This is a genomic window from Achromobacter sp. ESBL13, from assembly GCF_036668755.1.
GTDB lineage: Bacteria > Pseudomonadota > Gammaproteobacteria > Burkholderiales > Burkholderiaceae_B > Achromobacter.
In genome coordinates this window covers 56,618-259,958 of record NZ_JAZEVT010000008.1, presented here as the reverse complement: position 1 = coordinate 259,958, position 203,341 = coordinate 56,618, and the positions used below count along the sequence as shown (strand labels likewise).

Sequence of the window (203,341 nt, the reverse complement as noted above, 5' to 3'; positions counted from 1 at the left end):
TTTGCACCGATCCTTGCAATCCCGCTTGGCGGCCATCACTGGCTACTTGGCGGCAGGCCGAAGCCCGTCGTACTGCTTGGCTTCGCGGTTCAAAGTGTCTGAACTGCGAAGGAGCGAGACTATAGCATATGTTTTGGGCTTGTCATGACGGCGCCTCAAATATCGAGTTAGCCCTTGCACTCGGTCGAGCGCCGACCGTCCCTCTCTCTATATAGAGGCCATGGCGCGCCCCCCCAGCCCTCTATATATAGAGATGAAGCACGGGCGGGCTTATAGCCGAAAAACGTCTACCAGCGCAGATAGTCCACATTGCGCAGACGCGCCAGATCTCGGTGTACGGTCGTCTCATGAACCAGCCAGTCCGGCACACCGACGTCTTCCATGATGCGCGGGTCCATGTCGGCGGCGAGCTTGCGCACGCGCGATTGCATGCGCCATAGTTGGAACGCCGCCCACAGCAGGGCCAGCAACCCGGCGCCGGCAGGCAAGCTTGGTTGCCCGCCGCACGCGGCAGCCTGGAGTGACGGTGAAGCGGGTGTAAGTTGGGCAGACATGACCGTCTCCTTATTGCGTATGACGATTCGGTAAGCGTGGCCGCCCAAAGCCTGGGTGAAAACCCAATTGTTTTCCGCATATTGGTCAGTTACGCTAACCAGATCTCTGAGCCCGGATATTTCGCAATGCGCCTCCCGCTGAACACCCTGCCCGCTTTCAGGGCCGTCGCCGAATTGCAGAACCTGCGGGCCGCTGCCGAGCGCCTGCATTTGACGCATAGCGCGGTCAGCCAGCAGATCAAGGGGTTGGAAGAACAGCTGGGTTTCGCGCTGTTCGAACGCAGCGGACGCGGCATTGTCTTGAATAGCGCCGGCGCGGCGTTGCTGTGCAGCGTGCAAAGCGCGCTGGCGCTGCTGGACGAAGGCGTCATGGCCGCCGCCGCATCGGCTACCGGTAGTGAACAACGGCTGCGCGTGTCGGTACTGCCGTCATTCGCGCAGCGTTGGCTATTGCCGCGCATGGCGCGTTGGCGTGTGCGCCATCCGGGCGTGTCGCTTGAGATCGAGACGTCCCAGCAGGTGGTCGATCTGGTCCGGGACGGGTTTCATGCGGCCCTGCGATTTGGCCGCGGACCATGGGCGGGCGTGGAGTCCGAACCGTTGTTCGACATGCCGTTGCCCTTGATCGCCTTGGCGTCGCCAGAAACCGCCGCCTCGCTGGAAGACGACACGGCTGCAACACTGGCCCGCCAGCCGCTGCTGGGTGAGCGCGAAATGTGGCAACACTGGTTCAACGCGGCGGGTCTGCGCACTCTGGTTACGCCCGTCGCCACGTTCAACGACGCCGGCATGATGTTGCAGGCCGCCGAACAAGGGCTGGGCATCACCCTTGGCCGCGAGCTACTCGCGGCAGATGCGCTTTGCGCGGGACGGCTCGTGCGCGTGTCGCCCATGCGTGTGCACTATGAGCAGGCGCAGACCTACCACTTGGTTTATCCGCCAAGCCTGCGCGAGTGGGCGCCGCTTGTCGCGTTGAAACAGTGGCTGCACGAAGAGCTGGAGTTGTCCCGCTGCGCGCTGGTTACGCCTTCGGCCGACACGGACACGGGCATGGGCATGGGCACGGACGCGGGGCCAGCCCACCGGTGACGCCGGCTTAAGCGGCTTTACGAGTCGCCGGCTTGTCAGCCCGCATCGAGTCCGTTTCGTTGAAACGCTGATGCCACGAGAATGCCTCTTCCAGCAGATGCGGGGTTTGGCCGCCGCGCTGGCACGCGCGATCAAAATAATCCTGCAGCGCCGCACGGTAGGACGGGTGCACGCAATTCTGAATAATGGCGTGGGCGCGTTCACGTGGCGCCAAGCCGCGCAGGTCGGCCAGGCCGCATTCCGTCACCAGCACGTCTACATCGTGCTCGGTATGGTCCACATGCGACACCATGGGCACAACGCTTGAGATATCACCGCCCTTGGCCATCGACTTGGACACGAAGATGGCCAAATGCGCATTGCGCGCGAAGTCGCCCGAGCCTCCGATGCCGTTCATCATGTGCGTACCGCCGACGTGGGTCGAATTCACATTGCCGTAGATGTCGAATTCCAATGCCGTATTGATGGCGATAATGCCCAGCCGACGAACGACTTCGGGCGCATTGCTGATTTCTTGCGGGCGCAGCACGATGCGTTCGCGATAATGCTCCAGGTTTGCCAGGATCTTGTCGTACACCGGCTTGGACACAGTAATGGACGAGGCCGACGCAAACGCCAGCTTGCCCTGATCCAGCAATTGAATGGCGCTGTCCTGCAGCACTTCCGAGTACATCGTCAGCGCCTCGAAGTCCGAGGATTCAAACCCGTGCAGCACGGCATTGGCGATGGTGCCGATGCCGGCCTGCAACGGCAATAACGCGTTGGTCAGCCGGCCGGCGTCCACTTCCCCGCGCAGAAACGTATTGATATGGCCGGCGATGGCATTGGTTTCTTCGTCGGGCGGCAAGGCGTTGGATGGGCTGTCCGGCTCGTGCGTAATCACGATCGCGGCGATCTTGTCCGGGTCCACCTGGATAAACGGCTGGCCGATACGTTGGTCGGGCCTCACCAGGCCGATGGGCTGGCGCGCGGGGCGATCGGCGGGCACGTAGATGTCGTGCAGCCCTTCAATGGCAGCGGGGATCCCCAGGTTCAATTCGATGATGATGTGGTCGGCCTGCTGCGCAAACGACGCCGAATTGCCCACCGACATCGTCGGCACGATTGCGCCCGTTTCGGTAATGGCAGCCGCTTCGATAATCGCCACGTTGATCGGGCCGATATGGCCGGCACGCAACTGCTCCACCGTTTCGGACAGATGTTGATCGATGAAGGCAATATCGCCCTGGTTGATCTTGCGCCGCAACGTGGTGTCGACCTGGAACGGCATGCGACGCGACAACACGTTCGCCTGGGCCAGCATCTTGTCGGTGTCATGACCCAGCGACGCACCGGTGACCAAGGTAATCGACAGCGGCTCGCGTTCGGCACGGCTGGCCAGCGCGGCCGGCACGGATTTACAGTCGCCCGCGCGCGTAAAACCGCTCATTCCGACGGTCATGCCGTCCTTGATCAGCAATGCCGCCTGGTCGGCGGACGTGATCCTGGCGAGCAACGCGGGATGGCGAATACGGTCGGAATGCATGGTGTCTCCACATTTAAAGGCCAACGGCTTGCGGCCGGACGCAATCATGACGGCATGGCGCGTCCGGGCGCCGTCTGACGCGGCGTTTCCCGATATCCCGGCACAGGCACACGAAATCACCGCTGCCCGGGACGAATTTTTCGCAGTATAGGAAGGCGCGCTTAAATCTCGTAATGACTTAAAATCATTCAAATCAGTCGTTTTTTTCATCGTTTGAAGAGTCATTGCGCACGCAAGCGCACCGGGAGCCTGCCGCCATGGACGTGCGCGCATTGCGGTATTTCGTTGAAACGGTCAGGCACGCCAGCTTCACGCAAGCGGCCAAGGCGTTGTTCGTGACGCAATCCACGGTCAGCAAAATGATCCGCCAGCTGGAGGAAGAAGCCGGCACGCCGCTGCTGATTCGCGATGGGCACACCGCCCGGCCCACCGATACCGGGCGCGTGATGTATTTGCGCGGCTTGCAGGTGCTGGAGACCATGCGCCAACTCACCGAAGAGCTGCGCCAGACCGCCGACGTGCGGCGGGGCGCGCTGGAAGTGGGTATTCCGCCCATGATCAATCTGTTGTTCACGCCGGTGGTCAAGCGCTTTCGAGAACTGCATCCCGGCATCCATCTGACCTTGCGGGAGGGCACCGGCCAAGCCGTCGAGGGGCTGGTCGCCAGCGGGGAACTCGAGGTAGGCGCCACCATTCTGCCAATCGCGCCAGACAGTGGGCTGGCCGCCCAGCCTTTCGGCAGCTACCCGATCTGGGTAATCGGGCCGCCAGATGCGCCCTGGGCGGGAAAGACGTCGTTGCCCCTTAGCGCCCTGCGGGACGGGCGGCTGCTGATCCCCACCGACGACTTCGCCATCACCCGCCGGTTGCGCCAGGCGTTTGCCGACGCGGGTTTTCAGCCCAGCATCGCGGCCCAAAGCGCGCACTGGGACTTTTTGGTGGCGATGGCGTCAGCCGGACTGGGCGTGGCGCTGCTGCCTGAACCGCTGATGCAGCGCATCAAAACGCGGGGGCTCAGCACTGCCAAGCTGGCCAAGTCCGGCATGCAATGGGAAGTGGGCCATATCTGGTTGCGTTCCGGCTACCTGTCATTCGCCGCGCGCGCCTGGCTTGAAGTCTGCGACGCCGTCCTGGGCAAGCCCAAAAAGACTGTCGCAAGGGGTCTGGCGCCGCGCGCCGATTGAATCCAAACGTTGGCCTGGTAAACAGGATTTGCGAAGGCACCGGATCAAGCGGCGCCGCCCCGCCCTTCCAGACGGCATCTGCCCCTGTTTATCCGGCCCGGGTAAGCCCGGCTTACCGTCCCACAAGAGGATTTCTGAACCGGGGACACAGCACTATTTTTGTTGCAACGGTGGGGCCCGCGGCTTGTTATGCTGCCGCCTCGACGCGAGTGATTCGCCCCCGGAATATGACCCCCATCCCCTGCCCTTTTTTCCCCAGCCTGCGCCAATGGCGCATGCCCCGGTTCGCCGCTTTCTTCGCCGCGATACTGCTGTCGCTGTCCTTGATGCCCGCCATTGCGGCGCCGCCCCCCAACCCCACTGAAACCGAAGCGGTGCTGGCCGCGGCTCGCAAGCAGATCGACGAGATCCGCAAGCGCTTTACCGACGAGACCGACGACGCCGCCCTGGTCAAGCAACGCGGCGACGCACTGGACATTCAGTCCAAGGCCGACGCGGCCACCGAAGCGCTGACCCCGCAGCTGGCCAGCGTAACCGCTAGGTTGAGCGAATTGGGCGCACCGCCCGACGGCGCGAAAGAAGCGCCAGACGTGGCGGCGCAGCGCGCGCAATTGGAAAAGAACAGCCGCGCCCTGGACGCACAATTGAAGCTGGCACGGCTGCTGTCCGTGGACGCCGGCCAAACCGCTGAACAGATTTCCGCGCAGCGGCGCACCCAGTTCCAGGCGCGCATGGGCGAGCGACGCGATTCTTTTCTGTCGGGCCAGTTCTGGACGGAATTCCGTTCGGAATTCCCGCGCGACCTGGAACGCCTGGAAGCTTTGGGCGACGACCTGTCCACCGCCGTGGGGCAGACGCCGAAATGGGGCTGGCTGCTGCTGATTTCCATGGCGGCGCTGGTGATCGCACTGCGAATCTGGATCGGCCGCCTGATCCTCAAGCTGACCGCGACGCGCGTGCCGCCGGGCCGCCTGCGTCGCTCGTTCCTGGCCGTGGCGCAGGTGATGCTGTCGGTGGCAACGCCTGGCGTTATCGCCCTGCTGATCCATACCGGCCTGGACTGGAATTCGCAGCTGTCCGACAACACGGCCTCGCTGTTGGCGACGCTGGTGGCCACGGTCTGTTTCGGCGGCTACGTGTCGGGGCTGGGCAATGCGCTGCTGTCGCGCAACCGGCCGTCGTGGCGCCTGCCGCCCATCAACGACCTGGTGGCCGCGCGCCTGCATTGGCTGCCCAACCTGCTGGGCACCCTGGTTGTCATGATCTGGCTGGCTGAACGCCTGCCCGTTCTGCTTAACGCCAGCCTGACCACGACGATCACGCTGACCGGTATCGTGGCCGTGCTGATCATGGCAACTATGAGCACCGTGCTGGCCATCGGCCGGCGCTTGCGGCGCAAGATCGTTCAGGAAAGCGAAGCGCCCGCGCCATTCTGGGTGTCGCTATTGCTGGGCGCGGTGTGGGCTGTGCTGATCCTGGGCATGGCCAGCTTGCTGGCGGGCTACGTGGCCTTCGGCGCGTTCCTGGCCAAACAAGTGCTGTGGGTGCTGATCGTGATGGCGTCCGCCTACCTGTTGTCAACGCTGATCGAAGACGGCTTCAGCACACTGCTGGGCACATCGCATCGGGAAGGCGAGCGCGAAGGTCCCAGCCTGCGCGACCAGGCGGCCGTATTGCTGTCCGGCGTGGGCCGCGTGGTGGTGGGTCTGCTTGCCATCATTCTGCTGCTGGCGCCGTTTGGCGAAGGGCCGATGGACCTGCTCCAGCGCTTTGACCAGCTGCGCAAGGGCCTGGCGATTGGGGAAGCGCAGATCCGGCCGGGCGCCGTATTACAGGCCCTTTTGGTGCTGGCCTTGTCACTGCTTAGCGTCAAGGTGCTTAAGCGTTGGCTGTCGAACCGATATCTGCCCACCACCGAATTGGACCCGGGCATGCAGCTGTCGGCAGCCACCTTGTTCGGCTACGCGGGCTTTGTGATTTCTTTCGCCCTGTCGCTGTCCGCCGCCGGCATCGGCCTGGAACGGGTGGCGTGGATTGCCAGCGCACTGTCGGTGGGTATCGGTTTTGGCCTGCAAGCCGTGGTGCAGAACTTTGTGTCCGGCCTGATCCTGCTGGCCGAACGACCGGTCAAGGTGGGCGACTGGGTATCGCTGGGCGGCGTCGAGGGCGACATCCTGCGCATCAACGTGCGTGCCACCGAAATCCAGATGGGCGACCGGTCCACCGTGATCGTTCCAAACTCGGAATTCGTGACCAAGACGGTGCGCAACGTGACGCGCTCCAATCCGCTTGGCTTGGTGCAGATCAAGCTGCCGCTGCCGCTGTCGACGGACGCGGAAGCGGTGCGCGAACTGATGCTGCAAGCCTTTGCCGACCACGAAGACGTGCTGGACACCCCGGCTCCCAATGTGTTTTTGGACGGCCTGGAAAACGGCCATCTGATCTTTAACGCCAAGGGCTATGTATCGTCGCCGCGCGCGGCCTACGGCGTGCGCAGCGCCCTGTTGTTCACCGTCCTCAAGCGTCTGCACGACGCGGGCCTGGAGGTTTCGTCGCCGCCCACCATGCTGTTGGCATCCGCCCCCCCTGGCCCGCCGAACCCGCCCGAACCCACCGCGGCCGTCGCGCCTCCGCCCTCGGCGTAGGCGCCAGCCGGTTCATCGCGCTACGCCCCGCTTCAAGCCGGTCATCCCGATTCATCCTGGCGAATACAGGTCGGCGAAGCGCTGGCGTTCCAAGCGCGGATTGCGCAGCGGCGGCGAGGCCAGCGCGGTGGTCTGCGCGGCTTGCACCGGCACTGCTTGCAAGGCGGCGGTGGTTGCAAGCGGGCGCAATTGCGCCTGGGATTGCACGGGTGCGGCGGGCGAACCCGCGGCGGGCGAACCCGCGGCGGGCGAACCCGCGGCGGGCGCACCCGCGGCCGGGTAACCCGCAGCCGGCGCTCCGGCCGTGGCCGTGGTCGGCGCCGCCTGTGCGACCGCCGTCGTATCAAACCGGTGATCGGCCGTCGTCAGGGCAGGATTGGTGCACAAGCCTTGCGCCACCAATGCCGCCTTCGTGCGGTCGTCGGTCTGGCACAGGATGTCGATAGCCGCCGTTTCCAGCCGGCGCGAACGATCAGCGTCCTTGGTCGACGCGGCAGCCTGCATCGTGCGTTCAAAATTGCGCCGCAGGCTGCACTTCTGGTCTTCGATCGGAATGGCCACGTTCATGCCGAAGCCCACCACGGACCCGCCGCCACCGGCGGACACCATGCAGCTATCGGACGAAAACGAACCATAAAAACTCTGGCCACCAACCGGGGGCACCGTCTTCACGGTGCTGGATCCGCTGTTGTTCGAATTCAGCGTAATGCCCTGGTTGTTGCCGGCGTTGGTTGCCCCCGACGAAGCGGACGTCGTGGAACTTGAATTGCTGGTCTGTGCAACGGCCGAGCCGGCTGCAAGCGACAGCGTGATGGCAAACACGATTTTCTTCATGATGTCCCCTCGACCGGACGGCCGTAGCCGTCCGGAAAATCGGTCAGCGATTGAACCCGCCAACGTGACCCATCGACCCCACGCCACCAATCGCCCCGAATGCGCCGATATTGGCGGACGCGAAGGTGCCGGAGGCGGTTGCCTTGGTTTCCGTGTTGCCGAACGAGGCGCCGCCGTTGGCGATGCTATCGCCAACCATGATCGGCGCGTTGCCCGACACATGGCCGTAGGATTCGCTGGTGGCATATTGCCGCGTGCTGGTCACCACCGTGGTGCCGTCCCGATTGAACGTTCCGCCAACTTGCGCCACGCCGCCCGTTTCGCCGAACGAGGTCTGGCTGGACGAGCCGTAGCCGTTGACCTGGGTGGCCACGACGGAACTGCCGGTCGAGATGGATGAGGCCGTGCCATTGATCGTGCCGGCATGGCCGGTGATCGACACGGAAGGCATGTTTGGACCGCTGGCATACGCCGATGCGGCAAACAATGACAGGGCTGCGACGACTGCGAGCTTTTTCATTTGAGCTCCTCCTGATCCGTTTCATACGGATGCTCAGGTGCCGGTGGCCTACCGGCGCGGACCGCTACGTCATGCCGGGCGCCTGACTGAAATGTTGGGCGTGGGACTTTCGTATTGGTACGGAATGATTGCTCCGACCTAGGCTCGTCGATATCGGCTAAACGGGCGACCGGTTCCTTGTGGGGGCAGTCAAAGGCAGGTGGCGGGCCGCACGAATGGCGTGCCAACCGGCATTACGCCGTGCGTATGGCCGATGAAAGGCGCAGGCGCTTGCCGCGCTGGCGGGCCGGCCTTCAACTCTAAGGATGGTCTGGCGCGCGGTCGTCTCGGACAAGGGGCCTAGCGCGCACGCCGGGGATGAACGCGCTGATGGCCTTTAGGCTTACTGTCAGTCTTGCGACAAGCTGACAAAGCGCAGCAATTGTGCCGACTCGCGGCGCGCCAGCCACAGGTCGCCGGCCACCAGCAGCAACAGGAAGCCGCATTCGGCAAGGTCCAGGTCGGGCACAACGTGATAGCTCACCAGCAGTGCGATACCCGACAACCCGGCCAGCCAGGCAGGCCAGGCCGGCGGCAAGCCGTCGCCGTTGGCGGACGTGCCGCGCCGGACGCAAAGCCACGCCATCAGCGGCAAGAACAGCATCGACAGGGGAATGTAGACAGCGATGGCCGACAGCAGCACGGCTACGCTGAACTGGGTATGCAGTGACAAGGCCATCAGCGCGATGGCGCCGATGCCCGCATACCAGAACAGGCGCGGGGCAATGAGACGAGTCAGGACGGCGGCTCGGGAATTCATGAACAGGCTAAGCAAGAAATTTTCAGCCATACTACTCCGGCCGGCCGGCGCTTACCCGGCCCCATTTGCCCAGCCCCATTTATTTGGAGACTCGTCATGATCCAGGAAATTGCCAGCATCCACGTTCGCGAGGGCCAGGAAGCGCTGTTTGAAGCCGGCGTCGCGCAGGCCAAGCCGCTGTTTCTGCGCGCGCGCGGATGCCACGGCATGGAACTGCACCGCAGTATCGAACAGCCGCAGCGCTACACGCTGGTGGTGGCCTGGGAAACGGTTGAAAACCACATGGTCGATTTTCGCGAATCGCCCGACTTCCAGGAATGGCGCAAGCTGGTAGCCGGCTTCTTCGTCGAGCCGCCCGTGGTGCATCACGAACAGCAAGTGATCTGACCGCCCGGGGCCTGATGTCCGGGGTCTGGCACTACGCCTGGCCTGGCGGATCGTCGTATTTGCGGGCGCTGCCCGCAAAACGGTCCGCCGGATATTTCTCGGCATTTTTCACCATCTTGCGCGCCACGGCGTCGGCGATGTCGATGCCCAACTGATCCGCCAGCGCCACCAGGTACATCTGCACATCGGCGATCTCGTCGGCGGCATCCGCCAATTGCGCCGGCGTCATCTCGCGCGACTGGGCCTCGGTCAGCCACTGAAACAGCGACACCAACTCGCCCGCCTCTCCCGATAGCGCCATCGCCAGATTCTTGGGCGAATGGAAAGGTTGCCAGGCCCGCTCGGCCGTGAAGGCCCGCAGCGCCTGCTTGATATCTTCCAGGTCCGACATCTTCGTTCCTACGCAGCGGCCAGCCGCGCATTGGCGGCCAGAGCCACCGCTACCGTGGTGCGCACATCGGCCAGCGCCCGGTGAGTGGGATTGGATGCGCCCACATGTCGCGCCAGAATTTCAAGTTTATGGGACGGCAATTCGGGCCAGGCGCGACGCGCCAACGCCAGCGTGCAATGCGTGGCATTGGCAAACGGCAGTCCGGTGCGATCCGCCGCGGCGCCCAGAAAGCGCCGATCGAAAGATGCGTTGTGAAAGAACACAGGAAGGTCTTCCACGAATTCAAGAAAAGACGAAAACGCCTGCATCACCGGCACGCCGTGGCGGTCGACTTCAGCTTGCGTGATGCCGGTCAAGCGGGTGATGAAGGACGGCACGGGTGACGCCGTTCGAACCACCTGCGTGTATTCGCGCGCCAGCGTGCCGCAGGTTTCGACGCGCACGGCGGCAAATTCCAGGATCTCGCAGGTGGCGGTTGAAAGCCCGGTAGTTTCCAGGTCGGCCACGATGAACGGCCCCCGCAGCGCTTGAAGCGCCGAGGCCAAGGCAGCCGACGCCTGCGCCTTGGCGGGCGTTCTTGCCGGCGTTCTGCTGGTGGGCTTGGCGGACGATGCGCCCAATGCATCGGTCGTTGTGGTCAGCGCAGGCGACACGCCCGCGCGCGCGCGGCGATAAAAGAACGTCACGGCGTCTCGGTCGCGGTAGCCAAGGGCGCAAAACGCGGCGATCCGTCGGCCAGTTGGCCGAAAAACAGCGAAGCGGGCCGCACCCACAGGCCGCGCTCGTGCGGCCACAGGTGTTCGTACACCACCATCGACTCTTCGGTTTCGGAATGACGGGCCGTACCCACATAACGGTAAAGGCCGCCCTTGTAGTGGCGGTGCGAGGCAAGAGCCAGGGCTTCGGATTCAGTCATGGACGGTGGCCGCAAAAAAGCGACCTGGGCGGGAATGCTCCGGCCCAGGCCTGGGATTCAAACAATACCGTCTTTATAGCGCAATCGGCGCCGGCCTCAGTACCGCACGTACTCCAACACGGGCGCCGGCGGCAACGCCGTATTGGCCGCGGGCCGGGCGCGCAACGCGGCGGTCACCGGTTTGACCACGCTGGCGGGCTGACGGTTTGCCCGCGCCGCCTGTGCGTCGGCGGTGGCCTGGGTGGCGCGCAAGGTCTGCTCGGCATCGGCCGTCATCTGTGTGATGTCCTGCGTCACACCGCCCAGCTTGGCCGACTGCGCCAGTGACACATTCACCACTTCCGCCATGATCTCCGTCACGCGGCGCGACGACGCCACGATGTCCTCCATGGTGACGCCGGCCGACTGCACCTGCCCCGCGCCGCTTTCGATCTGTTCAACCGACGTGGTGATCAAGCCCTTGATTTCCTTGGCCGCCGCCGCGCTGCTCTGGGCCAGGCTGCGGACCTCTGCCGCGACCACGGCAAAGCCCTTGCCGTGCGCGCCTGCCCGCGCGGCCTCTACCGCCGCGTTCAGGGCCAGGATGTTGGTTTGAAAAGCAATGCCGTCCATGACGCCGATAATTTCCGATATGCGGCGCGAGCTTTCCGTGATGGCGCCCATGGTGCGCACCACGCCCTGCACGGTTTTGCCGCCCTGCTCGGCCACCTGGCTGGCGTCCAGCGCCAGCGCGTTGGCCTGACTGGCGCGCTCGGCGTTTTCGGTCAGCCCCTGGACCGCCACGCGCAAGGTCTGCGCAGCCGTAAAGCGCTTGGTGATGTCGGTGGCAAACTTCACCACCTTGAACGGGCGGCCCTCGGCGTCGAAGATGGGGTTATAGCTGGCCTCGATCCAGACCTGGCGGCCGCCCTTGCCGATGCGCAGATACTGGCCGGTGTCATATTGGCCGCTGCGCAGCTTGCGCCAGAATTCTTTGTAGGCGGCCCCGCGCGCTTCGTCCGGGCGCACGAACATACTGTGATGCTGGCCTTCGACTTCCGCAGCCTGATAGCCCACGGTTTTCAGAAACAGGTCATTGGCCCGGATGATCGTGCCGTCAAGTTCAAATTCAATAATCGCCTGCACTTTCGAAATCGCGGCCAACTGCCCTTCGGTATCCGCCTGGCGTTGCTGCTGGTCGGTAATGTCGGTGGCGTATTTCACAACCTTGAGCGGCCGTCCGCGCTTATCGAAGATCGGGTTGTACGAGGCTTGCAGCCACACGTCCGCGCCATCGTGGCGCACCCGGCGATAGCGCCCGGCGTCATAGGCGCCTTGGCCCAGCTTGTGCCAGAAGGCAGCGTATTCCGCCGATTCCCGCTCTTCCGGGTCCACGAACATACCGTGGTGATGGCCTACGACTTCATCCAGCGTATAACCCATCGTGTCCAGAAAGTTCTGGTTGGCCATGAGCACGTGGCCCTGTAGGTCGAATTCGATCACCGCTTGCGCTTTGTGAATGGCGGATATCTGACCGTACAGGTCGGCTTTGTGCATGCCGCGATTTCCACGGAACAGCCGGCTAAATGTGATCCATTGCATAGAGTTTCTCCTGCCAAGGTGGGACGACGTAGTGCCGATGACCAAAAGGTAATTTCCAATCAGAACCGATTGGCGCGTCCCAACCCTGCCTGGGCAATGCACGCCGCGCCGCATGCATTACCGCGTATGGCCGTCACCCCAACGGCGACGAAGCCGACTCACAAGATAAACCGTTCAGAATGTATCCAGTCGAAAATATTAATCCTATAAATGGACGTTTCTCCACCTTTTGGATGGTGCAGCGAAAAAAATCGCGCCAGTCGATAATCCTGCAGGAATCGATGTCGGTATAAACCCGGTGCAACCCGAGTTACCACGCGGGCACATACCGGTTTCTGACTATTAACTAAAAAGGGCCGACCCCACGCATGGAACCGGCCCTTTTATTAATACTGCCTCTGCAATTCAGGCCAACCCGGCCCCTTTAAAAACCTATCCGGCCTGTCACTTAATATTGACGACCGGCAAGCCGTTAATGTCGCTCGAATTTTCAGCTGGCCCGCCGCGCGGACGAATCAGGCCGCATCCAGCTCGCGATATTGTCGGAATATGCATTCGCCAAATGGCAACCGCCTGCCGCTGGAAAAGTAGGACTGCAACGCGGGTAGCGCCGCAACGCGCGCATGCAGCGCCATCACGTTCGGATAATGTGAAGCCACCGTGCCCATGCGCTTCGGAAACGCGTAGAGCAAGCCGTCCACCAAGTGAAACAAGGACAGGTCCACGTAGGTCCAGCGGTCTTCGCCCGCCAACCATGCCGACGGCCCGGCCAGCACGCGCTCAAAATAGGACAGGAACTTTGGAATGCGCTCTTCCCGAAAGGTCCGGGCGCGCCGCGTGGCCTCTTCTTTTTGGTCTTCGTAGTAATCGTTAGCCGAAATGGGATGGTGGGTGTCGTGCGCCTCGGTCACCATATCGGCGATAGTCAGCTGCAATTGATTGACCCATAACCGCCCTTCCAGCGATGCGGGCGCCAAGCCGTGCTTTTCGCCCAGGAACAGCAGGATATTTGCGGTTTGACCCAGCGTCATCTCGCCCGCCACCAGATAGGGCGGCGCAAATGGAGGATGCGGACGCGGCGTGCGCATGTCCTGAATCAACGCGTCATCCGAGGCGCCCGGCTCGCGCGCCCGCTCGCGATACGGGATGGCGCCCGCTTCAAGCGCCAGGCGTACGAATTCACCGCGTCCGGGGATGGTTTCCCAATACCAAAGGTCGTAGGTCATGCCGTCTCCTTGCGACAGGGGCAGGCTCAAGCAGGCAAGGCGTCGACGCTGTCTTCCTGCCCCTGGGGTTGCAGGCTTTGGGCCTGTTGATACTGGCGCGGGGATACGCCAAAGTGCGCGCGAAAATCACGCGAAAAGTGCGCGCCGTCTGCAAATCCGCAGTCCAACGCAATCTGCGTAATGCTGCAAGGATTATTCAGCAACAACCAGCTTCCGTATTCCAGCCGCAGCTGGCGCTGGAACGCCATGGGCGATTTGCCCGTCGCCAGCCGGAACGCGCGCTCCAGCTGCCGCCGCCCCACCCCGACGTAGCGGGCAATGGCGTCCAGCGGCGGGGGGTTGTCGATGCGCTGCTCGATAAAGTGCGCGGCCTGGCGCACCCGCAGGTCCTGGATGCCGGACAAGTCGGTGCGGAAATGCGCCTGTGGCACCCGGCCGGGGCGCACGCCTTGCAGCATCATGTGCCGCATTGCCTGCTGGGCCTTGTCCCGCCCGCAATGCCGCGCCACCAGATACAGCGCCAGGTCGATGGCGGCCGTGGAACCGGCGCAGGAAATCAGGTCGCCTTCGTCCACGAACAGCCGGTCAACCACCGCGCGCGTTTGCGGAAAGCGTTCACGAAACGCATCCAGCACATTCCAATGCACGCAGACCGTGCGCGGCCCGACTACGTCGGCCTGCGCAAGGGCAAACGTTCCCGTGCAGATGCCCAGAAGACGCACGCGCCTTGCCGCCGCCAGCCGCAGCCAGTCTCGTAGCGGTTCCGGCATGCGGCCATTGATGTAGTCGTTGCCGCCGCACACGGCGACGTAGTCGAATTCCGTCGGGTCGGCGGGCAAGCCATCGGCCACGTCGATCGTCAGGCCGGCGCTGGCGCGCCGCGGTTTGCCATCCCAGCTCATGACTCGCCAAGAGGTATGGATTTGCCGACTGCGGCCGCCGTGGTCGCCTGCCAGGCGCAAAACATCCACCAAACCCGCGAAAGCGGCCAGCGTGAACTGGTCCATCAACACGATGCCGACGTTCAATGCGGGTTTTTCCCGAGGCAGCGCGTCGTGGGCGTCGTCATAGGAGGGCGAGGCGGCGGCGGGGTTTTCGGTGGCGGTCATGACGCAATTATTCAAGTTTATGTCCCGCGCCTTCAAGCTCGTTTTCCCGCGCATCGCCCAAGATGCATCCATGGCAATGTCGGGATGCGCGTCACTTGGCTCAGACTTCCGGAACATGCCAACAAATCGACAAGGGGAATCCACGATGGCAACACTTACCCGCAGCGCCTTGGCCGCCGCCCTGATGGGCGCCGGCCTGTTGTTGGCCGGCCCCGCCGGCGCGCAGCAGCAGAAGATCACCGTCGCCTGGTACGGCGGCAACTGGGGCGACGCGTTTCGCGCTTGCGTCGCCGAGCCCTACACCAAGGCCACGGGCGTCACGGTGGTGCCTGAAGTAGGCACGTCGACGACCACCTTGGCCAAGCTGCAACAGCAAAAGAACGCGCCGACGATCGACGTGGCGTGGATGGACGGCGGCATCAGCGAGCTGGCCGCGCAGGCCGGGGTGCTGGACACGCTGGACCCCGCCACCATTCCCAACCTGAAAAACGTGATCGACCAGGGCGTCTATCGCAATGGCGACGCGGCCTACGCGGTCAGCACCGGCTATTACTCGCTGGGCATCACCTACAACACCAAGGAAGTGCGCGAGGCCCCGACCAGCTGGAAAGACTTGTGGAAGCCGGAGTACGCCGGCGCCGTGGCCGTGCCGTCACCGGCAAATTCTTCCGGTGTGCCGTTCGTGTTCTTCCTGGCGCGCGTCTGGGCGATTGACCCGTCCAACCTGGCGCCGCTCTATGCCAAGCTGGCTTCGCTGGACACCGCGCTATTCTTTGACAGCTCGGGCGCCGCCAGCAACGCCTACCAAAGTGGCGAGGCCATTATCGGCGCGCACTTCAACGTGGGCGCCTGGGACTTGATCGACAAGGGGTTGCCGATTGGCTTTGCCGTGCCCAAGGAAGGCGCGTGGGCCACCGACGCCCGCCTGCATCTGGTCAAGGGCGCGCCCAACGCGGCGGCCGCCAAGAAGTTCATCGACACCGCGCTGACGCCCGACGCCGCCGCCTGCCTGGCCACGCGCCTGTACCTGGGCCCGGCCGTCAAGGGCGTGCAGGTGCCGCCGGATGTGGCCCGCAAGCTGCCGTGGGGCGCCGAAGGTTCCGTCAAGAACCTGAGCCTGTTCGACTGGAACCTGATCAACAGCCGCCGCGCGGAAGTCACCGACGCGTGGAACCGCCAAGTGGCCCGCAAGCGCTAGGCCGGGGTCGACCATGTCTGCTTTGCTTTCCATCGAAGGCGTGTCGATGCGCTTTGGCGCCTACCAGGCGCTGGATCGTATCAACCTGGACATCCAGCAGGGGGAATTCGTGGCCCTGCTGGGTCCCAGCGGTTGCGGCAAGACCACCCTGCTGCGTTCGATTGCCGGTTTCCTGACGCCGGAATCGGGCCGCATCCTGATCGACGGCCAGGACATCAGCCGGCTGCCCGCACACCATCGCCCGTTGAACACGGTGTTCCAGAACTACGCGCTGTTTCCGCACATGACCGTGTTGGAAAACGTGGCGTACGGGCCCCGGCGCCAAGGCGCGTCCAAGAAGGACGCGGCGGATCGCGCACGCGCCGCGCTGGACATGGTGGGGCTGGCCGATTTTGGCGCGCGCTACCCACGAGAAATGTCGGGCGGCCAACAACAGCGCGTGGCGCTGGCCCGCGCCATTGTGAACCAGCCCAAGCTGCTGCTTCTGGACGAACCGTTATCGGCGCTGGACTTGAAGCTGCGCAAGCGCATGCAGCTGGAACTCAAGCATCTGCAAGCCAAGCTGGGCATCGCCTTCATCTTCGTCACGCATGACCAGGAAGAAGCCATGACAATGGCGGACCGCGTCGTCGTCATGCATGCCGGGCGCATCGAGCAAGTGGGCGCGGGCACGGATATCTATCGGCAACCCGCCACGCGCTTCGTGGCGGAGTTCATCGGCGACGCCAACTTCATGGCGTATACGGCGGCGGGCGACGACGCGCTGCGTCTGGATGCGCAAGGCGTGTTGGTGCCGCTGGCAGCCCATGCCGCGTCCGCCCGTGGCGTGGCGGTGCTGCGTCCCGAAGATCTGCGCCTGGGCGACGGGCAGGACGCTTGCACGCTGACGGGCCCGGTGGCCGACGTGATCAATGTGGGCAGCCACAGCATGATCCACGTGAATGTCGGCGGGCAGACGATCGTGGCGCGCCACGGCGGCATCGCGCCGTCGGGATTGCGTCCGGGCGTGACCGTCAGCCTGTCGTTCGCGCCCGAACAGCTGCACTTGATTGGTGAACAGCCATGACGCGCCGCACCTGGCTATCGCCCGCCTTACTGCTGGCAGCGCCCGCGCTGTTCTTCGCGGCGTTCTTCCTGGCGCCGCTGGCCGTGGTTGCGGTGGCCAGCATCACCAGTGCTGCCGCCGGCCCCGACAGCACGGGCGGCATGGCCTTGACCGCGCAGCAGTACCTGCGCGTGCTGGCCGATCAATACCATTGGGACGTCATCCTGACGACCTTCCGGCTGGCATTTTTCACCACTATCGTTTGCGTGATCCTGGGCTATCCGCTGGCCTGGTACCTGGTGCGCGTCGTGCGCTGGCAGGCATGGCGGCGCTTTTGCGTGATCTTGCTGGTGGTGCCGCTGTTCACCAGCAACATCGTGCGCGCCTTCGGCTGGATGGTGCTGCTGGGCCGCAACGGCCTGGTGAACCAGGCGCTGGTGGGCGTGGGCGCGGCGGACCGGCCGGTGCGCTTCATCGGCACCGAAACCGGCATCCTGATCGGCATGGTCTACGTGCTGCTGCCCTTCGTGGTGCTGGCGGTTGGCAATGCGCTGGCGCGTGTCGACCCCGCTTGCGAACACGCCTCGGCCGACCTGGGCGCAAGCCCCGCCGCCACCTTTCTGCACATCACGTGGCCATTGACGCTGCCCGGCGTGGTGTCCGGCGCCATCATCGTCTTCACGCTGGCGGTCAGCGCGTATGTGACGCCGGCCCTGCTGTCGGGTGGACGGATATCGGTCCTGTCCATGTTGATCTTCCAGCAATACAGCTCGGTCTTCGACTTTCATTACGGCGGCGCGCTCAGCATGGTGCTGCTGGTTTTCACCTTGATCCTGGTGGCGCTGGCCAACCGCGCCGCCACCTTGCCGGGAGCCGCGCGATGATCGCCCGCCACCTGATCCGCCTGATCGCGCTGGCCGTGCTTGCCTACCTGGCGCTGCCGCTGATCGTCATCCTGGGGTCTTCGTTCACCACCACGCCCTACCTGGCGTTTCCGCCGCACGGCTGGACGCTGGACTGGTATCGCACGCTGCTGGTCGAAGCGGGCTACGTAGCGGCTTTCACGACCAGCACGGTGCTGGCGCTGGCGGCCACCGTGGCGGCGGTGTTGCTGACGGTGCCGGCCGCGCTGGCCGTGGCGCGCTATGACTTCCCCGGCAAGGCCGCGATGACATCGGTGCTGATGTCGCCGCTGGTGTTGCCGCACATCGTGCTTGGCGCGGCGCTGTTGCAGTACGGCGCGTACTTCGGGCTGACGCGCAGCTTCCTGTCGCTGCTGATCGGGCACATCGTCATCATTGCGCCGTTCGTATTGCGCTCGACGCTGACGCTGCTTACGCCCGAACAACGCGCGCTGGAAGAGGCGTCGGCCGACCTGGGCGCCAACCCGTGGACCACGTTCTTCCTGGTGGTGCTGCCGCAGATCCGGCCCGGCATCGTCACCGGTTCCATCTTCGCGTTCATCTCGTCGTGGATCAACGTGGAGCTATCCATCTTCAACACCACGGCGGACCTGAACACCATACCCGTCAAGCTTTTCAACTATGTGCAGTACACGATCGATCCGACCATCGCAGCCGTATCGGGCGCCACGATTGTGGTTGCGGTGATCGCTATCGTCATCCTGGATTTGACCGTCGGGTTGGACATGCTGTCCGAACGCGGCAAATAGTTTCCCCCATCCGCTTTTCCCCCTTCATCCTACTTAGTCTGGAGCCACAGTCATGCGCAAGCAAGACGCGTTCGATGTCATCTATACCCATACCGAAGGCGAGCCCCTGTGCATCGTGCATAGCGGCATCCCCTACCCCGCCGGATCCACCATCCTGGAAAAGCGGGCCTTTCTGGAGCAGAACTACGATTGGTTGCGCCAGGCGCTGATGCGCGAGCCGCGCGGCCACAAGGACATGTTCGGCGTGTTCCTCACGCCGCCATCCAGCCCGGAATTCGACGCCGGCCTGATCTATATCGATGGCACCGAGTATTCGCACATGTGCGGCCACGGCACCATTGCCGTCAGCATGGCGATGGTGGCCAACGGCCTGGTAGCGCGCGGCAAGGACGGCATCACCAAGATCCGCTTCGAAACCACGGCGGGCCTGGTCGTGTCAGAAGTCGCGTCCGAAGGCGACAACGTGCTGTGGACGCGTTTCGAAAACGTGCCCGCGTACGTGGCCGCGCAGGACATCCAGGTGGAACTGCCCGGCTACGGCAAGCTGTCGGCCGACATCGTGTGGGGCGGCAATTACTTTGGAATCGTCGACCTGTCGGGCTGCGACCTGCGCATCTCGCCGGACAACGGCACCGAGCTGTCGCGCATGGGCCTGATCGTGCGTGATCAGTTGAACGCGCGCCACCGCATCCAGCACCCAACCGAAGCGCACATCAACAACCTGAACTTCATCACCTTCTGGCACCCGCCCACGATCGAAGGCGCGTTCTACAAGAACGTGCACGTGTTCAGCGCCGGCCAGCTGGACCGGTCGCCCGGCGGCACCGGCACCAGCGCCATGATGGCCATGTTCGAAGCGCGCGGAAAGATGGGCATGAACCAGCCGATCAAGTCCGAAGGCCTGCTGGGCAGCGGCACGTTTGAAGGCTGCCTGTTGGGCGAAGTGGATCTGAACGGCACGCGCGCCGTGCGTCCCACGGTGAAAGGCACGGCCAGCATCCTGGGCACCGCGCGTTGGGTCATTGACCGCAACGATCCGGTCGGCGCGGGCTTCCTGATCCGTTGATCGGCTAAAGCACGGATCGCACAGCAAGCACAAGGCGCGCACGGCCTCCCCGGCCCGGCGCGCCTTGTCCTGTTGTGCTGGTGTGCGCGGTCACGCCGTGGCGGCGTCTTCCAGAATCAATTCCGCACCGCGCTCGGCCACCATCATCACGGCGGCCTGCGTGTTGCCCGACACCATCTTCGGCATCACCGATGCGTCAACCACGCGCAAGCCCGACACACCGTTGACGCGCAGCCGCGCGTCGGTGACGGCGGCGGCGTCCGACCCCATGCGGCAGGTGCCGATGGGATGATAGATCGTCTGCCCATTGCGGCGCGCAAAGTCCAGCCATTGCTCATCGCTTTGAACCGCATCGCCCGGGCTGAGCTCGGCTTGGATATACGGCTGCATCGCGGCTTGCCCGACGATGCGCCGCGCCACCTTCATGCCACCCACCAAACTGTCGCGATCAATTTGCGCCGACAGGAAATTGGGGCGTATGGACGGGCCCGCGGTCGGGTCCGCCGACTTGATGTGGATCGTGCCCACCGATTCCGGGCGCAGCTGCGCCACACCGATCGTCATGCCCGGATGCCGGTCCAGGATGCGCTCGGCGGCATTGGCATAGCTGGCATGCACAAAGAAAAACTGCACGTCGGCCGTGGGCAGATCGGGCGCGCTTTTCACAAAGCCGTGCACCAGCCCCGTGCCCAGGGTCAGGATGCCGGTGTGGCGCGTGTAGTAGCGCGCCACCTGCTGCGCCAGGCGCCAGCCGCGCGACATCTCGTTCAACGTCACCGTGCCCTTCACCCGCCAATTCATGCGCGTAGCGAAGTGGTCGATGTAGTTTTCACCTACCCGCGGCTGCGCGTGCACCAGCGCAATGTTGAACGATTGCAGCAAGGCGGGGTTGCCGATGCCGGACAGTTCCAACAACTGCGGCGACTGCACCGCGCCCATGCACAGAATGGTTTCGCGGGCGGCACGCACGGTGTGTTCCTGCCCGTTCTTGCGGTACGTGACGCCCACGCAGCGCTTGCCCTCGAACACCAGGCGCGTCACGTGCGCGCCGCATTCCACGCGCAGGTTCTTGCGCGCGGCGGCGGGCTTCAGATAGCCGTCCACTACGCTCCAGCGCCGGCCCCTGTGCTGAAGCACCTGGTAGTGGCCCACGCCTTCCTGCTTTCCGCTGTTGTAGTCGGGATTCAAGGGCTGGCCGTCTTCTTGCGCGGCGCGCAGAAATGCGTCGGAGACGGGGAAACGTTCGGCCACTTCTTCCAGGTGCATGGGACCGTTCTTGCCGCGTGTCTCACCACCGCGCTCGTAATGCTCAATCTTGCGAAACAGCCGCTCGGCCTGGGCGTAATTCCACCCGGTTGCGCCCGCTGCTTCCCAGCCGTCGTAATCCTGCGGCTGGCCGCGCACGTAGATCATGCCGTTGATCAAGGTGGAACCGCCAACGCCCTTGCCGCGCGGCACGGCGATGGTGCGGCCATAGACGTTGTCTTCCGGTTCGGTGGCAAAGCGCCAGTTGTAGTCGGGGTTCACCAGTAGTTTGGAAAAGCCCGCCGGAATTGAAATCCACATGCTGCGGGCTTCCTGGCCCGCCTCCAGCATCAAGACGCGATGCTTGCCGTCGGCGCTGAGCCGGTTGGCCAGGATGCAGCCCGCCGTGCCGCCGCCCGCAATAATGAAATCGAAATCGCCCATCGTTCTACACCTTGTCCTGATGTCCGCCGCCTGTCTTATTTGGCAGGCTTCCCTGGCAGGCTTATTTGGCTGCCGTCACGCCCAGCATCTCGGCCATCAATGCAATCTGGCAGACCAGCATCGGCGCGCCGTAATGCACCTTGCAGCCCTTGGCCTGCGCGGCCAGCAACAGCGCGGTGTCCTTGGGCTGCATGATGACTTCGCACACAAGCTGCTCGGGCGTCAGGCGGCTGGTGTCGAGCGGCAGCGCGTCGCCTTCCTTCATGCCCAGCGACGTGCCGTTGACCACCAGGTCGTGGCCCGAAGGGTCGGGCGTACCCACGGCGATGTTCGCGTCGGGATGCAGCGACAAGATGCGCGCCTTCAGGTCTTCGGCCTTGGCCGGGGTGCGGTTGGCGATGGTCAGACGCGACACGCCGGCCTGCACCAAGGCAAAACCGATGGCATTGGCCGCGCCGCCCGCGCCCGCCAGGTAGGCGCTTTTTCCGCGCAGGTCAACACCCGCGGTTTGCAGGCCGCGCACAAAGCCTTCGCCATCCAGCATGTGCGCGGTGAGCTTGCCGTCGGCATCGCGGCGCACCACGTTGGCGGCGCCGATCTTGCGCGCCACCGGCGTCACGTCATCCACCAGATCCAGGATGGCGGTCTTGTGCGGCATCGTGACAATGACGCCGCCCAGATTCTCCAGCCGGCGCAGCCCTTCGACCACGGCCGGCAGGTTGTCAGGACGCGTGTGAAATGGCACGCATACGCCGTCGTAGCCCAGTTGCGCAAACAGTTCGTTCATGCGCTGCGGCGTCTTCACGTGATGGATGGGGTCGGCCAGGATGCCGAACAGGCGGGTGTTGCCGGTGATTTCCTTCATGGGGTCTCCAGATTCAAAAGCTGTAGATTCAGGATGCAATGACTTCGCGGGCGACGGCGCCGATACCGGCCGCGTCCAGCTGGTAATGCGCATAGAGCGTCGTGGGCGGCGCGATCAGGCTGTATTCGTCGTAGATGCCGTGGCGGCGCAGGCGCGTGCCGGTGCCGGCATCGGCCAGCACTTCCGCGACCGCGGACCCCAGCCCACCCAGCACATTGTGCTCTTCCACCGTCATCATGCGGCGAGCCTGGCCGGCGGCCGCCAGCACGGCGGCGCGATCCAACGGTTTGATGGTCGGCATGTCGATCACGCCAACGGACAGGCCGTCTGCACGCAATTGCTCGGCAGCTGCCAGCGCGGCGTGCAGCGTGATGCCGCAGGCAATGATGTTCAGGTCGGAGCCGGTGGAATGCACGATGGCGCGGCCGAATTCGAACGGCGTGCCGTCTTCATAAACCTGCGGATCGCGCCCGCGTCCGATGCGAAAGTAGATCGGCTCGGGCCAGTTCACCGATGCCTTGATGGCGGCGGCCAATTGCGGGCCGTCGGCGGGAGACACCACCGTCAGGCCTGCCAGGGCGCGCATCGTGGAGATGTCTTCGGTGGCGTGGTGCGACGTGCCGTAAAACCCCAGGCTGATGCCGGTGTGATGTCCGATCAAACGCACAGGCAGCTTGGTGTACGCAACGTCCATCCGGATTTGTTCGCAGCACAGCAAACCCAGGAAGGACGCGAAGGTGGCCACGAACGGCATCATGCCGGTGGTGGCCAGGCCGGCGGCGGCCGACACCATGTTCTGCTCTGAAATGCCGAACTGGATGTAGCGGTCGGGGTACGCGGTGGCGAAGCGATTCAAGCCGTTGGAATATTGCAGGTCGGCCGACCCGGCAACCACCGGGTGCCCGGCCTGGGCCAATTCGATCAGCGCATCGGATAGGTACGACAGCCCGGGGTTCACCGCGTTCAGCGCGCGGTACTGCCAGGAGTCGGGGGAAAGGACTTGTGCCTGTGCCATTCAGATCTCGCGGGAAAGAATTTCGTCGACCGCGCTTTGCGCGTCTTGCGGCGCCAGGTAGCCCAGATGCCAGCCCGGCTCGGTTTCCATGTACGACACGCCTTTGCCCTTGATCGTCTTGGCGATCACGCAGGCGGGCTTCTCGCGCGTGTCGTCCGCGCGCAGTCGGCGCAGCAACGCGGTCAGGTCGTGCAGGTTATGGCCGTCCACCTCGTGCACGTCCCAGCCAAACGCTAGCCACTTTTCGCGCAGCGATTCCACGCCCATCACGTCGTCCACCTTGCCGTCCAACTGGTAGCCGTTGCGGTCGATGATGGCGACCAGGCGAGATAGCCGGTGGTGGGCGGCGAACAGCGCGGCTTCCCATACCTGGCCTTCCTGCATTTCGCCATCGCCCAGCATCACGAAGACGTTGAAGTCGCGCTGGCTCATGCGCCCGCCCATCGCCATGCCGACGCCGTTGGACAGCGCGTGCCCGATCGAACCGGAACTGAAATCAACGCCCGGCACTTTGCTCATGTCGGGGTGGTCGCCCAGCGGGCTGCCCAGGCGGGTGTAGCCGTCCAGCAACGCGCGGTCGATGAAGCCGTGATCGGCCAGTACCGGAAACAGCCCGACGGCGGCGTGGCCCTTGCCCATCAGGAAGCGGTCGCGATCGGGCCAATGCGGCTCGCCCGGACGCAGCCGCATCACGTCGTAGTACAGCGACGCAAAGATCTCGGCGCACGAAAAGACCGAGCTGTAATGCCCGACCTTGGCAATTTCGATCAACCTGATTGTCTCCAGCCGGATGTAGCGGGCCTTTTCCCGCAGCATCGCAACTTCCCCCTCGGTGGGGGTCTCCTCGTGGTGGCGCATGGCGCGTCCTTTCTTCGTTAGGATATATGATATATAATATACCCATTGTGCTCGGATTGGCTATGGCGGGCTAGAATTCATCCCGGATTCACCCGTTCCCCCTAATACAACAAGCCCGAAACGTCATGCCCAGCCTTAAACCGGTAAAGAAAGAGAACCTGTCCGTCAGGGTCTACAACGAAATCCGCAATGCCCTCATCAATGGGCAGTACGAACCCGGCGAACGCCTGATCATCGGCGAACTGGCTCAAGAGATGGGCGTGTCCATCACGCCCGTACGCGAAGCCATCTTCCGGCTCATCAGCGAACAGGGCTTGGAAATGCAGGCGGCCACGGCCGTCTACGTGCCTTATGTGAATTCGGAAAAATTGCGGGAAATCCAGCAGATCCGTTTTCACCTGGAAGGCATGGGCGCAGCCGAAGCCGCGCAGAACATCACGCGCAAGCAGCTGGACAACCTGATCGCGTTGCAGAAGGATTTCATCTCCTGCACGTCCACCGATCCGAAGCGCGCCAGCTACCTGAATCGCAAGTTCCACTTCGCCATCCTGGAAGCCAGCAACAAGCCCATCTTGCGCAGCACCGTCGAATCGTTCTGGGTCATTACGGGTCCGATCCTCAAGGTGTTTCACGTCAAGACCGCGGGACTGGACTATTCCGAAAACGAACACCGCCACGAAGCCGTGCTGGAAGCGCTTGAAGCCCGCGACTCCGAAGCCGCGCGCAGCGCCATCCAGGCCGACCTGGTCTGGGGCGGCAAGATCATGATCGATTGGTTGGTCGAACGCGAGAAAGAGCTCGACTACCGCCCTCCCGTGCCACGCAAATAGGAAGACTTCATGCTGAAGATTTTTGGCGCGCCCAGCCGCTACATTCAAGGCGCGGGCGCATTGGACACCCTGGGCCAGACGGCCACCCTGTTCGGACGCCGCGCGGCACTGGTCATCGACAATTACGTCCATGGCGTACTGGGCCCAAGAATCGAAAGCCTGTGCGCGCAGCACGACGTTGCGGTGACACCGCTGATTGTCGAGGGCGACCTGACGCCCGAACTGATCGACGCCTTGCGCGCGCAAGCCGCGCCGGCCGGCATTGACATGGTGATCGCCGTGGGCGGGGGCAAGTCGCTGGACGCGGGCAAGGCGGTGGCCAAGTCGTCGCATTGCCATCTGATCACGGTGCCAACGGTGGCGTCCAACGACGCGCCCACCAGCAAGAACTACGTGCTGTACGACGCGCATCACAACCTCCTGGCGGTCGAGCACATGCTGTTCAACCCCACGATCGTGCTGGTCGACACCGCCATCATCGCCACCGCGCCCGTGCATTTTTTCCGCGCCGGTCTGGGCGATGCCGTGTCCAAGAAATTCGAAGCCGAACAATGCCAGCGCAACGGCGGCAAGAACATGTACGACGGCGCGCCGCTGCTGACGGCGCAGTTGATTGCCGACGGCTGCCTGCGCACGCTGCTGGCCGATGGCGTGGACGCCGTGGCGGTGGCCGGCACAGGCCAGCCCACGCCTGCATTCGAGCGCGTGGTGGAAGCGATGATCCTCATGAGCGGTCTCGGTTTTGAAAGCGGCGGCTTGTCGATTGCCCATGCCTTGACGCGCGGCCTGCCCAAGATCGGCGGCGTGGCCACCGCGCTGCATGGCCTGCAAGTGGCGGTCGGCCTGCTGGTGCAGCTGGATCTTGAGCAACGCAACGACGGCATGCTGGCGGACCTGACGCAGTGGTACGCGCAGGTCGGCCTGCCCACCACGCTGCGCGAGCTGGGCGCGGCCGACATGCCCAGCGATGCAGACTTGACGCTGGCGGCCGAACTGACCCTGAAGGCCCGCCACGCCGCCAACTTCGATCATCCGCTGAACGTCGCCACGCTGGCGGACGCGCTGCGCCGCCACGCCTAGGCACGCCCCACGCAGCGCGGCAGCCCTGGCCCGCCGCGCTTGCCGATCAGAACGCCACGTTTTCCCGCCCCTTCAGCCCCAGCTTGGCGCGCGCTTCGTCGGGCGTAGCCACTTCCAGGTTCAGCGCTTCGACAATGGTGCGAATGCGCTCGACCTGCGACCGGTTCGACTCGGCCAGCTGGCCCGGCCCGATCCACAACGAATCCTCAAGCCCCACCCGAACGTTCGACCCCATTGCCGCGCCGATGGTGGCCAACGGCATCTGATTGCGCCCGGCCCCCAGGATGGACCATTCATAATCGTTGCCGAACAAGCGGTCGGCGGTACGCTTCATGTGCATCAAGTCTTCCGGGTGCGGGCCAATGCCGCCCAGGATGCCGAATACCGACTGGATGAAGGGCGGCGACTTCACCAGCCCGCGGTCAACGAAGTGCGCCAGGTTGTAAAGGTGGCTGATGTCGTAGCACTCGAATTCAAAGCGCGTGCCATTGGCGTTGCCCAGCGTCAGGATCGATTCAATATCCTGGTACGTGTTGCGGAAAATCAGCGACCGGCTGTTCTCAAGATGCTCGCGTTCCCAATCGTGCTTCAGGTCCTTGAAGCGGTCCAACATCGGGAACAGGCCAAAGTTCATCGACCCCATGTTCAGCGACGCCAGCTCCGGCTTGAACGTCGTGGCCGGGCGCATGCGTTCTTCGACCGTCATGTGCGGGCTGCCACCGGTCGTGATGTTGATGATGGCGTCGGTCTCGTTCTTGATGCGTTCCAAAAACGGCTTGAACAGCGCCGGGTCTTGCGACGGCTTGCCCGTTTGCGGGTCCCGCGCATGCAGGTGCAGCACCGCTGCGCCGGCCTTGGCCGCACCGATGGCGGCTTCGGCGATCTCATCCGCCGTGACCGGCAGGTGCGGCGACATGCTGGGCGTGTGGATGGCGCCCGTCACGGCGCAGGTGATGACGACTTTCTGTTTGGGCTTAGCCATTGTTGTCTCCGTCCTGTTGTTTGTGGCGCATCAAGCGCATCAGTTTTTCGTCGCGCCAGAAGCGGCGCTTGGCAAGGTCCTGTTGTGGCAGTAGCTGGCGGCGCTCGTCGGCCAGCGCATCCACCAGTGGCGCGTCCCAGGCCACGCTTTCGGTTTGGTCCGCGCCGATGGACTGGTACAGCCCGCCATAGCGCGCGCAGTAATCCGCAATGCCGCCCGGCGCGTTCAAGTCGATGGTTTCAAAAGGCCCCATGAACGACCAGCGCAAGCCCAGGCCGTCCTTGACGGTGGTATCGATGTCCTCGACGCTGGCGATGCCCTCTTTCGCCAGGCGAAAGGCTTCATGCAACAAGGCGCCTTGCAGGCGGTTCAAGATGAAGCCTTCGATCTCCCGGCGCAGCCGCACGGGCTTTTGGCCGATGGCGGCCATGATGCGGCTTGCCGCCTCCAGCGCCTCGGGACTCGTCCACGGTGCGGGGCAAAGCTCCACCACCGGGATCAGATACGGCGGGTTGACCGGGTGCGCCACCAGGCAGCGGTGCCGCCCGGGCAAATGCTCGGTGAATTGGCTGGCCGGAATGCTGGACGTGGAACTGCCGATCACCGCGTCGGGCTCGGCAACCGCGTCCAGCTCGGTGAACAAGGCGCGTTTGATGTCGACCTTCTCGGGCGAGTTTTCCTGGATGTAGCAGGCGCCCTTGACCGCATCGGCCAGGCTGTCGGCAACGTGCACGCGGTCGATGATGGTGTCGGCGTCAGTCAACAGCCCTTGCGCTTGCAACTCGTGCAGCTGTTGCAGGATCAGCGTGCGGGCCTCGGCCAACATGGCGGCATTTACGTCATGAAGGCGTACCCGCCACCCCATGCGCGCAAACACGATGGCCCAGCCCTGGCCGATCAGGCCGGTGCCGATGATGGCGGCAACGGGTGCCGCGGAATTTGCGTCCATCAGTAGAGCTTCTGCGTGAAGCCGTCCACCACGATGGCCTGCCCGGTCACGCTGCGGGCGGCCTCGCTGGCGTTGAACAGCACCATGTTGGCGATATCGCGCGCGGTGACCATGCGGCCCAGCACCGCCTGGTTTTCGTACTGCGCGGCAATTTCCTCAACCGGCCGCCCCAGCGTGTCGGCCTTGGCGGCGATCACGGCGCGGATGCGCGGGCCTTCCACGGCGCCCGGCAGGATGGCGTTGACGCGGATGCCGTGCGGGCCCAGCTCGATGGCCAGCGACTTGGTGAACCCGATCACCGCCCACTTGGATGCCGAATACACCGAGCGCCCGGCAAAGCCCAGATGGCCGGCAGCGGACGAAAGGTTGATCATCACGCCCGCCTTGGACTCCTTCAAATGGGGGATGGCCTGACGCGCGCAAAGAAACTGGCCGGTGATGTTCACGGCCAGCGTGCGGTCCCAATCGGCCTTGGACAGGGTCTCGACATAGCCCGTGGGGCCGGCGACGCCGGCGTTGTTGATCAGGATGTCCAGCCCGCCCAATTTCTGCTTGACGGCGGCAAAGAGCGCGCCCACGCTATCTTCGTCGGACACGTCGGCCACCATGGCCTGCACGCCCGGCAGCTCGGACGGAATGGCGGCCACCCGGGTTTCGTTCACGTCGCAGACGAAAACCGTGGCGCCCGCATGATGGAAAACCTTGGCCATCTCCAAACCCAGACCATCCGCGCCGGCGGTGATCAGCACCTTTTTGCCAGCGAAATCGACTTCCTCGAACATGCTGTTGTCTCCTGGTTTTTATGGAAAAGCTTGCATCCGATCATATACGATATATGACAAAGCGCGGGTTTTTATGCCCGTTTGGCCGCATGCGACGGCCTGAGCCGGGCGCCTTTCGCCATGCGGAATATTGCGGTTAATTTCCCGCCCCATCGGCCGCTAAGGCTTTATTCATGCGGCTTTAGGGAATTCCCCGATTCGGCTTGCTGCGGCCCCCACTAGAATCCAAGTCGGGGTTTTTGTACCTGACCGGCGCATATATCATATATTTAAAAAAGACGGACAGCACTCAAGACAGTCCGCATCCCATACCGACAAAGGAGCGTAGACAGTGTTCAAGTTCAATAAAATTATTTTGGCGCTGGGCGTGTGTGGCGCACTGGCAAGCGGCACCGCAGCGGCCGACATGAAAGTGGGTGCCCTCTTCCCGTTCAGCGGTGCGCTTGCGCTTCTGGGTCAAGAGAGCTATCGCGGTCTGGAACTGGCCGTCAACGAGATCAACGCCGCCGGCGGCGTCAACGGAGAGAAGATCGAAATCATCAAGGCGGACGCCGTGGACCCGACGCAGGCCGTATCGGAAACCAAGCGCCTGATTTCAGCCAACGTGGTGGGCGTGTTCGGCAGCTACGCGTCGGGCATCTCGTACGCGGCCTCGCCCGTGACGGAACTGGCCGGCGTGCCGTACTTTGAACTGGGCGCCACCGCCCACAAGATCACCACGCGCGGCTACAAATACCTGTTCCGCAGCAACCCCAATACGGCGCTGTATGGCGTGTCGGTCGTCAACGCGCTGCATGACACCATTGCCCCGGGCATGGGGCTGAACCCCAAGGACATCAAGATCGGCATCATCCACGAAGACGGGCCCTATGGCACCGACGTGGCGGCCACCGAGAAAAAGCGCGCGCAGGAACTGGGCTACACCGTGGCCGAAGTGCTGCCGTATTCGGCCAAGACCGTTGACCTGTCGTCGTTGATCCTGCGCCTGAAGGGCGCCAAGGTCGACGTCGTGCTGCAAACGGCCTACCAGAACGACGCCATCCTGTACTTCAGCCAGGCACGCGCGGCGGGCTTCAAGCCCAAGGTCGTGATCGGCGCGGGTGGCGGCTACTCGCTGGCCGATACGGCCAAGGCCGTGGGCGCCGACATGAACGGCGTGTTCGATCTGGACTTTCCCCAGTCGTCCATCAACCCGGCGGGCGCGCCGGGCCTGGACAAGTTCCTGGAAGCCTACAAAGCCACGTACAAAAGCGACCCGCAGTCGGGCCACAGCCTGACGAACTACGTGGGCGCCAAGGCATTCTTCGAAGCCATCGGCAACGCCAAGTCCACCGACAAGGACAAGATCCGCGCCGCCGTCATGGCCTACAAGAAGCCGGCCGGCCAAACGGCCAACGGCTGGGCGTTCGACTTTGGCGAAGACGGCCAGAACAACGCCTCGACGTTCTACGTCATGCAGTGGCAGGACGGCAAGCTCGTCACCATTGCGCCCAGCAACCTCGCACTTGGCAAGCCCGTCTTCAAGAAGTAAGCGCGACGCCAGTGATCAGGCGCTCGGGGGCGCCTGATGTTTCCCGGGACACGCGCGCCCCGGCGCGGCCGCCAATGCAGCAGCCGCGCCGGGGCCGCATCCCGCTCTAAGAGGTTGCACCATGGATATCTTCATTCAACTGGTCATCAACGGCCTGTTGCTGGGCGGCGCGTACACCATCATCAGCCTGGGGCTGACACTGATCTTCGGCGTGGTGCGCGTCGTGAACTTCGCGCATGGCGAGTTCCTGATGATCGGCATGTATCTGGTTTATCTGATTGCCGCGCAATTCGGCGTCCACCCGTATGTGGGGCTGGTTCCCGTTGCGGTGATTCTGTTCGCGCTGGGTGCACTGACGCAAAAAGGCATCATCCAGCCGCTGCTCAACGCCGACCAGCACATTCAGATTTTCGCCACGGTGGGCGTGTCCACCATCTTGCTGAACCTGGCGCTGGTGATCTTCGGCGCCAACGTGTATCGCGCGCCGGTGGAACTGGGCACGAACGCCATCGACGTAGGCAACTTCTCGATGGTGACCGGACAGTTGATCACCTTCGTGATCGGCATCAGTCTGGCCGTGTTGCTGCACCTGTTCATGCACCGCACTTACCTTGGCCGCGCCCTGCGCGCCGTGGCCCAGCATCGCTATGCCGCCACGCTGATGGGCGTGAACGTGAACAACGTCTATGCCATCGCGTTCGGCCTGGGCACCGCGTTCGTCGGCATCGCGGCCGGCCTGCTGGCGCCGCAGTATCCGGTGTTTCCGACGGTGGGCACGTACTTCGTGCTGACCGCTTTCGTGATCGTGGTGCTGGGCGGGCTAGGCAGCCTGTATGGCGCCGTGGCCGGGTCCATGATCATCGGCATCGTGGATACGCTGGCCGGTTACTACATCGCCCCCGACCTGAAAGAGGTCGTGTATTTCGGGATCTTCCTCTTGATCCTTGTCCTGCGACCGAACGGCCTGTTCGGCGTCGGCACAGAGTGATCAGAGCCACAAGGAGCGAGACGTGTTTCCCGACTTTCGAAGCCCCAAAGCCTACGTCAGCCTGATTTTGCTGATCGCGATGTTCCTCGTGCCCGCCGTCATGGGCACGCCTTTCTGGACCAACCTTTTTGTCTTGCTGTTCGTCTTCGCCTCGCTGTCCGTGGCGTGGAATATCGTCGGCGGCTATGCCGGCCAACTGTCGCTGGGCCATGCCGTGTTCTACGGCATCGGCGGCTACACCGCCACGCTGCTGACGCAGAACTTCGGCATTTCGCCGTGGATCGGCATGCTGGCGGGCGCGGCCATCTCGGCCGCCGTCGCCATCCTGATCAGCTATCCCACGTTGCGCCTGCGCGGTCCCTTCTTCGCGCTGGCCACCATCGCCATCCTGGAAGTGGTGCGGCTGCTGGTCATCCACGAGGAAAGCTGGACGGGCGGTTCCAGCGGCATCAGCCTGCCGCTCAATATCGGCTGGGCGTGGATCGTGTTCCGCGAAAAGATGAACTACGTGATCATCGCGTTCGGCCTGTTCCTGTTCGTGACGTGGGTGTCGTGGGCGATACGCAAATCGCGCATCGGCCACTACCTGATCGCGATCCGAGAACGCGAGGACGCCGCGCTGGCCGTGGGCATTCACACCGTGCGGGTCAAGATCATCGCGGCCGTCGTCTCGGCCATGCTGACCAGCATCATCGGCACGTTCCACATCACGTACCTGACGTTCGTGGACCCCAGTTCCGCGTTCTCGCTGGAGCTGTCGATCCAGGTGGCCATGTTCGCCTTGATCGGCGGGCTGGGCACGGTGGCCGGCCCCATCGCCGGCACGTTCCTGGTGCTGCCCATCGCCGAACTCGCGCGCGGCTGGTTGTCCAGCGTGGGCAACGGCATGCACGGGCTGATCTACGGCCTGATCCTGGTGGCCGTGGTGCTGACCATTCCGCGCGGGCTGGCGGGCGCATTCGGCCCCGCTATTGAACGTGGACTGGCGCGCTTGCCGTATCTGGGCACGCCGCGCAAGAAGCCGCAACTGGCTGACGAACTGCGTTTGCGCGCCGCGACCCGCACTGACCAGCCGGTGTTGAAGGCGGACAAGCTGTTCAAGAGCTTTGGCGGGCTGCGCGCCACCAACGACGTATCGCTGACGCTGAACCAGAACGAAATCCTGGGCATGATCGGGCCGAACGGCGCGGGCAAGACCACGGTGTTCAATCTGCTGTCGGGCTTTCTGTCGCCGGACAAGGGCGATATTTCGATGCTGGACGCTGACGGCAACTGGGTCACCTGCAAGACGCCGGACGAGTTCGCGCACAAGGGCCTGGGCCGGACCTTCCAGATCGCCAAGCCGTTCACCGGCCTGACGGTGCTGGAGAACATCATGCTGGGCGCGTTCATACGCACGTCCAACCGTGACGAAGCCGAACAGATCGCGCTGAAGGTGGCGGAACAGACGGACCTGGTCAAGTACCTGAACACCGAGGCGCGCAGCCTGACGGTGGGCGGCATGAAGCGGCTGGAAATCGCCCGCGCGCTGGCGATCAAGCCGCGCATCCTGCTGCTGGACGAGGTGATGGCGGGCCTGAACCCGACCGACATCGAGAAGTCGATCCAGATGATCCGGCGCATCCGCGATTCGGGCGTGTCGGTGCTGCTGATCGAACACATGATGCAAGCCACGATGGCGCTGTCCGACCGCATCATCGTCCTGAACGAAGGCGCCGTGCTGGTCAGCGGCGCGCCGAAGGACGTGGTCGAGAACCCCGCCGTCATCGAGGCGTATTTGGGCAAGGAGTACCAGGATGCTTAAGGTGTCGAATCTGTCGTCGGGCTATGGCAAGAGCCAGGTGCTCAACGGCCTGAACTTCGAAGTGAACGCGGGCGAAATCGTGACCCTGATCGGCGCCAACGGCGCGGGCAAGACCACCACGCTGAAGACGCTGTGCGGCGTTATTCCGGCCATGCAGGGCAAGGTCGAGTTCGAAGGGCGGGACCTGACCAACCGCAACCCCTACGACATCGTGGATGCCGGCATCACGATGATTCCCGAAGGCCGCCAGCTGTTCCCGCACTTCACGGTGAAGGACAACCTGCTGATGGGTTCCTACAAGCGCGCGGCGCGCCCCATCGTGGCCCGCAAGCTGGACGAGGTGCTGCGCATTTTCCCGCGCGTCAAAGAACGCTTGTCGCAATACGCCGGGTCGCTGTCGGGTGGTGAACAGCAGATGGTCGCGATTGCGCGCGGCATGATGGCGGACCCCAAGCTGCTGGTGTTCGACGAGCCATCGCTGGGCTTGTCACCGCTGCTGGTGCAGCAGATGTTCGACATCATCCGCAACGTGACTTCGCATGGCGTGACGGTGCTGCTGGTGGAGCAAAACGTGTTCCGCACGCTGCGGCTTGCCGACCGGGGCTACGTGCTGGAAAACGGCGCCATCGTGCGCACCGGCACAGGCGCCGAACTGCTTAGCGACCCCCACGTCAAAAAGGCCTATCTGGGCCACTGAACCTCAGGATTCCCCTATGTCCCTACGCTGCACATTCATTGACCATGGCAAGGGCGGCGCGCCTGACTGCATGCAGGTCGCCCAACGCGACATGGAAGCGCCCACGGGCCGCCAGGTGCTGATCGAAGTGGCCTACGCCGGCGTCAACCGCCCCGACGTGCTGCAACGTTCGGGCTCGTACCCGCCGCCACCCGGTGCATCCCCCTACCTGGGGCTGGAAGTGTCCGGCACGATTATCGGCGTCGGCCCCGACGTCACCGCGTGGAAGGTGGGCGACGCCGTCTGCGCGTTGACGCCCGGCGGTGGCTATGCCCAGTATTGCCTGGCCGACGAGCGCCACTGCCTGCCCGTGCCGCGCGGGCTGGACATGCTGACCGCCGCCGCCATTCCCGAAAACTACTTCACGGTCTGGACCAATGTGTTTGACCGCGCCCGCCTGTCGTCCGGCGAAAAATTCCTGGTGCATGGCGGCTCCAGCGGCATCGGGCTGACGGCCATCCAGCTGGCCCGCGCATTCGGCGCGCAGGTCTGGACCACCGTGGGCAACCGGGCCAAGGCGGACGCCTGCGTGAAGGCCGGCGCGCATCATGCGCTGCTGTACCGCGACACCGACTTCGAAACCGCCGTGCGCGACGCCACGCAGGGCACGGGCGTGGACGTCATCCTGGACATGGTGGGCGGGTCGTACATCAACAAGAACATCCGGCTGTTGGCGGTGAACGGCCGGCTGGTGCAGATCGCTTTCCTGGAAGGCAGCAAGGCCGAGATCGACGCGTTGCCCATCATGACCAAGCGCCTGCAATTCACCGGGTCGACGCTGCGCCCGCGTTCGGACGAGGACAAGGGCGCCATTGCCCGGTCCTTGGCGGAAAAGGTCGTGCCCTTGATGGAACAGGGCCAATGCCTGCCGCTGATCCACGAGGTCTTCCCGCTGGCCGACGCGCACCGCGCGCATGCCTTGATGGAAAGCAGCCGGCATATCGGCAAGATCATGCTGAAGGTGCAGGCATGAGCGGACGCTTTGATGGCCAGGTCGCCATCGTGACGGGCGCGGTGGGCGGCATCGGATCGGCCATCGTTGAAGGCTTTCTGGCTGAAGGCGGCCGCGTCGGGCTGATCGATTTCAATGCCCAGGCTGGACAGGCCTACGAAAAGGTCCTGCAAAAACGCGGCCACGACGTCGCGTTCGTACCCGCCGACGTGGCTCATTTCGATCAATGCCAAGCTGCCTACGACCGCATCACCACCGAGCTGGGCGCGGCAACCATCCTGGTGAACAACGTGGGCATTTCGCCCAAGACGGACGGCCGCGCATTGAAGGTCTGGGAAATGCTGCCCGGCGAATGGGACAAGGTGGTGTCGGTCAACCTGAACAGCGTGTTCTACATGACGCGCCTGGCCACACCGCACATGGTCCAGCAGCGCCAGGGCCGCGTGATCAATATGTCATCGGTGGCGGGCAAGGCGTATTGCGACATCGTGGCGGCGCATTACGCGGCCACCAAGGCGGGGCTGCTTGGGCTGACCCGGCATTGGGCTGCCGAGCTGGGCGAATTCAACGTGACGGTGAACGGGCTGGCCCCGGGGCGCATCAGCACGCCGCTGCTGAAAAGCGTGCCGCAGGAAATCAACGATGCGGTGGCGCGGGTAACGGCGCTGCGGCGGCTGGGCACCCCCGAGGAAGTGGCCGACGCCTGCCTGTTTTTTGCGTCCGACCAGGCTCGGTTCGTGACCGGCCAGGTGCTGGATGTGGCGGGCGGCTGGCTGATGACCTGAGCCTGTAAGCCTGTAGGCGCGCCGCGCCGCCGCCCGCCCGCGGATCAGGCGTCTTGCACGCCCAGCCGGTACACCACGGTGTCCAGCCGGCTGACGCCCGCCCCTTGAAACTTGGGCTCTTTGTCAAGAATGTCGCGGCGGTCAATGATGACCGCCGGCGCCACGCCCGCAAAAATGGCTTGCACTTCACTGTCCACCACCGCGAACGGCGGCCCCGCCATTTCTTCTTGCGGATAGTCCAGCGTAATCAGCAAACCCCGGGCAATGGGCGATAGCTGCCCGTATACGTGGCGCACGTAGTCGGCCCGCATGTCTTCGGGCAACGCCACCAGCGCCGCGCGGTCGTAAGCGCCCACGCAGTGCGACAGCAGCTGGGAGTCCAGCTTGAAGATGTCGCCGCGGATGATTTCAATGTTGCCCGCCACGTAGTGCTTGCCGTAGACGGATTCATGCGTCACGGGCCGCAACTCGTTTTCAGTGAAGAACTGCTCCACCGCCAACTGGGACAGTTCCACGCCCAGTACGGTATGCCCCTGCGCCGCCAACCAGACCATGTCCAGCGACTTGCCGCATAGGGGCACCAATACCCGTCCACCCTTCGGTACGGCCAACGTGGGCCAGTACTTCTGCAAGAGCGGCGTAATCCGGGTTTGGTGAAAGTGCGTGCGCCCTTCGCGCCAGCGTTCCAACCAGAATTCTGCGTCCATGTCCTGTCTGCTCCTCCTGTGTTTCGATTGCAAGCTATACGCTTTTTTCCGGGCCGGCCGGGGCCCGGGACGGCGGCGCGCGCCAAGGCGCGATCCGGTGCGGGGCATTGTAGTGCCGCAATAAATAGGTGACGCCAACGACGCGACGCCAACGAAGTCCCTCAACTAAGTGTCGTCAACTAAGTGACGCCAACGCCATGGGCCGGTATGCTCTGCTCCAGCATGCCCTTCCCCTTAGGAACCGATGCCCGACGCTCAACACCTTCAGGCCCTGCTTGTCCAGTGCGCGGAAAAACGTGAATCCGCACTGGCCGAGATTTATCGCCTTGCGTCCCCGCATCTGTTTGCGCTGGCCAGACGTATGTTAAGAGACCAGGCCGCCGCGGAAGACGTGCTGCAAGAGTGTTTCGTATCGATCTGGCGCCAGGCCGGACAGTACCAGGCTACGCAAAGCCAGCCGATGACGTGGATGACTCGCATCGTTCGTAATCGCTGCATCGACCGCCTTCGTCGGCCCGATGTGGTGGTGCCGGACCCGGACGACACCTTGACGCTGGCCATGGCCGATGACAGCCCCGGTCCGCTGGCGCGTCTGCAAAGCAACCAGGAAGGCCGCCGGCTGGCTGATTGCATGGGCGAACTGGAAGGGCCGCAGCGTGTTGCCATCGCCATGGCGTTTTTTGACGACCTGGCGCATCCCGACATCGCGGCGCGTTTGGACACGCCGCTGGGAACGATAAAGAGCTGGATACGCCGGGGCTTGCAACGGTTGAAAAGGTGCTTGGAATGAACTACCGCCACCCCGAATTGCAGGATCGCCTGGCCGCCGACTACGTGCTGGGCGGTTTGCGCGCGGGTGCGCGGCAACGCTTCATCAAGCTGATGCGCGACGACGCCGGCCTGCGCCGCGCCGTGGCCGAATGGGAAGACCGCCTGCTTCCCTTGGCGTTGGCCTTGCCGCCCGAAACGCCGCCCGCGCATGTCTGGCAGGCCATTGCCGCCCGCATCGCGCCAGCCCCCACCGCCACCCGCACGCTGGCGCCCCCGCGAGCCCTGTCCTGGTGGCGCGCCGTATCCGCTGGGCTGGCAACCGCTGTCGTGGTGCTGGCCTTCTTGATGCTCAAGCCGCCCACCGAACCTGTCCAGGTCCGCACCGTTGCCGTGCTGTCCAACGACAAGGTGCCCGGCGCCATGGTCGTGAACACGCTGCCGGACAACCGCCTTGCCGTGCAGCCCATGCAGGACCTGGTCGCACTGGCCGACGGCCGCGCACTGGAACTGTGGGCGATTTCGCCGGGACAGGCGCCGCGTTCGCTGGGCGTGGTGCTACCCGGCCAGACCACGGTGCTTGCCCCCAGCCAGCTGCCGCAACAGGGTGACACCGTTGCCATTACGCTGGAACCGGAAGGCGGCGCGCCCAATGGCATCCCCACCGGCCCGGTGGTTCTCAGCGGCAAGGTCATCTGATCAGGGTTTGTCCCAGGAAGGATTCACGCATCCAATCGCAGGCTAGCCACGTATCTCCTCATGACGGCCACACAAAAGGAGATCGTCATGAAATTGCTAGCCCAGATTGCCATCGCTTCCTCTGCCCTGACCCTGTCGCCCACTTTCGCGGCCGACGTGATGGTGGGCGGCCAGGCGATGATGCCCGCCAAGAACATCGTCGCCAACGCGGTCAATTCCGCGGACCACACGACGCTGGTGGCCGCGGTGAAGGCGGCGGGTTTGGTCGATACGTTGCAGGGCAACGGCCCGTTCACGGTGTTCGCGCCTACCAACGCCGCCTTCGGCAAGCTGCCTGCGGGCACGGTGGACACGCTGGTCAAGCCTGAAAACAAGGCCACGCTGACCAAGATCCTGACTTACCACGTGGTGCCCGGCAAGCTGGACTTCGACGCGCTGGCGGCCAGGATCAAGAAGGGCGGCGGCAAGACAGAACTGACAACGGCCAGCGGCGGCAAGCTCTGGGTGATGATGAACGGCAAGCACAACCTGACCTTGAAGGACGAAAAGGGCGGTATGTCGACCATCAGCACGTACGACGTCTATCAGTCCAACGGCGTCATCCATGTCGTGGATACGGTGCTGATGCCCAACTGATTGGGGGCCGGCCCCGCGGGGCCCTGGTTCCAGGCCCGGCCCTTGCGCCGGGCTTTTTTGCGTTCGGCTTTTTCGTGGCGCCTTTTGCCGCGCGATGCTGACTTTTTCAGCACCTCTCTTTTTTACCGCGCGCCGCGGTTCCGGTATCGTAGGCGTCCAACACGTGCGGCACCTGCGCGTGCCAGCATCCACCTCTTCCAGGAACCGCCGAACGCCATGCTTGCGACCCTACGCCGCCGTTTGCTTGCCTGCTTATTGGGATCGGCGCTTGCCGCCCTGGCCCTGCCGGCCGCCCATGCGCAAAGCGCCGCACAGCTCGACCACGCGTATCAAGCCGAACTGCGCGCGGAAAACGAAGCGCTGCATGCGCGCATCCAGCAACTGCCCCCGGCCATGCAGACGCTGAACTCGCGGGTATCCGCCGCCTTGCGGGCCAACGATCCGCAAGAGGCGCAGCGCGTGGCCGAAGAGATGGCCAAGCAAGATCCGCGCAACGCCGACGTCAGGCTCTTCCTGGGCAAGCTGCAAGCGCAGCAAGGCAACCTGCCCGCCGCCCAGGACCTGTTCGATGAGGCCATCAAGCTGAATCCGGACGACAAGTGGGCGTACATCAACAAGGCGGGCGCGCTGGCACAGCGCAAGGACCTGCCCAACGCGCTCGTTACCGCGCAAGCACTGACCAGCCGTTTTCCCGACTGGAGCATCGGCTACAACCTTCAGGCCGCGTTGCTGGACGGCATGGACCGCCAGGCCGACGCGCTGGATGCCTACCAAAAGGCCGTGCGCGCCAAACCGGCCAGCGCACTGATCCTGACCAACCGGGGTAATTTGCTGCGGCGCCTGGGCCGGCAGACCGACGCACGTCTGTCTTATGAAGACGCGTTGCGCATCCAGCCCGGCTACCCGCTGGCCCAGTCCGCGCTGGACGAGCTGCGCAAATGAACGGCCCCCCCATCATGAGGCGTCGCCGGTTGCTGGCGGGGCTGGGGCTGGGTCGAAGTCTCGGCCTGGGCGGCCTGCTGCTGGCGCCGCTGCGCGCGCTGGCCGCAACCGATCGCAAGCCCATCATCCGGCAAGTCTTCGCCACGCCGATCGAGGCCATTCCGATCACGGCCCAGCACGCGGCGCTGATACGGCTGCTGCGCGTGCTGTGGGTTCCTATTGAATCCGGCGCGCCGGGCATCGATTTTGAACAACCGCTGCTGGGCGGCCCCGACACGCTGGCCATCGCGCGCCGCGCACTGAAAACGTCGGACGATGCGCTGGCCATCCAACGCCTGGCGGAAGTGTGCCGCGTGGTGCCGGCCTTTGTGGCGTCGATGGGCAAACTCGCCCCCGGCCGCTACACGTTGCCGCCCGAGATGAAAGACACGTTCGACTTTCCGCAAAGCGGCGTGGACGCGCAAGGCGGCTTCACGCTGCGCGCCGAGCACCTGACGGTGTTGCGCGCTGCCATGTGGCGCGAGGCCGGCCCGCAAGAGCTGCAAGCCGTGCTGCGCGAAGGCGATCGCTTCTGGCCCATGCCCATGATCGACGGCAAGCGCCCCTACGGCGACGCCAGCTTTTACCAGATCGACATGGCCCGGTTGCTGGGCGAGCCGTATCGCCTTACGCCCCAGGGCACCGCCATCACCGAACCGATAAAAGACGCCAGGCTGGAACAACTGCATTACGAAACCCTGGCCGCGTTGCAAGTGTTCCTGGGCCACGCCGTCGCCCGCAAGGCCACGCGGTAATGCGCTACACGCGGCGGAACAGGCTGCGGATGTCGTCCCCGATGGGCACGGCGGCCAGCAAGGTCAGTAGCAGCGCCAGGGGCCAGGTCGACCCGAAGCCGAAGTGAAAGAACGAGTACGCGCCCGTCACGCCGCCTACGAAAAACAACGTGACCATCAGGCTCAGCACGACCAGCTTGCCACGGTCAGCGCGTACCGGCGGCGTGTGTTGGGCGTCGCTCTTGGCCACGTTCCAGTAAAACAGCTTGCCCACTTCGATGCCGATATCGGTCACCATGCCTGTCACGTGCGTGGTACGGATTTCAGAGCGCGACACCTTGGTGATCATCGCGTTTTGCAGGCCCATGATGTAGCACAGCAGCATCACGGTGCCGGGCACGTAGAACCAACGCAGCGTTTCCAGGTTGGCGCCCAGCAAGCCGAAGACCAGCAGCAACACCGCCTCCAGCAGCAGCGGCAAGGCGTACTCGCTGGCCAGATGAGACCGCCGCCCGAAGTTGATCAGGAAGGCGGAGCTGGCCGCCCCGGCCAGGAATGACAGCAGCGCGGCCACGCCCTGCAACACCACCACCATGCCCCCCAGCGCCATGTGGTCCGCCATCATCGAGACAATGCCGGACATGTGCGAGGTGTACTGCTGGACGGCCAGAAAGCCACCCGCGTTGACCGCGCCGGCGGTGAAGGTCAGGAAATAGGCTAGATGCCTGTTGGCTTGCGGGCTGCGGCTGACGGCTGTCAGCCGGCGCAAATACGGAATGGCCACGCGATTCCCTTCAAACGAAGAGCGTGCCTACGGCAACGCGACACACATTCTAGTCGCCGCCCCCTGGACGGCCTAGGGTTGACGCACGGGGAAGTAGACGCCGCCCATCGCGCCATTCATGCCGCAATACGGCGGGCCACCCGCCGCCTTGTCCTTCGCGGGAGGCGTATCCACCACGATAAGCGCCGCGCCCTTGCGCGACAGCGTCAGCGTCCAACCCCCGGGGTCGTCCGCCTCGACCACCAGCGTGTCGCCCTTGACCGTGGCCACGCCGTTGGCGTCGCACAACCAGCGCGCATTCTGCGGCTGCGCGGCCTGGGCCTCGACCATCAGCTTGCCATCCGCCTGCCGGACTATCGTGATGCCGCCGGCCAGGTTGTCCCAGCTACCCTCAAAGCCCTGGCGCGGCGTCAGCACCAGCGACGCAAGAAATGCGTCGCGGTACTTCAGGCGGTCGGCCAAGCTTTCGGCGCGCTCGCTGGCGCTGCCCGGTTCGGCATAGTCTTCGTTGCGTACGCCGACAAAGTAGCGCTGGTCTTGCGTCAACGCGCGGGCGGTGTCGGGGTCAAACGCCTTCTTGGCCTCGGCAAAGCGGCGCGCGATGCTGGCGTCTTGGGCGGCCAGTGCATCGCTGGCGCAAATGGCGCGGTCTACGTCGGCCGTGGCCTTGGCGCAGTCAAACGAGGGCTGCGGCGCGGCGCCGGCGGGCGTGGCCATTGCCAGGGCGACGACGGCCAGCGCCGCCAACCGCGGCTTGATCGTCACGGGGGACAGGCTGGCGGGAAAGCGATGTGTCATGGAAGATCTTCAAGGCGGGGACGGAACGCAAAGATTCTACTCGCGCCGTCCCCGTTTCGCGCGCCTCTCGGTTCCCTCGTCGAACAGGCCGACGACCTGGGCTCGCCTGCCACGCAGGCGGGCCAGCGCCTTTTACACCGCGCCCGATTCCGCCAATTGCTTACGGCGGAACTCGCCCTGGCGCACGTGCATCCAGCCTGGATATTCCGGCGGCAGCGCGCTGACTTTGTCCAGCGCCGCCAGCTCATCCTGCGTCAGCTTGATGGCGGTTGCCGCCAGGTTGTCGTCCAACTGGTCTACCCGCTTGGCCCCGATGATGACGCTGGTCACCACCTGTTGGTGCAGCAACCACGCCAGCGCCACCTGCGCCACCGACACGCCGCGCGCATCGGCCACCGATTTCAGGACGTCGATGCTGTCGTACGCGCGGTCGCGGTCCACCGGCGGGAAGTCGAAGGCCGCGCGGCGGCTGCCGGCTTCAGCGGAGCCGTCGCGGCTGTATTTGCCGCTGAGCAAGCCGCCGGCCAGCGGGCTCCACACCATCAGGCCCACGCCTTCACTTTGCAGCATCGGGACCAGCTCGCGCTCCAGATCGCGCCCCGCAATCGTGTAATACGCCTGTAGCGATTCAAAGCGCGCCAGCCCCAGGCGTTCGGCAATGCCCAGCGCCTTCATGATCTGCCAGGCGGCCCAGTTGGACACTCCCACGTAACGCACGTGGCCATGCTGGACCAGCGTGTCCAGCGCGCGCACGGTTTCTTCAATGGGCGTGGCCGGGTCAAAGCCGTGGATCTGGTAGAGGTCGATATGATCCAGCTGCAAGCGCGACAGGCTTTTCTTCACGCCATCCAGAATGTGCACGCGCGAATTTCCACGCGCATTCACACCCGCGCCGGTCTGGCCAAACACCTTGGTGGCGATGACCACGTCGTCTCGTGCCACTTTCAGATCGCGCAGCGCCTGGCCCGTGATGATTTCCGAACGTCCTTCGGAATACACGTCGGCCGTGTCGATGAAGTTGACGCCTGCTTCCAGGGCGCGGCCCACCAGGCGGTTGGCGTCTTCCTGTTGCAGGTTGCCGATCTTGCTCCACAGTTCGCCTTCGCCGCCAAAGGTCATGGTGCCCAGGCAGAGTTCCGAAACGAAAAGGCCGGTGCTGCCAAATTTCTTGTATCGCATGGTGGTGCTCCTTCTGCGGCGCGGCGGGTCCGTACGCCCCGGGATGGGGCGCCGAACGCAGCTGGCCGGGGTGCGAACAGTATGCGTCGCAAGCGGCCGCCACGCGCTGCTTGATCCTGCCCGTTTTTTGCCTGATTCTCTGGCAGGCTTGCCAGAGAATCAGGCATACGCCCGATCCTCCTGATTTTTTGCCCATTTCTCCATAGACTATCCGGCCCCGGTTCGGCACGTCCACAGCGCGCATACACTGGAGCCCGCCCTCTATTCCACCGCGCCTGCGCCGCCGCCAGGTCCGCGCCACCCCTCGGAGCCTCCATGCCTATTACTACCGAGCAATCCGAAGCTTCCGTCAATATTCCTGGCTTGGACGGTGCTTTCGAACCCGCCCGCCGCGAGCTGCTTTGTACCCTGGACCGCATGACCGGCACCTTGGAGGGCTCGTTGGACACGCCCATCGAAGGCTTGTATCTACACCGTCTGTCGCAACCGACCGGCGCCAAGCCCGGTTTGCAAAAGGCCGCGCTGGCGGTCATTGCGCAGGGGTCCAAACGTTTGCTGATCGGCGACGAGAGCTTTGAATACGATCCTTTCCATTACCTGATCTCGTCGGTGGACCTGCCCGTGGTGGCCAAGGTGTCGGTCGCCAGCCCCACCCTGCCCTATCTGGGCTTGCGGCTGGATCTGAACCCCGAGGAAATCGCCGAACTCATCAGCGACGAAAACCTGCCGCCGCTGGTGCCCGCCGAGGCCTCGCGCGCGCTGTGCGTGAACCCGCTGGGCGGCTCGCTGCTGGACGTAGTGCTGCGCCTGCTGCGCTTGTTGGACACCCCGCGCGACATCCCCATCCTGGCGCCCATGGTCAAGCGCGAGCTGCTGTACCGGCTGCTGATGAACGGCCAGGGCGTCGTGCTGCGCCAGACGGTGCTGCAAGACAGCCAGTTGAACCGCGTGGCCAAGGCCATCCGCATTCTGCGCGACAACTATGCGCAGCCCCTGCGCGTGGAGGAAATTGCGCGCGATGTGCACATGAGCGTGTCGTCCTTGCACCACCATTTCAAGCAAGCCACCGCCATGAGTCCGCTGCAATACCAGAAGCACCTGCGCTTGCAGGAAGCGCGCCGGTTGATGTTGAGCGATGACGCCGGCGTGGCCCTGGCCGCGCACGCCGTGGGCTACGAAAGTTCGTCGCAGTTCAGCCGCGAATACAGCCGTTTGTTCGGCACCCCGCCGCTGCGCGATAAGCAGCGCTGGAAGGAAGAATCGGTGGGCGCTGCCGCCTGAGTTCGGCTTGGGCCCCGTGCGGCCGTCATCGCGTTATATGCTCCCGCTACGTCTTAATTCCAAAAACGCGGGAAGTCATGCACGATTTGAATGATCTCTACTATTTTGTCCAAGTCGTGAAACACGGCGGTTTCGCGCCCGCCGGCCGCGCGCTGGACATCCCCAAATCCCGTCTCAGCCGCCGCATTGCCCTGCTGGAAGAACGCTTGGGCGTGCGGCTGATCCAGCGGTCCACCCGCACCTTCGCCGTAACCGAACTGGGTCAGGAATATTACGACCAGTGCCTGTCGATGCTGGCCGGCGCCGAGGCCGCGCAAGACGTCATCGACCGTACCCATGCCGAACCGCAGGGCACGATCCGCATGAGCGCGCCGCCCGCGCTGATCTACTATTTTTTGGGCGATGTGGTGGCGCGCTTCATGGAAAAGTGCCCCAAGGTGCATGTGTATCTGAAGAGCTTTTCGCGTTCAGTAGACGTGCTGCGCGAAGGCTTTGACCTGGCGGTGCGCGTGCGCTTCGGCCCCCTGGAAAACAGTGACCTTGTCATGAAGCCCTTGGGCATGAGCTGCCAGAGCCTGGTCGCCAGCCCCGCGCTGGCCCGCAAGCTGCCGCCGGATGCCGACGTGGCCCGCTTTGCCGAACTGCCCACGCTGGCGCTGGGCACCGAACAGCGCGAATGCCAATGGCGGCTGGACGGCCCGGACGGCGCGCGCCAAAACGTGCCGTTCACCCCGCGCCTGGTCACCGACGACATGCTGGCGCTAAAGCAAGCGACCCTGCGCGGCGTGGGTGTCGCGGCGCTACCGCTGATGATGATCCGCGACGAGCTCGATGCCGGCACGCTGGTGCCCGTCGGCGCGCCGTGGGTGCCCGAACCGGGCGCCGTCCATGCGGTGTTCCCGTCGCGCCGGGGCTTGCTACCCGCCGTGCGCGAACTGCTTGATTTCATGGGAAGCGAGTATCGTGAAAACGCCCAGCGCGAGTGCGATACGCAGCAGCGCCACGGCATCCCTGCACCGAAAGGCCCCGCACCCGCCGTCCGATAAATAGAACGCTGAGGCGCAATTTGCCCCACTACCGGGGGTATTGGTTGATATTTAGAATTCTGTTCATGCACTCACCGCGCAACACCGCGCACCAAACCTGAAGACATAACGGAGCAAACCATGACCAAGCCCTACGTGAAACTGGACAAGAACGACGCCGCCGTCCTGCTGGTTGACCACCAAGCCGGCCTGCTTTCCCTGGTGCGTGATTTCCAACCCGACCAATTCAAAAACAACGTGCTGGCACTGGCCGACCTGGCCGAATACTTCAAGTTGCCCACCATCCTGACCACCAGCTTCGAAGACGGTCCCAACGGCCCGCTGGTCCAGGAACTGAAAGACAAGTTCCCCACCGCCCCCTACATCGCCCGCCCCGGCAACATCAACGCCTGGGACAACGAAGACTTCGTCAAGGCCGTCAAGGCAACCGGCAAGAAGCAGCTGATCATCGCCGGCGTGGTCACCGAAGTGTGCGTCGCCTTCCCCGCCCTGTCGGCCCTGGAAGAGGGCTTTGATGTGTTCGTCGTGACCGATGCTTCGGGCACCTTCAACGAAGTCACCCGCAACGCCGCCTGGAGCCGCATGGAGCAAGCCGGCGCGCAGCTGATGTCGTGGTTCGGCGTGGCGTGCGAACTGCACCGCGACTGGCGCAACGACGTCGAAGGGCTGGGCACCTTGTTCGCCAACCACATCCCCGACTACCGCAACCTGATGGCGTCGTACTCGGCCAACCGCAAGGCCAAGTAAACCCCGCCTTTTTCGCCCATGCAGGCCGGATGCAAAAATATTTGCATCCGGCCTGCATCCGTTTGGGGGTCCGGCGTGTAGTACCTGTACCGGCGCGCAATGGGCGCGTCGTCCACAGACCTTTCACGTTGCTGGAGACCGCTCATGAAGACCCAACGTTCGCACCGCATTCCCGCCGTTGCCGGCCTGTTCGCCGTGTCGCTGCTTGCCGCCTGCGGCTCGATGAGTTCCAAACCCACGGCCTATACGCAGGCCAACCTGCCCGCCAGCGTCCAGGCGCCCGCCGGCAACAAGGTGGCCTGGGAAACCGTGGGCGTGGGCGAGATCACCTACGAATGCCGCGCCAAGGCCGACATGAAGGGCCAGGCCGAATGGGCGTTTGCCGGTCCGAAGGCCGTGCTTAACGACCGCAAGGGCAAGCAGGTGGGCACGTATTACGGCCCGCCCGCCACCTGGGAAGCCATGGACGGCTCGAAGCTGACCGGCACGCAAGTGGCCGTGGCGCCCGCGGGTGACGGCAACCTGCCCTACCAGTTGGTCAAGGCCAACCCGGCCATGGGCGCGGGCGCGTTGACGGGCGTGACCTACATTCAGCGCGTGGCCCTCAAGGGCGGCGTGGCGCCCAAGACCCCGTGCACCACCGCCATGCTGGGACAGAAAAGCCAGGTGCAATACCAAGCCGACTACATCTTCTACAAGGCAAACTGATCCCGTAGGCCCGTCGGAATCCGACGGGCCTACGGCCGGGGACTCCGGGTAAGATGGCGCAACTTCTCCCCGCGCAGGCTGGTCACGCGCGGCCGCCTTCTTCCCGCTTCTCGCTATCGCATGCCGAACCGCCTTGATCCGGATTTCGATTACGAAGCCGTCTTGCAGGAATGCGCCGCCGGCCGCCGGGCCGCGCTGGATGCCCTGTATCGGCAAGAAGGCCCACGCCTGTTGGGCGTGGCCCAACGACTCCTGCGCGACCGCGCTTGGGCGGAGGACATCGTGCATGACGCATTCGTCAAGATCTGGAAGCAGGCGGGCACGTTCGACGCATCGCGCGGATCGGGACGCGGCTGGGTCTACAGCATCACCCGCAACCTGGCGCTGAACGCGCTGCGCGACACCGCACGCGAAACCGACGTAGACAATGACGCCGCTGCCGCCCTGGATGCGCGCCAAGCCATCGAGGCCTGGCACGACACCCGCGACGCATTCGACTGGCGCGCCAGCGCGGGCCGCATGGCCCCCTGCCTGGAAGAACTGGAACCCGTGCGCCGCAACTGCGTGCTGCACGCCTATGTTGAAGGGCTGACGCACAGCGAGATCGCGCACCGCCTGGGCGCGCCGCTGGGCACCGTCAAGGCGTGGATCAAGCGCAGCCTGCAAGCACTGCGGGAGTGCCTGGCATGAACGCCCCGCAAGATTCTTACGACGCCACCGACGACTTGGCCGGCGAGTACGTGCTGGGCACCTTGCCGGCCGACGCGCGCCGCGCGGTGCAAACGCGCATGGTGCACGATGCCGCCCTGCGGGCCGCCGTGGCGCGATGGGAAGCGCGCTTGCTGCCGTTGACGAATCTATCGTCGCCGGTAGAACCTTCGGCCAGCCTGTGGCCGCGGATTGTCGGCACCTTGGATGCCGCCCAGGCCAAGGACACCGCCCGTGCCCGCGTACAGGCGCAGGCAGAAACCTTTGCAGCTCCGCAGCCACGCCCCGTCGCCCCTTCCGGACCGGGTTTGTGGGACAGCTTGCTGTTCTGGCGAAGCGTGGCCGTGGGCGGCATGGCAGCCGTTTTGATCCTGGGCAGCACGCTGGCGCTGCGCCCCGCATCGACGCCGTCCGCCCCGCAATACGTAGTGGTGTTGGTTGCGCCGCAATCGCAGGCGCCGGGCTGGGTGGTGCAGGCACAGGCCGGGCAAAGCGCCGTGCAATTGGTGCCCATCGCGGCAACGGAAGTGCCGCCGGACCGGGCGCTTGAATTCTGGACCAAGGCTGATGGGTGGGCCGGCCCGGTATCGCTGGGCCTGATCAAGCCGGGCGAACCCGTCGTGATCCCGCTGGACAAGCTGCCACCCTTGGAACCCAACCAGTTGTTTGAACTGACGCTAGAACCCAAGACCGGCTCACCCATCGGCAAGCCGACCGGCCCGATCCAGTTCATCGGGCGCGCGGTCAAGATGCTGTAACCGGCAGGCGCGGTTAGCGCTTGCGGCTGAAGGGATACGCTTGCTGGGCAAGGAAGGTGCCGGGCATGTCGTTATCCAGGATGCCGTAGTTTTCGGGCAGGCGATTGCCCACGCCGCGCACTGCCGTGCCAAAGATGTAGTCAATGAACGAGAAGTGGGCGGCGTAGTTCTTATCGATGGCTTCCGTATCCGACGAGTGGTGCCAATGGTGAAAGTCAGGCGTCACGATGATGTAGCGCAGCCAACCCCACGGGAGCTTCACATTGGAATGGATCAGCACGGCCTGAAAGCCGACGATGATGATGTAGGCGTCCAGCACCGCCTTTGAAAACCCCAGCACGAACAACACCCCCAGCACCGCCACGCGCGTGATCAGCAGTTCAACGATGTGCAGGCGCGATCCGGCCAGCCAGTCCAGCGTGCGCGTGCTGTGATGCACGGCATGGAAGCGCCACATGAACGGGACCTCGTGGTAGACGCGATGCGCCGCGTATTGCGCCAGGTCCGCCACCAGCACGGCTACGAACAATTCCAGCAGATACGGCATGGACTGGATGGCCGCCTGTAGCGGCTCGTAGGCTGCCCAGGAAAACAGTCGGTGAATGAAGAAGTTGATGCACAGCAGCACCGCGCCCACCGACAAGTGGTTGAACAGAAAGTGCTTCATGTCCACCTGCCACTCGCCGCGAAACACGGGTTGGCCGGGATACAGCGGCGTCAGCTTTTCGAAAATGATGAAGACCATGCTGGACGCCAGCAGATCCAGAATGAACCAGTCCAGGCCCAGGTACGGGTGGTTGCCGGTATTGGACGTGGTCACCACCACTTGGCTGCCGCCGGCGGCCACCGCGCAGCAGACCAGCACGAAGGCCGATATGTTCAGCCAGCGCTGGCGACCCAGCACGATGTTGGCCAATGCGATCGACCCTGACACCAGCAGCGCCGAAAACAGCAGCGTGCGCATCGCTTCCACGGAATAGAAGGCGCGCAGTTCCGGGGTGGTCAGGTAAGCGGGAAAGTGGAAAGCCAAAACGCCCAGCACGGCCAGAATGGCCAGGAACAGCGCGATTACGCCGCTCATCATGCCGGTGCCCGGGTGGATACGCCCGTCCTTGCTAAAAAGAGCAAAAACCTGCCGAACATTGGACGCGCGTTGTTTCATGTCTAAAAGATGACGGACCACGGGGTGCCGAGTGTATCTCCGGGCAAACCCTTCCATGTAATTAAAAGTGAGCATCAACGACATTTTCGCGCGCCGCGCGGGGCCATCTTGCGCCCCGTCAATTTTTGACGAGCGCCGGCACGGGCGCGCCGGTTGACAAGGCGTGGGGGTTGGCGTGTCATGGGCGAGCCGACGCGCGCCGCGTTAGGTGCGTCGCCGGTTCCCGTCAACGGGTTCCCAAGAGAGAGGCCCCAATGTTCCCTGAATATCGCCAACTCATTACGCAGATGAAATCCGAGAATGCGCATTTCTCGGCCCTGTTCCAGCGCCACAACGACCTGGACCAGGAGATTCAAAATATGGAGGACGGCGTCGTGCCAACCTCGGGCGTCAACATTGAAGTGCTGAAAAAAGAAAAACTACAGCTCAAGGACAAGCTCTACGGCCTGCTGCGGGCCGCCGACCAGAAGGCCGGCTGACACCCCAGCTTCGGGCGCTACATCAGCTCAAGCCCCGCCCCCCGCACGATGACCGCGTACTTGGCCATTTCAGAGCGGAAGTACGCCGCCGTCTGCTCGGGGGGCATCAGCAGGATCTTGTTGTTCTGGGCGGCCATGGCGTGCTTGACCTCGGGCGCATTGAATGCCCGTCCCAACGCATCGTAGATACGCCGCACATCGGCCGCCGGCAACTTCGCCGGCCCCGCCGCCGCGAACCAGCCGCCGATTTCGTAGTGGGCCAAACCCTGCTCGCGCGCCGTGGCCAGATCCGGCAATGCCTCCATCCGTTCGCCGCCACAGGCCGCCAGCGCCTTGAGCGCACCGCTTTTGATCTGCGGCAATACCGACGGCAGCGACAACACGCCGAAGTCCACCTGCCCACCGATCAGGTCCGCCATCATGGGCCCCACGCCCTTGTACGGAATATGGCGCGCCTTGGCGCCCGCCTGCTGCACGTACATTTCCGCCGCCAGATGCAGGATCGTGCCATTGCCCGACGACCCGTAGTTGTAGCGGCCCGGTTCCCGCGACAGCAGGGCCGTCAGCTCCTTCAGATTATTGGCCGCGATGTTTTTCGGATTGGCCACCAAGAGGAACGGTGTCATGCCCACCATGCTGATCGGGGTAATGTCCGCCAGCGGGTCGAACGGCAAGGACTTATAGACGCTGGGAAAAATCACGTGATTGTTCGACACCATGCTTAGCGTGTAGCCGTCGGGCGCCGACCGCACCAGCGCCGACGTGCCCACGATGCCTCCCGCGCCAGGCTGGTTTTCCACCACGACCGTATGGCCCAGCGCCGACGACAACGCCGGGCCGGCCGACCGCGTGATCGTATCCACGCCGGATCCCACGCCCACGGGCAGAATGAACTTCACGGGCCGGTCCGGCTGTGCGCGCCCCAGGCCCGGCACGGCCAGCATCGCGGCGCCCAGCGCGCCCAATAGTTGTCGGCGGCTCCACCCCGCGCGTTGATCGTTCATGTCTGTCTCCTGGTTGTTTTTTATTGCCGTGCATCAGGCCACCGCACCCTGCTCCCGCAGCGCCGCGATCTGCGTCGCGTCATACCCCAGGTCCGCCAGCAATGCGTCGGTGTCCGCGCCCAAAGTGGGCGGATGCTGTCGTACCCCAAGCCGATGGCCGTCCATCATCAAGGGGAATAGCGCGGCGCCCGCCATCTGGCCGGCGCGCTCGCCATCGGGCAGCCGGATGTCGGCCAGCCCGCCCGTGGCGCGCAAGTGGGGGTCGTCGTAAAGCTGCTCGGGTTTGACGATGGGCGCGAACGGCAGGCCGATGCGTTCGAACACGGCGGCCAGCTCGGCCGCGCTGTAGCCCGCCAGACGCGCGCGCAAGTCCGCCAGCAAAGTGGGGCGCAGGCGCACACGGTCGTTGTTGGTCGCCATGGCAGGGTCGCGCTTCAGATCATCAAAGCCGAAGGCATCGCAGAACGTGATCCACTGCGCATCGCTGACGGCCGCCAGGAAGATCTGCTCGCCGTCCTTCACGGTGAAGACGTCGTACAGCGCCCAGGCGGATACGCGTTCGGGCATCGGCGCGGACGGCTGTCCGGTGATCGCGTATTGCAGCATGTGCTGTCCCACCAGGAAGACATTGTTCTCGAACAGCGCCGATTGCACTTCCTGGCCGCGTCCCGTGATGCCCCGCTGGATCAGGGCGGCCATCGCGCCGATGGCGCCGAACATGCCTCCCATGATGTCGTTCACGCTGGAGCCGGCGCGCACCGGGTCACCGGGCCGCCCGGTCATATAGGCCAAGCCGCCCATCATCTGCACAACTTCATCCAACGCGGTGCGCATGGCGTATGGCCCGGGCAGGAAACCCTTGTGGCTGACGTAGATCAACCGGGGGTTGTCACGTGCCAGCGACGCGTAATCCAGCCCGTACCTGGCCATGGTGCCCGGGCGGAAATTTTCGGCCACGACGTCGGCCCCGGCGGCCAGCTTGCGCGCGGCTTCGGCGCCGGCGGCGCTTTGGATGTCCAGCGCAATGCTCTTCTTGTTGCGGTTGAACATGGGAAAAAACCCCGCGCCCACGCCCAGCAGATGCCGCGTCCGATCCCCTTGTACCGGTTCGACCTTGATCACTTCCGCGCCCAGGTCGGCCAGCACCATGCCGCAGGTCGGGCCCATCACCATGTGGGTGAATTCGACCACGCGCAGGCCGGCAAGCGGCAACGCGCGCGAGGTGTGCGGCAAGGAAGGTTCTTGATGTGGTTGTGACATGACAAAGCTCGTGTGAAGTGCGCGGGCGCTTACAGGCGCGCGCCGTGGGGACGCTGGATGTCGGACCGTGCAAGCGGCTGCGATGCCGCCTGGAAGGTCTTGGGCAAGCCGGCGCGCCACAGCGCCCCGTGCAAGTGCTGCCCGGGCAGCCATTCGTCCACCGCAGCGCGCAGCGCCAGCAGGCGATCGATATCCACGCCGGTGGCGATGCCCATGCTTTCCAGCATGAACACCAGATCTTCGGTACTGACGTTGCCGCTGGCGCCGGGCGCATGCGGGCACCCGCCGATGCCGCCCAGGCAAGCGTCAAAGCGCGACACCCCGGTCTGCAACGCGGCAAGCACATTGGCCAGGCCAAGCCCGCGCGTGTCGTGAAAGTGCGCGCAGCACAGGCGCTCGCCGGCAATGCCGCGCGCGTCGGCGAACAGCCGCTGCACCGCCGCAGGGTCCGCATAGCCCACGGTATCGGCCAGGCTGACGCGGTCCGCGCCCGCGTCCAGCAGCGCCTGCATCAAGCGCAACACTTCTTGCGGCGACACCCGGCCCTGCAAGGTGCAGCCAAAGGCCGTGCCGACGCCGCCTTCGATCAACATCGACGAGCCCGCCGCGTCGCGCGCGGCGCGTATCTGGGCGACCATCGCGACGACCTCGTCGGGCGTCTTGCGCAGGTTGGCCACGCTGTGCGCGTGGCTGGCCGACAGGGGCACCAGCATCAGGTCGGCGCCGCTATCCAGCGCGCGTTCGGCGCCTTTCACATTGGGCACCAGAACGGACACCGACAGACCGGGCAACCTTTTCGCGTGGGCCACCAGCGCGTCCGTGTCCGCTAACTGCGGCAAGAGGCGGGCGGGCACAAAAGATCCGACCTCGATCTCGCGTTGTCCGGCGGCGTAGGCGGCGTCGATCCATGCGCATTTGGTGGGGGTCGGCAATACCACGGGCAGGCTTTGCAGCCCATCGCGCAGCCCCACTTCGCGCACGATGGCGGTGGGGGGAATCACAGCAGGCGAGGCAGTCGGCATGGCGGCAAATTCGGACGGATATTTGAAGACAAAGCCAGTTTAGATATTCTCTATACGCGCACCAGCGGTATTTCGGAACGTTTAATATTCCGAATCGGAACTTCATATCAAGGCGCCCCGCCATGCGCGACCTGGACATCACCACCTTGCGTCTGTTCATCTCGGTGTGCGAAACCGGCAATATCGCGCGCGCCGGCGAGCGCGCCAGCCTCGTCGGATCGGCCATCAGCAAGCGTTTGGCCCAGCTGGAAGACACGGTGGGCGCCAAGCTGCTGACGCGCAAACGCCGTGGCGTCGAACCCACCGAGGCCGGCGAGACGCTGCTGGAACACGCGCGCGCCATATTGGCCAGCTCGGACCGCATCGAACGCGACATGTCGGCCTACGCCAGCGGCGTCAAGGGCCAGGTCCGCATCCTGGCAACGGCGTCCGTGCTGGCGGAATCCCTGGCCGAAGACATCGCGGCGTTTCTGCAAATGGCGCCCCATCGCAACATCCGGGTCGACATGGAAGAACGCGTCAGCCAGGAGGTCGTGCGCGAGGTCAAGGGCGGCATTGCCAGCCTGGGCATCTGCTGGGATGCGGCGGACTTTCATGGACTGCAAACCCGGCCTTACCGGGGCGACCGCCTGGCCGTCGTGACCGCGCCGGGGCACCCGCTGGCGCAGCGCGAAGCCGTATGGTTCGACGAAGCCCTGGACTTCGAACACGTCAACATGCCCGCCGCCGGCGCGGTCTTGCGCATGTTGCAGACGGCGGCCGGCCAAAGCGGCAAGACCTTGCGCCACCGCGTCACCGTCAGCAATTTCGATTCGGCGTTTCGCGTGGTGCTGGCCGGCCTGGCCATCAGCGTCGCGCCCATCGAAGTCGCCACGCCATATGCGCTGGCCCACGGCCTGCGCGTGCTGCCGCTGCTGGACCCCTGGAGCCATCGCCGCTTCGCGATCTGCCTGCGCGACGCGCAGGCGCTATCGGCGGCGGCCCGCCTGCTGCTGGACCACCTGGTGGCGGCGGGACATGACAGCACGTGAAACCGGCGCGAAACGGCACGGCGCAACTTGTACGTGCGTGCGCTTGCGTTCGCCTTCGTGCACGCGCCCCCTGTCCCGCATCGTCTTAAGCGGAACTGAACTCGGTTTAGATTAATTAGTTTTTCTAATCCACTTCCAACAGCTAGTCTGTCGCCCTTTTCATGGGGTATGCAATGACGACCGCGTTTATTCCTGGATTCCTGCTCAGCCTGGGCCTGATCGTTGCCATCGGTGCGCAAAACGCTTTCGTCCTGCGACAGGGCCTGCGCCAGGAATACGTGTTTGCCGTGTGCCTTGCCTGCGCCGTGTCCGACGCCATCCTGATTGCGTCGGGTGTTGCCGGCTTCGGGCTGGCCGTGGACACGCTGCCCTGGCTGGAGCCGGCCATGCGCTATGGCGGCGCGCTGTTCCTGTTCGTCTACGCGCTGCGCAGCCTGCGGTCCGCGTGGCGCACACAGCACGACAGCCTGGCACCCTCGGCCACGCAGACGGCCGGGCTTGGCGCCACGCTGGCCGCCTGCCTGGCGTTCACCTGGCTGAACCCGCATGTCTATCTGGATACCGTGGTGCTGCTGGGGTCGATTTCCAGCCAGTACGAAGGGCAGAAGGTCGCGTTCGCGCTGGGCGCCATGTCGGCCTCGTTCGCCTTTTTCTTCACGCTGGGTTATGGCGCGCGCCTGCTTCGACCGCTGTTCGCCAGCCCCCGCGCCTGGCGCGTTCTGGATGCCTGCGTGGGCGTCGCCATGCTGGCCATCGGCTTGAAACTGGTGCTGTAAACGCGCCGACTTGCGGCTGGCCGCAGTCATCTACAATTCGTTGACGCCGGCCGCATCAAGGGCCGGCCCGCAACACACAGGTAGCATGACGCGCGCGAAGAAACCAGCAGCAAGAAAGAAACGCCCCACCGCCCGGGGCAATACAACATCCGCCGGCCGGGCCTACCGGTTCATCCGTGCGCTGCTGGTGTCGTCGTTGGCCAGCTTCGGCGCCGCCACCTATGTCCTGAAACCGCAATGGCCCGCGCAACTGACGCCCGACGCCATCCTGGCGCACCTGGGTTGGCCGGCGCAGGAAAAAATTGCCCCGGCCGTGATTCCTTCAGGCGCGCTGACCCACACGCGGTTTGCCGACTGTCCGCAATTTTTCCCGAAAGGCCAGATGCCCGTCGTGCCGTCCGGCACGGGACTGCGCGAATTGTGCTTTTCCGGCTTTGCCGTCTTGCATAACGGTCAAACCAAAACCCCCGTGTTCGTAGTGGAACGCCTGAACCGCAAGCTGCTTGCGCAGGCGCAGGGCATGCAGCGCACCGACAAGTTCTATACAGAGGCGCGGCTGCCCAGCGCCGAACGCGCCGCCCTGGATGACTACAAGGGGTCGGGCTATTCGCGCGGCCACATGGCGCCGGCCGGCGACATGTATTCCAAGGAAACCATGGCGCAGAGCTTTTCGCTGGCGAACATGGTGCCGCAAGATCAGACACAGAACGCGGGCTCGTGGAGCCGCATCGAACAGGACACGCGCAAATACGTCATGCGGGCGGCGGGCGACGTCTACGTCTATACCGGACCCTATTACAGCGGCAAACCGGCGACGATCGGTGCCGGCGTGGCCGTGCCCAGCCACGTCTATAAAGTGGTGTACGACGCCACCACGGGACGCTCTTGGGTGCATTGGCAGGCAAACGCCGCCAGCGCAAGGGAAGGCGCGCCCATCAGCTACGACGAATTCGTGCGACGCACCGGCATGCAACTGCTGCCGTCGGGCGGCTAGGCGGCGGCAGCAGTGCGCGTGGTCGCAACGATTACGGCTTCAACACCACTTTGATGCAGCCGTCCAGTTTGTCCCGGAAGGTCTTGTACATGTCCGGCCCCGCTTGCAGATGTTCGTGGTGCGTGATGACGAACGATGGATCGATGCGGCCTTTGACGATCATGTCCAGCAAATCATCCGTCCAGCGTTGCACGTGCGTCTGGCCCATGCGCCAGGTCAGCCCCTTATTCATCGACGCGCCAAACGGAATCTTGTCGATCATGCCGCCGTATACGCCGGGCACGGACAGCACGCCCCCAGGCCGGCATACGTAAATCATTTCACGCAGCACGTGCGGCCGGTCCGTTTCGGCGCCCACCGCTTGCTTGACGCGGTCGTACATGCCGCCCATGGCGCTGGCGGAGTGAGATTCCATGCCCACCGCGTCGATGCACTTGTCCGGCCCCTTGCCCTGCGTCAGCGCGTTCAGCCGTTCCACCACGCTTTCCTGCTCGAAGTTGATCGGAATGGCGCCGCCGTCGCTGGCCATCTTTAGCCGCTCGGGCACATCGTCGATGCAGATCACCTGGCGGGCGTTGAGCAGCACGGCGCTGCGCACCGCCATCTGGCCCACCGGACCCGCGCCCCACACCGCGACGGTATCCGTGGGTTCGATCTCGCATTGCATTGCCGCCTGCCACCCCGTTGGCAGGATGTCGCCCAGGAACAGGACCTGGTCATCGGTGAGCTCGGGCGGTACCGGAATATGCGTGGTGTCGGCCCATGGCACGCGGACGAATTCCGCCTGCCCGCCCGCGTAGCCGCCGGTCAGGTGCGTGTAGCCGAACAGCCCGGCCGTGGTGTGGCCGAACATCTTGGCGGCATCATCGGCGTTGCGGTTGGTGCGTTCGCAAACCGAAAAATTGCCCCGCCGGCATTGGTCGCACTGGCCGCAGGTGATGGTGAAGGGGATCACCACGCGGTCCCCCACTTTCAGACGCTTGGTCTCGCTACCGACTTCGACGACCTCGCCCATGAATTCGTGCCCCATCACATCGCCGGATTTCATCTGCGGCATGAAGCCGTCGAACAGGTGCAAGTCCGATCCGCAGATGGCGCAGGCACTGACCTTGATGATGGCGTCGCCGGGATGTTCCAGGATGGGATCCGGAACGGTGTCGTACCGGATGTCGTGCTTTCCGTGCCAGCAAAGTGCTTTCATGTGTGTCCCCTTAGAGATGCAACCGCAGCGTTGCGAATCGCGCGGTGGGGGGGCAGCAACTTTCGTGCCTTTGCACCGCGTTTTCCCGGCGCTGCCGGCGCCGCGCATAGGCATGCCGATTGCTAAGTTGCCCTGTCCCGGCGGCGGCATCGTGCCGGCGGGCGTCATTCAGGAGACACGCATGACCAAGCACGTCTATGTCGCAGGGCTTTGCGCCGCGATCATGTTGGCCGCCCATGGCGTGGCCCCGGCCCAAACCGCGCAAACCCCGCCCAAGCCTGACCCGGCCGATTCCGCCGCGTCCATCACCCAGCTCAATAGCGAAGACCGCGGCTTCCTGACCCGGGCGGCGGAATCCGGTTATCTGGAAGTGGACGGCAGCAAACTGGCGTTGAAGAAATCGCGGAACGCAAAGGTCAAACAGTTCGCACAAAAGATGGTCGATGACCACACCCGGGTGGGGCAGCAATTGCAAGCCCTGGCAAAACAGAAAGGCTTCGAGACGCCAAAGGAACCCTCGCTGGTACAAAGCGCCAAGCTCAAGGCGCTGGACCTGCGCAGCGACGGCTTTGACGAGGCGTACAGCGACGAGATCGGCGTGGCCGCGCACGAGGACGCCGTCGAACTCTTCGACAAGGCCGCCAAAGCGTCCAACGATGCCGACCTGAAGCGCTTTGCCGCCGATACGCTACCCACGCTGAAACGCCACCTGCAAGACGCGCGCGCGTTGCAATCGGCCATTAAGGGCCAGGGCCAAGCGAAATAGCACGGCGCGCCAGGCATGGCGTTTGCTGAATGGCGCTGCGCCAATCATGGCCACCTACACACCCATCACACCCATCAACACACGGGAGCAGACAATGACCCAGAAGACCTTGCAGGATCTATTCGTGCATGAACTGTCGGACATCTACAGCGCCGAGAAGCAACTGACGCGGGCGTTGCCGAAGATGGCCCGCGCCGCTTCCGACCCCGCGCTTGCCGAAGCGTTCACGCAGCATCTGGAAGAAACACGCGGCCAGGTCGAACGCATCGACAAGATCATCGAATCCGCCGACTTCCGTCTCAAGCGCATCAAATGCGCGGCGATGGAAGGCTTGGTGGAAGAAGGCCGCGACGTGATCGAAGACGTGGAAAAAGGGCCGGTGCGCGATGCGGCGTTGATTGCTGCCGCGCAGAAGGTCGAGCACTACGAAATTGCCGGCTATGGCACGTTGTGCACGTTCGCCAAGCAGTTGGGCCTGACCGAGGCGTTGACCCTGTTGAAGGAAACGTTGGCCGAGGAAAAGGCCACCGACGAAAAGCTCAGCATGCTGGCGCTTCAGCAAACCAACGCGGAAGCCGCGCAGGCGGGTAAGGCAAAGTAAGGCCAAGCAAGCGGCTCAGGCCGCCGACACCCCGGGGTCCGACGCGTGGGGGCGTCATCGGACCCCGGGGCGTTTTTTTTGACGCGTGGCTCCGGTGTGCGCTATCGCCGCATCCATCGCGTCAATCGCGTCAATCGCATCAATCATGTATGCGTGATGGCCGATCGCCACGACGGCCCCTGCCTCGTGCATCGTCCCGCCTGGCTTGCGATGCGCCGCCCGTCGCCAACGCAATGCCCACCCCAAAAGCGATATACACCAGCAGCAACGCACCGCGCGTCAAGCGTTGTTCGAAGCCAGGCTGCAAGCGCTTCGGCGTTAATTGGTAATCGGCAAAACATGATGTCGCGGCCACCAACGCCCCTTCCATCCACGGCCGTTTGCCCCAGCGGGTCTGCTGTGCCCGAGCGCTGGCCCGCGCATGCAGCGTGGCCCAGAAGATAGACGCCGCGTGGTGGATCAACAAGCCGGTTGCCGTGTGCTTCCAACTAGGGTCATCCTGATGCAGCGCGCGCTCGCCCCATAGCCACTGGCTGGTGGCGTTGGTCGCGGCGGCGGCGTGGCCTGTCTGGTGCTTGGCCAGCGCAATCAATGCCAACGTGGACAACGCGCTGGCCGCGCTGCCGCTGCGTACGCCTTCTACAAAAGCTTGCCGCCATTCATGCATGGTGATCCCCTGGTTGGTGAGGAGGCAGCGCCGGGGCGCGTGGCCCCGACGCCGCCGGGTATGCGGTTTGCTGAACGCCATAACCGATCTGGCGCCGCGACAAAAAGGAACAGGAATGAAAATTCTGCTGACCGGTGCGCATGGTTTCATCGGCAGCCGGCTGGTGGACGCCCTGCGTGAAGACGACCATCAGCTGGTATGCCTGGTGCGTACGCCACGCCCCTGCGATCTGAACGTGCCGCGAGCAAGATACGTGCCCGCGGACTTTTCGCGGCTGACGCGGGCGGAAGACTGGGCGCCGCTGCTGTCCGGCGTGGATGCCGTCATCAATACCGTGGGGATTTTTCGGGAAGCGGGCCCGGCCAGCTTTGCCGACGTGCATGATAAGGCGGCCAAGGCGCTGTTCGCGGCGGCCCGGCAATACGACGCGCAAGTCATCCAGTTTTCAGCCTTGGGGGCGGATGCCGATGCCGCATCGGGCTTTCATATCAGCAAGCGCGCAGCGGACGACGCGTTGCGCGCGGCCGGCGCCCCCGCTTATATCGTGCAGCCGTCGCTGGTCTATGGCGTGGGCGGCACCAGTGCCGCGCTGTTCAACCAGCTTGCCGTATTGCCTGTCATCGCCTTGCCCGCGGGCGGCTGGCAGCGGGTTCAACCCGTGCACATCAATGACGTGGTTGCCGGCGTGCGCGCCATGCTGGCGCAACCGCCGTCCGGTGCGGTCACCGTGGCGTTCTGCGGCCCCGAACCGGTCACGGTGCGCACCTACCTGACGATGCTGCGCAGCGGCCTGGGCGTGGCGGGACGGCAGTGGATCATTCCGGTGCCGTCCCGTCTGGCGTCCGCCGTAGCCCGGATCAGCAGCTGGATACCCGGCTCATTGTTCGACCCGGACAGCCTGGCCATGTTGAATCGCGGCAACACCGGCAACCCGATCGCCTTCGCCACGCTGCTGGGCCGCTGCCCCATCGGCCCAGCAGCGTTCATTGCACCGCATGAACAAGCGCCGCTGCGCGCCGACAGCATCCTGCGCACGATGCGGCCCGTGATACGGCTGTGCATCGCGGTCGTCTGGCTATGGACGGCGGCGGTGTCCATGGGCTTGTATCCCATCCGGGACAGCCTGGCGCTGCTTGCCGACGCCGGCGTGCCCGGCGCCCTGGCCCCGATCATGCTGGCGGGCGCGGCGGGCCTGGACCTGGTGCTGGGCGTGTTGACGTTGTTGAACCTGGGCGGTCGCAAGCGCTGGGTGTGGCTGGCGCAGATGGCCTTGATACTGGGCTATACCGCCATCATCACCGTGCAATTGCCCGAACAATGGCTGCATCCCTTCGGCCCTATCTCGAAGAACCTGCCGATGCTGGCGGTGCTGGCCCTGCTGTATCTGTGCGACAGCCAAGCGCTATGCGGCAGCCAAGCGCGAAGGAGGCCGTGATGGAATACCTATGGTTCAAGCTGCTGCACATCCTGTCTTCAACCCTGCTGTTCGGCACGGGCATCGGGTCAGCGTTCTACCTGCTGTGCGTGGTGCTGCGCCGCGACGTCAAGGTGGTGGCCTCGGTGGCGCGCGTCGTGGTCGTGGCCGACTGGCTGTTCACCGCCACCACCGCCGTCATCCAACCGCTGACCGGCTGGTATCTGGCCCACCTGATGCAGTTGCCTTTAAACACGCCCTGGCTGTCCGCGTCCTTGATGCTGTACGCGGTGGCCATCGCGTGTTGGCTTCCGGTAGTGAAGCTGCAAATGCTGATGCGCGACAGCGCAGTTGCGTCCGCGCAAGCCGGCGAACCGCTGTCGCCCAGATTCATGCGCTACTTTCGCGCGTGGTTCGTGCTGGGGTTTCCGGCGCTGGGTGCGTTCCTGGGGATATTCTGGCTGATGGTGTTCAAGCCGGCGTAGGGATGGGCAGAGAAGCGATCCGCGCGTTTCCATCCGTCCCCGTGGCGCCGCGGGGCGCTGGTAAGAGCCGGTTTGGAACGGGACTTGCTGAGCAGCCCCCGCGCCGCCCTACAAGCACGGACGGTCCTTGGATGCTTCACGTCAGGAGAAAACAATGAAAACGCAGATCAGCTATCGCAAACTCGACGGTGACGACGGCGTCGCCCTTGTCAACGGCGGTATCTCAGAGACACTGCAAGCCAAGCGTGAATTGGCGAACTGGCTGGAACTGCCCGAGGGCGGCAGCGCCAGCACCGAAGAACAACAGGTCGACAGCCGTCTGAAACAAGGCGGCATTGCCCCGGAATCGGTGCAGTTCAATCACATCAGCGAATAGCGCGCCACAAAAGCACAAGGGCTTACGCCGTAAAAGCGTAAGCCCTTGATTTTTTTGGTCGGGGCGGTGGGATTCGAACTCACGACCCTCTGCTCCCAAAGCAGATGCGCTACCAGGCTGCGCTACGCCCCGAAGGGTGGCAACTATACCAGAATCCAGCGCGTCCGGGCGTGGCCCGGCCGCGTGGCCCTGCCGATTTCGCCACAACGATTCACCCAAATAGAAATCGGCGCGCCATGAAGGCGCGCCGGTTTTTTATCCGCGCATGGGGCAGCGGCCGTTACGACAGCGCCCGCCCCGCAATATCCATCAGCCGAAGCGGCCGGTGATGTAGTCCTCGGTTTCCTTGCGCGAGGGCTTCACGAAGATCTGGTCGGTTTGGCCGAATTCCATGAGTTCGCCCAGGTACATGTAGGCCGTGTAGTCCGAGCAGCGCGCCGCCTGCTGCATGTTGTGCGTCACGATCACGACCGTGTAGTCGTTCTTCAGTTCGGCGATCAGCTCTTCGATCTTGGCGGTGGAAATCGGGTCCAGCGCCGAGCAGGGCTCGTCCAGCAGCAGCACTTCGGGCTTGATCGCCACGCCGCGCGCGATGCACAGGCGCTGTTGCTGGCCGCCCGACAGGCTGTTGCCGCTTTGATGCAGCTTGTCCTTCACTTCGTTCCACAGCGCGGCCTTGCTCAGGGCCCATTCCACGCGCTCGTCCATTTCACCCTTGGACAGGCGCTCGAACAGGCGCACGCCGAACGCGATGTTGTCGTAGATGCTCATGGGAAACGGCGTGGGCTTCTGGAACACCATGCCGACCTTGGCGCGGATCAGCGAGATATCCGTCTTGGCCGTCAGCAGGTTCTCGCCGTCCAGGATGATTTCGCCTTCGGCGCGCTGGCCGGGGTACAGCTCGAACATGCGGTTGAATGTGCGCAACAGCGTCGACTTGCCGCAGCCCGACGGGCCGATGAAGGCGGTGACCTTCTTCTCCTGGATCGACATGTTCACATTGCGGATCGCATGGAACTTGCCGTAGTAGAAGTTCAGGTTCTTGACCTCGATCTTGTTCTTGACGGCGGTAGCGGTGTTTTCCATTTCTTTTCCCTTGGCTCCGGCGCGCCATGCGCGCCGGCAAAGCGATCTTTACTTGCGGAACATGTTGCGGGCAATGATGTTGATGCCCAGCACCAGGAGCGTAATCAGCGTGGCGCCGGCCCAGGCCAGGTCATTCCAGTCCTTGAAGGGGCTGGCGGCGTATTGGTAGATGACAACGGGCAGGTTGGCCATCGGCGCGTTCATGTTGAACGACATGAACTGGTTGGACAGCGCCGTGAACAGCAGCGGCGCGGTCTCGCCGGAAATCCGCGCAATGGCCAGCAGCACGCCGGTGATGATGCCGGTCTTGGCGGCGCGATAGCACACCAGCGTGATCATGCGCCACTTGGGGCAGCCCAGCGCCGCCGCGGCTTCGCGCAGGCTGTTGGGCACCAGCAGCAGCATGTTGTCGGTGGTGCGCACCACCACCGGAATCACCAGGATGGACAAGGCCAGCGCGCCGGCCCAACCCGAGTAGTGGCCGACCTGAGCCACGTACACGGCGTAGATGAACAGGCCGATGATGATGGACGGCGCCGACAGCAGCACGTCGTTCAAGAAGCGCGTGGCAGGCGCCAGCCAGCCGCGCTGGCCGTATTCCGCCAGGTACGTGCCAGCCAGGATGCCAACCGGCGTGCCGATCAGCGTGCCCACGCCCGCCATTACCACGCTGCCGAAGATGGCGTTGATAAGGCCACCGGTTTGCCCGGGCGGCGGCGTGATTTCGGTGAACAGCGTGTACGACAGCGCGGGCGCGCCCTTGGTCAGCAGCGTCAGGATGATCCAGAACAGCCAGAACAAGCCGAACACCAGCGTGCCCAGCGACACCGTCAGCATGATGCGGTTGAGGATGCGGCGGCGCCGGTAGACGCCATTCTGCATATTGAGTACGGAAACAGCCATGATCTTTTCCTTGTGCTCGCGGCGCGTCAGGTCTTACGGCCTTCGCCGGCGGAAAGGCGTACCAGCAGCACTTTGGCCAGGGCCAGCACGATGGTCGTGATCAGGAACAGGATCAAGCCCAGTTCCAGCAACGCCGACTTCTGGATGCCGCCCGCTTCGTTGAATTCATTGGCCAGCGCGGAGGCAATCGAGTTGCCCGGCGAGAACAGCGAGCCCGACCACTTGAACGCGTTGCCGATCACGAACGTCACGGCCATCGTCTCGCCCAGGGCGCGGCCCAGGCCCAGCATGATGCCGCCGATGACGCCCGACTTGGTGAAAGGCAGGACCACGCGCCACATCACTTCCCAGGTCGTGCTGCCCAGCCCGTAGGCCGATTCTTTCAGCATCGCCGGCACCAGCTCGAACACGTCGCGCATCACGGCGGCGATGAACGGGATGATCATGATCGACAGGATCAGGCCGGCGGTGAAGATGCCGATGCCGAAAGGCGGCCCGGCGAACAGCCCGCCGATGACGGGCACGTTGCCCAGCGTGGCGATCAGGAACGGCTGCACGTACTGCTGGAATACCGGCACGAAGACGAACAGGCCCCACATGCCGTAGATGATGGACGGAATGGCCGCCAGCATTTCGACGGCGGTGCCCAGCGGGCGGCGCAGCCACGTCGGCGACAGTTCGGTCAGGAAGATGGCGATGCCGAACGAAACCGGCACGGCGATGATCAAGGCGATGGCCGACGTCAGCAAGGTGCCGATGATGGGCACCACGGCGCCGTAGTTCTGGTTGACGGGGTCCCAGTCGTTAAGCCACAGGAACGACAGGCCGTATTTGGCCAGCGATTCGCGGCTGCCGTAGATCAGGGATACCAGAATCGCCGCCAGCAGGATGAACACCAGGAAGGCGAACAGGCGGGTCAGATTCTTGAACAGCGCATCCATCAGCGCGTTTTTATTTTGCTTCATAGGCGAAGGCGTGCCGGTAGTCACGGAGTCCGCCACGCTGGGCGAAAGCGGCACACTATTATCCATTACCGCGCTCATGGATGGACTTTCCTTAGATGACCTGGGTGGAAACGGGAACTGCTGGGGCGAGCCGCCCCGGATCTCTTGGTGGCCAAGATTTCCAGGGCGGTCGCTGTGTCGGGTCAAGCGCGTGGCAGAAAGGCGTCAGGCCGTACCCAAGGCATGACAGACGCCAACCTTGCGCGCTGTCCCGGCTTACTTCCAGACGGGGGTGCCGTCGGCGGACTTGACTTCGCCCCAGGCGGCGCGGATTTCCTTGGTCACGGCTTCCGGCAGCGGCACGTAGTCCATGGCTTCGGCCGACTTGGCGCCGTTCTTGAACGCCCAGTCAAAGAACTCCAGTACGGCCTTGCCTTGCGCCGGCTTGGCTTGCGACTTGTGCACCAGGATGAACGTGGCGGCGGTGACGGGCCACGAATCGGCACCCGGCTCGTCGGTCAGGACCACGCCCATGCCCGGCGCGCTCTTCCAGTCGGCATTGGCGGCCGCGGCGGCGAACGCCTTTTGCTCGGGCTGGACGAACTTGCCGTCCTTGTTCTGCAGTTGCGTCCAGGCCAGCTTGTTTTGCTTGGCGTAGGCGTATTCCACATAGCCGATCGAGTTCTTCAGCTGGCCGACGTAGGCGGCGACGCCTTCGTTGCCCTTGCCGCCCTGGCCGGTGGGCCACTTGACGGCCTTGCCTTCACCGACTTGCGACTTCCAGTCAGCCGACACCTTGGACAGGTAGTTGGTCCAGCCGAAGGTGGTGCCCGAGCCGTCCGAACGGTGCACGACGATGATGTCGGCCGACGGCAGCTTGACGTCCGGGTTCAGCGCCTTGATGGCGTTGTCGTCCCACTTCTTGATCTTGCCCAGGAAGATGTCGGCCAGCACGGTGCCCGACAGCTTCAGCTTGCCCGGTTCCACGCCGTCGATGTTCACGACGGCCACGGTGCCGCCGATCACGGCCGGGAATTGCAGCAGGCCGTTCTTTTCCAGGTCAGCCGCCTTCATGGGATCGTCCGAGGCGCCGAAATCGACGGTCTTGGCGATGATCTGCTGTTGGCCGCCGCCCGAACCGATCGACTGGTAGTTGATCGCGTTGTTGGTGGCTGCCTTGTAGTCCGACGCCCACTTGGCGTAGATCGGGTACGGGAACGATGCGCCGGCGCCGGTCACATCGGCGGCCTGGACGGCAAAAACGGCGGCGCTCAGCGCAACGCCCACGGAAACTTGTTTGAAGACACGTTTGAACATCAGGGTTCCTTCTGTGCTCGTTAAAGGAGTCTAGTCAGGCTTTTTCTAGTGCCTGTCTTTCAGCGACCCTCGCATCTTAGGGGCCCAACGTGACAAGATAGTGACAGTCACATACGCTTCATCCAGCCCTTTGCGCCCCCCTCGAAAACACCGCGGCCGCCCCGGAAATACCGGGGCGGCCGCAATTTTTTGGGGGACGCCCCCCTGCCTGCGCGACGGGCGTTATACGCCCAGTTTTTCGATCAGGTATTGGTGCAGGTTGAAGGGCTCGCGTCGGCTTTTCACCCGGGTGTAATCCCCATCAGGGCGCTGCTGCCATGCCAGTTGGTTATCGCGCAGCGCATAGGTAAACGCTTCGTCGATAACGCGTTTCTTCAGCACCTTGTCGTAGATCGGGAACGCGATTTCCACGCGGCGGAAAAAGTTGCGGTCCATCCAGTCAGCTGACGACAGGTACACCGTTTCTTCGCCCTCGGCGTAGAAATAGAAAACGCGGGAATGCTCCAGGAAGCGTCCCACGATGGACCGCACGCGGATATTTTCCGACAGCCCCGGCACGCCGGCCCGCAACGCGCAGACGCCGCGCACGATCAAATCGATTTTCACGCCGGCCTGGCTGGCCTTGTACAGTTCTTCGATGATCTGCTCTTCCAGCAGAGAATTCATCTTGGCCATGATGCGGGCGCGCTTGCCCGCCTTGGCCGCGCGGGCCTCGGCGCGTATCAGCGCCACCATCCCGTCGTGCATGGTGAACGGCGATTGCATCAATGCCTTCAGCGACCGCCGCGCACCCAGCCCCGTCAGCTGCGCGAACACCTTGTCCATGTCCTCGCACAATTTCGGATCGGCCGTCAGCAGGCCAAAGTCGGTGTAAAGCCGCGCGGTGCGTGGGTGGTAGTTGCCGGTGCCCAGGTGCGCATACCGGCGCAAACGGCCCTTTTCGCGGCGCAGCACCACGGCCATCTTGGCGTGCGTCTTGTGGGCCACGACGCCATAGACCACGTGCGCCCCCACCTCTTCCAGTTTGGATGCCCAGTTGATGTTGGTCTGCTCGTCAAAGCGCGCCATCAGTTCCACCACCACCGTCACTTCCTTGCCGGCGCGCGCCGCCGCCAGCAGGATCTTCATCAGCTCGGAGTCTTCGCCGGTACGGTAGATGGTCTGCTTGATGGCCATGACGTCGGGGTCCAGCGCCGCCGCCGTCAGGAAATCAATGACGGGCTGAAACGACTGGTACGGGTGGTGCAGCAGGCGGTCCTGCTGGGCCACGGCATCGAACAGGTCTTGAGGTTTGTCGCCCACCTTGTCAAAAGGCGCGGGCACGGGCGCGCGGTATTCCGGGAACAGCAGGTCTGGGCGCAGGTCGGAATTGCACAGCTGCATCAGCCGCGACAGGTTCACGGGTCCGGGCACGCGGTAGGTGTCTTCAGCCTTCAGCGAGAATTCGCGCTGAAGAAAGGTCTCCAGTTCCACCGGCGTCAGCTTGTCGATTTCCAGACGCACGGCGGCGCCGAAATTGCGTTGCGACAGCTCGCCTTGCAGGGCGTGGCGCAGGTTGGTGACTTCTTCCTCGTCAACGAACAGGTCGCTGTTGCGGGTGACGCGCCATTGGTAGCAGCCCAGCATTTCCAGGCCCGGAAATAGCTCGCCGACGAACGCGCGCAGCAGCGACGTCAGCAAGATGAAGCCTTCGGGGTGGCCGGAGAGCTCGGGCGGCATCTTGATCAGGCGCGGCAGCGCGCGCGGCGCCTGCACCACGGCAATCGACGCCTGACGCCCGAAGGCGTCGGCGCCGGCCAGCGACACAATGAAATTCAGGCTTTTGTTGTAGACGCGAGGAAACGGATGCGCCGGGTCCAGCCCGATGGGCGTCAGCAGCGGCATCACGTCGCGGTTGAAGACGTCGCGCGCCCATTGCTGCTGCTCGGCATTCCATTCGGACGCGTGATGCAGGGTGATGCCCTCGGACTGCATGGCGGGCAGGATGTCGTCATTAAGCAGGTTGTATTGCCGCGCCACCAGCGCGTGGACGGCCTGCTGGACGTTTTCAAACGCCTGATCGGGCGTCATGCCGTCGGGGCCGACCAGGTTCGGCGACTGGCGTTGTTGTTCTTTCAGGCTGGAAATCCGGATTTCAAAGAACTCGTCCAGGTTCGAGCTGACGATACACACGTACCGCAGCCGCTCCAGCAGCGGCGTCTTCGGATCTTCCGCCATCGCCAGCACGCGTTCGTTGAATTTGAGCAGCGACAACTCACGATTCATGAGCAAGGGCTCGCCGGGCGGGCGTGTGGGCATACCGGATTCCATACGTTTGGGACAGAGCGTGGAGTTTTACTGCAAAAGAGTGACGGTTCTATGACACACATGCAAAACCGTAGCGTACGTCAAAATCGGGACATATGGCGCAACCGGATTATTCAGCCAAGCCTATGATCCATAAGCGAAAACCCGCATCTAAAGGCACTGTCACATGGGGTCTCTATAATCAGGCCACCTCAAAGCCTATATTACGAGCCGCATGGATCAACTTCTGGCCGCGGTGGACCTCGGGTCCAACAGCTTTCGCCTCTCCATCGGACGCATCGTTCAACAGGACGGTACGCCCCAGATCTACCAGATCGATCGTCTCAAGGAAACCGTGCGGCTTGCCGCCGGCCTGGACGCCGAGAAACGCTTGGGCGACGACGCCATCGAGCGCGCCATCGCCGTGCTGGAGCGTTTTGGCGACCGACTACGCAGTTTTCACCCCAACCGGGTGCGCGCGGTCGCCACCAATACCTTTCGCGTCGCGCGCAACACGCGGGACTTCCTGCCGCGCGCGGAAGCCGCGCTGGGCTTTCCCATTGAAGTCATCGCCGGCCGCGAAGAAGCCCGCCTGATCTTCTCGGGCGTGGTCCACACCCTGCCCCCATCGCCCAACAAACGCCTGGTCATCGATATTGGCGGCGGGTCCACCGAAGTCATCATCGGCAAGGGTCACGAGCCCGCCCTGATGTCGTCGTTGTACATGGGCTGCGTCAGCTACAGCCGCCAGTTTTTCTCGGATGGCGTGGTCGACGCGCACCAGATGAAACAGGCCGAGCTGGCGGCGCGGCGCGAGATCGAAGTCATCGCCAAGCAGTACCGCAAGATGGGCTGGAAAGAAGCCTATGGCTCGTCCGGCACCGCCAAGGCGCTATTCGCCATCCTGACCGAAAGCCGCTTTTCCGATCGCGGCATCACGCGCGCGGGGCTGGCCAAGCTGAAAGACCGCATCGTGCGTTCGGGCCGCGTCATTCCGTCCGAGCTGCCGGGCATCAAGATCGAGCGTTCCGATGTGCTGCCCGGCGGGCTGGCCATCATGACCGCCCTGTTCGACGAGCTGGGCATCGACGTCATGCACACGGGCGACGGCGCGTTGCGCCTGGGCGTGCTGTATGACCTGCTGGGCCGCGACGACGAGCACGACAAGCGCGACGAATCGGTGCGCCAGTTCATGAAGCGCTATCACGTCGACGTCAACCAGGCGCGGCGCGTGCGCCACGCGGCGCTAACGCTGTTCGACGCCATGTTCCCCGAAGGCCAAGAACGCGCCGAGCTTCGGCCCGCGCTGGGCTGGGCGGCGGACCTGCACGAAGTGGGCCTGTCGATCGCGCACAACGCGTATCACAAGCACACCGCGTACGTGCTTGAAAACGCCGACATGCCGGGCTTCTCGCGCGCCGATCAGCAGTTGCTGGCGCTGCTGGCGCTGGGCCATCAAGGCAAGTTGACCAAGCTGGAGCCGCTGATCCGCACGCGGCCCCAATGGAAGGCCATCCTGAGCCTGCGCCTGGCGGTATTGCTATTCCGCCGTCGTGGCGAAATTGAACCGCTTCCGCTCACCGCCTCGGTGCGCGAGAACTCTATCGTCGTGCGGGTCAACCGCGAATGGCTGGCGCAACACCCCTTAAGCGACTTCACGCTGCGCGCGGAAGATGCCGAATGGAACAAGGTGGGGTTCTCGTTCGAAGTACTGGAATTCTGACTGCGAGGATTCCGGCGCGTTGGCGAAAAAAGGGCAATGGCGTCAGCGCCATTGCCCTTTTTTAAAAGAAAGACAGATCGGTCTGACGGCGCAGCTGCTTGAGCTCAAGCCGCAAAGGCCGCGTGGCCCGCCGTATCAACCTGATTTTCATTCGGCGGAACAGGCGGCGCATGGTGATCAGCGCTGGCCGTTCAGGGCCGCGGGCTGGTCCAGCCCGAAATGGCGGCGATAGCGCTCGTCCATGCGTTCCATTTTCAGCAGCACCGGGAAGTCGGCGGCGTTGAAGTCCGGGTCCCAGGCGGGTTCGCCACAGACCTTGGCGCCCAGCTTCAGATACCCCTTGATCAGCGGCGGCACGCGGGCCGGCAGCGTGCTGTTCAGCTTTTCCACCGGGTAGCGGTGCAGCGGGATCACGTGGGGCTCGCCGCCCTGGGGCAGCTGCGGCATGATCGTGCGCCACACTTCGGCGGCGGTGACGCCGTCATCGCGCAGGCTGACGCTGGCGCAGCCCAGTACGTATTCGTAGCCACCGCGCCGCAGGTATTCCGTCAGGCCAGACCACAACAGCATGATCACGGCGCCGTTGCGGTAGTCGGAATGGGTACACGATCGGCCGACTTCAACGAGCTGGTCTCGAATCGGACCCAGCCCGGAAAGATCGAACTCTGACTGCGCGTAATATCCGCCCGCTTCACGGGCCTTTTCCGGTGTCAGGATGCGATACGTGCCGACGACGCGGCCCGTATCCATTTCGCGCACCATCAGGTGTTCGCAAAAGGGGTCGAAGCGGTCATGCTCGATGCCGTCATGCGCGTCGGGAAACACCGCGCCCATGTCCTCGGTGAAGACGTCGTAGCGCAGACGTTGGATCTGCTCGATTTCTTCAGCCGTGCGCGCCAGGCCCACCGCCAGCACTTTCGGGGCGTTGCCCTTCCAGGGTTCGGCGGGATTACGGCTTGGGGTGGTGCGTGCTAATTCCAGCATTGCGCGTAGCTCCTAGAGAGTCCGGTCAGTTTGGACGCCCTGTATGTCAAAGACTTGACCAATATGTTACGTGACTATGAAGTTTAGTTCGGGGGAGATAGGTCGACTTTGGGCGAATCTCGACAAAACTTTACAATTCACTACCAAGCATCAATGCACAAAAGCCACCCACCGAAACTCGGTGGGTGGCTTTTTCTAAAGCGGCTGGGCCGGGCTTACGCCAAGCTGGCGGCGAGCTTCTCTGCGGAGGAAACGGCAAGGGATTCATCTTCAGCTTCGACCATCAGGCGAAGCTTCGGTTCAGTGCCCGATGCGCGGATCAGGATGCGACCACGACCGTTCAGTTCGGCTTCAACGGCGGCGCGGGCGGCGGTCAGGCCGGGATGCGTTTTCCAGTCCTGGCCCGGGGTCAACGGCACGTTGATCATCTTCTGCGGGTACATGCGCAGGTCGCGCACCCACTCGGCCATCGTCGTATTGCCGCGACGCAATGCGGTCAGCACCTGCAAGGCGGCAATGATGCCGTCGCCGGTGGAGTGGCAATCCAGGCACAGCAGGTGGCCGGAGCTTTCGCCGCCGTATTGCCAGCCGCGCGCCTGCATCTGTTCCAGCACGTAGCGGTCGCCCACGTTGGCGCGTTCGAAGCCGACACCCAGGCGCTGCATTTCGCGTTCGAAACCAAAGTTGGTCATCAGCGTGCCGACCACGCCATCTACCTTGCCACGCTGCATGCGTTCGCGAACGATGGCGTAAAGCAGTTCGTCACCGTTATAGATGCGGCCTTCGCCATCGACCACTTGCAGCCGGTCGGCGTCGCCGTCCAGGGCTACGCCCAGATGCGCGCCACGCGCCTGCACTTCCTTGGCCAACGACTCGGGGTGCAACGCGCCCACGCCCTTGTTGATGTTGAAGCCGTCCGGATGCACGCCGATGGCATGCACCTCGGCGCCCAGTTCGCGGAACACATGGGGGGCGATGTTGTAGGCGGCGCCATGGGCGGCGTCCACCACGATCTTCATCCCGTTCAGGTCCAGATCGTTGGGGAACGTGCTCTTGCAGAATTCAATGTAGCGGCCTTGCGAGTCCGACATGCGGCGGGCGCGGCCCAGGCCTTCAGAACTGACGCAACCCAGCGGCTCGTCCAGCGCGGCTTCGATGGCGGCTTCGATGTCATCCGGCAGCTTCATGCCCTGCGCCGAGAAGAACTTGATGCCGTTGTCCTGGTACGGATTGTGGGAAGCACTGATTACGATGCCGGCCACCAGGCGCAGCGCGCGGGTCAGGTAAGCGACGGCCGGAGTCGGGATCGGGCCGGCCAGCAGCACGTCGATGCCCGCGGCCGACAAACCGGCTTCCAGCGCGGATTCCAGCATGTAGCCGGAAATGCGCGTGTCCTTGCCAATGACCACTTGCGGGCGGCTGCCGCCGCGCACGGCATGTTCGCGCGCCAGCACGCGGCCGGCCGCATAACCCAGGCGTAGCGCGAACTCGGCATTGATGACCGGGCCGCCCACTTCACCGCGCACCCCATCGGTGCCGAAATACTTGCGTTGACTCATGAACTGATTGCTCCTTGTTCAGCCGCATGCCATACCTTAAGGGCGTCAACGGTGGCGGCAACATCGTGCACACGCACGATGGAGGCGCCCCGCGACACGCAGGCAAGCGCTGCGGCGATGCTGCCGGACAGCCGGTCGCCGATCGGTCGGCCGGTGGCCTGCCCGATCATGTTTTTACGCGACAGGCCGATCAGCAATGGATAGCCACCGCTGCGCAAGCTGGACAGCCGACGCAGCAACTGGAAATTTTGGTCTGCCGTCTTGCCGAAACCGAAACCCGGGTCCAGCACGATACGGCGGGGATCAACCCAGGCGGCACGCAGCTTCTGCGCGCGCGAGCCCAGGAAAAGTCCGATTTCACCGATCAGGTCGGTGTATTCGGGGGGCGCGGCCTGCATGGTGCGAGGCTCGCCCTTCATGTGCATCACGCACAGCCCGCAGCGCGATTGCGCCACCGCCTCGATGGCGCCGGGCTGCCTGAAGCCATAGATGTCGTTGATCATGTCGGCGCCCGCATCCAGCGTGGCGCGCATGACTTCGGGCTTGAAGGTGTCGATGGACAGCGGCACACCGCAATCGCGTAGCGCCTCGATCACGGGCAACAGCCGATTCAGTTCGTCTGTAACCGACACCGGATCCGCACCCGGTCGCGTCGATTCACCGCCCAGATCAAGAATCTGCGCGCCCTCTTCGATCAACTGGCGCGCGTGCGCCACCGCGGAATCCGTATCGTCGTGCTGGCCACCGTCCGAAAATGAATCCGGCGTGACATTGACGATTCCCATGACAAGCGGGCGCTCGAGATCAAACTCGAAGCGCCCGCAAAGGAAGTTATTTGCCATAACTCAGGACAAAAAACCTCAGACTGCTGCAGCCGTGCTGCCGCCAGCCGCCAGCCCGGTGCTGGGCGGCGTGTCCGTCGAATCGGACGGACCTTGCGGCGTTTTCGGGGGACGCGGAGGACGGCCCTCGATGATGTCGTTGATCTGGTCGGCGTCGATGGTTTCCCATTCGAGCAGCGCGGTCGTCATGACTTCGACCTTGTCGCGATTGTCTTCGAGGATCTTGCGCGCGACTTGGTATTGCTCGTCGATGATGCGGCGGATCTCGGTGTCCACCTTTTGCATGGTGGCTTCGGACATGTGGGTCGTCTTCGTAACGCTGCGGCCCAGGAACACTTCGCCTTCGTTCTCGGCATAGACCATCGGGCCCAGCTCGTCCGTCATGCCGTAGCGGGTGACGATGTCGCGGGCGATGGCGGTGGCGCGTTCGAAGTCGTTCGAGGCGCCCGTCGTCATCTGGTCCATGAACAGCTCTTCGGCGATACGGCCACCAAACAGCACGGCGATGGTGGACAGCAAGCGGCCCTTGTCCATGCTGTAGCGGTCGGTTTCGGGCAACTGCATCGTCACGCCCAGCGCACGGCCGCGCGGAATGATGGTGACCTTGTGAACCGGGTCGGTCTTGGGCAGCAAGCGGGCAACGATCGCGTGGCCGGACTCGTGGTACGCGGTGTTCTTGCGTTCCTCTTCAGGCATGACGATCGAGCGACGTTCGGCGCCCATGATGATCTTGTCCTTGGCCTTTTCGAAGTCGGACATATCCACCGTGCGGCCATTACGGCGAGCGGCGAACAGCGCGGCTTCGTTCACCAGGTTGGCCAGGTCGGCGCCCGAGAAACCGGGGCAGCCGCGCGCCAGGATGGTCGCGTCGACGTTAGGCGACAGCGGAACCTTGCGCATGTGGACTTTCAGAATCTGCTCGCGGCCACGGATATCGGGCAGCGGCACCACGACTTGACGGTCGAAACGGCCCGGACGCAGCAGCGCCGGATCCAGCACGTCGGGGCGGTTGGTTGCGGCGATCACGATGACGCCCTGGCCGGATTCAAAGCCGTCCATTTCAACCAGCATCTGGTTCAGGGTCTGCTCGCGTTCGTCGTTGCCGCCACCCAGGCCGGCGCCACGCTGACGACCCACTGCATCGATTTCGTCGATGAAGATGATGCAAGGCGCGTGCTTCTTGGCGTTTTCGAACATGTCGCGAACACGGGCCGCGCCCACGCCGACGAACATTTCAACGAAGTCCGAACCCGAGATGCTGAAGAACGGCACCTTGGCTTCGCCGGCGATGGCCTTGGCCAGCAGCGTCTTGCCGGTACCCGGCGAGCCCACCATCAGCACGCCACGGGGAATGCGGCCGCCCAGCTTCTGGAACTTGCTGGGGTCGCGCAGGAAGTCGACCAATTCCTGGACGTCTTCCTTGGCTTCGTCGCAGCCGGCAACGTCGGCAAAGGTGATTTGATTGGTGTTTTCGTCGAGCATGCGGGCGCGCGATTTGCCGAAGCTGAATGCCCCGCCCTTACCGCCGCCCTGCATCTGTCGCATGAAGAAAACCCATACGCCGATCAACAGCAGCATGGGGAACCAGGACACGAAGATGCTCATCAGGAGCGATTGCTCTTCACGCGGCTTGCCAGACACCTGGACGCCGTACTTCAGCAGATCGGAGACCATCCAGAGGTCGCCGGGCGAAGTCAGCGTGTAGGCGCGGCCCGCGTCCGGGGTGACGTACAGCACGTCGCCCTGAACGTCGACCTTGCGGATACGTCCCGCCTTGGCGTCGTCCATGAACTGCGTGTAAGTCACGCCGTCCTGGGTCTGAGCGCGTCCGTCGAACTGTTTGAAGACGGTGAACAGCACCAGGGCTATCACCATCCAGACAGCGACTTTCGAAAATGAATTATTCAAGGTCGATCTCCTGCTTTCGATTCCGACCGGCAACCGCGCACCCGCATATGGCACAGTCACAAGTATGTCAATAGCCCATTCTACCCTGTTGGACCCGATTGCGTCCTGGGATCCCTGGGGTCCGTGTAGTTACGTCTGATTTGTCGTTATGGTGGTCGTTGTCTCGGCAAGCAGGTAAGTTCTTTGGGGTTCCGGGGCAGCATGCCCTGGCCCGGGTTACTTCAGATCGCGGGCAACCAGAAAGGTTTCCGAGGATTTATCCCGGGACGCCTTCGGCTTGCGCTCGACCACACGCTTGAAGTGCTGCTTGAAGGACTGCACGATCTGCGAAAAGCCGCTGCCGTGGAAGGCCTTGACGATCAGCGCCCCATTGGGCTTGAGATGAGCGCGGGAAAATTCCATCGCCAGCTCGCATACATGCTGAATGCGTGCGGAGTCGGCACTACCCACGCCTGACAAGTTGGGGGCCATGTCCGAGATTACAAGGTCTACGGCGCGAGATCCGACCATGTCTTCCAATTGTTTCAGAACGTCATCGTCGCGGAAGTCGCCCTGGATGAATTCCACCCCGGCCACCGGCTCCATGGGAAGCAGATCCAGCGCAATAATACGTCCGTCCACAACGCCGCCCGGCCCGGCCAGGCGCTCGCGCGCCACTTGGGACCAACTGCCCGGCGCCGAGCCCAGATCAATGACCAGGTCGCCCCGGCGCATCAGTTTTTCGGTATCCAGGATCTCGATCAGCTTGAAGGCGGCGCGGGCGCGATAGCCCTTCTGTTGCGCCAGCTTCACATAGGGATCGTTGATGTGCTGGTGAATCCAGTCTTTAGAGAATTTATTCTTGGCCATTACCGTACAATTCCACGCATGCCTATATTAGAACTTACCTCTCGTGAGCGCAGCGACCTTCGCTCCGCCGCTCACCCTCTGCGCCCCGTCGTCCTGATTGGCGACAATGGCCTGACCGAAGCCGTGCTCAAGGAAATCGACCTGGCACTGGCGTCTCATGGCCTCATCAAGGTACGCGCCGGCGGCGATGACCGCGAGGCCCGCGAGACCATGTTGTCGACGATCTGCGACACCCTGTCTTGCGCCCCGGTGCACCACCTGGGCAAGACCCTGATTCTGTTCCGTCCCCTGGCCGGCAACGTCAAGCCCGCCGCGCTGGCCGCGATGGAGCCCGTGGCTCCTGCCAAGCGCCGCGCTTCCGAACCCTACACGCCGAAGAAGCTGGCCGCCGAAGGCAAGAGCCTGGCCAAGCGTCCGCGCCGTAGCGAGTCCGAAGAGCCCAAGGCGGCCAAGGCGCGCTTCGTGCCGCAAGACCAGCTGAACAAGAACGGCAAGCCCATGCGCCCCAGCAACAAGCGGGCTACCGCCAGCGGCCACGGCATTCCCCGCCGCGCCGGCAGTGCGCTGAGCCTGCGGGCCGGAGCACGCAGCGGCACCAGCCGCAAGACGGCAAAAAGATAAGGCCGGGCACAAAAACGGGCGCTTTACGCGCCCGGTCCACCATAGCGATCCGCGCAGGTACCGCGGGCAGCCCGCCTAACGCAGGCTTCAAGCTATGGCGTTTTGACAGTGTACCGCCAAGGCGAACGCGTTAGATGTAACGCACGCCCAATACTTCGTATTCGCGAACGCCAGCCGGGGCCTTGACCTCGACCACATCGCCTTCGCTCTTGCCGATCAGCGCGCGCGCCACCGGGCTGGATACGGAAATCAGATTGGCCTTGATATCGGCTTCGACGTCACCGACGATCTGGTACGTCACGCGGTCACCCGAATCCAGGTCTTCGATATCCACGGTAGCGCCGAAAACGGCACGGCCTTCGGCATCCAGCGAAGTCGGATCGATCAGGTGGGCGTTGGAAAGCGTGCCTTCAAGTTCGGCAATCCGGCCTTCGATAAAGCCTTGGCGCTCGCGAGCAGCGTCATATTCGGCGTTTTCCGACAGATCGCCCTGCGCTCGCGCTTCGGCGATGGCGTTGATAACGGCAGGACGTTCCACGGTTTTCAGCCGCTGGAGCTCTTCTTGCAAGCGCTCGGCCCCGCGCACGGTCAAAGGAATGGCAGACATGTCGTTTCCCAAACAAAAAGTAGAAAAACGCCCCGACGGAGCGTTCTCGGTGAAGGTCGTTACCCTGGCGCGCACCTGCTGTCGGTGCAAGATTTGACACGAAGCTAGCGGCGCGGACGACCAAAACAAAACCCCGGCTCGGGTCGGAACCGGGGCAATCAAAGTCATATTGTGGGCAAACTCCACCGGAATTGCAAGCGACCCCGGAAAACGTGCTTTTGCACGCATTTCGGGGCTGTAACCCGCCAAAAACGGCTATTTTGTCAAAAATCCCTCCAGGCGACGCGACCTGCCCGGAGATCGCGCCCGCCTGCAACTGCCTAGACAATCGGCCCCGGCTTACGACGGCGCAGCAGCGCATACAGGATGATCGCGCCGAACGTGGCGGTACCGATTCCGCCCAGCATGAAGTCGCCGATCTTGATGGTGAAGTCGCCGGCGCCCAGCACCAAGGTGACGGCGGCCACGATCAGATTGCGGTTGTCGCTGAAATCCACTTGGTTGACGACCCAGATCCGCGCGCCTGCGATCGCGATCAGGCCGAACACCACCACCGACATGCCGCCCAACACGGGCCCGGGAATGGTCTGGATCAGTGCGCCGAACTTGGGCGAAAACCCCAGCACGACGGCGATCAGCGCGGCCACGACGAAAACCAGCGTGGAATAGATGCGGGTGACCGCCATGACGCCGATGTTCTCGGCATAGGTCGTGACGCCCGTGCCGCCCACCGCGCCCGACACCATGGTTGCCACCCCGTCGCCCACGAAGGCGCGGCCCAGATAGCGGTCCAGGTCCTGGCCCGTCATGGCGCTGACCGCCTTCACGTGGCCCAGGTTTTCGGCGACCAGGATAATCGCGACCGGCACGATCAGCCCCATGGCCTCGGCTTTGAAGACCGGGGCTGCAAAATGCGGCAGGCCGATCCACGCGGCGGCGGCCACGCCCGAAAAGTCGATCGGCTTGCCCAGCCCCATGCCGTTGGCCAGCGCGGCGTACACCACGCACGCCAGGATCAGGCCAACCAGGATCAACAGGCGCTGCACCATGCCCTTGGTGTAGACGGCGATGCCGCCGACGCAAACAATGGTCACCAGCGCCATGAACGTGTCAAAACCCGACGCGCCCATGGCGCCCTTAGCCGCGATGGGCGCCAGGTTCAAGCCGATTACCGCCACCACCGCGCCCGTGACAACAGGCGGCATCAAGGCGTCGATCCAGTTGGCGCCGCTGCCCGAGCGTGCATTGACGATCCACACGACCACCCCGATCAGCGTATACGCCAGGCCACACGCGATGATCGCGCCCAGCGCGACGCCGATGTTGGCGTTGGCGCCCCCGCCCGCATAGCCGGTGACCGCGATTACGCCCCCGATGAAAGCGAAGCTGGACCCCAGATAGCTGGGCACCCGGCCGCCGACGAACAGGAAGAAGATCAGCGTGCCGATGCCGGACATCAGGATCGCGACGTTGGGATCAAAGCCCATCAGCAACGGCGCCAGCACCGTCGAGCCGAACATGGCCACAACGTGCTGCGCGCCCATGGCGACGTTTTTGGGCCAGGACAGCCGTTCATCGGGCGCAATGATGACGCCGGGTTCGGCGTCGTCCGCCAGGCGCCAACGCGGGAAATAGGAATTGGACATGGATATCCCAAATAAGGTGTCGGGGTAAGCGGGCGCCAGTGTAAAGGGGGCCGCGAAAAGGCGGCAATGTTTAAGTTGGACCCCAACATGCCGTTCATCAGATGAACGCCCCGCAATCCCCACCAAGTACCTGGAGACATCATGGCTATCAATTCCATCGGCGGCACATCCCGGACCGGCAGTATGGCCGACCTGTGGGCCCAGAAGATTCAAGCCAACAAGGAAGCGACGGATCCCGCAGGCGGGGAGGCGACAACGGTCAGCCCCGACGGCACGATCCGCGTCAACAAGGCTGGGGCGCTGCGTGTAGGGGGCACCAAGGCCTCGGAAGACGCCGGTAACGATGACGAATTCACGCGTCAGATCAAAGAACTGCAAAAGCAGCTCAAGCGCATCATGGATCAGATCGCCAAGGTGCAGGCCAGCGGCATGTCGGACGAGATGAAGGCACAGCAGCTTCAAGCGCTGAACGGCCAGGCCATGCAGATCCAAGGGCAGATCCAGAAGGTGCTGGTCCTGCAGGCCAAGGCGGCCATGGCCAGAGCCGAAGCGGGCTCAGCGGGCGCCGCCGTGTCCACCACGGCTTAACCGCAGCGCGTCACCAGCGGGGGCGCCACCATCACGGCCCCGCGCTGATGAGCCGCATCAAAATTTCTGATTGGACGCGTTGCAGACCAGACATTACTGTCTCCAGACAAATTAAAACTACGGAGACAAACCATGCATGCAATGCGCACCGCCCTTGCAGGCGCCCTGCTGGCCGTCTGCTCGGCACCCGCCCTGGCCGGCACCGTCACGGTGATCACGTCGTTCCCGAAGGACCTGACGCAGGCTTACAAGAGCGCGTTTGAAAAGGCCAACCCCGGCATCACGCTGGAAATCCTGAATAAGAACACCGTGTCGGGCATTGCCTATGTGCGTGAAACGCCCGCCGGCCAACGCCCCGAAGTGTTCTGGGCCAGCGCGCCCGACGCCTTCGAAGTGCTGGGCCGCGACAAGCTGCTGGCCAAGTCGTCCGACGTGGCAAACAAAGACGTGCCGGACAAGATCGGCAACTACCCTATCAACGATCCGTCCGGCATGTACCTGGGCCAGGCCCTGGCCGGCTACGGCATTGTCTACAACACGCGTTATATCGCGGCGCACAAGATTCCCGCGCCGGTGGAATGGAAGGATCTGCTGTCGCCCAAGTGGTTTGGCCACGTGGGCATCACGTCGCCGTCGCGCTCGGGCACCATGCATTTGACCGTGGAGACCATTCTGCAAGGCGAAGGCTGGGATGACGGCTGGAACACCTTGCTGCGCATGTCCGGCAACAGCAGCGCGGTGACAGAACGGTCATTCGGCGTGCCAGACGGCGTGAACAACGGCCAGTTCGGCGCCGGCCCGGTCATCGACTTCTTTGGCCTGTCCAGCAAGTATTCCAAGTTCCCCGTGGAATTCGTCTATCCGTCCGAGACCGCGATTGTGCCCGCGAACATCGCCTTGATCGAGGGCGCGAAGAACACCGAGGAAGGCAAGAAATTCATCGCCTTCACGTTAAGCCAGGCCGGCCAGGAGCTGCTGTTGGAACCGAAGATTTCGCGTCTTCCGGTGCTGCCTTACTCCGCGCTTGCCGGCAAGATCCCACCCGGCTATCCGGACCCGGCCGACATCGCCAAGCGCAGCAAGGTGCAATTCAACGCCGACCTGTCCCAGACGCGTTATTACGTCGTGCAATCGCTGTATGACCAAACCGTCACTTTCCGCCTGAAGGAATTGCAGGCGGCCACCAAGGCCATCTACGACGCCGAAGCCAAACTGGGCGACAAGGCCAAGACCGGCAAGGCGGCCGAGCTGCTGGCACAAGCGCGCAAGCTTGCCTGGGCGCCGCTGGTCGATGGCAAGAAGGCCGCCGACCCAGCCTTCCTGGCCATCTTCGCGGGCAACAAGAAAGACGCCACGGTCAACCAGCAGATCACCCAGCTGGAAGGCGAGTGGAACGGCAAGTCCAAGGCCAACTACGAAGAAGCCGTGAAGCTGGCCAGGCAGGCGGGCGCGCTGTAAGCCGCCTCTAGCGAACAGCAACTGGCGAACCGCCTTAGCGAACCGCACCGGGCACGCGTCCGGTGCGCCGTCCCCTGGCAACGATTTCGGGAATCTCGATGAATTCTTCGGGCCACTCACGCCTGCCCGCCGGCCCCGTTTTGACGGCGCTGCTGGTATTCGGCTTTCTGCTGCTTTTTCTTGCCGTGCCCGTGGGCACGGTCTTCTACAGCGCCTTCGTGAACGCCGACGGCAGTTTCACGATGGGCCACTTTGGTGCCTTCTTCAATCAGCCCCTGATGCAGGAAGCGTTCTTCAACAGCCTGTACGTGGCGGGCTGGTCGGCGCTGCTGGCCTCCCTGATCGCGGTGCCGCTGGCGTACTTCACGGTGCGCTTTGATTTTCGCGGTGCGCTGATCATCCAGACGCTGGGCGTGCTGCCGCTCATCATGCCGCCGTTTGTGGGCGCCGTGGCGATGCAGCTGATCTTCGGACGGTCGGGCAGCGTCAACCTGCTGCTGAACGATTGGTTCGGGTTCACGATCCCGTTCATGGAAGGCTTGAACGGCGTCATCTTCGTTGAAGCGCTGCACTACTTTCCGTTCATCCTGATGAACCTGGTGGTGGCGTTGCGCAACATCGACGGCGCCATGGAAGAAGCCGCGTTCAACCTGGGCTCGCGCGGGTTTCGCCTGTTCCGCCGCGTGATTTTCCCGCTGGCCCTGCCCGGTTACGTGGCCGGCGCGTCGCTGGTGTTCGTCAAGGTGTTCGACGACCTGGGCACGCCGCTGGTGCTGGGCACGACGAACATGCTGGCGCCACAAGCCTACCTGCGCATCACGCAGGTGGGGCTGGAAGATCCGCTGGGCTATGTGATCAGCGTCATCATGATCGCGTTTTCGATCCTGGCGTTGTGGTTGTCGGCGCGCGTGCTCAAGGGGCGCGATTATTCCACCCTGCAAAAGGGCGGCAACTCCATTCAGAAGCGCAAGCTGGGGCCGATGGAAAGCGTGTTGGCCTATGGCTGGATCATCCTGGTGTTGCTGCTGGTGCTGTCGCCGCACATGGGCGTGCTGCTGCTGTCGCTGGCCAGCGTCTGGAGCTTCGCCCCGCTGCCGGATGGCTACACGCTGGCGCATTACTCGGCAGTGTTCTCGGAATCGCAGGGCATGATCGCCAACACCCTGCTCTATTGCGGGCTGGCAGCCGGCGTGGACGTGATTCTTGGTACCGCCATCGCCTACCTGATGCTGCGCACGCGGCTGCCGGCCCGCCAGTGGCTGGACTTCATGGCCTCGGCCGCGCTGGCGATACCGGGCATCGTGCTGGCGATCGGCTTTCTGCGCACGTTTCGCGGCATCGAACTGCCGGGCACCGGCACGCTGCTGACCTCGTCGTGGATCATCATCATGATCGCGTATTCGGTCCGGCGCCTGCCCTATGCGTTGCGTTCTTGCGTGGCCTCGTTGCAGCAGATCAACGTGTCGCTGGAAGAAGCCGCGCAATCGCTGGGCGCCACCCGCATGAGCACGATCCGTCGCGTTGTCGTGCCCCTGATGGCGGGCGGCATGCTGGCCGGCTTCGTGACCAGCTTCGTGACGGCGGCGGTGGAATTGTCGGCCACCATCATGTTGGTCACCAAGGACAGCCAGGCGCCCATGAGCTACGGCATCTATCTGTATATGCAAAGCGCGGCGGGCCGGGGGCCCGGCGCCGCGCTGGGCGTGCTGGCGGTGGCCGCGGTGGCCATCGGCACGTATGTATCGCACCTGCTGGTTGAGCGCGCCCAGTCGCGCCAGCGTCCGGCACGCACTGAAGGGGAATCCGCATGAAGAAGGTCAGCGTAGAGTGCCGCAACATCCGCCTGTCCTATGGCAAGACGGAAGTGCTGAAAGACGTAAATATCCACATCGAACCGGGCGAGTTCTTTGCGCTGCTGGGCCCGTCCGGCTCCGGCAAGTCGACCCTGCTGCGCTTGATCGCGGGCTTTAATCGCCATAGCGCCGGCCAGCTGCTGGTGGACGGCAAAGACATCACCGGCACCCCGCCCTGGGATCGCAACATCGGCATGGTGTTCCAGAACTATGCGTTGTGGCCGCACATGACGGTGTGGGACAACGTGGCCTTCGGGCTGGTCGAACGCAAGTTGCCGCGCGCCGAGATTCGCGCCAAGGTCGAAGCCGCGCTGGAACTGGTGGGCCTGTCGCAGTATGGCAAGCGCCGGCCCAACCAGCTGTCGGGCGGCCAGCAGCAGCGCGTGGCGCTGGCGCGCACCATCGTCATCGAACCCCAGGTGCTGCTGCTGGACGAGCCGCTGTCCAATCTGGACAAGAAGCTGCGCGTGCAGATGCGCCAAGACCTGCTGAGCCTGCAACGGCGCCTGGGCATCACCACCATCTTCGTCACGCACGACCAGGAAGAAGCCATGACGACGGCCGACCGCATGGCGGTGCTGGATCACGGCGTGGTGCAGCAGATCGGCGCGCCCAGCACGCTGTTCGACTATCCGACGAACCGCTTCGTGGCCAACTTCGTCGGCACGATGAACGTGCTGGAAGGCGATGTGCGCGAACGCACCAGCGGCAGCGTGGTGCTGGCCGTGCCCGGCGTGGGCGACCTGCACCTGCCCCTGACGGCGGAAGCCCCCGCCGCCAGCCGGCTGGCCGCCAGCTTCCGGCCCCACACCGTACAGATCGAAATGGCGGACGGCCTGGGCGACGCGCGCTATGTGTGGCTGCCCGGCATTGTGGAAAGCAGCGAATTCCTGGGCGAATTCACGCGCTATCAGGTGCTGATCGGCGAACAACGCCTGACGGCGGATCAGTCGCACCTGGCCGGGCTGTCGCCGTTTCCCATCGGCGCGCCGGTATCCATCGGACTGGAACCCACGCAGGTGCGGCTGTTGGCGGCCTAAACTGGCGGCCATGGAAATCTATCAGATCCGCGCCTTCGTCACGGTTGCCCGCCTGGGCAACCTGACGAAGGCGGCCGAAGCGCTGTCCCTGACCCAGCCCGCCGTTACCGCGCAGATCAAGGCGCTGGAACAGAGCCTGGGCGTGGCGCTGTTCGACCGCAGTGGCGGCCGGCTGGCGCTGGCCAAGGCGGGCGAAGTGCTGCTGCCCACCGCGGAGTCGCTGCTGGTGCTGGGCGCGCAATTCAAGTCCGAGGCCCGGCAGTTGCAAGGCAGCCTGCATGGGGTGGTCGAGCTTGGCGTGCCCAGCGAAAAACCGGATTTCCTGCGCCTGGGCGAGCTGGCCTCGGCGGTCACGCAGCGCCTGCCGCTGGTGGAACTGAAGACGCAGACACTGCCCACCGCCACCTTGGCCGAACAGGTCAGCACCGGGCGGCTGCCGGCAGCGCTGACCATCGCGGCCAATCCCCCGCGTGGCGTGTTGTGGCTGCCGCTGCGCAGCGTGCGCTATCGCATCGCGCTGCCCCACGAACATGCCGCGGTGCTTAAGCGTGGCGGTTGGCGCGAAGTGGCGCAGTTGCCCTGGCTGGACGGCCCGTCGGGCAGCCACACCCATCTGCTGCTGCGCGACATGTTTGAACGCCACGGCCTGTCGCCCCGCGTCGTCATGCAGAACGATGACCAGGCCAACCTGGAAGCGCTGGTGCGCGCCGGCGCGGGCTGCGCGTTGTTGCGCGAAGAAACCGCCTTGGCAGGCGCCGCCTCAAACGATTTCATGGTGTGGGGCCAGGCACGTGCCGACGCCATGCTAGGCTTCATCCTGCCCTATGAACGCGCCAGCGAACCCGCGCTGGTGGCGTTAAGCTCCATCATCCAAACCATCTGGAAGCCGCGCGCGGCCCTTGCGCCGGCCCAGCTTTAAGCCTTAGTTGCGCATCACAAACGTAATGACTGAAATCTGGTTCATCCGCCATGGCGAAACCGACTGGAACCGCCAGCGCCGCCTGCAAGGCTGGAAAGACATTCCCCTGAACGAATTCGGCGTCAATCAGGCCAGCCTGCTTGCCGCCCGCCTGCGCGAAGACGCACGCCACACGCCCATCCACGCCATCTACAGCAGCGACCTGCAACGCGCCCATGCCACGGCCTTGCCCGTAGGCGAACAGCTGGGCCTGCGCGTACGGGTCGAGCCCGGTATCCGTGAACGGGGCTTTGGCGTCCTGGAAGGGCTGGACCACGAACACATTGATGTACAGGCGCCCGAAGCCGCTGCCGCCTGGAAAAGCCGCGACCCGCTGCGTCCGCTGGACGGGGGCGAGTCGCTGGGGCAATTCCAATCCCGCGTGATCTCCACCGTGGACGACATTGCCAGCCGCCATGATGGCGAACGCATCCTGATGTTCACGCACGGTGGCGTGCTGGACATCATCTGGCGCCATGCGTCCGGTGTGGCACTGAATGGCGCGCGCGACGCCGCGTTGCTGAACGTCAGCATCAACCGCGTCGCGGTACAGGGTCGCAAGTGGGAAGTACTGGATTGGGGCGACGTCGGCCACGTGGCCGACGAGGTCGGCGACGACGTGGTGCCGTAAACCTGCCGTAATCGTCCCGTAACCGTCGCGAAATCAGCTACCCCGCTTTGCGAGGCTTGCGTGGCGCGTCACGCGCCAGCTTGTCATAGACGGCATTGGGCAACAGGCGCATCAGCTTGGCCACCACGCCCATCTGCCACGGAATCACCGTGTAAGACGTGCCACGCGTAATGGCTGCCTGCGCGCGTTGCGCAAAGGCGTCCGCCTCCATCAGGAAGGGCATCGAATACGGGTTCTTGGCCGTCATGGCGGTCTTGATGTAGCCGGGCGCAATGGTCACCACGCGGATGCCGTCGCCGGCCAGTTCCAGGCGCAGGCTTTCGCAATACGTCACCACCGCCGACTTGGAGGCGCTGTACGCGCCCGCCCCCGGCAGCCCACGCACCCCCGCCACGCTGGCGATCCCGACCAGCCGCCCGGACCCGGCGGCGCGCATGGCGCCCACGAACGGTTCAAAGGTGGCTACGGTGGCCAACAGATTGGTGTCCACGATGGCCTTGAACACGTCATAGTCTTCGCCGTGATCGGTCAGCGTGCCGGCGCTGATGCCCGCGCTGGCGATGACCACGTCGACGCGACCCTGGCAGAACGCAATGAAATCGGTCGCCGCTGCATGCAGCGCCGCGCGATCGCGCACATCCACCGCATAACAACGGTGCTCGCCCGGCAGGCTGTCGGCCAACTCGCGCAGCGCCTCTACACGGCGGCCAAGCAAGCCCAGCGTGGCGCCCGCGGCGGCGTATTGCTGCGCCAGCGCGCGGCCCAGGCCACTGCTGGCGCCGGTGATGAAGACTCGGTTCATGGGATCGTCGTAACCGCAAATGGAATGCAGGAATGGAAAAAGGGCGACCCTTTTTCAAGGGCCGCCCCGGCATCCTACCTCAAGGGCGCGCAGCGGGCTTCACCGCCGCGCGCCGTTGCGCATAGGTATCAACAGGCTTAGTTAGCAGACAACGACGCGTGCAGATCCTGCAACGGGTAGACCTGCAAGCCCAGGCCCTGGCGCAGATACTGCATGCCTTCGACCGCGGCGCGGGCGCCGGCGATGGTGGTGAAGAAGGTAACGCGGGCGGCCAGCGATTGCGTACGGATCGTGCGCGAATCGACGATGGCGTTGCGACGTTCTTCGACGGTGTTGATGACCAGCGCGATTTCGCCGTTCTTGACCATGTCGACGATGTGCGGACGGCCTTCGGTGACCTTGTTGACCACTTGCACCGGAATGCCAGCGGTTTCAATTTCGGCCGCCGTGCCGCGCGTGGCAACCAGCTTGAAGCCCAGGGCGTGCAGGCCACGCGCCACTTCCACGGCGCGAGGCTTGTCCTGGTTCTTCACGCTGATGAACACCGTGCCGGATTCCGGCAGGCGCACACCCGCCGCCAGCTGCGACTTCACAAAGGCTTCGCCGAAACTCATGCCCACGCCCATCACTTCGCCGGTCGACTTCATTTCCGGGCCCAGGATGGTGTCCACGCCCGGGAACTTCACGAACGGGAACACGGCTTCCTTGACCGAGAAGTAAGGCGGCACGACTTCCTTGGTGATGCCTTGCGCCGCCAGCGTCTGGCCGGCCATGGCGCGCGCGGCGATCTTGGCCAATTGCAGGCCGGTGGCCTTGGACACGTAGGGCACGGTGCGCGATGCACGCGGGTTCACTTCCAGCACGTAGACGTCGCCGCCCTGGATGGCGAACTGCACGTTCATCAGGCCGCTGACGTTCAAGGCCTTGGCCATCATCGTGGTCTGGCGCTTGATCTCGGCGATGACTTCCGCCGACAGCGAGTAAGGCGGCAGGCTGCAAGCCGAGTCGCCCGAGTGCACGCCGGCCTGCTCGATGTGTTCCATGACGCCGCCGATGAAGACGGTTTCGCCGTCGGCCAGGCAGTCCACGTCAACTTCGGTGGCGTTGTTCAGGAAGCGGTCCAGCAGCACGGGCGAGTCATTGCTGACCTTCACGGCCTCGCGCATGTAGCGCTCGAGGTCTTGCTGTTCATGCACGATTTCCATGGCGCGACCGCCCAGCACGTAGCTGGGACGCACGACCAGCGGGTAGCCGATCTCGGTGGCGTGGGCCAGGGCCTCGCCTTCCGTGCGCGCGGTGCGGTTGGGCGGTTGACGCAGGCCCAGCTTGTTCAGCAGCTTCTGGAAGCGTTCGCGATCTTCGGCAACGTCGATGGATTCCGGGCTGGTGCCGATGATGGGCACGCCGTTGGCTTCCAGGGCGCGCGCCAGCTTCAACGGCGTCTGGCCGCCGTACTGGACGATCATGCCGACCGGGTTTTCCTTGTGGACGATTTCCAGCACGTCTTCCAAGGTCAGCGGTTCGAAGTACAGGCGATCGGACGTGTCGTAGTCAGTGGACACGGTTTCCGGGTTGCAGTTGACCATGATGGTCTCGTACCCGTCTTCACGCAGCGCCAGCGCGGCGTGCACGCAGCAGTAGTCGAATTCGATGCCTTGACCGATACGGTTCGGGCCACCGCCCAGCACGATGATCTTCTTGCGATCGGTGGGCGCGGATTCGCACTCTTCTTCGTACGTGGAATACATGTACGCGGTGCGGGTGGCGAATTCGGCGGCGCAGGTGTCCACGCGCTTGTAGACCGGGCGCACGTTCAACTGGTGACGCAGCTTGCGCACTTCGGATTCAGCCGAATCCAGCAGGAAGGCCAGGCGGCGGTCCGAGAAACCGCGGCGCTTCAGTTCCCACAAGGTGGCGTAGTCCAGGTCGGCCAGCGTCTTTTGTTCCAGCGCCAGTTCGATGTCGACGATTTCCTTGATCTGCGACAGGAACCACGGGTCGATGTGCGTGATGTTGTGCACTTCGTCCAGCGTGAAGCCCTGCGCAAAGGCATCGCCCACGTACCAGATGCGCTCCGGACCGGGCTCGCCCAGTTCGACTTGCAGCTTTTCGCGGTCGGTGGTTTTCTGGTTCAGGCCGTCAACGCCCACTTCCAGACCGCGCAGCGCCTTCTGGAACGATTCCTGGAAGGTGCGGCCGATGGCCATGACTTCACCCACGGACTTCATCTGGGTGGTCAGGCGCGCGTCGGCGGTGGGGAATTTTTCGAAGGCGAAACGCGGCACCTTGGTGACGACGTAGTCGATCGACGGTTCGAACGAGGCCGGCGTGGCGCCGCCGGTGATTTCGTTCTTGAGCTCGTCCAGCGTGTAACCCACGGCCAGGCGCGCGGCGACCTTGGCGATGGGAAAGCCGGTAGCCTTGGATGCCAGCGCCGACGAACGCGACACGCGCGGGTTCATCTCGATGACGATCATCCGGCCGTTCTTCGGGTTGACGGCAAACTGCACGTTCGAGCCGCCCGTGTCCACGCCGATCTCGCGCAATACCGCGATCGATGCATTACGCATGATCTGGTATTCCTTGTCGGTCAGCGTCTGGGCCGGCGCCACGGTGATCGAGTCACCGGTGTGCACGCCCATCGGGTCCAGGTTTTCGATCGAGCAGACGATGATGCAGTTATCCGCCTTGTCGCGGACCACTTCCATCTCGAATTCCTTCCAGCCCAGCAAGGATTCTTCGATCAGCAGTTCGTTGGTCGGCGAGGCTTCCAGGCCGCGACGGCAGATCGTTTCGAATTCTTCGGCGTTGTAGGCGATACCGCCGCCCGAACCACCCATGGTGAAGCTGGGGCGGATCACGGCGGGGAAGCCGGACGTGCCCACTTCGGCGGCAATGCGGCGCTGCACTTCCCAGGCTTCGTCCATGCTGTGGGCCACGCCCGACTTGGCCGATTCCAGGCCGATGTCGGTCATGGCCTGCTTGAACTTCTGGCGGTCTTCGGCCTTTTCGATGGCGTGTTCGTTCGCGCCGATCAGTTCCACGTTGTACTTTTTGAGCACGCCGTGGTGGGCCAGGTCCAGTGCGCAGTTCAGCGCGGTCTGGCCGCCCATGGTGGGCAGCAGCGCATCGGGCTTTTCACGCTCGATGATCTTTTCAACGGCTTGCCAGGTGATGGGCTCGATGTAGGTGACGTCGGCCGTTTCCGGGTCCGTCATGATCGTGGCGGGGTTGCTGTTCACCAGGATGGTGCGGTAACCCTCGGCCTTGAGCGCCTTGCACGCCTGTGCGCCGGAATAATCGAATTCGCAAGCCTGCCCGATGATGATGGGGCCGGCGCCGATGATGAGTATGCTTTTTAGGTCTGTACGCTTGGGCATGATGCAATCTTTACTTTTGGCCGGACATCAGGTCGATGAACTTGTCGAACAGTTCAAGGATGTCGTGCGGACCCGGGCTGGCTTCGGGGTGACCCTGGAAGCAGAAGGCCGGGCGGTCGGTGAGCTCGAAGCCCTGCAACGTGCCGTCAAACAGCGACACGTGCGTCACGCGCGCATTGGCTGGCAGGCTGGCCGCGTCGACCGCGAAGCCGTGGTTCTGGCTGGTGATGAACACGCGCTTGGACTGGAGGTCTTGCACGGGGTGGTTCGCGCCGTGGTGGCCCGTCTTCATCTTGAGCGTCTTGCCGCCCACGGCCAGGCCCATGATCTGATGGCCCAGGCAGATGCCGAAGACCGGCAGCTTCTTGTCCAGGAACACGCGCGTGGCGTCGATGGCGTAGTCGCAGGGCTCGGGGTCGCCGGGGCCGTTGGACAGGAACACGCCGTCAGGGTTGAGCTTCAGGACTTCTTCGGCGCTGGTTTGCGCCGGCACCACCGTCAAGCGGCAGCCACGGTCCGCCAGCAGGCGCAGGATGTTGGTCTTGATGCCGTAGTCGTAGGCAACGACGTGGAACTTGGACTGGTCGGGCTTGGAGAAACCCTCGCCCAGTTGCCACGTGCCTTCGGTCCATTCGGTGGTGGATTTTTGCGACACGTCCTTGGCCAGATCCTGGCCCGCCATGCCGGCAAAGCCCTTGGCCATTTCAACGGCGCGTTCAGCATCGGTGCCCACGAAGATGCAGCCGCCCTGGGCGCCTTTTTCTCGCAGGATGCGGGTGAGCTTGCGGGTGTCGATGCCGGAAATGGCGACGATGCCCTGCGCGGCCAGATAGTCGGGCAGGGATTGCGTGGAACGGAAGTTCGACACGCGGGCGGGACAGTCGCGGACCACGAGTCCGGCGGCATAGACGCGATTGGCTTCCACGTCTTCGGCGTTGACGCCGGTGTTGCCAATGTGCGGATAGGTCAGCGTAACGATCTGACCGCTATAGCTGGGATCGGTGAGAATTTCCTGGTACCCGGTCATCGCGGTGTTGAACACCACTTCGGCAACGGTAGCCCCAGGCGCACCGATCGACACGCCTCGAAAAATGGTACCGTCCGCCAGAGCCAGAATTGCAGGAGGGAAGCGGTTGATCCCCTCGGGAAAAAGTTGCGGCAGCACAGTAAACCCCGGTTTTAGAATCGATAATCAAACCTTCGGATTATACCTTGACCGGACCAATTCCCCGGCGAACCGCGCCAAATAAGGCCAGGATGGCGATTCTCCCCCCGCCCTCCCACTCCTGGCTGACGGCCACACGCCCACGGCAGTGATACGCTAACGAACCTTCAACCCTAGCCGTCGTGAGCCGTTACTTGTCCATGTCCAGCCAACTTGACGCCCTGCGCAATCACACCACCGTTGTCGCCGACACCGGGGATTTCGAAGCGATGAAGGCGTTGCGTCCCACGGACGCCACCACCAACCCGTCCCTTATTCTGAAAGCCGTCCAGCAAGAGGCCTATCGCCCCCTGCTGGAACAGACCGTGCGCGATCACCAGGGCGCCTCGGCGCCCGAGCTGGTCGACCGCCTGCTGGTCGCCTTCGGCCGCGCCATTTTGAACATCGTGCCGGGCCGCGTCTCGACCGAAGTCGATGCGCGCCTGTCGTTCGACACTCGCGCCACCATCGAGCGCGCGCGTGGCCTGATCGCCCTGTACGAAGCCGCCGGCGTGCCGCGCGAGCGCGTGCTGATCAAGATTGCGTCCACCTGGGAAGGCATCCAGGCCGCGCGCGCCCTGCAAGCCGAAGGCGTGCGCTGCAATCTGACGCTGCTGTTTTCGCTGCCCCAGGCCGTCGCCTGCGCCGATGCGCGCGTGCAGCTGATCTCGCCCTTTGTTGGCCGAATCTATGACTGGCATAAGAAAAGCGCCGGCGCCGCGTGGGTCGAAGCGGACAACGCCGGTCCGCGGGATCCGGGCGTGCTGTCGGTGACGCGCATCTACCGGTATTACAAACAGCACGACATTTCTACCGAAATCATGGGCGCCAGCTTCCGCAACGTGGGCCAGATCCTTGCGCTGACGGGGTGCGATCTGCTGACCATCAGCCCGGACCTGCTCAACCGGCTGGCCGGCACGCAAGGCGATGCGCCGGCGCAACTGCGCGCGGACGACACGGGCCCGGCGATCGACCGTATCGGCGCGGACGAAGTCAGCTTCCGCACGCTGCTCAATGACGATGCGATGGCCAGCGAGAAACTGTCCGAAGGCATCCGCCTGTTCGTCGCCGACGCCGTGAAACTGGATGCGCTGATCGACGCGCAGCGCCGCTGACCCCACAGCACTGCGCAAACAAATCGCGTGCCCGAAGTTTTGGGCACGCAACTTGCTGACGTACCCGTTGGCCTGCTGGATGGTGGCCTTAGCGGTGATCCTCCGAATGCACCTGCAACGCTTCCAAAAAGCGCGACACCATGTTGTAGGCCGCCACCGTCGCGGTCAGTTCGACAATGAGTTTTTCCGAGCCCATGGCGGCGCGGGCAGCATCAAACACGGGCTGCGGCACCTGTACATGGCGCGTCATGGCGTCGGTGTAGGCCAACACGGCTTTTTGGCGCGAGTCGAACAGCGCTGAGTTTTCCCAATCGCCCAGCGCATCCAGCTGGGCCTGCGACACGCCTTCCCGCAGTGCGATCGGCGCGTGCTGATCGGCCTCGTAAGGCGCGCCGTTAAGCGCGGCAACGCGCATGATGACCAGTTCGCGCAGGTCTCCCGGCAAGCTGCTCAGTTGCCGGATGGAAGTCAGATAGTTCAACCAGCCGCCGGCGACTGCGGGGCTGTGCAGCAGCATTTGGTACAGATGAAGCACACTGCCGCGCTCTGCAACGATGCGCTCCACCAGGGGACGTGCGTCGGGATGAGATAGATCGGCGTAGGCAAGACGGGCCATGGAAGCTCCAGATAGGTGACAGGGCTGCAAATGCATACATTCATACAATATATTTGACATAATGACAGCTCATTGCGCGTCCCAGGTACCCCACCCACAATGAATGCGCCGACCCAATCCCCAACACCCGTCACGCTCGCCAATTGCGATAGCGAACCCATCCATATTCCGGGCGCTATTCAGCCGTTGGGCGCGTTGCTGGCGTTCGACTCGGATGGCATTTTGCAGTTTGCCAGCGAAAACGCCCCCGCCGTGCTTGGCGCGCCGTTGACGCTGGGCCAGTGCTGCCCCGCGGGCGCGCTGCCTCCCAGCCTGGCGCATTGCCTGCCCGCTTGGCTGGACGACCCCGATCCCATCTTCGACCCCCTGACGCTGTCCTTGAACGGCGCCATGTTCGACGTCATCGGTCATCGCAACAGCGATGGGCTGACTATCGTGGAGTTGGAACTGCGGGTTTCAACAGACGCGGATATGGCGGACCCGGCGCGCATTTACCGCAGCATTGAACGCGTCAGGCGCCAACGCGATATCGCCGGCTTGCTGGAGTGCGCCGTGCGGGAAGTGCGCCGCGCAACCGGCTTCGACCGGGTAATGGCTTACCGCTTTCATCCCGACGACAGCGGCGAAATCGTTGCCGAAGAGCGCCACGAAACGCTGGAAGACTGGGTCGGTCGCCGCTACCCCGCCGGTGACATCCCCGCGCAGGCGCGCCGGCTGTACACCGTGAATACGCTGCGCCAGATTGCGGACGCGCGATACGCCCCCGTGCGGGTACGCGGCGCGCCGTCGGCCAGCGCCAAGCCGCTGGACATGAGCTTTTCAGTCTTGCGCAGCGTGTCGCCTATTCATCTGGAATACATGGCGAACATGGGCGTGCAGGCTTCGATGAGCCTGTCGCTGGTGATCGAGGGCAAGCTGTGGGGCATGATCGCGTGTCACCACCATGCACCGCGCCCGATCCCCTACCCCGCCCGGCTGGCTTGCGAGGCGATGGCGCAGGTGCTGTCCGCCGCGGTGGCCAACATCGAAGGCGCCGAACGCGCGGCGCAAGCCCGCCGCAACGCCGCGCTGGTCAGTGAACTGACCGAACGGGTGTCGGCGTCGGAAAACCTGCACCTGGCCTTGTCCAGCGGCCCGGAAACGCCCGCCTCGCTGATCCCTAGCGACGCCGCGCTGTGCCTGTGGGGCAACAGCGTCACCGTGTTCGGCGGCATTGCGCCGCGCGGGGAGCTGGCGGGGATCCTGTGCGCCCTGGACCAAAGCGGACAGCGCGTCGTCCACACCGACAACATCGCGCGCGACTACCCCGAACTGCAAACCGATCTGGTGCCGTACGCCGGCCTCTTGGCATGCAAATTCGACCCCATGAACAACGGCTGGCTGATCTGGCTGCGCAAAGAGCAGGTTGAAACGCTGGTGTGGGGCGGCAAACCCGAAAAGCAATACGCCGTGGGCAGCCAAGGGCCACGCCTGACGCCGCGCGGATCGTTCGAGGCCTGGCGCGAAGTGGTGCGCAATACCAGCACATCGTGGCTGCCGGGCGAACTGGACGCCGCCGACAACCTGCGCGACGAACTTTCCCACATCGCCACCAGCCGCGCCGCCGACGTGGACCGGGCCCGCACCGCGCTGCTGGCCATGCTGGGCCATGATCTGCGCGACCCGCTGCAATCGATTTCGATGGCGGCCACGCTGCTGTCCAAAACCGATTCGGGTGCGCGCATGGGCGAACGCATCCGATACTCCAGCGGCCGCATGCAACGCCTGATCTCGCAAGTGCTGGATTTGTCGCGCCTACAGGGCGGCATGGGCCTGGGTATCGAAAAAGGCCGGTGCAAGCTTAGCGACCTGGTCAACGGCCTGATCGAGGAAAAGCGCCAGGCCTACCCCGGCCTGCGCATCGAGCCCGACGTACAACCCGGACTCGCGCTGATGGCGGACACCGACCGCATCGCTCAGGTCGTGACCAACCTGATGAGCAACGCGCGACAGCATGGCGCGCCCCGACAGCCCATCCTGGTGCGCGCACGGCAAGACGGCGACCACATAGAATTGCAGGTCACCAACCATGGCGCGCCCATTGCACCTGAAGTGCTGGCGCACCTGTTTTCGCCGTTCAAACCTGAATCGCTCGGCCATGCGCGTAACCGCAATGGCTTGGGGCTAGGGCTATACATCGCCGAACAAGTGGTGCGCGGCCATGACGGCGACATCACGGTTCAGTGCCGGGATGGCCTGGTCGTTTTTACGGTAAGACTGCCGCGCGAATCCCGCGCCGCATCTACCCCCTGAAGCTTGGAGAACCTTTTGAACGAAGTGCGCGCAGTTCGCGTCCTGCTGGTTGACGACAATGAAATGGGCTCGGAGTTACTAGCCGAATTCCTGGCGCTGTCAGGCGTGGAAACACGCTGCGCCCCCACAGGCGAAGCCGCTTTGGAAATGGTCGACAGCTTCAGGCCCGAGGCCGTGTTGGTGGACATCCTGCTGCCCGACATGGACGGCTATGAGCTGGCAACGCGGCTGCGCGCGCGCACCGAATCTCCGCGCATCTACGCGCTAAGCGGCCTGGCCCGCCACGAGCGCCGCGATGAAGACGGCATGTTCAATGGCTGGATCGAAAAGCCCGCGGACCCCGACGCGCTGCTGGCCATCCTGCGGCAAGCCCACTGAGGCCGCCATGTCGATGGTTAATCCCATGAATGCCCTGGCGGCCCAGGGCGTGCGGTTCAAAGTGCTGGCGCAGGTGTTCCCCGTGCTGCGCCACGAAGTTGTCGGCCCCTTGTCCAACGCCACGCTGGCCGCGGCGATGCTGCGCCAAAGCCCCGAAGGCGCCGATGCCGATACCTTGCAGCAACGTTGCCAACGCCTGGCGGGCGACTTGACGGGCATGCTGGAAGACAGCGTCACCATCGTGCGCGAGCTGGATCAATGGCTGCTGGATAGCGGCGCAATTACGTCGACGCAGACGCTATTGCGCGAATGCCGCAAGCTGATGTTCTCGCATCTGCTGTTGTCCCGGCACAGCATCGTGTGGCCCGAAGACGTCGTGGATTTGCAGGTGCCGCAATACACTTCGCGGTATCTGTTGCTGGCCTGGCTGTTGAGCCTGCTGTCCACGCTGCCGCCGGATGCCGCGTTGACGCTGGACTGTTCCCGGGCCGACGCGTGGCACGCCCATTTCCCCGCGCAGGCCGACACCGCCCCGGCCGACGCCACTCCCACCCCCCCCACCGCCTTTCCGCCCGCGGACATTGAACTGCTGGCGGCGGCATCAGGCTGGCGACTGGAGCGGCAGGCGCAATGCTGGTCGTTGCATCTGCCCACGCCCCCTGCCCAAGCATGAGCAACCGCCCATGATTTCACCGGTGCACCAGGTGCTGCGCGACGGCACGCGTGACAGGCACGAAACGCTGGATCAAGGGCTGGCCCTGACCAGCGGCGAGCTGGACCGCGAAGGCTATCTGAACTATCTGCGCGCATTGCTGGGCTGGTTGGAGCCGCTGGAGCGCCGCCTGTGGCAGCTGGAGTGGCCTGACAGCTTGCAAGCCCACGCTCGCGCCGGCAAAAGCGACTGGATACGTGCCGACCTGGCCGCGGCCGGCGACGCCGCATCCGTGGCGCACTGCCCCGACGCGCCTTGCGTAACCGCCGCCGACGCCTACGCACTGGGCGTGGCCTATGTGGTGGAAGGATCGCAGCTGGGCGGACGCTTTCTGGCCCGGCAGCTGGCTGATATCAGCCCCGCCCTGCCGCTGCGCTATCTGCGCGGTTATGGCGAAAACCTGGGGCCGATGTGGAAAGCGTTTCTGGAGCATCTGGACAGCGAGGCCGGCGCCCAGGGGCGCGAAGCCCACGCCTTGCAAGGCGCGCGCGACGCCTTCGACAGCCTGACGGTCTGGCTGCACAGCCGGCAAGCGCTGCGAACCTGAACCTGACAGGTGCGCAGCGCCGGCTGAATGACTGGCTGACCGACTGACTACAGCTTTTCGGTTTCGCCCGACTTGGGCTGCCACTTCATCAAGCGCTTTTCACCGATGCCGACGATGTAGTCCAGCACCAGCGCAAACGCCGTCAACACCACAATGCCCGCGAACACGGTGTTCACGTCGAACGTGCCTTCGGCTTGCAGGATCAGGTACCCGACGCCGCTTGCCGATCCCAGGTATTCACCCACCACCGCGCCCACGAACGCCAGGCCCACCGACGTATGCAGGCTGGAAAACACCCAGCTGGTGGCCGACGGCAGGTAGACATGACGCAGCAGTTGGCGCTTGCGCGCGCCCAGCATGCGGGCGTTGTCCAGCAAGGTGGGGCTGACTTCGCGCACGCCCTGGTAGACGTTGAAAAACACGATGAAGAACACCAGCGTGACGGCCAGCGCTACCTTGGACCAGATGCCCAGCCCGAACCACATGCCGAAGATGGGTGCCAGGATGACGCGCGGCATCGAGTTCGCGGCCTTGATGTAGGGGTCAAGGATGGCGCTGGCGCGCGGCGACAGCCCCAGCCACAACCCAAAGCCCAGGCCCGCGATGGTGCCGATGAAAAACGCCAGCACCGTTTCGGTCAGGGTCACCCACAAGTGCGTGTAGATGTCGGCATTGGTGACGAACCAGGCCCAGATGCGGCCCCAGACTTTCAGCGGTTCGCCAAAGAAGAACGCCACCTTGGAATCGCGCGACGCAAAATGCCAGACGCCCAGGATGACGACCAGCAGCAGCAGTTGCCAGAAGCGCAGGCTGGCGGAACCGGATTTGAATGACTTCGACATACCTCAGGCTCGCTTCTGTTGGGCATAGCCCTTGAGCACTTCTTCGCGCAGCACGGCCCAGATGGCCGAATGCAGTTCAACGAAGCGCGGATGGGCGCGTACCTCTGCCACGTCGCGCGGACGCGGCAGGTCTATGGCGAATTCCCCGATTGGGTGCGTGCCGGGGCCGGCAGACAACACGATCACGCGGTCGCTCATGGCAATGGCTTCGTCCAGGTCGTGCGTGATGAACAGCACGGCCTTGCGCTTGGCCATCCACAAGTCCAGGACCTCGTTTTCCATCAACTGGCGCGTCTGGATATCCAGCGCCGAGAACGGCTCGTCCATGAGGATGATGTCGGGGTCGCGGATCAGCGTCTGGGCCAGCATGGCACGCTTGCGCATGCCGCCCGACATCTGGTGCGGATAGCGGCTTTCAAAGCCGCCCAGGCCCACGCGCCGCATCCATTCGCGGCCGCGTTCCAGCGCTTCGGGGCGTGGCACGCCCGCGAAGTCCAGGCCGGCAACCACGTTATCCAGCGCGCTGCGCCAGGGCAAAAGCGCCTCGCCCTGGAACATGTAGCCGGCGCGCGAATTGATGCCCGACAGCGGTTCACCAAAAACCTTTACCTGCCCGCTGGACGGCGCCAGCAAGCCGGCGCCGACGTTAAGCAGGGTGGATTTGCCGCAGCCGGTCGGGCCCACCACCGACACGAACTCCCCTGGCGCGATGGCCAGGGTCGTGTCGCTGACGGCGGTGTAGCGCTGCGACCGGTCGTCGCGCGAAACAAAGGTGCAACTGATATTTTCCAGCGATAGTGCGGCTTCAGCCATTGGCGTACTTCTCGTTGGCGCGACGCGCGAAATCGTTGGTCCAGACCTTGGACGGATCAATCTTCGAGCCGTCGAAATCCGCTTGGTAGGCGGCCAGCGCCTTGAGCGCGGTGGCGGCGCCGTCCTCGGGAATCATGCCGTTGGGCGACAGGCCTTCCAGGCTCTTCGAAATGGCGGCCTTGTATACGGCCGGATCGCCCAGCAGGTAGGTTTCCGGCACGATCTTGGCGATCTCGTCGGGGCCTGCCTTTTGAATCCATTTGTCGGCGCGCACCAGGGCGTTGGTCAGCGCCTGGGTGGTGTTGGGGTTGGCGTCGATGAACGCTTGCGGCGCGTACAGGCAACCGGCGGGCATGTTGCCACCGAAGATGTCCTGGGTGTCCTTCAACGTGCGCGTGTCGACAATGATCTGGATATCGCCCGGCATTTCCAACATCGACACCACGGGGTCGGTGTTGGAGATGGCGTCGATCTGGCCACTGCGCAGCGCGGTCACCGCGCCGGCGCCCGCGCCCACGCCGATGATGGAAACGTCCGATGCCTTCAGCCCGTGCTTGGCCAGGAAGAAGCTGACCACCATGTTGGTGGACGAGCCGGGCGCGGTCACGCCGATCTTCTTGCCCTTGAGGTCGGCCGGGCCCTTGTAGTTGGGCAGGTTCTTCTTGGACACGCCAACGCCGATCATCGGCGCGCGGCCTTGCAGCACGAAGGCGCGGTAAGCCTGACCCTTGGACTGAATCGACAAGGTGTGTTCGAACGCGCCCGACACGACATCGGCGCTGCCGCCGACCACGGCTTGCAGGGCCTTCGAGCCGCCGGCAAAGTCCGCGATGCTGACGTCCAGCCCTTCGTCCTTGAAGTAGCCGCGTGCTTCGGCGATGGACAGCGGAAGATAGTAGATCAGGGGCTTGCCGCCGACGGCGATCTGCACCTTGGTCTTTTCCAGTTTTTGTGCACGCACGATGGCGGGCGCCAGGCTCATGACGCCGGCGGCGCCGGCGATCTTGAGCAACTCACGGCGAGTAACTGACATTGGGTTGTCTCCTTAGTTGTCGGGTTTACCGATAGCGCCGGTCTTCGCCAGCTCGTCAATAGCCGCTGAATCATACCCTAGCGATTTCAGGACTTCCTCGGTATGTTCCCCTAATTTCGGGCCTACCCAGCGCGTCTGGCCAGGGGTTTCAGACAGCTTGGGAACCACTGCGGGAAGCTTGACGGGGCTGCCGTCGGCAAGGCGATGTTGTTCGATCATGCGGCGCGCCAGGAACTGCGGATCGTTGAACATGTCGGCCACGCTATAGATCTTGCCGACCGGCACATCGGCCGCTTTCAGCGTGCCCAGCGCCTCGTCGATATTGCGGCCGTCGCACCATTGCTGGATCGCGCCATCGATCTCCAGGACGCGGCGCGCGCGGCCGTCGTTGCGCACCAGATCAGGGTCTTCGGCAAGGTCGTCGCGGCCGATGGCGCGCATCAGGCGGTGGAAGATGGCGTCGCCATTGCCCGCGATGACGATGTTCTGGCCATCGCGCGTGGTGTAGGTGTTGGACGGCACGATGCCCGGCAGCGCGCCGCCGGTGCGCTCGCGCACCACGCCGGCCACGTCATATTCGGGCACCAGGCTTTCCATCATGTTGAACACGGCTTCGTACAGGGCCACGTCAACCATCTGGCCCTGCCCCGCCCGGCATGCCTCGCCCGTCTGGCCGTTCCAGCGCCCGCCCGTGGCGTCGCGATGGCGCAGCGCCATCATCGCGCCGATCACGCCATGCAAGGCGGCGATGGAATCGCCGATGGAAATGCCGACGCGCAGCGGCGGCCGGTCGGGGTGGCCCGACACGTAGCGCAGCCCCCCCATGGATTCCCCGATGGCGCCAAAACCCGGCTGGTCTTTCATAGGGCCCGTCTGGCCGTAACCGGATAGCCGCACCATGATCAACGCCGGGTTGATGGCGCGCAATTGCTCAAAGCCCAGGCCCCACTTTTCCAGCACGCCCGGCCGGTAGTTTTCAACCACGACGTCGGCGTCCAGCGCCAGTTTGCGGGCGATTTCCTGCGCGCGCGGGTCTTTCAGGTTCAGGGCTATGGATTGCTTGTTGCGCGCCTGCACCGTCCACCAGAGCGAATTGCCCTCGTGCAGGTGGCGCCAGCTGCGGATGGGGTCGCCGCCGCCCGTGCCGTCAGGCCCGTGGGGCGTTTCCACCTTGATGACGTCGGCGCCGAATTCGCCGAAGATGCGCGCGGCGAAGGGGCCGGCGATAAGCGTGCCGAGTTCCAGGACTTTCAGTCCGGTCAGCGCTGACATGGTTTGTCTTCCTCACGTTTCGTGCCGCGCCGATGCATTGCCGGACGGCTATTTTGACGTTGCGAGCCCTGCCTTGCTAAGTGGTCTTGCGCTCCATCAGCGCCCAGGCAATGGTGCCGGCATCCACGTATTCAAGCTCGCTGCCCGCGGGCACGCCGCGCGCCAGCCGGGTCACGCGCAGGCCGCGTTCGCCCAGCGCTTCGCCCAGGAAGTGGGCGGTGGTCTCGCCTTCCGCCGTGAAATTGGTGGCCAGGATGACTTCCGCGACCACGCCGTCGGTGGCGCGCTTGATGACGCGGTCGAAATCCAGTTCGCGCGGGCCAATGCCTTCCAGCGGCGCCACCCGGCCCATCAATACGTAGTACAGGCCACGGTAGCCGTGGCTGGACTCGATCATGTTCTGGTCGGCCGGCGTTTCCACGATGCACAAGAGCGAGGGATCGCGCTTGGGATTGGCGCAAGTGCCGCAGACCTCGTCTTCAGAAAAGCTGTTGCACCGGGCGCAATGTTTCAGATCCCGCACCGCGCCGGCCAGCGCCCGCCCCAGCATGTCCGCCCCTTGCGGGTCGTGCTGAAGCAGGTGATAGGCCATGCGCCGGGCCGATCGGACGCCGACGCCGGGCAGGCGACGAAGCGCCTCGATCAGAGACACCAGCGGTTCGGGTTCAGGCAGTAAAGGATCCATTGCAGCCCAGGGCAGCCTTGCTTAGAACGGCAGCTTCATGCCCGGGGGCAGCGGCATGCCGGCGGTGACGCCCGCCATTTTTTCCTGCGACGTGGTTTCGGCCTTGCGCAGCGCGTCGTTGAACGCGGCGGCGACCAGGTCTTCCAGCATGTCCTTGTCGTCGCCCAGCAGCGACGGGTCGATCACGACGCGCTTGACGTCATGGCGGCAGGTCATGGTGACCTTGACCAGGCCGCCGCCGGAGGCGCCTTCGACCAGGATTTCAGCCAGCGCGTCTTGCGCCTTCTTCATGTTTTCCTGCATCTGCTGCGCCTGGCGCATCAGGCCGGCCAGTTGTCCTTTCATCATGATGGATGTTCCTTGAACGAGGGAAATAAGAGAGCGGCCGCCGCGTCAGGCAGCGGCCGGGGGATCAACGTGGCGGATGGAGTCGGGCACGACATACCCGCCGAAATCGGCCAACAAGGCTTGCACAAAGGGATCGACGGCCACCGCGTCTTCGGCCGCCTGCTGGCGCGCGGCGCGTTCGGCCTTGGCCACGGCATGCGCCGTGTCGTCGCCGGTGACGCCGACCTGCACGTCCAGCCGGATGCCCTGCCCGAAATGTTCGCACAAGACGGTTTGCAGGCGAACCCGGCTTTCGCTTTCGGCCAGCGTTTTTACGGCAACGCGCAGGATGATGGCATCGCCCTGCACGCCGGCCCATTCGCTTTGCCGCGCCAGTTCGGCGGCCAGGCCGGTCACCGGCAGGGTCGCGGCCAGCCCGGGCCAGGCGGCTTGCGTCATGTCTTCGATGCGGGCGCGCGACGAACGCTTGCGCGACGCGGCAGCGCCCTCACGGCGGACGGCGGCCACGGGCGGCGCAACAGAAGGCGCAACGGACGCAGCGCTGGCCAGCGTCTCAAAACCGTCATCGTCGGGATCGGATGTGAATCCGCTCTCGGGAACGAAGCCACCTTCGGCTTCGAACGGGATTTCTTCGTCGACCCAGGAGGGCGGACCGTCGGGGTCAGCCCCGGCAGGTGCGGTCGCCAGCACAGCCGCGACCGCGGGCGTCACCGCCAGCGCGGCAGACCCCGCGGCCTTGGCGGCAGCAAGCTCGGGCGCGGCGGGGGATGCGGGGGATGCGGCGGACGATGTTTCGGCGGCCGGTGTTTCGGCGACAGACGTTGCGACGACCGGCGAACCGGCGGCCGGCGATCCGGCGGCCGGCGATCCGGCGGCCGGCGAACCGGCGACCGGCGAACCGGCGGCCGGCGATCCCGACGCATCGGGCGCGGAGGCTGCCGTGCTTGTCGGTTGTGCAGCGCCTTCAGGCAGGTCTTCCCAGGGCGGCACACCATCTGCTGAGGCGGCGGCCGCCGTCGAGTCGGCGTTCACGGCGGCTGCTACCTGGCCGACGGGGCTCGTCGACGAAGCCGTCGCGGGGACCGCCATTGGCGCACCTGCGGGAGTGGCCAGGGGTGCAGCTGCGGGCGGGGTGACAGACGCAGCTGCGGGAGCGGCGACAGGAGCCGCTGATGGGGCAGCGACAGGAGCAGCTGATGGGGCAGCGACAGGAGCAGCTGATGGAGCAGCGACAGGAGCAGTTGCGGGAGCAGCAACAGGAGCAGTTGCGGGAGCGGCGACAGGAGCAGTCGCGGTAGCAGCAACGGAAGCGGCTACGGTAGCCGTAGCGGCAACGGCAGCATTTACCGGAGCGACAGCAGGACCAGCCGCGGCAAGCGCAACCGGCGCAACCAGCGCGGCCGACGCGTCCTCGGCGGTCGCTGCCGCCACCGCCGTCGGCTCCGCCACCTGGCGGGCGGGTGTGGCGGGCGCTTCCAGCGCGGTCTGCGGACCGGCATCGCCGTTCAACGCCAGCATGCGCAGGCAGGCCATGATGAAGCCGGCGTACTCGTCGGGCGCCAGTGTCAGTTCGCCTCGGCTATGTACCGCTACGGAATAGAACAGCTGCACGGCGTCGGGGTGCAGGCCCAGCGCCAGCCGCGCAATGTCGGCGGCCAAGGGGTCTTCAGCAGGCGTCACGCCCGTGACGCGCTGCTCGATCGCAACCCGCGACAGCAATACGGCCAGATCGGCCAACGCGCCGGCATACGACAGCCCGCGCACGGCAAGCTCGTCGGCAACCGCCAGCACGCCCTTGGCGTCGCCGGTGGCCAAGGCGTCAAGCAGACGCACCAGGTGGCGCTGGTCGATGGTGCCGAGCATGCCGCGCACGGCGTCCTCGGTCATGTTGCCGGCGCTATAGGCAATGGCTTGGTCGGTCAGCGACAGCGCATCGCGCATGGAGCCTTGAGCAGCCTGGCCGATCAGGCGCAGGGCGGGCACTTCAAACGCGACTTCTTCGTGGCCGAGCACGGCTTGAAGGTGCCCGACGATGGAGTCGGCCGGCATCTGCTTCAGGTTGAATTGCAGGCAGCGCGACAGCACCGTCACCGGGATCTTTTGCGGGTCCGTGGTGGCCAGGATGAATTTGACGTGGGGGGGCGGTTCTTCCAGCGTCTTCAACATGGCGTTGAAGGCGTGGCCGGTCAGCATGTGCACTTCGTCGATCATGTAGACCTTGAAGCGCCCCGCGCCCGGCGCGTACACCGCCTGCTCCAGCAACTGCGTCATTTCCTCGACGCCGCGGTTCGAGGCCGCGTCCAGTTCCAGGTAGTCGACAAAGCGCCCGGCGTCGATCTCTGTACAAGCGCGGCAGACGCCGCAAGGCTTGGACGTGATGCCGGTTTCACAGTTGAGGGACTTGGCCAGGATGCGGGACAACGTGGTCTTGCCCACGCCCCGCGTGCCGGTGAACAACCAGGCATGGTGCAGGCGTTGGGTGTCGAGCGCATGAGTCAGCGCGCGCACCACGTGATCCTGTCCCACGAGGGTATCGAACGATCTCGGCCGCCACTTGCGGGCCAGTACCAGATAAGTCATGGCTGGATTGTAGAGCCTGTTTCGCGTGCTGGCTGAAATGCAAAGGGGACGGGCTTATTCCCGTGGAACGAATCCCTGGAAAATAACCCCGTCCCCCTTGAAAGCGAAGGGCCATGAAATGAAATCATGACCCTTTGCTTTGAAGAATCCGGTTGGCGAGCCTTACTCCGGCACTGACCCTAAACGACTATGGCTGCTTCGTTCCCGACCTGACCAGGTTCACCGTCGAACCATGCGGAGGGGCCCGCCAACCGGAATTCTAGCAGAGCTGCGCTTCGCTTGCTTGCAGCCTTCCGGTTGGCGGGCCCCTGAGGGGCGGTATGTTGCCCCCTCCCCGGCCCTCCCCCCGAGGGGGAGGGGGTGATGGCTTTGCTTCGCTTGCCATTTTTGGCTCGCTTCGCTTTGCCTTGCTTCGCCTCGCTTTGCCTTGCTTTGCTTTGCTTGGCTTTGCTTTGCTTGGCTTTGCCTTGCTTTGCTTTGCTTTGCCTTGCTTTGCCTTGCTTTGCCTTGCTTTGCTTTGCCTTGCCTTGCCTTGCTTTGCCTTGCTTTGCCTTGCTTTGCTTGCTTTGCCTTGCTTGCTTTGCCTTGCTTGCTTGCTTTGCTTTGCCTTGCTTGCTTTGCTTTGCTTTGCTTAGCTTGCGCCTTATCTGCTTGCCGCGGCTTATCTGTATGTTCGGCTCGCATTGATGGCGTGCGCCACGGGGTTGCTTGGCGGCTTGGGACTGGGGTTAGTTGTTTCGGGCCAGGGGGCGTTTGGTCATTGGTGTAGGTCGATCCAGGCCTTGGCTCTGGGGAAATATAGGGCGGCTTTGGCTTTGCGGCCGTCTAGGGAAGTGACTTGCGAGCAGTAGCGTAAGAGTTGGTCGCCGTGGCGCTGGCGCATTCTGGCGGCGAAGGTGGCGGGGGGTTCGCCGGGGTGGGGGCGGCCGGTTTTGTAGTCGACGATCAGCCAACCGTCTTCGGTGCTCAGGGCCAGGTCGATGACCGAGACCTTGCCGGCGGCGTCGATCAGGGGCCATTCGCGGCGGGCGCCGGATTGGGATAGCAACCAAAGGCCGCGTTCGTCGGACAGCGTGGCTTGCAGGGTTTCGAGCACGGCTTGGGCGGCGGCGTCGGCTTGGGATGCGGGGATGCCGGCGCGGGTCAGTTGGCGGCGCATGGCGGGCAGGCGGTCGGCCAGGGCTTCGGGCGGCCAGGCCTGTACGCCGTCTTGGCCGATGCGGGCAAGCCAGGCGTGGGCCAGCGTGCCGATGGCGGCGTCGTAGCCGGCTTCCAGTTGCCAGGCGGGGTGTTCGGTGCCATCGCCCCAGGCGCCGCGTTCGGCGGTGCCGAAGCCGGCGCTGATAAGTACGTTGGACTGTTGGGCCAATTGCGTCAGGCCCTCGCCGGCGACGCGGCGCAGTGGCTCGCCTTGCCATTCGGGGGTGTCGGCGGCGTCGGGTTCGGCCTGTTGGTCCAGCGGGGGTGGTTCAGGGGTTTGCAGGCAAGGCCACAGACGGCCCAGCAGGCTGGCGGATGGCGGGGTTTTTACCTGGCCGCTGGCTTCGTCGATGGACACGTGCCCTACCAGGTGCAAACGTTTGCGGGCGCGGGTGGCCGCCACGTACAGCAGGCGGTCGATTTCATAGGATGCTCGGCGTGCCTCGCGGGCGCCGAGATAGCGCGATATCGGGTCGGCCTCGACCTCGGCGCGCGGCTTGACCGGTCCGAACAGCACGCGGCCACTGCTTTGTTCAAAACGCACCAGCGGCGCCTGGTCGCCGCGCGGGGCGCGATGCAGGCCGTACAGGATCACGGTTTCAAATTGCAGGCCCTTGGACTTGTGCATGGTCATGATTTCGACGGCGCCGTCGTCCTCGTCCGCCGCGTCGGGCGCGGCGAACAGGCGCGAGATGCCGGCGTCCAGCGCTGCCGGATCGATGGCGCCGTGGGGGGCCAGGCGCTCGACCAGCTGGAACAGGCTTTCGGCGTCGTTCGACACCGACAAACCTGCATACAGCGCCGGGCCGCCCAGGCGGCGCCACAGGGACTCCACCCAGGCGGCGAACGGCATCGCACCCGAAGCGTTGCGCTTGTCCAGCAGCACGGCTGCAACTTGCCGTAGCCGTTCGAATTCCGGGGGGCTCAGCAATGCTTGCGCGGGTGGGGTCTCGGATGCGGCCGATTCAGCTTCAGACCATGCGCCTTGTGGAACACGGCCAACGGCGGACGAGGCAGCATCCAACAACGCGGCTTGCTGGGTGCTGCCCGCGGCGTCGGGATAGGCTTCAAACAAAGCGGATTGCGTGGCACCGTCCGCGGCGCCTGGATCCGCGTCAAACAACGAGCGTTGCGCGCCGCCGGCGGGGGCGCCACCACCGCCAACACGGGCAGCGGCCGCCGGGGCCGTGGCCGGTGTCATGCGCAGCGCGCGTTCCAGCAACACGGGGACCGGCGTGACGTGGTCGTCGCCGAACAGGCGTTGCAGGGACGTCAGCGTCAGCCCGCAGTACGGGGCCCGCAGCACCGACAGCCACGCCATGCGGTCGGCCGGGTGCGACAGCGCGCGCACCAACTGCACCAGGTCGGCCACCACCGGACGCAGCGCCAGGGGCACCAGGTCCACGGCACGGCAGCGGATGCCTTCCTGCGCCAGGCGGCGCGTCAGATTGCCCAGATGGCTGCGCGCTCGCACCAACACCGCCACGGGGTGCTTGGCACCCTTGTGGTCGATCAGCGCCTGTCGCACCAGCCCGACAGCGATATCCTCTGCCTGCTCCTCGGCCGGCGTGCCGCCCGCGCGCGACCACGCGGGGTGGAATCGCACGGCCGGGTCGGGCAGCGCCTCGTGGAAGGCCGTGGACGGGCTGTACGCGATGGCCCCCGCCGCCGCGTCGCTGCGCCGGGGCAGCAGGCCCGCGAAGGATCGGTTCACCCAATCCACAATGCCCGCCTGCGAGCGGAAGTTGTCGGTCAGGTTCAGGAAATCAGGCGTCAGTTCGCCCACGCCGATATCGGCCACCTCCAGGAACAGGCCCACTTCCGCCTTGCGGAAACGATAGATGGATTGCATCGGGTCGCCCACCAGGAACAGGCTGCGTCCGTCGCCCGCCTGCCAGCCCGACGTCAACGTCCGCAGCAAGTCCAGCTGCGTCTGGCTGGTGTCCTGGAACTCGTCGATCAGCAAATGGCGAATGGACGCGTCCAGTTTCAGCAGCAGTTCGCCGGGATCATCGGCGCTGCCCAGGGCGGCGGCCGCGCGTTGCGCGATTTCGATGAAATCGACCTCGCCTTTGTCCGCGAAGCGCAGGCGCAGTTGCGCCACGGCCAGCGCCAGCGTCATCAATTGCGCGCCCAGCACTTCCCATTGCTCGTCCGTGAAATGCGGCGCGGGTATGTCGCGCACCGCGTGCAGGCGGCGCACCCAGGGCGCCTGAGCGTCGGCCGATTCCAGCCACGCCACAAAGGGCTCCTTGTGCGCGCATTTGGCCGGAAAACCCAGGTTCTTGTTGACGGTCTTGCGCAGGCTGCCCGTGCCGGTCAACAGCAGATGGGCCACCGCGCGCCATTGGTCCAGCATTTCGGCGTCCGGCGGCAGGTCTGCGGTCCAGTCCAATAGCGCCAGCAGCTTGTTGTCGTCCTCGCCATCCTGCAAATGGGACGCGGCCAGGCGGGCCGGGCCGCACAGCGCATCGGCCCAACCCAGCGGCATGGCGTCGCACAGCGCGTCCAGGTCTTCGCCGATGGCTTCGGCCAGCATCGCTTCCATGCCGGCGCGGTCAGAGCCGTGGCGCAGCAGCGGCAGCCATTGGTCGCGCTGGCCCAGCATGTCGGCCAGGGCGTCCTTGGCGGCCTGTACGTCTACATCCAGATGCTTGAGCAGCACGCGCACCGCGTCGTAGTCGTCGGCAAGATCCAGCGTGGCGCGCGCCGCCGCTTCGTAGTGCGCGCGCGCATCGTCGGTGATTTCGGGCATGCCGCCCAGCTCGGATAGCCACGGCATGCTACGCACCAGGCCCGCACAAAACGAGTCGATGGTGCGTATGGCCAGACGCGCGGGGTGATCCAGCAGATGCCAGCCCTGCTCGGCATTGCGCGCCAAGGCGGCGCGCGCCAGCTCCCAACTGCGGCGCTCGTGCATGGCCTCGGGCGGGGCGTCCAGCCCGCGGCGCAGCTTGCTTAACACCCGTGCATGCATTTCGGACGCGGCCTTGCGCGTGAACGTGATAGCGACAATTTCCTCGGGCCGGTTCACCGTGGCCAACAGCGCCAGGATGCGGTCGGTCAGCAGTTCGGTCTTGCCCGAGCCGGCCGGTGCTTGCACGAGAAAAGAGCGAGTGGGATCCAGCGCGTCGGTGCGCGCGGCGTGGTCCTGTGGCAGGCGTTCAGTGTCGGCCATGGCTTAGGCGTCCTCGTCGTCAAGATGCAAACGCAAGAACGGCAATGCATCGCAGTATTTCAAATCGTCCCGGCGGTAGGCCACGTTGGTGGCCACGCCCGCCACGTACTCGTCCGCCAGCGCTTCGATGGCAACGCGCCAACGCTGCCGGATTTCGGGCCACGTCAGACCGTCGAAGAACTTGCTGTCGCTGGCCAGCGTCACGCCGGGCACGCCCAGGTCTTCGTCTGCCAGGCCCTGCGCCGCGACCTGCCGCGCGTGGATCTGCGCCAGCACCAGCCCGGCAACCTCGCCGCCCGCGGCATCGGCCAGCACCGACGCGTAGAACGGCAATTGCACATTCACGGGCCGGCTGCGCGACCAGTCGGGTTCCGGCTTGGCGGCGGCCACGCCCGTCTTGTAGTCGACGATGACGTTGCGGCCATCGGCCAGGCTGTCAATGCGGTCCAGACGCAATTTCAGGTTCAACGCGCCGCGTTGCCATTGGTGGTTTTTTTCGACCTGCGCAACCGCGAACGGCAAGCGCTGCGCCTCCATGTCTAGCCACGCGGCCAGCACGGCGTGCGCGCGCTGGCATTCCAGCGCCTTCAACGCGGGCGCGTAGTCTTTGAGCTGTTCGTCGGCGGCCTGCGCCACGGCCTGCTCCAGCAAGGCTGCCAGGCGATTCGTGGCCATGACCTCGTGCAGCGTGTCCTGGTCGGGCATCATGCCCCACACCAATTCCAGCGCCTTGTGCAGGAACTGGCCGCGCACGTTGACCGTGGCGCTGTCGGCATAAGGCGCCAGTTCACGTCCGCCCAGCCGGTGCCGCACAAACGCCCAAAGCGGATTGCGCGCCTGCGTGTCCAGCACGTCCAGCCCGCCGCCCCCCCGGTTTCCCGGGGCCAGCGGCGGCCCCTGGTTGTCGTCCAGCGACTCTTGCGGCAAGGGCGCGGTGGCAGCGGCAGCCGGCGGTGTCCAGTCGGTTAGCGTGGCGGCCGCGATCAGCGGCGATGGCCGCAGTTCGCGTTCGCCGTCCATGTGGGCGTGGCTGACGATGATGTCGGGCGCGCAGCGGCACAGCGCGGCGTACATGCCTTCGGCCCATTCGCGCTCGCGTTCGGGTGTGGCACGTGGCGCCTTGGCCTGGCGCAGCACGGCCAGCGGCAACAGCGGGTTGGGCTTGGGCGATGCCGGCAGCACGTCGTCCGTCAAACCCAGCAGCCACACGCCGTCCCAATAGCCGCCTTCGGCTTCCAGCAGGCCCAGCACGTCAAGCCGCGCGGAGGGATCGCGCTGCGGTTGAAACGATGCCGACCGCGCCACGCTTTGCAGCAGGTTGACCGCCGCCACCCCGCCCAGCCGGCCCGCCGCCGGCGCCAAGGCCGAAAAGCTGCCCAGCGCGTCGCCCAGTGCGCCCATGACCTGATAGGCCACGCTGTCCAACACACCTTCGCCAGGAAAACCCAGCGCCGTCAGCGCTGCTTTCATGCGCAGCATCCAGACGTCGCACGTCGCCTGGCGGCCGCCTTGCGTCCAGATTTCCAGCGCCTGATGCCACGCCGTGGCCAGCGCGGGAAGATCGGCCAGCAGTTTTTTCCAGTCGTGCGGGCTGACATGTTGCACGGCTTGACGGCGCCAGCGCGCGTCGATGCCGGCCAGGCGAGCGCGGTCGTGAACATCGCCCGCGCAATGCCCGGCCAGCAAGGCCGCGCCCATGACATCCACGCCGCAGCCCTTGCCGCTTGCGCATTCCGCCAACGCGCGCAGCCACGCCAGCGCGGCGCGCGCCATGGGCCATTCATTCAGGGGCCGGCCCACGGCCACGTTGAAGGCATGCGCGGGCGCGCCGTCACGACCGGCCAGCGCCTGGCTCAAGATGCGTCGCGCGAATGGCGATTCGGCTTCCAGTTGCGGCGACACGATGGCAAAGCGCCCTTGCGGGTGCGCCTTCAACTGGCCGGCGGCCCACGCCGCCGCCGCGCGCCATTCGGCGCCTTGGTCGGCGGCTTCAAAACGGCGCGCAGCGGTTTCAACACGCTGCTCGTCACGCCATTGCGATACCTGCGAACCCTGAGTCTCAAAGGCGCTGAGCAGGCGGCGAAATCGCGGCGACATATCGGTGAAGCCGGCCAGGACCAACTGCGCGGGCGTGCGCAGACGACCCTCTTCCAAGGCGCGCAGCACGCGTGCGTAGCCCTGGTTGGCGTCTTCGGCATCGATGCCCGCCAACGTTTGCCGATAGCGCACGCGCCAGCGCGCAAAGCCGCGATATTCGTCCGTATCGGCGCCCGACGGTACGTGCAAGTCCCATTCGTCCATCAGCAGGTCGGCGTCCATCGCCAGCCTGGCCGCCTGGCTGGCATCAAGCAGCACGCGTTCGGCTTCTTCGGCGCGGATGGCTTCGGTCCAGACGAGCTGCGTGGCGAAGCTGTCCAGCCGATAGGCGGGCACGTCGTCGTCGGCTTCGAACGCCAGTTCGTTGGCGGATTCGGCAAGCCACGCGGACAGCGGCAGGATGCGCGGCAGTTCGCTGACCTGGCGTTCCTGGCGCAGCAGCCCCGCCAGTTCCAGCGTCAGCCGGCGCGACAGCCGGTTGTTCACCGTCAGCACCAGCGTGTCGGCGGCGGCCAGGGCGCCGATGTCCGGCAGCGATAGAAAGGGATGGGAAAGCAACGCGTCCTGCATGGGCATCCGTAAATCGCGCGCCTGAAGGCCGCGCGGGAAGACGAAAAAAACGACGGGAAAAATACCGTCGTAGGATACCGCGAGCCGCCGGGGGAAAGGCGGCTAAAAGCCGCAAAGCGATGCCAGGTTTTCCCAATGCACCTGCATGTCGGGCGTGGTGTAGCCCCAGAACGCCAGGCCCAGCACCGCCCCCAGCGCCAGCACGCCCGCCGTGCGCCAGGCGCGATGGCGGCGGGCGGCGGGCGGATGGGCGGGCGACAGGGAAGGATCGTTGGATGGCATGACAGGCCGTCGATTTCGGTTGGGTTGCGGGACAGTTTTATCGCGGTTTCAAGCAAATACGAAGTCGGCAGCGAAGCGTGAAGGCACTTTTGCATCCGTTTCGAAGCGGTTCCTGGTCGGCGCCAGCCACCACGCCATCTCAGGCCGACACGGGGCGCGTCTCTACAGGCGTGACGGGCTGTTCCCGCACCGGCAGGCAAAGCAGCGCGGCAATCACGGCAAGCGCCACGCCCAGCCACCAGACCATGTCGTAGTTGCCGGTCTTGGCGTAGGCGTACCCGCCCAACCAGACCCCGGTGAAGCTGCCCAGCTGATGGCCCAGGAACACGATGCCCGATAGCGTGGCGGCATAGCGCAGCCCGTAGATCTGCCCGATCAGCCCTTGGGTCAGCGGCACGGTGCCCAGCCAGAACAGGCCCATCCACGCGGCGAACACGTACAGCACCCACGCCGACAGCGGCACCGCCAGCAGCAGCAGGATGCCGAAGGCCCGCATGAAATACACCACGGCCAGCAGCCGCTTCTTGCTGTATTTGCCGCCCAGCTTGCCCGCATAGAACGAGCCCAGCACATTGAACAAGCCGATCAGCGCCACCGCCGTCGCGCCCTGCCCGGGCGTCAAGCCACCGTCCGTCACGTACGCCGGCAAGTGCAGCGTGATGAACGCGGTGTGAAAGCCGCAGACAAAATAGCTCCAGAACAGGAAGTGAAACGACGGATGGCGCACGGCCTGCCGCACGGCGGACGCCAGCGACTGCTGCGGCCCCGACTGTGCTTGCGGGCGCCCGCGCAGGTAGTAGGCCAGCGGCGCCGCACAGGCGACGAACAAGGACAAGACCCACAACGCGCCCGGCCAATCCATGCCGGTGATCAGCGCCTGCCCGGTCGGCACCACGGCAAACTGGCCCAGCGAGCCGCCCGCGCTGGCGATGCCCATGGCCGTGCTGCGATAGGCGGGCGGCACGGCGCGCGCCACCACCGGCAGGATCACCGGAAACGTCGTGCCCGCCTGCCCCAGCCCGACCAGCACGCCGGCAGACAGGTACAGCGTAGCTTCATCGGTGGCGAAGCGGGTGCCGATCATGCCCAGCATGTACAGCACGGCGCCCAGCGCGATGGTGCGGCCCGAGCCGTAGCGGTCCGCCAGGATGCCCATGAAGATGCAGGCCACGCCCCAGACCAGGTTCTGTAGCGCGAATGCCATGGAAAAGACATCGCGGCCCCAGCCGTGGGCCAGGCCCATCGGCTGCATGAACAGCCCAAAGGTGGCGCGCACGCCCATGGCAAGCAGCACCACCAGGGTGCCCAGGATCAGGGTGCGCGTGGAAATCGTATCGGTTTGCGTAGACATGAAACCCGTGTCTGGTTGTTGTGTGGGTTTGCGTCCCCTCCTCGGGACTCGGCAAACATCATATACAAGTCGCCGCGCGCCCAACCGTAATAGCCCTTCTGGCGAATCACGCTTTATGCCGCGCTGTCACTAGGGCCTACCCCCTACGACCAAGGTCGAGTGTGCGCGCCGGTGATGCGTCTCTATATTGGGCAGAGGCCCGCAAGGCATCGCTGCGCAGGCCGCCCCGGGCGCCCACACGCCGCCCGGCAATAACAACAAGGAGCCCGACCGTGCCCACCCCCGACACCATGACCGCAGCCGTCATGCGCCATCCCAAATACCAGGAATTGTTGCGGCGCCGCAGTCGCGCCAGCCTGCTGTTCTTCACCATCACCGCCGTTATCTACGCCGGCTTCATCCTGACGCTGGCATTCGACCCCGTGTTCTTCGGCAGCCCCGTGTCGGGCATGACGATGAGCATCGGCGTGCTAGCCGGCACGCTGGTCGTGTGCAGCGCCGTGGTGCTGATTTCGGCTTACGTGCATATCTCCAATTCCGTGTTCGACCCGCTGTTGGCCGCCATCATCAAGGACGTGTCATGAAAAACAAGAAACTGGGCGCCGCATTGATTTTCATATCGGGTTGCGCGCTGGCCGGATCGGCGCGCGCCGCCACCACCGGCCAGGCCAGCATGTCCGCCATCGTCATGTTCCTGACGTTCATCGCGGGCACCATGGGCATTACGTATTGGGCGGCCAAGCGCACCCGCACCACGTCTGATTTCTACACCGCCGGCGGCGGCTTGTCGGGGTTTCAGAATGGCCTGGCGATCGCGGGCGACTACCTGTCCGCCGCCTCGTTCCTGGGCATCGCGGGCATGGTCTACGTCAGCGGTTTCGACGGCATGATCTACGCCATCGGGTTCCTGTTCGGCTGGCCCGTGGTCATGTTCCTGATCGCGGAACGGCTGCGCAATCTGGGACGCTACAACTTTGCCGACGTGACCTCGTTCCGGCTGGCGCAAACGCCGATGCGCGTGCTGGCCGCCAGCGCATCGCTGCTGATCATCGCGCTCTACCTGATTGCGCAGATGGTGGGCGCGGGCAAGCTGATCGTGCTGCTCTTCGGGCTGGACTACAACGTGGCCGTCGTCATCGTCGGCTCGCTGATGATGATCTACGTGGCCTTCGGCGGCATGACGGCCACCACCTGGGTGCAGATCATCAAGGCCGTGCTGATGCTGTTGGGCGCCACCTTGATGACGGTGCTGGTCATGGCCGCGTTCAACTACAGCCCCGACGCCTTGCTGGCCGAAGCCACGCGCGTGCACCCGTCCGGCCGCGAACTGCTGGCGCCGGGCGCGCAGGTCAGCAGCAACCCGCTTAACGCCTTGTCGCTGGGCATTGCGCTGGCATTCGGCACGGCCGGCCTGCCGCATATCCTGATGCGATTCTTCACCGTGTCCAACGCCAAGGAAGCCCGCAAGTCGGTTATCTACGCCAGCTCGTTCATCGGCTACTTCTACCTGCTGACGTTCATCATCGGCTTTGGCGCGGTGGCGTTGCTGGTGCGCCATCCCGAGTATTTCGTCACGGGGGCCGACGGTAAGTTCGACATGCTGAAAAGCCTGGTCGGCGGCACCAACATGGTGGCGGTGCACCTGGCCAACGCCGTCGGCGGCAACCTGTTGCTGGGCTTTTTGGCGGCGGTGACCTTCGCCACCATCGTCGCGGTGGTGGCCGGGCTGGCGCTGGCCGGCGCCGCGGCCATTTCGCATGACTTGTACGCCAACGTCATCGCACGCGGGCGCGCCACTGAACGCCAGCAGATGCGCATTTCACGCTTGTCCACCATCGCGCTGGGCGTCATGGCGATCTTGCTGGGTATCGTGTTTGAAAACCAGAACGTGGCCTTCATGGTTGGCCTGGCGTTCGCCATCGCGGCCAGCGCCAACTTTCCGGTGCTGGTGCTGTCGATTTCCTGGCGCGGCTGCACCACGCGCGGGGCCACCATCGGCGGCTTCCTGGGGCTGGCCAGCGCCACGCTGTGGGTCGTGCTGAGCGACACCGTGTGGGTGGATGTATTTGGTTTTGCCACGCCCATCACGCCCTTTCCCAACCCCGGCATCCTGTCCATTCCGCTTGCGTTCTTTTCGATCTGGCTGTTTTCAAAGTTGGACAACAGCCCGCGCGCGCAACAGGAAGCCCAGGCTTTCGACGCGCTGACCGTGCGTAGCCAGACGGGCATCGGCGCCACCACGGCGGTGGCGCATTGAACGCCGCGCGTGAATACGGGCATGAACCCGAACATGAACCCGTACATGAACACGAACATGAGCATGAACATGAGCATGAACGGCGCCCCATAACCCCCGCCCATCAACCGCCCCAGGAGCCCTAATGGAACCCATTCCCGATCGCTATCCCGTCCCGCAAGGGTTTGCCGGGCCGCAGACGGTGACGCAGGAGCAATACGCGCAGCGATACGCGGCGTCGTTGCAGGACCCCGACGCGTTCTGGGCGGACGCCGCCAAGCGCTTGCAGTGGTATCAAGAGCCCACCCAGATTCGCGACGTGGACTTGTCGGCCGACAACTTTCACATCCGCTGGTATGCCGATGGCGAACTGAACGTCAGCGTCAACTGCCTGGACCGGCACCTGGAAGCGCGCGGCGACAAGGTCGCGCTGATCTGGGAATCCGACGACCCCGACCTGCCCTCGCAACGCGTCACGTATCGTGAATTGCACGCCAAGGTCTGCCAGATGGGCAACGCGCTTCGCCGCCAGGGCATCGGGCGGGGCGACCGCGTCACGATCTATCTGCCGATGATCGTCGAAACCGTGGTGGCGCTGCTGGCCTGCGCGCGCATCGGTGCCGTGCACAACGTGGTGTTCGGCGGTTTCGCACCCGCCTCCATCGCCGACCGCGTGCGCAACTGCGGCGCCAAAGCCATCATCACGGCCGATAGCGGCCGCCGCGCGGGGCGCGCCATTCCCCTGAAAGACAACGTGGACGCCGCGCTGAACATGCCGGGCATGGAAGGCGTGCGCAGCGTGCTGGTGGTGCCCCACGCCGGCACGCCCGTCACCATGGCCGCCCACCGGGACCAGTGGCTGGATCAGCTGATGGAAGCCGAGTCCACCGACTGCCCGCCCGAACGCATGAACGCCGAGGACCCGTTGTTCATCCTCTACACCTCGGGCAGCACCGGCAAGCCCAAGGGCATGCTGCACACCACGGGCGGCTACCTGGTGTACGCCGCCTACACGCACGCCACCATCTTCGACATCCGAGACGACGACGTGTTCTGGTGCACGGCCGATGTCGGCTGGATCACCGGCCACAGCTATCTGGTGTACGGGCCGCTGGCCAACGGCGCCACCACCGTGGTGTTTGAAGGCGTGCCCAGCTACCCGGACGCTTCGCGCTTCTGGCAGGTGATCGACAAGCACGCCGTGACCATCTTCTACACCGCCCCCACCGCCATCCGCGCCTTGATGCGCGAAGGCCCCGGCCCGGTGCTGCGCACATCACGCCAGTCGTTGCGCTTGCTGGGCACGGTGGGCGAACCCATCAACCCGGAAGCCTGGCGCTGGTATCACGGCGTGGTGGGCGCGGGCCGCTGCCCCATCGTGGACACATGGTGGCAGACCGAAACCGGCGGCATCCTGATTTCGCCGCTGCCCGGCGCCAAGGCCGCCAAACCCGGCGCGGCCGGCACCCCGTTCTTCGGCATCCGCCCCGAACTGGTCGACGTCAAGACCGGCGCCATCATCACCGGCCCGGGCGAGGGCAACCTGTTCATCCGCGATTCCTGGCCGGGGCAGGCGCGCACCGTGTATGGCGACGAACCGCGCTATATCCAAAGCTGCTTCAAGGACTACCCCGGCATGTACTTCACCGGCGACAGTTGCCGCCGCGACGAAGACGGCGATTACTGGATCACCGGGCGGGTGGACGACGTGCTGAACGTCAGCGGCCACCGCATCGGCACCGCCGAACTGGAAAGCGCGCTGGTGCTGCATCCCAAGGTGGCCGAGGCCGCCGCCGTGGGCTACGCGCACGACATCAAGGGCCAGGGCATCTATGTGTATGTCACGCTGAAGGCGGGCGCGGAACCGTCCGATGCGTTGCGGCAGGAACTGGTGGCGCATGTGCGCCGCGAGATCGGCCCCATCGCCACGCCCGACCATCTGCAATGGGCGCCCAGCCTGCCCAAGACGCGCTCGGGCAAGATCATGCGGCGCATCTTGCGCAAGATTGCCGAGAACACCGTGGACGATCTGGGCGACATCACCACGCTGGCCGATCCGTCGGTGGTGCAGGCGCTGGTCCGCGAACGGCGTGTGGCATGATCGGCCGATGCCAGTCCTGCTTATCGCCGATGACCATCCGCTGTTTCGCGAAGCCCTGCGCGGTGTGATCGGCCGGGTGTTCCCCGGCGCCGTCGTCCACGAGGCCGACCAGGTCAGGGTGCTTTACGACCTGGTCGATTCCTGCCCCGACGCCGACCTGCTCCTGCTGGATCTGGACATGCCGGGCTCGTCGGGCCTGGGGGCGCTGAAACAGCTGCGCAGCCAACATCCGCAACTGCCGATTGTCATCGTGTCGGCGCACGAAGACCCGCTGCTGATACGGCGGGCGCTGGATCACGGCGCAATGGGGTTCATCCCCAAATCGTCGGACGCCGACACACTGGGCGTAGCCTTGAACCACGTGCTGGACGGGGGCACCTGGGCGCCCGACACGACTCACGCCATCCCTTGCGCATCGACACGCGAACCGGGGTTGGCCGCCAGCGTGCGCGAGCTGACGCCGCAACAGTTTCGCGTGTTGCAGATGGTGGGCGCCGGGCTGTTGAACAAACAGATTGCGCATGAATTGCAGGTATCCGAAGCCACCATCAAGGCGCACATGACGGCCATTATGCGCAAGCTACGCGTGTCCAACCGGACGCAGGCGGTGTTGATTGCCGAGCGCCTGGGGCTGGGCACCTGGCGTTACGGCATCAAGGTTTGAACGCGGCCTGGGCGCGCAGTTTTGCAGCCAGGAAGGCGCGCAGCGATGCCGGCTTGACGGGCTTGGCCAGCACCCGATAGCCGCGCAATCGCGCCGCCTGCCTCAATGCGCCATCGCCATCCACCGATAGCAACGCGCCTCGCACGGACGGCGCGGCGGCGCGCAGCGCATCCAGGCTGTCCAGGCCATCAAGGCGGTCGCGCAGGTGGTAGTCCACCAGCAGCACGTGCGGCTGATGCCGCATCATCAACAGCGCATCGTCCAGCGTGGCGGCGCACAACACGCTGGCTTGCCAGCGGCTCAGCAGCGCCTGCATGCCGCCAAGCACGTCGGCGTCATTATCCAGGCACAACACACGCAAGCCTTGTAGCGAGGCGGGCTCCACGGGAGGTTCGTCGTCGGGCGCCGGGCGGTGCGGGCACTGCTGCGTTAGTGCGTCGGTTTGCGATTGAGATCGAATCCGCGACCGGGATTGCGACCGGGGTTGCGATCTGGGCACGCTGATTGAAAACACGCTGCCGCGCCCAATGGCCGAGCGCGCGTCCAGCGGATGCCCCAGCAGCGACGCAAAGCGCCGGCAGATGGACAGGCCCAACCCATGGCCGCGCGCCTGCTCGCCCCGCCCTTGCGCGTCACGATGAAATTCGTCGTACACGTAGCGCAACTGCTGGGGCGCAATGCCCGGGCCGGTGTCCCAGACCTGCAAGCGCACATGCCCGCGACAAGACCGCGCGCTTAACAGGATGCGGCCGCTGCGCGTGTAGCGCAGGGCGTTGGCCAGAAAGTTCTGCAAGACGCGACGCAACAGGCGCGGGTCGCTGCGCACCGGCAGCGGGCGCCTGGCATGCAGGCGCAGTTGCAGGCCCGCCCGCAGCGCGACGTGGCCATACTGGTCGGCCAGTTCACGCAGCATGGGCTCGATGTCGAAATCGATCGGCTCCGGCTGCAACATGCCCGCATTCAGCCGCGAGACGTCAAGCAAGCCGTCAAGCAGCTCTTCGGCGGCGCGCAGTGACGTATTGATGCGTCCGGCCAGGTAGCGCTGCGCCTCGGGCTCTTGCTCTTCATCCAGCGCCGATGCAAACAGCCGCGCCGCGTTGATCGGTTGCAGCACATCGTGGCTGATCGCCGTCAGGAATTGCGTGCGCGACTGCTGCGCCGCCTCCGCCTGGCGGGTGCGCGCACTGACGCGCCGTTCAAAAGTGTCGTGGATGTCCCGCAGCTGAAGCTGCACGCGCTTGAATTCGGTGATGTCGCTATAGCTGGTGACGTAACCGCCACGGGGCAAAGGCCGGCCACGCAGCTCCAAGACCCGTCCGGACCGCAACGTGCGCTGGCTGCGGTGGACCGTACCGGCCCGCATGAAGCCGACCCGCTTGCGCACGACCGCTTCGATATCCAGCCCGGGTCCCGAGCCAAATTTGCCACGACGCGCATTGAAGCGGATCACGTCGGCCACCGGGCGTCCCACTTGCAGAAGGCCTTCCGGGTAGTCGAAAAGGCGCTGATATTGCCGATTCCATGCCACCAGCCGCATTCGGGCATCGACCACGCTTACGCCTTGCTCGATGCAGTCCAGCGTAGCCAACAGGTCGGGCGCCCGGCACAAGGCGCCGCCGCCGGGCCGGAGCCGGCCCGCCAGACGGAACACGGCAAGCGCCACCGCGGCAAGGGCGAACAAGGCGAGCGCAAGCCAGCCCAGCATCATGGAACAACTCCTGCGTAGGGATCGGGCCGGGGCGCAAGTTGTAATTGTGATGGTGCGCGGCGGCGTTGCGCGCATTATGACGCCGGCCGACGGCCCAACGTGCCTTCCCGGCGCGCCTTCCCTGCAATATCAGACGAGTACGAAGCCGGCGGTCCCGCAAGCGCGCCATGCCACCGACACCGACCACCCAGGCGGGGCACGCCGCTTAATGCCCCCGGCAGTGATAAACTCTGGCCCGGTCGCCACCCCATGCGCGGCCCCTGTATTACCGTCTCGCCGTAGTTAAATGGATATAACCGGCCCCTCCTAAGGGTCAATTGGTGGTTCGATTCCACCCGGCGAGGCCACCCCCCGGCCTCGATTCCGACGCCCATTTGCTCCCCGCCATACCGCGCGTTCAGCCAGATGAGGGTTAATCCGGGCTACGCTCACGCGCCTTGCGCCGTTAGCTTCTCATGTCGCGCCTTGTGACGAATTGAATCTTCGTCAATACGTCACCGATATTTTTTTCGGGCAAGATGGCGAATCGCCTTGCGTGCAACTTGATGTGCTGTTTAAATTCGACGCGTAAGCCCCTAATTCATCTGGACTTTTCCTGAACCGACGTAACGCCGGCTTAAGAAATACTTTTTCACAGACTGACAAGCCTGCTCAACCATGGCATTTTCCTGGAAACGTGCAATTGCGAACGCGGTAGCGCCGGCGGCGCTGGCGCTGTGCGCGCTCCTGCCCCCTGCCGCGCAAGCCGCGAAAAATTCCGATCCTTGCAAGACCAACGCCAAATCGGCGGCTTGCAAGGCGCAACAAGCCAAGAAAGCGCCCGCTCCCAAAGCCAGTGCGGGCAAGACGTCGGCGGGCAAGCAAGCCGCGCCGAAGTCTTCGGCCTCTGCTAAGCAAGCCGCGCCCAAATCTTCGTCCACCGCCAAGAAAGCCCCGCCCAAGTCTTCGTCCACCGCCAAGAACGCTGCGCCCAAGGGCGGCAAGCAGGTGGCCGCCAAGGCCACGCCGCCTAAGAAAGGCGCCGCCGCCACGGGCAAGAACGGCAAGCCGAACAAGCCCGGCCGCGCCCAGCGCCTGGCTGCGGCCGGGGCTGCGTCGGCAGCGATGCCGCCGCCCGCCTCGTCGGTGCGCGCGGAAGCGGCGGCGCTGCGCTCCAGCACCGCGTACGTACAAGACCTGGAAACCTCGACCGTCCTGTTCGCCAAGAACGAAAACGTGGTGCGTCCCATTGCTTCTATTTCGAAGCTGATGACCGCCGTGGTCGTGGTGGACGCCAACCTGCCGATGGACGAAATGCTTGAGATCACCGACGACGACGTCGATGGCCTGAAACACACGACGTCGCGTCTGCGGGTGGGCACCAAGCTGTCGCGCGGCGACATGCTGCACCTGGCGCTGATGTCTTCCGAAAACCGCGCCGCCAACGCGCTGGGCCGCCATTACCCCGGTGGCCTGCCGGCTTTCGTGGCCGCCATGAACGCCAAGGCGCAGTCGTTGGGCATGACCAGCACGCGCTTTATCGAGCCCACCGGCTTGTCCAGCAACAACGTGTCGTCGCCTCACGATCTGGCCCGTCTGTTGCGCGCTGCCTCGCAGCGCCCGCTGATTCACCGCTACTCGACCGATACCGAGTACGAAGTTGAAATCAACAACCGCACGCAAACCTTCCGCAACACGAATCTGCTGGTGCGCAAGCCCGACTGGGACATCAAGGTGTCCAAGACCGGCTACATCAACGAAGCGGGCGAATGCCTGGTGATGCTGGCTCGCATCAACGGCCGCGACCTGGCCATCGTGCTGCTGGATTCGCAAGGCAAGCTGTCACGGATTGGCGATGCGGTGCGCATCCGCCGCATCGTGCAGAACGAAGTGGCGCTGGCGTCGATTCAACCGGGCGGCTGAACGCCTGACCCGCTAAGCGCTGCGCAATGAAAAGGCCCGATCTGATCGGGCCTTTTCTTTTGGATGCGCGGCGCTTGAATGCGCTACGTTCGCCGGCGCAATTCGGTTTTGCTACGCGGCGGCGCGGCGTTTGGCGCGCAGCGGCTCAGCGTCGTACATGGAAGCGGGCAGGCCTTGCAGCACGGCTTGCGGGTTCAGCGATTGGATCGGCACCGCGGCGTCGCGCGGAATCCGGCCATCGGCTTGCAGCAGTTGATAACGCAGGCAGCACACGCGCAGGAACGACGTGAAGTTGGCGGCTTCGCCCCGATATTCGACCAGTTCGTCGTACAGGCGCTCGATCAGTTGCGTCACGCGCATGCCGTCGCGCCCCGCGATTTCTTCCAGGGATTGCCAGAACAGCCGTTCCAGTCGCAAGCTGGTTGCCACGCCGTGCAGGCGCAAGGACCGGGTTTCAGGCGCGTACGATTGCTCGCTTGCGCGGATGAATATTTCACACATGGGGGCTCCTGCAAGGTCGGCGCGCCATGCCAAACAGCGCGCCTGCGGTGGACCACTGTACGACGTTTGGCGCGGCGGCTGCAAGATGGCCACGCAGCCGCCATGCGCCGCGCCCTGCCCCGCCCCGCCCCATTGATGCCTGAATACGCCGCCCGCGACCCCGCCATTTTTGAGACCGGAGCCTAACCATTCTGCAACGACACGTTTCCTATCGTCTTCCATCAACTACGGGTTGATATAAATCATGGATTAAAAGCTGTCCCCGTTCGAGCATGGTGAAACAGACCTGACTTCGGAGGTAGAGATGGACAAAACCATGAAGGCCGCAGTAGCGCGCGCATTTGGTGAACCCCTGGTGATCGAGGAAGTCGCGGTACCGCGACCCGGGCCGGGCGAACTGCTGGTCAAGATCGAGGCCTGCGGTGTCTGTCATACCGACCTGCATGCCGTGCAGGGCGACTGGCCCGTCAAACCCAACCCGCCTTTCATTCCTGGCCACGAAGGCGTCGGCCACGTGGTGGCGGTGGGCGCGGGCGTGACCCATGTGAAGGAAGGCGATCGCGTCGGCATCCCCTGGTTGTATTCCGCCTGCGGCCACTGCGAACACTGCCTGGGCGGCTGGGAAACCCTGTGCGAACAGCAACAGAACGCCGGCTACTCCGTCAACGGCGGCTTCGCGCAGTACGCGCTGGCCGCCGCCGACTACGTGGGCCTGCTGCCCAAGAATGTGGGCTTTGTCGACATTGCGCCCGTGCTGTGCGCGGGGGTCACCGTCTACAAAGGCCTGAAGATGACGGACACGCGGCCCGGCAACTGGGTCGTGATCTCGGGCATCGGGGGGCTGGGCCACATGGCGGTGCAATACGCCCGCGCAATGGGCTTGAACGTGGCCGCCGTGGACATCGACGAGGCCAAGCTGGATCTGGCCCGCCGCCTGGGCGCCGAAGTCACGGTCAATGCCAAGACGACCGACCCGGCCACCTACCTGAAGCGGGAAATCGGCGGCGCCCATGGCGCGCTGATCACGGCCGTGTCGCCCAAGGCCTTCGAGCAGGCGCTGGGCATGGTGCGGCGCGGCGGCACCGTGGCGCTGAACGGCTTGCCGCCGGGCGACTTCCCGCTGTCCATCTTCGACATGGTGCTCAATGGCGTGACCGTGCGCGGTTCCATCGTGGGCTCGCGGCTGGACTTGCAGGAATCGCTGCAATTCGCCGAAGAGGGCAAGGTCCGCGCGACTGTCACCACGGACAGGCTGGAGAACATCAACAGCGTGTTCGACCGCATGAAGCAAGGGCAGATCGAAGGCCGGGTCGTGCTGGACTTTGCCTGACGCGACCTGACGTGTTCGGTTGAACACGAAGGCTCCCGGGGCGTGATCCCGTGATCCGGTGATCGCTTGATGGCTTGAACACAAAGGCTCCCGGGGCAAACACATGCCCCGGGAGCCTTTGTGCGCGCGTCCCGTCAGTGTGTGATTTTCGTGCCCAGCACCGCCAGGAATTGCGACAGCCATGCCGGATGCGCGGGCCAGGCGGGCGCGGTCACCAGGTTGCCGTCGGTATAGGCCTGGTCGATGCCGATTTCGGCATAGGTGCCACCCGCCAGACGCACTTCCGGTGCGCACGCCGGGTACGCCGAGCACGTGCGGCCTTTCAGGATGCCGGCGGCAGCCAGCAACTGCGCGCCGTGGCAAACGGCCGCGATCGGCTTTCCGGCCTGATCGAAATAACGCACGATATCCAGCACCTTTTCGTTCAGGCGCAGATATTCGGGCGCGCGGCCGCCCGGAATGACCAGGCCGTCGTAGGACGCCGGTTCGACACGAGCGAAATCAAAATTCAGCGCAAAATTGTGGCCGCGCTTTTCGCTGTAGGTCTGTGCGCCTTCGAAGTCGTGGATGGCGGTGGCAATGGTGTCGCCCGCTTTCTTGTCCGGGCAGACCGCGTGCACGGTGTGCCCCACGGCCAACAGCGTCTGGAACGGCACCATGGTTTCGTAGTCTTCGGCGTAATCGCCGACCAGCATCAACAGTCTTTTGCTCATGGAAGTCTCCTTGGGATAAGGGGCGGCCGGTTGCGCGCCCAGCGTGGTGGGGCCCGGTTCTTGATGTTGTAGCGGCCATTGTGCCCCCGCCGTGAAGACGCATGGTGGTAATGGGATACCACGTGCGCGGTAGCCAAGCGTACGGTAGGCAACGCGTGGTATCCCGCGCGGCGCCGCAAGGCGTTCAGCGCGGCAGCGATGCGCCGCCGCAGATCGCGATGTCCTGGCCGGTGATCGCTGCCGCCTCGCGCGACATCAGAAAGTGCACCAGCGCCGCGATTTCGTCAGGCTGGATCAGCCGGCCAATCGGCGGCATGCGCGGTGCGCTGGCCGCGCGCGCCGGGTCATCCAGCATGGCCGTCTGCGTGGCGGCCGGCGACACCACATTCACCGTCACGCCCTGCGGCGCCAGCTCGGCGGCCCAGCTGCGCGCCAACGCCCCCAGCGCGGCCTTGGACGCCGCGTACTGGCTGCGACCCGGCATGCCCTGCGCCACGCGGCTGCCGATCAGCACCACGCGGCCGTCACCGCGCGCCGCCATCTCGGGCGTCAGGATCTGCGCCAGGCGAACCGCGACATCCACGTGCAGCCTCCACATCCGCTCGCCGTCGGCCGGATCCATCAGCGCCAAGGGCCCCACCCGCAATATGCCCGCCGCGTGAACCAGCGCCCGCGCATCCTTCAGCGTGTCCAGCGCACCCCGCGTGGCCGCCTCGTCGCACAGGTCTACCGTGATGTGGCGATAGGCGTCATGCCGCGCCACGGCCGGCCCGATGTCCAGGCCGGCCACCTGCCACCCCGCCTTCAGCAGATGCTGCACGATGGCAAGCCCGATGCCGCCCGTGGCGCCGGTCACCACGGCCAGGCCGACGCCGCGCTCATTCGACATGGATGCGCCCCTCTTGCACGATCTTGAGCGAGCGCGCCATGTCGTCTTTCTGGAATTGCGCGAACGCAACGGCGGAGCCCGGTGTCAGCGTCACCCCCAGCTGTTCGTACTTGGCCGTCATGCCCGAGGACAGGGCCTTGTTGACCTCGGCGTTCAACTTCTCGACGACCGATTTCGGCGTGCCGGCCGGCGCCCACAACCCGTACCAGCTATAGAACTGATAGCCCGGCAAGATCTCGCTGACGGTGGGTACGTCGGGCAGGTTGGGCAAGCGCGCCTCGGACGTCACGGCCAGTATCTTCAGCATGCCGCTTTTGTAGTACGACACCGCGCCCAGCACCGGGTCGATGAAGCCGTCGATACGCCCGCCCACCAGGTCTTGCAGCGCGGGCGAGGTGCCGCGATACGGGATCACCGTGTAATCCAGGCCGCCTTGGCGCTTGAGCAATTCCGTGGCCAGATGGCCGGCCGACCCGATCGAACCCACGGCAAAAGTCAGGCGGCCGGGGTTCTGCTTGGCGTACGTCAGCAGGCCGGCCAGATCCGTCACCGGCAGATCTTTTTTCACGGACAAGGACAACGGCGCCTTGCCCGCCATGGCCACGGGCACAAAGTTCTTGTCCACGTCGTAAGGCACCGATTTCATCGTCATCGGCGCGGTGGTGAAGGTCGACGCGTTGAACAGCAGCGTGTAGCCATCGGCCGGCGACTTGGCCACCACGTCCGCGCCGATGATGCCGTTGCCGCCCGAGCGGTTTTCCACGATGAAGGTCTGCCCCGTCTGCTCGCTAAGCTTCTGGGCCAGATCGCGGCCCAGCATATCCAGCGTGCCGCCCGGCGGAAAGGGAATCACAAACCGGACCTGGCGCGACGGATAGCTGTCCTGGGCCTGGGCCAGACCTTGCACCCCGCCCCAAGCAAGACCGATGCACAGCGCAAGCAGGCCGCGCAACACGATTCTTTTTTGCATGATTTGTCTCCTCTTATTGATCGTCCGTTGCGGCATCGTGCAGGGGTATGGCGCCGGGCCATCCGCCTGCTTGCGTGCCGCCACGCGTGCAATCGGTGCTAGCGCGCCAGCAGCTTCGCGTTCGATAGCGCCGCGCGCAATGCGTCCATGTCGGCATCGCCGGGCGCCTCGGTGGGCGGACGAACGGTAGCGTTGTCCAGCACCCCGGCCAAATACATGCCGGCCTTCATGCGGGCATGCGCCTCGCCGGTGGGCTCGCCGCCGCCGTAGACCGCGTCTTTCAGCGGCGTGATCAACGCCTGCACCCGCTGGGCGCGCGTCAGGTCGCCCGCCTTGACGGCCTCCCACAAGTCGATGATGAGCTGCGGGATGAAGGTGGCGAAGCCGACCAGGGCCCCGTCCACGCCCTGCACCATCGACGCCAGCAGGTATTCGTCGTGGCAGGTCAGGATGGCCTTGGATGCATCGGCGTCGCGCAGCGCCTGGATGTCGCGCGCATATTTGTTCATGTCGCGCTGGCCCACCTTGAACGCCTGCACGTAAGGCAGGCGGGCCAAATCGGCCAGCAGCTGCGACGAATACGAGGCCCGCGTCCACGCGGGATACACGTGGCACACCAGGTCCAGGTCGGGCGCGGCACGGTGTATGGCGTCGAAATAATCCAGCGCGTGCCCCGGCGTGAAGCCAAAGCGCAGCCAGTGATGAGGCGGCATGACGTCCAACGCGGCAGCGCCCGCTTCGCGCGCGGCGCGGGCATGTTCCGTGGCCTCGGCAATGCCTTCGCACACAATCGACGAGATCACCGGCAACTTGCCGCGCAGCTCGTCGGCCACGATGCGGGTGACCTGCGTGCGTTCGGACGGGGTCAGGGAGAACACCTCGCCGGTGTGGCCATTGGTCATGACGGCAACCACGCCATGATGCCCGGCCAGCCACGACGCCAGGCGGCGAAGCGCGGGCTCGTCGATGCGATGGTCGGGGGTAAAGGGGCAGGAAATTGCCGGGATGATGCCGCGGTAATTCGAGATGGAAGCCATGCTGCGTCTCCGTATCTTGTACGTGTGGGAATGGCTTTATGATCGCGGTAGCCCCTTGCGGCCGTCCAATACTCGAATTGCATAGAATTATTTTTGCTGCGGCGCACACACCTCATGGGACCCGGAAATCGACCTTTGGACATGAATTGGCTTGAGGACTTTTGCGCCCTGGCCGAGACAGGCAGCTTTTCACGCGCGGCCGAAGCGCGCGCCATCGCGCAACCGGCGTTCAGCCGGCACATCCGCGCGCTGGAGGAATGGGTGGGCGCCGACCTTTTCGACCGCAGCACCCACCCCACTGAGCTGACCGCGGCGGGCCAGAAATTCCTGCCGCTGCTCAAGCAGGTGATGGCCGACCTGGAGGCCGCCCGCATCAAGGCCATGGCCGCGCACGCGCAGCATGGCGCCAGCCTGCGCTTTGCCGCGACGCATCTGCTGGCGTTGTCGTTCTTCCCCAAATGGCTGACGCGGCTTGAAGCCGATATGGAAGTCGGCGCCATCCAGATGATGTCCGACAGTTTCCAGGCCTGCGAAGACCTGATGGCGCAGCGCCGCGTGCAGTTCCTGCTGTGCCACCGTCATCCTCGGGTAGCCAGCCGACTGGATGAATTTGCCTATCCCAAGGTGTGCCTGGGTACCGACGTGCTGGTGCCCGTCAGCGCGCCGGCCAAAGGCGGCGCGCCGGACCAACCGGCGCATACGCTGGACGGCGACGGCGCGGTGCCCTTCCTGGCGTATGGCACCACGTCTGGCCTGGGCCGCATCGTGGCCAGCCAGTTGCGGCACCAGCCCGTGGCGGCCGAACGCATCCAGCCAACCTTTGTGGGACCGCATGCCACGCTGCTGCGGTCCATGGCGGTACAGGGCCGGGGCGTTGCCTGGCTGCCCGACATGCTGGCGCGCGACGATTTGCAGCAGGGCATGCTGGTGCGCGCCGGCGGGCCGCAATGGGATATCCCGCTGGAGATCTGCCTGTTTCGGCAGCCGACGGACATGGCGCCGGTGGCCGAAAAGCTATGGGCGCTGGTGCACGGTTAAACCAGGGCAAGCAGCCGCTACATCAGCAGCTGAATCGCCGGCAACGAGGCATCGGCGTTCAGCAACACCACTTTTTTCATCCGCAATTTGAACGCGCCGGGCCGGCCTTCGACCGCGTGATACGCCGTCGCGGCCAGCATGCGCTGCGCGTCGCCTTGCGTTTCCACGTACAGAAAATTCGTGCGTGTGTGATGGACCGTCGCGCCCGGCTCGCCATCTTCAACCCGCGGCGCTTGCAATATGCGCAGGCCGCGCACGGCCGGATGCAGCGAATGCGCGCGCGGGTTGCGATAGCGTTCGACCCGCAGGCGCAGCAGCAACAGGTCTTCATAGAGCAACGACGGCGACTCGTCCCGCATGGGCTGGTCTGCCGACAGGGGCATCCAGTACAGGCCGTCCGGCGCGTATAGCGACAGCCAGTCGTCATAGCGCTGCGTGTCCAGCAGCATGGCCTCGTGGTACACGAAGGCGCTTAAAGCCGAGTGCAGGGCCGGCTGCAAGGCCGCCGGCTCCGGTGGCATCAATGCGGTATTCATGCCGCGTCTCCCATCAGGTTCAGCCAGCCGCGATGCTGGTTGCGGATGACCCATTCGTTATTGCCGCTGTCCATCGAACTTGCGCCCGCCTGGATCTCGCCCTCGCGATAACCGCGATGCAGGCTCAGCCATTCATTGCCGTCGCAGGCCAGGCCGCGCTGCTGGCTTTCGAACAGGTGCACGTCGTCATGCGCCACGATCGACATGGGCGAGAACACCAGCCGGGCGTAGGATGCGGCGCGCTGGCGCAGCCGGGCCGGGGCATTCCGGGGCGCGAAAGCCCAGGTTTCAATCAAGGTCTCGTTGACCGACAGCGGGCGTAGCACGCGCAGGATCATGGGCGATGCCTTGGCCGCCAGGCTGGGATACAGCACGGTGTTCTGCGGCGAGAACGCCAGGATCTGTTGCGCGCCCTCTTTGCCATGGCGCGCTTCCAGTTCGGCTTGATAGTCGGGCAGCGGCGCGTAGCCGGTATGGATGCTGAACTTGGTGCCCAGGATGCTGTGGCCGTGCGGCAGCACGCGCGCGCCCATCTCGGAATAAAAGCTGTAGCCCGCGCCAAACGGCAGTAGCTGCTCCATCGCCAAGACGGTGTCGCCGTCTTCGGGCAGGCTTTGCGACACGTGCTTGGCGGCGCTGGCGGCCGACTCGTGCGTCGAGATCGGGTGCACGGTGTCGTTGACATTTTCCAGATAGAGCTTCCAGTTGCATCCGATCCGGTTGCGCAGCGGCGCGCCCAGCACCGACAACTGGCCGTCCGGGGACCGCGCCACCATGTTGTCCAGCGTGGCCAGCGCCTCGCCGAAATAGCTGGCAAAGTCCGGCCCGTCTTCGCTGATCCGCGCAAAGACAAAGCCCTTGTAGTTGACGCAGCCCCCCGGCGATGCCAGGCCCTTTCCGGACGGGCATGCGGACAGGTTGGTGCCTTCGTAATCGTTCTTCAGCGGGATGGACAACAAACTTCCGTCCAGCCGGTACGACCACGCGTGATACGGGCAACGCAGCACCTTGCCGCAATTTCCCTGGCGTTCGTGCACCAGCTGGCTACCCTTGTGCGCGCACCGGTTCATCAACACGACGACCTCGTCGGCACTGCTGCGCAGCATGATGATCGACTGTCCGGCGATGTCGGTAGTGGTGTAGTCGCCCACGGCGGGCGTCTGGCTTTCATGGCCGACATACACCCAGGCGCGCGTCCACAGCCTCGCCTGCTCGGCGCGATACACCTCGGGGTCCGTGTACAGGTCGCGGTGCACTTGATCCGGCGCGACCAGATGCCCGAACCCTTGTTGAGCGGAATCGTTCGTCATAGCGTCTCCTGCGTTCCGTTGTGCATTTCGGTTTGCATTTCGTTGTGCGTTTCGTTGTGCCGTTCGGCTTTGCGGTCAAGCCGCGGCGGCCTGTGCGGCGTTCGGCTCGCGCATGGCGCCAGCGGGTATCGGCGCCCACGCGCGGCTGGCGGAATCCGGGGGCACCGCCGCGATCAGCGCGCGGGTATAGGCGTGCCGTGGCTGGTCAAAGACGTCGTCAACCGCCCCCTGCTCCACGATGCGCCCTTGGTGCAGCACCAGCACGCGGGTGCACAGGTAGCGCACCACGGCAAGGTCATGCGACACGAACACCAGCGCAATGCCCAACTCTTCTTTCAACCGCAACAGCAGGTTCAGGATCAGCGCCTGCACGGACACGTCCAGGCCCGACACGATTTCGTCCGCCACGATCAGGCGCGGTGTGACGCAGAGCGCGCGCGCGATGTTGACGCGCTGCTTCTGACCGCCCGACAGTTGCGAGGGCAAGCGGGTGACGGCGTCCGGCGGCATGCCCACGGATGCCAGCAAGCGCAGCGCGGTATTCAAGCGCGCCGCGCGCCCCGTTTCCGATGTCGCGCCCAGCGGCGCGGCTTCCAGTATCTGCGTCACCAGCGACCCGACGGTACGGCGGGGGTTCAGCGCCGAATCCGGGTTCTGAAACACCAGTTGCACATCGCGCGGGTCCGCCAGCGGAACCCGCACGGGCGCGGCGCGGGGAGTACCCGTGGACGAGGCATACGCGATGCGGCCCGACGTGGGCGGAATCATGCCGGCGATCAGCCGCGCAAGGCTGGTCTTGCCGCTGCCGCTTTCGCCCACGATGCCCAGGAATTCCCCGTGCGCGACCGACAGCGACAAGGGATGCAGGATTTGCAGCGGCGTGCTGGCGCGGAACAGGCGCGCGCGGCCGGGGTAGCTCAACGCCACGTCGTGTAGCGTCACGACGGGCTCCGCGCGCGTGGCGGGCTTGGCGCGCAAGTGCAGGAATGCCGCGCCGTCCTCGTCGGAGGACGCGCCCAATGGGGGGATGGACGGCAGGCAGCGCGCCGCGCGCTCACCGCCACGATCCAGCAAGCCGATGGCGCGTTCGCTGCATACCGCTTGCCGCGACGGGCAGCGCGATGCAAACCGGCAGCCGCGCAGCGTGGCAAAGTCCCGCAGGCCGGGCATGAAATCCGGCAAGGTGCGCAGCGGCCGCGTTGGCGCCATCATGCCGGGCGCGGATTCCTTCAGACTGCGCGTGTAGGGATGCAGCGGCTCGTCCAGCACCTGCCGTGCCGACCCGACCTCGACCACCTCGCCCGCGTACAGCACGGCGATGGTGTCGCACACGTGCGCGGCCAGCCGAAGATCATGCGTGACCAGCACGACAGACGTCTTGTGGCGTTGCTGCTGATCGGCCAGCACCCGCATGATCTGCGCCTGCGTGATGACGTCCAGCGCGGTGGTCGGTTCGTCGGCGAAGATCAGCGCCGGGTCGCCGCAAAACGCCATGGCGATCAGGATGCGCTGACACTGCCCGCCCGACATCTGGTGCGGATAGCGGGCCAGCATGGCCGTGGCATCGGCCAGGCCCACTTCCTGCAAGCGCGCGCAGGCATAGGCGTCGCGCTGGGCGGCCGGAATGCCGACATGGCGCAGGTGCTCGAACAACTGCTGGCGCACCGTCAGCGCGGGATTCAGGCCCGACAGCGGCTCTTGCGGAATGAACGCAATCTGCCGCCCCAACATCGCGCGGCGCTGCGCGGGCGGCAGGCGGTTCAAGTCCTGCCCCCGAAAATGAATCGTGCCTTGCGTGATCTTGAAGCCGGGCGGCAAGTTGCCCGCCACCATGCGGCCCACCATGCTTTTTCCCGCGCCGGATTCGCCGACCAGGCCCAGCATGCGGCCTTCGGGAATGTCCAGGTCGATACCGCGCAGCACGGCGGCGGGCAGGCGCTTGCCGTCCACGTCGACGTCCACGTTCAGGGTCAGGTTCTGCAAGCTCAACAGCGACATGAGATCAATTCCTTGCACGCTTGCGCGGATCCAGCATCTGGCGCATGCCGTCGCTGAGCAAATTGAATCCGAACACCGTCAACACAATGCCGGCAACCGGCGCGATCAGGGTCCAGATGGCTTCCTGCATGGTGCTGCGCGCGTCGGCGATCATCACCCCCCACGCCACCACGTCGGCGGGCACCGACAGCCCGACGAAGCTCAGGATGGCTTCGACAATGATGGCAATGCCGATCTGCAGGCTGAACAACGTCAGGATCAGCGGCACCAGGCCGGGCAGCATCTCGCGCAGCATCACGCGCATATGACCGAAGCCCATCAGCCGCGCCGCCGTCACATAATCGTTGCGGCGGATCTTGAGCGCTTCGGCGCGCACCACGCGGCAGAATCGCGTCCAGTCCACCAGCACAATGGCCAGGATCACGTTGCCCACGCCGGTTCCCAGCCCCACCATCAGGATCAGCGACAGCACCACGGGCGGAAACGACATCCACAGGTCAACCAGATAACCGATGGCCTTGTCCACGCGCCCGCCGAAGTAAGCGGCCACCAACGCCAGGACACAGCCGACCAGCATCGCGCCCGTGGCCGCGCACAGGCCCACCCACAAGGCCACGCGCGTGCCGAAGATCAACCGCGACAACACGCAGCGGCCCAGGCTGTCGGTGCCCAGCGGGTATTGCGCCAGCCCGTCCGGCGCCCATGCCGGCGGCAGCAAGGGCGACAACAGGTCTTGCGACAGCGGATCGTTGGGCGCGATGGCGGGCGCGAAGATCGCGATGGCCAGCAGCGCCAGCACGATGGCACCGCCCAGCGCGGCCTTGGGCGATGCGCGCAACGCCGCCCACCAGCCCGACAGGCGGGCAGCGACCGGGGCCGCCTGAATATTCAGCGTCGTCATCAGTGGTCTCTCAGACGGGGGTCGATTACGGCATACAGGCAGTCCACACTGGCATTGATCAGCAGGATCACCGCGCAGAAGACCAGCGAAATACCCTGGATCAGCGGCAAGTCATGGTTGCGTACGGCCTGCACCATCATGTTGCCCATGCCGGGGAACGAGAAGATCATTTCGATCAGCAAGGTGCCACCGAACAGAAAGCCGAACTGCACGCCGATCAGCGTCAGCGTGGGCAGGAACGCATTGCGCAGCATGTGCCGCAGGATGACGCGCCGTTCCGGCTGGCCGCGCAGCCGCGCGACCGCCACGTATTGCTCGTGGCTGGCTTCCAGCAAGCTGGCGCGCAGCACGCGCACGATCAGCGGGCTGAAGCCCAGCGCCAGCGCCAAGGCCGGCAGCACCAGGTGCGAGGCCGCGTCCGCCCAGGCGTGCCAGCGCCCCTGCAACAGGAAGTCCATCAGCACGAAGCCGGTGGGCCCTGCCAGTTCCACGTCGGAACTGAAGCGGCCCGAGAATGGCAGTAGCGGCCAATGCACACCGAAGGCCAGCATCAGGAAAATGCCCCACAGGAAGCCGGGAATGGATATGAGCAGCACCAGCCCCGTGTCGGCGACCAGTTCGCCGCGGCGGTCATGCAAGACGTACAACAGCAGACCGCCCGGCACGCTGATGGCCAACGCCATGATCAGCGCCACAATCGATAGTTCCAGCGTGGCGGGCAAGGTGGTGGCGATCAACTGCGTGACCGGCGCCCCCGAACTGATGGACCGCCCCAGATCGCCGTGCAGCACCTGCCCCAGCCAGATGCCGTACTGCACGACCAGCGATCGGTCCAGCCCCATGGTGTGACGCAGGGCATCGACCTCGGCGCTGGTGGCGCTGGGCGGCAGCATCATGCCCAGCGGGTCCGCGGGCAACAGTCGCAGCACCACGAACACGACGACGGACAGCGCCAGCATCGTGGGCACCGCCACGGCCAGGCGGCGCACAAAGTGGGATACCAGCGCTGCCCACATCAGCGGCTCCAGCGGTACGTCGCGGGCAGGATGTAGCCGGTTTGGTAGACCTTCATGTCCACCGACTTCTTGGACGCTACGGTGGCCACCGATTGCAGCAGCGGCAGGCTCCAGGCATGTTCCGTGGCCTGACGCGCCAGATCGCGATAGCCCTGCATGCGTTTGTCAGGGTCGCCCTGGGCGGCCAGCGCGTCGATGGTCTTGGCCAGCTCGGGTTCTTTCCAGGTCGAGAAACGCAAGCGCGGGTCCAGGATCTTGCCCGCGAAGATTTCCGGGTCGCCCGTGGCATTGGCCCAGCTGTACAGCATCACGCCCGGCACTTTCGACGAATGGCTCAGTTCCAGATACTTGGCCAGGGTGATTTCCTGCAAGTTGGCCTGGACGCCGATCTGCGACCACATCTGCACGATGGCGCGCGCCATCTCGTAGTCGCTGGGAAACGTGTTGTTGGTGGACAGGAACTGGATCGTCAAAGGCTTGTCCGGGCCGTATCCCGCCTTGGCCAGCTCGGCCTGCGCGGCCGCCTTGTCGAACGCATAGTTGAAACCGGCCACGTCGCCGGCAGAGCCCGGCGTGGCCAGCACGGAAAGCGGCTTGGCGACGCTGGCGTAGAAGGCCTTGGAAATGGCCTGCTTGTTGATCGCAAGGTGCAAGGCGCGCCGCACGTGCTCATTCTGAAATTCCGGCACGTAGCTGGGAATCTGAAGAATGAAGATTTCGCTATACGGATAGACCTCGGCCTTCAGCGCGGGCTGCTTGTTCAGGCGATTGACCTCGCGCAGTGGAATCTGCACCGCCACGTCGGCGCGGCCCGATTCCAGCATGGCGACGCGCGCGGAAGAATCGGGCACGAATTCAAACACCACGCGCTTGATGGCGGGCTTGGGTCCCCAGTACTTGTCATACGCTTCAAGCACCACGCGCGACCCGCGTTCATAGCGCACCACCTTGTACGGCCCCGCCCCGATGGGCGCCGCCTGGAAGCCGTCTTCACCGACTTTTTCCAGGTAGGCGCGCGGCAGGATGTACGACGTCAGGAAGCCCAGGTAGTTCGGCGCCGTGGGCGTCGGCGTGGAAAACACCAGCGTGGCCTCGGTGGGGCTGCTGATCTGGATGTCTTGCAACGCGCCGAAAAAGCCGTTGATGGCCAGGCGCTTGTCGCGTTTGGGGCGGTCCAGGAAACTGAACTTGAAATCATCGGTGCTTAGCTTGGAGCCATCATGAAAGGTGGCGTCGTCGCGCAGGACGATGGCCAGCCGCATGTTTTTGTCGTCCAGCCAGCGCCAGCTTTTGATCAGCGCGGGTTGCAGCTTCAAGTCGCCATCGATGAACAAGGGCGAATCGAAAACCGCCTTGTACAGCGACTGCCCCGCCGGGAAGGTGACGGCGGTGGGGTCCCACGACGGCACGTCCACCGGATACGCGATCTTCAGTTCTTCCGACGGCGCCGGCTTGTCGGCCTGCGCCCCGGCGGACGTTGCAAACAGCGTGCCGCACACCACCAGACAGGACGCCAGCGTCCTGCCCACCCCCCGTACCCACCATGCGTGAATCATGAACGGCCTCCGATCTCGGAATCGTTGCAAAGGCGCCCGGCACCGCCGCGCGAACAGTATACTGTTGTGAATTTAAGCACTAGTACTTGAACTTTAAACTAATTATTTACCCTAGTATCAGCGGCTTATAGCCACCAAAAACAATATATTGTTTAGGGTAACCCCGGGGTAAGACGCTGCATCGCGACGCCCCAAAACGGCGCGATCGGCGCGAACCACGTGGGAATAACGCAATGGGACAACTTCAAGATCGGCTGGTGTGGGACCACGACGCGGGCGCCATCCTGGATGCCGACCGCCGCTACGTCATGCTGCGCGCCGACGTGCTGATGGGGCTGTTCACCGCCCTGCCCCCGGCCCAGCGCGAACAGGCCCTGGCCAGCTTGCAAGCATCGGTACGCGACCATGGCGGCGCCTCGGCGCGCGCCTATCAGGCCAGCGGCGCGCGGGACCCTGGCCCTTTCCTGCAAGTAATGGCGCAGGCGGCCGCCGATCTAGGCTGGGGCGTCTGGCAACTGCGGCTGGACGAGGCAGGCCTGCCCGTACTGACGGTAAAAAACAGCCCTTTTGCGACCGCCGTGGCGGGGTCTGACCACCCGGTCTGCCATGCGATTACAGGTATGCTGGAGGCCGTCAGCGCACTGGTCGCGGGCCACGCCAACACGTATCGCGAGACGCGGTGCGCCAGCATGGGCGCGCCCTGCTGCGAATTCCAGGCAAGCCGCGATGCGAGCCCGGGGCTACGCAAGTAAACAAACCGACGATTCAGCGAACAAGGCCGTCAAGGCAAAGCGGATGGCAATGAAGGCGACAAGCAGAACCAGAGACGAGGCGCGCAAGCCGAACCTGCGCGAGCGGGTGTATGGCATCGTCCGCGAGCGCATACAGATGGGGCTGATCCGCCTGGAAGACCGGCTGGTGGATCACGATATTGCTGAAGAGCTCGAGGTGTCGCGCATGCCGGTGCGCGAAGCGCTGATGCAATTGAAAAGCGAGGGCCTGCTTGAAGGCACGGCGCGCGGCTTCGTGCTGCGCCGCTTCACGCTGGCGGAAATGAACGAGATCTTCGAGATCCGGACGCTGCTGGAACCCGCGGCGGCGGCGGCGGCCTCGGTGCACGCCGGCCCCAAGGGCCTGGCAGAAATGAAAGAGGCGCTGGAGCAGGCCGAAGCCGCGCACGCGCGTACCGACATCGACGAATTCATGCGGCGCAACGCGCACTTTCGTTGGGCCTGGCTGACCATGGTGCCCAACCGCGAACTGGCCGTAGTGATATCCCGCTACATCGACCACGTGCAGGTGGTGCGGCTGGTGACAATGGACGACGAGCAGGTCCGCAGCATCATCCTGCAAGGCATGCGCGGACTATACGAAGCCTTTTTATCCGGCGACACCGAATTGGTGCGAGTCCGCATGCTGGGCCACGCGCGCGCGGCGGCGGCCTGTTACTACAGCGCCTACCAAAAGATGCTGGAGCCATCGGCATCGGAACCAAGCGCCGCGACCAGGGCGTTTTGACCGGCCGGCCCGCAACGCCCTTCCCCGCTTTATTCCAACGCCACCGACACCGGCTTTGCACCCAGCACCGTGACCAGCACGTTGGGGTCGATACCGATCAGGTAGCCGCGCCTGCCGCCGTTGATATAGACCACGGGGTAGGTCAACACATCGGCTTCGACCCACACCGGCATTTTCTTGCGCGTGCCGAACGGCGACGTGCCGCCCACCTGGTAGCCGGAATGCCGCTGCGCCACCTCGGGCTTGCACGGCTCGACTTTTTTCAAGCCGGCCTGGCGCGCCAGGTTCTTCGTGGAGACCTCGCGGTCGCCGTGCATCACCACGATCAAGGGCTTGGCCGATTCGTCTTCCATCACTAGCGTCTTGACGACGGCATGCGGGTCCAGGCCCAGCTGACGCGCGGCTTCACCGGCGCCGCCATGGTCGACGTAGTCGTAGGTGTGCTCGGTGTAGGGCACCTTGTGCTGCTTGAGGAGCTGGGTGGCGGGGGTTTCCGAAACGTGGCGGGCTTTGCTCATGGATAGGCCGGGTTGTGATGGGGAAGAAGAGGAACAAGAACGGGGCCGAAAACGGGGCTAAGAGCGGGCGTCGGCGGGCGGCTAACCGCGCGGATGGTGGGCGGCGTGCAGCGCCTTGAGGCGTTCACGCGCCACGTGCGTGTAGATCTGCGTGGTGGAAATATCGGCGTGGCCCAGCAGCATCTGCACCACGCGCAGGTCTGCGCCATGGTTCAGCAGATGTGTGGCGAACGCGTGGCGCAGCACGTGTGGCGACAGCGGTGCATGAATGTCGGCCCGCAGCGCGTATTTTTTCACCAATTGCCAGAACGCTTGCCGCGACATGGCTTCGGCGCGGCCGGTAATGAACAGCGCGTCGCTCTGCCGGCCCGCCGCCAGTTCGGGGCGCGCGGTCTTCAGGTACTGGTCGATCCAGTGGGCGGCCTCGGCGCCCAGCGGCACCAGGCGGTCCTTGCCGCCCTTGCCCAGCACCACGCGCACCACGCCCTCGTTCAAGCTGACATCCAGCGCCCGCACGCCCACCAGTTCGGACACACGCAAGCCGGTCGCGTACAGCGTTTCCAGCATGGCGCGGTCGCGCAGGCCGCGCGGCTGCGTGGCATCGGGTGCGCGCAGCAACGCATCCACCTGTTGCTCGGACAAGGTCTTGGGAAGGCGCGGTGGCTGCTTGGCCGCAATCAAGGTCAGGCAGGGGTCGCGTTCGGCGCGGTGTTCGCGCCGTGCCCAGGCAAAGAAGCGCCGCAGCGCGGCCAGGCGGCGGTTGGCCGTGGTGGCGCGGGTTTCTTCGTGGCGGAAGGCGAACCAGGCTTCGATGTCGGCCTTGTCTGCCTTGGACAGCGGCTTGGCTTGCCCGGCCGGCAACGCGTGGGCACCCGCCGCAGCGCCATAGCGGTCGGCCATTTCGCGGGCGTAGGCGTCGGGGTCTTCCAGCCAGCGGGCAAAGCCCGTCAGGTCGCGGCGGTAGGCGGCCAGCGTGTTGGCGGACAGGCCGTCTTCAAGCCACACGGCGTCGATGAAGGCGTCGATATCGGCTTGGGATGCTAAGGGCGGGCGGGAAGTCGACATAAGAATGCGGCATTCTAGACCGTTCGGACGACGGCGGTTATCGTTCCCCGACGCCCGCCGCGGCGGACTTCAGCCAGGCTTCGAACAGCTTGAGCGCGTCGGAACGTTCGCTGCGCTGCGGATAGCCAAAGTAATACCCCTGGCTGACGGTCAGCGACTGCGGCACCGGCATCGCCAGCGTGCCCTGGTCCAACGCCGGCTGCGCCAGAAAGCGCGGCATCAGCCCCACTCCCAAGCCGGCCTGCACCGCCGCCATCACCATGGTGAAGAGTTCATAGCGCGGGCCGCCCGCCGCCTGCGGGCCATAAAGATGGTTATTGGCGCCGTACCACTGGCGCCAGGCGTCCGGCCGCGACGCCAGATGCAGATGTGTCATGCCGGCCAGCACGCTGACGCCGGCTGCGGCCGTCTTGGCCGCCCGCGCCGCTAACGCGGGCGCGCACACCGGCACCAATTCGCGCTCGGGAAACAGCAGCACGCCCTGGGTGCCCGGCCACAGGCCATCGCCGTGATACAGCGCGCCGTCAAACGGCTGGTCCTTGAATTGAAACGGCAAGGTGCGCACCGACAGGCTGACGGTGATGTCCGCGTGCGCCTCCTGGAAATCGGCCAGCCGGGGGATCAGCCAGGTGGTGGCCAGCGTGGGCACCACGGCGATATGGATGCTGCGCCCCATGCCGGTACGGCTGACCAGCCCGAAGGTGTCTTTTTCAATCTGATCCAGATGGTGGCGGATGCGTCCCGCGTATTCGGCACCGTGATCGGTCAGCACGATGCGACGGCGTACCCGGGTGAACAGTTGCACGCCCAGGCGCGCTTCCAGGCTGGCCACCTGGCGGTAGACGGCGCTGTGCGTCAGGGACAGTTCTTCGGCCGCCCGCGAAAAACTGCCCAGCCGGGCCGATGCCTCGAACGCCTGCAAGGCGGTCAAATTGGGGATGCCGTTTCTCATGGACCAAACTGCCTGAAAGCCAACAGGGCACTACGTGCCGGGGAATCAATAGATTGTGCAATTTTATCAATTGCGTTGTGCGGCCAGGGCACATATCCTCGGGAGTCTTATCCTCGGCTACCCACGACACCCCACCATGTCTCAGCAAGATTCCCGCCTTGGCGGTCACATTCTGGTCGACCAACTGGTCGCCCAGGGCGTCAAACACGTTTTCTGCGTTCCCGGCGAGAGCTACCTGGCGGTGCTGGACGGCCTGCATGACGCGGACATCAAAGTGACGGTGTGCCGTCAGGAAGGCGGCGCGGCCATGATGGCCGACGCGCACGGCAAGCTGACCGGCGAACCCGGTATCTGCATGGTGACCCGTGGCCCGGGCGCGTCCAACGCGCTGGCCGGCGTGCACATCGCCAAGCAGGATTCCACGCCGATGATTCTGTTCGTGGGTCAGATCGAACGCGGCATGCGCGAACGCGAAGCCTTCCAGGAAATGGACTACCGCGCCGTGTTCGGCACGCAGGCCAAGTGGGTCACCGAGATCGATCAGGTCGAACGCATCCCCGAACTGATCTCGCGCGCGTTCCACATCGCCACGTCCGGCCGTCCCGGCCCCGTCGTGATCGCGCTGCCCGAAGACATGCTGGTCGAAGCCGCCAAGGTGGCCGACGCCCCGCGCTACGAATTGATCGAATCGTCCCCCACGGCCGGCCAGTTGGCCGACCTGGAAAAGCTGCTGGCCGACGCCAAGAATCCCGTCGCCATCCTGGGCGGCACCCGCTGGGACGCCCGCGCGGTGCAGCAGTTTGCCGACTTCGCGCAGCGCCATGCGCTGCCCACGGCGGTGTCGTTCCGCCGCCAGATGCTGTTCCCGGCTGACCACCCGTGCTTTATCGGTGACGTGGGCCTGGGCATCAACCCGGCGCTGCTCAAGCGCGTGGCCGACGCCGACCTGATTCTGCTGGTGGGCGGCCGCATGTCGGAAAACCCCAGCCAGGCCTACACGCTGCTGGACATTCCCGTGCCCAAGCAAAAACTGGTGCACGTGCATCCCGACACTGCCGAGCTGGGCCGCGTCTACCGCGCCACGCTGGCCATCAACACGTCGCCCGCCGCGTTCGCCGAATCGCTGGGCGGCCTGAAAGCGCCGGCCAAGCCCGTGTGGGCTGAAGGCACGCAGGCCATGCGCGAGTCCTACCTGAAATGGAGCGACCCCGAAACCATCACCACCCCGGGTGCGCTGCAAATGGGCCAGGTCATGGCCTATCTGGAAAAGACGCTGCCGGCCGACGCCATCATGACCAACGGCGCCGGTAACTACGCTACCTGGCTGCATCGCTTCCACCGCTTCACGCGTTTTGGCACGCAGCTGGCGCCCACGTCGGGCTCGATGGGCTACGGCCTGCCGGCGGCGGTTGGCGCCAAGCGCGTGTGGCCCGACAAGACCGTCGTCTGCTTTGCGGGCGACGGCTGCTTCTTGATGCACGGCCAGGAATTTGCCACCGCCGTCCAGTACGACCTGCCCATCATCGTGGTGCTGGTCGACAACGGCATGTACGGCACGATCCGCATGCACCAGGAAAAGCACTACCCCGGCCGCGTGTCCGCCACCGAACTGAAAAACCCCGACTTTGCCGACTACGCGCGCGCCTTCGGCGGCCACGGTGAACGCGTCGAAACCACCGAACAATTCGGCCCGGCTTTCGAACGCGCGCTGGCCAGCGGCAAGCCCGCCATCCTGCATTGCTTCATCGACCCCGAAACCATCACCCCGTCGACGACCTTGGAAAAGATCCGCGACGCGGCGCTGAAAGCTCAGCACTGAACTCCCGATCGGGCCGGCAAATACGGCGGTGCGCCCAGGCGCGCCGCCCTCGGAAACCCGAACTTGCCGCCCGAATTATTTTAGGTTTAAACTTTCTAGATTCCGAATACGGAAATCCATAGCGGAGACCCAGCATGTCCTCGAATCCTTCTTTTCAATGGCAAGATCCCCTGTTGCTGGACCAGCAACTGACCGAAGAAGAACGCATGGTGCGCGATGCCGCCTATGCCTATTCGCAGGACAAGCTTGCCCCCCGCGTGCTGAACGCCTTCCGCAACGAGAAGACCGATCCGGAAATCTTCTCGGAAATGGGCGAACTCGGCCTGCTGGGCGCCACCATTCCTGAAGAATACGGCGGCGCCGGCATGAACTATGTCAGCTACGGCCTGATCGCCCGCGAAGTCGAACGCATCGACTCGGGCTACCGCTCGATGATGAGCGTGCAGTCGTCGCTGGTGATGGTGCCCATCAACGAATTCGGCAGCGAAGCGCAAAAGCAGAAGTACCTGCCCAAGCTGGCTCGCGGCGAATGGATCGGCTGCTTCGGCCTGACCGAACCCAACCACGGTTCCGACCCCGGCGGCATGGAAACCCGCGCCGTCAAGACGTCCGACGGCTACAAGATTTCCGGCAACAAGATGTGGATCACCAACTCGCCGATCGCGGACGTGTTCGTGGTGTGGGCCAAGTGCGTTGGCGGCGACTTCGACGGCAAGATCCGCGGCTTCATCCTGGACAAGGGCATGAAGGGCCTGTCGGCCCCGGCCATCCATGGCAAGGTCGGCCTGCGCGCGTCGATCACCGGCGAAATCGTCATGGACGAAGTTGAAGTGTCCGAAGATCAGATGATGCCCGGCGTGTCCGGTCTGAAGGGTCCGTTCACCTGCCTGAACTCGGCCCGCTACGGCATCGCCTGGGGCGCTGTCGGCGCCGCCGAAGCCTGCTGGCACACCGCTCGCCAGTACACGCTGGACCGCAAGCAGTTTGGCCGCCCGTTGGCCGCCAACCAGCTCATCCAGAAGAAACTGGCCGACATGCAAACCGAAATCACGCTGGCCCTGCAAGGCTGCCTGCGTTTGGGCCGCATGAAGGACGAAGGCACCGCCGCCGTCGAAATCACGTCCATCATGAAGCGCAATTCCTGCGGTAAGGCGCTGGACATTGCCCGCCTGGCGCGCGACATGCTCGGCGGCAACGGCATTTCGGACGAATTCGGCGTGGCCCGCCACCTGGTGAACCTGGAAGTGGTCAACACCTACGAAGGCACCCACGACGTGCACGCCCTGATCCTGGGCCGCGCGCAAACGGGCATCCAGGCGTTCTATTGATGGCTTGATCCTTTGATGGATCGATCGCCGGCCGGTTCGCCGGCTTGAATGCAAAAACCGCCTTCGGATGAAGGCGGTTTTTCTTTGGGCACACCGGACGCGGGGCGCGCCGACCCGTCGTCTTAGTTTTCGCCCGACAGATCAAACAGGCTTGTCGCATCCAGTTCCAGCACGCCTTCGTCGTGCTGGTTGATGACCGTCCAGGCCCACGTGATGATGCCCAGGTCCGGGCGCGATGACGACGTGCGCGCGCCTTGCACGCGCGCTTCCAGGCGCAACGTATCGCCGGGGCGCACCGGCGTGCGCCAGCGCACTTCGCCCAGGCCGGGCGAACCAAACGATTCGGAATCGTGCAGCGCGGCGTCCACCGCCATGCGCATCGCCAGCGCGCAAGTATGCCAACCGCTGGCAATCAGCCCGCCCCAGCGCCCTTCCGCCGCCCGTTGCGGGTCGGTGTGGAACCATTGCGGGTCGAACTTGCGGGCAAACTCCAGGATCTCGGCTTCGGTGACGGTGACGGGACCGGCCTTGATCAGCATGCCGTCCTTGAATTCAGCGAACTTCATTTGTTTTTTTCCCCCGGAAAACAAGCGGCGCGCTCAAGGCGCGCCGTGGTCTTCACGTATGTCACGCTGGTGAATGACGCTAATAGGTCTCGAAATGCAGGCGCCCTTCGCGGCGCAGCACCTCATGCAGGATAGACCAATCCTGCCCCGATTGCATCGTCACATCCCGCAAGGCGTCCAGCACGCCGACTTCCATTCCCTTCAAGCCGCAGACGTAGATACAGGTGTTGCGATCCGCCAGCAAATCGCACACTTGCGCCGCCCGATCGCGGATCAGATCCTGCACATAACGCTTGGGCTGGCCGGGTTCTCGCGATAGCGCCAGATTGATGTCGATGAAGTCACGCGGCAGCTTCATCAGCGGGCCGAAGTACGGCAGCTCGCGCTCGGTGCGGGCGCCGAAGAACAGCATCAGCCTGCCGTTTTCGCCGGAGTCGATGCGGCGCCGGTAGCGTTCGGTCATGGCGCGCATGGGCGCGGAACCGGTGCCGGTGCAGATCATGATGAGGTTGGCGCGCGGGTGGTTCGGCATCAGGAACGTATGGCCGAAGGGGCCAATGACCTGCACGGTGTCGTTCTTGGCCAGATCGCACAAATAGTTGGAACACACGCCGTGCGCCGCCGCGCCGCCGTGGTCTTCGGTAACGCGCTTTACCGTCAAGGACAGGTTGTTGTAACCGGCGCGTTCGCCATCGCGCGGGCTGGCCAGCGAATACTGGCGGGCATGATGCGGCCGGCCCTGGGCGTCCACCCCGGGCGGAAGAATGCCGATGGATTGCCCTTCCAGCACGGGAAACGGCAGTTCGCCAAAGTCCAGCACGATGTGGTGGATATCGCTTTCGGTGTCGGCGCCGGTGACTCGGTAGTTGCCCACCACCGTGGCCGTCATCGGCGCCTTGTGCGTGTACAGGTTGACGTAGGGATGCGCCGCCGACCATGGCGGCACCGACGCACCGGCCGGCGTGAACGACGCTTGCACGGGCGCTGCCGCAAGCGATTCGGAAGCCTGCATCAATGGCGAATCCAACGACGCTTCGGCGCCTTCGATAGAGGTCGATGTCGGACTCGCCGCCGGCAGCGCCTTTTCCTTGGGCAGTTCTTCCCAACCGAACTGCTCTTGCACCGAATACGCTTCGCTGCGCACCATCAACCGCCAGTTGTCGATCGACCCGGTCGGGCACGGCGGCACACAGGCCATGCAGCCATTGCAGACATCCGGGTCCACCACGTAATTGTTGGCGTCGTGCGTGATGGCGTCGACCGGGCAGGTTTCTTCGCACGTATTGCAGCGGATGCAGATCTCGGGGTCGATCAGGTGCTGCCTGAGCACGTCTACGGGTAATGGGGCGTTCATCGCGGTCTTCCCAATGCGCGGGCGGGCGGCACGCGCGCGCCGCCCTCTTCGCCTTCAGTTGAAACGGACGTAGTCAAAATTGACCGGCTGGCGGTTGACGCCCATGACGGGCGGCGCGATCCAGTTGGCGAACTTGCCCGGTTCGGTGACGCGCCCCATCAACGACGCCACAAAGGCGCGGTCTTCGGGCGTGGGCAGCCACTTGTGGCTGTTGGCCTGCCATTGCGATTCAGACAGGATTTCGCCTTCGGGCGACATGCGTATGCCCGCCAGCGTGCCGATCTGGCGGTTGAACGCCTTGTGCGGCACGTGCAGCCGGAACGGGATGCCGCTTTTCTCAATGACCTTGTTCCAGCGGCCGACACCCGCCACCGAGTCGCGGATGAAATCATCGCGCAGCACTTCGTTCAGCGCGTTCAGCATCGGCACCTCGACCTCGTTCAGCTTGCCGTTGTTGACGGTCAGCACGCGGTAGGTGTCGTTCTTGAGCTGGTGGTCGTCGGTGCGCTTGGACTCTTCGTAGCGGCCCTTCAGGCCCGAGCCATAGAAGATGGCCGCGTTGGAAGATTGGTCGGCGCCGAACAGATCGATGGTGACGCTGTAGTGAAAGTTCAGGTAACGCTGGATGGTGGGCAGGTCGATCACACCGGCGGCGCGCACGCTTTCCGGGTCGTCCGTCTTCAACTGGTTCATGACTTCGCAAGTGCGCTGGATTACGCGCGAAATGCCCGATTCGCCCACGAACATGTGGTGCGCTTCTTCCGTCAGCATGAACTTCGTGGTGCGCGCCAGCGGGTCGAAGCTGGACTCGGCCAACGCGCATAGCTGGAACTTGCCGTCGCGGTCGGTGAAGTACGTGAACATGTAGAACGCCAGCCAGTCCGGCGTTTTTTCGTTGAAGGCGCCCAGGATGCGCGGGTTGTCGGCATCGCCCGACGTGCGCTGCAACAGCGCATCGGCCTCTTCGCGGCCGTCGCGGCCAAAGTAGCGATGCAGCAGATACACCATGGCCCACAGGTGGCGGCCTTCTTCGACGTTGATCTGGAACAGGTTGCGCAGGTCGTACTGCGACGGCGCGGTCAGGCCCAGATGGCGTTGCTGCTCGATCGACGCGGGTTCGGTGTCGCCCTGCGTCACGATGATTCGGCGCAGGTTGGCGCGATGCTCGCCGGGCACGTCCTGCCAGACGTCGCGGCCCATGTTTTCGCCAAAGTGGATTTTGCGCTGGCCGTCTTGCGGCGCCAGGAAAATGCCCCACCGGTAATCCGGCATGCGCACGTGGTTGAAGTTGGCCCAGCCGTCGGGTTCAACGCTGACGGCGGTGCGCAGGTACACGTCAAAACCGTGCGAGCCATCCGGCCCCATGTCTTGCCACCATTGCAGGTAGTTGGGTTGCCAGTGTTCCAGCGCGCGTTGCAAGGTGCGGTCGCCGGACAGGTTGACGTTATTGGGGATCTTATCGGTGTAGTTGATTCCAGACATGTCTCGCTCCTTGTTTGTTGTCAGGTCCGCGCTGTCGTCCGCGTTTTAGTCCGAGTTTCAGGCTCGCACGGGCTTAGACGCGGTTCCAGTCGAACGTGGCCTGCTCGCCCTTGCCGTAGAGCTTCAACGCGCCCTTGTCGCCGGCGGCGTTGGGGCGGTTGAAGATCCAGTTTTGCCACGCGGTCAGGCGCCCGAAGATGCGCGTTTCCATCGTTTCGTGGCCACCGAAGCGCAGGTTGGCTTCCAGCCCCGTCAACGCGTCGGGCGATAGCGCGCGGCGCTCTTCCAGCATCATCCGCACTTCGTCGTCCCAGTCGATGCTGTCCGGCGCGTAGGTCACCAGGCCCAGTTCCAGGGCGTCGGTGGCGGACAGCGGCTGGCCGGCCCGGCCGCGCACGGCTTCCAGCGGCGCGGTCTCTTCATAAAAGCGGCGTTGCAGGCGGCTTTGACCATTAACCATGGGATAGGCGCCGAAATTGCGTTCGCCCACGACGATGTGCGCGTTGGGCGCATCCGGTTCGGCATCGTTGTCCAGCATGTAGCTGCGGTCTGCGGCCAACGCCAACTCCAGCAAGGTGCCCACAAAGCAGGAACCCGGTTCGATCAGCGCGAACAGACTGCGCGACGTGACATCCAGCCGCGCCAGCGTACGGCGCAACATGCCGGCGGTTTCGCGTACAAACCAATGCTGGGCGTGGCGTTGCAGCGCGGCGTCGGCGGCCAGCACCGCGTCGGCATCGCCTTCGGTCTTGAAGATCCAGGTGCCGATGTCCAGCTCGTTGGTGCGCATCGACAAGATGGCGTCGTCAAGTTCGCGCGCCATTTGCAGCGGCCACCACGCGGCGCCCGCCGTAACGATGTCGTCCAGTTCGGATTGCACCGGTTCCTGGGGCGCGCGCACGGTCCAGGTGGCCAGACGCTTATCGCGATCAAGGTGGATATCGACGTAGCGATACGACAGCCCGTCGGGCGTTTCGGTACGTTCGATGGGCGTCAGCGCAATGCCGTGCTCGCCTGACTGGCGGTCGCTGGTGTCGGCCAGCGCCAGCGCGCGTTCGCGCACCGCTTCTTCAAAGCGGGCGGGCTTGACCACGTCGTCCACCAACCGCCAGTCCTTGGCGCGCTGGCCACGCACGCCTTCAACCAGCGTGCAGAAGATGTCGGCATGGTCATGGCGCACGCGGCGCTTGTCGGTCACGCGGGTCAGGCCACCGGTGCCGGGCAGCACGCCCAAAAGCGGCACTTCGGGCAAGGCCACCGACGATGATCGATCATCCACCAGCAGGATTTCGTCGCAGGCCAACGCCAGCTCGTAGCCGCCCCCCGCGCAGGCGCCGTTCAGCGCTGCGATGAACTTCAAGCCGCTGTGGCGGCTGGAGTCTTCAATGCCGTTGCGCGTTTCGTTGGTGAACTTGCAGAAGTTGACCTTCCACGCGTGGGACGACAAACCCAGCATGAAGATGTTGGCGCCCGAACAGAAGATGCGGTCTTTCATGCTGGTGACCACCACGCTTTTCACTTCCGGGTGCTCGAAGCGAATGCGTTGCAGCGCGTCGTGCAGCTCGATGTCCACGCCCAGGTCGTAGGAATTGAGCTTGAGCTTGTAGCCGGGGCGCAGGCCGCCGTCTTCGGCTACGTCCATGGCCAGCGTTGCAACGGGGCCGTCAAACGTCAGGCGCCAGTGGCGGTACAGGTCGGGCCGGGTGCGGAAATCAACGCGGGCCTCGGGCCGGGTGTCATGCCCGTTTGCGGTGCTGCTCATGGTGTGTCTCCTCGTACGCCCTGCCTGAACAGGAAAAATACTGCATCACATGAATTATTGTGCAGATTAGTTCAGGCGAAAACGCACGTCAAGCGAGACATGCATAAAAGTGCAGGTTTACAGCGGCAGGCCGCAGGCCTTGCGCACCTGGGTGCGCAGGCCGGCAAAGCTCTCCTGGACTTCCAGGTTGCTGGTAACCCAGGTCAGGTCCGCCTTGGCGTAAAAGGCTTCGCGCCCGGCAAGAATGCGCTTAAGGTCGGCCATGGCTTCGTTGTTGCCTGACATGGGGCGGAAGTCCCCCTGCGCCATGACGCGGCCCATGTGCTCTTCGGGCGTGGCGCGCAGCCATACCGTGTAGCAATGGGCCAGCAGCAGGTTCAGCGTGGCCGGCTCGGATACCAGCCCGCCAGGGGTGGCCAGCACCATTTCGGGATAGATCTGCACGGCCTCTTCCAGCGCGCGCCGTTCGTAGCGGCGATAGGCGTTGGGGCCATACAGGTTATGGATTTCAAGAATGCCGCACCCGGCCACGCGCTCGATCTCGCGGTTCAGCTCGACAAAGGGAAAGCCCAGGTCGTCGGCCAGCATCTGGCCCAGGGTGGATTTACCCGCGCCGCGCAGCCCGATCAGCGCGACGCGCTGCGTGCGGTTGGGCCGCTGCGCGCCCGCGCCCACGCCAAACAGCTGGGTCAGCGCCTCGCGAGCGCGTTGCAAGTCAGATTCCGTGCGGCCGCTGAGCAGTTCGCGGATCAGCAACCAATCGGGCGATTCCGTGGTGACGTCGCCCACCAGTTCGGCCAGCGCGCAGTTGAAGGCGCGCGCAATCTGCAACAGCACCAGGATGGACGCGTTGCCCACCCCATGCTCCAGATTGGCCAGATGCCGTTCCGACACCCCCGTTACCTGCGACAGACCCTTGCGCGTCATGCCGCGTATGGCTCTGAGGCGGCGCACCCGCTCGCCTAAAGCCACCAGGAAAGCTTCCCGCCTGGGTTCGGTTGGCGCCGCATCTAGCGCTTGATTCATGTTTGGCTGACTCCGCAAATACCCTGATAAGCCTTGTTTTATGCACTATAGTGCTTGACCCTTTCGTATGGAAGCACTATTTTTCCTTCCAGACAGTGCCAAGCGGTCATCGTGCATTACAGCTGCGGTAAAGCGGCATTGAAGTTCATGCCGCATTCCAAAGCGCCGACAGTGTAAAGGAGGAGTCCCGGTGAGCACGCCAGATCAATTCCATGCCCTGATGCAAGCGGCCACGCGGCTGGTGGCGGACCAGCCGCTGGACGCCGAATTGCAGGCGAAGCTGAACCGCGAGGCCGGCCCCGCCAGCGCGCTGTACCAGCAGATCTTCGCCGCCTGTCAGCAGGGCGTGGCCGACGGCTGGATGTGCAACCGCGAAGGCGGCGGCATCCGCTACGGGCGCGTCATCAAGCCGGCGGACGACCTGGGCGGCTGCTCGGTGGACGTCGTGGACATGGACGACCTGGCCGGCCCGCACCATGCCCATCCCAATGGCGAAATCGACCTGATCATGCCGCTGACCGCCGACGCCCGCTTTGACGGCCACGGCGCCGGCTGGCTGGTCTACGGCCCCGGCAGCGCGCACAGCCCCACCGTGACGCAAGGCCGCGCACTGGTGCTGTACCTGCTGCCCGGCGGCGCTATCGAGTTCACGCGGCCCGGCAGCTAGCCACCGCTTGCCGCCCGGCGACAAAAAAACAAAGCCCGGGCGCGCCCCACCAGGACATCAGGAGACAACCGTGAACACCTGCCCCGCAGAACTGAACTTTGCCAGCCATCTGGCGGCGCTGAACGCGTCGCGCGCCGACAAGCCCGCCTACATCGACGACACGCGCCAGCTGACTTATGGGCAGTTGGCAGAACGCGTGGCCCGCATGGCCGGCGCGCTGCGGCAATTGGGGCTGCGCCGCGAAGAACGCATCCTGCTGCTGATGCAGGACACGGTCGATTGGCCCGTCGTGTTCCTGGGCGCGCTGCACGCGGGCGTGGTGCCGGTGGCCGTCAACACCTTGCTGACCCCGGATGACTATGCCTACATCGTCGCGCACAGCCGTGTGCGCGCCGTGTTTGTGTCGGATGCGTTGCTGCCCACCTTGCAAGCCGCCATGGCGCAATCGCCGGGTGATGTGGAGCATGTGGTGGCGGCACAGGACCTTGAACCCCTGCTGGCGGCCGCGCCATTGGCCCCCGCCGTGCGTACGCTGTCCGATGAAATTGCCTTCTGGCTGTATTCGTCGGGTTCCACCGGCAAGCCCAAAGGCGTCGTGCACACGCACGGCAACCTGTGGCACACGGCCGAACTGTATGCCAAGCCGGTGCTGGGCATCCGCGAGGACGACGTGGTGTTCTCGGCTGCCAAGCTGTTCTTCGCCTACGGCCTGGGCAACGGCCTGACCTTTCCGTTGTCGGTCGGCGCCACGGTCATCCTGATGGGCGAACGCCCCACGCCGCAGGCCGTGTTCCAGCGCCTGACCCGGCACCGCCCCACCGTGTTCTACGGCGTGCCCACCTTGTACGCCAGCATGTTGGCATCGCCGGACCTGCCCCCGCGCGAGCAAGTCGCGATGCGGGTCTGCACGTCGGCCGGCGAAGCCTTGCCGCGCGACATCGGTGAACGCTTCACGCGGCACTTCGGCTGCGAGATCCTGGACGGCATCGGTTCCACCGAAATGCTGCACATCTTCATCTCGAACCAAAGCGGGCAACTGCGCTACGGCACCACGGGCAAGCCCGTACCGGGTTACGAGGTGCAATTGCGCGACGACAACGGCGCGCCCGTCGCCCCCGGCGCCATCGGTGACCTCTACATCAAAGGCCCCAGCGCCGCGCTGATGTACTGGAACAACCGCGACAAGACGCGCCAGTGCTTTCTGGGCGACTGGCTGAAAAGCGGCGACAAATACACCTGTGATGCCGACGGCTACTACACCTACGCCGGCCGCAGCGACGACATGATCAAGGTCAGCGGCCAATACGTGTCGCCCGTCGAAGTGGAGAACATCCTGGTGCAGCACGAAGCCGTGCTGGAAGCCGCGGTGATCGGCGTGCCGGACCACGACGGCCTGGTCAAGACCAAGGCTTATGTCGTGCTGCGCCCCGGCTTCGAACCCGATGCCCAGACGGGCGCCGCGTTGCAGCACTACGTGAAGCAGCACCTGGCGCCCTTCAAGTATCCGCGCCAGATCGACTTCACCGAAGAACTGCCCAAGACCGCCACGGGAAAGATCCAGCGCTTCCGGCTGCGCCAGTTGGAAGAAGCCACGCTATGAAGTCCGCTTGCCGACCCTCTTGGCGCGCGGGCTAACCCCGGCCGGCCTTGCGCCAGCCCATGATAAGCACGGAGACAAACCATGAACCACGCCCTGACCCGGGCTGCGATTGCCGCGGCCCTGACGGTTGCCGCCACCAGCGCGCAAGCCGCCGACAAGCTCAAAGTGGGCTTCATGCTGCCCTATAGCGGCACCTACGCCGCGCTGGGCAACGCCATCGAAAACGGCTTCAAGCTGTACGTTGCCGAGCAAGGCGGCAAGCTGGGCGGGCGCGACATCGAATACTTCAAGGTCGACGACGAATCCAACCCGGCCAAGGCGGCTGAAAACGCCAACCGCCTGATCAAGCGCGACCAGGTAGACGTGCTGATCGGCACCGTGCACTCGGGCGTTGCGATGGCGCTGGCCAAGGCCGCCAAGGACAGCGACACCACGCTGATCGTGACCAACGCCGGCGCCAACGCCATCACCGGCCCGCTGTGCGGCCCCGGCATCTTCCGTACGTCATTCACCAACTGGCAGCCCGCCTACGCCATGGGCCCCGTCGCCTACGCCAAGGGCCACAAGACCGCCGTCACCATCACCTGGAAATACGCGGCGGGCGATGAAGCCATCGGCGGTTTCAAGGAAGGCTTTGAAAAGGCGGGCGGCAAGGTCGTCAAGGAATTGAGCCTGCCGTTTCCCAACGTGGAATTCCAATCGCTCCTGACCGAGATTGCCGCCACCAAGCCGGACATGGTGTTCACCTTCTTTGCGGGCGGCGGCGCGGTGAAGTTCGTGCAGGACTATCACGCCGCTGGGCTGGACAAGACGATTCCGCTGTATGGCTCCGGCTTCCTGACCGACGGCACCTTGCAGGCGCAGGGCGCATCCGCGCAAGGCCTGCTGACCACGCTGCACTATGCCGACGGGCTGAACACGCCGCGCGACAACGCGTTCCGCGCTGACTACGCCAAGAACTACAACGCGCCGCCCGACGTCTACGCCGTCCAGGGCTATGACGCCGCGCAGCTGATGCAATCGGGCCTGACGGCCGTGAAGGGCGACTTCGCCAAGAAGGCGGACTTTCGCAGCGCCATGCGAGGCGCAACGGTGGACAGCCCGCGCGGTCCGTTCACGTTGTCGGCGGCGGGCAACCCGGTGCAGGACATCTACCTGCGGCGCGTGGACGGCCTGGAGAACAAGGTGGTGGACGTCGCCGTGAAGAAGCTGGCCGACCCGGCCCGCGGCTGCAAGCTCTGACGCGACCCGGCCACAGGAGGGCCCCATGGACATCAGCATCCTGCTTATTCAAAGCCTGAACGCATTCCAGTACGGCTTGCTGCTGTTCCTGGTGGCCAGCGGCCTGACGCTGATCTTCGGCATCATGGGCATCATCAACCTGGCCCATGGCAGTTTCTACATGATCGGCGCCTACATGGCGTTTGCGTTGGGGCCGGTGGTGGACCGCTGGCTGGGCGGCGGCTTCCTCACCACGCTGGCCGTATGCGTGGTGCTGGCCGGTGCGTTGGGCTATGTGCTGGAAGCCGCCTTCTTCAGCTACCTGTACCACCGCAACCACTTGCAGCAGGTGCTGATGACCTACGGGCTGATTCTGGTCTTTGAGGAACTGCGCAGCATTCTGGTGGGCAATGACGTGCACGGCGTGCCGCTGCCGGCGTGGTTGCAAGGCAGCATTTCGCTGGGCGGCGTGATGACGTATCCGGTTTACCGGCTGTTCATTTCCGCCGTCGGCATTGCGGTGGCGCTCCTGCTGTATTGGGTGATATCGCGCACCCGGCTGGGCATGATGCTGCGCGCCGGCGCCAGCAACCGCGAGATGACGGGGTCACTGGGTATTGACGTCAACAAGCTGTACCGGCTGGTCTTCGCGGCCGGCGTGGCGTTGGCCGCGTTGGCCGGCACCATCGCCGCGCCCGTGTCGTCGGTGTACCCGGGCATGGGCAACGGCGTGCTCATCATCTGCTTCGTGGTGGTGGTGATCGGCGGCATCGGTTCGATACGCGGCGCCTTTTTGGCCGCGATGCTGGTGGGCTTTGTCGAGACCTTCGGGCAGGTGCTGTTTCCGTCGGCGGCGGGCGTGCTGGTGTATCTGCTGATGGCGTTCATTCTTCTATGCAAGCCCGAAGGGCTGTTCAAGCAGGGCTAGCCATGCAGAAACTACTTCCCATCGCAACGCTGCTGGCGCTGGCCGCCTTCGCGCTCAGCGGCAGCGACTACTACACCGGGCTGGCGATCAAGGTCATGATCTACGCCATCTTCGCGCTAAGCCTGCAATTGCTGGTGGGCGGGGCGGGCCTGGTCAGCCTGGGACATGCGGCGTTCTTCGGCATCGGCGCCTACGTGGCGGCATTGCTGTCACCCGAATCCGAAGCGGCCAACCTGTGGTGGTTGCTACCGGCGGCCCTGCTGGCGGCAGCGCTTTATGCGGTGGTGACGGGTGCGCTGGCGCTGCGCACGCGCGGCGTATATTTCATCATGGTGACGCTGGCCTTTTCGCAGATGGCTTATTACGTCTTTCACGACACCAAGGTCGGCGGCGGCAGCGACGGCATCTACCTGTACTTCCGGCCTGAATTGGCGTTGGGCGGCTGGGTGCCGTTCGACCTGGGCAATGCCACCACGTTCTACTTCTTTGTGCTGGCGTGCCTGGCGCTGACGTGGGGCTTCCTGGCGCTGCTGCGGCGTTCGCCGTTCGGGGCGGCGCTGGCGGGCATCCGCATTAACGAACAGCGCATGCGCGCGGCCGGGTATTCGACCTATCCCTACAAGCTGACGGCCTATGTCGTGGGCGCGACGCTTGCCGGTCTGGCGGGCTTTCTGTTCGCACTGAAAGACGGTTTTGTCACGCCGGAATTGTTGGCCTGGGAGCAATCGGGGCTGGTGCTGTTGATGGTGATCCTGGGCGGCATGGCCAGTCTGGGCGGCGCGGTGATCGGCACCGTGGCGCTGGTGCTGATGCAAGAGCTATTTCAATCGCAGGCCTTGTTTGGAGAATATGCGCGCCATTGGCATCTGCCGCTGGGCATAGCCATCATCGCGCTGGTGGCCTTGCTGCCCAACGGCATAGCGGGCCTGCCCGCGCAATGGCGCCAACGCCGCGACGCGCGAGCCGCGGCCGCGCATGCCGCGGGGGCGCCCGCCGCCGGGACGCCCGCCGCGGGGACGCCCGCCGCAGGGACGCCCGCCGCGGGGACGCCTTCTGCGGGGGCGCCCCCCGCCTCCACCGTCCGCTTGCCGATTCAAGGAGAACCCCATGTCTGATCTTCTGCTTGCCGCCTCGGGCGTTACGCGGCGGTTTGGCGGGCTGACCGCCGTGAACGGCGTGTCCCTGTCGCTGGCGCGCGGGCAGGTGCACGCCGTCATCGGCACCAATGGCGCCGGCAAGTCCACGCTGATCAACATTCTGTCGGGCGAGCTTGCGCCAAGCAGCGGGCAGGTCATGCTGGGCGGACGGGACATTACCGCCTGGCGTCAACCGCAACGAGCCCGCGCCGGACTGGGCCGCAGCTATCAGCGGTCCACGTTATTCCCCGAGTTAAGCGTGTTCGAGAACTGCCGCCTGACCGCGCAGGCGGCACGCCAGCGCTTCTGGCATTGGTGGCGCCCAGCCGCCGATTGCCGCCGCAGCGCCGAGTTGGCGCACCACGCGCTGGAACGCACCGGCCTGGCCGGCGATGCCGCGCACACGGCGGGCCTGCTGCCGCACGGCCGCAAGCGCCAGTTGGAAATTGCCATGTGCCTGGCGGGCGAGCCACAGGTGTTGTTGCTGGACGAGCCCCTGGCCGGCATGGGCCCGGAAGAAACCGACCGCATCCTGGACCTGCTGCAAACATTGAAGGCGGGCCACGCGATCCTGCTGGTCGAACATGACATGGACGCCGTCTTCCGAATCGCCGAGACCATTACGGTAATGGTCAACGGCAGCGCCATCGCCAGCGGCCCGCCCAACGCCATTCGCGCCAACGCCGACGTGCGCACCGCGTACCTGGGCGAAGACGCCCACCCCGCCCACGCTGAAGGAGCCGCCGCATGCACGCCAACGCAAACCACGATGCGCTGATCCAGGCCGGCGGTCTGCACGTGTATTACGGCGCCAGCCATGTGCTGCGCGGCATCGACATGCACATCGCGCGCGGCGAATCGGTCGGGCTGGTGGGCCGCAACGGCATGGGCAAGACCACATTGATCCGCAGCCTGATGGGCCAGGTCAAGAGCACGCGCGGCCAAGTGCGCGTGGCGGGGCGCGATTGCACACGCGCGCCCGCGCACGCCATTGCGCAACTGGGGGTGGCCTATGTACCCGAAGGCCGGGGCATATTTCCCAACCTGAACGTACGTGAAAACCTACAGGTGGCGGCGCGTGCCGGCGTGCGCGGCGGGCGCGACTGGACTTACGCGCGCGTGCTGGAGACCTTTCCCCGGCTGCGCGAAAGGCTCGGCCACGGCGGGCAGCAACTATCGGGAGGCGAACAGCAGATGCTGGCCATCGGACGCGCGCTGATGACCAATCCGGATGTGCTGATCCTGGACGAAGCCACCGAAGGGCTGGCCCCGCTGATCGTGGCCGAGATCTGGCGCATCATCCGCGAGATCCGCTTGACCGGCATGTCCACGCTGATCGTCGATCGCAACTACCGCGCAGTGCTGGAACACACCGACCGCTGTCTGGTGATGGAAAAGGGCGTGATCGTTGAAGACGGCGACAGCGCGTCGCTGGCCCGGCAACCGGAACAGCTGACGCGCTATCTGGGCGTATAGGCGTACGCGCCCCCCTTTTTCAGATGATGGCTTCGATCAGGAACGGGCCACGGCGCTTGAGGCCGTCGGCCAGCGCGCGGGCGAAACCTTCCACCGTATCCACGCTGACGGCCTCCACGCCCATGCCGCGCGCCAGGTGCGTCCAGTCCAGGTAGGGCTCTTCCAGATCCAGCATGCGGCGCGCATTGCGGCCGGGTTCCTTCACGCCCACGTTTTTCATTTCGCCATGCAACGTGGCGTAGGACCGGTTGGCCAGGATCACCGTCAGGCAGTCCAGGTTTTCGCGCGCCTGCGTCCACAGCGCCTGCAAGGTGTACATGCCGCTGCCGTCGGCTTGCAGCGTGATGACCTTGCGGTCCGGGCACGCCACGGCCGCGCCAGTGGCCAGCGGCAGGCCGATACCGATTGCGCCGCCCGTCAGCATCAGCCAATCGTGCGGAGCGCTGCTGGCGCTGTAGATCGGAAATTCGCGGCCCTGCGTGATGGACTCATCGCACACGATGGCCTGCTCGGGCAAGGTATGCGCGACCAGGATGTTCACGGCGGCGCCCGTCAGCTTGCCCGAGGACGGCACCTCATAGGCGGCGGCCGGCGTGGCCAGGCGCGGCGCGTCGGCGGCAATGCCCAGTTCGTCGGCCAGCCATTCCAGCGCGTGGGCCAGGTCTTGTTCGGCCGAGGCCAGCACCACCTGGTTGCTGTCGGCCGGGGCCAACAAGCTGGGCTTGCCAGGGTAAGCAAAAAACCCCACCGGCGCCTTCGCCCCCGCCAGCACCAGATGCTTGACGTCTTTCAGCTTGGCCACCGCAAGATCAATCGGGTACGGCAGACGATCGACCGGGGTGCGCGCGCCGCCGCGCTCGATGCGGCGGTTGGACGTTTCGGACATCAGGCGCACACCCGTCGCGCGGGCGATTCGCCCGGCGGCGTTCAGCGCCCGTTCGCGCAGCGCGGCGCCACCCAGCATCAGCACCGTGACTTCGCCCGAGCGAATCGCGGCGGCCGCCGCGCGCACGGCTTCGGCAGAGGTCCGCGCCAGTGGCGCATCCTTGACTTGTACAGGCGCGGGCGCGTTGTCGGGCAGATCGGTCCAGGCGGTGTCGGCGGGCAGGATCAACGTGGCGATGTTGCCGGGCGCCTGGCGCGCCACGCCGATGGCTTCGGCGGCGTCCGCCGACACGGCAGCGGCCGTCATCGTGCGCTTGACCCAATGCGACATCGGCCGCGCCACGCCTTCCACGTCGCTGGTCAGCGGCGCGTCGTATTGCACGTGATAGGTGGCGTGGTCGCCCACGATATTGACCATGGGCGTGCGCGCGCGCTTGGCGTTGTGCAGGTTGGCCAGGCCGTTGCCCAGGCCCGGTCCCAGGTGCAGCAAGGTGGCGGCGGGCTTGTCCGCCATGCGCGCGTAGCCGTCGGCAGCGCCCGTCACCACGCCTTCGAACAGGCCCAGCACGCACCGCATCCGGGGCTTGCGATCCAAGGCCGCGACGAAGTGCATTTCAGACGTGCCGGGGTTGGCAAAACACACGTCCACATCGTTGGCCAGCAAGGTATCGCAGAGACTGTCAGCGCCGTTCATGATTTTCCCTAGTCGTTTTCAATGGCGATGCGGGCGCATGCGCGCCCGCCTGATATGCATGATAGGTAGCGTATCAAAAACGCGATAGACCCATTTCAGCTTGCGGGCATGGAACCATTCCCGGATATGCCCGCAGCGTTCCGCCAGCCGGAATTAGCGCTGGCATAAGCGCCGTTCCGCCGGCAACCCGCAACATCAGGCCAATATCTGCCCCAGGAACGCCTGCGCCCGTTCCGAGCGGGGGGCGTTGAAGAAGTTCTCCGGCGTGTCGGCCTCTACGATGGCCCCCTGGTCCATGAAGACCACCCGATCGCCCACCTCCCTCGCAAAACCCATTTCGTGCGTAACGCAGACCATGGTCATGCCGTCTTTGGCCAGCGCGACCATGGTGTCCAGCACTTCCTTGACCATCTCGGGGTCCAGCGCCGACGTGGGTTCGTCGAACAGCATGATCTTGGGCTGCATGCACAAGGCCCGCGCGATCGCCACGCGCTGCTTCTGGCCGCCCGAAAGCTGGCCAGGATACTTGTCGGCGTGCTGCGGAATGCGCACCCGTTCCAGATATTCCATGGCGCGCGACCGGGCTTCGTCCGCCGGCACGCCCTTGACCAGCAGCGGAGCCAGCGTGCAGTTCTCCAGTACCGTCAGATGCGGAAACAGGTTGAAGTGCTGGAACACCATGCCGACTTCCGCGCGGATGCGCTCGATGTTCTTGACGTCTTCGTTGAGCTCGATGCCGTCGACCACGATGCGGCCCTTCTGGTGTTCCTCCAGCCGGTTCAGCAGGCGGATCGTCGTGGATTTTCCCGAGCCGGACGGCCCGCAAAGGATCAGCTTCTCGCCGGGCGACACTTCCAGCGCCAGGTCGTTCAGCACCTGGAAGTCTCCATACCATTTGCTGACGCCCTGCATCGTGATGATGGGCGCCAAGGCAGTCGTTGCATTCATCGTTTCACGCCTTGGAAATATCGTGGTTTTCGCCGGCGCCGCTCCAGTAGCCCGGCACCGTCAAACGCTTTTCGGACCGACGGAACAGGTACGACAGCACGCTGCACATGGCGAAATAGATGACCCCCACCATCGTGTAGACCGTCAGTGCCTGGAAGGTCGCACCGGCCAGCATCTCGCCCGCCCGCATCAGCTCGTACACGCTGATAACGGCCACCAAAGAGGTCTCTTTGATCAGCACCAGCGCATAGTTGCCCAAGGCCGGGAAGACCGTGCGCAGCGCTTGCGGCAACACGATGCGACGCAGCCGCTGCACCTTGCGCAGACCCAGCGCGCGCGCCGCCTCGTACTGGCCCGTGTCCACCGACTGGATGCCGCTTCTGAAGAGTTCGGCCAAGTACGCGCCGAAGTTCAAGGTCAGGCCCAGCACGCCCGCGACAAAGCCGTTGATCACCACGCCCATCTCGGGCAGCCCGTAGTAGATGTAGAACAATTGCAGCAACAACGGCGTGCCGCGGATCACCTCGATGTAGAACCGCGCGCCACGGCTCAACAGGCGCGAGGGGGACAAGCGGCACAAGCAGACGACCAGGCCCAACGCCACCGCCAGAAAAGCCGAACAGAAAAACAGCGCCAGGGTCCAGACCGTGCCCTCGGCCAGCGGGGTCAGGTACATGCGCAGCGTAGCGAGATCCAAGTCGTGCTCCTTATCCGTGCCGTAACGGCGCTTACTTGCTGATGAGGTCGGACACACCCCACTTCTTTCCGATGGCGGCCATTTCGCCGTTCGCCTTCATATCGGCAATCGCCTTGTTGACGGCTTCCAACAGCGCGGTATTGCCCTTTTGCACGGCCATGCCCACCTGCCACGTGCGTTGCGGCTGGTAGCCCGTATCGAGCTTCACGCCCGGGATGTTCTTGGTCTGGATTTGATAAATGATGCTGGGCGGGTCCACGATGCCCAGGTCGACGCGGCCGGCGCGCACATCGGCCAGCAAGGTTGAATAGTCCTGGTAGGTCGTGACTTTTGTGCCCGGCATGTCCTTGATCATGTTGAACTGGACGGAATCCACCAGCACGCCTACCCGCTGCCCCTGCATGTCTTCAAACCTGGCGTACTTCTTGGTTGCCTTGTCGCTGACCACCACGCCCTCGCCCCACCCGTAGACCGGGACCGAAAAGTCGATGGCCTTGGCGCGTTCTTCGGTAATGAACAGCGGCGCCGACATGACGTCCGCCCGCCCCGACGTCAGCGTGGGGATAAGGCCGGAAAAGGGCACGTCGGACAGCTTGTCCGATACCTTCAGGTGCTTGGCCACGCCCGCCGCCACGTCCACCATGATGCCTTCCAGCTGGTTGGACTTGGGATTCTTGAACCCGTGCGGCGGCGCCGATGCCGTGGTGACGACGGCCAGGCTTTTATCGGCGCGCACTTCGTCCAGCGTGCGCGCCTGCGCGCCGGTTTGAATCAACAGGCCGGCGGCCGCCAGGCCCAGCAGAATGGCTTTGAATGTCATCGTTTTTCCCCTTGGATGAATGAATGCCGCGAATGTTGGTGATGCAAACGCCTCGGCTCAGGCCGGACGCCCTTGCGGGTATTGCTGCACTGCCGCCGCCGCCAGGGCGAAGAATTCCTGCATTACGGTGGCAGCCAGGAAGGCCGTGGCTCCCTGCACGTCTTGCGGCGGCGACACGGTATTGATGTCGAACGCCACGAAGTTCAAGCCGGCAAGCTGACGCACCAGCGCCAACCCTTCCTTGGCCGACAAGCCTCCCCACTCCGGCGTGCAGACTCCGGGCGCACAAGAGGGGTCGAAGATGTCCATGTCAAAGCACAGGTACACCGGGCGCTGGCCGATACGCTGCTTGATGTCCGCCAGCGTGCCCTTCTGGTCCTGGTCGAAGTCGTCGTAGGGGACGATCGTGTAGCCGACCTCGCGCCCGAACTCCAGCACCCCGGGCATGAAGGAACTGCCGCGCGTGCCTACGTGAAAGCTGGCCGCGACGTCCAGCAGACCCTCTTCGGCGGCGCGCGTGAACGTGGTGGCCGTGTTGTAGCCGGCGATGGGATAGGTGTCGGTGTGCGAGTCGAAATGCAGCACGACGAAATCCGGATGGCGGCGCCCCACCGCACGCAACTGCGGCAACGTCACCGCGCCGTCACCGCCCATCGAGATGGGGATGGCGCCGGCGTCCAGGATGGCGCCGATGCCGGCTTCGATCAGCGGGTACGAGGCGTCGGGGTCTCCCGGGTGGCAAGCCACGTTACCCACATCGATGGCGCGCAGGAATTCAGGAGGGCTGTCGATACCATGTCGGCGAAAGATGTCGACGGGGCGGAGCAAGCGGGATTGTTCGCGGATCGCGTCGGGCCCCTGCCGCGATCCCACGCGAAAGGGGTGCGTGCCGCAATCAAAAGGAACGCCCACCACGCACGCGCGTGGCTTGCCCGCTTCGGACTCGCGGACCGATGGCAAGCCCATGAACCCGGCTACGGGGTTGAAATTGAAATCAGATGACTGCGGCACAGCGCGGCTCCTGGGCTTGCCCGTCGGCGATATACGGACGTTGCGATATTTAGATTCAATCGAATCGCTATGCGATACGATCGTGTCGTAAATAGATTAGCAGGCAAAAAGTAAGCCGGCCTATTAGGGAGTTCCCCCTAGAGGCGCGCAATTACTTGAGTAGATTAGTGGGGATTAGAGAAGAATGCGCCCCGTCGTGGCACGCGGCATGCACTGAAATCGGGCGCGCGGCAGGGATCAGGCCTCGTCGTCGGGCAAGGGCATCGCCCCGCGCAACGCGCCGCCCGGGGGTTCCATCAAGTAGAAGGGATGCGTACGGCCCAAGGTGCGCGATGCACTGATAGCGTGCGCGGTCTCCACCACTTGCGGGCCGAACACGGCTTGCGCCTGTTCAAAAGACCATCGGCTGGAAGGCACGGACACGTTCACGGCGCCCAAGGGCGTGCCGCCGGCATCCAGGACCGCCGCGCTGACCGTGATGTCGCCGGGGTAAAACTCGCCGTTGGACCTTGCATAGCCGTGGCGCCGGGCGAACTCAAGTTCGGCCAGCAAGGCGTCCATGCGGGTGATCGTATTTGCCGTGAAAGGCTTGCGGTCGCAGCGTTCCAGCAAGTCTTGCGCAACGCCGGGGTCCAACCTGGCCAGCACCGCGCGCCCCGCTGCCGTGCAATAGAAAGGCAAGCGCATGCCAACCGGCATGTTCACGAACATTTCCTTGTGGGTGGCAAAGCGCGCCACATAGACCATGTCCAGACCGTCCGGCTCCGCCAGGCTGCACGTCTCCTGGCTGTTGCGGTTCAGCGTGTGCAGGAACGGGTTTCCGCCTAGCACCAGCGGGCTGGTCTGCACGTAGTGCATGCCCAGCTCCAGCGACCAGGGCGCCAGCGAGAACTTCTTGGTGACGGGGTCCTTGCGCAGGTAGCCCAGCGTCCAGAGGGTGTGGGTAAAGCGCTGAACGGCGCTTTTACCCAGGCCCGTGGCCTCGGCCAGCTCCGGCAGCGTCATGGCGGGCTCGCCTTCGTTGAATGCCCTGAGCACCGAAATGCCGCGCGCCAGCGCGGCAATGAACAAAGGGGAATCCTCGGGATGTGGCGTCGATGTCATGGCGCAGCGGGTGCAGGGGAAAGCGCATAGCGTACCGCATAACGGTTCGCTTATATCGCATGGCGATTGAGGTGAATACAGGTCCCGCACTTCGCCATCATCGCCCGCACAAGAAAAAATGGCCTGCATGCGCAGGCCATCTTGTCAGTGTGGCGTCGTCAGCGGATCGGCCATGGATACATGGCGCCGCCGTTGGTCCACAGCGCGTTGGTGCCGCGTTGCAGGCCCAGCTTGCTGTCCTTGCCGACGTTGCGTTCGAACACTTCGCTGTAATTGCCCACTGCCTTGATGGCGTTGTAGGCCCATTTTTCATCCAGCCCCATGTTCTTGCCCGCCCCCGGCGTCACGCCCAGGATGCGGGAAACGTTGGGGTTGTTGCTTTTCAGCATCTCGTCCACGTTCTTTTGCGTGATGCCGTATTCCTCGGCTTCCAGCAGGGCAAACAGCGTCCAGCGCACGATGCCCAGCCAGTTTTCGTCGCCCTGGCGCACCATGGGCCCCAGCGGTTCCTTGGAAAAACGTTCGGGCAGGATTTCGTAATCGTCGGGCTTGGCGACCTGCGTGGCGCGCACGGCGGCCAGTTGCGAAGCGTCGTCGGTGAAGGCGTCGCAGCGGCCGGATTCGAAGGCGCGCACCACCTCGGTGACCTTGTCGATCACCACCGGTTTGAATTCGATCTTGTTGGCGCGGAACCAGTCGGCCAGGTTCAGTTCGGTGGTGGTACCCGGCTGCACGCAGACCGTGGCGCCGTTCAGTTCCTTGGCGCTTTTGACGCCCAGCTTCTTGTTGACCAGGATGCCTTGGCCGTCGTAGAAGCTGGCCGCCACGGCGGACAACCCCAGCGAGGTATCGCGCGTTTGCGTCAGCGTGACGGTGCGCAGCAGCACGTCGACTTCGCCCGACTGCAAGGCGGTGAAGCGTTGCTGCGTGGATAGCGCGGTGCCCTTGAATTTGGTGGGGTCGCCGAATACGGCTGCGGCGACGGCGCGGCAGATGTCCACGTCCATCCCTTCCCATTCACCCTTGCTGTTGGTGGCCGAGAAGCCGGAGACGCCATCGGTCAAACCGCATTGCACGAATCCCTTTTTCTTGACCGCATCCAGCGTGGGGCCGGCAACTGCCGCCTGGGACGCACAAGCCAGGGCCAGGGCGCCGGCTGCAAACAAAGTTGACCGCTTCATTGATGCCTCTCCTGAGAGTGATGTCCGCACCGGCTTGTAAGACGGCGGCGGCTGAAACCAGGCCCGGCTTTACAGGGCCGGCCGCCAGATTACGCCATGTCCACGGCGTGAACAACGCGGCTTTCCCTAGAGGAAACCCCAAGTATGACAAGGTTGATAGATTCCCGCCTTTTGTTCGATGACCGAACTTTATCGGCCCCCTACGCCCCATGGGGCGGGCCCCTGCATGCCATACTTTTTTTGCGTCGATGTCCGATACGCGGCATCGCCGCCCCAGCCCTAAAACGCCGAGCGCGCCACATAAAAAACCCGGCGCGCATCGATATTCGGTCGCTTCATGGAGGAGACAAATCCATGGCACATGTTTGCAAATCGCAGCCCCGCCGCAATGCCGTCGCCCCGCGCCGCCTTGCCCTGAAAACCGTGTTGTGCTCGGCGCTGGCCGCCGTCGGCATGATGGCCGGCCCCGCGCATGCCGCCGACGACTGGCCCACCAAGCCCATCAAGATCATCGTGCCCTACACGCCGGGCGGCTCCACCGACATCGTCACCCGCATCGTGGTGGAAAAGCTGGGGCCGCGCCTGGGCCAGACCATCATTGTGGAAAACAAGCCGGGCGCGAACAGCAGCGTGGGCTCGGCCATGGCGGCCAAGGCTGACCCGGACGGCTACACCTTCCTGGCGATGCTTCCCGCGTACCTGGTCAATTTCCACCTGTACAAGCTGAACTTCAAACCCACCGACCTGGTGCCCGTGGTGCAGATGGCCGACCTGCCGCTGTTCCTGTTCGTGGCCGAAGAGGTCCCCGTCAAGACCGTGGCCGAGCTCGTGGACTATGGCCGCAAGCACCCCGACAAGCTGACTTATGCCTCCAGCGGCACGGGGTCGAACGCGCACCTGACCGGCGCCATGTTCGCCTCGCAGAACAAGATTGCGATGACGCACGTGGCCTACAAGGGAAGCGCGCCGATTCTGACCGACCTGCTGGGCGGGCGCGTGTCCATGGTGTTCGACCCCATTCTGGTGCCCATGCAGTACGTGAAGCAGAACCGGCTGAAGGCGCTGGCCTTCACGGGTAAGGAACGCTGGCCCGACGAGCCCTCCATTCCGACCATGGGCGAAGCCGGCCAGCCGGGCTTTGAAACGGGCTCGTGGGCGGGCCTGCTGGCGCCGGCCAACACGCCCCAGCCGATCATCGACCGCATGGCGCGCGAGATCGCCGAGGTGGTCAAGGACCCCGAGGTCAAGCGCAAATTCGTGGACGTGGGCTTCATGCCGGTGGGCGGCACGACCGCGCAATTCGCCGACCTGATGCAAAAAGAGTCGGCCCGCTACGCCGAGGTCATCAAGCAGGTCGGTATCACCGCGAACTGAAAGGCGGCGGGCGCCGGCAGCGCCGCGCGTCCGCCCGATCGGAGTTTCACCATGATCAACAAGTTCATCGACACCCCCGAGGCCGCGGTCTCGGACATCCACGACGGCGCCACGGTGCTGATCAGCGGCTTTGGCGGCGCGGGCATGCCCACCGAACTGATCCACGCGCTGATCGACCAGGGCGCGCGCGAGCTGACCGTGGTCAGCAACAACGCGGGCAATCGCGAAACCGGCCTGGCCGCGCTGATCAAGGCGGGCCGCGTGCGCAAGGTGATCTGCTCGTTTCCAAAGGCGTCGCACTCGTGGGTCTTTGACGACCTGTACCGGCGGGGCGGCATCGAACTGGAATGCGTGCCGCAGGGCACCATCGCCGAACGGCTGCGCGCGGCGGGCGCTGGGCTGGGCGGGTTCTTCACGCCCACCGCCTACGGCACGGAGCTGGCGGCGGGCAAGGAAACCCGCATCATCGACGGACGCGGCCACGTATTCGAAACGCCGCTGCATGGCGACTTTGCGCTGGTCAAGGCCGACCAGGGCGACCGCTGGGGCAACCTGACTTATCACAAGAGCGCGCGCAACTTCGGCCCGATCATGTGCATGGCGGCCAAGACCACTATCGTGCAGGTGCGCGCCAAAGCCGACTTGGGTGAATTGCCGCCCGAAGCCATCGTCACGCCCGGCATCTTCGTCAAGCGCATCACCGAGGTGGCCAACGCCGCCTTTTCCAGCTGAGGCCCACGTATGTACCAACCCCTGACCCGCGAGGCCATGGCGCGCCGCCTGGCCCTGGATATTCCCGACGGCAGCTACGTCAACCTGGGCATCGGCATGCCGGTGCTGGTGGCCGCTTGCCTGCCCGACGATCGCGAGATCGTGCTGCATAGCGAAAACGGCATCCTGGGCATGGGCCCGCCGCCTTCGGAAGACGCCATCAACCTGGACCTGATCAACGCCGGCAAGCAGCCGGTGACGCTGCTTGCCGGCGGCGCGTATTTTCACCACGCGGATTCGTTTGCGATGATGCGCGGCGGCCATCTGGACATCTGCGTGATGGGCGGCATGCAGGTCGCGGCCAACGGCGACCTGGCCAACTGGTCGCTGGCCAAGCCGGGCGAGGCGCCCGCCGTGGGTGGCGCAATGGACCTGGCGGTGGGCGCGCGCAGCGTGTTCATCATGATGGAACACAACAGCAAGAACGGGGATCCAAAAATCGTCGAACGCTGCATTTATCCGCTGACGGGCGCGGGCGTGGTTGACCGCATCTACACGGATTTAGCGGTGATCGACGTGACGCCGGACGGCCTGGTTGTTCGAGATATGATTGACGGCATGACGCTGACTGAACTGCAAGGACGCACCGGCGCGCCGCTGCGCGCGGGCTGATGCTGCCCAACCTGCCTCCCCCCGGCTATGCGCTGCCGCTGGCCGAGGACGAACATCCCGACCAGTTCCGTGGCGACCCGGACTACATGCTGACCCTGGCGCGCGGCCTGCACGTGATCCGCGCGTTCGGCACGCGCCGCCATCCGCAAACCGCCGCCGAACTGAGCCGCCGCGCCGGGCTGCCGCGCGCCGTGGTGCAGCGCTGCCTGCACACGCTGGTGCTGCTGGGCATTGCCGAACAGCACGGCAGGCTATATGTGCTGACGCCGCGCATCCTGGGCCTGGGCTACGCGTATTTCTCATCCACGCCGTTCGTGTCGCTGGCCCAGCCGGTGCTGGAAGAGCTAAGCGCCACGGTCAACGAAACCTGCGCGCTGGCCATCATGGAAGGCAACGAAATGCTGTACCTGGCGCGTTCGGAAGTGAACCGCCTGCTGGCCACATCCATGGGTCTGGGCAGCCGCCTGCCGGCGTATTGCACATCGATCGGGCGCGTGCTGCTGGCGCAATTGCCCGAGCCCGCGCTGGCCCGCTACTTCGCCGCCACGCCCTTGCAGCCCTACACGGAATTCACGCTGACCACCGAAGCCCGGCTGCGCGCGGAACTGGCGCGCATTCGCGACCAGGGTTACGCGGTGGTTGACCAGGAATTGGAATTGAACGTGCGCGCGATTTCGGTGCCGGTGCGCTCGGCCAGCGGCAAGGCGTGCGGCGCCGTGAACGTCAGCGTCAAGGCCGCGCGCGTGCCGTTGGCGCGCCTGACGGACGAATTCCTGCCGCCGCTGCGGCAGGCGGTGGAACGGATCGGGGAATTCCTGGTGGCGTAGGAGGCTGAACGCGCGGCCCGGGCAAGGCGGCCGATGCGGCTAAGCAGGACAGGCCCGATCGAACCCGACCGGTTCGAGCCCTTCTGTTCCTGCCCTTCTGTTCCAGCCCTTCTGTTCCTGCCCTTCTGTTCCAGCCCTTCTGTTCGAGCCCTTCTGTTCCTGCCCTTCTGTTCCTGCCCTTCTGTTCCTGCCCTTCTGTTCCTGCCCTTCTGTTCCTGCCCTTCTGTTCCTGCCCTTCTGTTCCTGCCCTTCTGTTCGAGCCCTTCTGTTCGAGCCCTTCTGTTCCTGCCCTTCTGTTCCTGCCCTTCTGTTCCAGCCCTTCTGTTCCAGCCCTTCTGTTCCTGCCCTTCTGTTCGAGCCCGTTCTTTGAAGCGCGCCTGCCCCTACGAAGCCAGGTCGGTGGTATCCAGCGTGAACGCCGCGGCCGCGCGGCCGATGCGATCGTTGACGGCGTGCCAGGCGTCGGTGGCAGGCGGCGCCTGCACGATGATGCGCGCATAGCCCTGCTTGTCCAAATCCCGCAACAAGCCATACAGCGCCTGCGCATAACGCGCCGGGTCCGCCGGCACGGGGTGCCATTGCAGGCGCGCATCCAGCGTATCGGGCTGATCGCCATACGCCACCACCACGACCTTGCCGGGCGGCAGGTTGCGGCCTTGCGCCACGTCGCGCAGGCGGCCGTCGGATGCCAGCTCAAGCGGGGTGCGCGGCGCGTAGTGGGCCTTCAGCGTGCCCGAGGCGCGCGGCGCGGCGGCATCCGGTGCAAACACCTGCACGCCCAGCACGGCTTCGATCTGCGCGGCGCTGATATGGCCCGGGCGCAGCAGCACGGGGCCCGCGCCACGATCCAGGCGCGACAAATCAAGAATGGTGGATTCGATGCCCACTTCGGATGCGCCGCCTTCCAGCACCGGCATGCCGGCCGCGACTTCATCAGGAAATTCGGCGCGCACATGGTCGGCGCGCGTGGGCGATACCTGCCCGAACTTGTTAGCCGATGGCGCCGCCACGCCGCCCTGCCCGTTCGGCTTGCCCGCCGCGAACGCCGCCAGCAGCGCCTGCGCCACGGGATGCGACGGGCAGCGGATGCCGATACTGTCCTGCCCACCGCTGACCGTGTCGGCGATATGCGGCGCGCGCTTTAGGATCAGCGTCAACGGGCCGGGCCAGAACGCGTCGATCAACAGGCGCGCCTCGGGCGGCACGTTTGCCGCCCAATAGCCCACGTCGCCCGTGGGCGCAATGTGCACGATAACGGGGTGGTTCGACGGCCGGCCCTTGGCTGCGTAGATCTTGGCCACCGCCTGCGGGCTTTGCGCATCCGCGCCCAGGCCATAGACGGTCTCGGTCGGAAAGGCGACCAGCTCACCGTCCAGCAGGCGTTGCGCGGCGTGGGCAATTTCCGCGTCGCTGGCGGAGTCGGGCGGGGACAAGGAGGACATCGGGATCGTCGCGGGTGGCTCGGGGTGACTCGGCGTTATTCGGGCGTGACTCGGGGATGACTCGGGCGTGACTCGGGGATGACTCGGGCGTTACTCGGGCGCCTGCATGCCCAGCGCGGCAGCTACGCTGGCGGCATCGCTGCGGGCCTGCTCCAGCGTGGGCGCCACGATGGTGATGTGCCCCATCTTGCGGGCGCGCCTAGCATCGCGCTTGCCGTACAAATGCAGCTTGGCCGTGGGCACCGCCAAGGCCGCTGCCCAATCGGGTTCCCGCTGCTGCGTGGCCGCGGGCGATTCGTACCAGATGTCGCCCAGAATATTCAGCATGACCGCGGGCGCCAACAGCGCCGTGCTGCCCAGCGGCAAGCCGGCCATCGCACGCGCCTGCTGTTCGAACTGGCTGGTGACGCAGGCGTTCATCGTGTAGTGACCGCTGTTGTGCGGGCGCGGCGCGATCTCGTTGACGATCAAGCTGCCGTCTTTCAGCACGAAGAATTCCACGCACAGCACGCCGTGATAGCCCAGGCCTTGCGCGATGGATTGCGCGGCTTCGGTCGCGCGGGCCTGCCGTTCGGCATGCGCGGCGTCCGACTGCACCGGCGCGGCGATCGACACCGCCAGGATGCCGTCGCGGTGCACGTTGCGCGCCACGGGGAAGACGACGCTTGCGCCATCGAACCCGCGCGCCAGCACCACCGAGATTTCGTAATCCAACGGCATCAGCGCTTCCAGCACGCAGGCCACGCCGCCGAATTCGGCGAAGGCGGCCAGCGCTTCGTCACGTGTGCTGATGCGGGCCTGGCCCTTGCCGTCGTAGCCCAGGCGCGCCACTTTCAGGATGCCGGGGAACAAGGCGTCGGGCGCGGCGCGCACGTCCGCCTCGGTGCGGATGGCGGCGTGCGGCGCCACGGCGATGCCTTGCGAAGCGATGAAGGTCTTTTCGGCGATGCGGTCCTGCACGATGGCGACGGCGTCGGCGGCCGGGCTGACGCGGCAACGCGTGGCCAGCGTGCGCAGGCTGTCGGCGGGCACGTTTTCGAATTCGGTGGTGACGGCCTGACAGGTCTGGGCCAAACGGGCCAGCCCGGCTTCGTCGTCATAGGCCGCCTGGATGTGCAGGTCGGCCACCATGCCGGCGGGGCATTCGTCGGCCGGGTCCAGCACCGCGACCTTGTAGCCCAGGCTTTGCGCCGCATGGCAGAACATGCGGCCCAATTGACCACCGCCCAACAAGCCCAGCCAGCCACCGGGAGCGATCATGAAAGAAGTGGATTGGCTCATACGATCGACGCCTCGGGCGGAACCTTCATGTCGCGCGCGGCTTGCGTCTGGCGGGCGCGGAACGCCACCAGCTTTTGATGCAGGTCCGCATCGGTGCCGGCCAGCGTGGCAATCACGTGCAGCGCCGCGTTGGCGGCGCCCGCTTCGCCGATGGCGAACGTGGCCACCGGCACGCCTTTGGGCATCTGCACGATGGACAGCAGCGAATCTTCACCGCGCAGGTATTTGGAAGGCACCGGCACGCCGAACACCGGCACTTCGGTCAGCGCCGCCATCATGCCAGGCAGGTGCGCCGCGCCACCGGCGCCGGCGATGATGCCGCGCAGGCCACGGCCATGCGCGGCCGCGCCGTATTCGGCCATGTCCTGCGGCATGCGGTGCGCGGAAATCACGCGCGCCTCATAGGCCACGCCGAAATCCTCAAGCATGCTGACCGCGTGCTTCATGACCTCCCAATCGCTGGAAGATCCCATAATCACGCCCACCACGGGCGAGGCCTTGGCCGCTGCGGAAGTCTTGGCTGTCATAACCGGTGTCAAAGAGGGTAAGACCGCGGAAACCTGCCCGCGGAATGTCAATGGACCGCGGATTCAGTCCGCGAAACCCGGTATTTTACCCGGCGCGCGCGGCAGGCTATGGCGCGGTGGCCTTGGGCAGCCACAGATAGGTGTCCGGGTTGTCCGGGCACGGGCCAAAACCGCATTCCAGCGTGGTGCCGCCGACGTTGGCCAGCGTCATGACAAAAAACAGGGCTATGACCAGGATGCCCGGCGCCGACACGGGCTTTTTCAGCATGGTGTCGCCCCATTTGCGGTCGGCCGTCTGCATCAGGACGCAGAAGACGATGATGGCGGCAAACGCAATGAACGCCCAGGTATAGAAGTGCATGCCCAGGAACGGCGAGCCATAGCCGGGATCGCCGGGCGCCAAGTGCAGCAGCACTTGCCGGCCCGAGGCGACCATACCGCCCAGCGACGCCGCGATGCTCATCGCGTAATGCATGGGGGACGGGCCCAGGCGCAGGTTCAGCAGGAACCCCACGCCGGCCAGAATCAGCGCCACGCGTTGCAGCAGGCACAGCGGGCACGGCAGTTCGTCATAAATGAGTTGCCAGGCGAACGCCATGGCCAGGATGCCGGTCACGCCCAGCAGCGCCAGCCCATTGATGACACGCGAGCCTCGCGCCGGATTACCAGAGAAGATCATCGCCCGGCCCTTACAACGACAGCACCAGGGGGCTGTTCATGTGATGCACGCACCAGGCCGCGAAGATCAGCAAGGTCAGCAGCCAGAAGGTCACGCACGGACGGCGCCGGCCCAGCACGCCAAACCACACGGCGATCAGGCCAGTCAGAAACGGCAACATCATGATCATGCGAAGGGCTCCTGTCGGCGGGCGTCCTGTAAGCAACGGGCGAGTATAGCGTAACAATCCGACATATTTGTTATCGAAAGCCCGGATGCGCGCGCCGCTCACTTATGCGTCCGGCCATGAAAAAACCCGCTCGGGCGGGTGCACCGGCGGGTTTGTTTCGTCATGGCGCCGTCAGCGGCGCCACGCGGGATCAGGCAATCAGGCGGTCCAGCGCTTCGCGGTACTTGGCGGCCGTCTTTTCCAGCACTTCTTGCGGCAGGCGCGGAGCGGGCGGGGTCTTGTCCCACGTTTGGGTTTCCAGCCAGTCGCGCACAAACTGCTTGTCGAAGGACGGCGGGCTGATGCCCACGCGGTAGCCGTCGGCGGGCCAGAAGCGCGACGAATCCGGCGTCAGCACTTCGTCCATCAAATGCAGCGTGCCGTTGTCGTCCAGACCGAATTCAAACTTGGTGTCGGCAATGATGATGCCCTTGGTGGCGGCGAAACGGGCGGCTTCGGCGTACAGCTTGAGGGTCACGTCGCGGATGCGTTCGGCCATCTCCTGACCCACTTCCTTGACCACGTGCGCAAAGTCCACGTTTTCGTCGTGCATGCCGAATTCGGCCTTGGCGGCGGGCGTGAAGATGGGTTCGGGCAATTGGCTGGCCTGTTGCAGGCCGGCGGGCAATTGGATGCCGCAGACGCTGCCGGTGGCCTGGTAGTCTTTCCAGCCGGAGCCAATCAGGTAGCCGCGTGCCACAGCTTCCACCAGGATCGGCTTCAGGCGCTTGACCACGACGGCGCGTCCGCGCACCTGGTCAACTTCGTCCGGCGCGACCACGTCTTCGGGCTTCACGCCGGTGGAGTGGTTCGGCAAGATGTGGGCCAGCTTCTGCAACCAGAATTCGGTCAGCTCGGTCAGCACCTGTCCCTTGCCGGGAATGGGGTCGTCAAGAATCACGTCGAACGCGGAGATACGATCCGACGCGACGATCAGCAACTTGTCGTCGCCCACCGCGTACATATCGCGCACCTTACCGCGGCCCAGCAGCGGCAAGGACTTGATGCTGGATTGATGCAAAGCAGAAGTCACGGGAATGGCCTATGGCAAAAATGAAGATTCCCGCCACGGGCGAGCGCCAGGGCGGGAAGCAGAACGAAATCGAAACTTGCGCAAAAGGCGGCATGGCCTGTGCAAGACGCATAGATTACTGCAAATATGTCCGTCTTGCCGGGCGGCAAGGGCCGGGTTAGCCTCTGATTCCCGACTCACGATTCGCGCCGACCGCCCCAGCCGCGTCACGGCGCAAACCTTACGCCCGGAGACAAAGCCGTATGCAGGATGCTTCCATCAAACGCCCGTCCGCCGCGGACGCGCAGGTACACCTGACTGGCGGTTGCCAGTGCGGCGCGATCCGTTACGCCGTCACCGACGAGCCCATCACCGCCGCCACCTGCCACTGCCGCGACTGCCAATATTCCAGCGGCGGCGCACCGGCCCATGCGCTGATCTTTCCGGCCGGTTCCGTGACGATGCTGCGCGGCCAGGCCAAGGAACACCGCTACAAGGGCGATTCCGGCCATACCGTCATGCGCAGCTTTTGCGCGGCCTGTGGCACGCCGCTGTTCGGCGGTTCGGAAGGCATGGGATACGAGGTGGTGCGTGCCGGGTCGCTGGACGACCCGGAAGCGTTTCATGCCAAGGCGTCGCTGTGGACCAGCTCGGCGCCGTCCTGGCATCACATCGACCGCAGCGTGCCGCACTTTCCGCGAAACTCGCCGCCGGCCTGAACCGCGGCTTGACGCGTCCGCCCAAAACAAAGGGGCGGGTCCATTGCGGACCCGCCCCTTTTCCATCACCGCGCCGCCGCGCGACGGCGGCGGCGTGGCAGGCTTATTGCACCACTTGCGACAGCTTGCCCGACGCGTATTGCGCGGCAATTTCGGTCAGCGGCAGCGCGCGGATCTTGCTGGCATTGCCGGCGGTGCCGAATTCCGTGTAGCGAGCCACACAGATCGCCTTGGCGGCGGCGCGGGCGGGCTTCAGGTATTCGCGCGGGTCGAACTTTTCGGGGTTCTCGGCAAAGAAGCGGCGAATCGCGCCGGTCATGGCCAGACGAATATCGGTGTCGATATTGATCTTGCGCACGCCGTACTTGATGGCTTCCTGGATTTCCTCGACGGGCACGCCGTAGGTTTCCTTCATGTTGCCGCCGAATTCGCGGATTTCAGCCAGCAGTTCCTGCGGCACGCTGGAGCTGCCGTGCATCACCAGGTGGGTGTTCGGCAGGCGGGCGTGGATTTCCTTGATGCGGGAAATCGACAGGATGTCGCCCGTGGGCTTGCGCGTGAACTTGTAGGCGCCGTGGCTGGTGCCGATGGCAATTGCCAACGCGTCCAGCTGGGTGCGGCGGACGAAGTCGGCGGCTTGTTCGGGGTCGGTCAGCAGCTGGTCCATGGTCAGCTTGCCGTCGGCGCCGTGGCCGTCTTCCTTGTCGCCTTCCATGGTTTCCAGGGAACCCAGGCAGCCCAGTTCGCCTTCAACCGTCACGCCCAGCTTGTGGGCCACGTCCACGACCTTCTTGGTCACTTCGACGTTGTAGTCGTAGTCGGCGATGGTCTTGCCGTCTTCTTTCAGCGAACCGTCCATCATCACGCTGGAGAAACCCAGGTCGATGGCGCCTTGGCAGATCTTGGGAGACTGGCCGTGATCCTGGTGCATCACGACGGGGATGTGCGGGTAGGACTCAACCGCGGCCTGGATCAGGTGCTTCAGGAAGCCTTCGCCCGCGTACTTGCGCGCGCCGGCCGAGGCTTGCATGATCACCGGGCTGTCGGTCTCCGCAGCGGCTTCCATGATGGCCTGGACTTGTTCCAGGTTGTTGACGTTGAAAGCCGGAATGCCGTAGCCGTTCTCGGCGGCGTGGTCGAGCAACTGGCGCATGGAGACTAGGGCCATGAGTGGTCCTCCTAAGTACTGTTTATTGAAATGGTTGAAGTCTTGCTGAATGGGGTGATTTTACGGGGGTTTCCAGGAAAGGTCTTGCAACCGCCGGTATCCAGTCCATTCAGCCGAGGACGGACGGCGTAGAACCGGTCTACGCCGTCCCGCTGTTGCCCGCCCTTGCCCAGCCCCCGCCGCGCGTCAGGGCCTGCCGGCGTGCGGCACGTCCACCCGGGTCGTCAGGATGCGAGCTTCCGGCTTGGCGCGGCGGTCGGCTTCGATGAAGTCGGGCGCGGCCGCCATGAACAGCGTGCAGCCGTCCGGCCCGCCCAGCGCCGCCGCGAAGATGCCGAATTCGCCGGTATCGATCTGTTCCAGAATGGCGCCGCCCCGCTCCACCCGCACGATGCGCTTGCCGATGGCGTCGGCCACCCACAAGGCTCCTTCCGCATCCAGCGCGCCCCCGTCCGGGGCAATGGCCGACGCGGCGATCAGCACCGACAAGTCGTTGCTGTCCGGCAACGGGCCGAAGTTGGCCCAGTCGCGGCGCGGGCCCAAGGCGCCGGTGGGCAGGATGTCGAATTCTGAAATGCGGTTGCCGAAGGTCTCGTTGACGATCAGCGTGCCGCCGTCCGGCGTGATGAACGACCCGTTGGGAAAGCACAGCCCGTCCGCCACCGCCTGCGCAACCCCGTCGGTATCCACGCGCACCAGCGTGGTGGTCGCGACGGGTTCGCCGGCCATCAGGTCGAAACCGAAGTTGCCGACATACGCCCGGCCCTGCGCATCCACCACCATGTCGTTGATCGGCCCGCCCGCCAACGAGGACAAATCCGCATGCACGCTTAGCGTGGCGTCCGCTTCGCGGCGCAGCACCTTGCGGTCTTTCATGGACGAGATCAGCAAACGGCCATCGGGCAGCCAGCCCAGGCCCGAGGGCTGCTGGGGCACGCGGCAGATCAGCTCGATATTGCCCTTTAGATCCACGGCGATGACTTGCCCGGTATAGAAGTCCGAGGCCCACAAGCGGTCGTCGTGCCATCGCAACCCTTCCAGGTACGTGTATCCCGTTGCCAGCACGGACAGTTCGCGTTTCGGCATTGCCTTGTCTCCTGTTATCGCCCCGTTGGGGCCGGCTTTTCAGATGCGCCGCATGGCCGATGCGATCGGCCGGGCGGACCCATTCTGTCACGCCAAAGGTGTTACGGATATGTCCCCCACATGACAACTCGCTGTCAGGTGGCGGGCGTTAACATCGCGCCCCAAGGGAAAACCCGTACCTCGGGATTTGCCTTGGCATCCCAAAACCGGACCGCCTTTCCCGCCCCATGCCGGCGGGCCGACCCCCACCCCAGGGGCGCTATGCGGCGGACCCCTTGTTTCCGTTTTGATCATGAATACAAAGAAGCTGACGCGTTACATCGGCATTGCCATGGTGCTGGGCGTCGTGGTGGGCTACCTGTGCAACAAGACGGCGCAGGACGCGAAGCACGCGGCGCAAATCGCGTCGTACTTCAGCCTGGTCACCGATATCTTCCTGCGCATGATCAAGATGATCATCGCGCCGCTGGTTTTCGCGACGCTGGTGTCGGGCCTGGCCAGCATGAGCGATGCGAACGCTGTAGGCCGCATCGGTCTGCGCGCCATGGTGTGGTTCATCGCGGCGTCCGCCGTGTCCTTGCTGCTGGGCCTGCTGCTGGTCAATATCTTTCAGCCGGGTGCGCACATGAACCTGGCGATTCCGGACACGGGGATCACGTCGGGCCTGAAGACAGGCGACTTCACGCTCAAGGCGTTCATCGCGCACGTGTTTCCCAAAAGCATCGCCGAAGCGATGGCCAACAACGAGATCCTCCAGATCCTTGTGTTCTCGCTGTTCTTTGGCGGCGCGCTGTCGTTCATACGCGGCAAGGGCCACAACACGATCTACACGATGATCGACGAGCTGGCCAAGATCATGTTCCGCGTTACCGACTACGTGATGCGCTTTGCGCCGCTGGGCGTGTTCGCCGCCATGGCCGCCGCCATCACCACCGAGGGCCTGGGCGTGCTGGTCAGCTACGGCAAGCTGATCGGGGAGTTCTATCTGGGCCTGGCGCTGCTGTGGGCAATTCTGTTTGGCGTCGGTTACCTGTTCCTGGGCAAGTCCACGCGGCGCCTGGGCGGGCTGATCAAAGAACCGACCCTGCTGGCGTTTTCCACGGCCAGCAGCGAATCGGCCTATCCGAAAACCATCGAAGCGCTGGAACGCTTTGGCGTGTCCAAGCGCATCTCTGGCTTTGTGCTGCCGTTGGGATATTCGTTCAACCTGGACGGCTCGATGATGTATCAGTCGTTCGCCGTACTGTTCATTGCGCAGGCCTACAACATTGAGATGAGCTTTGCGCAGCAGTTGACGCTGTTGCTGGTGCTGATGGTGACCAGCAAAGGCATGGCGGGCGTGGCGCGCGCGTCGCTGGTGGTGGTGGCCGCCACCCTGCCGATGTTCCATTTGCCGGAAGCGGGCCTGCTGCTGATCATGGGCATCGACCAGTTCTTCGACATGGGACGCACCGCGACCAATGTGGTGGGCAACAGCCTGGCCACCGCCGTCATTGCAAAACTGGAAGACGACCGCGACGATGCGGCTGCTTGATCCGGCTGCCTGATTCGGCCGCTTGATCCGGCTGCTTGATTCGGCTGCTTGACCGGGCCGCAAGCGCGGGAGCAACATAGGCTTCCCGTTCTTGACCTGCGGCGCGGCGCGCCTTGCGGCAGCGCCCGCCCTTCGCAATGCCATGACACCCCTACCCTTGCGCGGCATCCTGGCGGCCATCGCCCTGATTGCCGCCGCTGACGCAAACGCCTGGACCCGCATTTCCTGCGACCTGGCCGGCACGGCCATAACGCCCGCGCTACAGATGCGGCAAAGCCGCACCGACGGCACGACGCTGTCCGAAACCACGTTTCGTATCAAGGTAAAGGCGGCCGACCTTCCCGAAGGCGCGCGCGCGGACACGGACTGTACAGAATTCGTGAACCGCGAAATGGACGTGTCGCTGCAAGACACGCCGCCCGGGCAGATTCGCCAGGGCAAGCCGATCAAGCTGCGCTACCGCTACGACGAATCGCTGGGGCAAAGCCTGTCGACAAAATTCGAGCTGGTTCGCTAAACCCCGCCGCCGCCACGCGGGCGGATCGGCGGGGCGCGCACCCGCTTTCAGTGCTTGGCCGGGCTTGCGATGCTTGGCCGGGCTTGCGGTGCTTGGCCGGGCTTGCAGGGCTTGGCCGGACTTGCAGGGCTTGGCCGGGCTTGCAGGGCTTGGCCGGACTTTCAGTGCCTGGCCGGACAGTCAGCGGCTTAGTCGTTGACCGAGCACGACACCGGCGCGCCGTCTTCGAATTCGACGTCATACGTGTGCACCGGGTCCCAAGGCAGCGTGAACCACAGTTCGTAGCCGTCCCCGTCTTCGTCGAACAGCCACAACGCGCGCAGCACGGCTTTTTCCGCCATGCCTTCGGCGGTTTCTTCCTGCAGCAGTTGATCGTCTTCCAGACCCAACTTCTTGTAGTGTTCGTACGAATAGTTATCCAGCAGGAACTCGGCCGCTGCCAGGATGTGATCGTCAAGATTGTCGATGATGCCCTTGACCACCTTGGACGCGCCGCCGTCGGGCTCTTCGCCATCCGTCTGGATCATGACGTGAATGGGGGGCCGGCCCTCGCCGGCTGGCACGTTTTCGGCCGCCCACAGATCGGGTTCTTCGGGGTCTTGGGTGAAATTGAATCGTGCCATCGCGCGCTCCGGAAAATTGGATAGCGAGCCGAAAAAGTATCGGCTGCGCCTCAGGCCGTTACGCCTTTCGCCATTTAACCAGATGCGCGGCGACCCGTCTGTGGCTGCCCGCGATGTTTTTGACGCTACACCCGTTCCAGTGCCAAATGCGGCAGTGCGGGAAGCTCGGTCCGGATAGCGTCGCCCGGGCTGACCGCCCCGCCCTCGATCACAATCCCCATCACGCCGGCGCGCCGTTGCAGGCTGCCGTCCGGGTGGCGGCCCAACACGGCGGCCATCAGACCTTTCTGATATTGGTCCAGTTGCACGCAAGGATTGCGCAAGCCGGTGATTTCGATGATGGCATCTTGGCCGATACGCAGGCGTGTCCCGCGTGGCAATGCCAGCAGGTCAATACCGCGCGTAGTGATGTTTTCGCCCATGGTGCCTTCGGCCACATTGAAGCCGGCCAGCTGCAACTCGTCGTGCAATTCAGCCTGAATCAGATGCACCTGGCGCAGGTTGGGCTGCGTGGGGTCGGCCCGCACGCGGGACCGATGCTTGACGGTCACCCCCTGGTGCGCGTCGCCTTCAACGCCTAGCCCCCGCAGCAACATGATCGTCGGCACGACCGGTTTGCTGAACGCATGCGTTGCGCTTAGCGCCACGGCAATCACGATAGGATTCATCGCGGTACTCCGAAAAACGGGGGTCATGCCACCGCGCGTTGCGGCTCGGGCAGCGCCGTTGCGTGCGTGCGCGTCGGCAGATAGTGCGTGGAGAATACCAGCCTGCCGGCCGACCAGGTGTGACTGATCAGTGGCAACGCGCCCACCTGCGCCACCGCCACCAGGTCCGCCCGCTGCCCCACCGCGATGCGGCCCCGGTCGGACAGCCCGCAGGCGTCGGCCGGGTTGGCCGTGACCAAGGCGATGGCCTGTGGCCAGCTCAGGTCGGTTTGCGCCGCCACGGCAAACGCGGCGGCGATCAGGGTGGACGGCTGGTAGTCCGAACACAGGCAGCTGGCCACGCCCGCGCGGATGGCGTCAATGGCGCGCATCGAGCCGCTTTGGCTTTGCCCGCGCAACACGTTGGGCGCCCCCAGGATGGTAGGCAGGCCGCAGGACACCGCCGCGCGCGCCGTGTCCAGGGTGATCGGGAATTCGCTCATCGACACGCCCAGGTTGCGCATGGTGGCGATGCGCTGCACGGAATCATCGTCATGGCTGGCGGTGGCGATGCCCAGCGCGTGCGCGTGCGCCAACAAGGTCCGCACGCGCATCACCGCGCCGTCCTTGGCGCGCGTCTTGGCGTGGGCCGCCTCTTCGGCCTGCTCGCGACTCATGGCGTGGTTGCCCATCATGTATTGCAGATAGGATTCCAGCGTCTTGAATTGACCCTGACCCGGCGAATGATCCATCACCGACAACAGATCCACCGCGCCTTCGTCCATCAACGCGCGCAGCACGTCCACCGAGGTTTCATCGGTGACTTCGTAGCGGCAATGCACGCGGTTGTCCACCAGGCTGTGCGGGCGGAAAGCATGCACAGCCCGCACCACCTGCGCGGCAGTCTGGTTGTTGCGCACGCCCCATTCATTGTTGGCGAACGACAGCGCGTGAAAAGGCGTGGTGATGCCGGCGGCGGCGTTGCGGCGGTCCACCTGCGCCACCGCGAAATCGAACGGGAACAACACGCGCGAGCGGGGTTCCGCTTCCTTTTCGATGGCATCGCAATGCAGGTCGATCAGGCCGGGCATCAAGGTCTGGCCTTGCAGGTCGACCACGCGGTCCGCGCGCGCGCCGTCCGGTTCGATGGCCACGATGCGGCCATCATCGATCAGCACCGCGCTGTTCTCCAGCACGCGGTCGGACATGATCACGCGGGCGTGGGTCAGGTATGAGCTTGGCATGACGGCTCCAGGGCAAGCGTGGCGGCCGGCGCGGGGCGCAGCGCCAGGGTTTGGGTGGCGACGGCGTCGCGCACCTCGGCGTCGTGGAAGATGCCCAGCAGGCAGCGGCCCGCGGCCAGCGCTTCGTGGATCAGCGCGATAACCACGCGGCGGTTGTCGGCGTCCAGCGACGCCGTGGGCTCGTCCAGCAACAGAATCGGATGGCGGGCGATAAAGCCCCGCGCGATGTTGACGCGCTGCTGCTCGCCGCCGGAGAACGTGGCGGGCGCCAGGCCCCACAAACGCGGTGGCACGTTCAGGCGTTGCAGCAAGGCGCCGGCCTGCTCGCGCGCGTCGGCGGCGTCCACGCCGGCCACGCGCAGCGGTTCGGCCACCACGTCCAGCGCGGACACCCGGGGAATGACGCGCAAGAACTGGCTGACATAGCCGATGACGTCGCGCCGCAGCGCCAGAATGCGCTGTTCGGGCGCGCCCACCAGCTCGACCCATTCATCATGGGCGCGCACGCGGATGCTGCCTTCGGTGGCCAGGTAATTGCCGTACAGGCAACGCAGCAAAGTGCTTTTGCCGGTGCCCGACGGGCCCGCCAGCACCAGGCAATCGCCCGCGGCGGCGGTCATGTCCACGGCGTCCAGCACGGGCAGCCGCATGCCGCCCTGGTTGTGCAGCGTGAACCGTTTTACCAGCCCCCGCACTTCAATCATGGATAGGGATGCCTGCATGGTCAGCTCTGCAAAATGGAAGACACCAGCAACTGGGTGTAGGGGTGTTGGGGGTCGTCAAGAATCTGGTCGGTCAGCCCGCTTTCAACCACGACGCCGCCGCGCATCACCAGCGTGCGATGCGCCAGCAGCCGCGCCACCGCCAGGTCATGCGTGACGACAATGGCGGCCAGGCCCAGGTCCGTGACCAGTTGGCGCAGCAGGTCCAGGAGCCGCGCCTGCACCGACACGTCCAACGACGCCGTGGGTTCGTCCATGAACACCAGGCGCGGATGCGTTACCAGGTTGCGGGCGATTTGCAGACGCTGCTGCATGCCGCCGGAAAACGACACCGGCGTATCGTCCAGCCGGCCCACGTCGATCTCCATCTTTTGCAGCCAGTTGCCCGCCACCGCGCGTAGCTCGCCGTAGTGGCGGTCGCCCACCGCCATCAGCCGCTCGGCGATATTGGCGCCCGCGCTGACCTGCATGCGCAGCCCGTCGCGCGCGTTCTGCCGCACGAAGCCCCAATCGGTGCGCGACAACAATCGCAGACGCGCGCCTTGCAGGCTGGCAAGGTCGACGAAACCCTGGTCACGCGTGTCGTACCAGACGCTGCCCGCATCGGGCGAGGTCTGGTGCGACACCGCCGACAGCAAGGTGCTTTTGCCCGACCCCGATTCCCCCACGATGCACAGCACTTCACCCGGATACAGGTCAAAACTGACGTCGCGGCAGCCGTGCACGCCGTCCCAGGTGCGGGTCAGCCTGCGCACGGAAAGCAGTGGATGCGCGTTCATGCGGCGGCCTCGTTGTCGCGTTGCTGCGTTTGGCGGTGGTTGCAGTATTCGGTGTCTGAACACACAAAGCGGCGCGTGCCCGCGTCATCCAGAATGATCTCGTCCAGATAGCTGTCGCGCGAGCCGCACAGGTCGCAGCATTCGTCCCAGGTTTCCACGGTGAACGGGTGGTCGTCAAAGTCCAGGCTCTTGACCGACGTGTAGGGCGGCACGGCGTAGACGCGCTTTTCGCGGCCGGCGCCGAACAGCATCAGCGCGGGGCTGCCGTCCAGCTTGGGGTTGTCGAACTTCGGGATGGGCGACGGTCGCATCATGTAGCGGTCGTTCACGATGACGGGGTAATCGTAGGTGGTGGCGATGTGGCCATGCTGCGCGATGTCTTCGTACAGCTTGACGTGCATGCCGCCGTATTCCGCCAGTGCATGCATGGTGCGCGTTTCGGTTTCGCTGGGTTCCAGCCAGCGCAGGGGCTCGGGGATGGGCACCTGGAACACCATCACCTGCCCTTCGCGCAACGGGGTTTCGGGGATGCGATGGCGGCTCTGCACAATGGTGGCGGCGGGCGTGGACGTGGTGGTGGCCACACCCGTGACGCGGCCGAAGAAGCGGCGGATGTTGATGGCGTTGGTGGTGTCGTCCGAACCCTGGTCGATGACCTTGAGCACGTCGTCCGCGCCGATGATGGCTGCCGTTACCTGGATGCCGCCCGTGCCCCAGCCATAAGGCAGCGGCATTTCGCGGCTGCCGAACGGCACTTGGTAGCCGGGAATGGACACCGCCTTGAGCAAGGCGCGGCGCAGCATGCGCTTGGTGGATTCGTCCAGGTACGCAAAGTTGTAATGCGGGTCGCGCGGGACCGTGGCGGCCGGGGCATTGGCCTGGGTTTGGGTTTGGGTTTGGGCGGTGGCGTAGCCTGCGGCGTCCGCCGGAGCGTCCGCGTTTCTGTTCTGCGTTGCAGTCATGTTCGGGGTCATTGCGAAACAGCCTCGTCCATCAGGTCGCGGGATGCGGGTTGCGGCGCGTGCCGGTCGGCGCGCAGCCGGCGCAGCAGTTCCAGATTGGCCTGGAAGTCCACGTAGTGCGGCAGCTTCAAGTGCTGCACAAAGCCGGACGCCTCGACGTTGTCGCTGTGATACAGCACGAATTCGTGATCGTTGGCGGGCGAGTCGGCGCGTTCGCCCAGCTCTTGCGCCTTCAGCGCGCGATCCACCAACGCCATCGACATGGCCCGGCGTTCGCCATAGCCGAACGTCAGGCCGTAGCCGCGCGTGAATGTCGGGCCGTCTTCCCCATTGGCCGCGAACTGGCTGACCATCTGGCATTCGGTAATTTCGATTTCGCCGATGGTGACGGCAAAGCCCAGCTCTTCCACCATCATGTCGACTTCCAGCGTGCCGTAGCGGATTTCGGCGGCGAAGGGATGGGTGTTGCCATAGCCACGCTGCGTGGAATATCCCATGGACAACAGAAAGCCTTCGTCGGCGCGCGCCAGGTTTTGCAGGCGTGCCGGGCGCGAGGCGGGAAACTCCATCGGCTGGCGCGTCAGGTCGAAAGGCTCGGGGTCGCCATCGGGCACGGGCTCGGCGTCAATCAGATCATCTTGCGCCAGCAGGTCCGTCACGCGCGGCATCGCGCTATCCAGGGCGTCGGCGCCCGGCGGCAGCGCGTCGGCCTCGCGCTGGGCGGCCAGCGTGAAGTCCAGCAGGCGTTGGGTGTAGTCGTAGGTGGGCCCCAGTATCTGGCCGCCCGGCACATCCTTGAACGTGGATGAAATGCGACGCTGCAAGCGCATGGCGCCGGTGTCGATCGGCTGCGTATAGCCCAGGCGCGAGAGCGTTGTGCGATAGGCGCGCAGCAGGAACACGGCTTCGATCTGGTCCCCCGCGGCCTGCTTGAGCGCCAACGCGGCAAGTTGCGGATCGTAGAGCGAGCCCTCGGCCATCACCCGCGACACCGCCAGCGGCATCTGTTCACGGATCTGATCCAGGCTTAGCTGGGGCACTTCGCGGTTGCCGCGCCGGTAGTCGTCCAGCATGCGATAGGAATTCAGGATGGCGCGTTCGCCCCCCTTGACGGCGACGTACATGTCAGTTCTCCACGCGCGTGGTGCGCGGCAATCCACAGATCCGCTCGCCTTGCGTCAGGAACACGTCGACGCCCAGCGGGAAACGTTGGTGGTTCAGGCGCCATTCGCGCCAAAAGCCGTCGGGCAGACCCGCCACGGACAGCGCGTTGCGGGTCTGGATACCGGGGCCGCTGAGGCTGACGGTGTCATGCGCAGCGCGCGCGACACCATCGTCCGCCAGCGCATCGACTTCGATCAGCAAGGTGGTGGACAGGTCCGGATACGCCGGGTCACCGGCATGGCAGGCCGACAGCGCCGGTGCGGCATGGCCGGACGGCACGGCGGCAAAGCGGGCCAGCGACGGCGACGGCACGAAGGGGCATCCGCAGTGAAAGCGCAGGAACGTCACAACGTCCTCGTCCACGCCGGGCGGGAGCCACAGGGGGGTGTCGCCGTCCACCAACGTCAGCAACAACGCCGTCATTGCCACGGACAGCCCGGCCGGCACGCCGGTGCGCGCGGCGATCAGCTGGGTACGACCGGGATGCGCCAACGCGCGCAGCGCGGCGCGGAAGGTGGCTTGCGCATCGTTGACGGGGTCGGCCAAGCCGGGCAACAAACCGCGCGGCGCGGCGGGCGCGGCGTCGGTGCGGATAGGCAGGGCCTGGGCTTGCATGATCTGTGTCGGCATGTCAGTCCTCGCCCCGCACCATCGTGAAGAATTCGACTTTGGTCTGCGCCGCAACGCGGGCCTGCGCGTTGACCTTGTCGGCATGGGCCCGCGCCAGCGGCTGGACCACTTGCGCATCGACCGTGTCGTGCCATTCGGGCAGTTGCAGCAGCGCGTCGGCCACGGCGGCCTGCTCGGCGTGCCGCACGCTGCGCCCCTGCACATAGGCCATGCCGACCACGCCGTCGGCCAGCGTGACGGCGCAACGTGTCACCGTCATTTCGCCCAGGTTGAAGCGCGCCCCGGTGCCGCCGCTACGCGCCCGCACCATCGCCATGCCGGTCTGTGCGGGCCGCAACATCTGGTGGGCGGGCACGGTACCCAATGCGCTGAACGCGCCTTCCAGCGCGGCCGGGTCCGCCAGCGACAACACGCGCATCCAGGCAGCGCGCCTGGCGTTCGCCGCGTTCTGCCCCGCTTGTGAGTGATCCATAATTTCCTCTACACGTCTAGACGACTGGATGAAGTATGATCGCTGGCAAATTGAAGTTCAACAGTCTGGCGTGAATTTTTGATGACAGTTGCAGCGGCGATGCGTGGGCTACACACCGCCTACCCGGCCGCCGCCGCATGGTGCACAATCCCACCCATTCTTCATGAAGCTGACGTGACAGCAAGAGCGCACCCTATGGTCGAACGAGGTTCCGGCATCGCCGTCTGGCGGCAAATCGGCGAGTCCCTGGCGGACGACATCCGCAACAAGCTCTATACGGCGGGCGAACAGCTGCCGTCCGAGCCCGAGCTGGCCGCCAAGTATTCGGTCAACCGGCACACCATCCGCCGCGCCATGGGCGAGCTTGAACAAAGCGGGCTGGTGCGCATCGAACAGGGCCGCGGCACGTTCGTGCAGGAACACGCCATTGATTACGCCATCGGCAAACGCACGCGCTTTTCCGAAAACCTGCGTAGCCAGGGCGTGCTGGGCCACCAGGAAGCGCTGGGCAGCCAGACGCTGCGCGTCGCCGATATCGCCAAGCACCTGGGGCTGGCGCGCAACGCGCCGTTGCTACGCGTGCAGATCTTGGGCAAGGCCGAAAACCGAACCATCAGCACGTCTGAACACTACTTCGACGAAAAGCGCTTTCCAGATTTTGGCGACCGGCTGACCGCGTTGCGGTCGGTGTCGAAGGTGTATGCGCACTACGGCATCGGCGACTACACGCGCAAGTGGTCGCGCATTACCGCCACGCTGCCCACGCCGGAAACCGCCCGCCTGCTGGGCCAGCCGAAAACGCGGCCCATCTTGCAGGTGGAAGCCTTGAACGTGGACCAGGACGGCGCGCCGTTGCAATACAGCGTCACCCGCTTTGTGGGCGACCTGGTGCAGCTGATGGTGGCGGACGACAGCTGATCCGCCGGCTCGTCGTGCCGCGCGCCGGCGCGACGCCGCCCGCGCTGGAACCCAAGCTGAATTTCAATCCCGACACCAAAACCCGGCGCGGGAATGCAACATCACTCATCTAGACATCTGGCTGTCACGCTAGACCGATAACTTGGCGCAATGAACTCACACGCCCCCTCGCCCCTGGCCGGTGTCACAGGCCAACGCATCCTGACGCCGCGCGGCGTTGAACAGGCCAGCCTGCGCTTTCAAGGCGGGCTGATCGACGACGGCGCAAGCGCCCCCGCGCGCGGTGCGCCGTGGTTCGACGCGGGCCACCTGCTGGTGCTGCCGGGCATCGTGGACTTGCACGGCGACGCCTTCGAACGCGCGATCATGCCGCGCCCCAGTGTCACCTTTCCGTATGACAGCGCGCTGTTCGATGTTGATCGCCAGTTGCTGGCCAACGGCATCACCACCGAATTCCATGGCGTGACCCTGTCCTGGGAAGGCGGCCTGCGCGGTGAAGCCTATGCCGAACGCATGTTCGACGCGCTGGAGCGCATGAAGCCCATGATGGGCGCGCGGCATTATGTGCACCTGCGTTTTGAAACGCACCACATCGGCGGCGTGGAGCTGGCGCAGCAATGGATACGCGATGGTCGTGTGCGCTTTCTGGCGTTGAACGACCACCTGCCCGGCATGGCGCGCCGCCTGGGGGATGAACGCAAGCTGATGCAGTACGCAGACCGCGCGCAGTGCGATCTGGACACCTTCCAGCAACGCATCCGCGCCGCGATGTCGGCGGCCGATTCCGTGGCCGACGCCATGCGCGACCTGACGCTGTGCGCGCAGGCCGCCGGCCTGAAGGTGGCCTCGCACGATGATCCCGACGCCGCCACGCGCCGCTACTACCACCAGCTGGGCTGCGGCGTGGCCGAATTTCCGCTGACCCGCGAAGCCGCGTGCGTCGCCCGCGACCTGGGCAACGCCGTGGTCTTCGGCGCGCCCAACGTTGTGCGCGGCGGCAGCCACACGGGCGCGCCGGGCGCCACCCAGATGATCCAGGCCGGCCTGTGCGACGTGCTGACGTCCGATTACTACTACCCTGCCCCGCTGGCCGCCGTTATGCGGCTGGTGCAGGACGGCGTGTTGCCGCTGGCGCAGGCCTGGAACCTGGTGTCGATGAATCCGGCGCGCGCCGCCGGCTTGAAAGACCGGGGCGCCTTGGCGCCGGGCCTGATCGCCGACGCCATCGTGGTGGACGACCATCTGCCAGGGCTGCCGCGCGTGGTGGCCGCCATTGTCGGCGGCGAAGTGCGCTACGCCACGCGCGTCTTCGGCGACGAGCACAGCCAGCGCATGGCGGCCTGACCATGGCGCGTGCACATCGCTACGCCCTGTACCTGTCGCCCGCCAACCCCTGGCGTGACTACGGCAGCCGCTGGCTGGGACGCTGCGCCGACACGGGCGCGGCACTGCCGCCCTTGGCCGGCATGCCATCCGCCGCCCGCGACTGGACGGCGGCGCCGCGCCATTACGGCCTGCACGCCACGCTGAAGCCGCCCTTTCGCCTGGCATCGGGCGCTACGTTGCAGGCGCTGGACGACGCGGCTCGCACGCTTGCGCGCGGCATCGCGCCCTTTGGCGTCATGCTGGAATGCGCCACGCTGCGCGGCTTCCTGGCCTGGCGCATCGCGCAGGCGGATACCGACGGGCACGCCCGCATCCAGGCGCTGGCCGACGCCGCCGTGCGTGACCTTGACGCCCTGCGCGCGCCACCCACCGCCGACGAACTGGCAAGGCGCCAGGCCGCCGGGTTGACGCCCGCCCAGCAAGCCATGCTGGCGCGCTGGGGCTACCCCTATGTGTTCGATACGTACACATTCCACATCACGCTGACCGGCAAGCTGGAAGGCGATGCACTGGCCGCCGCGCAACGTAGCGTAGCCACCTTTGCCGAGCCCTTGCGCAGGCAGGCCATGCCCGTGTCCGGCGTCAGCCTGTTCGTGCAGCCGGAACCGGGCGCGGATTTTGTCGCCGCGCGCCACTACCATTTCGACGGCACGCAAACGGACGCCATCGGCGTGCAGGCCTTGCAAGGCGCCCCCGCGCCATGACGGGCCCCGCACCGGTTTCGCCGCCGGTCGACGGGGCGCGGCTGATCTACCTGATGGGTGCGTCCGGCAGCGGCAAGGACACACTGCTGCGTCGGGTGCGCACCCAATTGCACGCGCATGAGCCGGTGCTGGTGGCGCACCGCTACATCACCCGCGACAGCGGCGCCACGGAAGACGCGCTGTCATTGACGCCCGACGAGTTCGACCGCCGCGCGGCGTTGGGTTGCTTCGCCCTGCGCTGGGCCAGCCATGGCTTGCAGTACGGCGTCGGCATTGAAATCGATACCTGGCTGGCGTGTGGCGCGGTGGTGATCGTGAACGGTTCGCGCGCGCACCTGCCCGTCGCGCATGCGCGCTACCCGGCGTTGACGGCGGTAGAGCTGACGGTTGCGCCGGCCCTGCTTGCGCAGCGGCTGGCGGGCCGGGGCCGCGAAAGCGGCGATCAGATCAGCCAACGGCTGGCGCGCGCATTGCAGGATTACGCGGTGCCGGCGCACTGCGCGATACGCCACGTCAGCAACGATGCCGACCCGGACGTGGCGGCCGCCGAGTTACTGGGTATCGTGCGGCAAGCGATAGCCCGTTAAGCCGGCGCCGCGCCCGCCCCCATGGGCGCGCCTGCGTCGCCGCACAGGTCCAGCAGGATTTCCGAAAACCGTTCCTCGGCCGCCAGGACCTGATCGCGTTTGCGTCTGATCAGGTTGATGGGCGGCAGTTCCCACCCGAAGTCCCAGGGCGGCATGCCCAGCTTTCCGCGCTGGCAAAGCTCGCGCGCGATGTCTTCGGGCACCACCGATATCAGCGTCTCGTTCATCGTCAACATGCCTTCGATCACATCCGTGGAATAGGCTTCCAGCACCGGTGACGGCGGCCGCAATCCGGCGCGGATGAAGTGTTCAACGATCAGTTGCCGCGTGGGGGTGTTGGCGGCGGGCAGCACCCAATCCATGGCGGCCACGGCAGCCCAATCGGGCTTGCGCCGCGCCAGCCGCTGCGCCAGCCTGCTGTGCGCGATCAGGCGCGGGCGCTGGTGGTACAGCACCTTGTGCATCAGGTCGTCCAATGCCACGGTGGACGTGGCCCGGCTGATGATGCAATCCAGCTCGTGTCGGCGCAGCATGGGCACCAGGTGGTCCGTGGTCGCGCGGTGCAAGGTCAGCGTGACGCCATAACGCTGATGCAGGCGGCTGATGGCGGCGGTCAGCAAGGCGCTGGACACGTAGGGCACCACGCCCACGTTCAGGTGCGCGGAATGGCCGGCATGCAGCGCCTGGACTTCGCGCGCCCATAGGTCCAGATCGCTTTGCATGTGGCGTGCGCGCACCAGCGCCAGCTTGCCCAACGGCGTGGGCACCAGGCCGCGACCGCTGCGCAGGAACAGCGGTCCGCCAAAAATATCTTCAAGTTCGGCCAGCGCCTTGGTCACGGCGGGCTGGCTGATGCCGGTGGCCGCCGCCACACGGGTCAATGACCCATGCCGGGCAATATTGGCCAGCAGGGCCAGATGGCGATGCTTCAGGCGATTGGACAGTCGGGCGGGGTCCCAGCTCATGCGGTACTCGGTGCGTCTCTATAACCGGACGGTTATTGAATCATGCCCATAAAGATGATTCCAGTTATTTCATGACCCTATACTGCGGTCGTCCCCAGCCTGTCACCGACCCGCCCCATGAGCGCATCCTTCACCACCCGTCCTGAAATTCGCGGCACCTTTGGTGTTGTGTCGTCCACGCATTGGCTGGCGTCGCAGGTGGCCATGGGCGTGCTGGAACGCGGCGGCAACGCCTACGACGCGGCCGTGGCCGGCGGTTTCACGCTGCAAATCGTCGAACCGCACCTGAATGGCCCGGGCGGCGAAGTGCCCATCCTGCTCTGGAACGAAAACGAACAGCGCATGCGCGCGCTGTGCGGCCAAGGGACCGCGCCTGCCCTGGCCACGCCGGCCGCGTTTCGCGCGCTGGGCGTGGAGATGGTGCCGGGCATCGGGCTGCTGCCGGCCACCGTGCCCGGGGCATTCGGGGCGTGGCTGACGCTGCTGCGCGACTATGGCACTTGGGAATTGGCCGACGTCTTGCGTCCCGCCATCGACTACGCCCGCAACGGCTTCCCGCTGGTGCCGCGCGTGTCGCAGGCCGTGCTTGCCGTGCAGGCGCTGTTTCGTGATGAATGGACCACCTCGCGCGACGTCTGGATGCCCGACGGCCGCGTGCCCGCGCCCGATTCGCTGTTTTGCACGCCGGCCATCGCCGCTACGTACACGCGCATCCTGGACGAGGCGCACGCCGCCAGCACCGATCGGCGCGGGCGCATCGACGCCGCGCTGGACTGCTGGTATCGCGGGTTTGTGGCCGATGCCATCGACGCTTACTACACCAACGAACCCGTGCGCGACACCACGGGCCAGCGCAACCGGGGTCTGCTGCGCAAGTCGGACCTGGCCGATTGGCGCGCCACCTACGACGAACCCGTCACCACCCAGTACGGCCGCTACACCGTGGCCAAGTGCGGCGTGTGGTCGCAAGGGCCGGTGCATTTGCAGCAGCTGGCGATGCTGAGGCATCTGGGGATGGAAGGACTGGACCCGACGTCGCCGCAGTTCGTGCACCGCATTGCCGAAGCCGCCAAGCTGGCGTTCGCGGACCGCGCCGCCTGGTATGGCGACCCCGACTTCACCCCGGTGCCGCTGGCCGCGTTGCTAAGCGATGCCTATGCACGCGAACGCGCCGCGTTGATCGGTACAAACGCGTCGCCCGATCTCCGCCCCGGCAGCCCGGGCGGCCTGCCGCCCCGCCTGCCGGACCTGGACGCCGCGGCCCGCACGCTGGCCGCCTCGGACACCCGCTTTGGCGTGGGCGAACCCACGTTCGCGGCCTTGCCGCCCGTGGCGGAATGGGCCGCGCGCGAAATCTTCGTGGGCGACACTTGCCAGATCGACGTTATCGACCGCGACGGCAACATGGTGGCCGCGACCCCGTCGGGCGGCTGGCTATCGTCCAGCCCGGTGGTGCCGGGGCTGGGCTTTCCGCTGACAACACGTTTGCAGATGACATGGCTGGACGATGGCGTGCCCGGCCAGCTGCAACCGGGCAAGCGGCCTTGCACGACGCTGTCGCCGGGCCTGGTGTTGCGCGATGGGCAACCCTATATGGCGTTTGGCACGCCGGGCGGCGACCAGCAGGACCAATGGACGGTGGCGTTCTTCTTGCGCCATGCCATGGGCATGAATTTGCAGGAAGCCATTGATGCGCCCTCGTGGCACATCGACCACTTCCCCGGTTCGTTCTGGCCGCGCACGCAAACGCTGAACCGCTTAACGGTGGAATCGCGTCTGCCCGAGGCCACCCTCGAAGCGCTGCGCGCGGCGGGCCACGACGTCAAGGTCGGCCCCGCGTGGTCCGAAGGGCGCATCAGCGCGTGTACGCGTGAACCCGGCATGGGCGGCGGCTTGCTGCTGCGCGCGGGGGCCAATCCGCGCGGCATGCAGGGCTACGCCGTTGGCCGCTGAAAACAAGCGGCATTGAAACGCATACGCAAACCGCGAACCGCAAACCGCATCCACGAATCACATCCACTTTTTCAAACAGCCGGCGCCCAGACCGGCACTTACACAGGGGTAATCACCATGAAACTGAATTTCCAACGACTGTTGCGCGTGTGCGCGCTGGGCTTGGCCCTGGCCACGCCCGCCTTGTCCCAGGCCGCCTGGCCTGAAAAGCCGATCACGCTGATCGTGCCATGGGCGGCGGGTGGCTCCACCGACATCCTGGCGCGCGTCTTGTCCGAAGGGCTGACGCAATCGCTGGGCCAACCGGTCATCGTGGAAAACCGGTCGGGCGCGTCGGGCAACATCGGCACCACCTTCGTGGCGCGCGCCAAGCCGGACGGCTACACGCTGCTGGTGGGCTCGATGAGCACGCACACGATGAACCAGGCGCTGTATTCCAACATGCCGTTCGACGGCGTCAAGGACTTCACGCCCATCGCCGAACTGGCGCTGGTGACGAACACGATGGTGGTACACCCGTCGGTGCCCGCCAACAACGTGAAAGAGTTCATCGCCTACGTGAAAGACCGCCCGGACGCCGTGGCGTACGCATCGGCCGGCCAAGGGTCGACCAACCACCTGAGCGCCGCGCTGTTCGAAAAAGCGGCCGGCGTGAAAATGATGCACATCCCCTACCGTGGCGGCGCGCCCGCGGTGCTGGACACGGTGGCCGGTCGTACGCAGGTGCTGTTCAGCGCCGGCACGCAAACCCTGCCGCACGTGCAGTCGGGCAAGCTGAAGCTGTTGGCCGTGACCGAAGAGAACCGTTCGCCGCTGTTGCCCGATGCACCGACCGTGGCCGAAACGCTGCCGGGCTATGAGCTGTCGGTGTGGTACGGCGCGTTCGGTCCCGCCGGCATGCCGCCGGAGCTGACCGCCCGCCTGAACCGCGAGATCAACCTGATCCTGAAGCGCCCCGACGTCATCAAGAAGATGGGCGACATGGGCGTGCTGCTGACGGAAACCACGCCCGAGCAGTTCGGCCAGATCCTGGCGCGCGATGCCGACAAGTACGGCAAGCTGATCAAGGAACTGGGGATCACGGCGGAATGAGCGCCACGCCGACTTCCGTGACGCCGGCCGCCGCCGGCGTGTCGGCCATCGTGCAAGCCTACGCCGCCGCCGATGCGACGGCGGCCTTGCGGGCCATCGACGCCTACGCTCATGGCCGGCTTGAACATGCCTTGTGCACCGTCAACCGCTTTGACGCCGACACCATGCGCGTGGTGCGCTTGTACAGCTCGAACCCCGACGCGTATCCACCGGGCGGCAGCAAGGACAAGCGCGGCACGCCGTGGGGCCAGCACGTGCTGCTGGACCAGCGCGTATTCGTGGGCGAAGGCGAAGCCGCCATCCGCGAATTCTTCAACGACCACAACGCCATCCGCGAACTGGGCCTGCAATCGGTCATCAACGTGCCGGTGTCGTATGACGGAATCTGCCTGGGCACCGTCAACTTCCTGATGCCCCGCCCCAAGGTGTCGGACGCGGATGTCGACCACGCCCGGCTGGCGGGCCTGTTGGCCCTGCCCGCCCTGCTGGCGCTACGCCGCGCCGACTAGATCAGCGCGCGCCGGATCCGCGAGGACAGCATGTCGATGGCCACCACGAAGGCCACGATGATGATCATCACCGCGCAGGTTTCGGCGTAGCGAAAGCTGCGGATAATTTCCCACAGCACGGTGCCGATGCCGCCGGCGCCGACGATGCCCACCACCGAGGCCGAGCGCACGTTGGATTCAAAGCGGTACAGCGAATACGAGATCCACAGCGGCAGCACTTGCGGGATCACGCCGTACACGATTTCTTCCAACGCGTTGGCCCCGGTGGCGCGCACGCCTTCGACCGGACGCGGGTCGATGGCTTCAACGGCTTCCGAGAACAGCTTGGCCAGCACGCCCGTAGTGTGCACCCACAAGGCCAGCACGCCCGCGAACGGCCCCAGGCCCACCGCCACGATGAACAGCATCGCGAACACCATTTCATTGATGGCGCGGCACGCATCCATCAGGCGCCGCATGGGCTGGTAGACCCACGCCGGCACCATGTTCGAGGAGCACAGCAGCCCCAGCGGCACGGCCACGACGATGGCCAGGAAGGTGCCCCACACCGCGATCTGCACGGTGACGATCATCTCGTCCAGGTACATGCGCCAGTCGCGGAAATTCGGCGGGAAAAAGTCGGCGGCAAATTGGGCCATGTTGCCCGAATCGCGCAACAGGTCCATCGGCCGCATGTCCGCGCCGCCCCACGACATCACCAACAATGCAAGAACGAAGGCCCAGACCAGCAAGACCGGCAGCGATGAGCGCGGCGCGGTGGGCAGGCGGGGGGAATGGGTGGCTAGGCTCATGGCGGTCCGAAGGATGGCGATCAGGAAAGTTATTGCTTGGCGACGGCGGGTTGGCCCAGCGCGGCCAGCTTGCCGTCCAGGTCGGCCAGCTGCTTTTGCTTGTCGGCCTGACCCAGCGTGCTGTCCGCTTCCACCTTGGCTTTTTCACGCGCCAATTCGATCTGGCGGATGGGCACGAGCTGCTGGTTATCCGACGCGCGAAAGCCCTGATAGGTCAACGCTTTCAGGTTGGCCAATTCACGCTGCGCGTCCTGCCCCTTGCCATAGTTGACGAAGAAGTCGCGGATGCGGCCCTTCAGGTCGGCCGGCAGGTCCGAACGCATGACCAGCGGATCGGCCGGGATCAACGGCGACTTCCACAGCACGCGCACGCTGTCGTTGGCGTCCTTGCCCGTGCTGAGGCGATAGCGCTCCAGCGCTTCGGTGTTGTTGACGGCTACATCCACCTGCTTGTTGATGACCGACAGCAGATTGGTTTCGTGGTTGCTGGCGCGCACCGTCTTGAAGAAGGTCTTGGGTTCGATCTTGTTGGCGGCCCACAGGTAGTAGCCGGGCACGGCGGTGCCCGACGTGGAGTTGGGGTCGCCCGCGCCGTAGCTGAGCTTGCCGCCGTTTTTCAGCACGTCGTCCAGCGTCTTCAGGTTGCTGTCCTTGTTGACGATCAGCAGCGACCAATAGCCGGGGTTGCCGTCCTTGTCGATCACCGACGCGAACACTTCGCCCTTGGCGCGGTCCACGGCTTCAATGGCCGACTTGTTGCCGAACCACCCCATCTGCACCTTGTTAAAGCGCATGCCTTCGATGATGCCCGCGTAGTCCGAGGCGAAAAAGGGTTTGACCGGCACGCCGATGGCGCGGCTCAGGTCGTCGATGACGGGCTGCCAGACCGACTTCAGGTTGGTCGACGATTCGGTTGAAATGATCCCGAAGTTCAAGGTCTTGGCGTCTTGCGCAACGGCCTGGGTGGACAGCGCGGCGGCGGCGACCAGGGTAAAGAAGGTTCTGCGTAGCATGGATGACTCCGGGATGGATTCGGTGAATAGGCCGCGGGGTCGCGGCGGTGCAATCAAGGATCAAGTCAGGCGGCGTGCGCCAACGCCGACAGCGGCGCCAACGCCGGCATGGCGGGCGCCTGCTGCGTGTATTCGGGAAGCAGCTCGGACAGTTCGGAGCCGTACAGGTCGCGCAGCATTTCAGGGGTGAGGTCGGCGGCGCGGCCGTCGTACACCACCTTGCCGTGGCGCAACGCCACCACGCGCGGGCAGTAGCGCAGCGCCACATCCACCTGATGCAGCGACACCACCACCGCCACCTTGCGCGTGCGGTTGATGTGCGCCAGCGTGTCCATCACGCGGCGCGACGATTCGGGGTCCAGCGATGCGATGGGCTCGTCGGCCAGGATGACGCGCGCGTTCTGCACCAGCGTGCGGGCAATGGCGGCGCGCTGCTGCTGCCCGCCGGACAGCGTCGAGGCGCGCTGAAATGCGTAGTCGTCTATACCAACCTGGGCAAGCGCTTCCAGGCCCTGACGCACTTCGGCGCGCAGGAACCAGCGGGTCAGGCTGCGCCACAGCGGCACGCGCGGCAACATCCCGGTCAACACATTGGTGATCACCGGCAGCCGGCCCACCAGGTTGAACTGCTGGAACACAAAGCCGATGCCGGCGCGCGCGGCGCGCACGTTGCGGCTTAGCCGGCCATGCTGCTGAATGAGCTGGCCATTGACGGTCACGCTGCCCTGGCCCGCATCCCCGGCCACAAAGCCGGCCAGATGGCGCAGCAAGGTGGACTTGCCCGAACCGGACGCGCCCAGCAGCGCCACCATTTCGCCGTCGGCCACTTGCAGGCTGACGTTGTCCAGCGCCTTGGCCCCGGCATGGAAAGTCTTGCTCAAGCCCTGTACTTCAATGGCGACCGTCATCGCTGGATCCCCTTGTCTGTGGTCATGGGCGCATTCTGTTTTCGCGGCATGACAGCGCGATGACCCGGCGGACAATTCGGGCGGGATAAAAACCGGGGTCAGCAACGCACTGAAAGAGATCCGTCACAATCGCCGCCGTCGACGGCTTGCGGCCAAGGACGGCGCGGGTATATTCAAGAAATTCCCCACTCGCTTGGCGCTCATCATGATTACCGGTTCCTGCCTGTGCGGCCGCGTGGCTTACGAGATCAACGGCCCTCTTACCAACGCCCTGAATTGCCACTGTGTCATGTGCCGCAAGTCGCACGGCGCGGCTTTCCGCAGCCGCGCCTCGGTGCAAGTGTCTGATTTCACATGGACCAAGGGCGAAAACCATGTCACCTGGTATGCCTCGTCACCCGGCAATTACCGCGGCTTTTGCGAAGCCTGCGGCACGCCCCTGTTGACCCGCTTTGACCAGACGCCCGACACTTATGGCCTGCCGCTGGGCGCGCTGGACGACGACCCGGGCGTCAAGCCCGCCGCGCACTGCCACGTGGTCAGCAAGGCGCCATGGTTCGACATTACCGACCACCTGCCGCAGTATCCGGACGATTTCCCTGGCGTGCCCGAGCCCGACGCGCAGGCTCAAAATGTCACATAGGCATTGAAGCGGCGGGATTTGCCCCCATAAATGAGAAAGACCGCGAACAAGGAACACCGCGCGGCGCAGACGCCTGCTCCGGGGAAGCCTCGAAGTCGCCCGGCAGCAACTATCGCGGCTTTGCCGCAGATAAATACTGGCTAATCGGCGCGCTTTGCAGTAACATAAGTCCGTGATTTTTCCGCAAAAACCGGGCTTCGGTCACTCTGCGTGCCAACCTGTACTCCTTCGGGTCACCCCCCAAGATACCCAGGCTGCCCCCGGTTTGGTTGAACCTTGCCGGGCGACCTTCCTACTGTCGGCGACGTCACGACTGTCCCACGCGCCGCAGTCCTCTGCGCCGCAAGGCACGCAGCAAAAGTTCCAACCCGCTTCTTCCGGTGCCATGCAATTGCACGGTATCGCGACAAAGCCGCGCCGTGCGCGCACATTGCCCACGCTGCGCGAGTATCCGTCATTTCAGACATCCACCCGGGATGCCGTGGCCCTTACCCGCGCTTGCCCGAACGTTTTACGTTCAACCGCTGGACCTGGTTATCTGTGTCCAACGCGCTTGCCGCTTCGTGCGGCGCGTCATGCCGCCGGCCTGGCTGCGCGTATTGATCAAGGAGTAGAGAATGGCTAAAGAAGAACTCATCGAATTGGATGGCATTGTTGACGAAGTGCTGCCCGATAGCCGCTACCGCGTCAAACTGGACAACGGCATCGAAGTTGGCGCTTACGCCTCCGGCCGTATCCGCAAGCACCGCATCCGCATCCTGGCGGGCGACCGCGTCACCCTGGAAATGTCGCCGTATGACCTGACCAAGGGCCGCATCAACTTCCGTCACAAAGACGAGCGCGCACCCGCGCCGCACCGTCCCCAGCAATACCGCCGTTAAGTCAGGACCTCAGGGCCGGCCACAAGGCCGGCTCCCTGTCTTTATGTTGCATCGGTCCCGGGCCTTATCGGCCTTAAGGCCAAACCGCGACATGCCGTAATGCGTGGAACGTCCGTTCGTGAAAAAATGGCAACCCGGTCAGGCGCAATGTCTGGCGGGATACGCATGAAGCAAGATGGATTTCACAGAAGAATTGCAAGCCGCTGCTGACCAGCTTTCCCTGACGCGAAGAAAATTCGCCAAAGGGGAGGAAGGGCTGCGCCTGCTGCATCAATCGCGCGAGGCGTTCATCAACAGCCTGCGCAACACCGGCCTGACCTACGCCGAAGCCAAGATCAAGTACGACAACTGCCTGGACGAACAGGAAGCCGAGCAGCTTCATGTGCGCCAGCAGATGGAATATGCCGAGCGCATGCACCAGTTCGTGCTCAACAAGATTGCCCAGCAGGCCGCCACGGCGTGAAGCAATGGCCGGGCACCCACGCCCGGCCGTGCATCAGGGTTTGAACGCCCCGATGAAAATGGCGGGATCGACCCGCGCATCGTTCAGGCTGACATTCCAGTGCAGGTGCGGCCCGGTTGCCCGTCCAGTGGCGCCCACCTTGCCCACCACGCCGCCACGCGGCAGCTCATCGCCCACCTTCACGTCAATGGCCGACATATGGCAGAACATGCTGATGAAGCCCTGGCCATGGTCCACGAACACCGTCTTGCCGTTGAAGAAGTAATCCCCCACCAACACCACCACACCCGCCGCCGGCGACTTGATCGGCGTACCCGCGGGCACGGCAAAGTCCAGGCCCGAATGCGGGTTGCGTTCCTGCCCGTTGAAAAAGCGGCGCAGCCCGAACGGGCTGGACAGGCGGCCACCGCTTACCGGGCGGTCCAGCAACAGGTTGCTGGGCGTGACGCCGGCACGGTAGCTGCGGTTGGCCGCGCTTTGCTCGGCCATTTCGCGTTCGATGCGCTTCATGTCGTCCGGGTTGGGGTCGACCTGACGCGGGTTTTTCAAGGTGATGTGCTGCGCCACGTATTCCTTGGCGCCCACCGAGAACGAGATCTTGCGTTCGCCCTTGGCGTCGCGCACCACGGCCTGCTGCTCGCCCGGCTTCACGCTAAGCGGGATGCCAAGCACGGCGATCCACTGCTTGCCTTCTTCGCGCACCACCATCACGCGCCGGTCCAGGAACGTGACCTCGGGCGCGCGGTCGGCATCGCCCAGCGGCAGGATGGCGACGCCGCCAGGCACGGGTGCGTTCAGCTTGCGCGAAATAAAGCCTTGCTGCGTGGCGGCGCGCGCCGGCAGGCCGCAAGCCATGGCCGCCATCGCCAGGCCCAGGCGCAGAACGTCGCGGCGCAGGGTCAGCGGGCTTACAGGCACAGGTTGGCCGGTTCGATGATGCTTTGATCGCGGCGGGCAATGCGCGTGGACAGGCGCGCTTCGGTCTTGCCCTTCCAGGTGGTGGTGCTGAGCACGGCTTCGACACCCAGGCTGTCTTCCTGGACCAGTTCAAACCCGTTGCGGATCTCCTGGCGCTTGAAGTTGACGCCCATGTTCTTCCAGGCGTCAGCCACGCACGTCGTGTAGTCGTCGGCCGTGCGCTGGGTGGCCCCGTAAAAAACGGGATCGCGCTTGCGCACGTCTTGCACATTGGCGCAGGCTGACAAGGCGGTCAGGACGGCGAGGGACAGGGCGATGCGAACCTTCATAACAGTCGGACTCTTTAGGCAAATAAGTGGACGGAGCGGCCAAAACTATAACGCAGCAGCCGGTCAGGGCCGCGGGGCGCGGCGGGCTGATTTGGGGCGGAAGGCGTCGATGATCTCGGGGCGGGTTTCGGCGTACGGCCCGCCGATCAGGTCGATGCAATAGGGGATGGCGGCGAAGATGCCGGCTGCGATCACCGTGCCGTCATCGCCCTTCAAGCCTTCCAGCGTTTCACGGATGGACTTCGGTTGGCCCGGCAAGTTCACGATCAGCGCGGCGTGCGACGGCGTTTCGCGGATGACGGCCACCTGGCGCGACAGGATGGCGGTGGGCACGAAGCGCAGGCTGATCTGGCGCATCTGTTCGCCAAAGCCCGGCATTTCCTTGGTGCCCACGGCCAGCGTGGCCTCGGGGGTCACGTCCCGGCGGGCGGGGCCGGTCCCGCCCGTGGTCAGCACCAGGTCGCAGCCGCAGATGTCCACCAATTCAATCAGCGTTTCCGAAATACGCGCGGGCTCGTCGGGAATCAGACGGTCCACCGCCTGCCACGGCGACACCAGCGCCGACCCCAGCCATTCGCGCAAGGCGGGCAGCCCCTGATCCTGATAAACGCCGGTGGCGGCGCGGTCAGAGACGGACACCAGGCCGATGATCAGGTCGTCGGGATGGCGGCGGGCGATTCGGGTGGGCGTGGTCATAGGCGGTGGCGAGGGTTGAAAGCGACAAGGAAAAGGATGCGCCCGGCGATGAGCGGGGCGGCGCGGCGGTCAATCATGGAAATCCACGAGACGGCCGCGATGACGATGCTATCGCATTCTTTCCCAGGAGAAAGGCGTCCAGCCCCCGCCAACCCGCCTTGCGGACGTGTGGCAAAAAAGCGAATCGTCCGTGACCCCGGTTTCGCGCGCTTGTTCCCGTCATAGTGGGTGGATAACATCCGCTAACAAAATACTTTCCTGGCTGGCCGGTCGCGCCAGTGGTCTTCCATGTTCACACGCACTTTACGGCAGCACGCGCTGGCCGCCGTGCTGGCCCTGACGGCCGCGGCCGCCGCGGGTTGGCTCGCCTGGCACACGCTGGCATTGAAGACGGAAACCGTGCCCGCCGCCGCGCCCGGTATCTACATCCCCAACCTGGGCAACACGCTGCAAGAACAGACGCGCAACCTGTCCCGCTTAAGCCAGGCCTTGCGCACCGGCGACCGGCTGGTGATCCTGGGGTCTTCCGAACTGACCAGCAACGACCTGCGCTTTGTGCCCTACCGCTATCTGGCCGACGAGCTGCAAATGCCGGTGCTGGCCTATGGCCATTCGGGCTTCCAGTCCTTGGGAATGCAATTGGTGCTGGCCGCGCTGGCGGATGACTTGTCGCCCGCCTCGCGGGTGGTGGTGATGTTGTCACCCGGATGGTTCGACGGCGACGGCGGGCTGGGCGCCGACGAATTCAAGGAACACGCCAACCCGCTGCTGCCCCGGCTGCTCAAGCAGCCCGAAGGCCGCGCCGAACTGGCGCGCTGGCTGCGTGACAAAGGTGACGCGGGCGTAGCCTGGTCGATGATGACCGAGCAAGCCTATGTTTTCCGGCAACGCCTGGTCGATCTGTGGACGCCGGCCCATGCCGCCCCCGCCCCGGAAAGCGAACGCGAGCGCGAGGGGCCCGCGGCGGCCGCCCGCGTGGTGGACTGGGACGCGCTGGCCGAACAGGCGCAACGCGCCGAGCAGGACCTGATGACGGGCAACCGCTACGCGGTGCGGGATGACTTCTTCAACAAATACCTGCGGACCATTCCCGAGGGCGGCAAAACCGCGTACCTGCCGCAGCCCCTGACGGGCCGCGAGGAACTGCGCGAGCTGACCGCCCTGATGGCGCTGCTGCACCAGCATGGTGTAAATGCGCTGTTCGTCATGCAGCCGCTGCACCCGATGGTCTTCAAGGACCTGAACCGCTTCGAGCCGGTGCAAAAGGAAGTCGGCGCGCTGTGCAGGCGGTATGCAATGACCTGCATGGACATGTACGACGCCCCCTTCGAAGTGGGCATGCTGCGCGATGTGCAGCACCTTGGCGAGCTAGGCTGGCTGCGGGTGAACCAGAAAATTGCCCAGGTGTTCCGGCCATGACTCCTGCCCGCCGCGCCCCCTGCCCGACCTTTCCCCCTGGAGGGATGCCGCAATGAAAAGAACGCTGTGGCTGTGCCTGCTATACCTGGGCGTGTTCGCCGTGCTGCTGATCCAGGCGGACACCGCCGCCAACCTGGGCAAACCCATGGAGATCGAGTTCCAGTACTCGAAATTCTGAAGGGCGCGCCCCCGAGGCAAGCGAAATTGGTTTTCCGACGCAACCAGGGCCAGGTCACAAATCTGCAATAATCGGCTCCTCACGCCGGAACCTCGCCCCCGCCTCCATGTTCGACCTCTTCCACGGCCTTGATCTCTGGGTCGGCCTCAGTCTTGTGCTGGCCCTGACATTCGTCCTGGCCTTCGAATTCATCAATGGTTTCCACGACACGGCGAACGCCGTGGCCACGGTCATCTACACCAAGGCCATGCCGCCGCATCTGGCGGTCGTGTTGTCCGGTATCTTCAATTTCCTGGGCGTATTGCTGGGCGGCGTGGGCGTCGCCTACGCCATCGTGCACCTGCTGCCCGTGGAATTGCTGATCAACGTGGACACCGGCCGCGGGCTGGTCATGGTGTTTGCCATGCTGGCCGCCGCCATCGCCTGGAACCTGGGCACCTGGTACTTCGGCATCCCCGCTTCCAGCTCGCACACGCTGATCGGCTCGATTCTTGGCGTGGGCCTGGCCAACGCCCTGATCACCGACCTGCCGCTGGGCGAAGGGGTCAACTGGGGCAAGGCCATCGACATCGGCATGTCGCTGGTGGCCTCGCCGATAGCCGGATTCATCGTCGCGGGCGGCTTGCTGTTGCTGCTCAAGCGCTGGCTACCCACGTCCAAGATGCACAAGACGCCCGAACAGCGCCGCGCCATCGACAACAAAAAGCACCCGCCGTTCTGGAACCGGCTGGTGCTGGTGCTGTCCGCCATGGGCGTGAGCTTTGTGCACGGGTCCAACGACGGGCAGAAAGGCATCGGGCTGATCATGCTGGTGCTGATCGGCATCGTGCCGGCCAATTTCGTGCTGGATACGACCAGCACCACCTACCAGATCGAACGCACCCGCGACGCCGCAAACCACCTGAACGTGTTCTACCAGCGCAACGAAGCCATGCTGGGCGACTTCCTGGCGCTGAAGCGGTCGGCAGGCACGACCGAGCTGCCGAGCAACTTCCGCTGCGACCCCGAACTGACCGTGCCGACCATCGCCGCGCTGCAAACGGACCTGGCCGGTGTCGCCAATTACGCCGACCTGTCGGCCGACAAGCGCATCGACGTGCGCCGCTACCTGCTTTGCCTGGACGACACCGCCAAGAAGGTGGCACGCATCGAAGGGCTGCCGGCCCGCGAACGCGCCGACCTGCAACGCCTGCGCGCCGACCTGACCGCCACCACCGAATACGCGCCCTTCTGGGTGATCGTGGCGGTGGCCCTGGCGCTGGGCGCGGGCACCATGGTCGGCTGGCGCCGCGTGGTGCTGACGGTGGGCGAAAAGATCGGCAAGCAGGGCATGACCTACGCGCAGGGCATGTCCGCGCAGGTGACGGCGGTGGCCGCCATCGGGCTGGCCAACGTGTTCAGCCTGCCGGTATCGACCACTCACGTCCTGTCCTCGGGCGTGGCCGGCACCATGATCGCCAACAAGAGCGGCCTGCAAGGCAACACGGTGCGCAACATCCTGCTGGCCTGGGTGCTGACGCTGCCCGCCTCGATGGCACTGGCGGCCGCCCTGTTCTGGATCGGCGTGCAGTTCACCGGCTGACCGGATGACATCTTTGCCGGCCGTGCGGGCAATCTGCACGGCCGATGCAACACTCTGGCGATCACGTCAGGCTTTTTCCGCAGGCAGCCCGCGTCTACCATCACGCCATGGCTACCCCGACCCCCACCCTGCATTACATCTTTGACCCGCTTTGCGGCTGGTGCTACGGCGCCGCGCCGCTGGTGGACGCCGGCCGCGATATCGCCGGCCTGCATGTGGCGCCGCACGGCGGCGGCATGATGGCCGGCGGCAACCGCCAGCCCGTCACCGACGCGCTACGCCGCTATGTCATGCCGCACGACGAACGCATCGCCGGCCTGACCGGCCAGGTCTTCGGCAAGGACTATTTCGACGGCCTGCTGCGCGACAGCGGCGCGGTGTTTGACTCCGAGCCCCCCACCACCGCCATCCTCGCCGCCGAACAGCTGGACGGGCGCGGGCTGGACCTGCTCAAGCGCTTGCAGCACGCCCACTACGTAGAGGGCCGCCGCATTGCGGACCCGGCCGTGCTGGCCGCCCTGGCGCGCGACATCGGGTTGGACGGCGCAGCGTTCGACGCCGCCTACGGTGCGTCGCAAGGCGCGGACACGGCAGCGCACATCGCTGCCAGCCGGCAACTGCTTGCCCGGGTAGGCGGCAGCGGCTTCCCCACGTTTGCGCTGGAAGTCGGCGGCGTTTACACGCTGCTGGAACCCGCTCGCTACCTGGGCCGCCCCGCCCAATGGCAGGCCGACCTGCGCCAACGCATTCAAGCGGCGGGCTGAGCTTTCAGGACTCTTCGATGTCGCCGTCGCGCTGCAAGGCCCGGTGCATGGCCGGGCGCGCGGCCAGGCGTTCGATGTAGCCGTTGAACACGTCGGACTCGGCAATCACGTTCACCTGCATCATGTATTGCAGCGAACCGCCCAGCACGATGTCCACGGCCGAAAACGCGTCGCCCAGGAAATAGGGCCGGGCTTGCAACACGCGGGTCAGAACCTGTTCGACTTCGTCGGCCGACCCCCACCCCGGCGCGCCGTCATGATGCGGCTGCTTGAATGCGCGCTCGACCATGGCCGGCTCGAACACCCCGGTGGAATACGCCAGCCAGGTCAGGTACGGGCCCCGCTTGGCGTCGCCGATACGCGGTCCCATCCCTTTTTCGGGGAACAGGTCCGTCAGGTACAGCGCGATGGCAGGGGTTTCAAAGATGGGCACACCGTCGTGCACCAGGGCCGGCACCTTGCGGTGCGGATGAATGTCGATGTAGTCGGCGGGCATGTGCCCGGCGCTGTCGGTGCCGCGTATGGACACCATTTCGGTGTCGTACGGCACACCCAGTTCTTCAAGCAGCCACAGAACCCGGAACGAGCGCGAACGCGGCGCATGGTAGAGCGTAAGCATGGTCGGCCTCCTTGGGACACCGACCATTTTGCCTGGGCTTGCGCACGGGCGAAAGACGCCAGATTCCGGATTACTCCGCCGCGCCCAAGGCGCGCAATTGCGCTTTCAGCCGCCGCACTTCCTGGCTCAGGTCCAGGATGAGGGCCACGGCGTCCAGGCTGGCGCCGAAATCGTGTTCGAGCTTGCGAGCATGCAGCGCGCGCTGCAAGTCCATGCTGTAGAAGCACCATTGCTCGGGCTGGCGGCCATCGGCGTTGACGATGCCGACCTCGACCAATTGGGCTACCCATTCCACTTCCGCGTTGCAGGCGCGCGCCAGGTCGTGCGCGCTGAGCGGCTGCGACTTACCCACGACGGTGGCGCTGGTGATGACAACTTTGTTCATGGTCAAACCCCCATG

At 64.8% G+C, this 203,341-nt stretch carries 198 protein-coding genes, 2 tRNA genes, 1 other RNA gene and 1 pseudogene (1 of these 202 only partly in view); 91 read left to right on the top strand and 111 right to left on the bottom strand.

The genetic code is table 11. The annotated features are described in order from the left end of the window. Window positions 1–287: 287 nt before the first annotated feature. Window positions 288–554, bottom strand: coding sequence for an isoleucyl-tRNA synthetase (locus V6F88_RS26570; protein WP_332613322.1), 267 nt, complete (start codon window positions 552–554; stop codon window positions 288–290). 126 nt (window positions 555–680) lie between these two features. Here V6F88_RS26570 and V6F88_RS26565 point away from each other — a divergent pair, with 126 nt between their 5' ends. Next, entirely contained in the window at window positions 681–1,643 is a 963-nt protein-coding gene (locus V6F88_RS26565; protein WP_332613321.1) for a LysR substrate-binding domain-containing protein, read from the top strand. A gap of 7 nt (window positions 1,644–1,650) precedes the next feature. Here V6F88_RS26565 and V6F88_RS26560 read toward each other — a convergent pair whose 3' ends face one another. Further along, a complete protein-coding gene (locus V6F88_RS26560) occupies window positions 1,651–3,168 on the bottom strand; it encodes an acetyl-CoA hydrolase/transferase family protein (RefSeq protein ID WP_332613320.1) in 1,518 nt (505 codons plus the stop codon). A gap of 257 nt (window positions 3,169–3,425) precedes the next feature. On the opposite strand from V6F88_RS26560, the gene V6F88_RS26555 reads away from it, so the two are divergent. Together V6F88_RS26555 and V6F88_RS26550 are read left to right on the top strand one after the other, a co-directional pair. Continuing rightward, entirely contained in the window at window positions 3,426–4,352 is a 927-nt protein-coding gene (locus V6F88_RS26555) for a LysR family transcriptional regulator (protein ID WP_332613319.1), read from the top strand. 275 nt (window positions 4,353–4,627) lie between these two features. Beyond that, entirely contained in the window at window positions 4,628–6,997 is a 2,370-nt protein-coding gene (locus tag V6F88_RS26550; protein ID WP_332613318.1) for a DUF3772 domain-containing protein, read from the top strand. 51 nt (window positions 6,998–7,048) lie between these two features. Here V6F88_RS26550 and V6F88_RS26545 read toward each other — a convergent pair whose 3' ends face one another. The 3 genes from V6F88_RS26545 to V6F88_RS26535 form a co-directional block, all read right to left on the bottom strand. Continuing rightward, window positions 7,049–7,831: a hypothetical protein gene (locus V6F88_RS26545; RefSeq protein ID WP_332613317.1), complete on the bottom strand. Its 783-nt coding sequence runs from the start codon at window positions 7,829–7,831 to the stop codon at window positions 7,049–7,051. Window positions 7,832–7,874: 43 nt separating this feature from the next. After that, entirely contained in the window at window positions 7,875–8,351 is a 477-nt protein-coding gene (locus V6F88_RS26540) for a hypothetical protein (RefSeq protein ID WP_332613316.1), read from the bottom strand. Window positions 8,352–8,739: 388 nt separating this feature from the next. Beyond that, entirely contained in the window at window positions 8,740–9,180 is a 441-nt protein-coding gene (locus V6F88_RS26535) for a hypothetical protein (RefSeq protein WP_332613315.1), read from the bottom strand. A gap of 66 nt (window positions 9,181–9,246) precedes the next feature. On the opposite strand from V6F88_RS26535, the gene V6F88_RS26530 reads away from it, so the two are divergent. Beyond that, on the top strand, window positions 9,247–9,537 hold the full coding sequence (locus tag V6F88_RS26530; protein WP_046806177.1) for an antibiotic biosynthesis monooxygenase family protein: 291 nt from the start codon (window positions 9,247–9,249) through the stop codon (window positions 9,535–9,537). Between the two features lie 31 nt (window positions 9,538–9,568). On the opposite strand, the gene V6F88_RS26525 is transcribed toward V6F88_RS26530, so the two are convergent. The 6 genes from V6F88_RS26525 to V6F88_RS26500 form a co-directional block, all read right to left on the bottom strand. Beyond that, a complete protein-coding gene (locus tag V6F88_RS26525) occupies window positions 9,569–9,928 on the bottom strand; it encodes a nucleotide pyrophosphohydrolase (RefSeq protein WP_332613314.1) in 360 nt (119 codons plus the stop codon). Between the two features lie 8 nt (window positions 9,929–9,936). Continuing rightward, a complete protein-coding gene (locus V6F88_RS26520) occupies window positions 9,937–10,473 on the bottom strand; it encodes a 3'-5' exonuclease (RefSeq protein WP_442880404.1) in 537 nt (178 codons plus the stop codon). Window positions 10,474–10,610: 137 nt separating this feature from the next. Then, window positions 10,611–10,844: a DUF1653 domain-containing protein gene (locus V6F88_RS26515; RefSeq protein WP_332613313.1), complete on the bottom strand. Its 234-nt coding sequence runs from the start codon at window positions 10,842–10,844 to the stop codon at window positions 10,611–10,613. 96 nt (window positions 10,845–10,940) lie between these two features. Beyond that, the gene (locus V6F88_RS26510; protein ID WP_332613312.1) at window positions 10,941–12,425 is read right to left on the bottom strand and encodes a methyl-accepting chemotaxis protein; all 1,485 of its coding nucleotides are present in this window, start codon (window positions 12,423–12,425) and stop codon (window positions 10,941–10,943) included. 515 nt (window positions 12,426–12,940) lie between these two features. Further along, window positions 12,941–13,651 carry a glutathione S-transferase gene (locus V6F88_RS26505; RefSeq protein ID WP_332613311.1) on the bottom strand — a complete coding sequence of 237 codons (711 nt, stop codon included), beginning with the start codon at window positions 13,649–13,651 and terminating at the stop codon, window positions 12,941–12,943. 26 nt (window positions 13,652–13,677) lie between these two features. Further along, window positions 13,678–14,760 carry a GlxA family transcriptional regulator gene (locus V6F88_RS26500; RefSeq protein WP_332613310.1) on the bottom strand — a complete coding sequence of 361 codons (1,083 nt, stop codon included), beginning with the start codon at window positions 14,758–14,760 and terminating at the stop codon, window positions 13,678–13,680. A gap of 145 nt (window positions 14,761–14,905) precedes the next feature. On the opposite strand from V6F88_RS26500, the gene V6F88_RS26495 reads away from it, so the two are divergent. Genes V6F88_RS26495 through V6F88_RS26475 form a run of 5 tightly spaced genes read left to right on the top strand, consistent with a single transcriptional unit; the run spans window position 14,906 to window position 19,741 of the window. Beyond that, window positions 14,906–15,958 carry an ABC transporter substrate-binding protein gene (locus tag V6F88_RS26495; protein ID WP_332613309.1) on the top strand — a complete coding sequence of 351 codons (1,053 nt, stop codon included), beginning with the start codon at window positions 14,906–14,908 and terminating at the stop codon, window positions 15,956–15,958. 13 nt (window positions 15,959–15,971) lie between these two features. Beyond that, entirely contained in the window at window positions 15,972–17,024 is a 1,053-nt protein-coding gene (locus tag V6F88_RS26490; RefSeq protein WP_332613308.1) for an ABC transporter ATP-binding protein, read from the top strand. Next, window positions 17,021–17,887 (top strand): ABC transporter permease, encoded by an 867-nt coding sequence (locus tag V6F88_RS26485; protein WP_332613307.1) that lies wholly within the window; start codon window positions 17,021–17,023, stop codon window positions 17,885–17,887. The genes V6F88_RS26490 and V6F88_RS26485 overlap by 4 nt, the downstream gene beginning before the upstream one ends. Further along, window positions 17,884–18,675, top strand: coding sequence for an ABC transporter permease (locus V6F88_RS26480; protein WP_332613306.1), 792 nt, complete (start codon window positions 17,884–17,886; stop codon window positions 18,673–18,675). Before V6F88_RS26485 ends, V6F88_RS26480 begins: the two co-directional genes overlap by 4 nt. Window positions 18,676–18,727: 52 nt before the next feature. Continuing rightward, window positions 18,728–19,741 (top strand): proline racemase family protein, encoded by a 1,014-nt coding sequence (locus V6F88_RS26475; protein ID WP_332613305.1) that lies wholly within the window; start codon window positions 18,728–18,730, stop codon window positions 19,739–19,741. 90 nt (window positions 19,742–19,831) lie between these two features. Here V6F88_RS26475 and V6F88_RS26470 read toward each other — a convergent pair whose 3' ends face one another. The 4 genes from V6F88_RS26470 to V6F88_RS26455 form a co-directional block, all read right to left on the bottom strand. Further along, on the bottom strand, window positions 19,832–21,430 hold the full coding sequence (locus tag V6F88_RS26470) for a GMC family oxidoreductase (RefSeq protein WP_332613304.1): 1,599 nt from the start codon (window positions 21,428–21,430) through the stop codon (window positions 19,832–19,834). A 61-nt stretch (window positions 21,431–21,491) separates the two neighbouring features. Continuing rightward, a complete protein-coding gene (locus V6F88_RS26465; RefSeq protein ID WP_332613303.1) occupies window positions 21,492–22,295 on the bottom strand; it encodes a shikimate dehydrogenase family protein in 804 nt (267 codons plus the stop codon). Window positions 22,296–22,323: 28 nt separating this feature from the next. Continuing rightward, window positions 22,324–23,310 (bottom strand): transketolase family protein, encoded by a 987-nt coding sequence (locus V6F88_RS26460; RefSeq protein WP_332613302.1) that lies wholly within the window; start codon window positions 23,308–23,310, stop codon window positions 22,324–22,326. Continuing rightward, the gene (locus V6F88_RS26455; RefSeq protein ID WP_332613301.1) at window positions 23,311–24,168 is read right to left on the bottom strand and encodes a transketolase; all 858 of its coding nucleotides are present in this window, start codon (window positions 24,166–24,168) and stop codon (window positions 23,311–23,313) included. Between the two features lie 125 nt (window positions 24,169–24,293). On the opposite strand from V6F88_RS26455, the gene V6F88_RS26450 reads away from it, so the two are divergent. Together V6F88_RS26450 and V6F88_RS26445 are read left to right on the top strand one after the other, a co-directional pair. Beyond that, the gene (locus V6F88_RS26450; protein ID WP_046806190.1) at window positions 24,294–24,998 is read left to right on the top strand and encodes a GntR family transcriptional regulator; all 705 of its coding nucleotides are present in this window, start codon (window positions 24,294–24,296) and stop codon (window positions 24,996–24,998) included. 9 nt (window positions 24,999–25,007) lie between these two features. After that, on the top strand, window positions 25,008–26,078 hold the full coding sequence (locus tag V6F88_RS26445; protein WP_332613300.1) for a glycerol dehydrogenase: 1,071 nt from the start codon (window positions 25,008–25,010) through the stop codon (window positions 26,076–26,078). Window positions 26,079–26,124: 46 nt separating this feature from the next. On the opposite strand, the gene V6F88_RS26440 is transcribed toward V6F88_RS26445, so the two are convergent. From V6F88_RS26440 to V6F88_RS26430, 3 genes are read right to left on the bottom strand one after another with little or no spacing between them, the layout of a single operon-like run. Further along, window positions 26,125–27,060 (bottom strand): 3-keto-5-aminohexanoate cleavage protein, encoded by a 936-nt coding sequence (locus V6F88_RS26440; RefSeq protein ID WP_332613299.1) that lies wholly within the window; start codon window positions 27,058–27,060, stop codon window positions 26,125–26,127. Beyond that, window positions 27,053–28,009, bottom strand: a complete 957-nt coding sequence (locus V6F88_RS26435) for a 3-hydroxyacyl-CoA dehydrogenase (RefSeq protein ID WP_332613298.1) — start codon at window positions 28,007–28,009, stop codon at window positions 27,053–27,055. The genes V6F88_RS26440 and V6F88_RS26435 overlap by 8 nt, the downstream gene beginning before the upstream one ends. Continuing rightward, window positions 28,009–28,791 carry an SDR family oxidoreductase gene (locus V6F88_RS26430; protein ID WP_332613297.1) on the bottom strand — a complete coding sequence of 261 codons (783 nt, stop codon included), beginning with the start codon at window positions 28,789–28,791 and terminating at the stop codon, window positions 28,009–28,011. The genes V6F88_RS26435 and V6F88_RS26430 overlap by 1 nt, the downstream gene beginning before the upstream one ends. 331 nt (window positions 28,792–29,122) lie before the next feature. Between V6F88_RS26430 and V6F88_RS26425 the strand changes: the two genes are divergently transcribed. The 6 genes from V6F88_RS26425 (at window position 29,123) to V6F88_RS26400 (ending at window position 35,587) form a co-directional block, all read left to right on the top strand. Continuing rightward, window positions 29,123–30,322, top strand: a complete 1,200-nt coding sequence (locus tag V6F88_RS26425) for an ABC transporter substrate-binding protein (protein ID WP_332613296.1) — start codon at window positions 29,123–29,125, stop codon at window positions 30,320–30,322. 121 nt (window positions 30,323–30,443) lie between these two features. Further along, the gene (locus tag V6F88_RS26420; RefSeq protein ID WP_046806196.1) at window positions 30,444–31,310 is read left to right on the top strand and encodes a branched-chain amino acid ABC transporter permease; all 867 of its coding nucleotides are present in this window, start codon (window positions 30,444–30,446) and stop codon (window positions 31,308–31,310) included. Between the two features lie 22 nt (window positions 31,311–31,332). After that, a complete protein-coding gene (locus tag V6F88_RS26415; RefSeq protein WP_332613295.1) occupies window positions 31,333–33,114 on the top strand; it encodes a branched-chain amino acid ABC transporter ATP-binding protein/permease in 1,782 nt (593 codons plus the stop codon). Next, window positions 33,107–33,811 carry an ABC transporter ATP-binding protein gene (locus V6F88_RS26410; protein ID WP_332613294.1) on the top strand — a complete coding sequence of 235 codons (705 nt, stop codon included), beginning with the start codon at window positions 33,107–33,109 and terminating at the stop codon, window positions 33,809–33,811. The genes V6F88_RS26415 and V6F88_RS26410 overlap by 8 nt, the downstream gene beginning before the upstream one ends. A 16-nt stretch (window positions 33,812–33,827) precedes the next feature. Beyond that, window positions 33,828–34,823 (top strand): NAD(P)H-quinone oxidoreductase, encoded by a 996-nt coding sequence (locus V6F88_RS26405; protein WP_332613293.1) that lies wholly within the window; start codon window positions 33,828–33,830, stop codon window positions 34,821–34,823. Beyond that, the gene (locus V6F88_RS26400; protein WP_332613292.1) at window positions 34,820–35,587 is read left to right on the top strand and encodes an SDR family oxidoreductase; all 768 of its coding nucleotides are present in this window, start codon (window positions 34,820–34,822) and stop codon (window positions 35,585–35,587) included. Before V6F88_RS26405 ends, V6F88_RS26400 begins: the two co-directional genes overlap by 4 nt. Window positions 35,588–35,631: 44 nt before the next feature. Here the strand turns inward: V6F88_RS26400 and V6F88_RS26395 are convergent, their stop codons facing one another. Continuing rightward, a complete protein-coding gene (locus V6F88_RS26395; protein ID WP_332613291.1) occupies window positions 35,632–36,294 on the bottom strand; it encodes a thiopurine S-methyltransferase in 663 nt (220 codons plus the stop codon). Window positions 36,295–36,538: 244 nt separating this feature from the next. Between V6F88_RS26395 and V6F88_RS26390 the strand changes: the two genes are divergently transcribed. The 5 genes from V6F88_RS26390 to V6F88_RS26370 all read left to right on the top strand — a co-directional run bounded on the left by V6F88_RS26390 (window position 36,539) and on the right by V6F88_RS26370 (window position 40,133). Further along, window positions 36,539–37,084 (top strand): sigma-70 family RNA polymerase sigma factor, encoded by a 546-nt coding sequence (locus V6F88_RS26390; RefSeq protein ID WP_332613290.1) that lies wholly within the window; start codon window positions 36,539–36,541, stop codon window positions 37,082–37,084. Next, window positions 37,081–37,761, top strand: a complete 681-nt coding sequence (locus V6F88_RS26385; protein WP_332613289.1) for an anti-sigma factor — start codon at window positions 37,081–37,083, stop codon at window positions 37,759–37,761. Before V6F88_RS26390 ends, V6F88_RS26385 begins: the two co-directional genes overlap by 4 nt. 87 nt (window positions 37,762–37,848) lie before the next feature. Then, window positions 37,849–38,397, top strand: a complete 549-nt coding sequence (locus V6F88_RS26380; RefSeq protein WP_332613288.1) for a fasciclin domain-containing protein — start codon at window positions 37,849–37,851, stop codon at window positions 38,395–38,397. 216 nt (window positions 38,398–38,613) lie between these two features. After that, window positions 38,614–39,339, top strand: a complete 726-nt coding sequence (locus V6F88_RS26375) for a tetratricopeptide repeat protein (RefSeq protein ID WP_332613287.1) — start codon at window positions 38,614–38,616, stop codon at window positions 39,337–39,339. Further along, window positions 39,336–40,133, top strand: a complete 798-nt coding sequence (locus V6F88_RS26370) for a hypothetical protein (protein WP_332613286.1) — start codon at window positions 39,336–39,338, stop codon at window positions 40,131–40,133. Before V6F88_RS26375 ends, V6F88_RS26370 begins: the two co-directional genes overlap by 4 nt. Window positions 40,134–40,158: 25 nt before the next feature. Here the strand turns inward: V6F88_RS26370 and V6F88_RS26365 are convergent. The 3 genes and pseudogenes from V6F88_RS26365 to V6F88_RS26355 all read right to left on the bottom strand — a co-directional run. Then, window positions 40,159–40,896, bottom strand: a pseudogene (locus V6F88_RS26365) (YoaK family protein); the annotation flags it as partial. A gap of 72 nt (window positions 40,897–40,968) precedes the next feature. After that, entirely contained in the window at window positions 40,969–41,694 is a 726-nt protein-coding gene (locus tag V6F88_RS26360; protein WP_332613285.1) for a lysozyme inhibitor LprI family protein, read from the bottom strand. Between the two features lie 132 nt (window positions 41,695–41,826). After that, a complete protein-coding gene (locus V6F88_RS26355; protein WP_046806207.1) occupies window positions 41,827–42,873 on the bottom strand; it encodes an aldo/keto reductase in 1,047 nt (348 codons plus the stop codon). 315 nt (window positions 42,874–43,188) lie between these two features. On the opposite strand from V6F88_RS26355, the gene V6F88_RS26350 reads away from it, so the two are divergent. The 6 genes from V6F88_RS26350 (at window position 43,189) to V6F88_RS26325 (ending at window position 48,121) form a co-directional block, all read left to right on the top strand. Beyond that, window positions 43,189–44,154, top strand: coding sequence for an AraC family transcriptional regulator (locus V6F88_RS26350; RefSeq protein ID WP_332613284.1), 966 nt, complete (start codon window positions 43,189–43,191; stop codon window positions 44,152–44,154). A 77-nt stretch (window positions 44,155–44,231) separates the two neighbouring features. After that, on the top strand, window positions 44,232–45,200 hold the full coding sequence (locus V6F88_RS26345) for a LysR substrate-binding domain-containing protein (protein ID WP_332613283.1): 969 nt from the start codon (window positions 44,232–44,234) through the stop codon (window positions 45,198–45,200). Window positions 45,201–45,320: 120 nt separating this feature from the next. Next, complete coding sequence (ycaC, locus tag V6F88_RS26340; RefSeq protein WP_332613282.1) at window positions 45,321–45,947, top strand: isochorismate family cysteine hydrolase YcaC; 627 nt, start codon at window positions 45,321–45,323, stop codon at window positions 45,945–45,947. Between the two features lie 144 nt (window positions 45,948–46,091). Beyond that, entirely contained in the window at window positions 46,092–46,655 is a 564-nt protein-coding gene (locus V6F88_RS26335; RefSeq protein ID WP_332613281.1) for a DUF3455 domain-containing protein, read from the top strand. Window positions 46,656–46,775: 120 nt separating this feature from the next. Then, window positions 46,776–47,345 carry a sigma-70 family RNA polymerase sigma factor gene (locus tag V6F88_RS26330; protein ID WP_332613280.1) on the top strand — a complete coding sequence of 190 codons (570 nt, stop codon included), beginning with the start codon at window positions 46,776–46,778 and terminating at the stop codon, window positions 47,343–47,345. Then, entirely contained in the window at window positions 47,342–48,121 is a 780-nt protein-coding gene (locus tag V6F88_RS26325; RefSeq protein ID WP_332613279.1) for an anti-sigma factor, read from the top strand. Before V6F88_RS26330 ends, V6F88_RS26325 begins: the two co-directional genes overlap by 4 nt. A 13-nt stretch (window positions 48,122–48,134) precedes the next feature. Here V6F88_RS26325 and V6F88_RS26320 read toward each other — a convergent pair whose 3' ends face one another. After that, a complete protein-coding gene (locus tag V6F88_RS26320) occupies window positions 48,135–49,283 on the bottom strand; it encodes a sterol desaturase family protein (protein ID WP_332613278.1) in 1,149 nt (382 codons plus the stop codon). A gap of 254 nt (window positions 49,284–49,537) precedes the next feature. Here V6F88_RS26320 and V6F88_RS26315 point away from each other — a divergent pair, with 254 nt between their 5' ends. Continuing rightward, on the top strand, window positions 49,538–49,762 hold the full coding sequence (locus tag V6F88_RS26315) for a YdcH family protein (protein ID WP_120156598.1): 225 nt from the start codon (window positions 49,538–49,540) through the stop codon (window positions 49,760–49,762). A 17-nt stretch (window positions 49,763–49,779) separates the two neighbouring features. Here V6F88_RS26315 and V6F88_RS26310 read toward each other — a convergent pair whose 3' ends face one another. Genes V6F88_RS26310 through V6F88_RS26300 form a run of 3 tightly spaced genes read right to left on the bottom strand, consistent with a single transcriptional unit; the run spans window position 49,780 to window position 53,048 of the window. After that, window positions 49,780–50,766 (bottom strand): Bug family tripartite tricarboxylate transporter substrate binding protein, encoded by a 987-nt coding sequence (locus V6F88_RS26310; RefSeq protein ID WP_332613277.1) that lies wholly within the window; start codon window positions 50,764–50,766, stop codon window positions 49,780–49,782. Between the two features lie 33 nt (window positions 50,767–50,799). Then, window positions 50,800–52,026 carry a CaiB/BaiF CoA transferase family protein gene (locus V6F88_RS26305; protein ID WP_332613276.1) on the bottom strand — a complete coding sequence of 409 codons (1,227 nt, stop codon included), beginning with the start codon at window positions 52,024–52,026 and terminating at the stop codon, window positions 50,800–50,802. A gap of 29 nt (window positions 52,027–52,055) precedes the next feature. Then, a complete protein-coding gene (locus V6F88_RS26300; protein ID WP_332613275.1) occupies window positions 52,056–53,048 on the bottom strand; it encodes a hydroxymethylglutaryl-CoA lyase in 993 nt (330 codons plus the stop codon). Window positions 53,049–53,170: 122 nt separating this feature from the next. On the opposite strand from V6F88_RS26300, the gene V6F88_RS26295 reads away from it, so the two are divergent. The 3 genes from V6F88_RS26295 to V6F88_RS26285 all read left to right on the top strand — a co-directional run bounded on the left by V6F88_RS26295 (window position 53,171) and on the right by V6F88_RS26285 (window position 55,849). Next, entirely contained in the window at window positions 53,171–54,079 is a 909-nt protein-coding gene (locus tag V6F88_RS26295; protein ID WP_332613274.1) for a LysR family transcriptional regulator, read from the top strand. Window positions 54,080–54,252: 173 nt separating this feature from the next. Further along, window positions 54,253–54,855 carry a LysE/ArgO family amino acid transporter gene (locus V6F88_RS26290; RefSeq protein WP_332613273.1) on the top strand — a complete coding sequence of 201 codons (603 nt, stop codon included), beginning with the start codon at window positions 54,253–54,255 and terminating at the stop codon, window positions 54,853–54,855. Between the two features lie 85 nt (window positions 54,856–54,940). After that, complete coding sequence (locus V6F88_RS26285) at window positions 54,941–55,849, top strand: DNA/RNA non-specific endonuclease (protein WP_332613272.1); 909 nt, start codon at window positions 54,941–54,943, stop codon at window positions 55,847–55,849. Between the two features lie 31 nt (window positions 55,850–55,880). Here V6F88_RS26285 and V6F88_RS26280 read toward each other — a convergent pair whose 3' ends face one another. Next, a complete protein-coding gene (locus tag V6F88_RS26280) occupies window positions 55,881–57,050 on the bottom strand; it encodes a zinc-dependent alcohol dehydrogenase (RefSeq protein WP_332613271.1) in 1,170 nt (389 codons plus the stop codon). Window positions 57,051–57,231: 181 nt separating this feature from the next. Between V6F88_RS26280 and V6F88_RS26275 the strand changes: the two genes are divergently transcribed. Both V6F88_RS26275 and V6F88_RS26270 read left to right on the top strand, forming a co-directional pair. Next, window positions 57,232–57,816 carry a DUF4142 domain-containing protein gene (locus tag V6F88_RS26275; RefSeq protein ID WP_332613270.1) on the top strand — a complete coding sequence of 195 codons (585 nt, stop codon included), beginning with the start codon at window positions 57,232–57,234 and terminating at the stop codon, window positions 57,814–57,816. A gap of 94 nt (window positions 57,817–57,910) precedes the next feature. Further along, on the top strand, window positions 57,911–58,417 hold the full coding sequence (locus tag V6F88_RS26270) for a YciE/YciF ferroxidase family protein (RefSeq protein WP_046806222.1): 507 nt from the start codon (window positions 57,911–57,913) through the stop codon (window positions 58,415–58,417). 139 nt (window positions 58,418–58,556) lie between these two features. Here V6F88_RS26270 and V6F88_RS26265 read toward each other — a convergent pair whose 3' ends face one another. After that, window positions 58,557–59,084 (bottom strand): hypothetical protein, encoded by a 528-nt coding sequence (locus tag V6F88_RS26265; protein ID WP_332613269.1) that lies wholly within the window; start codon window positions 59,082–59,084, stop codon window positions 58,557–58,559. Between the two features lie 115 nt (window positions 59,085–59,199). Here V6F88_RS26265 and V6F88_RS26260 point away from each other — a divergent pair, with 115 nt between their 5' ends. The 3 genes from V6F88_RS26260 (at window position 59,200) to V6F88_RS26250 (ending at window position 61,359) form a co-directional block, all read left to right on the top strand. Continuing rightward, a complete protein-coding gene (locus V6F88_RS26260) occupies window positions 59,200–60,519 on the top strand; it encodes an SDR family oxidoreductase (protein ID WP_332613268.1) in 1,320 nt (439 codons plus the stop codon). After that, window positions 60,519–60,983: a DUF2269 family protein gene (locus tag V6F88_RS26255; RefSeq protein ID WP_332613267.1), complete on the top strand. Its 465-nt coding sequence runs from the start codon at window positions 60,519–60,521 to the stop codon at window positions 60,981–60,983. The genes V6F88_RS26260 and V6F88_RS26255 overlap by 1 nt, the downstream gene beginning before the upstream one ends. A gap of 154 nt (window positions 60,984–61,137) precedes the next feature. After that, a complete protein-coding gene (locus V6F88_RS26250) occupies window positions 61,138–61,359 on the top strand; it encodes a hypothetical protein (protein WP_332613266.1) in 222 nt (73 codons plus the stop codon). 55 nt (window positions 61,360–61,414) lie between these two features. Here V6F88_RS26250 and V6F88_RS26245 read toward each other — a convergent pair. From V6F88_RS26245 to ppk1, 6 genes are all read right to left on the bottom strand, one after another. Then, window positions 61,415–61,491, bottom strand: a tRNA-Pro gene (locus V6F88_RS26245). Between the two features lie 177 nt (window positions 61,492–61,668). Beyond that, window positions 61,669–62,445 carry a phosphate ABC transporter ATP-binding protein PstB gene (gene pstB / locus V6F88_RS26240; protein ID WP_006221056.1) on the bottom strand — a complete coding sequence of 259 codons (777 nt, stop codon included), beginning with the start codon at window positions 62,443–62,445 and terminating at the stop codon, window positions 61,669–61,671. A 48-nt stretch (window positions 62,446–62,493) separates the two neighbouring features. Continuing rightward, window positions 62,494–63,348 (bottom strand): phosphate ABC transporter permease PstA, encoded by an 855-nt coding sequence (gene pstA / locus V6F88_RS26235; RefSeq protein ID WP_082134619.1) that lies wholly within the window; start codon window positions 63,346–63,348, stop codon window positions 62,494–62,496. 26 nt (window positions 63,349–63,374) lie between these two features. Next, window positions 63,375–64,391 (bottom strand): phosphate ABC transporter permease subunit PstC, encoded by a 1,017-nt coding sequence (gene pstC, locus V6F88_RS26230; protein WP_046806883.1) that lies wholly within the window; start codon window positions 64,389–64,391, stop codon window positions 63,375–63,377. Between the two features lie 177 nt (window positions 64,392–64,568). After that, complete coding sequence (gene pstS, locus V6F88_RS26225; protein ID WP_332613265.1) at window positions 64,569–65,609, bottom strand: phosphate ABC transporter substrate-binding protein PstS; 1,041 nt, start codon at window positions 65,607–65,609, stop codon at window positions 64,569–64,571. 222 nt (window positions 65,610–65,831) lie between these two features. Beyond that, entirely contained in the window at window positions 65,832–67,907 is a 2,076-nt protein-coding gene (gene ppk1, locus V6F88_RS26220) for a polyphosphate kinase 1 (protein ID WP_332613264.1), read from the bottom strand. Window positions 67,908–68,130: 223 nt separating this feature from the next. On the opposite strand from ppk1, the gene ppx reads away from it, so the two are divergent. Further along, window positions 68,131–69,618, top strand: coding sequence for an exopolyphosphatase (gene ppx / locus V6F88_RS26215; protein ID WP_332613263.1), 1,488 nt, complete (start codon window positions 68,131–68,133; stop codon window positions 69,616–69,618). A 177-nt stretch (window positions 69,619–69,795) separates the two neighbouring features. Here the strand turns inward: ppx and V6F88_RS26210 are convergent, their stop codons facing one another. The 5 genes from V6F88_RS26210 to V6F88_RS26190 form a co-directional block, all read right to left on the bottom strand. After that, window positions 69,796–70,602 (bottom strand): GNAT family N-acetyltransferase, encoded by an 807-nt coding sequence (locus V6F88_RS26210; protein WP_332613262.1) that lies wholly within the window; start codon window positions 70,600–70,602, stop codon window positions 69,796–69,798. Between the two features lie 215 nt (window positions 70,603–70,817). Further along, window positions 70,818–72,161 carry a phosphoglucosamine mutase gene (gene glmM, locus V6F88_RS26205; protein WP_332613261.1) on the bottom strand — a complete coding sequence of 448 codons (1,344 nt, stop codon included), beginning with the start codon at window positions 72,159–72,161 and terminating at the stop codon, window positions 70,818–70,820. Further along, window positions 72,158–73,003 (bottom strand): dihydropteroate synthase, encoded by an 846-nt coding sequence (gene folP / locus V6F88_RS26200; protein WP_332613260.1) that lies wholly within the window; start codon window positions 73,001–73,003, stop codon window positions 72,158–72,160. Before folP ends, glmM begins: the two co-directional genes overlap by 4 nt. A gap of 18 nt (window positions 73,004–73,021) precedes the next feature. Continuing rightward, window positions 73,022–74,911, bottom strand: a complete 1,890-nt coding sequence (ftsH, locus tag V6F88_RS26195; RefSeq protein ID WP_332613258.1) for an ATP-dependent zinc metalloprotease FtsH — start codon at window positions 74,909–74,911, stop codon at window positions 73,022–73,024. Between the two features lie 216 nt (window positions 74,912–75,127). Beyond that, window positions 75,128–75,760 (bottom strand): RlmE family RNA methyltransferase, encoded by a 633-nt coding sequence (locus tag V6F88_RS26190; protein WP_046806891.1) that lies wholly within the window; start codon window positions 75,758–75,760, stop codon window positions 75,128–75,130. A gap of 18 nt (window positions 75,761–75,778) precedes the next feature. Between V6F88_RS26190 and V6F88_RS26185 the strand changes: the two genes are divergently transcribed. Beyond that, window positions 75,779–76,381, top strand: coding sequence for a YhbY family RNA-binding protein (locus V6F88_RS26185; protein ID WP_332613255.1), 603 nt, complete (start codon window positions 75,779–75,781; stop codon window positions 76,379–76,381). 130 nt (window positions 76,382–76,511) lie between these two features. On the opposite strand, the gene greA is transcribed toward V6F88_RS26185, so the two are convergent. Continuing rightward, window positions 76,512–76,988, bottom strand: a complete 477-nt coding sequence (greA, locus tag V6F88_RS26180; protein ID WP_006221068.1) for a transcription elongation factor GreA — start codon at window positions 76,986–76,988, stop codon at window positions 76,512–76,514. A 320-nt stretch (window positions 76,989–77,308) separates the two neighbouring features. After that, a complete protein-coding gene (locus V6F88_RS26175; protein ID WP_332613254.1) occupies window positions 77,309–78,634 on the bottom strand; it encodes a solute carrier family 23 protein in 1,326 nt (441 codons plus the stop codon). A 141-nt stretch (window positions 78,635–78,775) separates the two neighbouring features. Here V6F88_RS26175 and V6F88_RS26170 point away from each other — a divergent pair, with 141 nt between their 5' ends. The 6 genes from V6F88_RS26170 to V6F88_RS26145 all read left to right on the top strand — a co-directional run bounded on the left by V6F88_RS26170 (window position 78,776) and on the right by V6F88_RS26145 (window position 85,162). Further along, on the top strand, window positions 78,776–79,222 hold the full coding sequence (locus V6F88_RS26170; RefSeq protein WP_332613253.1) for a FlxA-like family protein: 447 nt from the start codon (window positions 78,776–78,778) through the stop codon (window positions 79,220–79,222). 132 nt (window positions 79,223–79,354) lie between these two features. Beyond that, window positions 79,355–80,680, top strand: a complete 1,326-nt coding sequence (locus V6F88_RS26165; RefSeq protein WP_332613252.1) for an ABC transporter substrate-binding protein — start codon at window positions 79,355–79,357, stop codon at window positions 80,678–80,680. 98 nt (window positions 80,681–80,778) lie between these two features. Beyond that, complete coding sequence (locus tag V6F88_RS26160) at window positions 80,779–82,491, top strand: ABC transporter permease (RefSeq protein WP_332613251.1); 1,713 nt, start codon at window positions 80,779–80,781, stop codon at window positions 82,489–82,491. Beyond that, the gene (locus V6F88_RS26155; protein ID WP_120156687.1) at window positions 82,488–83,573 is read left to right on the top strand and encodes an ABC transporter ATP-binding protein; all 1,086 of its coding nucleotides are present in this window, start codon (window positions 82,488–82,490) and stop codon (window positions 83,571–83,573) included. Before V6F88_RS26160 ends, V6F88_RS26155 begins: the two co-directional genes overlap by 4 nt. 10 nt (window positions 83,574–83,583) lie before the next feature. Continuing rightward, a complete protein-coding gene (locus tag V6F88_RS26150) occupies window positions 83,584–84,492 on the top strand; it encodes a LysR family transcriptional regulator (protein WP_332613248.1) in 909 nt (302 codons plus the stop codon). A 25-nt stretch (window positions 84,493–84,517) separates the two neighbouring features. Further along, on the top strand, window positions 84,518–85,162 hold the full coding sequence (locus V6F88_RS26145; protein ID WP_332613246.1) for a histidine phosphatase family protein: 645 nt from the start codon (window positions 84,518–84,520) through the stop codon (window positions 85,160–85,162). A 37-nt stretch (window positions 85,163–85,199) separates the two neighbouring features. Here V6F88_RS26145 and V6F88_RS26140 read toward each other — a convergent pair whose 3' ends face one another. The 3 genes from V6F88_RS26140 to carA all read right to left on the bottom strand — a co-directional run bounded on the left by V6F88_RS26140 (window position 85,200) and on the right by carA (window position 90,509). Continuing rightward, window positions 85,200–85,964: an SDR family oxidoreductase gene (locus V6F88_RS26140; protein WP_332613244.1), complete on the bottom strand. Its 765-nt coding sequence runs from the start codon at window positions 85,962–85,964 to the stop codon at window positions 85,200–85,202. 137 nt (window positions 85,965–86,101) lie between these two features. Next, window positions 86,102–89,344 carry a carbamoyl-phosphate synthase large subunit gene (carB, locus tag V6F88_RS26135; RefSeq protein ID WP_332613242.1) on the bottom strand — a complete coding sequence of 1,081 codons (3,243 nt, stop codon included), beginning with the start codon at window positions 89,342–89,344 and terminating at the stop codon, window positions 86,102–86,104. A gap of 10 nt (window positions 89,345–89,354) precedes the next feature. Further along, window positions 89,355–90,509 carry a glutamine-hydrolyzing carbamoyl-phosphate synthase small subunit gene (carA, locus tag V6F88_RS26130; RefSeq protein WP_332613241.1) on the bottom strand — a complete coding sequence of 385 codons (1,155 nt, stop codon included), beginning with the start codon at window positions 90,507–90,509 and terminating at the stop codon, window positions 89,355–89,357. Between the two features lie 200 nt (window positions 90,510–90,709). On the opposite strand from carA, the gene tal reads away from it, so the two are divergent. Continuing rightward, the gene (gene tal, locus V6F88_RS26125; protein ID WP_332613239.1) at window positions 90,710–91,663 is read left to right on the top strand and encodes a transaldolase; all 954 of its coding nucleotides are present in this window, start codon (window positions 90,710–90,712) and stop codon (window positions 91,661–91,663) included. An 88-nt stretch (window positions 91,664–91,751) separates the two neighbouring features. Here tal and V6F88_RS26120 read toward each other — a convergent pair whose 3' ends face one another. Then, window positions 91,752–92,279: a carboxymuconolactone decarboxylase family protein gene (locus tag V6F88_RS26120; RefSeq protein ID WP_332613238.1), complete on the bottom strand. Its 528-nt coding sequence runs from the start codon at window positions 92,277–92,279 to the stop codon at window positions 91,752–91,754. Window positions 92,280–92,378: 99 nt separating this feature from the next. Here V6F88_RS26120 and V6F88_RS26115 point away from each other — a divergent pair, with 99 nt between their 5' ends. From V6F88_RS26115 to V6F88_RS26100, 4 genes are read left to right on the top strand one after another with little or no spacing between them, the layout of a single operon-like run. Then, complete coding sequence (locus V6F88_RS26115) at window positions 92,379–94,571, top strand: ATP-binding protein (RefSeq protein WP_332613237.1); 2,193 nt, start codon at window positions 92,379–92,381, stop codon at window positions 94,569–94,571. A 24-nt stretch (window positions 94,572–94,595) separates the two neighbouring features. Then, window positions 94,596–94,949: a response regulator gene (locus V6F88_RS26110; protein WP_223264912.1), complete on the top strand. Its 354-nt coding sequence runs from the start codon at window positions 94,596–94,598 to the stop codon at window positions 94,947–94,949. Between the two features lie 25 nt (window positions 94,950–94,974). Next, window positions 94,975–95,622 (top strand): hypothetical protein, encoded by a 648-nt coding sequence (locus tag V6F88_RS26105; protein WP_332613235.1) that lies wholly within the window; start codon window positions 94,975–94,977, stop codon window positions 95,620–95,622. Window positions 95,623–95,632: 10 nt separating this feature from the next. Beyond that, window positions 95,633–96,208 carry a biliverdin-producing heme oxygenase gene (locus V6F88_RS26100; RefSeq protein WP_332613234.1) on the top strand — a complete coding sequence of 192 codons (576 nt, stop codon included), beginning with the start codon at window positions 95,633–95,635 and terminating at the stop codon, window positions 96,206–96,208. Window positions 96,209–96,255: 47 nt separating this feature from the next. Here the strand turns inward: V6F88_RS26100 and V6F88_RS26095 are convergent, their stop codons facing one another. From V6F88_RS26095 to ffs, 8 genes are all read right to left on the bottom strand, one after another. Then, window positions 96,256–97,050, bottom strand: coding sequence for an ABC transporter permease (locus V6F88_RS26095; RefSeq protein WP_006222859.1), 795 nt, complete (start codon window positions 97,048–97,050; stop codon window positions 96,256–96,258). A gap of 3 nt (window positions 97,051–97,053) precedes the next feature. Beyond that, window positions 97,054–97,863, bottom strand: a complete 810-nt coding sequence (locus tag V6F88_RS26090) for an ABC transporter ATP-binding protein (protein WP_332613233.1) — start codon at window positions 97,861–97,863, stop codon at window positions 97,054–97,056. Further along, window positions 97,856–98,896 (bottom strand): ABC transporter substrate-binding protein, encoded by a 1,041-nt coding sequence (locus V6F88_RS26085; RefSeq protein WP_332613232.1) that lies wholly within the window; start codon window positions 98,894–98,896, stop codon window positions 97,856–97,858. Before V6F88_RS26085 ends, V6F88_RS26090 begins: the two co-directional genes overlap by 8 nt. Before the next feature lie 12 nt (window positions 98,897–98,908). After that, window positions 98,909–100,168: a CaiB/BaiF CoA transferase family protein gene (locus V6F88_RS26080; protein WP_332613230.1), complete on the bottom strand. Its 1,260-nt coding sequence runs from the start codon at window positions 100,166–100,168 to the stop codon at window positions 98,909–98,911. Between the two features lie 76 nt (window positions 100,169–100,244). Continuing rightward, window positions 100,245–100,853: a recombination mediator RecR gene (gene recR / locus V6F88_RS26075; protein ID WP_046806911.1), complete on the bottom strand. Its 609-nt coding sequence runs from the start codon at window positions 100,851–100,853 to the stop codon at window positions 100,245–100,247. Window positions 100,854–100,874: 21 nt separating this feature from the next. Next, window positions 100,875–101,201 carry a YbaB/EbfC family nucleoid-associated protein gene (locus V6F88_RS26070; protein ID WP_006221090.1) on the bottom strand — a complete coding sequence of 109 codons (327 nt, stop codon included), beginning with the start codon at window positions 101,199–101,201 and terminating at the stop codon, window positions 100,875–100,877. A 45-nt stretch (window positions 101,202–101,246) separates the two neighbouring features. Then, the gene (gene dnaX, locus V6F88_RS26065; RefSeq protein WP_332613228.1) at window positions 101,247–103,781 is read right to left on the bottom strand and encodes a DNA polymerase III subunit gamma/tau; all 2,535 of its coding nucleotides are present in this window, start codon (window positions 103,779–103,781) and stop codon (window positions 101,247–101,249) included. A 151-nt stretch (window positions 103,782–103,932) separates the two neighbouring features. Further along, an RNA gene (gene ffs, locus V6F88_RS26060) (signal recognition particle sRNA small type) lies at window positions 103,933–104,030 on the bottom strand. Window positions 104,031–104,101: 71 nt separating this feature from the next. Here ffs and V6F88_RS26055 point away from each other — a divergent pair. Then, window positions 104,102–104,416, top strand: coding sequence for a hypothetical protein (locus tag V6F88_RS26055; RefSeq protein WP_332613226.1), 315 nt, complete (start codon window positions 104,102–104,104; stop codon window positions 104,414–104,416). A gap of 122 nt (window positions 104,417–104,538) precedes the next feature. On the opposite strand, the gene V6F88_RS26050 is transcribed toward V6F88_RS26055, so the two are convergent. The 4 genes from V6F88_RS26050 to V6F88_RS26035 all read right to left on the bottom strand — a co-directional run bounded on the left by V6F88_RS26050 (window position 104,539) and on the right by V6F88_RS26035 (window position 112,459). Beyond that, window positions 104,539–108,159: a UvrD-helicase domain-containing protein gene (locus V6F88_RS26050; protein ID WP_332613225.1), complete on the bottom strand. Its 3,621-nt coding sequence runs from the start codon at window positions 108,157–108,159 to the stop codon at window positions 104,539–104,541. Window positions 108,160–108,162: 3 nt separating this feature from the next. Continuing rightward, window positions 108,163–110,826: a PD-(D/E)XK nuclease family protein gene (locus V6F88_RS26045; RefSeq protein ID WP_332613224.1), complete on the bottom strand. Its 2,664-nt coding sequence runs from the start codon at window positions 110,824–110,826 to the stop codon at window positions 108,163–108,165. A 102-nt stretch (window positions 110,827–110,928) separates the two neighbouring features. Beyond that, window positions 110,929–111,108: a hypothetical protein gene (locus V6F88_RS26040; RefSeq protein ID WP_332613223.1), complete on the bottom strand. Its 180-nt coding sequence runs from the start codon at window positions 111,106–111,108 to the stop codon at window positions 110,929–110,931. Window positions 111,109–111,247: 139 nt separating this feature from the next. Beyond that, window positions 111,248–112,459, bottom strand: coding sequence for an MFS transporter (locus V6F88_RS26035; protein WP_332613222.1), 1,212 nt, complete (start codon window positions 112,457–112,459; stop codon window positions 111,248–111,250). 290 nt (window positions 112,460–112,749) lie between these two features. Here V6F88_RS26035 and V6F88_RS26030 point away from each other — a divergent pair, with 290 nt between their 5' ends. The 4 genes from V6F88_RS26030 (at window position 112,750) to V6F88_RS26015 (ending at window position 117,460) form a co-directional block, all read left to right on the top strand. Beyond that, the gene (locus tag V6F88_RS26030; protein ID WP_442880403.1) at window positions 112,750–113,043 is read left to right on the top strand and encodes a DUF485 domain-containing protein; all 294 of its coding nucleotides are present in this window, start codon (window positions 112,750–112,752) and stop codon (window positions 113,041–113,043) included. Continuing rightward, window positions 113,040–114,716 (top strand): cation/acetate symporter ActP, encoded by a 1,677-nt coding sequence (gene actP / locus V6F88_RS26025; protein ID WP_332613219.1) that lies wholly within the window; start codon window positions 113,040–113,042, stop codon window positions 114,714–114,716. The genes V6F88_RS26030 and actP overlap by 4 nt, the downstream gene beginning before the upstream one ends. A 124-nt stretch (window positions 114,717–114,840) precedes the next feature. Then, window positions 114,841–116,796, top strand: a complete 1,956-nt coding sequence (gene acs / locus V6F88_RS26020; RefSeq protein WP_332613218.1) for an acetate--CoA ligase — start codon at window positions 114,841–114,843, stop codon at window positions 116,794–116,796. A gap of 7 nt (window positions 116,797–116,803) precedes the next feature. After that, window positions 116,804–117,460 carry a response regulator transcription factor gene (locus tag V6F88_RS26015; protein ID WP_332613217.1) on the top strand — a complete coding sequence of 219 codons (657 nt, stop codon included), beginning with the start codon at window positions 116,804–116,806 and terminating at the stop codon, window positions 117,458–117,460. On the opposite strand, the gene V6F88_RS26010 is transcribed toward V6F88_RS26015, so the two are convergent. After that, on the bottom strand, window positions 117,450–119,168 hold the full coding sequence (locus V6F88_RS26010) for an ATP-binding response regulator (RefSeq protein ID WP_332613216.1): 1,719 nt from the start codon (window positions 119,166–119,168) through the stop codon (window positions 117,450–117,452). The two genes, V6F88_RS26015 and V6F88_RS26010, sit on opposite strands and share 11 nt — an antisense overlap. Before the next feature lie 272 nt (window positions 119,169–119,440). Here V6F88_RS26010 and V6F88_RS26005 point away from each other — a divergent pair. Beyond that, window positions 119,441–119,515 (top strand) — tRNA-Arg (locus V6F88_RS26005). 310 nt (window positions 119,516–119,825) lie between these two features. After that, window positions 119,826–121,070, top strand: a complete 1,245-nt coding sequence (pbpG, locus tag V6F88_RS26000) for a D-alanyl-D-alanine endopeptidase (protein ID WP_046804451.1) — start codon at window positions 119,826–119,828, stop codon at window positions 121,068–121,070. A 111-nt stretch (window positions 121,071–121,181) separates the two neighbouring features. Here the strand turns inward: pbpG and V6F88_RS25995 are convergent, their stop codons facing one another. Continuing rightward, window positions 121,182–121,571 (bottom strand): ribbon-helix-helix domain-containing protein, encoded by a 390-nt coding sequence (locus tag V6F88_RS25995; protein ID WP_332613214.1) that lies wholly within the window; start codon window positions 121,569–121,571, stop codon window positions 121,182–121,184. Window positions 121,572–121,875: 304 nt separating this feature from the next. Here V6F88_RS25995 and adhP point away from each other — a divergent pair, with 304 nt between their 5' ends. Beyond that, window positions 121,876–122,901 carry an alcohol dehydrogenase AdhP gene (gene adhP / locus V6F88_RS25990; RefSeq protein ID WP_332613213.1) on the top strand — a complete coding sequence of 342 codons (1,026 nt, stop codon included), beginning with the start codon at window positions 121,876–121,878 and terminating at the stop codon, window positions 122,899–122,901. Window positions 122,902–123,035: 134 nt separating this feature from the next. Here the strand turns inward: adhP and V6F88_RS25985 are convergent, their stop codons facing one another. From V6F88_RS25985 to V6F88_RS25970, 4 genes are all read right to left on the bottom strand, one after another. Continuing rightward, on the bottom strand, window positions 123,036–123,614 hold the full coding sequence (locus V6F88_RS25985) for a DJ-1/PfpI family protein (RefSeq protein ID WP_332613212.1): 579 nt from the start codon (window positions 123,612–123,614) through the stop codon (window positions 123,036–123,038). A gap of 184 nt (window positions 123,615–123,798) precedes the next feature. Then, complete coding sequence (locus V6F88_RS25980; protein ID WP_332613211.1) at window positions 123,799–124,503, bottom strand: SDR family NAD(P)-dependent oxidoreductase; 705 nt, start codon at window positions 124,501–124,503, stop codon at window positions 123,799–123,801. Further along, window positions 124,493–125,473 (bottom strand): Bug family tripartite tricarboxylate transporter substrate binding protein, encoded by a 981-nt coding sequence (locus V6F88_RS25975; RefSeq protein WP_332613209.1) that lies wholly within the window; start codon window positions 125,471–125,473, stop codon window positions 124,493–124,495. The genes V6F88_RS25980 and V6F88_RS25975 overlap by 11 nt, the downstream gene beginning before the upstream one ends. 98 nt (window positions 125,474–125,571) lie before the next feature. Beyond that, window positions 125,572–126,510, bottom strand: coding sequence for a dihydrodipicolinate synthase family protein (locus tag V6F88_RS25970; protein WP_332613208.1), 939 nt, complete (start codon window positions 126,508–126,510; stop codon window positions 125,572–125,574). Window positions 126,511–126,651: 141 nt separating this feature from the next. Between V6F88_RS25970 and V6F88_RS25965 the strand changes: the two genes are divergently transcribed. After that, the gene (locus tag V6F88_RS25965; protein ID WP_332613206.1) at window positions 126,652–127,548 is read left to right on the top strand and encodes a LysR family transcriptional regulator; all 897 of its coding nucleotides are present in this window, start codon (window positions 126,652–126,654) and stop codon (window positions 127,546–127,548) included. Between the two features lie 17 nt (window positions 127,549–127,565). On the opposite strand, the gene V6F88_RS25960 is transcribed toward V6F88_RS25965, so the two are convergent. From V6F88_RS25960 to V6F88_RS25935, 6 genes are all read right to left on the bottom strand, one after another. Continuing rightward, a complete protein-coding gene (locus tag V6F88_RS25960; protein WP_233214240.1) occupies window positions 127,566–128,084 on the bottom strand; it encodes an aromatic-ring-hydroxylating dioxygenase subunit beta in 519 nt (172 codons plus the stop codon). Then, window positions 128,081–129,394, bottom strand: coding sequence for an aromatic ring-hydroxylating dioxygenase subunit alpha (locus tag V6F88_RS25955; RefSeq protein WP_332613205.1), 1,314 nt, complete (start codon window positions 129,392–129,394; stop codon window positions 128,081–128,083). Before V6F88_RS25955 ends, V6F88_RS25960 begins: the two co-directional genes overlap by 4 nt. A gap of 75 nt (window positions 129,395–129,469) precedes the next feature. Further along, entirely contained in the window at window positions 129,470–131,392 is a 1,923-nt protein-coding gene (locus V6F88_RS25950) for an ABC transporter ATP-binding protein (protein ID WP_332613204.1), read from the bottom strand. Between the two features lie 4 nt (window positions 131,393–131,396). Then, complete coding sequence (locus V6F88_RS25945) at window positions 131,397–132,293, bottom strand: ABC transporter permease (protein WP_314359895.1); 897 nt, start codon at window positions 132,291–132,293, stop codon at window positions 131,397–131,399. After that, window positions 132,293–133,309: an ABC transporter permease gene (locus V6F88_RS25940; protein WP_332613201.1), complete on the bottom strand. Its 1,017-nt coding sequence runs from the start codon at window positions 133,307–133,309 to the stop codon at window positions 132,293–132,295. The genes V6F88_RS25945 and V6F88_RS25940 overlap by 1 nt, the downstream gene beginning before the upstream one ends. Continuing rightward, window positions 133,309–134,865: an ABC transporter substrate-binding protein gene (locus tag V6F88_RS25935; protein WP_310030839.1), complete on the bottom strand. Its 1,557-nt coding sequence runs from the start codon at window positions 134,863–134,865 to the stop codon at window positions 133,309–133,311. Before V6F88_RS25935 ends, V6F88_RS25940 begins: the two co-directional genes overlap by 1 nt. Window positions 134,866–135,098: 233 nt before the next feature. Between V6F88_RS25935 and V6F88_RS25930 the strand changes: the two genes are divergently transcribed. Together V6F88_RS25930 and V6F88_RS25925 are read left to right on the top strand one after the other, a co-directional pair. After that, entirely contained in the window at window positions 135,099–135,617 is a 519-nt protein-coding gene (locus V6F88_RS25930; RefSeq protein WP_332613198.1) for a 4-vinyl reductase, read from the top strand. 49 nt (window positions 135,618–135,666) lie between these two features. Then, window positions 135,667–136,383: a GntR family transcriptional regulator gene (locus tag V6F88_RS25925; RefSeq protein WP_332613196.1), complete on the top strand. Its 717-nt coding sequence runs from the start codon at window positions 135,667–135,669 to the stop codon at window positions 136,381–136,383. 29 nt (window positions 136,384–136,412) lie between these two features. On the opposite strand, the gene ybaK is transcribed toward V6F88_RS25925, so the two are convergent. The 3 genes from ybaK to V6F88_RS25910 form a co-directional block, all read right to left on the bottom strand. Then, complete coding sequence (ybaK, locus tag V6F88_RS25920; protein WP_104144562.1) at window positions 136,413–136,901, bottom strand: Cys-tRNA(Pro) deacylase; 489 nt, start codon at window positions 136,899–136,901, stop codon at window positions 136,413–136,415. Between the two features lie 81 nt (window positions 136,902–136,982). Continuing rightward, window positions 136,983–137,966, bottom strand: a complete 984-nt coding sequence (xerD, locus tag V6F88_RS25915; RefSeq protein ID WP_332613194.1) for a site-specific tyrosine recombinase XerD — start codon at window positions 137,964–137,966, stop codon at window positions 136,983–136,985. Window positions 137,967–138,003: 37 nt separating this feature from the next. Beyond that, complete coding sequence (locus V6F88_RS25910; RefSeq protein WP_332613192.1) at window positions 138,004–138,918, bottom strand: LysR substrate-binding domain-containing protein; 915 nt, start codon at window positions 138,916–138,918, stop codon at window positions 138,004–138,006. A 136-nt stretch (window positions 138,919–139,054) separates the two neighbouring features. On the opposite strand from V6F88_RS25910, the gene V6F88_RS25905 reads away from it, so the two are divergent. Further along, window positions 139,055–140,737 carry a thiamine pyrophosphate-binding protein gene (locus tag V6F88_RS25905; RefSeq protein ID WP_332613191.1) on the top strand — a complete coding sequence of 561 codons (1,683 nt, stop codon included), beginning with the start codon at window positions 139,055–139,057 and terminating at the stop codon, window positions 140,735–140,737. Window positions 140,738–140,871: 134 nt separating this feature from the next. Next, window positions 140,872–142,065 (top strand): acyl-CoA dehydrogenase, encoded by a 1,194-nt coding sequence (locus V6F88_RS25900; RefSeq protein WP_050449758.1) that lies wholly within the window; start codon window positions 140,872–140,874, stop codon window positions 142,063–142,065. 122 nt (window positions 142,066–142,187) lie between these two features. Here the strand turns inward: V6F88_RS25900 and V6F88_RS25895 are convergent, their stop codons facing one another. The 5 genes from V6F88_RS25895 to V6F88_RS25875 all read right to left on the bottom strand — a co-directional run bounded on the left by V6F88_RS25895 (window position 142,188) and on the right by V6F88_RS25875 (window position 148,255). Next, window positions 142,188–142,631, bottom strand: coding sequence for a MaoC family dehydratase (locus tag V6F88_RS25895; protein ID WP_332613188.1), 444 nt, complete (start codon window positions 142,629–142,631; stop codon window positions 142,188–142,190). A 79-nt stretch (window positions 142,632–142,710) separates the two neighbouring features. Beyond that, entirely contained in the window at window positions 142,711–143,985 is a 1,275-nt protein-coding gene (gene boxA, locus V6F88_RS25890; protein ID WP_332613187.1) for a benzoyl-CoA 2,3-epoxidase subunit BoxA, read from the bottom strand. Between the two features lie 54 nt (window positions 143,986–144,039). Continuing rightward, window positions 144,040–145,467 (bottom strand): benzoyl-CoA 2,3-epoxidase subunit BoxB, encoded by a 1,428-nt coding sequence (gene boxB / locus V6F88_RS25885; RefSeq protein ID WP_332613184.1) that lies wholly within the window; start codon window positions 145,465–145,467, stop codon window positions 144,040–144,042. A gap of 73 nt (window positions 145,468–145,540) precedes the next feature. Then, entirely contained in the window at window positions 145,541–147,229 is a 1,689-nt protein-coding gene (boxC, locus tag V6F88_RS25880) for a 2,3-epoxybenzoyl-CoA dihydrolase (protein ID WP_332613183.1), read from the bottom strand. A 117-nt stretch (window positions 147,230–147,346) separates the two neighbouring features. After that, window positions 147,347–148,255, bottom strand: coding sequence for a helix-turn-helix transcriptional regulator (locus tag V6F88_RS25875; protein WP_332613182.1), 909 nt, complete (start codon window positions 148,253–148,255; stop codon window positions 147,347–147,349). A gap of 190 nt (window positions 148,256–148,445) precedes the next feature. Here V6F88_RS25875 and V6F88_RS25870 point away from each other — a divergent pair, with 190 nt between their 5' ends. From V6F88_RS25870 to V6F88_RS25840, 7 genes are all read left to right on the top strand, one after another. Next, window positions 148,446–148,922 carry a DUF4863 family protein gene (locus tag V6F88_RS25870; RefSeq protein ID WP_332613181.1) on the top strand — a complete coding sequence of 159 codons (477 nt, stop codon included), beginning with the start codon at window positions 148,446–148,448 and terminating at the stop codon, window positions 148,920–148,922. Window positions 148,923–148,992: 70 nt separating this feature from the next. Continuing rightward, window positions 148,993–150,522: a benzoate-CoA ligase family protein gene (locus V6F88_RS25865; protein ID WP_332613179.1), complete on the top strand. Its 1,530-nt coding sequence runs from the start codon at window positions 148,993–148,995 to the stop codon at window positions 150,520–150,522. Window positions 150,523–150,603: 81 nt separating this feature from the next. Beyond that, a complete protein-coding gene (locus V6F88_RS25860; RefSeq protein ID WP_332613176.1) occupies window positions 150,604–151,764 on the top strand; it encodes an ABC transporter substrate-binding protein in 1,161 nt (386 codons plus the stop codon). A 25-nt stretch (window positions 151,765–151,789) separates the two neighbouring features. Beyond that, a complete protein-coding gene (locus V6F88_RS25855; RefSeq protein WP_104144568.1) occupies window positions 151,790–152,671 on the top strand; it encodes a branched-chain amino acid ABC transporter permease in 882 nt (293 codons plus the stop codon). Between the two features lie 2 nt (window positions 152,672–152,673). Beyond that, window positions 152,674–153,786 carry a branched-chain amino acid ABC transporter permease gene (locus V6F88_RS25850; RefSeq protein WP_332613175.1) on the top strand — a complete coding sequence of 371 codons (1,113 nt, stop codon included), beginning with the start codon at window positions 152,674–152,676 and terminating at the stop codon, window positions 153,784–153,786. Further along, complete coding sequence (locus tag V6F88_RS25845) at window positions 153,779–154,585, top strand: ABC transporter ATP-binding protein (protein ID WP_332613173.1); 807 nt, start codon at window positions 153,779–153,781, stop codon at window positions 154,583–154,585. The genes V6F88_RS25850 and V6F88_RS25845 overlap by 8 nt, the downstream gene beginning before the upstream one ends. Next, window positions 154,555–155,283: an ABC transporter ATP-binding protein gene (locus V6F88_RS25840; protein ID WP_332613172.1), complete on the top strand. Its 729-nt coding sequence runs from the start codon at window positions 154,555–154,557 to the stop codon at window positions 155,281–155,283. The genes V6F88_RS25845 and V6F88_RS25840 overlap by 31 nt, the downstream gene beginning before the upstream one ends. Window positions 155,284–155,302: 19 nt before the next feature. On the opposite strand, the gene V6F88_RS25835 is transcribed toward V6F88_RS25840, so the two are convergent. The 7 genes from V6F88_RS25835 to V6F88_RS25805 all read right to left on the bottom strand — a co-directional run bounded on the left by V6F88_RS25835 (window position 155,303) and on the right by V6F88_RS25805 (window position 162,623). Then, the gene (locus tag V6F88_RS25835) at window positions 155,303–156,862 is read right to left on the bottom strand and encodes an acetolactate synthase large subunit (protein ID WP_332613170.1); all 1,560 of its coding nucleotides are present in this window, start codon (window positions 156,860–156,862) and stop codon (window positions 155,303–155,305) included. Window positions 156,863–157,057: 195 nt separating this feature from the next. Next, window positions 157,058–157,810: an amino acid ABC transporter ATP-binding protein gene (locus V6F88_RS25830; RefSeq protein WP_442880398.1), complete on the bottom strand. Its 753-nt coding sequence runs from the start codon at window positions 157,808–157,810 to the stop codon at window positions 157,058–157,060. A gap of 4 nt (window positions 157,811–157,814) precedes the next feature. Then, complete coding sequence (locus V6F88_RS25825; protein ID WP_006222809.1) at window positions 157,815–158,507, bottom strand: amino acid ABC transporter permease; 693 nt, start codon at window positions 158,505–158,507, stop codon at window positions 157,815–157,817. A gap of 31 nt (window positions 158,508–158,538) precedes the next feature. Next, window positions 158,539–159,327 (bottom strand): ABC transporter substrate-binding protein, encoded by a 789-nt coding sequence (locus V6F88_RS25820; protein ID WP_332613167.1) that lies wholly within the window; start codon window positions 159,325–159,327, stop codon window positions 158,539–158,541. Between the two features lie 57 nt (window positions 159,328–159,384). Next, complete coding sequence (locus V6F88_RS25815) at window positions 159,385–160,293, bottom strand: arginase family protein (protein ID WP_332613329.1); 909 nt, start codon at window positions 160,291–160,293, stop codon at window positions 159,385–159,387. Between the two features lie 282 nt (window positions 160,294–160,575). Next, on the bottom strand, window positions 160,576–161,442 hold the full coding sequence (locus V6F88_RS25810; protein WP_332613166.1) for an IclR family transcriptional regulator: 867 nt from the start codon (window positions 161,440–161,442) through the stop codon (window positions 160,576–160,578). A gap of 158 nt (window positions 161,443–161,600) precedes the next feature. After that, the gene (locus V6F88_RS25805; protein WP_332613165.1) at window positions 161,601–162,623 is read right to left on the bottom strand and encodes an amino acid ABC transporter substrate-binding protein; all 1,023 of its coding nucleotides are present in this window, start codon (window positions 162,621–162,623) and stop codon (window positions 161,601–161,603) included. A gap of 354 nt (window positions 162,624–162,977) precedes the next feature. Here V6F88_RS25805 and V6F88_RS25800 point away from each other — a divergent pair, with 354 nt between their 5' ends. The 4 genes from V6F88_RS25800 to V6F88_RS25785 are packed head-to-tail and all read left to right on the top strand — an operon-like array spanning window position 162,978 to window position 166,207. Beyond that, window positions 162,978–163,997 carry a Bug family tripartite tricarboxylate transporter substrate binding protein gene (locus V6F88_RS25800; RefSeq protein WP_332613163.1) on the top strand — a complete coding sequence of 340 codons (1,020 nt, stop codon included), beginning with the start codon at window positions 162,978–162,980 and terminating at the stop codon, window positions 163,995–163,997. A gap of 51 nt (window positions 163,998–164,048) precedes the next feature. Then, window positions 164,049–164,729 (top strand): 3-oxoacid CoA-transferase subunit A, encoded by a 681-nt coding sequence (locus V6F88_RS25795; protein WP_332613161.1) that lies wholly within the window; start codon window positions 164,049–164,051, stop codon window positions 164,727–164,729. A 9-nt stretch (window positions 164,730–164,738) separates the two neighbouring features. Further along, window positions 164,739–165,380, top strand: coding sequence for a 3-oxoacid CoA-transferase subunit B (locus V6F88_RS25790; RefSeq protein WP_332613159.1), 642 nt, complete (start codon window positions 164,739–164,741; stop codon window positions 165,378–165,380). Then, on the top strand, window positions 165,380–166,207 hold the full coding sequence (locus V6F88_RS25785) for an IclR family transcriptional regulator domain-containing protein (protein WP_332613157.1): 828 nt from the start codon (window positions 165,380–165,382) through the stop codon (window positions 166,205–166,207). Before V6F88_RS25790 ends, V6F88_RS25785 begins: the two co-directional genes overlap by 1 nt. Before the next feature lie 383 nt (window positions 166,208–166,590). Here the strand turns inward: V6F88_RS25785 and V6F88_RS25780 are convergent, their stop codons facing one another. The 6 genes from V6F88_RS25780 to V6F88_RS25755 all read right to left on the bottom strand — a co-directional run bounded on the left by V6F88_RS25780 (window position 166,591) and on the right by V6F88_RS25755 (window position 171,377). Further along, window positions 166,591–167,649 carry an L-threonylcarbamoyladenylate synthase gene (locus tag V6F88_RS25780; RefSeq protein WP_332613155.1) on the bottom strand — a complete coding sequence of 353 codons (1,059 nt, stop codon included), beginning with the start codon at window positions 167,647–167,649 and terminating at the stop codon, window positions 166,591–166,593. A gap of 90 nt (window positions 167,650–167,739) precedes the next feature. After that, window positions 167,740–168,930, bottom strand: coding sequence for a 5-(carboxyamino)imidazole ribonucleotide synthase (locus tag V6F88_RS25775; RefSeq protein ID WP_332613153.1), 1,191 nt, complete (start codon window positions 168,928–168,930; stop codon window positions 167,740–167,742). Beyond that, a complete protein-coding gene (gene purE / locus V6F88_RS25770; RefSeq protein ID WP_046804417.1) occupies window positions 168,927–169,457 on the bottom strand; it encodes a 5-(carboxyamino)imidazole ribonucleotide mutase in 531 nt (176 codons plus the stop codon). Before purE ends, V6F88_RS25775 begins: the two co-directional genes overlap by 4 nt. Before the next feature lie 106 nt (window positions 169,458–169,563). Beyond that, window positions 169,564–170,136: a disulfide bond formation protein B gene (locus tag V6F88_RS25765; protein ID WP_332613149.1), complete on the bottom strand. Its 573-nt coding sequence runs from the start codon at window positions 170,134–170,136 to the stop codon at window positions 169,564–169,566. A gap of 10 nt (window positions 170,137–170,146) precedes the next feature. Further along, window positions 170,147–170,305, bottom strand: a complete 159-nt coding sequence (locus tag V6F88_RS25760) for a DUF5993 family protein (RefSeq protein WP_332613147.1) — start codon at window positions 170,303–170,305, stop codon at window positions 170,147–170,149. Between the two features lie 190 nt (window positions 170,306–170,495). Further along, window positions 170,496–171,377 carry a phosphoribosylaminoimidazolesuccinocarboxamide synthase gene (locus tag V6F88_RS25755; RefSeq protein ID WP_046804414.1) on the bottom strand — a complete coding sequence of 294 codons (882 nt, stop codon included), beginning with the start codon at window positions 171,375–171,377 and terminating at the stop codon, window positions 170,496–170,498. A gap of 242 nt (window positions 171,378–171,619) precedes the next feature. Here V6F88_RS25755 and V6F88_RS25750 point away from each other — a divergent pair, with 242 nt between their 5' ends. Then, entirely contained in the window at window positions 171,620–172,075 is a 456-nt protein-coding gene (locus tag V6F88_RS25750; protein WP_332613145.1) for a GFA family protein, read from the top strand. A 103-nt stretch (window positions 172,076–172,178) separates the two neighbouring features. Here V6F88_RS25750 and fba read toward each other — a convergent pair whose 3' ends face one another. Then, window positions 172,179–173,243 carry a class II fructose-bisphosphate aldolase gene (gene fba, locus V6F88_RS25745; protein ID WP_332613144.1) on the bottom strand — a complete coding sequence of 355 codons (1,065 nt, stop codon included), beginning with the start codon at window positions 173,241–173,243 and terminating at the stop codon, window positions 172,179–172,181. A gap of 186 nt (window positions 173,244–173,429) precedes the next feature. Next, on the bottom strand, window positions 173,430–174,329 hold the full coding sequence (locus V6F88_RS25740; protein WP_332613143.1) for an SMP-30/gluconolactonase/LRE family protein: 900 nt from the start codon (window positions 174,327–174,329) through the stop codon (window positions 173,430–173,432). Between the two features lie 292 nt (window positions 174,330–174,621). Between V6F88_RS25740 and V6F88_RS25735 the strand changes: the two genes are divergently transcribed. Beyond that, a complete protein-coding gene (locus V6F88_RS25735; RefSeq protein ID WP_332613142.1) occupies window positions 174,622–175,863 on the top strand; it encodes a dicarboxylate/amino acid:cation symporter in 1,242 nt (413 codons plus the stop codon). Between the two features lie 142 nt (window positions 175,864–176,005). Beyond that, entirely contained in the window at window positions 176,006–176,380 is a 375-nt protein-coding gene (locus V6F88_RS25730; RefSeq protein WP_332613141.1) for a hypothetical protein, read from the top strand. A 188-nt stretch (window positions 176,381–176,568) separates the two neighbouring features. On the opposite strand, the gene V6F88_RS25725 is transcribed toward V6F88_RS25730, so the two are convergent. From V6F88_RS25725 to phnG, 9 genes are all read right to left on the bottom strand, one after another. Next, window positions 176,569–177,003 carry a hypothetical protein gene (locus tag V6F88_RS25725; RefSeq protein ID WP_332613140.1) on the bottom strand — a complete coding sequence of 145 codons (435 nt, stop codon included), beginning with the start codon at window positions 177,001–177,003 and terminating at the stop codon, window positions 176,569–176,571. Between the two features lie 125 nt (window positions 177,004–177,128). After that, entirely contained in the window at window positions 177,129–177,671 is a 543-nt protein-coding gene (locus V6F88_RS25720; protein WP_332613139.1) for an MOSC domain-containing protein, read from the bottom strand. A gap of 23 nt (window positions 177,672–177,694) precedes the next feature. Beyond that, window positions 177,695–178,894, bottom strand: a complete 1,200-nt coding sequence (locus V6F88_RS25715; protein ID WP_332613138.1) for an alpha-D-ribose 1-methylphosphonate 5-triphosphate diphosphatase — start codon at window positions 178,892–178,894, stop codon at window positions 177,695–177,697. Further along, window positions 178,876–179,616 (bottom strand): phosphonate C-P lyase system protein PhnL, encoded by a 741-nt coding sequence (phnL, locus tag V6F88_RS25710; protein WP_332613136.1) that lies wholly within the window; start codon window positions 179,614–179,616, stop codon window positions 178,876–178,878. The genes V6F88_RS25715 and phnL overlap by 19 nt, the downstream gene beginning before the upstream one ends. Before the next feature lie 2 nt (window positions 179,617–179,618). Beyond that, complete coding sequence (gene phnK, locus V6F88_RS25705) at window positions 179,619–180,395, bottom strand: phosphonate C-P lyase system protein PhnK (RefSeq protein ID WP_332613134.1); 777 nt, start codon at window positions 180,393–180,395, stop codon at window positions 179,619–179,621. Further along, window positions 180,392–181,357, bottom strand: a complete 966-nt coding sequence (locus V6F88_RS25700; protein WP_332613133.1) for an alpha-D-ribose 1-methylphosphonate 5-phosphate C-P-lyase PhnJ — start codon at window positions 181,355–181,357, stop codon at window positions 180,392–180,394. The genes phnK and V6F88_RS25700 overlap by 4 nt, the downstream gene beginning before the upstream one ends. 8 nt (window positions 181,358–181,365) lie before the next feature. Then, window positions 181,366–182,481: a carbon-phosphorus lyase complex subunit PhnI gene (locus V6F88_RS25695; protein ID WP_332613132.1), complete on the bottom strand. Its 1,116-nt coding sequence runs from the start codon at window positions 182,479–182,481 to the stop codon at window positions 181,366–181,368. 1 nt (window position 182,482) lies between these two features. Then, window positions 182,483–183,151, bottom strand: coding sequence for a phosphonate C-P lyase system protein PhnH (gene phnH / locus V6F88_RS25690; RefSeq protein ID WP_332613131.1), 669 nt, complete (start codon window positions 183,149–183,151; stop codon window positions 182,483–182,485). 1 nt (window position 183,152) lies between these two features. Beyond that, window positions 183,153–183,623: a phosphonate C-P lyase system protein PhnG gene (gene phnG, locus V6F88_RS25685; protein ID WP_332613130.1), complete on the bottom strand. Its 471-nt coding sequence runs from the start codon at window positions 183,621–183,623 to the stop codon at window positions 183,153–183,155. A gap of 195 nt (window positions 183,624–183,818) precedes the next feature. Between phnG and phnF the strand changes: the two genes are divergently transcribed. The 4 genes from phnF (at window position 183,819) to phnN (ending at window position 187,218) form a co-directional block, all read left to right on the top strand. After that, window positions 183,819–184,541: a phosphonate metabolism transcriptional regulator PhnF gene (gene phnF / locus V6F88_RS25680; RefSeq protein WP_332613129.1), complete on the top strand. Its 723-nt coding sequence runs from the start codon at window positions 183,819–183,821 to the stop codon at window positions 184,539–184,541. Between the two features lie 150 nt (window positions 184,542–184,691). Next, entirely contained in the window at window positions 184,692–185,885 is a 1,194-nt protein-coding gene (locus V6F88_RS25675) for an alpha-D-ribose 1-methylphosphonate 5-triphosphate diphosphatase (protein WP_332613128.1), read from the top strand. Window positions 185,886–185,887: 2 nt separating this feature from the next. Next, entirely contained in the window at window positions 185,888–186,631 is a 744-nt protein-coding gene (locus V6F88_RS25670) for a DUF1045 domain-containing protein (RefSeq protein WP_332613127.1), read from the top strand. Continuing rightward, the gene (gene phnN, locus V6F88_RS25665; protein WP_332613126.1) at window positions 186,628–187,218 is read left to right on the top strand and encodes a phosphonate metabolism protein/1,5-bisphosphokinase (PRPP-forming) PhnN; all 591 of its coding nucleotides are present in this window, start codon (window positions 186,628–186,630) and stop codon (window positions 187,216–187,218) included. Before V6F88_RS25670 ends, phnN begins: the two co-directional genes overlap by 4 nt. Here phnN and V6F88_RS25660 read toward each other — a convergent pair. After that, window positions 187,215–188,183 (bottom strand): LysR family transcriptional regulator, encoded by a 969-nt coding sequence (locus V6F88_RS25660; RefSeq protein ID WP_332613125.1) that lies wholly within the window; start codon window positions 188,181–188,183, stop codon window positions 187,215–187,217. The genes phnN and V6F88_RS25660 overlap by 4 nt on opposite strands. Before the next feature lie 117 nt (window positions 188,184–188,300). Here V6F88_RS25660 and V6F88_RS25655 point away from each other — a divergent pair, with 117 nt between their 5' ends. The 3 genes from V6F88_RS25655 to V6F88_RS25645 all read left to right on the top strand — a co-directional run bounded on the left by V6F88_RS25655 (window position 188,301) and on the right by V6F88_RS25645 (window position 191,737). After that, a complete protein-coding gene (locus tag V6F88_RS25655) occupies window positions 188,301–190,136 on the top strand; it encodes a gamma-glutamyltransferase family protein (RefSeq protein WP_332613124.1) in 1,836 nt (611 codons plus the stop codon). Window positions 190,137–190,253: 117 nt separating this feature from the next. Next, window positions 190,254–191,228 (top strand): Bug family tripartite tricarboxylate transporter substrate binding protein, encoded by a 975-nt coding sequence (locus V6F88_RS25650; protein WP_332613122.1) that lies wholly within the window; start codon window positions 190,254–190,256, stop codon window positions 191,226–191,228. Then, the gene (locus tag V6F88_RS25645; protein WP_332613121.1) at window positions 191,225–191,737 is read left to right on the top strand and encodes a GAF domain-containing protein; all 513 of its coding nucleotides are present in this window, start codon (window positions 191,225–191,227) and stop codon (window positions 191,735–191,737) included. Before V6F88_RS25650 ends, V6F88_RS25645 begins: the two co-directional genes overlap by 4 nt. On the opposite strand, the gene phnE is transcribed toward V6F88_RS25645, so the two are convergent. From phnE to phnC, 3 genes are all read right to left on the bottom strand, one after another. Continuing rightward, window positions 191,734–192,528, bottom strand: coding sequence for a phosphonate ABC transporter, permease protein PhnE (phnE, locus tag V6F88_RS25640; RefSeq protein ID WP_046804387.1), 795 nt, complete (start codon window positions 192,526–192,528; stop codon window positions 191,734–191,736). The genes V6F88_RS25645 and phnE overlap by 4 nt on opposite strands. Window positions 192,529–192,557: 29 nt before the next feature. After that, window positions 192,558–193,541 carry a phosphonate ABC transporter substrate-binding protein gene (gene phnD / locus V6F88_RS25635; RefSeq protein WP_332613120.1) on the bottom strand — a complete coding sequence of 328 codons (984 nt, stop codon included), beginning with the start codon at window positions 193,539–193,541 and terminating at the stop codon, window positions 192,558–192,560. 65 nt (window positions 193,542–193,606) lie between these two features. Next, complete coding sequence (phnC, locus tag V6F88_RS25630) at window positions 193,607–194,449, bottom strand: phosphonate ABC transporter ATP-binding protein (protein WP_332613119.1); 843 nt, start codon at window positions 194,447–194,449, stop codon at window positions 193,607–193,609. A 205-nt stretch (window positions 194,450–194,654) separates the two neighbouring features. On the opposite strand from phnC, the gene V6F88_RS25625 reads away from it, so the two are divergent. The 3 genes from V6F88_RS25625 (at window position 194,655) to V6F88_RS25615 (ending at window position 196,436) form a co-directional block, all read left to right on the top strand. After that, a complete protein-coding gene (locus tag V6F88_RS25625; RefSeq protein ID WP_332613118.1) occupies window positions 194,655–195,092 on the top strand; it encodes a GFA family protein in 438 nt (145 codons plus the stop codon). Window positions 195,093–195,709: 617 nt separating this feature from the next. Beyond that, window positions 195,710–195,973: a translation initiation factor IF-1 gene (gene infA, locus V6F88_RS25620; RefSeq protein ID WP_006221179.1), complete on the top strand. Its 264-nt coding sequence runs from the start codon at window positions 195,710–195,712 to the stop codon at window positions 195,971–195,973. Window positions 195,974–196,148: 175 nt separating this feature from the next. Continuing rightward, window positions 196,149–196,436 (top strand): hypothetical protein, encoded by a 288-nt coding sequence (locus V6F88_RS25615; RefSeq protein ID WP_314359826.1) that lies wholly within the window; start codon window positions 196,149–196,151, stop codon window positions 196,434–196,436. Between the two features lie 33 nt (window positions 196,437–196,469). Here the strand turns inward: V6F88_RS25615 and V6F88_RS25610 are convergent, their stop codons facing one another. From V6F88_RS25610 to mog, 3 genes are all read right to left on the bottom strand, one after another. Beyond that, window positions 196,470–197,300, bottom strand: coding sequence for a peptidoglycan DD-metalloendopeptidase family protein (locus V6F88_RS25610; protein ID WP_332613328.1), 831 nt, complete (start codon window positions 197,298–197,300; stop codon window positions 196,470–196,472). Between the two features lie 44 nt (window positions 197,301–197,344). Beyond that, window positions 197,345–197,683, bottom strand: a complete 339-nt coding sequence (locus tag V6F88_RS25605) for a hypothetical protein (RefSeq protein ID WP_046804382.1) — start codon at window positions 197,681–197,683, stop codon at window positions 197,345–197,347. Between the two features lie 63 nt (window positions 197,684–197,746). Continuing rightward, window positions 197,747–198,379: a molybdopterin adenylyltransferase gene (mog, locus tag V6F88_RS25600; protein ID WP_332613114.1), complete on the bottom strand. Its 633-nt coding sequence runs from the start codon at window positions 198,377–198,379 to the stop codon at window positions 197,747–197,749. A 288-nt stretch (window positions 198,380–198,667) separates the two neighbouring features. Between mog and V6F88_RS25595 the strand changes: the two genes are divergently transcribed. From V6F88_RS25595 to V6F88_RS25580, 4 genes are all read left to right on the top strand, one after another. After that, window positions 198,668–199,798, top strand: a complete 1,131-nt coding sequence (locus tag V6F88_RS25595) for a D-alanyl-lipoteichoic acid biosynthesis protein DltD (RefSeq protein WP_332613113.1) — start codon at window positions 198,668–198,670, stop codon at window positions 199,796–199,798. A 52-nt stretch (window positions 199,799–199,850) separates the two neighbouring features. Beyond that, on the top strand, window positions 199,851–199,976 hold the full coding sequence (locus V6F88_RS25590; RefSeq protein ID WP_332613112.1) for a hypothetical protein: 126 nt from the start codon (window positions 199,851–199,853) through the stop codon (window positions 199,974–199,976). Window positions 199,977–200,082: 106 nt separating this feature from the next. After that, window positions 200,083–201,558 carry an inorganic phosphate transporter gene (locus V6F88_RS25585; protein WP_332613110.1) on the top strand — a complete coding sequence of 492 codons (1,476 nt, stop codon included), beginning with the start codon at window positions 200,083–200,085 and terminating at the stop codon, window positions 201,556–201,558. Window positions 201,559–201,665: 107 nt separating this feature from the next. Then, the gene (locus V6F88_RS25580; protein ID WP_332613108.1) at window positions 201,666–202,322 is read left to right on the top strand and encodes a DsbA family protein; all 657 of its coding nucleotides are present in this window, start codon (window positions 201,666–201,668) and stop codon (window positions 202,320–202,322) included. A 4-nt stretch (window positions 202,323–202,326) separates the two neighbouring features. Here the strand turns inward: V6F88_RS25580 and V6F88_RS25575 are convergent, their stop codons facing one another. The 3 genes from V6F88_RS25575 to V6F88_RS25565 form a co-directional block, all read right to left on the bottom strand. Then, window positions 202,327–202,941, bottom strand: a complete 615-nt coding sequence (locus V6F88_RS25575) for a glutathione S-transferase family protein (RefSeq protein WP_332613106.1) — start codon at window positions 202,939–202,941, stop codon at window positions 202,327–202,329. A gap of 70 nt (window positions 202,942–203,011) precedes the next feature. Continuing rightward, window positions 203,012–203,326: a chaperone modulator CbpM gene (locus V6F88_RS25570; RefSeq protein ID WP_046804377.1), complete on the bottom strand. Its 315-nt coding sequence runs from the start codon at window positions 203,324–203,326 to the stop codon at window positions 203,012–203,014. Window positions 203,327–203,328: 2 nt separating this feature from the next. After that, a protein-coding gene (locus V6F88_RS25565) for a DnaJ C-terminal domain-containing protein (RefSeq protein ID WP_332613327.1) crosses the window boundary here: on the bottom strand, window positions 203,329–203,341 show its 3' end. It continues 929 nt past the right edge of the window; the window shows 13 of its 942 coding nt (coding positions 930–942); its start codon lies off the right edge, out of view; its stop codon occupies window positions 203,329–203,331.

Coding starts and splice junctions, on each gene's coding strand:
- V6F88_RS26350 (WP_332613284.1), top strand. CDS start 43,189: ATGCCTATTACTACCGAGCAATCCGAAGCTTCCGTCAATATTCCTGGC.
- V6F88_RS26570 (WP_332613322.1), bottom strand. CDS start 554: ATGTCTGCCCAACTTACACCCGCTTCACCGTCACTCCAGGCTGCCGCG.
- V6F88_RS25805 (WP_332613165.1), bottom strand. CDS start 162,623: ATGAAGCGGTCAACTTTGTTTGCAGCCGGCGCCCTGGCCCTGGCTTGT.
- V6F88_RS25910 (WP_332613192.1), bottom strand. CDS start 138,918: ATGAGAAACGGCATCCCCAATTTGACCGCCTTGCAGGCGTTCGAGGCA.
- phnN (WP_332613126.1), top strand. CDS start 186,628: ATGACGGGCCCCGCACCGGTTTCGCCGCCGGTCGACGGGGCGCGGCTG.
- greA (WP_006221068.1), bottom strand. CDS start 76,988: ATGTCTGCCATTCCTTTGACCGTGCGCGGGGCCGAGCGCTTGCAAGAA.
- V6F88_RS25645 (WP_332613121.1), top strand. CDS start 191,225: ATGAGCGCCACGCCGACTTCCGTGACGCCGGCCGCCGCCGGCGTGTCG.
- dnaX (WP_332613228.1), bottom strand. CDS start 103,781: ATGACTTATCTGGTACTGGCCCGCAAGTGGCGGCCGAGATCGTTCGAT.
- pstC (WP_046806883.1), bottom strand. CDS start 64,391: ATGAGCGCGGTAATGGATAATAGTGTGCCGCTTTCGCCCAGCGTGGCG.
- V6F88_RS26400 (WP_332613292.1), top strand. CDS start 34,820: ATGAGCGGACGCTTTGATGGCCAGGTCGCCATCGTGACGGGCGCGGTG.
- V6F88_RS25980 (WP_332613211.1), bottom strand. CDS start 124,503: ATGTCGAATGAGCGCGGCGTCGGCCTGGCCGTGGTGACCGGCGCCACG.
- V6F88_RS25585 (WP_332613110.1), top strand. CDS start 200,083: ATGTTCGACCTCTTCCACGGCCTTGATCTCTGGGTCGGCCTCAGTCTT.
- ppx (WP_332613263.1), top strand. CDS start 68,131: ATGGATCAACTTCTGGCCGCGGTGGACCTCGGGTCCAACAGCTTTCGC.
- V6F88_RS26380 (WP_332613288.1), top strand. CDS start 37,849: ATGAAATTGCTAGCCCAGATTGCCATCGCTTCCTCTGCCCTGACCCTG.
- V6F88_RS26480 (WP_332613306.1), top strand. CDS start 17,884: ATGATCGCCCGCCACCTGATCCGCCTGATCGCGCTGGCCGTGCTTGCC.
- V6F88_RS25965 (WP_332613206.1), top strand. CDS start 126,652: ATGAATTGGCTTGAGGACTTTTGCGCCCTGGCCGAGACAGGCAGCTTT.
- V6F88_RS26460 (WP_332613302.1), bottom strand. CDS start 23,310: ATGGCACAGGCACAAGTCCTTTCCCCCGACTCCTGGCAGTACCGCGCG.
- V6F88_RS26040 (WP_332613223.1), bottom strand. CDS start 111,108: ATGCCATCCAACGATCCTTCCCTGTCGCCCGCCCATCCGCCCGCCGCC.
- V6F88_RS25955 (WP_332613205.1), bottom strand. CDS start 129,394: ATGACGAACGATTCCGCTCAACAAGGGTTCGGGCATCTGGTCGCGCCG.
- V6F88_RS25835 (WP_332613170.1), bottom strand. CDS start 156,862: ATGAACGGCGCTGACAGTCTCTGCGATACCTTGCTGGCCAACGATGTG.
- V6F88_RS26105 (WP_332613235.1), top strand. CDS start 94,975: ATGAATGCCCTGGCGGCCCAGGGCGTGCGGTTCAAAGTGCTGGCGCAG.
- V6F88_RS26050 (WP_332613225.1), bottom strand. CDS start 108,159: ATGGCCGACACTGAACGCCTGCCACAGGACCACGCCGCGCGCACCGAC.
- V6F88_RS25575 (WP_332613106.1), bottom strand. CDS start 202,941: ATGCTTACGCTCTACCATGCGCCGCGTTCGCGCTCGTTCCGGGTTCTG.
- V6F88_RS25800 (WP_332613163.1), top strand. CDS start 162,978: ATGGCACATGTTTGCAAATCGCAGCCCCGCCGCAATGCCGTCGCCCCG.
- V6F88_RS25815 (WP_332613329.1), bottom strand. CDS start 160,293: ATGGGCTTGCCATCGGTCCGCGAGTCCGAAGCGGGCAAGCCACGCGCG.
- V6F88_RS25650 (WP_332613122.1), top strand. CDS start 190,254: ATGAAACTGAATTTCCAACGACTGTTGCGCGTGTGCGCGCTGGGCTTG.
- V6F88_RS25775 (WP_332613153.1), bottom strand. CDS start 168,930: ATGAGCCAATCCACTTCTTTCATGATCGCTCCCGGTGGCTGGCTGGGC.
- V6F88_RS25925 (WP_332613196.1), top strand. CDS start 135,667: ATGAAGGCGACAAGCAGAACCAGAGACGAGGCGCGCAAGCCGAACCTG.
- V6F88_RS26435 (WP_332613298.1), bottom strand. CDS start 28,009: ATGGACGCAAATTCCGCGGCACCCGTTGCCGCCATCATCGGCACCGGC.
- V6F88_RS26035 (WP_332613222.1), bottom strand. CDS start 112,459: ATGTCTACGCAAACCGATACGATTTCCACGCGCACCCTGATCCTGGGC.
- V6F88_RS26170 (WP_332613253.1), top strand. CDS start 78,776: ATGGCTATCAATTCCATCGGCGGCACATCCCGGACCGGCAGTATGGCC.
- phnF (WP_332613129.1), top strand. CDS start 183,819: ATGGTCGAACGAGGTTCCGGCATCGCCGTCTGGCGGCAAATCGGCGAG.
- phnC (WP_332613119.1), bottom strand. CDS start 194,449: ATGACGGTCGCCATTGAAGTACAGGGCTTGAGCAAGACTTTCCATGCC.
- V6F88_RS26500 (WP_332613310.1), bottom strand. CDS start 14,760: ATGACCGCCACCGAAAACCCCGCCGCCGCCTCGCCCTCCTATGACGAC.
- V6F88_RS26440 (WP_332613299.1), bottom strand. CDS start 27,060: ATGGCTAAGCCCAAACAGAAAGTCGTCATCACCTGCGCCGTGACGGGC.
- V6F88_RS26085 (WP_332613232.1), bottom strand. CDS start 98,896: ATGTCAGTTACTCGCCGTGAGTTGCTCAAGATCGCCGGCGCCGCCGGC.
- V6F88_RS26430 (WP_332613297.1), bottom strand. CDS start 28,791: ATGTTCGAGGAAGTCGATTTCGCTGGCAAAAAGGTGCTGATCACCGCC.
- V6F88_RS26505 (WP_332613311.1), bottom strand. CDS start 13,651: ATGACCTACGACCTTTGGTATTGGGAAACCATCCCCGGACGCGGTGAA.
- tal (WP_332613239.1), top strand. CDS start 90,710: ATGTCCAGCCAACTTGACGCCCTGCGCAATCACACCACCGTTGTCGCC.
- V6F88_RS26540 (WP_332613316.1), bottom strand. CDS start 8,351: ATGAAAAAGCTCGCAGTCGTCGCAGCCCTGTCATTGTTTGCCGCATCG.
- V6F88_RS26045 (WP_332613224.1), bottom strand. CDS start 110,826: ATGCAGGACGCGTTGCTTTCCCATCCCTTTCTATCGCTGCCGGACATC.
- V6F88_RS25845 (WP_332613173.1), top strand. CDS start 153,779: ATGTCTGATCTTCTGCTTGCCGCCTCGGGCGTTACGCGGCGGTTTGGC.
- V6F88_RS26265 (WP_332613269.1), bottom strand. CDS start 59,084: ATGCATGAATGGCGGCAAGCTTTTGTAGAAGGCGTACGCAGCGGCAGC.
- V6F88_RS25760 (WP_332613147.1), bottom strand. CDS start 170,305: ATGATCATGATGTTGCCGTTTCTGACTGGCCTGATCGCCGTGTGGTTT.
- V6F88_RS25975 (WP_332613209.1), bottom strand. CDS start 125,473: ATGCAAAAAAGAATCGTGTTGCGCGGCCTGCTTGCGCTGTGCATCGGT.
- V6F88_RS26305 (WP_332613276.1), bottom strand. CDS start 52,026: ATGTCACAACCACATCAAGAACCTTCCTTGCCGCACACCTCGCGCGCG.
- V6F88_RS26095 (WP_006222859.1), bottom strand. CDS start 97,050: ATGTCGAAGTCATTCAAATCCGGTTCCGCCAGCCTGCGCTTCTGGCAA.
- fba (WP_332613144.1), bottom strand. CDS start 173,243: ATGGCCCTAGTCTCCATGCGCCAGTTGCTCGACCACGCCGCCGAGAAC.
- V6F88_RS26495 (WP_332613309.1), top strand. CDS start 14,906: ATGGCAACACTTACCCGCAGCGCCTTGGCCGCCGCCCTGATGGGCGCC.
- V6F88_RS25735 (WP_332613142.1), top strand. CDS start 174,622: ATGAATACAAAGAAGCTGACGCGTTACATCGGCATTGCCATGGTGCTG.
- V6F88_RS26070 (WP_006221090.1), bottom strand. CDS start 101,201: ATGATGAAAGGACAACTGGCCGGCCTGATGCGCCAGGCGCAGCAGATG.
- V6F88_RS26210 (WP_332613262.1), bottom strand. CDS start 70,602: ATGCTGGAATTAGCACGCACCACCCCAAGCCGTAATCCCGCCGAACCC.
- V6F88_RS25610 (WP_332613328.1), bottom strand. CDS start 197,300: ATGGCGGCCATGGCTTGCGGCCTGCCGGCGCGCGCCGCCACGCAGCAA.
- V6F88_RS26270 (WP_046806222.1), top strand. CDS start 57,911: ATGACCCAGAAGACCTTGCAGGATCTATTCGTGCATGAACTGTCGGAC.
- V6F88_RS26410 (WP_332613294.1), top strand. CDS start 33,107: ATGCTTAAGGTGTCGAATCTGTCGTCGGGCTATGGCAAGAGCCAGGTG.
- V6F88_RS26080 (WP_332613230.1), bottom strand. CDS start 100,168: ATGTCAGCGCTGACCGGACTGAAAGTCCTGGAACTCGGCACGCTTATC.
- V6F88_RS26355 (WP_046806207.1), bottom strand. CDS start 42,873: ATGCGATACAAGAAATTTGGCAGCACCGGCCTTTTCGTTTCGGAACTC.
- V6F88_RS26055 (WP_332613226.1), top strand. CDS start 104,102: ATGTTGCCCCCTCCCCGGCCCTCCCCCCGAGGGGGAGGGGGTGATGGC.
- V6F88_RS26535 (WP_332613315.1), bottom strand. CDS start 9,180: ATGGCTGAAAATTTCTTGCTTAGCCTGTTCATGAATTCCCGAGCCGCC.
- mog (WP_332613114.1), bottom strand. CDS start 198,379: ATGACCACGCCCACCCGAATCGCCCGCCGCCATCCCGACGACCTGATC.
- V6F88_RS25625 (WP_332613118.1), top strand. CDS start 194,655: ATGATTACCGGTTCCTGCCTGTGCGGCCGCGTGGCTTACGAGATCAAC.
- V6F88_RS26160 (WP_332613251.1), top strand. CDS start 80,779: ATGAATTCTTCGGGCCACTCACGCCTGCCCGCCGGCCCCGTTTTGACG.
- V6F88_RS25905 (WP_332613191.1), top strand. CDS start 139,055: ATGTCTCAGCAAGATTCCCGCCTTGGCGGTCACATTCTGGTCGACCAA.
- V6F88_RS26550 (WP_332613318.1), top strand. CDS start 4,628: ATGCCCCGGTTCGCCGCTTTCTTCGCCGCGATACTGCTGTCGCTGTCC.
- V6F88_RS25670 (WP_332613127.1), top strand. CDS start 185,888: ATGGCGCGTGCACATCGCTACGCCCTGTACCTGTCGCCCGCCAACCCC.
- V6F88_RS26360 (WP_332613285.1), bottom strand. CDS start 41,694: ATGACACATCGCTTTCCCGCCAGCCTGTCCCCCGTGACGATCAAGCCG.
- V6F88_RS25935 (WP_310030839.1), bottom strand. CDS start 134,865: ATGATTCACGCATGGTGGGTACGGGGGGTGGGCAGGACGCTGGCGTCC.
- V6F88_RS26090 (WP_332613233.1), bottom strand. CDS start 97,863: ATGGCTGAAGCCGCACTATCGCTGGAAAATATCAGTTGCACCTTTGTT.
- acs (WP_332613218.1), top strand. CDS start 114,841: ATGGAACCCATTCCCGATCGCTATCCCGTCCCGCAAGGGTTTGCCGGG.
- V6F88_RS25995 (WP_332613214.1), bottom strand. CDS start 121,571: ATGTGTGAAATATTCATCCGCGCAAGCGAGCAATCGTACGCGCCTGAA.
- V6F88_RS25810 (WP_332613166.1), bottom strand. CDS start 161,442: ATGACATCGACGCCACATCCCGAGGATTCCCCTTTGTTCATTGCCGCG.
- V6F88_RS25675 (WP_332613128.1), top strand. CDS start 184,692: ATGAACTCACACGCCCCCTCGCCCCTGGCCGGTGTCACAGGCCAACGC.
- V6F88_RS25660 (WP_332613125.1), bottom strand. CDS start 188,183: ATGAGCTGGGACCCCGCCCGACTGTCCAATCGCCTGAAGCATCGCCAT.
- V6F88_RS25840 (WP_332613172.1), top strand. CDS start 154,555: ATGCACGCCAACGCAAACCACGATGCGCTGATCCAGGCCGGCGGTCTG.
- V6F88_RS26385 (WP_332613289.1), top strand. CDS start 37,081: ATGAACTACCGCCACCCCGAATTGCAGGATCGCCTGGCCGCCGACTAC.
- V6F88_RS26475 (WP_332613305.1), top strand. CDS start 18,728: ATGCGCAAGCAAGACGCGTTCGATGTCATCTATACCCATACCGAAGGC.
- V6F88_RS26300 (WP_332613275.1), bottom strand. CDS start 53,048: ATGCCGACTGCCTCGCCTGCTGTGATTCCCCCCACCGCCATCGTGCGC.
- V6F88_RS25580 (WP_332613108.1), top strand. CDS start 201,666: ATGGCTACCCCGACCCCCACCCTGCATTACATCTTTGACCCGCTTTGC.
- V6F88_RS26555 (WP_332613319.1), top strand. CDS start 3,426: ATGGACGTGCGCGCATTGCGGTATTTCGTTGAAACGGTCAGGCACGCC.
- V6F88_RS26295 (WP_332613274.1), top strand. CDS start 53,171: ATGCGCGACCTGGACATCACCACCTTGCGTCTGTTCATCTCGGTGTGC.
- V6F88_RS25875 (WP_332613182.1), bottom strand. CDS start 148,255: ATGAATCAAGCGCTAGATGCGGCGCCAACCGAACCCAGGCGGGAAGCT.
- V6F88_RS25860 (WP_332613176.1), top strand. CDS start 150,604: ATGAACCACGCCCTGACCCGGGCTGCGATTGCCGCGGCCCTGACGGTT.
- V6F88_RS25900 (WP_050449758.1), top strand. CDS start 140,872: ATGTCCTCGAATCCTTCTTTTCAATGGCAAGATCCCCTGTTGCTGGAC.
- V6F88_RS25740 (WP_332613143.1), bottom strand. CDS start 174,329: ATGCCGAAACGCGAACTGTCCGTGCTGGCAACGGGATACACGTACCTG.
- glmM (WP_332613261.1), bottom strand. CDS start 72,161: ATGAGTCAACGCAAGTATTTCGGCACCGATGGGGTGCGCGGTGAAGTG.
- V6F88_RS25720 (WP_332613139.1), bottom strand. CDS start 177,671: ATGAATCCTATCGTGATTGCCGTGGCGCTAAGCGCAACGCATGCGTTC.
- phnD (WP_332613120.1), bottom strand. CDS start 193,541: ATGCTACGCAGAACCTTCTTTACCCTGGTCGCCGCCGCCGCGCTGTCC.
- V6F88_RS25945 (WP_314359895.1), bottom strand. CDS start 132,293: ATGACGACGCTGAATATTCAGGCGGCCCCGGTCGCTGCCCGCCTGTCG.
- V6F88_RS26190 (WP_046806891.1), bottom strand. CDS start 75,760: ATGGCCAAGAATAAATTCTCTAAAGACTGGATTCACCAGCACATCAAC.
- V6F88_RS26420 (WP_046806196.1), top strand. CDS start 30,444: ATGGATATCTTCATTCAACTGGTCATCAACGGCCTGTTGCTGGGCGGC.
- V6F88_RS25615 (WP_314359826.1), top strand. CDS start 196,149: ATGGATTTCACAGAAGAATTGCAAGCCGCTGCTGACCAGCTTTCCCTG.
- boxC (WP_332613183.1), bottom strand. CDS start 147,229: ATGAGCAGCACCGCAAACGGGCATGACACCCGGCCCGAGGCCCGCGTT.
- V6F88_RS26255 (WP_332613267.1), top strand. CDS start 60,519: ATGGAATACCTATGGTTCAAGCTGCTGCACATCCTGTCTTCAACCCTG.
- ybaK (WP_104144562.1), bottom strand. CDS start 136,901: ATGAGCAAAGCCCGCCACGTTTCGGAAACCCCCGCCACCCAGCTCCTC.
- V6F88_RS26280 (WP_332613271.1), bottom strand. CDS start 57,050: ATGAAAGCACTTTGCTGGCACGGAAAGCACGACATCCGGTACGACACC.
- V6F88_RS26390 (WP_332613290.1), top strand. CDS start 36,539: ATGCCCGACGCTCAACACCTTCAGGCCCTGCTTGTCCAGTGCGCGGAA.
- V6F88_RS26545 (WP_332613317.1), bottom strand. CDS start 7,831: ATGAAGAAAATCGTGTTTGCCATCACGCTGTCGCTTGCAGCCGGCTCG.
- V6F88_RS26335 (WP_332613281.1), top strand. CDS start 46,092: ATGAAGACCCAACGTTCGCACCGCATTCCCGCCGTTGCCGGCCTGTTC.
- V6F88_RS26010 (WP_332613216.1), bottom strand. CDS start 119,168: ATGATGCTGGGCTGGCTTGCGCTCGCCTTGTTCGCCCTTGCCGCGGTG.
- V6F88_RS26560 (WP_332613320.1), bottom strand. CDS start 3,168: ATGCATTCCGACCGTATTCGCCATCCCGCGTTGCTCGCCAGGATCACG.
- V6F88_RS26525 (WP_332613314.1), bottom strand. CDS start 9,928: ATGTCGGACCTGGAAGATATCAAGCAGGCGCTGCGGGCCTTCACGGCC.
- V6F88_RS26175 (WP_332613254.1), bottom strand. CDS start 78,634: ATGTCCAATTCCTATTTCCCGCGTTGGCGCCTGGCGGACGACGCCGAA.
- V6F88_RS25795 (WP_332613161.1), top strand. CDS start 164,049: ATGATCAACAAGTTCATCGACACCCCCGAGGCCGCGGTCTCGGACATC.
- phnH (WP_332613131.1), bottom strand. CDS start 183,151: ATGCCGACACAGATCATGCAAGCCCAGGCCCTGCCTATCCGCACCGAC.
- V6F88_RS26465 (WP_332613303.1), bottom strand. CDS start 22,295: ATGAAGGAAATCACCGGCAACACCCGCCTGTTCGGCATCCTGGCCGAC.
- V6F88_RS26260 (WP_332613268.1), top strand. CDS start 59,200: ATGAAAATTCTGCTGACCGGTGCGCATGGTTTCATCGGCAGCCGGCTG.
- V6F88_RS25820 (WP_332613167.1), bottom strand. CDS start 159,327: ATGACATTCAAAGCCATTCTGCTGGGCCTGGCGGCCGCCGGCCTGTTG.
- V6F88_RS26100 (WP_332613234.1), top strand. CDS start 95,633: ATGATTTCACCGGTGCACCAGGTGCTGCGCGACGGCACGCGTGACAGG.
- actP (WP_332613219.1), top strand. CDS start 113,040: ATGAAAAACAAGAAACTGGGCGCCGCATTGATTTTCATATCGGGTTGC.
- V6F88_RS26370 (WP_332613286.1), top strand. CDS start 39,336: ATGAACGGCCCCCCCATCATGAGGCGTCGCCGGTTGCTGGCGGGGCTG.
- xerD (WP_332613194.1), bottom strand. CDS start 137,966: ATGTCGACTTCCCGCCCGCCCTTAGCATCCCAAGCCGATATCGACGCC.
- V6F88_RS26115 (WP_332613237.1), top strand. CDS start 92,379: ATGAATGCGCCGACCCAATCCCCAACACCCGTCACGCTCGCCAATTGC.
- pstS (WP_332613265.1), bottom strand. CDS start 65,609: ATGTTCAAACGTGTCTTCAAACAAGTTTCCGTGGGCGTTGCGCTGAGC.
- V6F88_RS26165 (WP_332613252.1), top strand. CDS start 79,355: ATGCATGCAATGCGCACCGCCCTTGCAGGCGCCCTGCTGGCCGTCTGC.
- pstA (WP_082134619.1), bottom strand. CDS start 63,348: ATGGCTGTTTCCGTACTCAATATGCAGAATGGCGTCTACCGGCGCCGC.
- pbpG (WP_046804451.1), top strand. CDS start 119,826: ATGGCATTTTCCTGGAAACGTGCAATTGCGAACGCGGTAGCGCCGGCG.
- V6F88_RS26275 (WP_332613270.1), top strand. CDS start 57,232: ATGACCAAGCACGTCTATGTCGCAGGGCTTTGCGCCGCGATCATGTTG.
- V6F88_RS26345 (WP_332613283.1), top strand. CDS start 44,232: ATGCACGATTTGAATGATCTCTACTATTTTGTCCAAGTCGTGAAACAC.
- boxB (WP_332613184.1), bottom strand. CDS start 145,467: ATGTCTGGAATCAACTACACCGATAAGATCCCCAATAACGTCAACCTG.
- infA (WP_006221179.1), top strand. CDS start 195,710: ATGGCTAAAGAAGAACTCATCGAATTGGATGGCATTGTTGACGAAGTG.
- carB (WP_332613242.1), bottom strand. CDS start 89,344: ATGCCCAAGCGTACAGACCTAAAAAGCATACTCATCATCGGCGCCGGC.
- V6F88_RS26470 (WP_332613304.1), bottom strand. CDS start 21,430: ATGGGCGATTTCGATTTCATTATTGCGGGCGGCGGCACGGCGGGCTGC.
- V6F88_RS26485 (WP_332613307.1), top strand. CDS start 17,021: ATGACGCGCCGCACCTGGCTATCGCCCGCCTTACTGCTGGCAGCGCCC.
- phnL (WP_332613136.1), bottom strand. CDS start 179,616: ATGCAGGCATCCCTATCCATGATTGAAGTGCGGGGGCTGGTAAAACGG.
- V6F88_RS26375 (WP_332613287.1), top strand. CDS start 38,614: ATGCTTGCGACCCTACGCCGCCGTTTGCTTGCCTGCTTATTGGGATCG.
- V6F88_RS26290 (WP_332613273.1), top strand. CDS start 54,253: ATGACGACCGCGTTTATTCCTGGATTCCTGCTCAGCCTGGGCCTGATC.
- V6F88_RS25750 (WP_332613145.1), top strand. CDS start 171,620: ATGCAGGATGCTTCCATCAAACGCCCGTCCGCCGCGGACGCGCAGGTA.
- V6F88_RS26155 (WP_120156687.1), top strand. CDS start 82,488: ATGAAGAAGGTCAGCGTAGAGTGCCGCAACATCCGCCTGTCCTATGGC.
- V6F88_RS26330 (WP_332613280.1), top strand. CDS start 46,776: ATGCCGAACCGCCTTGATCCGGATTTCGATTACGAAGCCGTCTTGCAG.
- V6F88_RS25960 (WP_233214240.1), bottom strand. CDS start 128,084: ATGAATACCGCATTGATGCCACCGGAGCCGGCGGCCTTGCAGCCGGCC.
- V6F88_RS26455 (WP_332613301.1), bottom strand. CDS start 24,168: ATGCGCCACCACGAGGAGACCCCCACCGAGGGGGAAGTTGCGATGCTG.
- V6F88_RS25700 (WP_332613133.1), bottom strand. CDS start 181,357: ATGACTGCAACGCAGAACAGAAACGCGGACGCTCCGGCGGACGCCGCA.
- V6F88_RS25590 (WP_332613112.1), top strand. CDS start 199,851: ATGAAAAGAACGCTGTGGCTGTGCCTGCTATACCTGGGCGTGTTCGCC.
- V6F88_RS25595 (WP_332613113.1), top strand. CDS start 198,668: ATGTTCACACGCACTTTACGGCAGCACGCGCTGGCCGCCGTGCTGGCC.
- V6F88_RS26285 (WP_332613272.1), top strand. CDS start 54,941: ATGACGCGCGCGAAGAAACCAGCAGCAAGAAAGAAACGCCCCACCGCC.
- phnG (WP_332613130.1), bottom strand. CDS start 183,623: ATGGATCACTCACAAGCGGGGCAGAACGCGGCGAACGCCAGGCGCGCT.
- V6F88_RS26030 (WP_442880403.1), top strand. CDS start 112,750: ATGACCGCAGCCGTCATGCGCCATCCCAAATACCAGGAATTGTTGCGG.
- V6F88_RS25725 (WP_332613140.1), bottom strand. CDS start 177,003: ATGGCACGATTCAATTTCACCCAAGACCCCGAAGAACCCGATCTGTGG.
- V6F88_RS26150 (WP_332613248.1), top strand. CDS start 83,584: ATGGAAATCTATCAGATCCGCGCCTTCGTCACGGTTGCCCGCCTGGGC.
- V6F88_RS26565 (WP_332613321.1), top strand. CDS start 681: ATGCGCCTCCCGCTGAACACCCTGCCCGCTTTCAGGGCCGTCGCCGAA.
- V6F88_RS26185 (WP_332613255.1), top strand. CDS start 75,779: ATGCCTATATTAGAACTTACCTCTCGTGAGCGCAGCGACCTTCGCTCC.
- V6F88_RS26510 (WP_332613312.1), bottom strand. CDS start 12,425: ATGCAATGGATCACATTTAGCCGGCTGTTCCGTGGAAATCGCGGCATG.
- V6F88_RS25605 (WP_046804382.1), bottom strand. CDS start 197,683: ATGAAGGTTCGCATCGCCCTGTCCCTCGCCGTCCTGACCGCCTTGTCA.
- boxA (WP_332613187.1), bottom strand. CDS start 143,985: ATGAACGCCCCATTACCCGTAGACGTGCTCAGGCAGCACCTGATCGAC.
- V6F88_RS26015 (WP_332613217.1), top strand. CDS start 116,804: ATGCCAGTCCTGCTTATCGCCGATGACCATCCGCTGTTTCGCGAAGCC.
- pstB (WP_006221056.1), bottom strand. CDS start 62,445: ATGGAAAACACCGCTACCGCCGTCAAGAACAAGATCGAGGTCAAGAAC.
- V6F88_RS26450 (WP_046806190.1), top strand. CDS start 24,294: ATGCCCAGCCTTAAACCGGTAAAGAAAGAGAACCTGTCCGTCAGGGTC.
- V6F88_RS26490 (WP_332613308.1), top strand. CDS start 15,972: ATGTCTGCTTTGCTTTCCATCGAAGGCGTGTCGATGCGCTTTGGCGCC.
- V6F88_RS26515 (WP_332613313.1), bottom strand. CDS start 10,844: ATGACTGAATCCGAAGCCCTGGCTCTTGCCTCGCACCGCCACTACAAG.
- ycaC (WP_332613282.1), top strand. CDS start 45,321: ATGACCAAGCCCTACGTGAAACTGGACAAGAACGACGCCGCCGTCCTG.
- recR (WP_046806911.1), bottom strand. CDS start 100,853: ATGGATCCTTTACTGCCTGAACCCGAACCGCTGGTGTCTCTGATCGAG.
- phnE (WP_046804387.1), bottom strand. CDS start 192,528: ATGAGCCTAGCCACCCATTCCCCCCGCCTGCCCACCGCGCCGCGCTCA.
- V6F88_RS25930 (WP_332613198.1), top strand. CDS start 135,099: ATGGGACAACTTCAAGATCGGCTGGTGTGGGACCACGACGCGGGCGCC.
- V6F88_RS26325 (WP_332613279.1), top strand. CDS start 47,342: ATGAACGCCCCGCAAGATTCTTACGACGCCACCGACGACTTGGCCGGC.
- V6F88_RS25785 (WP_332613157.1), top strand. CDS start 165,380: ATGCTGCCCAACCTGCCTCCCCCCGGCTATGCGCTGCCGCTGGCCGAG.
- V6F88_RS26320 (WP_332613278.1), bottom strand. CDS start 49,283: ATGAAACAACGCGCGTCCAATGTTCGGCAGGTTTTTGCTCTTTTTAGC.
- V6F88_RS26395 (WP_332613291.1), bottom strand. CDS start 36,294: ATGGACGCAGAATTCTGGTTGGAACGCTGGCGCGAAGGGCGCACGCAC.
- V6F88_RS25850 (WP_332613175.1), top strand. CDS start 152,674: ATGCAGAAACTACTTCCCATCGCAACGCTGCTGGCGCTGGCCGCCTTC.
- V6F88_RS25985 (WP_332613212.1), bottom strand. CDS start 123,614: ATGAGCAAAAGACTGTTGATGCTGGTCGGCGATTACGCCGAAGACTAC.
- V6F88_RS26315 (WP_120156598.1), top strand. CDS start 49,538: ATGTTCCCTGAATATCGCCAACTCATTACGCAGATGAAATCCGAGAAT.
- V6F88_RS25830 (WP_442880398.1), bottom strand. CDS start 157,810: ATGAATGCAACGACTGCCTTGGCGCCCATCATCACGATGCAGGGCGTC.
- V6F88_RS25950 (WP_332613204.1), bottom strand. CDS start 131,392: ATGTCGCTGTTGAGCTTGCAGAACCTGACCCTGAACGTGGACGTCGAC.
- V6F88_RS25730 (WP_332613141.1), top strand. CDS start 176,006: ATGACACCCCTACCCTTGCGCGGCATCCTGGCGGCCATCGCCCTGATT.
- purE (WP_046804417.1), bottom strand. CDS start 169,457: ATGACAGCCAAGACTTCCGCAGCGGCCAAGGCCTCGCCCGTGGTGGGC.
- ppk1 (WP_332613264.1), bottom strand. CDS start 67,907: ATGCCCACACGCCCGCCCGGCGAGCCCTTGCTCATGAATCGTGAGTTG.
- V6F88_RS26120 (WP_332613238.1), bottom strand. CDS start 92,279: ATGGCCCGTCTTGCCTACGCCGATCTATCTCATCCCGACGCACGTCCC.
- V6F88_RS25695 (WP_332613132.1), bottom strand. CDS start 182,481: ATGTACGTCGCCGTCAAGGGGGGCGAACGCGCCATCCTGAATTCCTAT.
- V6F88_RS25765 (WP_332613149.1), bottom strand. CDS start 170,136: ATGATCTTCTCTGGTAATCCGGCGCGAGGCTCGCGTGTCATCAATGGG.
- V6F88_RS25715 (WP_332613138.1), bottom strand. CDS start 178,894: ATGCCAAGCTCATACCTGACCCACGCCCGCGTGATCATGTCCGACCGC.
- V6F88_RS26145 (WP_332613246.1), top strand. CDS start 84,518: ATGACTGAAATCTGGTTCATCCGCCATGGCGAAACCGACTGGAACCGC.
- V6F88_RS26310 (WP_332613277.1), bottom strand. CDS start 50,766: ATGAACGATCAACGCGCGGGGTGGAGCCGCCGACAACTATTGGGCGCG.
- folP (WP_332613260.1), bottom strand. CDS start 73,003: ATGGCAAATAACTTCCTTTGCGGGCGCTTCGAGTTTGATCTCGAGCGC.
- V6F88_RS25855 (WP_104144568.1), top strand. CDS start 151,790: ATGGACATCAGCATCCTGCTTATTCAAAGCCTGAACGCATTCCAGTAC.
- V6F88_RS25655 (WP_332613124.1), top strand. CDS start 188,301: ATGAGCGCATCCTTCACCACCCGTCCTGAAATTCGCGGCACCTTTGGT.
- V6F88_RS25970 (WP_332613208.1), bottom strand. CDS start 126,510: ATGGCTTCCATCTCGAATTACCGCGGCATCATCCCGGCAATTTCCTGC.
- V6F88_RS25895 (WP_332613188.1), bottom strand. CDS start 142,631: ATGAAGTTCGCTGAATTCAAGGACGGCATGCTGATCAAGGCCGGTCCC.
- V6F88_RS26445 (WP_332613300.1), top strand. CDS start 25,008: ATGCTGAAGATTTTTGGCGCGCCCAGCCGCTACATTCAAGGCGCGGGC.
- V6F88_RS25790 (WP_332613159.1), top strand. CDS start 164,739: ATGTACCAACCCCTGACCCGCGAGGCCATGGCGCGCCGCCTGGCCCTG.
- V6F88_RS25570 (WP_046804377.1), bottom strand. CDS start 203,326: ATGAACAAAGTTGTCATCACCAGCGCCACCGTCGTGGGTAAGTCGCAG.
- adhP (WP_332613213.1), top strand. CDS start 121,876: ATGGACAAAACCATGAAGGCCGCAGTAGCGCGCGCATTTGGTGAACCC.
- V6F88_RS26250 (WP_332613266.1), top strand. CDS start 61,138: ATGAAAACGCAGATCAGCTATCGCAAACTCGACGGTGACGACGGCGTC.
- phnK (WP_332613134.1), bottom strand. CDS start 180,395: ATGAACGCGCATCCACTGCTTTCCGTGCGCAGGCTGACCCGCACCTGG.
- V6F88_RS26405 (WP_332613293.1), top strand. CDS start 33,828: ATGTCCCTACGCTGCACATTCATTGACCATGGCAAGGGCGGCGCGCCT.
- V6F88_RS25780 (WP_332613155.1), bottom strand. CDS start 167,649: ATGTCCTCCTTGTCCCCGCCCGACTCCGCCAGCGACGCGGAAATTGCC.
- V6F88_RS26140 (WP_332613244.1), bottom strand. CDS start 85,964: ATGAACCGAGTCTTCATCACCGGCGCCAGCAGTGGCCTGGGCCGCGCG.
- V6F88_RS26530 (WP_046806177.1), top strand. CDS start 9,247: ATGATCCAGGAAATTGCCAGCATCCACGTTCGCGAGGGCCAGGAAGCG.
- V6F88_RS25940 (WP_332613201.1), bottom strand. CDS start 133,309: ATGTGGGCAGCGCTGGTATCCCACTTTGTGCGCCGCCTGGCCGTGGCG.